Source organism: Variovorax sp. UC74_104 (assembly GCF_044055375.1).
Lineage (GTDB): Bacteria > Pseudomonadota > Gammaproteobacteria > Burkholderiales > Burkholderiaceae_C > Variovorax.
The window spans coordinates 1410855-1641540 of record NZ_CP171978.1; the positions used below are offsets into that span (position 1 = coordinate 1410855).

Below are 230686 nucleotides of genomic sequence, written 5' to 3' on the forward strand. Positions count from 1 at the left end.
GGGCTTGCGCCGGCTGCGAGAATCGGGGCCATGAGCACCCCGTTCCGCATCGCGCCCTCCATCCTGTCCGCCGACTTCGCGCACCTCGGCAAAGAACTGACCGACGTGATCGCCGCCGGCGCCGACTGGATCCATTTCGACGTGATGGACAACCACTACGTACCGAACCTGACCTTCGGCCCGATGATCTGCCAGGCGCTCAAGCCCTACGCCAAGACGGCGGACGGCACGCCGGTGCCGATCGACGTGCATCTCATGATCCAGCCGGTCGACGCACTGGCGGCCTCTTTCGCGCAAGCGGGCGCCGACTACATCAGCTTCCACCCCGACGCCTCGCCCCACACGCACCGCAGCATCCAGGCGATCAAGGCGGCCGGCTGCAAGGCCGGGCTGGTGTTCAACCCCGGGCTGGGCCTGGAGGCGCTGGACTGGGCCATCGACGACATCGATCTCATCCTGATCATGAGCGTCAACCCCGGTTTCGGCGGCCAGAGCTTCATCGACTCGGCCCTGCGCAAGATCGAGCAGGCGCGCAAGCGCATCGAGCAGAGCGGGCGCGACATCCGCCTGGAAGTGGACGGCGGCATCAAGGCCGACAACATCGCGCGCGTGGCCTCGGCCGGCGCCGACACCTTCGTGGCCGGCAGCGCGATCTTCAACGCCAAGGACTACGGCGCCGTCATCTCCGAGATGCGCAGGCAGCTCGCTGGCGTCGTCAGCGCCTGACCTTGTCGTTGTAGACGCGGTCCGTCACCGGGCCGCGGTCGGTGTCGACCAGCCCGCGCTCCACGTCGTCATGGGCCTTGCGGCCCACGTCGGGCGGACGGCCCTCCTGCGTTTGCTGGCTGTCGGACGACTGGTCGCGCTCGTGCGGCAGGCGCGGCGACGATTCCCCGCCTTGCTCCACCTTGGTGTTGCCACCGCCGTCATCCTTCTTCAGCGGATCGGCGGGCTGTGCCTTGACGGCCTTGCTCTTGCTGTTCATGCATGCACTCCTATGCATTCCTTTGACAGCGATCGAGCCTGCCCCGCCAGCGCCGCCGGCCCGGTAGGACAGGCGAGGCAGCCCCTGTAGGCGGCTCCTCGGCGCGGCTTCCCGGCCGCTGGTGCTATGAAACGAATAGCGCCTTTGCGTGCAGGGAAAGGGCTCCGCAATAATCCCCGGATGTCTTCCGATCCTTTCGCCGGCGCGGCCACCGACAGCCTGCGCATCCATTCGTTCGCCTCGCTCAACCCCGGTCCCCGCCTGCTCGTGATGGGCGGCGTGCATGGCGACGAGATCTCCGGCACCCTGGGCATCGAGCGCGTGCTGGGCGAGTTCGAGGCCGGCTCGCTGCGGCTGCTGCGCGGCGAGCTGACCATGGTGCCGGTGGCCAATCCGCTGGCGCGCAGGCGCCTGCAGCGCGAGGGCGAGCGCAACCTCAACCGCCTGTTCCGCCCGACCGAGTCCCCCGCCGACTACGAAGCCCGCGTGACCAACGTGCTGGCCCCGATCATCGAACGCCACGAGGTGCTCTTGGACCTGCACTCCTTCCAGAGCGAAGGCGAGGCCTTCGCGATGATCGGTCCGCGCGACAACACCGGCACGCTGGAGCCCTTCGCCCGCTCGTACGAGGAAGGCCAGCTCGCGCTGCACATCGGCACGCCCATCGTGGTGGAAGGCTGGCTCGACATCTACGCCGCCGGCATCGCGCAGCGCGCGGGGGGCGCGCCGGCCAGCGAGGCCGAGCTCGACTTCGGCCGGGGCACCAACGAATTCATCCGCAGCCGCGGCGGCTACGGCGTCACCCTCGAATGCGGCCAGCACCTCGACCCGCAGGCGCCCGAGGTGGCGTGGCGCGCCATCCGCCGCACGCTGGCGCTGCTGGGCATGGCCGAGCTGCCCGAGGGGCTCTCCGGCGGCCCCGCGCAGCCGCCCAAGCTGCTGCGCCTGGCCAGCGTGACCGACCGTCTGCACGAGGAAGACAGCTTCGTGCGCGACTGGGCCACCTTCGACGAAGTGCAGCGCGGCGAGCCCATCGGCATGCGCCACGACGGCACGCTGCTGAGCGCGCCCGACGACGGCTTCATCGTGTTCCCCAACGCGATGGCGCTGCCGGGCGCCGAGTGGTTCTACTTCGCGCGCCCGAGCGAGCGCCAGCTGGGGCCGGTGGCCGGCCCAACCGACGGCACCGGCGCGGCCTGACGGCGCCTGGGGCCGCGTTCCTACATCGCGCGGCGCGGCGCAGCGCAAATTCAAGGGTGAAGGAGTGTGCACATGCCCGTCACCAAGAAAGCACCCGCGCCGCGCGTCCTGTGGAAGGGCGCGATCAGCTTCGGCCTCGTCCACATCCCGGTGGCGCTCTACTCGGCCACCACCGACCACGGCATCGACTTCGACTGGCTCGACAAGCGGACCATGGACCCGGTCGGCTACAAGCGCATCAACAAGAAGACCGGCAAGGAGATCGCGCGCGAGCAGATCGTGAAGGGCGTCGAGTACGAGAGCGGCGAGTACGTCGTGCTCAGCGACAAGGAGATCGCCGCCGCCTACCCGAAGACCACCCAGACCATCGAGATCGAGAGCTTCGTGCCGGCCAACGGCATTCCCTTCGTGTACCTGGAGCGCCCCTATTACGTGGCGCCCATCAACCGCGGCGCCAAGGTGTATGCGCTGCTGCGCGAGACCCTGCAGCGCAGCGGGCGCGTGGGCGTGGCCCGCGTCGTGATCCAGACCAAGCAGCACCTGGCGGCGCTGGTGCCCGTGGGCCCCGGCCTCGTGCTGAACCTGCTGCGCTGGGGCGCCGATATCCGCCCCTGGACCGACCTGCCGCTGCCCTCCGAAGACGTGAAGAAGGCCGGCCTGCGCCCGCGCGAGCTCGAGATGGCGAAGGAACTGGTCGAGGACATGAGCGCCGACTGGGACCCCGACGAATTCCGCGACGAGTTCAAGGACGAGATCCTGCGCCTGGTCGACAGGAAGGTGAAGGCCGGCCAGACCGAGACCGTCACCCAGCCCGAACCCGAGGAGGGCGAACAGGCAACCGAAGGCCGCGGCGCCAAGGTCATCGACCTGACCGAACTGCTCAAGCGCAGCCTGCGCAAGGGCGGCGGCGGTGGCGGCAGGCCGAAGGACGAAGATACCGACGCCGACGAGGATGCCGAGGAAGAGCCTCAACCCAGGCGGCTCAGGCAACCCGCCGCGAAGAAGCGCAGTGCCGCCGCTAAGAAGAGTGCCGGCACCGCGGCCCGTCACCGCCGCGCCGCCTGATCCGCGCAGGACCGGACACCATGGCACGCACCGCATCGTCTTCATCCTCCGCAAAGGCGCTCGCGCGCTATCACGGCAAGCGCGACTTCTCCCGCACGCCGGAACCCAAGGCCGGCGGCCGGCCCGGCAAGGGCGCGCTGGGCTTCGTCATCCAGAAGCACCACGCGAGCCATCTGCACTACGACTTCAGGCTGGAGCTCGACGGCACGCTCAAGAGCTGGGCCGTGCCCAAGGGCCCCTGCCTCGACCCCGGCGTGAAGCGCATGGCGGTGCACGTCGAAGACCACCCCATCTCGTACGCCGATTTCGAGGGCACCATTCCGCCGAAGCAGTACGGCGCAGGCACCGTCATCGTCTGGGACCGCGGCGACTGGCTGCCCGAAGGCGATGCGCGCAAGGCGCTCGCGGCCGGCAAGCTCAAGTTCGAGCTGTGCGGCGAGAAGCTGCACGGGCACTGGACACTTGTGCGCATGCACGGCAAGGGCGACGAATCGCACGAGCCCTGGCTGCTCATCAAGGAGCGCGACGGCGAGGCCCGTGCGCTCGATGACTACGACGTGGTGGAAGAAGAACCCGCGAGCGTGATCACCGGCCTGGGCGTCGACGAGGTGGGACAGGCGCCGAGGAAGAAGGCGAAGGCGGCAAGCAGCACGCCGTCGAAGAAGGAGGCCCCTCGGAAGAAGAAGAGAAGAAAGCCGTGCTGCCCGCCGCCCTCGAACCCCAGCTCGCCACCCTCGCGTCGTCTCCACCCTCAGCGCCGGCCGACTGGCTCTACGAGCTCAAGTTCGACGGCTACCGCCTGCTGGCGCGCATCGACGAGAAGGGCAAGGTCCACTGCTTCACCCGCAACGGGCACGACTGGAGCGCGAAGCTGCCCGCGCTCGTCGAGGCTCTCTCCGGGCTGGGCATCCGCTCGGCCTGGCTCGACGGCGAGATCACGGTCGACGGCCCCAACGGCGCGCCCGACTTCCAGGCGCTGCAGAACGCCTTCGACCGCGGCGCCACCTCGTCCATCGTCTACTGGCTCTTCGACGCGCCCTTTCTCGACGGCGAGGACCTGCGCGACCTGCCCGTCGAGGAGCGCCGCGAGAGGCTCGCCGCGGTGCTGGCCGGCCGCCCGCCCTCGCCGCAGCTGCGCCTGAGCGAAGCCTTCGACGCCTCGCCGCGCGACCTGCTCGCGTCCTCCGCGCGCATCGGCTTCGAGGGCATCGTGGCCAAGCGCAAGGGCTCGCCCTACGTATCGCGCCGCTCGCCCGACTGGATCAAGCTCAAGAACCAGCAGCGCCAGGAGTTCGTGATCGGCGGCTACACCGCGCCCAAGGGCACGCGCGCCGGCTTCGGCGCCCTGCTGCTCGGGGTGTACGACGAAGACGGCGGGCGGCTGCGCTACTGCGGCAACGTGGGCACGGGCTTCGACGCGAGCCGCCTCGCCGACATCAAGGCCAAGCTCGACCGGCTGGCCACCGACGACTGTCCCTTCGAGCCCGTGCCGCGCGGCGTGAAGGCCCAGTGGGTCAAGCCCTCGCTGGTGGCCGAGGTTTCCTTCGGCGAATGGACGCGCGAGCATCGCGTGCGCCAGGCCGTCTTCCAGGGCCTGCGCAGCGACAAGCCGGCGCGCGAGATCCGGCGGGAGCAGCCGCAGCGCGTGCGCACGATCGAGGCGCAGGCGGCCAAGGTTCCCGTGAAGAGCGAAAGCGCCGGCAGCGGCACCCGCAACGCAGGAGGAAGAAGCAAGTCCATGGCACAGAAGATCACCCACGCCGACCGCGTGATCGACAAGCACAGCGGGCTTACCAAGGGCGAGCTCGCCGCCTACTACGACAGCGTGTCGAAGCTCATGCTGCCGCACCTGCGCGGCCGGCCGGTGTCGCTGGTGCGCGCGCCCGACGGCGTGGGCGGCGAGTTGTTCTTCCAGAAGCACCTGCAGGCGCGCGAGATTCCCGGCGTGAACCAGCTCGACCCCGCGCTCGACCCGGGCCACGAGCCGCTGCTGCAGATCGACAGGAAGGAAGGGCTGCTCGGCGCGGCGCAGATGAACGTGATCGAGCTGCACACCTGGAACGCCACCTCCAGCGACATCGGCAGGCCCGACCGCATGACCTTCGACCTCGACCCGGGCGAGGGCGTGCAATGGCCGCAGATCCAGGAGGCCGCGATGCTGGTGCGCACGCTGCTCGACGAGCTGGACCTGCCCGCCTTCCTGAAGACCAGCGGCGGCAAGGGGCTGCACGTGGTGGTGCCGGTGCGCCGGCAGTACGACTGGGACACCGTCAAGGGCTTCTCGCAGGCCGTGGTGGCGCACCTTGCGCAGACCATTCCGGCGCGCTTCGTCGCCAAGAGCGGGCCGCGCAACCGCGTGGGCAAGGTCTTCGTCGACTACCTGCGCAACGGCTTCGGCGCCACCACCGTGAGCGCATGGTCGGCGCGCTCGCGTCCGGGGCTGGGCGTGTCGGTACCGCTCGACTGGGACGAGCTGCCCTCGCTCGCCGGTCCGGCGCAATGGACCGTCGCCAACGTGGCGGAGCGCTTCGAGATCGGCAACAAGCCCTGGGCCGGCATGGAGCGCAGCCGCAGGAGCCTCAAGGCAGCGATGAAGCTGCTGGGCTACGAGCCGGGCTGAGGCTGCCGCTCGCTCTTCAGCCGGTCGCTCCTCAGCCGAGCGCCTCCTCCGTCGTCACCTCGAAGCGCTTCAGCGTGTTCGCCCCGAAAACCATGGTGATCGGCACGTCCGCCGCGTCGCGACCGCGCGCGATCACGATGCGGCCGATGCGCGGCGTGTTGTGCCGCGCGTCGAAGGTGTGCCAGCGCTCGCCCAGGTAGACCTCGAACCATGCGCTGAAGTCCATCGGATAGGGCGCTGGCGGCACGCCGATGTCGCCCAGGTAGCCCGTCACGTAGCGCGCCGGAACGTTCATGGCGCGGCACAGCGTGATCGCCAGGTGCGTGAAGTCGCGGCACACGCCGGTGCCTTCGCGAAACCCCTCGAGCGCGGTGCGCGTGGGCCGGGCGTTGCCGTAGTCGAAGCGAAGGTGCCGGTGCACGAAGTCGCAGATCGCCTGCACCCGCGGCCAGCCGGGCGCCGCGTGCGAGAAGCTGTCCCAGGCGAACTGCAGCAGCTCGCTGTCGACCTCGCAGTAGCGGCTGGGCAGCAGGAAGGGCAGCGTCTCCACCGGCAGGTCGGCGGTGGCGTGCTGGCGGGCGCCGTAGTCGACCGGGTCGGGCTGGCCGGTGTCGTACACCAGCGCCTGGTTGCGCAGGCGCACGCTCTCCACATCCGGCGGTATGCGCACGCGCGCGCAACGGTTGCCGAAGCTGTCGAGGTAGTGGTCGGTGTGCAGCGAGGGGCTGAGCACGAGGTTCTCGCCGCCTTGCAGGTCCCGGGCGCGCGAGGGGTGTACCTGCAGCATGTGGATCAGCGCCGTGGGTGCCGTCACCTGCAGTTCGATGTCGAAGCCGATTCTGATCAACATGGTCGCTCCATGCTATGCAGCCGCGCACGCGGCTTCCACGGGCCGCGCCCGCGAAGCGTCGTAGGCGGGCGCGATGCGGTGTCGGCGCGCGCCTACCGCGCCCACGCGTTTTCTCCCACAAAGGTGGAAGGGGCGCCACTACGGTGCGCGGGCGTTGCAAAACATAACCTTCGGATTCCTGCAAGTTCATCCGCCATCAGAGGGGCGCAATCCGGAGGGGAAATCATGGAGTTTTCAACACTTTTCGATTCGTTCACCACCACCTGGGGCGACGAGATCCTCATGTGGGGCGTGGCCGCCGTCGCCAGCTGCATCTGCCTCATTGCCGTGGTGAACGTGCTCGACATGTTCCTCGACAACGGCGAGGCAGGCTGACGAGGCCCCTTTTTCCTCTCACGAACCTTCACCAATGAAAGATCCTGGCAAGTCCACGATGTCACCTCAGAACAGGGCCGCCGCGGGCCGCCGCGCCGGCGCCGCGAAGGCCGGCGCCGGCGACGCCGCCAATCCCAAGCAGCAGCAACTGGAGGGTTTCACCGTCGAGCACCCGACGACCCTCACCACCAACCAGGGCCTGCAGCTCCCGGACAACCACAACTCGCTGAAGGCCGGCGCGCGCGGTCCTACGCTGCTCGAAGACTTCATCCTGCGCGAGAAGATCACGCACTTCGACCACGAGCGCATTCCGGAGCGCGCGGTGCATGCGCGCGGATCGGCGGCGCACGGCTACTTCCAGGTCTACAAGTCGATGTCGCAGTTCACCTGCGCCGACTTCCTGCAGGACCCGGAGGCCAAGACGCCTGTCTTCGTGCGCTTCTCCACCGTGGCCGGCTCGCGCGGCTCGGCCGACACGGTGCGCGACGTGCGCGGCTTCGCCGTCAAGTTCTACACCCGCGAGGGCAACTACGACCTCGTGGGCAACAACATCCCGGTGTTCTTCATCCAGGACGCGATCAAGTTCCCCGACCTGATCCACGCCGTCAAGCCCGAGCCGCACCACGAGATGCCGCAGGCCGCGAGCGCGCACGACACCTTCTGGGACTTCGTCTCGCTGATGCCCGAGAGCACGCACATGCTGATGTGGGCGATGAGCGACCGCGCCATCCCGCGCAGCCTGCGCATGATGGAAGGCTTCGGCGTGCACACCTTCCGCTTCATCAACAGCCGCGGCGAGAGCCACTTCGTGAAGTTCCACTGGAAGCCCAAGCTCGGCGTGCACGGCCTCGCCTGGGACGAGGCGCAGAAGATCGCCGGCAAGGACCCCGACTTCCACCGCCGCGACCTGTGGGAGGCCATCGAGAACGGCGACTTCCCGGAGTGGGAGCTCGGCGTGCAGCTGATACCGCAGGACAAGGAACACTCGCTGGGCTTCGACCTGCTCGACCCCACCAAGCTCATCCCCGAGGAGATGGTGCCGGTGCAGAAGATCGGCCGGCTGGTGCTCAACCGCAACCCCGACAACTTCTTCGCCGAGACCGAGCAGGTGGCCTTCCACCCCGGCCACCTCGTGCCCGGCATCGACTTCACGAACGACCCGCTGCTGCAGGGGCGCCTCTTCTCGTACACCGACACGCAGATCTCGCGCCTGGGCGGCGCCAACTTCCACGAACTGCCCATCAACAAGGCCGTGTGCCCCTTCCACAACTTCCAGCGCGACGGCATGCACCGCCAGACCATCGCGCGCGGCCAGGTGGCCTACGAGCCCAATACGCTGGGCAGCGGCACCGAGTTCCGCGTGGACGGCGGCAGCCACGGCTTCCAGTCGTTCCCCGAGGAGATCCATCCGCCCAAGGTGCGGCGGCGCAGCGCTTCGTTCGACGACCACTTCACGCAGGCGCGCCTGTTCTTCGAGAGCCAGAGCGCGGCAGAGAAGGAGCACATCGTCGCGGCCTTCCGCTTCGAGCTGTCGAAGCTGGAGGTGCCGGCCATCCGCCAGCGCATGGTCGACAACCTCGCGCACGTGGACGAGAAGCTCGCGCGCCGCGTGGCCGAGCCGCTGGGCATCGGCGAACCCGATGCCAAGGCGGCGGCCGGCCGCGCGGGCTTTCGCGACCACCGCATCGCGCTGCCCATCGAGGAGTCGCCCGCGCTGAGCATGGCCGACACCGGCGACGGCTCGGTGCGCACGCGCAAGGTCGCGATCATCGTGGCCGACGGCGTCGACTCCGCCTCGCTCAAGCCCATACGCGACGCGCTCGAGCAGGCCGGCGCGCGCTGCAAGGTGGTGGGCCCGCGCCTGGGCACCGTGGCGAGCGCATCCAGGCGCCAGATCGAGGTGGACGCCACCTTCGCCAACACGCCCTCGGTGATGTTCGACGCGGTGCTCGTGCCCGCCGGTGCCGAGGGCGCTGCGGCGCTCTCGGGCATGGGCGACGCGGTGCACTTCGTGCTGGAGGCCTACAAGCACTGCAAGGCGATCTGCACGGTGGGCGAGGGCGCGCGGCTGCTGTCCACGCTCGGCATCGACGAGCAGACCTCGCCCGAGGACGCACCCGCCGGCGTGGTGGTGGCCGCGACGCCGGTCACCAACCTGGGCGACAGCTCCAGCGCCACGGAGATCGCGCAGCGCTTTGCCGCGGCCATCGCGAAGCACCGGCACTGGGACCGCGCGAACATCGACGCCGTGCCGGCCTGAGCGGTCTTGTCGCCGCCGGCGGCTACGTGCTGCCGGCAGCCTGCCGCGGCGGCCACTCGATGCGTTCGGGAGGCGCGGCCGGCGGCCGGCTCGTCCACTCCTTCAGGCAGGCCTTCGAACAGCACGGCCACCAGCCGAGCGGTCCGCATTCCACGGCCTGGCCGCAACCCGCCACGCACAGGCTGGACCTGCGGTGGAGCCTCGACGCATCGCCCGGTGGGGCCGCGATTTCGACGCGCGGCTTCATGCGTATGCGTGGGCGCTGGCAGGCGCCCGACGACGATGATCTGACATGGAACTCCCTGGTTCGGCCCGCTGTTCAGGTGCGGGCTCTGAGGCGCGCATTATGTAAGCCGATGTGTCCGGCGCGGGGCGCCATCGCAAGATCTGCGGTATGCCGTGACCGAATGCGCAGGGCTCGTCCTTCGGCGGCATGCCGACTGATGGTTAGTTCTTTAGCCCTAGACCGTATTGCGAATAGGCGCGGCTGGGGGCCCCTCCTGGACTTTCCCCCCGAGGCCTGAACGGCGCGCACTCCCGCGACGTCGATGGTCCGCCGCGGCGGGCCCACAGGGCCAGACGCGGGGGTCCAATGGCGTGGTTTTCGAGATGGGGATGGGGGCGCCCTGCACGTCGTCGTGCTGGCATCGCAGGTGCGCTCGGTCTGGCCGGCATTCTTCTGGCGGGCTACTGCCTTCCGGCAGCGGCGCAGCAGGCGCCGAGCGCCGAAGCCGCCGCCAGCAAGGCCGAGCAGGCCCGCCTCGCGGACACCGACACGCTGCTGGCGCTGACCAGCGAAGGCGCGGTGCTCTACGGGCAGGACTCGGTCAAGCTCTCGGGCTATCAATACTGCAGCCAGGCCGTCGCGCTGGCCGAGGCGGGCGAGTTCCGCCAGAGCGTGCGCGCCGCGAGCAAGGCGCTGCACCTGGCCAACGCGACCAACGATCCGAACCTCATGGCCATGGCCAACCGCGACCTGGCCATCGTCTACAGCTACTCGGGCCAGCTCGAGAAGGCCGAGGAGTTCGCGCGCGAGGCGCTCAGGCACCAGGCGCGCGACCCCAAGCTGGTGGTCGGCCCGGTGCAGAAGGTGATCGGCGACGTGCGATCGCGACGCGGCGACTATTCCGGCGCGGTGCTCAGCTATGACGAGGCGCTGGCCAACAGCTCGCAGCGCTATGCGCCGCTGGTGCAGGCATCGCTGGTCAATGCGCTGATCGAATCGGGCGATCCGGCGCGGGCGCGCGAGGTGCTCGGCACCATGGCCCCGCCGAAGGACGCCCCGCTCACCGCGCAGCTCGACCGCACCCGCGCCCGGCTGCTGCTGGCCGAGAACAAACCCGCCGAGGCGCGCGATGCCTACCGCGCGCTCACCGCGCGGCAGGTGGGCGCCGACACCGAGTACTACCGCCTCTGGGCCTGGGACGGCGTGGCGAGAAGCGAACTCGCGCTGGGCCAGAAGCAGGCCGCCGCCGAGGCCGTGGGCCGCGCGCTGGGCGACGTCGACAAGGTGCGCGCGCGCTTTCGCAGCGAGGAATTCAAGATGGGCCTGTTCTCGGACCTGCAGACGGTGTTCGAGCGCGGCGTGTCCATCTACAGCGACGCGGGCGATGCGCGCCAGGCCTTCGAGGTGAGCGAGCACAGCCGCTCGCGCGCGCTGCTCGACGCGGTGCGCGGCCGCGCGAAGATCAACGAGCAGGCCGCCAACACAGTCGACCTCGCCACGCTGCAGCGCACGCTGGCGGCCGATGAGCGCGTGGTGCAGTTCCATTCGCTGCCCGACCGCCTCGTGGTGTGGGTGGTGGGGCCGGACAGCATCGTGGAGAAGACCGTGGCGGTGAAGCGCGACGAGCTCAACGAGCTGGTCGAGACCTTCCGCAATTCCATCGTGCGCGGCCGGCGCACCGCCATCACCAACGCCGACAAGCTGGGCGCCGCACTGCTCGGGCCACTGGGCCTTGCGCCGGGCCAGCGTCTGGTGGTGGTGCCGCACGGGCCGCTGCACTACCTGCCGTTCCAGGCGCTGCGGCTGGACGGCCGCTACATCATCGAGACGCATCCTGTGGCGGTGGCGCCTTCCATGAGCATCGCGGTGCAGCTCGCGCAGCGCACGCCGCGCGTGAACGCCTCGCTCACCGCCTTCGGCAATCCGCGCATCGAGGACAAGTACGACCTGCCCGGCGCCGAGACCGAGGTGAAGCAGCTCGCGCGGCTCTTCCCGCGCAACACGCTGTACATGGGCGCGGCCGCCACCAAGACGCAGTTCCGCGACGTGGCCGCGCGCTCGCCGCTGATGCACGTGGCGGCGCATGCCGAGGCCGATGCGGTCGATCCGCTCTATTCGCGCATCCTGCTGGCCAACGAGGGCGGCAAGCAGAACTTCCTGGAGGCGCACGAGATCCTCGGGCTGCCGATGGACGGCACCGCGCTGGTCACGCTCTCGGCCTGCGAATCGGGCCTGGGGCGCATCGCGCAGGGCGACGAGGTGCTGGGCTTCACGCGTTCCTTTCTTTCTGCCGGCAGCTCCAGCCTGATCGCGTCGCTGTGGCCGGTGTCGGACGACGCCACCGCGGTGCTCATGGGCACGCTCTACGGCGAGCTCTCGAAGGGCCGCGACATCCAGAAGGCCATGCAGGCCGGGCAGCTCGCGGTGCTGAAGGATCCCAAGATGTCCCATCCCTTCTTCTGGGCGCCGTTCAACCTGATCGGCAACTGGCGTCTGACGGTGGGCAACTGACATGAAAACCTGCCAACGCCCCATGTCGATCACGTCGATCACGCCGATCGCTTTTGCAGTCACGGCCCTGGTCGGTGCCACGCTGCTCGTTGCAGCCCAGCGCACGCACGCAGCCGAAGCGGACGGCAACACCACCGAACTGCTGCCGACCGCGGACCCTTGCGGCAGCTGCGACCGGCCGATCGCCCAGGCGCCCACAGGCGCCGTCGCTCCACAGAGCCTGCCCGCGCCGCCGCGCAACACGGGTGGCGCTGCCGGAGCGGCCTTCAAGCTCAACGACTTGCGCCTGAACGGTGTGAAGGCGCTGAGCAACGAGGAGCTGCAGGCCATCACCGGCCCCTACATCGGCCGCGACGTGACGCTCGCCGACCTGGAAGAGCTCGCCAAGGCCATCACCGCGCGCTACAAGGAGCGCGGGTACTTCCTCGCGCAGGCCGTGGTGCCGGTGCAGACGGTGCGCGACGGCATCGTCGAGATCAGCGTGATCGAGGGCCGCCTGGGCAAGGTCGACGTGACCGTGGCGCCCGATGCGCCCATCGCCGAGTCGCGCGTGCGCGGCTTCCTCGCGCCGCTGCAGCCGGGTGCCGCCGTGAGCGCGCCGGACTACGAGCGCGCGATGCTGCTGCTGTCCGACCAGCCGGGCGTCAAGGTGTCCTCGGGCCTGCAGGAGGGCACGCAGCCCGGTACCACCGACCTCGCGGTGGAAGTGACCGCCGCGCCGCGCTGGGCCTTCACCGCCGAGGGCGACAACCACGGCACCAGGGAATCGGGCCGCTACCGCGTAGGCGGCACCGCGCGCTGGCTCAGCCCCTTCGGCATCGGCGACAACCTCGACATGCGGGTGATGGTGTCCAACAGCAACGCGCTGCAGTTCGGCCGCATCGCCTACGAGGCGCCCATCGGCACCAGCGGGCTGCGCGCGGGCGTGGGCCTGTCGCGCGTGAGCTACGAGCTGGGCGGGCAGTTCGCCGACCTCGACGCGCGCGGGCGCGCCAACGTGCTCGACTTCTCGCTGAGCTACCCGGTGATCCGCCAGCGGCAGCAGAACCTCTTCCTGCGCCTGGGCGTGGACGTGAAGGACCTCACCGACGAACTGCGCGCGGCCGACTTCAATTCGAAGAAGCGCGTCAACGGCCTGAGCCTGGGCTGGACCTGGGAGCGCCGCGACGAGCTGCTCGGCGGCGGCTACTGGGCCAGTTCCGGCACGCTGTACCACGGCAACCTTTCCATCCGCGACCCGGAGAGCCGCGACTTCGACCGCGGCATCACCGGCCACCGCACCGAAGGCGGCTTCACCAAGCTGAGCTTCCAGCTCTCGCGCCTGCAGGCCATCGTGCCGCGCCATTCGCTGTACCTGTCGATCGGTGGCCAGTGGGCCAGCAAGAACCTCGACGCGTCCGAGAAGCTCGCGCTCGGCGGTGCGCGCGCGGTGCGTGCGTACCCCTCGGGCGAACTGCTGGTGGACCAGGGCGTGATCGGCACCGTCGAATGGCGCTGGTCGCTCAACGAGGAGCTCACGCCCTTCCTGTTCTACGACGCCGCGCACGGAAAGATCGTGCGCAACCCGACGCCCTACGACGGCGTCAACAGCCACAGCCTGCGCGGCTACGGCGTGGGCCTGAGCTGGTCGCGCCCGGGCAATTTCTCGATCAATGCGACGCTGGCCTGGCGCGCAGGCACGCCGCCGGCGCAGACCGATGGCGGCGGGCGCAACCCGCGCCTTTTCGTGCAGCTCATCAAGGCGTTCTGACCATGAAGCAACGCAACCGATTCACACAACGGCGGCTTCGGCTGCGTCCGCTCGCGCTGTCGCTGATCTGCGCAGGAGCAGCACCTGCCATGGCGCAGGTGCTGCCCACGGGCTTCACGTCCATCGCCGGCGGCGTCACGATGACGCAGAGCGGCAGCGTGATGAGCATCACACAGCCGTCGCTGCGCGGCATCGCCAGCTGGCAGACCTTCTCCATCGGCACGGGCGGCACGGTCAACATCGCGCAGCCGAGCACGCGCGCGGTGCTGCTCAACCGCGTGGTGGGCGACGGTGTGACCATCCAGGCATCGCGCATCGACGGCACGCTGAGGACATCGCTGATCGGCAACCCGAACCTGCCGGGCGGCAGTGTGTTCCTCATCAATCCGAGCGGCATCGTGTTCGGCAACGGCTCTTCGGTCAACGTGGGCGGGCTGGTGGCTTCCACGCTGGACATCGCCAACAGCAACTTCATGCCCGCGGGCTCGGAGAACAAGGCCTTCGACAAGAGCGAGCAGCTGGTCTTCGTGGGGCCGGCGAACAGCATGGCGCAGGTGCGGCTGGAGCAGGGCGCGTCGATCACGGCCTCGCCGGGCGGCACGGTGGCGCTGGTGGGCGGTTCGGTGCGCAACGACGGCGAGATCAACGTCGCGCGCGGATCGGTGGGCCTTGTGTCGGCCAGCAAGCTCACGATGAACCTGGACTTCGATGGCGACGGCCTCACCACATTCAAGGTGCCGCTGGACGGGCAGACCACCTTCAAGCTCGCCGACCTGCAGGCCACCGACAAGACCACGACCGCGCAGCTGATGAACACCGGCAGCGTCACGGCCGACGGCGGCCGCGTCGTGCTCATGGCCGCCGCGGCCGACGTGGACGCGCGCCAGCTGGTGGTGAGCCAGACCGGCGTGATCCGCGCACGTTCGCTGACCTCGCGCAACGGCGAGATCGTGCTCGACGGCGGCCAGTCGGCCGCGCGCTCCAACGAGATGCTGCTGGGCGGCACCATCGACGCGACCGGCTCCGAAGCCGGCGTGGCCGGCGGCTCGATCACCGCGAGCGCCGACTACGTGCGCCTGTCGGGGCTGACGGCGGACGCCAGCGGCAGCAACGGCGGCAGCATCCAGGTGACGGGCAACGCGGCAGTGAGCATGTCGCCCGACTCGGCGCTGCGAAGCAACGCCACCGGCGCGAACGGGCAGGGCGGCACGGTGGGTCTGAGCGCCGACTACACGCACGTCTCCGGCCAGATCCAGGCGCGCGGCGCGGGCAGCGGCGCGGGCGGCACCATCACCACCGCGGCCCGGCAGGTCGAGGTGACGGAGCTCGCGCAGATCGACGCGGCGGGCGGCGCGAACGGCGCCAACGGCGCCTGGGTGGTCGACTCGAAGGGCACGCTCAACGTGGACAACACGGTGCCTGTCTACGACCCGGACAACTACGGCCTGAACACGGCCGACACGCGCGTGAGCTCCACCGCCATCGGCAGCGCGCTGGGCCGCGCCACCGACGTGAAGCTGCGCACCGGATCCAACGACGGCGAGTCGAACGACGTGGTGTTCCAGGACAACGCGAGCATCGTCAAGACCGAGGGACGCGACGCGCGCCTCACGGTCGATTCGCTGCGCGACGTCCGCATGTCCAGCGGCTCGTCGATCCGCTCGGAAAGCGGCGCGCTGCACGTCGACTTCGACGCCAATGCGACCGGCGGCTCCGACGGCGGCGTGATCGAGCTCAACAACGCGAGCATCGCCACCAACGGCGGCAACATCCGCTTCTACGGCCAGGGCGATGCGGCCAACGGCTACGCGGTCGGCGGCATCGCGCCCACCGACGGCGGCCCGAATGTCGGGCGCGCGGGCGTCTCGCTGTTCGACAGCTCGCTGAACACTTGCGCGATGGCCTCCGGCAGCTGCGGCGGCAGCGGCTCCATCACGCTGCGCGGGCAGGGCACCAGCACCTCGGCCGGCGACCCGAGCTACTACGTGAGCTCCGATGGCGTGCAGGTCTCGGGCACCAACCTGACCACCGGTGGCGGCAACATCGCCATCACCGGCGTGGGCGGCATCGGCGCGGGTGGCGTGCTGCTCGACAACACCGAGGGCAACAGCACGGTGCTGCGCACCGGCACGGGCGACGTGAGCATCACCGGCAGCTCGCGCAGCTGGACCGCCACCGACCCCGCGGCGGTGTACGGCGGCACGGTGGACTTCGTCGACAGCTCCTTCCCCGACGTGACGACGAGCAACGTCGGCGGCATCTCGATGCGCGGCGTGACCATCGACTCCGGCGGGCGCGTGGCCATCGACGGCACCGGCGGCGACATGCAGGGCCTCACGGCGAACAGCGCCTTCCTTACCTCGGCATCGGCCGCCAACGGCGGCGCCGGCGTGGCCTACGCCGCCGGCAACGGCGTGACCATCTTCGGCGGCAGCATCACGGCCGGCAAGGGGCGCGACATATCGATCTCGGGCACGGCGGGCGGCAAGAGCTTCACTGTGGACGGCGGCGCCGCGACCATCGGCGACGACGCATCGGCGGTGGCACTCGCGATGGAGGCCGGCGGCACCGTGCGCGCCGAGGGCGGGCGCATCGCGATCGACGGGCGCGGCGGCGACGTGCGCGTGGGGCGCGTGAACGTGCGCGACGTGCCCTCGGGCACCGTCTTCCTGCCGGTGCTCGATGCGTCGAGCAGCACCGGCGCGGGCGGCACCGTCAGCCTCGCCGGGCGCAACGTGCTGGTGCTCGATTCGTTCGACGACGTGACCACCGTCGACGCGGGCGGCGCGGGCCAGTCCGGCACCATCGATGTGCGCGCCACCAACACCATCGCCATCAGCGACCAGGTCAGCCTGCGCGCCGACGCGAAATCGGCTTCCGGCAACGGCGGCACGATCAACGTGATCGCGGGCGACACGCTGCGTGGCTATGGCAGCCTGTCGGCGCGCGGCGGCGCGAGCGGAGGCAACGGCGGCAGCATCGAGACCTCGGCCGCGCATTTCGACCTGACCGGCCTGCGCGTGGACGCCGCGGCGCCCGTGGGCACTGCGGGAAAGTGGACCATCGACCCCTACAACGTCAACATCGCGCACGGCACCGCATCGGGCAGCCTCACGGGCAACCCCTTCGATCCGCTGGCGAACTCGACCATACAGGACGGCGACATCAATAACGCGCTGGACGGCGGCACCAGCGTGACGATCACGACGGGCACCGGCGGCCTCGCGACCGATGGCAACATCACCTTCGCCACCGATGCGGCCATCGTGCGCAGCAAGGGCTCGGCGCCGCTCACCTTCGAGCTCGACGCGGCGCACAACATCAGCGCCTTCAACAACAACTCCATCCAGTCCAACTCGGGCGCGCTCAACGTGGTGCTCAACGCAGGCGTGGGCGGGCAGAACGGAGCGATCTTCCTGAGCGGCGCGAAGATCGCCACCAACGGCGGCGACGTCACGATGACGGCCGACACCAGCCCTACAGGCAACCAGGCGATCGGCATCACCAACACATCGATCGATACGCGCACCACCGCGCTGGGCGACGCAGGCCCCGGCGGCGCGGTGCAGATCACGGGCAAGCGCGGCACGCCCACCTTCTCGGGCTTCACCGCCACCGTGCAGCTGAGCGGCGCGACCATCCAGAGCAGCAGCGGCGACGTGACGATCTCCGGCACGGCGCCCGGCGGCACCGGCGTGCGCATCGGCGCGGGCACCGGGCCGAGCCAGATCCTCACCACCAGCGGCGACATCTCCATCGTGGGTGTCGGCAGCGGCGTGACGGACCCGAGCACGGGCCCGCTCGCGGTGCAGGCGGTCGACCTGAGCAACGTCACGGTGCGCAGTGTCGACGGCAACATCGGCATACGCGGCCTCGTGACGCCGGGCGTGTCCAGCAGCAAGTCGGGCGGCGTGCTGATCGCCAACAACGCGCTGGTCACCACGCTGGGTGCGGGCGACATCGACGTGGCGGGCGAGTCGCAGGCCAACGGCACGGGCATCACGCTCGGCACCGGGGGCCGCATCGACGGCAACCGCAACGTCGTGCTGCGCGCAAGCAACGACGGCAGCACCGACGCAGTGGTGCTGACCGGCACCGTCCGCGCCGGCAGCGTGCTGAACCTGCGCCCCGGCGGCGTCGATGCCGCCGGCAACGCGGTCGACCGCACGGCCAGCACCATCACGCTCGGCGGCACCGCGGCCAACGGCTTCGCTGTGTCGGCCGACGAGTTCACGCGGCTGGACGCGCCCACCATCGTGGCCGGCAGCAACGCGCACGGCGGCAGCATCGCCGTGGTGGGCCCGCTCACCGTGCCCGGCGCGCTGACGCTGCAGAACACCGGCGGTGGCGGCGGCATCCAGCTCGGCGGCGCGCTCACGGCATCGACCGTGGGGCTGATCTCCGGCGGCAACATCACGCAGACGGCCGCCGCGCCGATCACCGCCGGCACCCTGCTGGCGCGCTCCACCGGCGGCAGCGTGCTGCTGGACCAGGCGGCGAACAACGTCAGCGCCGACACCCTGGGCGGCGGAGCGGCCGGCGCCTTCCGCTACGTGGACGTCGATACGGTCAAGCTCGGCTCGGTGAGCGTCACCGGCTACGACGCGGCGGGCAATGCGCCGCAGATCGTGTCGGCCAACTCGATGGCCGCCGACACCGTGTTCGTGCGCACCCTCAGCGGCGACCTGCTGCTGGGCACCAACGTGAGCAGCACCGGCGGCACCGACCTGGTGGCGGCCTCGCGCTTCCAGAACACCGGCGGCTACACCATTGCCGGCGCGCCGTGGCGCGTGTGGGCCGACACCTGGGTGGGCGAGACGCGCGGCGGGCTCGCGGGATCGGGGCTGTATCCCAACCTGTACCACTGCGCCTACTCGGGCCTGTGCGCTGTGAGCATTCCGGCGGGCGCCAACCATTTCATCTACGCGCAGCAGCCGGTGGCCACGGTGCTCATCGGCAATGCGAGCAGGCCCTTCGGCTACCCGAATCCGCTCTTCAGCTACCTCGTGACCGGGCTGATCCTGGGCGACACGGGCGCGGGCTTTGCGGGCTTCATGTTCTCGCCCGCGCTGCAGGCCAGCCCGCCCGGCGTGTACCCGATCAACGGCGCCTTCACCTCGGCGGAGGGCTACAGGGTCAACGTGGTGCCGGGCAACCTCTTCGTGGGTGGCGTGCCCGACCTGCCGCGCCCCGACGCGCTGCGCGACCTGCCCGCGACCTGGGTGTACGACCGCAACATCGGCCCGCCGCCGATCTGCTTCGCCACCGGCCCGCTCGAAGGCGACCGCGCGACGCAGGGCGGCGACGTGCTCGCGCGCGAATGGTCGCGCGTGCGCTCGCGGCCCAATCTGTCGAGCTGCGTCGACACCGAGAAGCGCAACGGCTGCGCGGATTTCTAGTCAGCGGCGGGGTTACACCAGACCTCGTGCGCGCCGGTTGGACATGACGACGTTGTCCTTCGCAATCACCTGGCCTTCGCGCATCGCCGAGATCCACGCCTGCGTCGTGGTCACTGCCGCGAAGTTGCTGTGGAACACCACGCTGAACACGCGGTGGATCTCCTCCGCCGTGACCTTGCCCGCCGCGTTCTCGTAGGGCAGCGCACCGCTGGCGTCCGAGAGGAACTCGACGGCCAGGCCGCGGTGCATGGCCTCGTACACGGTGGAGGCGTCGCAGTTCTGCGTCATGTAGCCGGCCACGCTCAGCGTGTCGATCTTGTTGCGCGCGATCCAGTCGGCGAAGTCGGTGCCGGTGAACACGCTCGGAAAGCTCTTGGTGACGAGGTGGTCGTGCGGCCGCTTCGCGATCTCGGGGTGCAGCTGGCCGTTGTGTGCATCGGCCTGGAACACGGGCGCGCCCTTGGGCGCATGGTGGCGCACCACGACCACGGGCGTGCCGGCGGCGTGGGCGGCGTCCATGGCCCTGGTCACGTTGGGCAGCGTCTGCAGGATGGGCGGGTACTCGATCGGCAGGCCGCCGCCTTCGAAGTATTCGTTCTGCACGTCGATCACGACGAGGGCGCGGCGCGGGGCGGTGGTTGCTGTGCTCATGAAAGGTTCCTCTTGTTCCGGTTTGTCCGGTGGTTCGGATGGCCTGATTCTTCGCTTCTGGCGGGTTTCGCGACAGTGGCCCGAAAGCCATTCATCGATAAGATCGGGCCATGCCGCAGCAAGCCGCCGAAACCGTCGCCGTCGTCGCCTTCGACGGCATCAGTCCCTTCCACCTGTCCGTCCCCTGCATGGTCTTCGGCGAAGACCGCACCGAGGCCGGCGAGCCGCGCTTCCGCGTGAAGGTGTGCGCCCCCGGGCCCGGCGAGCTGCGCACCAACGCCGGCTTCGCGCTCGTCGTCTCGCATGGGCTCGAAGCCATTCGCCGCGCGCAGATCGTGGTCGTGCCATCGTGGCGGGACGACTGCTCGGCGGCGCCGCCCGAGCTCATCCGCACGCTGCAGGCCGCGCACCGGCGCGGCGCCACCGTGGTGGGCCTCTGCCTCGGCGCCTTCGTGCTGGCCGAGGCCGGCCTGCTCGACGGCCGCCCGGCCACCACGCACTGGAAGCTGGCGCCGATGTTCGCCAGGCAGTATCCGAAGGTGAGGCTGCAGCCCGAGGTGCTGTACGTGGACGACGGCAGCGTGCTCACCTCGGCCGGCACGGCCGCGGGCATCGACTGCTGCCTGCACCTGCTGCGCGTGCGCCATGGCGCCGAGACGGCCAACCGCGCCGCGCGGCGCATGGTGGTGGCGCCGCACCGGCAGGGCGGGCAGGCGCAGTACATCGAACAGCCCGTGCCCGCCGCCGCCGAGCGCGACCGGCTCGCGCCGCTGCTCGAATGGCTGGGCCGGCACCTCGACCGGCAGCACGATCTCGACGACCTCGCGCGGCGCGCGCTCATGAGCCGGCGCAACTTCACGCGGCGCTTCCGCGAATCCACCGGCACCACCGTCGGCCAGTGGATGCAGAACCAGCGCCTCGCGCTCGCGCAGCGGCTGCTCGAAACCACCGACCATCCGGTGGAGCGCGTGGCCACCGGCGCCGGCTTCGGCTCGGCGGTGTCGCTGCGCAAGCATTTCGTCTCGGCCTTCAAGCTGTCGCCCACGGCCTACCGCCAGCAGTTCTCGCGGGCGTAGACGACGGAAAGTAGAAGAAAAAGAAAAGCGCTCCGCGGTCAGACCGTGACTTGTCGCCGCGTCGTGAGCAGCGCGCGCAGCTTGGCCGGCGCGACCGGCTTGGTCAGCAGCATCACGCCGCCGTGGCGCAGCCGCTGCAGCACCTCGGGCCCGGTGGCGCCCGACACCAGCACCGCCAGCGCCTCGGGCTGCAGCCGCTTGGCGGCGTCGATCACGTCCACCCCGTCGCCGTCGCCCGCGAGCTGCAGGTCGCACAGCACGGCGTCGTAGTGGATGTCGCCGGTGCCCAGCCGCGCGATGGCTTCGGCACCGGTGTCCACGCATTCGACTTGGCAGCCCCACTGCTCCAGCAGTGCGCGGCTGCCGTCGAGGATGGCGGGGTCGTCGTCCACCACCAGGCAGCGCAGTCCCGCCAGCGGCGCCGGGGCCAGCGGCGGCGGCTGGGGCGGCGCCACGTCGGACAGCCGCGCCGCGGGCAGCGTGAAGGCGAAGGTGCTGCCCGCCTGCAGCGCGGAACGCACGGTGATGCGCGTGCCCAGCAGCGCGGCGATGCGCGCGCAGATGGCCAGCCCCAGCCCGAAGCCGCGGCGCCGGTCGCGCTCGGTGTTCGCCACCTGGTAGAACTCCTCGAAGATGCGGCCCTGGTGGATGGGGGCGATGCCCACGCCGTTGTCGCGCACCTCGATGCGCACGCCGCTCGCGCTGCGCCGCGCCACCACCAGCACCGTGCCGCCCTCGGGCGCATGGCGCAGCGCGTTGGTGACGAGATTGCCGACGATGCGCCGCAGCATCGCCGCGTCGCTGCGCACGGCCAGCCCGCGGTCGCTCCAGCGCAGCCGCACGCGGGCCTCGACGGCGGCCGCGGCGTGCTGCGCGTCGAGCTGGTCGAACAGCTCCGCGAGCGGCACCTTGGCGATGGCGGGCGTCAGCACCTGCGCGTCGAGCCGCGAGATCTCGAGCAGGTCGTCGAGCAGCACGCCCATGAACTCGGTGCTTTCCTGCAGCCGCAGCACCGCCGGGCGCTGCGCGGGCGTGGCGCCGGGCAGCAGGCCGTCGATGAACAGGCCCATGGCGTGCAGCGGCTGGCGCAGGTCGTGGCTCGCGGCCGCGAGGAAGCGCGCACGTGAAAGAGCCGCCTGCTCCGCCTCGGCCATGCGCTGCAGCGCGACGGCAGTGGCTTCGCGCACGCGCTCCTCGCTGATCTGGCGGTTGCGCTGCAGCCGCTCGGCCAGCCGGTCGATGTCGTGCGCGAGCACGGCGAGTTCGTGCGTGCCGCGGGTGCCGCCTTCCACCACGTCGCAGCGCACCTCGAAATGCCCGGCCTCCAGCGCCGCGACCGTGCGCGAGACGCGCCGCAGCGGCCGCGCCACCGTGCGCGCCATGTGCCGCACCGAGGCCCATGCCGCCATCAGCGCGACCAGTGCGATGCCGATGCCCGCAATGAGCGAACGGCTGCGCTCGCGCGTGTAGGCGGTGGTGTCGCGGAAGGTCTGCACCAGGCCGATGGGCGTGTCGCCTGCCGCCGTGGAGCCCGCGGGCGCGAAGGCGCTGGCGCGCGAGGCCTCGCGCAGCGTGACCGGCGAGGTGAACATGCGCAGCTGCGCCAGCGACGCCGTCTTGGGCCCGGCCGTGACGTACACGCCCGCGCTGTTGCTGATCTCCACCCGCGTCACCTGGCCGCCGCGCAGCGCCGCGTTGGCCACGTTCTGCAGCGCCGGCACGTCGCCCGCGTAGAGGCTCAGGTCGGACATGGCTGCCACCTGCTTCGCCACCGCCTGGCCCTCGGCGTCGAAGGCGGCCTCCAGGGTCTGCAGCCGGTTGTGCGTGAACCAGCCGGTGAGCGCCAGCGCCACCGCCGCGCACGGCACCACGCCAAGGCGGAACAGGTCGCGCTGCAGGTTGCCGCGCAGCACGAGCGTGTGGGCCGGCGGAGGCGGTGGCGAAGGCGGCGGCGATGACGGCGACGATGACGGCGGCAAGGCGCCCGCGCCCTCCGCTGCCGTGGGCGCCGCTCGTTGTTCGTGGGGAGGTGCTGCGCTGCTCATCGCGGGGCCGCGAGCCGGTCGGTCAGTTCCCGTTCCTCCGGCAGGCGCAGGCCGAGTCCGCGTGCCACGGTGGCGTTGACGCGCACGGTGGCGGGCGTCGCGGCTTCCACCAGCGGTGCATTGCCGCCGTTGCCGGCGCTCGCGACCTTCTGGCCGAGCTGCCGGGCCTGCTGGGCCAGCTGCGATGGCGTGGAGACCGCCGCCGCCAGCCCGCCCGAGCGCACCAGCCCCTCGCTGGCGCCGAACACCGGCAGGCCGGCGGTCGCGGCGGCGCGCAGCACCGAGAGCGTGGCGGCCTGGTTGTCGCCGATCAGGTCGGGCAGCACCAGCAGCGCGTCGCTCTGCGGCACCACCAGGCGCAGCGCGGAGGCGATCGACCGGGCGTCGGGCGCGTACTCCACGCGCAGGTCCCAGGCCGGGTTCGCGCCCTGCGCGGCGCGCTGCAGCTCGCGCACCAGCGGTTCCGACTCGGGCGTGGCGACCACGCCCAGGCGGTGCTTCTGCGGCAGCACCGCGTTGACCAGCGCGAGCTGGTCGGTCATGGCCGGGTCGCGCAGCAGCACGCCCACGCGGCGGTCGGCGCGCCTGAGCGCCGGGCTGCTCGCCTTCAGGGTCTCGTACTCGAGGCGGCTGAGCATCGCGAGCACCAGCGGTTCCTGTCCCGGCCGCTCGACGGCGGCGCGCGCGGCGGCGGGGCCGACGGCCATGGTGAGCGGCGCGTCGGCGGAAGAAGATGGAGAAGAAGCCGCGCGCAGGCTGCGCGTGCGCACGCCGGCGTTCGCGGCGCGCTCCGCGTCCGTGGCCTGCTCCGCCGCCGGCTGCGGCTCGGTGCCACCGGGCCCGAGGCGCACCAGCTCGAACCTGCCGCCGGGTTCCTGGTCGGCGCGCAGCCGCTGCACGAACTCGGAGGAGGCCGCCATGTCGTCGCCCATCAGCACCGTGAGGCTGGCCGCCGCGAAAGCCGCGCCCGCGGCGCACGCAAGGCTTGCGGCCAGCAGGGTGCGGGCGGCGTGCCGCAGCCTTCGATGCAAGGGCGGTAGGACGGGATTCACGGCAACAAACATGGACTGCTTCCGCAGCGAGGAGCGATGACCCAATGTAAGGACGACCCCTGCTTCGCGCGATAAGGCGGAGGGCTTATGTCAGTGCCGGCAGTGGCCTGCCCGCGTGATGGATTCCACGGTGAAATGGCCGCTCGGCCTATCTCCGACGGAGTATTCGGCTCTCCCCCAGGCTTCGCGCACTTCGTGTCGCTACGCCAACCCCCTTCCGGGGGCAACACCTGCGGCCCGGCGAAGCCGGTTCCGCGGTGTTTCGCACAGGGAGAAACTCTTTAAGCGGCGGCCGCCTGCGCGGCCGCCGCGCGCTGCGCCTGTATTGCCTGGCGCAGCACGCGCGGCGACACCGGCTTGTAGAGCACCGTGATGCCGGCGCTCGCCACTTCGCGCAGACGGTCGGGCTTGGTCTCGCCGGTCACCAGCAGGCGGGCGGTGCCCGCGCCGATGCCGCGCGGATGGCGCTCCAGCGCGGCGATCACGTCCAGGCCGTTGTCGCCGCCCTGCAGCAGCAGGTCGCTGACGACCACGTCGGGCGGGCGCTCCCAGCCGTCGGCCAGGGCCAGCGCCTCGGCGCGGGTCTGCGCGGGCAGCACCTCGGCACCCCAGTTGGAGAGCACCACCGTCAGTCCCTCGAGGATGGTGCGCTCGTCGTCGATCACGAGGATGCGCACGTTCGCCAGGCCTTCCTCCTCGTCGATGGCCGCGATGGCCGCCGGCGCCGCGGGCGCGGGCAGCGCGGCCGGCGCCGAGCGCACCAGCACCCGCACGCAGGTGCCCTTGTTCAGCTTCGAGCTCAGTTCCACGCGCGTGTTGAGCAGCTCCGCGAGGCGCTGCACCGTGGCCAGGCCCAGCCCCATGCCGCGCGCGCCGCGCGATGCCTGCCGGCTGGCGGGCTCCACCTGGTAGAACTCCTCGAACACCCGCGCCTGGTGGTGCGCGGCGATGCCCACGCCGGTGTCGACCACGTCGATGCGCACGCCCCGGCCGCGCCGCCGCGCACCGATCAGCACGCCGCCCTCGATGGTGTGACGCAGCGAGTTCGACACCAGGTTGTTCAGGATGCGCGAGAGCATCACGTAGTCGCAGCGCACCCACACGTCGGTCTTGCGCACCACCAGCCGCAGGCCCTGCTGCTCGGCCACGGGGCGGAAGTTGCGGCTGATCTCCTCGAAGAGCCGGTCGAGCGGGAAGTCGATCCACTGCGGCTGCAGCACGCCTGCGTCCAGCTGCGACAGGTTCAGCAGTTCGGAGAAGAGGCGGTCCAGCGAATCGACGCACTCGCGGATGTGGCCGATGCGCTGCAGCTTCACCGGATCGCTCTCGCCGTTGGCCAGGCCGTCGGAGAACAGCGTGAGCGCGTGCAGCGGCTGGCGCAGGTCGTGGCTGGCGGCGGCCAGCAGGCGGGTCTTGGCCTGGCTGGCCACCTCCAGCTGCTGGTTCTTGCGCGCCAGCTCGGCGGTGGCCTCGTTGATGCGGCTCTGCAGCAGCCGGTGGCTCTCGGCAAGAGCGCGCGCGGCCTGGTTGAAACCCTGCTGCAGGTGGCGCACCTCGGCCGTGCCCTCGACGGACACGCTCGCGTCCTCGCCCGCGCCCAGGCGGTCGACCGCCTTGCCCAGCGCGCGGATCGGCTCGCTGATGCGGCGCGCCGCCCACCAGCCGGCCAGGCCCACGCCCGCCAGGCTGATCGCCAGCACCAGCCCCACGTTGAACCACACCGAGCGCCGCGCGTTCTGCACGGCGGCCAGGCTCATCTCGACCATCACCTTGCCGTTGTGCCGGCCGTCGTCGCCCACGACGGGCACCACCACCTGCAGGCCCTCGCCGCGGGCGCGGTCGAGGGTCTCGGAGTTGGCCACGATCTCGCCGTCCTCCGTCCAGATCTGCACCTGCTGCACGTTGGGCTGGTAGGTGCCCGACTGGGCGGTGCGCGCCAGGGCGCGGCGGTCCATGCGCGCCAGCGGCGCCTGCGCCACGGTGGCCACCTGCAGCGCCACCGTCTGCGCGTTGGCCCGCATCAGCTCGGTGAGGTTGCCCAGGTGCTGCCGCGTCAGCACGGCGATCGCCGCCAGCGTGGCCAGGGTCGCCGGCACCATCGCCAGCAGGATCAGCTGCTGGGCGAAGGTCAGGCGGGCCAGGCCGCGCAGGACACGGAAGTTCCAGTTCATGAGGGCATCGGACGCATGGGGGCCGAGCTTATGGGGGCCGTCCGGGGCGGGAAAGCTAGGTAAAACATCACAAAAAATGCTTGTAATTGATATTTAATGACGTCCGCGCTGCCATGTTAGACCCGCCGATGCGCGCCGGCCCTATGTCTTTCGCTCCAGAAATGCTGGCTTCCATGCGCCGATTCGCCGAGTTTCCAGCCGCGTTCCTCCGCGCGGCGACCCTGGCGTTGCTGGCCGGACTGCTGCCGCTCGCGGCACCGGCCCAGGTCAGCCCGCTGGACGGCCCGGTGCGCTTCGGCATCCTGCCGCTGGGCGGCGCCTTCGAGTCGCGCAGCGACTGGGACCCGCTGCTGGCCGAGCTCAGCCGCGCCATCGGCCGGCCGGTGAGCGTGCTTTCGGTCAACTCGTACGAGGCGCTGGAGCAGGCCATTCAGCGCGACGAGGTCGACATGGCCTTCCTGTCCGGAAAGATGGCGCTCGACGCCGTCACCCAGCGCCGCATGAAGGTGGTGGCGCAGGTGGTGCGGCACGACGGCCTGCCGGGCTACCGCGCGCTGCTGCTCGCGCGCAAGGCGCCGCCCTTCAATTCGCTGAAGAACCTGCTGGAGCAGCCCGATCGCTGGCGGCTGGCGCGCGGCGAGAAGCAGTCGGTGTCGGGTTTCATCGTGCCGCAGCTGCAGCTCTTCCTGCCGAACCACATCGCGATGGAGACGCGCTTTCGCAGCGAGTTCGTCGGCACCCACCAGGCCACCGCGCTGGCCGTGGCCAACAACGAGGCCGACGTGGCCACCAACAACACCGCCGACTTCGAGCGCTTCAAGACGCGCTTTCCGGCCGAGACCGAGCGGCTGCAGGTGCTGTGGGAGTCGGAGCTGATACCGCACGCGCAGATCGTGGTGCGGCGCGAATACCCGCCCGAGCTGCGCAAGCGCGTGCAGGCCTTCCTGGTCGGCTACGGTCGCGCCAAGGGGCCGCGCGGCGACGCCGAGCGCGTGGTGCTGAAGTCGCTGCACGACCTTGCCGGCTTCGTGGCCGCCGACAACAGCTCGCTGCAGCCGGCGGCCAGGCTGGCCTACCAGCTCGCGAAGCAGAACGCCATGACGGCGCAGTGGGTGAACGACGCCGCGCGCGAGGCCCGCCTGCAGCGCATCGAGAGCAACTACGAGGGACAGGTCGCCGTGCTGAAGGACGTGTCGCCGTGACGCTTGCCAGGCCGTTCGCCGCGCTGCTTGCTTCACTGCTTGCTTCGTTGCTCGTGCTGGCCGCCTTCGCCGCCGCGCCGGCCGTCGCGCAGGTGCAGCACGGCGCCGCCGCCCCCGCGGCCGAGAAGGCGGCGCCGCCCGCCGTGCGGATGATCCGCTTCGGCGTACTGCCGCTGGGTGGAACCGTCGAGTCGCGCGCGCTGTGGGCACCGCTCATGAACGACATGAGCCGCGCCCTCGGCATGCCGGTCAACATGTATTCGGTGCCGACCTACGAGGAACTCGACCGCGCCATCGGCCGCGACGAGATCGACATGGCCTTTCTCTCGGCCAAGATGGCGCTCGACGCCGTGATGCAGCGGCGCATGAAGGTGCTGGCGCAGATCGCGCGCCACCCCAGCGTGCCCGAGCACCGCGCCGTGCTGCTGGTGCGCAAGGCCGGGCCGCTCAACACGCTCGAGGGCCTGCTCGCACAGCCCGAGAAGTGGCGGCTCGCGCGCGGCGACAGCCGCTCCGTCACCGGCTTCATCGTGCCGCAGAGCCAGCTCTTCCTGCCGAACAACATCGAGATGGAGACGCGCTTCCGCAGCGAGATCGTGGGCACCCACCAGGCCACCGCGCTGGCCGTGGCCAACGGCGACGCCGACGTGGCCACCAACAACACCACCGACTTCGAGCGCTTCCGCCAGCAGTTCCCGGTGGAGGCCGAGCGGCTGCAGGTGGTGTGGGAATCGGAGCCGCCGCCCGGTGCGCCGATGGTGGTGCGGCGCGACTTCCCGCCCGAGTTCCAGGTGCGGCTGCAGAACTTCCTGACCGGCTACGGCAGGGCCAAGGGCGCGCGCGGCGACGCCGAGCGCGAAGTGCTCAAGAGCCTGCGCGCGGCCTACGGCTACGTTGCGGCCGACGACAGCGCGCTGCTGCCGCAGGCGCGGCTGGAGCACCAGCTCGGCAGGCAGCGCGCCATGGCTGCATCGTGGGTCAACGAGGCCGCGCGCGAGCAGCGCCTGCAGCGCATCGAGAAGGCCTACGCGGAGCAGGTCGAGATGCTGCGCTCCGCCGCCCGCTGAGCCGGCCGCGGCGCGCCTGCCGCGCTTCTTTCTACTCCCTTCGCCGTAGCTCCAGAGCCGCCGCCTAGGCCATTAGCTAGGCCTTAAGGCGGATTTGCCACCAGCCCCCCGAGCCGGAAACTTCGTGTTTCTTTCAGGCAACCCTTGCCGTTGACGGAGTGCGGATGAGTTGGCGAACAAAAGTGGTCTGGAGCGAGGGGATGCTGTTGCAGCCTCAGCACCTGCAGCAGAGCGAGCGTCATGCCGATCACGCGCGGCACGTGCTGCTGCGTTCGACCACGCCCTACGCATGGGGCTTCGCCGAACTGGAGATCGACCCCGCCGCGCTCACGCTGGGCAAGCTGGCGCTGGTGCGCGCGGTGGGCATCTTCGGCGACGGCACCGTCTTCGACATGCCGGCGGTCGACCCGCTGCCCGAGCCCATCGACATTCCCTCGACCATGCGCGACGAGGCCGTGGTGCTCGCGCTGCCGCTGCGCCGCGCCGGCGCGCGCGAGGCCGACGCTGAAGAATATGAAGAACTGGTGCGCCACCGCGTGCTCGAGTCGGAAGTGCCCGACTCCAACACCGCCGGCGAGCGCACCGCGATGCTGCAACTGGGCCAGCTGCACACGCGCCTGATGCGCGCGAGCGAGGCCACCGACGCCTGGACCACCATCGGCGTGGCCCGCGTGGTCGAGCGCCGCGTCGACAACCAGGTGCAGCTCGACCGCGCCATGCTGCCGCCGCTGCTCGACGTGGCCGGCCATGCCGTCATCCGCGCCTGGCTCGACGAGCTGCTGGGCCTGCTGCGCCAGCGCGGCGAGGCGCTGGCCGGCCGGCTCACGCAGGGCGGCACCGGCGGCGTGGCCGAGATCGCCGACTTCATGCTGCTGCAGGCCGTCAACCGCAACGAGGCCATCTTCGCGCACCTCGCGAAGAGCGCGATGCTGCACCCGCAGCATTTCTACGAGCATGCGCTGGGGCTGGCGGGCGACCTTGCGAGCTTTCGCGACTCGCGCCGCGTGTCGCGCTTCGGCCCCTACATCCACGACGACCTCGCGATGAGCTTCCGCCCGCTCATGGACGATCTGCGCCGCAGCCTGTCGATGGTGTTCGAGCAGTCGGCCATCCGCATCGAGCTGCACGACCGCAAGCACGGCGTGCGCGTGGCGGTGGTCACCGACGTGGAACTGCAGCGCAAGGCCACCTTCGTGCTCGCGGTGAGCGCCAGCATGTCCAGCGAGGCGCTGCGCGCGCGCTTTCCCACGCAGGTCAAGATCGGTCCGGTCGAGCGCATCCGCGACCTCGTCAACCTCGCGCTGCCGGGCGTCACGCTCACGCCGATGCCGGTGGCGCCGAGGCAGATTCCCTTCCACACGGGCGCCAACTATTTCGAGCTGGAAACGCGCAACAGCGACCTGTGGCGGCAGCTCGAGCAGTCGGGGGGTATCGCGATGCACATCGCGGGGGACTTCCCCGGCCTCGATCTCCAGTTCTGGGCGATACGAGCATGACCCCCAGTGGCACCGTCAGCGTGGAGCCATCATGAGCACACCTCCCGATCCCTTCGCCGCCTTCGAGTCGGAGCGCACGGTCATCAAGCCCAAGCCGCGCACGCCGGCCGGAACGCCGCCTGCGCCCGCGCCGGCGCCTTTCTTCGGGGGCGCCGATCCGACGCCGGCTGCCGACGTCGGCGAGCTGGGCCTGCTCAATCCGCTGGTGTCGGCCGCCGGCAAGCTGCTGGTGCTGATCGGCAAGCTGCGCAACCTCGCGCAGCCGCCCAACGTGCCGGCCCTGCGCGCATCGACCGCCGACGCGGTGAACCAGTTCGATGCCAGCGCGCGCCGCGCGGGCGTGGGCAACGAGTCGGTGCTCGCCGCGCGCTACGTGCTGTGCACCGCGCTCGACGAGGCCGTGGCCAACACGCCCTGGGGCGTGCAGGCCGGCTGGAACAAGCAGAGCCTGCTGGTGCAGTTCCACAACGAGACATGGGGCGGCGAGAAGGTGTTCCAGCTGCTGGCCAAGCTCGCGCAGGACGTGCCCACGCACCGCCAGCTGCTGGAACTGATCTACAGCGTGCTCGCGCTCGGTTTCGAGGGCCGCTACCGCGTGATCGACAACGGCCGAGCGCAGCTCGACTCGGTGCGCCAGCGCCTGGCCGACCTCATCGCCAAGGACCGTCCACCGGTGGAGGCCGAACTCTCGCCGCACTGGCGCGGGCAGGGCGCGGGCACGGTGCGGCTGCGCGAATCGCTGCCGCTGTGGGTGTTCGCGGCCGGCTTCGCGCTGCTGCTGGCGCTCGCATGGTTCGGGCTGCGGCTCACGCTCAACTACCGCTCCGACACCACGTACGCCGCGGTGTCCAGCCTGCGCGCGCCCAACATCCAGATCGCGCCGCCCGCGCTGCCGGCGAAGACGCCGCGCCTCGCGCGTTTCCTTGAGCCCGAGGTGAAGCAGGGCCTGGTGACGGTGACCGACGAGGCCGACCGCAGCGTGGTGCGCCTGCGCGGCGACTCCTTCTTCGGCTCCGGCAGCGCCGACCCGATGCCGCAGTCGCTGCCGGTGCTGCGCCGCATCGGCCAGGCGCTGGCCGAGGTGAAGGGCGAGGTGCTGATCACCGGCCACTCCGACAACCAGCCGATCCGCTCGCTGCGCTATCCGTCGAACTGGCACCTGTCGGCCGCGCGCGCCGATGCGGTGAAAGGCGCGCTTTCCACGCTGGTCGATCCGGCGCGCATGCGCTCCGACGGCAAGGCCGACGCCGAGCCGGTGGCGCCCAACGACTCACCGGCCAACCGCGCGCGCAACCGCCGCGTCGAGATCGTGCTGCTGACCGGGCCTGAGGGCGTCGTCGCCACCGCCCCCCGCAGCCGCTCCAGTTGCTGCTCCAGCCACGGGAGCGACGAAATGATCAAGAAAATCTTCGGCTTCCTGTTCAGCCCGCTGCTGCTCACGCTGCTGGCGCTCATCGTCGTCGCGCTGCTGATCTGGTGGATCGGCCCGCTGGTGAAGATCGGCTCGCTCGCGCCGCTGGAGAGCGAGACCACGCGCGCCATCGTCATCGGCGTCATCGTGCTCGTCGTGGTGCTGCGCGCGCTGTACCGCCGCTGGAAAGCACGCCGCGCGAGCCAGCACCTGACCGACGGCCTCATGAAGGCGCCCGCCGCCAAGGCCGATGCGCCCGTCAACGGCGAGCAGAAGATCCTCGACACGCGCTTCAGCGAAGCCGTCGCCACGCTCAAGCAGATGCGCATGCACGCCGCCGGCAGGAAGCCGGGCTGGCGCGACTGGCTTTCCATCTCCGGCGGCAGCTATCTCTACGACCTGCCGTGGTACGTGTTCATCGGCGCGCCGGGCGCGGGCAAGACCACCGCGCTGGTCAACTCGGGCCTGAGCTTTCCGCTGGCCGAGAAGTTCGGCCCCGGCGCGATCCGCGGCGTGGGCGGTACGCGCAACTGCGACTGGTGGTTCACCGACGAGGCCGTGCTCATCGACACCGCCGGGCGCTACACCACGCAGGACAGCCACCAGTCGGAAGACAAGAGCGCGTGGGAAGGCTTCCTGGGGCTGCTGAAGAAGGTGCGTCCGCGCCGGCCGCTGAACGGCGTGTTCCTCACCGTCAGCGTGGCCGACCTGCTGAGCCAGGGCCCCGAGGCGCGCACGCAGCTCGCGGCATCGATCCGCGCGCGCCTGCTGGAGCTCGACGGCAAGCTCACCACGCGGCTGCCGGTGTACGTGCTCGTCACCAAGAGCGACCTGCTCTACGGCTTCACCGACTACTTCGACGACCTGGGCAAGGAGCAGCGCGCGCAGGTCTTCGGCTTCACGCTGCCGGCCGACGAGAACCTGCAGGTCGAGGAGAAGGGCCTTTCCACCGCCTTCAACCGCGAGTTCGCGCTGTTGCACAACCGCGTGAACGACGGCCTCATCGCGCGCATGCAGCGCGAGACCGACGGCAACCGCCGCGCGGCCATCTTCGGCTTTCCCGCGCAGTTCGGCTCCATCGGGCCGCTGCTGTCGGACCTGCTGGAGCAGGTGTTCACCGGTTCGCGCTTCGCGCAGCCGCCGTGGGTGCGCGGCGTGTACTTCACCAGCGGCACGCAGGAAGGCAGCCCCATCGACCGCGTGATGGGCAGCCTCGCGCGCAGCTTCGGCATCGAGCGCGCGATGCTCGCGCCGCAGAAGTCCAGCGGGCGCAGCTACTTCCTCACTTCGCTGCTGCGCGAGGTGGTGTTTCCCGAGCAGCGCCTGGCCGGCGCCGACGTGAAGCTGGAGCGCCGCCGCCACACGCTGCGCGTGATCGGCGTGACGGCGATGACGCTCGTCACCGTCGGCCTGCTCGCGGCCTGGGGCTACAGCACGCTGCAGAACATGAACTATCTCAAGTCGGTCGAGGCCCGCGTGGAGCCCGCCCGGCAGAACCTCGCGGCGCTGCCCGCGCGCGTGCAGAACCTGGTGGAGGTCGCGCCCGTGCTGCAGAGCCTGCGCGACATCTGGAAGACGCCCGACAACCGCCAGGGCGACGAGCCGCTGTCGATGACGCTGGGCCTCTACCAGGGCGACAAGCTCGACGCGGCCGCCATGCTCACGCACCAGCGCGCCCTCAACGACGCCTTCCTGCCGCAGATCGCCAAGCGCATCGAGGACCAGCTGCGCACCGCGCAGAAGGACAACCTCGAGTTCACCTACGAGGCGCTCAAGAGCTACCTGATGCTCTACCAGCCCGAGCACTTCGACCCCGAGGCGCTGAAGGCCTGGATCACCCTCGACTGGTCGCGCAACCTCGACCGCGGCATTCCCGAAGACCAGCGCAAGCAGCTCGAGGACCAGCTCGACGTGCTCATCGCCCAGGGCCCGCCGCGCTCGCCGCTCAAGATGGACGAGAACCTGGTGCGCAGCGTGCGCGCCGTGCTCGCGAGCTATCCGCTGGAGCAGCGCGTGTTCAGCCGCCTGAAGCGCCAGCGCGCCAGCAAGGACATCCCGGCCTTCAGCGTGGCCACGGCCACCGGCCCCTCGGGCCCGCTGGTGTTCGAGCGCATCAGTGGCAAGCCGCTGTCCGATGGCGTGCCTGGCATGTTCACGTACGACGGCTATCACAAGCGCTTCCAGAACGAGGTGACCGTGCTCACCGGCCTGCTCGCGAACGAAGACCCGTGGGTGCTGGGCCAGGACCGCAACGCCGCCGACCGCCTGCGCGACGTGGCAGCGCTCGGCGCGCTGACCGACCGCGTGCGGCGCCTCTACCTGGAGGAATACGTCAAGCAGTGGGAGGCGCTGCTGGCCGACGTGCGCCTGATCCGCGTGAACGGCCTGGAGAAGAACATCGAGACCGCGCGCATTCTCTCGGGCGTCGATTCGCCGCTCGCCAACTTCCTGCGCGCCGTGGTCAAGCAGACCACGCTGATCCCCGCCGCCGACGCCAACAAGGACGTGGTCAGCAAGGCCACCGAGACCGTGCGCAACACCCGCAAGGGCCTGGAAGACCTGTTCGGCAGCGACCCTGGCCGCCAGGTGGCGCCCGGCAAGCGCATCGAGAGCATCGTGGACGACCGCTTCGAGGCGCTGCGCCGGCTCGTCACCGCGGGCGGCCCCAACCAGCCCGCGCCCATCGACGACGCGCTGAAGCTCTTCAACGAGGTGTACGTGTACCTCAACGCCGTCGACACGGCCGTGAAGGGCCGCACCTCGCCGCCGCCGGGCGACGTGGCCGGCAAGCTCAAGTCCGACGCCGGCCGCCTGCCGGAGCCGGTGCGCTCCATGGTCGAGAACCTGAGCCAGGCCGGCGCCGCGCAGGCCCAGGTGGCCGAGCGCGGCAACCTGAGCCAGGACCTGCGCCCCGTCACCGAGTTCTGCGCTCGCGCGATCGCCGGCCGCTACCCCTTCGTGCAGAGCAGCAAGCGCGACGTGCTGCCCGAGGACTTCGGCCAGATGTTCGGCCCCGGCGGCCTGATGGACGACTTCTTCCAGAAGCGCCTGGCCGCCATCGTCGATACCAGCACGCGGCCGTGGCGCTACAAGCCCGTGGCCGAACGCGGCGCCATCACCACGCAGGCGATCGCGCAGTTCGAGCGCGCCGCGCGCATCAAGGAAATCTTCTTCCGCGGCGGCGGACGGGGGCCCTCGATGCGCCTGGACTTCAAGCCGGTGGAGATGGATGCAGGCATCACCCAGTTCATCCTCGACGTCGACGGCCAGCTCGTGAAGTACGCGCACGGCCCCGTCGTGCCCATGGCCGTGCAGTGGCCGGGGCCGAAGGGCAGCAACCAGGTGCGCATCCAGGTCAGCCCGCCCTCGACCACCGGCAGCTCCGGCGCGGCGGTGGACGGCCCGTGGGCGCTGTTCCGCGCGCTCGACGACGGGCAGCTGGAGGCGGGCGACGCGCCCGAGAAGTTCTTCATCACCTTCCAGATCGGTGCGCGCAAGACGCGATTCGAGGTGACGACCAACAGCGTGCAGCATCCGATCCGCCTGCGCGAGCTGCGTGAGTTTTCATGTCCGGAGGGGCTGTGAGCGAAGCCGCTTCTTCACCTTCTTCTCTCTTTGCCTCGACTGCGTTGCCGGGCTGGTTCGGCAAGCTGCCCGGCATGGGCGACTTCGCGCATCGGCGGCTGCCGGAGGCGTTTCGCGCGGTTTGGGATCAGTGGCTGCAGCGGGGGATGTCGCGGCTGCGGGATCGGTCCGACTGGACCGAGCGGTATCTGGAGGCGCCTGTCTGGTGCTTTGCTCTGGGGAGGCAGGTGGCTGGGGAGCGGGCGTGGATCGGGGTGTTGATGCCTTCCGTGGATGGGGTGGGGCGGTACTTTCCGTTTGCCATTGCGGTGGAGCTGGATGCGGATTCGCCCGGGACCCTGCGGGGGGAGGCGCTGGCTGCTGCGCTGCGGTGGTGGGCTCTTGCGACGCATGCTGCGTTGGAAGGGCTTGATGGGGATCTGGATGCGCTGCGGTTTGATGCTGTGCTGCAGCGGCTGTTTGTTGAGGCGGCTTTGTCCTCCGAGGAACGGGAGAGCGTTGTCGAATCGCTGGATTTGCCCTTGGCGGGGGCGTCGCTTTGGTTGAGTGATCCCGCTGCCGAGCATGGGATTCGGATGCTCTGTACCGGGTTGCCTCGGGATGAACAGTTCGATGCTTTGTTTTTTGGATTTGCGGAGGAGGGGTGATGAAGGCCTCTCTTTGTTTTTCTTTCCCGAGGCCGGGTCTCGCCCCGGCAGGCGACCTACGTTTCTTTGCTTCGCCAAAGAAACGTAGGCAAAAGAAAGGCGACCCTACTGTCTGTGTCCCTCCGCTTCGCTACGGGCAACCTGCGGTGCTCGGCGCAGGAGGGGGTCCGCAGAACTCGCTTCGCTCAAACAGCTGCGGCCCTGATCCCTCCCGCGCCTGCGCTCCTCGGCACAGCCAGAAGGGAGTGGGACGCGCCATCGCTGCGCTCGGCTACCGAACAGCCCGCACGGGCCTTTGCTTCGCTCGGTGGGGGATGGTGGGGCGGAGCTGATATCGATGGGGCTAGCGGAGCCAACGGAACCGACGGGACTGGCAGGACCCGCCGCACTGGCGGCGCTGGCAGCACACGCAATCCCAACACCCTCGCCATCTCATTCCAAGCATTGCAGGCGCAAAGCGCCTGCAATGCCTTGGTGGCCGAGCGTAGCGATGGCCCGTGCGTCCCCAATCCCCTCTGGCTGCGCCGAGGAGCGGAGCGTTTCGCGGATCAGGGCCGCAGCTGTTTGAGCGAAGCGAGTTCTGCGGACCCCGCGAAACGCGAGCACCGCAGGTTGCCCCGTAGCGTAGCGAAGGGGTCGCAGACAGTGGGGTCGCCTTTCTTTTGCCTACGTTTCTTTGGCGAAGCAAAGAAAAGTAGGTCGGCCGCCGGGCCGAGACCCGGCCTCGGGCAGCAAACACTCAGCACTATCAAACAAGGAGCCAGTCAATGACCGACTCCAACGAAGACGACCGCACCCGCGTAGTCCCAGATCGACTCCGCCGTCGCAACCCACGACAACGGGCGACACCTCAGCCACAGTCATCACTGCAGGCACCCCCACGAGCATGCCCGGCTCGAACCCGGTAACAAGCCCAGCCACCGGCGCAACGGAGGCCGGCCTCCTACCCGTAGGCAGCCGCCTCGCAGAATTCGAAGTCACCCGAGTCATAGGCCAGGGCGGCTTCGGCGTCGTCTACGAGGCGTGGGACCACACGCTGGAGCGCGTGGTAGCGATCAAGGAATACCTCCCCACATCCCTATCGACAAGGCAGAACGACGGCACCGTAGTCCCGCTATCGGAAAGACACCGCGAAACCTTCGACCTCGGCATGCGCAGCTTCATCAACGAAGCCCGCCTGCTGGCCCAGTTCGACCACCCGTCGCTGCTGAAGGTCTACCGCTTCTGGCAGGAAAAAGGCACGACCTACATGGTCATGCCCTTCTACCGCGGCGAAACGCTGCGCGAGGCGTTGGTGTCGATTCCCGCGGGCGTCGATGAGGCCTGGCTGATCCGCATCATGGACGGCGTGACGCAGGCACTCGCGGTGATGCACAACGCCAACTGCTACCACCGCGACATCGCCCCCGACAACATCATCCTGCTCGAAGGCTCGGGCCGTCCGGTGGTGCTGGACTTCGGCGCGGCGCGGCGCGTGATCACCGACAAGACGCAGGCGATCACGGTGATCCTGAAGCCGGGCTACGCGCCGATCGAGCAGTACGCCGAGATGCCCGACATGTCGCAGGGCGCATGGACCGACGTCTACGCGCTTGCGGCGGTGATGCACGTGGCGGTGTGCGGCCGTGCGCCGCCGCCTTCGGTGGCGCGGCTGCTGTCAGACAGCTACGTACCGCTCGCGGGCAACGAGATCCTGCGCAAGCGCTACAGCCCGCGGCTGCTGGAGGCGATCGACGCGGGGCTGGGCGTGCGGCCCGAGCAGCGGCCGCAATCGATGGCGGCGCTTCGCGCGGCGCTCGACCTGGAAGTGGGACACAGCATCGCGCCGGTGCCGCGCACGCAGCCGCCTTCGTCCTCATCGGGCGGCCGGACGTCGATGGGCGCGAATGCCGATGCGGCGACGGTCATCGCGGGCAAGGCCAAAGCGCCGGCACCTGCGCCCGCGCCAAAAGAAAGCAAGGGCAGCGGCGGCAGCGGCAGCAAGACCGCCGTCGCCCTCGCATCGATCGCCGTGCTCGCTGCGGCGGCCGGTGGCGGCTGGTGGTGGTTCCAGGGGCGCGGCGGCTCGGACGACAAGCCGGTCGTCGCCAGCACGCCGGCACCGGCACCCGACACCAAGGTCGCGGAGGCGCCTCCGCCTCCGCCGCCCCCACCACCTCCGGCACCTCCTCCCGCGCCGCGCACGCCGGCCGAGTCGCTGCAGTCGCTCGCGACGGGCGCCACGCCCGGCTTCGACGTGACGGCCACGCCGAAGAAGGCGGAGGTCGCGATCGGCAAGGACCGGCTCGCCTTCGAGGTCCGCAGCAAGCGCGAGGGCTTCGTCTACGTGTTCCTGCTGTCGAGCGGCGGCGAGATGTTCCTGCTGTTCCCGAACCTGCTGGACAAGTACAACAAGATCACCGCGGGCGGCACGCTCTCTCTGCCGCGCGCCTCGTGGCCGATGGACGCGGGCGGGCCGGCCGGCACCGACCAGTTCGCGGTGCTGGTGAGCGAGCACGAGCGCGACTTCAGCGCCGCCGGCGTGCAGAACGACGGCGTGTTCCCCGTGTTCCCGCTGCCGGTGCTGGCCGCGCTGGAGGCCACGCGCGGCGCCGGCCCGTCGCCGCTGCTGGGCAAGCCGGTGTGCGCGCCCAACACCCCGTGCAACGACGTCTACGGCGTCGGCAATTTCAAAATCGTCGAGAAGTAATCGTCTGCAGAGCGTCGGCCTTCGGGCCGTGACTTTCGGACAAGGAGGCTTTCATGATGACCATTTCGCAACCGCAGCAGCAGCGTCGACAACAGCAACCCCGGGGGCGCACGCTGGCCTGCGCACTCCGCTGGAGCGTTGCCGCCGCCATCGCATCGCTGGCGGGCTGCGCGGCGCCCCCGCCGGCTGCCACCGACACCAGCGCGGCAAACACCGCTGCCACGGGCACCGACTCCGCCGCATCGCGCCCGCCCCCCGGGGCGAGCCTGGCCGGCCAGGCCCGCACCTTCTCGACGCAGCTCGCCACCTACACCTCGGTGAGCTTCGACGCGGTGCCGGGCTGGTCGCGCGACGACTTCTCCGAGAGCTGGCCGGCCTTCCTCGGCAGCTGCAAGGTGCTCAACGGTCGCGGCGCCGAATGGAAGTCGGTGTGCGACCGCGCGCTGAAGGTCGACAGCAAGAACAACAACGCGATCCGCGGGTTCTTCGAAAGCGAGTTCTCTGCCTACCAGATCCGCGACGACGACCGCCGCCCCGACGGCGTGGTCACCGGCTACTTCGAGCCCGAGATCGCGGGCGCGCGCCAGTACGGCGCCCCCTTCATCTATCCGGTGTACGGCCAGCCCGAGGACATGCTCTTCGCCGACGCGCGCAAGCTGCCGCCGGGCAACGGCACCGTGGCGGCCCGCGTCGAAGGCCGCAACGTGGTGGTGCAGACCGGCCTGAGCACGCGCGACATGGGCGCGCCCGGCCTCTATGCGCTGGACCTCTCGGCCATCTCGCGCGACACGCTCGACCGCAAGGTGCGCCTGCGCATCGAGGGCAAGCAGCTGCTGCCGTACTACACGCGCGAGGAGATCGAGACCAAGGGCGCGCCCAATGCCAAGGTGCTGGCCTTCGTGAGTAGCGCCACCGCGCTGTACGAGATGCAGATCCAGGGCTCGGGCCGCATCCGCATGGCCAACGGCGACATCGTGCGCGTGGCCTATGCGGAGCAGAACGGCCAGCCCTTCCGCCCGACGCTTGCGCAGGCCGCCAACGGCAAGCCGCGCAGCCCGGTGAAGGTGCGCGGCTCGTCCATCGAACTGCAGCTCGACGACGGCGACGACGACAGCGACATCGGCGCGGTGGCCGACGGCACGATCCGTACGCGCGGCTTCACGCTCGCGCGGCCGGTGGCCAGCGGGCCGGTGGTGGTGCCGGGGCGGCGTCCGGCGGCCGGCGCGGTGACGGGCTCGGGCATCAAGGACCCGAGCTACGTGTTCTTCAAGGAATCGCCTTCGCCCGTGGGCGGACCGGTGGGCGCCTTCGGCGTGCCGCTGTCGGCGGGGCGCTCCATTGCCGTCGATCCGCGCAGCACGCCGCTGGGATACCCGGTGTTCGTCTCCACGCGCACGCCCGGCAGCGGCGCGCCCATGCAGCGCCTGACCATCGCGCAGGACACCGGCGGCGCCATCCGCGGCGCGGTACGGGCCGACTACTTCTTCGGCAACGGCCAGCAGGCTGCCACCAACGCGCGCCGCATGAAGGAGCGCGGCCAGCTATGGATCTTGCTGCCGCGCGGCCTTGCCGTGGCGCAGGCGGCCGTGTCCTCGGCCATCCGCACGCGCGGCGGGCCGGTGGGCGCGAACCTGCCGCAGTGCCTGGTGCCTTCGGAGGGCACCTGCGTCGACGACTGAAGGATCGAGAGATGCGAGACCCCGGGCCCATGGCCATCCCGCCGGCCCGCGAAGCGAGGCCCGTTCGGGGAACACCGCGGAACCGGCTTTGCCGGGCCGCCGGTGTTGCCCCTGCAAGGGGGTGGGCGAAGCGACACGAAGTGCGCGCAGCCTGGGGGTGAGCCAATGATCGAGACGCTGTCGTCCGCGGAAAGCAGCGAGCTCGTCCGCCTGTGGCGACGGCGCCAGACGCTGTCCCCCGACGACATGGGCGCCATGTACCGCATCGTGGGCGATGCGCTGGTGGCCTGCAACCCGCCCGAGCTGCAGGTGCTGGGCGAGGGCCGGCAGGAGCTGGTGGCGCAGTTCATCTACGTGAAGGTGCTGCGGCTGGATGCCGACCCCGACGAGGCCGAGGAGCGCGCCGGCCACAGCGCGCCTTCCACCGCCTTCGCGCTGTGCGCCTACTTCCGCCGCTACCTCATCGACTGCACGCGCGCCAGTTCCTTCCGCCGCAAGCTCTCCATCGGCGACCAGATCACCGAGGCCCAGCTCGAAGACGAGATCGGCGCGGGCGAAGACCTCGAAGGCTGCCTCGCCGAACACGGCCTGAGCATGCAGGCGGTGCAGAAGGCCGCGCGCGAATTCATCGCCGGGCTGCCCGAGCCCGAGCGCCTGCTGCTGTGCGAGGGCTTCGGCAAGGAGGCCGAGGGCGGGCTCTCGGGCATCGCCTCGCGCCATGCCATTGCCTCCTACCACTACCGCGCGGGCCGGCTGGGCCTCGTGCACAAGCGCGAGGGGCTGACGGCGGACTACGCCAAGACCCGGCTCGGCGGCTGGCTGCAGCAGACGCTGGGCATCGCCATCGAGCCCGGCAACATGGCGGCGATCCTGCAGGTTTTCAAAATCCTCGGTGCTGAAGCGTCTTATGCCTGAAGACATAGCCATTCAGGAACAGACGCCATGACCCACGACCTCTGGCCCCCGCTCAGCGTGATACGCAGCACGCTGGAAACAGGCACGGCCGTGCCCGGCGGCGCACCCGGCACCGCCACCGTCGCGATGCCGGGCATATCCCCCGGAGCGCCGCCGGGGGCCGAACCTTCGCCGACGGCCGCGTCCGACCTGCTGCTGCCGCTCACCGAATTGGCCCGGCGCCGCGAGGCCGTGGCCCGGCGCGCCTTCCCGGCCCGCTGGGCGCCGGGCCGCCTCGTCAGCGTGCTGCACCAGGGGCGCATGCTCGGCGTGCTGCTCGACCGTCGCGTGCAGGGCGAACTCTGGCAGGGCTGGATGGCCGCGGGCGAGGCCGACTGGGCCGGCGCCTTCGACGTGCTGCTGGAGCCGGACGACGAGCCCTTCGAGCCTGCGTTCGGCGTGATCCAGGCCTGGAACGTGCTCACGCTCGAGCCCGGCCCGCAGCTTTGCGCGCGCGTGCTCGGCGAAGTCACGGCCACGCGGCTCGCGGCGGTCCGCGCGGTGCACGACGAATGGGCCGCGCACGCCGCTCCGGCCATCGCGCCCGAGCCGGGGCGCATCGCGCTGCGCAGCGTGGGCGGCGGCGTCTTCTCGGTGCTGTCGGGCACGCCGCTCGGGCCCGAAGACCCGCGCACCGAGTACCAGGACCTGTACCGCGACGTCGGCCTCGAGCTGGGCAAGGCGCTGTCGCGGCCGCAGGGCGAGGAGGCTTCGGCCTCTCCCGCTGCTCCGTCCGCCGCTTCGCCCGCGCGGCCGCAGCCCGGGCCCGAAGGCGGCTGGTGGGGCAGCATCCGCCGCTGGTTCGGGTCCGAAGGCTGGGTGCGCCCGGCCTTCGCCGTGCTTGCGCTGGTCGTGGTGGTCCAGAACATAGGGCTGCTCGGCGGACCCGGCGCGGGGCCGGAGGAAGACGAAGTGCGCTTCCGCGCAGTGCCCGCGGCACCCGCGCCGGCACGCGCGGACCTGATGGTGCGCTGGAAGGCCGGCGTGCGCATGGACGAGGCCGACAGGCTTCTGCAGTCGATCTCGGCCGACGTGGTGGGCGGGCCGGGCGGCGACGGCGCATGGCGCCTGCGCGTACCCGAGCCGGTCGATGCGCTGGCGGTGCTCGCTGCCTCGCCGCTGGTCGAGTCGGCCGGGCCGGCGCAACGCGCCGGGGAGCAGCGGCCATGAAACGCGCCGCGCACCAGTCTTCCTTCTCCCTTGTCCACTGGGGCAGGCCGGGAACGGGCGCGCATGGCACGTACATGAGGCGTCCTCGCCAGCCTCGTCCCATCCTTGTGCCGAGAAGAGAAGGAGCAAGGCAACTGCGCCTTCTGCAGGTGCTGCTCGTCCTGTGGCTGCTCGCCTGCTGCAGCCTCGCATTCGCCACCCAGCGCGCGCTGCTCGTCGGCGTTTCCGAGCTGGTCAACCAGCCGCAGGCGCTTTGGCTGCAGGCGCCGCGCAACGACGTGCTGCTGATGCGCGACGCATTGCAGAAGCAAGGCTTCGCGGCGACCGACATCGCCGTGCTGGCCGACGGCGTGAACGGCGCCGCGCTGCCCGAGGCGCAAGCGATCCACGACGCGCTGACGAAGCTGCTCGCGCAGTCGAAGAGCGGCGACTTCGTGCTGCTGTACTTCTCCGGCCACGGCACGCGGCTGCGCGACATCGTCAAGCGCTACCAGGAGCCCGACGGGCTCTCGGAGAACTTCCTCGCGCGCGACGTGCGCGGCACGCTCGGCAGCGACAACGCCCTGGCGGGCGACCTGCGCGACGTGGACTTCGATGCGTGGATCCAGTCCTTCCTCGCGAAGAACGTGTTCGTCGCCTCGGTGTTCGACACCTGCTCCGCCAACTCCATGACGCGCGGCACCGCCGATGCGCCGCCCACCGCCGAGGGTCCGCCCGACGACGAGGTGCGATGGCGCGGCCTGCGCGCGACGCAACTGGCGGCCGGTGCGCCGCCCGCGCGCGCGCTGGCGCCACCCGCGCCGGCCGAGGCCGTGCCGCGCGCCCGCTACGTGGCCTTCTTCGCGTCCGAGAGCCACCAGATCACGCCCGAGCTGCGCCTGCCGCGCAAGGCGCGCAACGCCAGGCCGCAGGGCCTGCTGACCTGGGCGATGGTCGAGGCCCTCTCGCGCAAGCCCGCCACCTGGCGGGAATTGTTCGACGGCGTGCTCGCGCTGTACCCGCCGGTCATCGACGAGCTCGCGCAGCGCTTCCCCACGCGCGAGCTCCCATCGCCGGTGGCCGAAGGCAACCTCGATGCGCCGCTGTTTGCCAACAGCGGCGCTCCCGCATCCACGCGCCCCGTGTGGCGCGCGCAGCGCAGCGGCGACAGCCTGGCCATCAAGGCGGGCCTGCTCGACGGCCTCGCGCAGCAGCAGGAGCTGCGCGTGCTCGCGACGCTCGACGACGGCACCGTGCGCGGCGCGTCCGCCACGGTGGCGCAGATCAAGCTCGGCGGCGCGTGGCTCGCCGTGCCCGCTGCGTTGAAGGACGTGCCGGGCAGCGCCTTCTGGAGCGTCACGCCGATGAGCGAGCCCGCCGCGACCGCCTTGCGCGTTCGCGTCGACAAGCCGCTGCCCGCCGGCCTCAGCCTCGACTACCCGGCCGCGATCCGCGTGGCCGAAGACGCCGCCACCGCCGACGTGCGCTGGACCGATCTCGGCCCATCGGGCCAGCGCCTCGAACTGCTGGCGCCGCTCTTCGGTACGAGCGTTTCCACCGTGGTGCTGCCCGACACCGCCGCGCTGCGCCGCCGGCTGCAGGCGCTGGCGCAGCTCAAGTGGCTCTCGCAGCTGCAGGGCTACGGCAAGGACGGCCAGCTCGACGGCTTCGACGTCGCGCTGGAGGTGTGGAGCGGCGACCGCTTGCTGCGCAGCGTGCCAGTTGCACAGGCGGCGAACGCATTGCCCGCCGCGCGCACCGGCGAGCGCCTGCGCCTGAACGTTCGCAACACCAGCGGCCGTTCGCTCGATCTGGTCATCGCGGGCATCGACGCGCGCGGCAACCTGCAGCCGGTGTACCCCGACGAGTCCGGCGAAACCAACCGCTTCAAGCGCGGCACGCCGGAGCAGCCTTCGGTGAAGCGCTTCGACTTGCCCTGGCTCGATGCGGCGGGCGACGCGCGACTGCTGGTCATGGCCGTGCCCGCCACGCCCTACAGCGCGCCGCGCATCTTCGGCGTGGGCTACGCGCAGGCCGATGTGTCGGAAGTGCGCGTGCGCGGCGGGCAGCCGCCGGCCGAGAGCGCCGAGCGCCAGGTGTTCGCGGCCCTGCTGCGCAGGAGCGGCGGGGCGGACGCGGGGGCCAGGCCATGACGGTTCCAGTTCTTCTTCTTTCCTGTTCTTGTTCCATCGATTTCCGGAGGTGATATGGCATTCCTAGACGACGGCTCCTGGAGCCCTGAAGACGCCCGCCAGTTCTACGAACTGATCGGCACCGGCTCGTCCGAGACCGACCTGGTCATGCTGATCGAGAACAAGGGCGCCCCGGTCGAAGGCGAGCTGGAGCGCAGCTTCGACGACGGCAAGGCGCGCCTGAACATCGGCGGCTACTACTGGTCGGTGCAGGTGCCCGAGTCTTCCAGCCAGAACCAGGTGGTGCCCAACAACCTGATCGTCGCGCGCCGCAGCGACGCGGCCACCGCCACCATCGCCAGCCTGCTGCGCGCGCAGGAGAAGGACCTGAAGATCATGATCAGCGCCTTCAAGTCCGGCGGCGACGAGCGCTCGCCCGATGCGCAGTCGACCTTCGAGATGTTGCTGGAGAACGCGCGCATCTGCCGGCTGGTGCTGAGCTCGGGCGGCCACTGGGGCGTGCCCTCGGAGCTGATCTCCATCAGCTACCGGACGGTGAAGGTGCGCTCGGCCCCGCAGAAGACCACCGGCCTGCGCGGCGCGGTGCGCGAATGCCAGTTCACGCGCGCATGAGCCGCGCACCGAGTCCAGCCACAAGGAGCCGCACACCATGACCACCGCCGCCGAATTCCTTAAGGCCGCCGACCCTGCAGCCGCCCTCAAGGCCTTGAGCGACGACGTGCGCGCCAAGCCTTCCGACAGCAAGCACCGCGTGTTCATGGCGCAGCTGCTGTGCGTGCTGGGGCAGTGGGAGCGCGCGCTCAACCAGCTCACCGTGGCGGCCGAGCTCGACGCGCTGGCCGTGCCCATGAAGCAGGTTTACGGCGAGGCCGTGCGCTGCGAGGGCCTGCGCGCCGAAGTGTTCGCCGGCACGCGCACGCCGATGATCTTCGGCCAGCCCGACGAGTGGCTGGCGCTGCTCATCGAGTCGCTGCTGCGCCAGGGCCGCGGTGAGAGCGAGCTGGCGGAAGACCTGCGCCAGCGCGCCTTCGACGGCGCGCCCGCCATCGGCGGCACCATCGACGGCAAGCCCTTCGAGTGGCTGTCCGATGCGGACATGCGCCTGGGCCCGGTGCTCGAGGCATTCGTCAATGGCAAGTACTACTGGATTCCGTACGCGCGCCTCGCGCACATCAAGATCGAGCCGCCCGAGGACCTGCGCGACTGCGTGTGGATGCCCGCGCACCTGCAGTTCGAGAACGGCGGCGAGACGCTCGCGCTCATTCCCACGCGCTACGAAGGCACCGAGAAGCAGGAAGACGGCGAGCTGCGCCTCGCGCGCAAGACCGAGTGGCGCGAGCTGCGCCCCGAGGTCTGGGCCGGCTGGGGCCAGCGCGTGCTCAGCAGCAGCGACGGCAACGAGTACGCGCTGATGGACGTGCGTGAGATCCTGTTCACGCCGGCGGAAGCGGAGGCAGAAGCGCCGGCCGAGGGTGCGGTCGATGGCTGAGCTCACGGCGCAGGAGCGGCTGCAGCCCTCGCTGCTCGACCGCCTCGTCGACAACGCGCCCGACGAGAAGCGCGAGGGCGACGACAAGCGCACGCTGACCAAGCAGGCGCTGCGCCAGGCCGTGCTGCGCGACCTGGGCTGGCTCTTCAACGCCACCGGCTACGGCCTCTCGATGGACGACAGGCAGTACCCCAACGCGGCGCGCTCGGTCATCAACTACGGATTGCCTATGCTGTCTGGCCAGTTCACCTCGTCGGTGCAGCGTGTCAGCATGGAACAGGCTTTGAAGAACGCAATCCTGCAGTTCGAGCCGCGCATCCTGTCCCGAACACTCGAAGTCGAACTCATCATGGAAGGCCCCGCACTGGACTCGCACAACAGCATCGGCCTGCAGATCCGCGGCATGCTGTGGGCGCAGCCCGTGCCGCTGGAGTTCCTCATGCGAAGCCGCGTAGATCTTGAAGAGGGCCGCATCGAGATAGTGGACATGGCGCAGAACCCAAGGTAAGTCCGACATGGACCCTCGGCTGCTGAGTCTGTACGAACAGGAACTGCGCTACTTCCGCGAAAGCTCTTCGGAGTTCGCGCGCGCATTTCCAAAGATTGCGCATCGGCTTGGCATCGAAGGCCAGGAGGTCGCCGACCCGTACGTGGAGCGGCTGATCGAGGCCACTGCATTCCTTTCTGCGCGCGTGGGCCTGAAGCTCGATGCCGAGTACCCACGCTTCACCGGCCATCTGCTGGACATCGTCTATCCGCACTTCCTCGCGCCGACGCCGGCGATGGTGGTGGTCTCTTTCGCGCCCGATCCCGACGACGCCAACCTCGCCACCGGCCCGAGCCTGCCGCGCGGTAGCGGCCTGCGCGCGCGGCAGGCGGTGGGGCAGAACACGCACTGCGAGTTCCGCACGGCGAGCGCGCTGCGCGTCTGGCCCATCGAGGTGCAGCGTGCGCAGTACTTCACCTACGCGCCCGACCTGCCGCTGAACACGCATCCGCAGTCGCGCGCCATCCGCGGCGGGCTGCGCATCACGCTGCGTGCCACGGCCGGGCTGGACTTCAGCCAGATCGCGCTCGACGACCTGGTGCTGCATTTCGGCGGCGCGGAAGACGTGGCCTGGCAGCTGCACGAATGCGCGCTGGGCCAGCCCATCGGCGTGCTCGTGCGGCCACTGGGGCCGGGCGGCGCGCTGCAGGGCACGCCGCGCAGCCTGCCGCCGAGCGCCATCGGCGCGGTCGGCTTCGAGGATGACGAGGCGCTGCTGCCCGTGACGGCCACCGGCTTCTCGGGTTTCCGGCTGTTGCAGGAGTACTTCGCGTTCCCGCAGCGCTTCCAGTTCGTGCGCATCGGCGGGCTCAAGGCGCTGCTGGCGGAGATGCCTGTTGCAGAAGTCGAGATCGTGCTGCTGTTCTCGCGCGGCGACGCAGCGCTCGAGAAGCTCGTGAGCGCGGACAACGTGCTGCTGCACTGCGTGCCCGCGGTGAACCTCTTCAGCAAGCGGCTCGACCGCGTGGCCATGACCGAGGGCGTGAGCCAGTTCCACCTCGTGCCGGACCGCACGCGCCCGCAGGACTTCGAGGTGCACACCGTCACCGAGGTCATCGGCCATGGCGCGCCCGGCAGCGATGCGGTCGCGGCCGAGCAGCCGTTCAGGCCCTTCTATTCGGCCTTTCACGGCAGCCGCCTGAGCCATCCGGCCTACTTCACGACCACGCGCGAGCCGCGCATGCTGTCGGTGCGCCAGCGCACCGAGGGCAACCGAAGCAGCCACATCGGCTCCGAGGTCTACATGCAGATCGTCGATCCGCAGCAGGCGCCTTACTCGGCCACCCTGCGGCAGCTGGCCGTGAGCGCGCTGTGCACCAACCGCGACCTGCCCCTGCTGATGCCGCTGGGCCGCGAGAACGACTTCGACTGCGTCGATTCCTTCCCCGTGCAGCGCGTGCGCATGGTGCGCGGGCCGTCGCGGCCGGTGTCGCCGGTGGTGAGCCAGGGGCTGGGCTGGCGCGTGGTCGATCACCTCGCGCTCAACTACCTCTCGCTGTCCGACAGCACGCCGGAGCAGGGCGCGGCCGCGCTGCGCGAGACGCTGATGCTCTATGCGGTGCATGCCGACGAGATGCGCCAGGGGCAGGTGCGCGGGCTGCTGTCGGTGAAATGCAAGCCGGTGGCGCGCCGCCTGCCGATGAAGGGGCCGATCGCCTTCGGCCGCGGGCTGGAGGTGACGCTCGAAGTCGACAAGGACGCCTTCCACGGCCACAGCAGTTTTCTCTTCGGTGCCGTGCTGGCACGCTTTCTTTCGCGCCACGTCGAGGTGAATCATTTCGTCGAGACCGTGCTGCGCATCGCGGGCAAGGGCGAGACCATGCGATGGAGGCCGCTGTGCGGGACGCGGCAGATCCTGTGACGAGCGCGGCCTCTGCACCCGAGACCGGCGGCACCGTGCAGGCGCGCGTCGATGCGGCACTGCGCGGCTGGTCGGACCAGCCCTGGGCCTTCGACTACTTCGCCGTGATGCGTCGGCTGGAGTCGGTCGCGAAGACCACGCCGCGCTGGGGCCGCGCGCTGCTGCCCGGCGCCGAGCCGGTGCGCGTGGGGCAGGAGCCGTCGCTCTCTTTCGCGCCCGCGAGCTTCAGCCGCTTCGAGCCCGCCACCGCGCATTCGCCGCCGCGCCTGCGCCAGCAGTTCTTCGGCTACATCGGCCCCAACGGGCCGCTGCCGGTGCACCTGAGCGACTTCATCCGCGAGCGCAGCCTGAACCATGGCGACCCGACGTGGCTGGCCTTTCTCGACAGCTTCTCGCACCGCTTCTCGCTGCACTTCTACCGCGCGTGGGCGCAGTCGCGTCCCGCCGTCGCGCTCGACCGGCCAGGCGAGGACCGCTTCCGCCTGCAGATCGGCGCGCTGGTGGGCATCGGCGCGCCGGGACGGGTGGGGCGCGACGAGATCCATGACGACGCGCGCCTGCACTTCTCGGGCTGGCTCGCGCGCCGCGTGCACAACGTGGAAAGCGTGGAGAGCGTGCTGTGCAGCTACTTCGGCGTGCCGGTGAAGCTGGAGCGCTGGGTCGGCCACTGGATGAGCCTGCCGGCCGGCGAGCTCACGCGGCTGGGGCAGGGCGAGAGTTCGCGTTCCATGGGCATGGGCGCCATGCTCGGCACCCGCGCCTGGGACCGCCAGCACCGCGTGCGCCTGCACCTGGGGCCGCTCACGCTGGAGCAGTACCGCATGTTCCTGCCCACCGGGAATGCCCGCCCCGTGCTGCAGCGCTGGATGCAGCAGCTGCTCGGCGACGAGCTCGAGTGGGATGCCGAGCTCGTGCTCGAGAAGGTGCAGGTGCCGCCCACGCGCCTGGGCGAGGCGAAGGGCAGCGCGCCGCGCCTCGGCTGGGTGTCGTGGCTCGGCGAGCGCCCGCGCTCGCGCGACGCCGCCGACGTGCGCATCGGCAACCAGTCTTTCAACAAGCCCATCTTCATTCGTTCAGAAGAGATACGGAGTCCCTCATGAGTGAAATCAGCCGCACCGCCCTTTTCGGCAAGCTCAACTCGCTGGCCTACAAGGCCATCGAAGGCGCCACCGTGTTCTGCAAGATGCGGGGCAATCCGTACGTGGAGCTGGAGCACTGGTTCGCGCAGCTGCTGCAGGCGCAGGACTCCGACCTGCACCGCGTGATCCAGCACTACGGGCTGGACGTGTCGGTCATCGCCAAGGACATGACGGCCGCGCTCGACCGCCTGCCGCGCGGTGCCACCGCCATCAGCGACTTCTCTCCGCACATCGAGAACGCCATCGAGCGCGCGTGGACCTACGCCACGCTTCAGTTCGGCGAGGCGCAGGTGCGCACCGGCTACCTGCTGGTGGGCATGCTGAAGACGCAGAGCCTGCGCAATCCGCTGTTCGGCCTGTCGAAGCAGTTCGAGAAGGTGAAGGTCGAAGACCTGGCCGACAACTTCGCCAAGATCTGCGACGCCTCGCCCGAGGCGCAGATGCGCGCGCAGGACGGCACCGGCATGGGCAGCGGCGCGCCCGGCGAAGACTCCGGCGCGATGGCGCCGGCCGCCATGGGCAAGGGCGATGCGCTGAAGAAGTTCGCGGTCGACCTCACCGAGAAGGCGAAGAAGGGCGAGATGGACCCGGTGACCGGCCGCGACGAGGAGATCCGCCAGATCGTCGACATCCTCATGCGCCGCCGCCAGAACAACCCGCTGCTGACCGGCGAGGCCGGCGTCGGCAAGACGGCCGTGGTCGAAGGCTTCGCGCAGCGCCTGGCGCGCGGCGACGTGCCGCCGCAGCTGAAGGACGTGAAGCTGCTCACGCTCGACATCGGCCTGCTGCAGGCCGGCGCGAGCATGAAGGGCGAGTTCGAGCAGCGCCTTCGCCAGGTGATCGACGAGGTGCAGAGCTCGCCCACGCCCATCATTCTTTTCATCGACGAGATCCACACGCTGGTGGGCGCAGGCGGTGCTGCCGGCACGGGCGATGCGGCCAACCTGCTCAAGCCGGCGCTCGCGCGCGGCAACCTGCGCACCATCGGCGCGACCACCTGGGCCGAGTACAAGAAGTACATCGAGAAAGACCCGGCGCTCACCCGCCGCTTCCAGGTGGTGCAAGTGCCCGAGCCCGACGAGACCAAGGCGATCCTGATGCTGCGCGGCGTGGCCAGCGTGCTCGAGAAGCACCACCGCGTGCAGCTGCTCGACGAGGCCATTGAGGCGGCCGTGAAGCTGAGCCATCGCTACATTCCCGCGCGCCAGCTGCCCGACAAGGCCGTGAGCCTGCTCGACACCGCCTGCGCGCGCGTGGCCGTGTCGCAGCACGCCACGCCGCCCGAGGTGGAAGACTGCATGCGCCGCATCGAAGGACTGACGGTGGAGCAGGAGATCATCGGCCGCGAAGAGGCCATCGGCATCGACGTCACCAAGCGCGCCGCGCAAGTCGCCGCGCTGCTGGCCGAGTCGAAGGTGCAGCTCGATGCGCTGAATGCGCGCTGGCAGGAAGAGAAGGGGCTGGTCGACCGGCTGCTGGAGCTGCGCAGCAAGCTGCGTGCGGGGAACAAGCCGGTGGATACGCCGGCTGCCGCTACGGCCACCGATGTGGCCGCGCCCGCATCCGCCGAGCTCGCACCCGATCGCGCCGCGCTGCTGGCCGAACTGCATGAGCTGCAGGCGAAGATCCATGCGGTGCAGGGCGAATCGCCGCTCATCCTGCCCTCGGTCGACGAGCAGGCCGTGGCCTCGGTGGTCGCCGACTGGACCGGCATTCCCGTCGGCCGAATGGTCAAGAACGAAGTGGAGGCGGTGCTCAAGCTCGCCGACACGCTCAACCAGCGCGTGATCGGACAGAAGCACGGGCTGGAGATGATCGCGCGGCGCATCCAGACATCGCGCGCGCGGCTGGACAACCCGCAGAAGCCCATCGGCGTGTTCATGCTCTGCGGCACCTCCGGCGTGGGCAAGACCGAGACCGCGCTCGCACTGGCCGAGGCGCTGTACGGCGGCGAGCAGAACATCATCACGATCAACATGAGCGAGTTCCAGGAGGCGCACACCGTCTCCACGCTCAAGGGCGCGCCCCCGGGCTACGTGGGCTACGGCGAGGGCGGCATCCTGACCGAGGCGGTGCGCCGCCGGCCCTACAGCGTGGTGCTGCTCGACGAAGTGGAGAAGGCCCACCCCGACGTGCACGAGATCTTCTTCCAGGTCTTCGACAAGGGCTGGATGGAAGACGGCGAGGGCCGGATGATCGACTTCAAGAACACCATCATCCTGCTGACCACCAACGCCGGCAGCGAGCTGGTCATGAGCATGTGCCGCGACCCCGAGCTGCTGCCCGACCCCAACGCGCTGGCCGATGCGCTGAAGGCGCCGTTGATGAAGGTGTTCCCGCCCGCGCTGCTGGGCCGCATCGTCACCATTCCCTACTACCCGCTGTCGCCCGAGATGATGAAGAAGATCGTGCGGCTGCAGCTGGGCCGCATCAAGAAGCGCGTGGAAACCAACCACGGCGTGCCCTTCGAGTACAGCGACGCGGTGGTCGACCAGGTGGTCGCGCGCTGCCAGGACCCGGAGTCGGGCGGGCGCGTGATCGACGCGATCCTCACCAACACCGTGCTGCCGACGATCTCGGTCGAGTACCTGCAGCGGCTGGCTTCGGGCGGCGAGATCCGGCGTGTTGCGCTGGACGTGAAGGACGCCGACTTCACCTACGCGTTCGACTGACAAGCCTCCACCCCCAGAGAAAAAGATGGCCGACAACGAGTTCCGCATCGAGAGCGATTCACCCGCCAAGGACGACCTGATGTTCTGGCGCATCGTGGGGCACGAGGCGCTGGCGCGTCCGTCGGCCTACGAGCTCACGGTGATCTCGAAGAACAAGGCCATCGACGCCAAGGACATCCTCGGGCATGCCTTCGACGTGGTGATCGAGTTCAAGGATGCCGACGGCGGCACGCACGAGCGGCACTGCCAGGGCCATGCGGTGCGCTTCGTGCGCGCCGGCCACATGGGGCGGCACCATGAATACCGCATCACGCTGCGCTCGTGGTTCTGGCTGCTCACCAAGCGCGCCAACTCGCGCATCCTGCAGGACAAGAAGGTGCTCGAGGTGCTCGACGCGGTGTTCGAGGACAGCCCCATCAAGCGCTTCAAGAAGACCAAGGCCGACAACGTCATCGGCACCCACAACCCGAGGCGCTACTGCGTGCAGCACCAGGAGAGCGACTACCGCTTCCTGTCGCGCCTGCTGGAGGACGAGGGCATCTACTACTGGTTCGACGCGCACGGCGCGCCCGGCACCATGCACCTTTCGGACGCCAGCGACCTGGCGCACGAGAAGCTGCCGGCGGTCGACACCCTGCGCCACATGGCCGTCAACGCCGCCGAGCCGCGCTTCAACGAGATCTCGCGCTGGGTCAGCGGGCGCCAGTTCGACACCGGCAAGCACGCATCGCGCGACAGCGACTTCAAGGCCATCAAGAAGAAGCTGGGCGCCGACATCGACGCATCGGACGACCACGAGCTGGCGAGCCTGGAACTGTTCGAGTTCCCGGGCGGCTACTTCAGCGGCGACGACGCCGAGACCCGCGCCAAGCTGCGCGGCGACGAACTCAACGCGCACCGCGACCGCCACTGGGCCGTGACGCCGTGGCCCGACGTGACGGCCGGCCGCGGCTTCAAGTACGAAGGCGACCCCGACGGCACGCGCAACGGCGACTACGTGATCGCGGCCTGCACCTTCGTCGCCAGCCATCGAGGCTACGAGGGCGTGAGTGCCAGCGCCCCGGCGCAGCCCGTGCACAAGGCGCTGGCCGAGGTGCTGCGCGACGACGCGGTGAACGCCGACACGCTGCCGGTGCTGGAGGAAATCATCGCCGCCACCCCCGCGCTGTCGGCCGCGCAGACCGGCAGCAGCATCTTCCTGCTCACCGTGATTCCCACCGAGCGCCTGTTCCGCACGCCGCGCCTCACGCCGCGCGTGACCATGCCGGGGCCGCAGACCGCCATCGTGGTCGGCCCCAAGGGCGACGAACTGCACGTGGACGACCACGGCCGTGTGAAGGTGCACTTCCACTGGGACCGCTACGACGAGAGCAACGAGAAGTCGACCTGCTGGATCCGCGTGTCGCAGCCCTGGGGCGGCAAGGGCTGGGGCGGCTACTTCATCCCGCGCATCGGCCAGGAGGTGATCGTCGACTTCCTCAACGGCGACCCCGACCGGCCGATCATCATGGGGCGCGTCTACAACGACGAGCAGCCCATTCCCTACAAGTCGCCCACCCAGAGCGGCTTCAAGACCCGCTCCACGCCCGGCGGAGGCTCCTCGAACTACAACGAGATCATGTTCGAGGACAAGAAGGGCGAGGAGAAGATCAACATCCACGCCGAGCTCGACATCAGCCGCAGCGTGGAGCGAGACGACTCCACCACCATCGACCGCGACCAGAGCGTCACCGTCAAGCGCGACCAGACCAACCACGTGGACCGCGACCGCAAGAGCACGGTGACGCGCAACGACACCAACATGGTGGTGGTCGACCAGAAGAACACGGTCAAGGGAAAGCAGAACAACCAGGTGGTGGGCGACCGCAGCACCTTCGTCGACAGCAACGACACGCTGACCGTCACCGGGACGCGCAAGACCGACGTGACCGGCGCGCGCACCGACACCTCGCGCGCGGGCGAGACCCGCAACGTGATCGGCAACCAGACCATCACCGTCAGCGGCAACCTGACCTACAAGGCCGCGAAGATGAGCTTCGAGGCCGGGCACATCGACTGGATGGTGACGGGCGCGAGCTCGAAGTACATCACGGTGCCCACCGGGCCGCTGCACCTGATGGCCAACAAGATCAAGCTGATGAGCAACACCGGCATCGAGATGATGGCGGTGGGCAGCATCGACGCGACCTCGGTCGGCTCCAACACGACCATCCTCGGGCCGAACACCAGCGGCTACATCGGCACCAACAGCGAAGCCAACCTGGGCATCGCGCGCTCGACCTTCATGGGCATGAGCATCGACAACGCGCTGGCCATCGCCATCTCCAACTTCGGCGGCGTGGCGATCGATACCGCGCTGGGCGTCAAGCTGTCGTCCGGCGTCGCGCCGGAGATCCAGGCGTTTCCGATCGACGTGGAGCAGGCCGCGCTGCATACCTTCACGCCGGGCGCGGGTGCCGGCGGCGCGGGTGGTGCCGCCATTGCCGGCGCGCTGGGAGCGGTCGCGGGCCTGGCCAGCGCGGACGCGGATATCGCCGCGACGCTGAAGCAGTACGCGGACGCCGCCAATGCGCTGGACAACGCCGCCAACGAAGCGGACGCCGCGCACCTGCCCGGCCTCGCAGGCCGGCTGCGTTCGCTCGGCGCGATCACGCGCAACCGTCGCGTGGAAGGCGTGATCGGCAGCATCCCGGTGCTCGGAACCGTTGCGATCGCTGGCGGTGAACTGATCGTCGGTGCCCTGGGCGCCGCCGGCGTCGGGACCGGCGGCGAACGGCTGGCTGCCGACGAGTCGGTCAACGCGGACGGCTCTGCCGCGCCGCCCCCGCCCCCGCCGGCTCCTCCCGCACCGCCGCCGGCACCCGGAGTGGGCGCGCCCGCGGACCCGACGCAGGAGTGGAGCCCGACGCCTCCAGCACCGCCACCACCACCACCGCCGCCACCGCCACCGCCGCCACCGCCGCCACCGCCGCCGCCACCGCCACCGCCACCGCCACCGCCGCCACCGCCGCCACCGCCGCCGCCACCGCCACCGCCACCGCCACCGCCACCGCCACCGCCACCGCCACCGCCACCGCCACCGCCACCGCCACCGCCACCGCCACCGCCACCGCCGCCGCCGCCGCCGCCGCCGCCGCCGTCATCCGACCCGCTGGACGGAGGTGTGCCACCGAACGACGACTGGGAATGAAGAGGGCTGCCGACAGACCATGCAAGTCCTCAAACCCCAGGCGCTCGGCTTGTCGACGCGCCCCATCGAGTACCGCAAGCGCTTCGGGCTCAGCATCAGCGCCTGCCTGCACCTGCCGTTCGCGCAGGGCGAGCGCGGAACACTGTGGGCGGAGCAGTCGATGTGGTCCTTCCTGGCGAAGGAGATGGCCCAGCCGATGATCGACGAGGGCGTGGCCAAGCTCACGCCGGAGTTCCTGGTGCACGGCAAGGCATTCCCGCCACCGGACCGGCCCGACGGCTGCGCCGTGAGAGCCCGCTTCGGCGCGCAGGAAAAGACGCTGCTGGTGCTGGGCGACCGCTACTGGGACGGATCGAAGCCGAGCAAGGCGCGGCCTTTCGCGCAGATGCCGCTGGACTGGTCGCGGGCCTACGGCGGGACGGACTTTCCCCTCAACACCGCCGGCCGCGGCAGGCAGAAGGCCGATGGCGTGGCCTGGCTGCCCAACATCGAACTGCCGCACGACCGCCTCCTGCGCCCCGACCAGGCCATCGCGCCCGCCGGCATGGGGGCGCTCGACGTGATGCATCCGCAGCGCGTGCAGTACCGCGGCACCTACGACGCCGACTACCTGAAGCTGCACGCGCCGGGCTTCGCGCCGGACACCGACTGGCGCTACTTCAACCTGGCGCCGCCGGACCAGTGGATGGGGGCGCCGCTCGTCGGCGACGAGCCGTTCTCGTTCGAGAACATGCATCCGGAAAAGCGCCTGATCGAAGGCCGCCTTCCGGGCATGCGGGCCCGCGTGTTCGTCGGCTACCGCATGGCGGCCGGAGAGCCCAAGGTGCGCGAGGTACCGCTGCGGCTGACGACGGTGTGGTTCTTCCCGCATGCCGAGCGCTGCATCGCGATTTTCCAGGGCCTGGCCGAGGTCGGCACCGACGACGGCTCCGACGTGGTCAGCCTCATGGGAGCCGTCGAACGCATCGGCCAGGTTCGCTCCGATGCGCACTACCTCGACGCTGCCGCGAAGCGTGCCGATCCGAAGATGGGGCCCATCTACGCCATCGTCGACAGCGACCTGCTTCCGGAAGGCGTGAACACCGTCGACCCCGACGTGGAAGCCGCCAAGGCACCCTTCGGCACGGAGGGCCTGCAGGGCGAAGCACAGCGCCGCCGCGCCGGGATGGATGTGGCCTTCGCCCGCGAGAAGGCCATTTCCATGGGCAAGGACCCGGACGCGCTGGGCATCCGCATGCCTGCGCGCGAGAAGGTTCCGGTCGGCGACGAACTGCCGCCCTACCTCGAGAAGAAGATGAAGGAGGCCGAGGCACAGCAGTGGGCGGCGCTCGAGGATGCGGTCACCGTCGTCGAGCGGGCACTGGCGATGTCGCAGGAGCAGAAGATCGACCTCGCCAGGCTGCGGCATCGTGGTCCGCCGAAGTACGACCCCGACAGGCACATGGCAGAGATGCGCGCACAGGCCGCCATGGGAACGAGGCCTGTCGATCTGGCGCCCATCTATCCGAAGCTGTGCCAGATCGAGGACGCGCATCGCGCGGGCTATCTCCAGTCCGCGCACATGCAGCCGCCGGCATTTCCGATGGCTGCGCAAGAGGCAGCGAAGCTGCGCGGCGAGATGGCGCGCGCCAGCGCTGCGGGCATCAAGTTCTTCGCGGGCATCGACCTCACCGGCGCCGATCTCTCGGGCCTCGACCTGCGGGACGTGAACTTCGAAGGCGCGTGGCTCGAGAGTGCGAACCTCGCCAATACCAATCTCTCCGGCGCCAACCTTGCGGGCGCGGTGCTGGCGCATGCGAATCTGGAGGGCGTGATCGCCATCGGAGCGAAGTTCGGCAAGGCCAATCTCGGCAAGGCGCGGCTCTCCCGCGGCGTCTTCGACGATGCCGACTTCAGCGCAGCGACGCTCATGTACTGCGCATTCGCCGGCACGCAGATGCGGCGCGCGACATTCGCCAAGGCGAACCTGCTGAACACCACGTGGGGCGATGCCGACTGGGCCGGAGCCGACCTGAGCGGCCAGGTCTTCCACAAGCTCGATCTCAAGGGCATGCGGTGGCCGGAAGCGAACCTGTCGGTCTGCAACTTCATCGAGTCCGACCTCTCGGGCGTCGACATGCACGGCGCGAAGATGGAGAACGCGACCTTCGTGACCAGCAAGCTCGACGGCGCGAAGATGATGGCGGCTCGCTGCGCCGGCACCGTGGCGGTCAAGGGAAGCAGTCTGGCCGGTGCGGACATGAGCCAGGCCGACCTGCGCCGTTTCAACTTCGGCGCTTGCGATGCGCGCGGCGCCAAGCTGATCCGCGCCGTGCTCGACGGCGCCAATCTCTGCGAGGCCCTCCTGGAGGGCGCCGACCTGCGGCTCGCCAGTGCGAAGGGCGCGCTGATGCGCAAGGCCGTCTGCACCAATGCGCTGTTGTCGGGCGTGAACTTCAGCGAGGCCATCTTCCAGTCGGCGGACCTGCGCGGAGCCGACCTGCGGCGCAGCAATCTCTTCGGCGCCGACCTCGGACGCGTGCGGCTCGACGGCTCCACGAGCTTCGACGGCGCACTGCTCAAGCGGGCGCGAACATGGCCACGGCTCACGCCGGAACAGCAGGCCGCAGCATGAGCCCGAACCTGCTGGCCATCGCAGTCAGCGTCGGCGAGGCGCTGGAAGGCCTCGACCTGCGCAAGGGCCGCTACGCCAGGCTCGCGCTCGGCGGCGGAATCTTCTCGCGGGTCAATTTCGCCGAAACGGATTTCCGCGGCGCCGACCTGCGAGAGACAGTGTTCGACGCATGCGACCTGCGCGGCGCCATCGCATCGGGCGCCAACCTGCGCAAGGCGGTCTTCAACCGCTGCAAGCTCGACCACGCGGACCTGCGCGAAGCCAACCTGCACGGCGCCGTTTTCACGGAGTGCGACCTGACGCACGCGCAGATGGCGCAGTCGGCGATGACCATGGCCACGCTGGCGCGCTGCCGGCTGGACCATGCCGTGCTGCGCGGCGTGCAACTCGATTCCGCCGTCATCAGCCAGTCGGTGCTGCTCGACGTCTGCGCCGACGACACCAGCTGGCAATACACCACCGTCAACGAATGCGATCTCTCGCACCTGACGTGGACCGGCGCGCGCATGCTGCGCAACGTGTTCTTCAAGACCTCGCTCAAGGGCATGTCGTTCGCGGGGCTGGAGCTCAATGGCTGCCAGTTCTCGTCCGCCGACCTGAGCGGGGCCGACTTCGGCGGCGTCACGCTGCAGCAGTGCAACTTCCAGGGCGCGACTCTCGATGGCGCGAAGTTCGCGAAGGCCGTGGCACCGTCGGCGATCTTCTGCGCCGCAACGGGCAAGGGCGTCGACTTCTCCGGTGCCCGCCTGCGGCAGGCTCTCTTCACCGGCGCTGTGCTGCCCAAGGCCAATTTCACAGGCTGCGACTTGTACCAGACCCATTTCGCGGGCGCGAAAGTGCAGGGCGCCGACTTCAGCGGCGCCGAGCTGACGTATGCCGACTTCAGGCACGCCGATCTCACCGCGGCCGACCTGCGCCGCGCCACCATGCTGCGCACCGTGCTGCATGCAGTCATCACCGAGAACGCGCAGATGAGCGACCGTGCCCGCGCGCTCGAGACCGACCCGGAGCTTGCCGAATCCGAGCGCTGGCAGCCGCTGGTCGCCTGACATGACGAATACGGAGAAAACAGCCACCATGAACAACGAAACGACAACGCTCACGAAAGCACGCACCGGCAAGAAGAGCCAGGCCGCGAAGGCCATTCCGGGCGAGTGGTGCGTGGGCATCCTTGGCATCGACGCGAAGGGCCGTCAGGTCGTTGCCAGCGGCGACCTGAAGCTTCGCGCACGCCGCGCCGCGAGCTGCCTGCTCGAGCCCGCGGCCGGCGACAGCGTGGCCTGCCTGCGCATCGCGCCCGACGAAGTCTGGGTCATGGCCGTGCTGCAGCGCGAGGAAGGCACGGCCAATGTCGTGAACTGCGAAGGCGGCGGCATGCGCATCGCCGCGGAGGGCGGGCGCATCGAGCTCGCTGCCGAGGAGCTCGACATCGCCACGCAGCGCACGCGCCTTGCCACCGACAGCGCCGACGTCGTCGGCCGCCAGCTCAGCGTGGTCGGCACCAGCCTCAAGCTCGTGGGCTCGGTGCTGTCGTCGGTGATGGACCGCGTGCAGCACTTCAGCAGGCACTACCTGCGCACCACCGACGGCATCGACCGCGTGTCGGCCACGCATGTGGAGTGCGAGGCGCAGCAGCTGATGCGTCTGGAGGGAGAGCACACCCTGGTCAACGGCCGCGAGCTGGTCAAGGCGCGCGGCGCGCAGATCCACTTCGGCTGAAGCCCGGCGGAGAAGAAGAGAAATGTTCGCCAACTGCCAGCTGATGGGCACGGACATGGGCTTTCCCGATGTCTGCATCACGCCCGCCGCGCCGTCGCCGATTCCGGTGCCGTACCCGAACATCGCCATGGGTCCGATGGCGATTCCGAACTGCCCGACGATCCTCATCATGGGCGGTCCGGCCCACAACCTCGGCACCACCATTCCGATGACCAACGGCGACAACTCCGGCGTGCTGCTGGGCGTGGCCTCGGGCACGGTGATGGGGCCGAGCCGCCATCTCACCGGCGCCTTCACGGTGCTGATGATGGGCATGCCCGCGTCGCGCCTGACCAGCGTGTCTCTGCAGAACAGCACCAACTGCCCCGGCGTGCGCACCGTGCCGAGCCAGCCGCTGGTGCTGCTGCTGGCGCCCTAGAGAAACCGAAGCAAAGAGGCTGCGCCGCCTTACAGGCGCATGGGGGAGAAAGCCAAAAATGGCAGACCAGGAGTTCCGCATCGAGAGCGACTCGCCCGTGAAGGACGAGCTCATGTTCTGGCGCATCGTGGGTCACGAGGCACTGGCACGCCCCTCGATCTACGAGCTCACGGTGCTGTCGGAGAACAAGGCCATCGACGCGAAGGACATTCTCGGGCGCGCCTTCGACATCGTCATCGGCTTCGAGGACGCCGACGGCGGCAGGCACGAGCGGCACTGCCAGGGCCACGCGGTGCGCTTCGTGCGCGCGGGCCATGCGGGGCGCTATTTCGAATACCGCTTCACCCTGCGCTCCTGGTTCTGGCTTCTCACCAAGCGCGGCAACTCGCGCATCCTGCAGGAGAAGCCCGTGCTCGACGTGCTCGACGCGGTGTTCGAGGACAGCCCGATCAAGCGCTTCAAGAAGACCCGGTCCGACAACGTCGTGGGCACTCACAAGCCGCGCCGGTACTGCGTGCAGCACCAGGAGAGCGACTACCAATTCCTATCGCGGCTGCTGGAAGACGAAGGTATCTATTACTGGTTCGATGCGCACGATGCGCCCGGCACCATGCACCTCTCGGATGCCAGCGACATGGCGCACGACAAGCTGCCCGCCGCGGACACCCTGCGCTACGTGTCGAGCGACGCCGCCGAGGCGCGCTTCAACGAGATATCGCGCTGGGTGAGCGAACGGCAGTTCGACACCGGCAAGTACGCCTCCGCCGACAGCGACTTCAAGGCCATCAAGAAAAAGCTCGAGGCGGCCGGAGGCACGCCCGACAAGCACGAGCTGGCCGAGTTCGAGGCCTTCGAGTTCGCGGGCGGCTACTTCAAGGGCGACGACGCCGACGACAAGGGCAAGCTGCGTGGCGAGGAGATCGGCGCGCGCCGCCAGCGGCACTGGGCCCTCACCCCCTGGCCCGACGTGGCCGCCGGCCGCAGCTTCAAGTTCGAGAACGACCCCGACGGCACGCGCGACAGCGACTACGTGATCGCCGCCTGCACCTTCTTCGCGACCCACCCGGGCTACGAGGGCGCCGACCTCGAGGCTTCGCCCATGCTGCCGACGCAGATGCTGCGCGAGGCTCTTGCCGACGACGCGGTGCTGGCCGACACGCTGCCGGCGTTCGAGGCGGCTGCCGCGCGCATGCCTTCGTTCGATGCGGGACGACCGGGCGCGAGCTCGTTCCTGCTGACGGTGTTCCCGGCCGACATGCCGTTCCGCCCGCCGCGGCTGACGCCGCGCGTGGTCATGCCGGGGCCGCAGTCGGCCATCGTCGTGGGGCCGTCGGGCGAGGAGATCCATGCGGACGACTTCGGCCGCGTGAAGGTGCACTTCCACTGGGACCGCTACGACAAGAGCAACGAGAAGTCGACCTGCTGGGTGCGCGTGTCGCAACCCTGGGCCGGCAAGGGCTGGGGCGGGTACTTCTGCCCGCGCATCGGCCAGGAGGTGATCGTCGACTTCCTCAACGGCGACCCCGACCGCCCGCTGATCGTGGGCCGCGTCTACAACGACGACCAGCCCATTCCCTTCGGCACCCACACGCAGAGCGGCTTCCGCACGCGTTCCACGCCCAAGGGCAGCGCGGCCAACTGCAACGAGTTCCGTTTCGAGGACAAGAAGGGCTCGGAGCAGGTGTACCTGCACGCGGAGAAGAACCAGGACATCGAGGTCGAGAACGACGAGACCCACTGGGTGGGCCACGACCGCACCAAGACCATCGACCACGACGAGACCACCCACGTGAAGCACGACCGCACCGAGACGGTCGACAACAACGAGACCATCACCGTGCACGGCCAGCGCACGGAAACGGTGGACAAGAACGAGACCATCACGATCCACCAGAACCGCACCGAAACGGTGGACCTGAACGAGACGATCTCCATCGGGCAGAACCGCACGATCACGGTGGGTGCGAGCGAGACGGCGACGGTGGCGCTGCAGCGTACGCACACGGTGGGCATCAACGAGACCATCACCGTCGGCGCGGCGCAGGAGATCACGGTGGGCGCGATGCAGGCGGTGACGGTGGGGGCGAGCCAGACGATCAGCGTGGGGGCGAACCAGTCGAGCAGCATCGGGGCCAACCGGTCGGTCGATGTGGGCGCGAACCTGTCGACGAACGTGGGGGCGGATGAATCGCGCAGCGTGAGTTCGGGCCGGACCACCAGCGTGGGCAAGGACGACTCGCTGTCCGTGACCAAGAACCTCGTCATCACGGCTGGCGACTCGGTCTCGATCACTACGGGCAGCGCCAGCATCACGATGAAGAAGGACGGAACCATCGTCATCAAGGGCAAGGACATCACGATCGACGCCTCGGGAAAGATCAATGCGAAGGCGAGCAGCGACATCGTGATGAAGGGTTCGAAGATCTTGCAGAACTGAAGGCACTCACGAAGGAGCTGGACATGAGCGGCAGGGACTTGATAGAGGCGAAGCTGGCGCAGGCGCTGGACGCGGGCGCATGGAACGGCATGGTGATCGGCGAACTGGTGGGCATCGCCGACGAAGGGCGCACGCCGCTCGTCATGTTCGAGGGACAGCCCGGCACGGCCGCGGTGCCCGCGCGCAGCGTCGTCGACCTGCACGGCGCGCATGTGGGCCGGGCGGTCAGCCTCATGTTCGAGCGTGCCGACCCGGCGCGGCCGCTCGTGGTTGGGGTGGTGCGCGGCGACGGCGCATGGCCCGCGGACGGCAAGCCGGCGCAGGTCGAGATCGACGCCGACGGCGAGCGCCTGCTCGTGAGCGCGCGCGAGCAGATGGTGCTGCGCTGCGGCAAGGCCAGCATCACGCTGACGCGCGCGGGCAAGGTGCTGATACAGGGCAGCTATGTGCTGAGCCGTTCCACCGGCACGAACCGCATCAAGGGCGGCGCCGTGCAGATCAATTGAGCGTGCGCGAATACCGGGAGCCGCCATGGAAGTCGTGAACGCCACCGGAATGACCCTCGGATACACCATGGGCATGGAGCCGTCGGGCCGCGAGTTGCTGGTCGTCGTGGTGAAGGGCACCTTCGCGATACCAGGCGACGGTGGCGTGGCGCCGCGCCATGCGGTGCAGCTGCCGCTCATCGCCGCCGACACCTTCACCAGCGATCCGGGCTATTCGGCGCCCGTGCAGGAGGTGGACTATGCGCCGCGCAAGCCGCGCTGCGACATCCTGCTCACTGGCACCGCCCATGCTCCGCATGGCGAACCGGCGCAGCGCGTGCCCGTGGGGGTGCGCGTGGGCGCGTGGAAGAAGATGTTCTCCGTGGTCGGCGCCCGGCACTGGAGCGCGGGGCTGTCGGGCGTGCGCGCCTCGCCGCCCGAAGCTTTCGTCACGCAGGCCATCAGCTACGACGTCGCCTTCGGCGGCGTCGACGAGCGCCATGAAGACCGCGCCCGCCACGGCGCCTACATGGCCAACCCGGTCGGTTGCGGCTGGCATTGCAACCTGCAGTCCGCACTGCTCGATGGCACACCGCTGCCGCGCACCGAAGCTTTCGACCGGCCCGTGGAGGCACCCGACGGCACCTATGCGCCGATGGCCTTCGGGCCCGTGGGCCGCGGCTGGTCACAGCGCCTGCCTCATGCCGGCACCTACGACCAGGACTGGATCGACAATACCTTCCCCTTCCTGCCGGCGGATTTCAACGATGCCTACTACCAGGCCGCGCCGCCCGACCAGCAGGTGGACTTCCTGCGCGGCGGCGAAGAGGTCGCGCTCGGAAACCTGTCGGCTGCGGGGCAGCTTCGCTTCTCGCTGCCCGTGCTCGACGTGCCCGTCACGTTCTTCCGCCGCAAGGGCGGCCACGAGACGGTGCAGGGCACGCTCGACACGCTGGCCATCGACACCGACCGCATGCTGCTCACCATGGCCTGGCGCGCCACGATGCCGTTGAGGAAGAGCATCTTCGAGGTGTCGAACGTGCTGGGTGGGCGCATGTCGGCAGGATGGTGGCGCGCTCGCGCGCTTGGCAAGCAGTGGCATCCCTCGCTGGGCGAGCTGGTGCGCAGCCGGCGCGGCGAGACGGAGCCGCAGCTGTGACGGCACCCACGATCATGGTGAGCCGCACCGGGCTCGTCACCGGGGTCGGGCTTGACGCAGCTTCCACTTGCGCCGCCATCCGGGGCGCCGTGGATAACTTCCAGCAGACCCGGTTCCGCGACCGCGACGGCGAGTGGCTCATGGGCTGCGAGGTGCCGTTCCCGCAGCCGTGGCGCGGAGAGAAGCGCCTGCTCAAGATGGCCGCGCGTGCGGTCGCCGAATGCCTGGCCGGATTCGACCGCGACAGTTGCGAAGCCACGCCGCTGCTGCTGTGCCTGGCGGAATCCGGCCGGCCCGGCCGGATCGTGGACGACGACGCGCGCTTCTTCGAGGCGCTCGAGGACGAACTCGGCATGCGCTTTCATCCCGATTCCGCCGTGATCGCGCGCGGGCGCGTTTCAGCGGGCGTCGCGCTCCTGCGGGCGCGCCAGTTGATCGGCGAAGGACGGGCGGCGCAGGTCGCGATTGCCGCGAGCGACAGCCTGCTCGATGGTGCCGCGCTGGCCGACTGCGAGCAGCGCGACCGCCTGCTGACGAGCGGCAACTCGGACGGTTTCATTCCGGGCGAGGGGGCCGCGGCGCTGCTGGTCGAGGGAATGGGCGTGCACACCGACGGCCAGCTCGTGTGCCGCGGGCTCGGTTTCGCGGTGGAGAAGGCGCACGTCGATTCAGAAGAGCCGTTGCGCGCCGACGGACTCACGGCTGCCATTCGCCAGTCGCTACAGGAAGCCGGCTGCGGCGAGGGCATCCTTCAGTTCAAGATCATCGACGCCTCGGGCGGACAGTACGCGTTCAAGGAGGCGAGCCTTGCCTTCGGGCGCATCGACCGCACCAAGCGCACCGAGTTCGACGTGTGGCATCCGGCGGACTGCATCGGCGAGGTGGGCGCGACCATCGGGCTGGTGATGATCGCCGTGCTCAAGGCGGCTTGCGAGAAGGCCTACGCCAAAGGCGAGCACGTGCTGCTGCACCTTGGCAACGAGGACGGGCGGCGCGCGTCCATGATCTTCTCCTGGCGCGACGCTCGAGGCTGACGCATGGCCAACCAGGTGTTCGCCAACGGCCGCGAGATCGCCTGCAAGGCGGGGGCGGGAAAGACCATCTGCGCCATGCCAGACGTGTGCATGACGCCGCCGGAGAATCCGGCCACGCCGCCTGGCGTGCCGGTTCCCTATCCGAACACCGGCCTGGCTTCCGACACCACGGAGGGCAGCCGGAGCGTGCAGATTTCCGGCCAGGAAATCATGCTGAAGAACAAGTCCTATTTCAAGACATCGTCGGGCGACGAGGCCGGCTGCGCGGCGAAGAAGGGCGTGGTGTCGAGCAAGAACAAGGGCAAGGTGTATTTCATCGACTGGTCGATGGATGTGAAGTTCGAGGGCGAGAACGCCGTGCGCCACCTCGACAAGACCACCAACAACCATGGCAGCCCGACGGCCAACGAAGCGGTGCCGTGGCCGTTCGTCGACTCGATGGCCGACGGCGACATCAAGAAGCTGTGCGACGGCGACAAGGCGCGCGAGGCGGCGGCCTGCCAGGAGTACAAGCCCGCCAAGCCCGACGGCAAGGACGTCTGCGCCGAGACCGGGTTGGGCGGCGACTTCGGCTCGATCAAAGGCGACCTGGGCGGCGCTGCGAAGAAGGCCAGCGAGAACCCGTGCGCCGCCGCGCGCCGCTGCCGGCTCGTCCCCTACAAGGCCTCGCCGCCCGTGGAGGACGGCATCGGCGGTTGCTGCAAGGCGCAGACGGGCGACCACATCGTGCCGAAGAGTTCGTTCTTCCAGGACCGCTACGGCGGCAAGCCCATGAAGGGCTGGGAAGCCTACGACATGAACAAGGCGCCCTGCATGTGCACCGAAGGCGGCAGCTGTTCGGGCACGCACGGCCTGCGCCACACACACCACAAGACCACGTCGCCCGTGGCCAACGGCGACCCGAATCCGTTCGACAAGGAGGTCACGCACTGCGCCAAGGGCGCCAAGGCCGTGGCCCCGCATTGCAGCCAGGAATGCCTGGAGGCCCAACTCAAGGAAGGCCACAAGGGGCTGGGCGACCCGTCCAAGCCGGTGAAGCATTCGTCCACCGGAAAGACCGACATCTCGCACTACGCGTCGCTGCAGTCGACGGTCAACGAAACGGCAAGCAAGCTGGGTGCGGCGCTGCCCTGAACACAAGGAGTTCCATATGCCGGCGAAGGTTTCCATTTCACGCGAGTTCGTCAGGGGCGCGGCCCGCATGGCGGACCTCGTGTACGTCATCAGCCAGATGAAAACGCTCATCGAGCAGGACATCGCGCACGTCAGCCTGGTCGGCCTCTACAAGGGCAGCTGGGGTGACGCCTTCAACACCACCTGGAACGCCACGGCCATCGCGGTGGCGAAATCGCCGGCGGAGAAGGTCGTGCTCGTCGGCGAGGACGGCGAGGTCAGCACCTACGTGGGCGGTCGGCGCGAAGACGAAACCATCGATCCGCGTCCCGTCATGGTCCGCCATGCGCGCGAGATCGGCGGCGAGGTCTTTGTCTGCGGCAGCAAGCGCCAGGTGTTCCGGCGTGTAGGCGAAGGACAGTGGATGGACATGAGCGCGCCGCGCGCCGGCCAGACCGAGGTGTTCGGCTTCGAGGCGATCGACGGCTACGGCTGGAGCGAGATCTATGCGGCCGGCTGGGCCGGCGAGATCTGGCGCTACGACGGCGCGGCGTGGACCCGGTGCGGCAGCCCTACCAACGTGATCCTCTCGGCCGTCTGCTGCGCGGGCGACGGCCTGGTGTATGTCGCGGGGCAGGGCGGCGTACTCGTCAAGGGACGCGGTGATGCGTGGGCGCCAGTGGCATGGGAAGACGAGGTCGATGCCGACCTGTGGGACCTGTGCTGGTTCCGCGACGAGCTCTACGTGGCCACCATGTCGGGGCTTTACACACTCGACGCCGATCGTCTGGTGCCGGTCGACTTCGGCGCGATGGGGCCTGTGAGTTGCTACAACCTCTCGGTGGCGCAGGGCGTGATGTGGTCGGTCGGCAAGGCCGACGTGGCGTCGTTCGACGGCACCACCTGGCGCAAGTACGACTGACGGGGCGGTTGCGTGAAAACGGCCGACGCTATTCCTCGCTACGCCGCCATGCCGGTCGGGCTGGTCGTGATGCGGCATGCCGAGGAGTCGGCGCTGCTGTGCAATCAGCGCTTCTTTCTGGCCGGCTCTGCGCATGCCCGGCTGCACCATCTGCGCCGTCTGGACGACCGGCTCGCGGCCCACCTTGACGGCCTGGCTGTCGCGGGCGAAGCAGGCAGCAGGGCCTGCGATGCGGCGCTGGGCAACGCCGGGCGCGGCGAGGTGTTCGCCGCCACGGTGCTGGCCATCGTCAATCACGACCTGCCCCGGCTCGACCGCCTGCTGGCACTGGCCGAGGCGCTGCCGGCGGTGCGTGAGGCCAGCGCGCTGGCCGTCGGCTGGGCGGCCGCCCATTCGTTGCGCGGGCTCGCGAAAGACCTGCTCGACTCGCCTCTGGCGTTCCGCCGCAGCACCGCCATCGCGGCCTGCGATTCCCACATGGTCGACCCCGGCCCGATGTTGGCTGAAGCCGTGGCGGACAGCGATGCGACGCTGCGCGCGCAGGCGCTGCGTGCCGCCGGTGAATGCGGCCGTATCGACCTCGTTGCCGCATGCCTGGCGGCAACCGCCGACAACGACCCCGCTTGCCGCTTCTGGGCCGCCCGTTCGGCCGTGCTGCTGGGCGAACGCCACCGGCCGGTGCGCGCGCTGCTCGACGCCGCGCTGGTGCAGGGTACGCCGCAGAGCCTGCAGGCGCTGTCGCTGCTGTTCAAGCTCGCGACGGCCGAGCAGGCCGCGCCGCTGCTGGCCGACATGCGCAGCAAGCCCGCGAGCCTGCGCGACGCGGTGCGCGGTGCGGGTGCCCTGGGCGACCCACGCATCGTGCCGTGGCTCCTCTCGTTGATGGACGATCCCGGCCTGGCACGGATCGCGGGCGAAGCCTTCAGCACCATCACGGGGCTGGACCTCGCCTGGCTCGACCTCGAATGCAGGCCGCCGCAGGACTTCGAGTCAGGTCCCGACGACGATCCCGCGCACGACGACGTCTCGATGGACGAGGACGATGGCCTGCCGTGGCCCGATCCTGCGAAGCTGGGCGATTGGTGGCGCGCGAACGCCGGGCGCTTCCAGCCCGGACAGCGCTACTTCATGGGGGCGCTGCCATCGTGGGCGCATTGCGCGGGTGTGCTGGGCAGCGGCTTCCAGCGGCAGCGTATCGCGGCGGCGGAGCACCTGTGCCTCTTGCGGCCCGGCAGCAAGCTCTTTCCTACGCAAGCGCCCGCGTGGCGGCAGTCGCGCTGGATAGCGCAGACGCAGGACAACTGACGCCGGGGCATTGCACGTGGGCGCGAAATTCATCCTCGCCGCGCTGGCCGTCGTGGCGTTCGCCGCGGCGCTCGTGCGCCCCGGCCCCGCCACCCGCACCTGGCTCCTCATCGCCGCCATCTTCACCGCCATCGCAGCCTGGCTGCAATGGCATACCTCTTAAGGCGAGATTGCCAACATGCCCCACGGAATGAATACTCCTTGCGAGTTTGTTCGGGCGCATTCAGGCACAGAGCCTTCGGGGGCCGATTCATGATCCATATCGCTGTCATCACCCGGCAAGGCGCTCCGGCGGGGCAGTCCATCGCCGCGGACTTCGGTCCCAATGGCGGGACCATCGGCCGCGCCGATACCAACACGCTGGTGCTCGACGATCCCGACCGCACGGTCTCGCGCGTGCATGCGCAGGTGCTGTGCCGCGACGGGCATTACTTCATCATCGACCGGGGCAGCAACCCGATGCAGTGCAACGGCGTGTCGCTGGGCTCGGGCAAGGAGGCCGCGCTGACCGATGGCGCGCGGCTGGTGGTGGGCAGCTTCGAGTTGACCGTGCGCGTGACGGCGGCCGCTGCCGCCGCCGTGCCCGCAGCGCCGATCATTCCCGCGACGGTATTGGGCGGCTCGCACGCCGCCGCCGCCACGCCGACGAGCGACGATCCCTTTGCCGACCTGCTCGCGGGCCTCGCGCCGCCGCCTGCGCCGGCTTCAGCGGCTTCACCGGCCGCGGCGCCCGCAGCGGCGCTGTCCGATTCGCTGCTGTTCCCCGACCCGATGGAAAGCGGCTCGCGCAACGTGCAGGCCGCGCAGGTCGATCCCTTCGCCAACCTGCTCGGACCCACGCCGTCGTCGGGGCCGGCGGCGGGCCTCGGCGCGCTCGACGACTTCTCCGATCTCGGCGCGCCGCCCGCGCACGGCAAGGCTGCGAACATCGACGAGCTGTTCGGCGGCATGGGCGGCGGTGGTGGTGGCGGCATCGGCGGCGATCCGCTCGCGCTGTCGCCGCTGGCCGATCCGCTGCTGCAGCCGAACACCGCGTCCAACGCCGATCCGCTGGCTGCCCTGCAGCAGGCGGCGCCTCCCACGCCCACGCCGCGCCCCGACCACCTGCCCATCGACCAGTTCGGCTTCACGCCGCCGAAGGCCGTCGAGCCGCCGAAGCCTCCGCCGGCGATGGCGCCTGTCCCCGTTCCTGCGCCTGCACCTGTCATGCCGCCCGCGCAGTTCGACGACATGACCGGCCAGCCGATCCGCATCAGCGGGCCCGAGGGCTCCGGCAAGCCGCTGGAGCCGTTGGAGCCGCTGCGGCCCCCGGCGCCGGCGATCGCTCCCGCGCCGGCTCCGCGCCCCGCCGCCCCGCCGTCCGAGCGCATGGCCAGCGACGACGAACTGCTCGCAGCCTTCCTGCGCGGCCTCGCGAGCACGCACCAGCCGCCCGAAATGCTCACGCCGGGCCTGATGGAGCGCATCGGCTCGATGCTGCGCAGCGCCACCGAGGGCACGCTGCAGCTGCTGCTCACGCGCCAGGAGTTCAAGCGCGAGGTGCGCGCCGAGGTCACGATGATCGCGGCGCAGGCCAACAACCCGCTGAAGTTCTCGCCCACGGTCGAGGTGGCGCTCGCGCACCTGCTGGGCCCTGGCGTGCGCGGCTTCATGCCGCCCGAGGCCGCGATGCGCGATGCCTTCAATGACCTGCGCGCACACCAGTTCGGCGTGATGGTGGGCATGCGCGCGGCACTGGCCCATGTCATCGCGCGCTTCGAGCCGGCGGAGCTGGAGAAGAAGATCAGCGCGAAGACGGCGCTCGACGCGCTCTTCAGCGCCAACCGCAAGGCCAAGCTGTGGGACCAGTTCGTGTCGCTGTACGGCGGCATCGCGAGCGAGGCGGAGGACGACTTCCACAGCCTCTTTGGCAAGGCCTTCCTCGAGGCCTACGAGGAGCAGATGGCGCGCCTGAAGTCCGATGCCTGACGAGAAGAAAAAGAAGAGCGACAGAGCCGGTCAGACAAACAGACAACACAACCCAGCACTCGCGAGGCACACCGCTTGGAAATCGAAATCGTCACGCTCTCCCGGCAGGGAGGCCGCAACTACAACGAGGACGTGCACGGCCACTGGCACGACGAGCGCTTCGTCGCCTGCCTCGTGGCCGACGGCGCGGGCGGCCATGGCGGCGGCGACGTGGCGGCGGCCACCGCGCGCGGCAGCATGCTCGCCGGTTTCGCGGCCGCGCCGGGGCTGGACGAGGCCACGCTGCGCGGCCTCGTGGAGCAGGCCAACCTCGACGTGGTGGCGCGCCAGGCCGAGGGCGGCAAGCTCGCGGGCATGCGCTCGACCATCGTGTTCGCGGCCATCGATCTCGAAAGCCAGGCGCTCGCCTGGGTGCACAGCGGCGACAGCCGCGCCTACCTGTTCCGCGGCGGCGCCATCGTGGCGCGCACCACCGACCACAGCCTCGTGCAGCAGATGGTGGCCGGCGGCATGCTGGACGAGGAGGGCGCGCGGCTGCATCCGCAGCGCAACATGCTGCTGTCGGCGCTGGGCTCGATCGAGGAGGCGCCCGACATCGCGGTGTCGCAGCGCATGCGCCTGCTGCCGGGCGACGTGCTTCTGCTGTGCAGCGACGGCGTGTGGGAGCCGCTGGGCGACGAGTGCCTGATCGACACGCTGCATGCCTCGCGCACGCCCAGCCAGTGGACCGAGCTGATCGACGCGCAGGTCAAGGCCAATGCCAAGCCGGGCCACGACAACTACACGGCGCTCACGCTGTGGGTGATCGAGGACGACGAAGACGACGTGACGAGGCTGATGCCCGACAACGTCGCGTCGACCGACTCCTGATTCCTTCCTCTGCGCACGGCAACGCGGGGCAAAAAGAAGGGACCCGGGGCCCCTTCTTTCCTTCCTTCGATTGCGGCAACCGCGCAGATCAGGCTCCGCCCGTGCTGGGCACGGTCTGGGGCGCGACGTAGGTGTATTTGTTCGCCGTCTTCTTCACCTTCTTCAGCGCGCTGCGCAGCTGCTGGGGCATGTCCTGGCGGTTGGGCAGGTTGGTGTAGTTGTCGATGCCCTGTTCCTTGCAGCAGTTGGCGCAGCCGTTGTTGAGCAGGTCGAGCGCGTAGCGCGTCTTGCTCAGCGTGCTGGACGCGCCGGGCTCGCGGAACGGATCGAAGATGCCGTCCGGCAGCACTTTCTGTCCGAGCGCGATCGCCTGCGTCTGGAAGTGCGTGATGTGCTTCTGCGTGACCGGCCCGTAGTAGCCGTCCACGACGATCGCCTCGGTCTGGCCCGGGGGCGGGTCCAGGTCGTGGTTGAAGCCGAGCAGCTCGTAGTAGAAGATCTTGAACAGCGCCTGTACCAGCATCACGTCTTCACGCGTGTTGGAACCGATCCGGCCTACCGACCAGTCGATGTTGTAGGCGGTGAGCAGAGCGCCGCTGGTGCCGATGAGTGGGGTGCTGAATGCCATTGCATTGCTCCGGTGAGGACGCGTGGAGACCGCACCGGGCACTGGCGCGCCCGATGCCGTGCCCGGCGAGTCCGTCGTCCGTCAGCGGGTCTCGGTGGTCGCGACGTTCCAGCCGAACTTGACTTCGCCGCCGGCCGCGCCCTTGTCGTCCTGGGCCTTGTAGGCGAACTCGATGTCCTTGAACGAGCACGACACCTGTTCCTGCACGTCGCCGCCCTGCGCGCCGCCGGGGCCGACCATGGAGATGAACACTTCCTTGAGCGTGACCTTCAGGTATTCCTGCTGGCCTTCGCCCGACTTGCGGCAGGTCAGGACCAAGTCCTTGAAGTGCTTGCCGCTCACGCAGTTCTTGGCCAGCACGGGGGAGGCCTTGTCGTAGGTGTGCGTGAAGTGGAACTCGCCGGGCGTGGCCTTGCCCTTGCCCGAGCCGCCGCCGGAGCCCGCGCCAGAGGAATTGCTCACGTTCCAGGTCCACGACGAGATCTCGATCTCGTCCTTGTGGTCCTTGTGGGAAGACTCGCCCTTGACGCCGTCGAGCTTGATGTGAAAGTCAGAAGACATGTTCCTACTCCTTGGAACCCGATTGCGTTCGGGCAGTTGCTGTTGATGATCGAGACGGATGCCTGGGCTGCCGCCGGCTTGCTGGCAAGGCCGGTATGTGGCAGCTGTTGATAGAACGAAACGGGAGCCGGAATTTCAAGAAAGTCCGGCCCGTTTTTTTCAGGTCTTCACGCGCCGCCCTTGGCCGAAGGCAGCTTCGACACCAGGCGCAGCGAGACCGTGAGGCCCTCGAGCTGGTAGTGCGGGCGCAGGAAGAACTTGGAGGTGTAGTAGCCCGGGTTGCCTTCCACTTCCTCCACGATCACCTCGGCGGCGGCCAGCGGCTTCTGGGCCTTGGTGATCTCCGAGGAGTTGGCGGGGTCGCCGTCCACGTAGTTCATGATCCACTTGTTGAGCCAGCGCTGCATGTCCTCGCGCTCCTTGAAGCTGCCGATCTTGTCGCGCACGATGCACTTCAAATAGTGCGCGAAGCGGTTGCAGGCGAAGAGGTAGGGCAGGCGCGCCGCCAGGTTGGCGTTGGCGGTGGCGTCGGGGTCGTCGTACTCGGCGGGCTTGTTCAGCGACTGGGCGCCGATGAAGGCCGCGAAGTCGGAGTTCTTGCGGTGGATCATCGACAGCAGACCGGCCTTGGAAAGCTCGGCCTCGCGGCGGTCGCTGATGGCGATCTCGGTGGGGCACTTCTGGTCCACGCCGCCGTCGTCGCTCGGGAAGGTGTGCAGCGGCAGGTTCTCCACCGCGCCGCCCGACTCGATGCCGCGGATGCGCGAACCCCCAGCCGTAGAGCTTGTACGAGCGGTTGATGTTGGTCGCCATCGCGTAGGCCGCATTGGCCCAGGCGTACTTGTTGTGGTCGGCGCCGGCGGTGTCTTCCTCGAAGTCGAACTCCTCCACCGGGTTGGTGTTGGCACCGTAGGGCGTGCGCGCCAGGAAGCGCGGCATGCACAGGCCGATGTACTTGGAGTCGTCCGACTCGCGCAGGCTGCGCCAGCCGGCGTACTCGGGGGTGGAGAAGATCTTGGTCAGGTCGCGCGGGTTGGCGAGCTCCTGCCACGACTCCATCTGCATCAGGTTGGGGCTGGCGCCGGTGATGAAGGGGGCATGCGCCGAGGCGGCGATCTTGGCCATCTCGCCGAGCAGCTCCACGTCGGGCGGGCTCTGGTCGAAGTGGTAGTCGCCCACCAGCGCGCCGAAGGGCTCGCCGCCGAACTGGCCGTATTCCTGCTCGTAGATCTTCTTGAACATCGGACTCTGGTCCCAGGCCGCGCCCTTGAACTTCTTGAGGTTCTTGGCCAGCTCCTGCTTGGAGATGTCCATCACCCGAATCTTGAGGTTCTCGTCGGTCTCGGTGTTGTTCACCATGTAGTGCAGGCCGCGCCACGCACTCTCGAGCTTCTGGTAGTCGGGGTGGTGGATGATCTTGTTGACCTGGTCGGTGAGCTTGGCGTCGATCGCGGCGATCATGGCCTGGATCGACTTGGTCACGTCCTTGCCGATGACGGTGCTGTTGGCCAGCGCCTGCTGCGCCAGCGTGAGCACCGCGGCTTCGACGGCGCTCTTGGCTTCGTCGCTGCGCGGCTTGAATTCCTTCTGCAGCAGCGACGAAAAGTCGCTGCCCGCATACGCGACATCTTTCAGCGCGCTCTGTTCGAGTGCTTCGGCCATGGTTGTTTACTCCTCGTGTGCTCTGCTCTGATGGGGGGCTCAGGCGGCGGGCGTGCTGCCGCCGTCCTCGGGTTTCTTGCTCGCGGCCAGGGTCTGCAGCAGGGCCGGGTCCTCGAGCACCTTGGCCAGCAGGTCTTCGGCGCCGCCCTTGCCGTCCATGTAGGTGACGAGGTTCGACAGCTGCGTGCGCGCCTCCAGCAGCTTGTTGAGCGCGCCGACCTTGCGCGCCACCGCGGCGGGCGAAAAGTCTTCCATGTTCTCGAAGGTGAGCTCCACCTTCAGGTCGCCTTCGCCGGTGAGCGAGTTCTCCACCGCGAAGGCCGCGCGCGGCTTCATGGCCTTCATGCGCGAGTCGAAGTTGTCGACGTCGATCTCCAGGAACTTGCGGTCGGCCACCGGCGCGAGCGGGTCGGCCGGCTTGCCGGAGAGGTCGGCCAGCACGCCCATGACGAAGGGCAGCTGCACCTTCTTCTCGGCCCCGTAGAGCTCCACGTCGTACTCGATCTGGACCCGGGGCGCCCGGTTGCGGGCGATGAATTTCTGACTGCTCTTGGCCATGGAGATGCTCCTTGCGGGTGTGAATGGGGGCGGATGAGACGGATGGAGGGGTGGTCGGGGCCTACTCGGAAGGACGGCGGCCCGTGACCGTTTCGATGGTGTCCATCGCGTTGGGCGCGAGGTTGGCCATGATCTCGAGGAAGCTCACGCCGATGAGCTTCTTGGCGCGCTCGATCAGCAGCGGTGCCGGGTTGCCGGGTTCGGCTTGCTCGAGATAGCGGATCACGCGGTCGAGCATCTGCACGGCGTCCTGGCGGCTCTGGATCTCGCCGCGCGCGGCGCCGGGGCGGGCCGCCGCAGTGCCGTTGGAAGGGGTGTCCGCTGCGCCGGAGCCTTCGTCCGCCGCCGCTTCGGCCGAAGCGCCGCTGACGGAGGCGCATGCCTTCTGCAGCACGCGCGCGATGGAGCGCAGCGGATCGAGGTCGAAGGCATCGGCGCGGCCGGTGCGATCGGCGATGAGCTTTCGCAACTCCTCCACCAGCGCGGGCACGCCCAGCGCGGCCTGGATCGCCTCGGGCCGCTCGGACTGGATGGTCTCCAGTCCGCCCTGCACCTGCGCCATCGAGTAGGTGGCTTCGCCGCCGACGGCCGTGAGCGTGTTGTGGGCAATGGCGATGTCGCGCACGCGGATCGGGCCCACGCCCCGCGCGATGCCGACCTGCGCCTCGTAGAGGTCGCGCAGGCCCATGGTCTCGTCGGTGAGCGGCGCGAGCGCGTTCAGCCGCATCGTCGGGTCGTTGTCGTCGTCGGCATCCAGCTTTGGATGTATGCCGTCCCAGAAGGTGTCGAGCAGGCCGTTGAGCAGCCGCAGCCCCGCGGCGAAGCCTTCCACCCCCTGCATGCGGGTGGATGCGCGCAGCAGCAGCACGGCGGCGCGCACGTCCTTGCTGCGGCGCAGGATGTTCTCGGCCTTCTCTCCCACTTCGCGCCACTCGGGCTCGACCGCGGGGATCACCGTGTCGCCGAACTGCTGCTCGGGCTTGCCCTGCGCATCCGCGACCAGCGCCATGAAGTCCGCGTCGTACTCGAGATCGTCGCCGCACGGCGACGCATCGCCGATAGGCGCGAGCAGTGTTGCAGCAATGTCGTTGTTCAGCATGTTGCCTGTTCGAGTTCGCTGGTGATAATCAAAGATGCGTCTTGACCGGTCAATGCAACGAAGGGAATAGCATGCGCACGCTGGGTACACACCATTCGTCCTATGAAGGCTTCCTTGGCGCGGCAACGCGGCGCCGCATCGCGATCCTTGGCCTTGCTGGAGCGGGTCTTCTGCTTGCGGGATGCGCGGCGAAGCCCGTGGTCACCACGGTGGCGGTCACGCTCACGGCGGGTGCCGACGCCAACCCCGATGCGCGCGGCCGCGCATCTCCGCTCACGGTGCGCGTGTATGCACTGAAGTCGCCCGGCCCGTTCGAAGGCGCCGACTTCTTCTCGCTCTTCGAGAAGGACCAGGCCACGCTCGGCGCCGAACTCGTGCAGCGCGAAGAAGTGCTGCTGCGGCCCGGCGAGACGAAGAAGCTCGACTTCAACCTGCCGCCCGACGCGAAGTCGATGGGCGTGATGGCCGCCTACCGCGACCTCGACCGCGCGCGCTGGCGCGAGGTGCGGCCCGTGGTCACCGGCAAGGCGCAGGCGCTGGACGTGACCTTCGGCGCGCGCGCGATGCGCGTCGACAGCAAGTAGCAGCCGCAGCAGCGATCACAGCCGAGCTCGCCTGGCGTTCGATCACGATGGCCGTCCCGGCCGCACCAGCGGCTGGTCGACGGGAAGGAAGCGCTCGAACAGGTCGTGCACGAAGGCGCCGCCGACGGCATCCGACGCGGCGGCCGTGAGATAGAAGCCGCGCCAGCGCGGCGCGCGCGAGTTCCTGCCGTGGTTCTCGAACAGCACCTGCGCGAACTCGCGCAGCCCGGGCCGCAGGGCCCGCACGGCCTCCACGAATTCATGGATCGCGAGCCGGCCGGTGCTGCCCGGCTGCTCGCGCAGCAGCGCCATGCGCAGCGCGTGCAGCTGCTGCGCGATCGGATCGAACACCGCGTCGAGCCGTTCGCCGGCCGGCGTCTCGATGAATGCCGAAGGATCGGTCAGCCGGTGCCCCAGCGCCTGCGCCAGCACTTCGGGCGGCAGTGCGCCGTGCAGGGTCTCGTAGCCCGCGAGCCGTTCGAGGCCGGTCACGACGAGGTAGGTGGGCATCTGCAGGCGCAGGGTGTCGCTGGCTTCGTCGAGCAGGCGGCGCGTCCGCTCGGCCTGGGACTTCAGCTTTGCCGTGCCCGCCTCCAGCAGGTCGGTGGCCGCCACGGCCACCACGAAGCCATTGAGCGGCAGCCGGTCGCGCCGCTCGGCGAGCGCGAGCAGCGACTGCAGCCACAGGCCGCGCGACCGTGGCGCACCGGTGGTGTCGCCGGCGGCGGTGGAATCGACCTCGACGGCCACCAGCCGCGGCGTCAGCCACCAGCGCCACCATTCGCCGTCGGAGGAAGACGGCGCGGAGGGCGCGTCCGCGCGTGCGCCGTGCGTCGTCGCGAACAGCCCCGGCAGGTTGGCCGCCGCATCGCCCAAGCACAGGAACCAGGGCACCGGCGACGCGGACTTCGCCCAGTGCGCGCGGCGCATGGACTGCTGCGCCTTTCCCATGCGTTCTCTCAGCGCGCCGACGGCCGGCTCGTCCGTGCCGGCCGCGGGCCAGCCGTGCGCCGCGATGCGCTTGTGCAGCCCGCGCCGGCGGGCGCCGCGTCCCGCGTCGCGCACCACCGCGTACAGCAGGCCGAAGCCCAGCAGGCACAGCGACAGCAGCAGCCAGAAGCGGTGGGGGGGCGACAGCAGCAGCGCGCTCATCGGGAGACGGTCTCCAGGAAGACGAAGTCGGCAATCAGCCGGTCGCTGTTCTTGCTGGCCGCGAGCGACTCGCGCAGCCGCAGCAGGTAGGTCGAGGCGAGCTCGAAGGGCGGCCGGTCGGATGTCTCCGTGAGCGGCGCGGGCGACGACAGCACCGTGACGAGCACGCTGCCGAAGGGCGGGCTCACCAGCCAGCTCGAGGGAATGTCGCGGCCTATCTCCAGCGTCTGGCCGGCGTGCAGCCGGGTGGGCTGCTGGCCTGCGTTGAGGTGCATCACCGAGCCGTCGACGGTGTAGTAGTCGACCCAGATGTAGCTGTCGTGCCGCGGCGCGACGACCTGCATGCGCACGTTGTCGCCCTCTCGCAGCTTGCCTTCGATGGCCGTGGGAGCGGTCACGTCCAGCCCGTAGGCCTTCTCGCCGTTGCGCACCTGGTAGGGCTTGAGGATGGCGAACACCTCGCAATGCGGCCACACGCGCAGCCCGATGTCGAAGCGCGGCGCCTTCACGCCGGGCAGCGCGCTCACTTCATGCTCCACGCGCGGCAGGTCGCCGGGCAGCGAGACGAAGCCGGTGACCCGCGTGTGGCCGTCGCGGTCCACGCTGGCCGTGAGGTCGGCGCAGGCGAAGGTCTGCAGGTGCTGATCGATGCGCTGGGCCAGGCCGGTGTCGGCCGCCGGCGGACCGCTCGACCAGAACCACAGCATGTACAGAAGGGGCAGGGCGAGCGCCAGCGCGGCGCCGCCGAGCAGCAGCGTGCGGTCGCGCCGGCGCGTGTCGTTGGGGCCGCGCGGATCGGCCACCTCGTAGGGCTGCGGCGTGATGCGGTCCTGCACGAGGCTGCCCGTCGAGAGCGGGCGCAGCAGGAGCTGGCGGCCGTGCAGGTCCTTCAGCTTGCCGAGCTCGCCCTGGTCGCCGTCCTCGAAGTAGTACTGGCCCTTGAAGCCCAGCGCCAGCGCGTGCCAGTACACCTCGCGCACCGCGTCGTCGCCGGCGCCCAGTGCCGACAGGTGGTGGAAGAACTCGCTGTGGGCGTTGTTCGAGTTGAAGAGCTGGACCTGCAGCGGGGCTGCCGCCCCCGCCCCCGTGCCCGCGGCCGTGGCGGCGTCGGGGTGGCGCGCGAGGACCTCGTCGATCCAGGCCACCATCGCGAAGGCCGCCGATTCGATCTGCGCCGCGGGCGTGCCCGAAGCCTCGGCGGCGGCGCGCGCCGCGTCGAGCTGCTGGCGGAACTGCTGCTGCGCCGCATCGAGCGACGGCAGCGGCGCGCCGGCCGCGACGGCGGCGTCCAGCGAGAGGCCGGACGAAATGAGGGTGGAGAAGCAGTCGAGGAGGCGGGCCATGGACGGGCCCGCTCAGTCGAGGGTTGCGAAGGATGCCTTGCACCGGCGTCTGCAGCGATGGCACATGCCCATGTCCCCGGTTCCTTCGAGTAGGCGCCCATTCTTTCAAAGTGCTTGCGGCGGGCGCCATACCGCTTGGGGTCTATGCCTTTGGGTGGGGCCGCCGGCCTTGCTGCGCGGGGCATTCGCCGGTATCTTCAGCGTCTGCCGTGCGTTGCACGCTGGGACACGGGGAAAAGACATCATGAAAATACTGATCGCCGACGACCACCGGCTCGTCATCGAGGCGGTCAAAGCCAAGTTGTCGGAGCTGGAGCCCGGCATCGAATTCGTCCTGGCGATGAGCGTCGACGAATTGCTTGCCGGCGCCACCGACGACCTCGACCTGGCCCTGATCGACCTCAACATGCCCGGCGCCGACGGCCAGGCCCACGTCGACGAGATCCGCAAGCGCCATCCGGCGGTGCCGGTGATCGTGCTGTCGGGCTACGAAGACCCGGCCATCATGCGCAGCGCGCTCGAGCGCGGCGTGCTCGGATTCATTCCCAAGGCTTATTCCCCCGACGTGATGCTCTCGGCCGTGCGCCTGGTGCTGGCCGGCGGCGTGTACGTGCCGCCGATGATGCTGACGGCGCTGCCGCCTGGCATGGTGGCGGGCATGGCACCGCAGGCAGGCGCCGAGGCGCTGGTGCGCGGCGGCGCTGCCGGCGGCGGCAATAGCGGCGGCACCCAGACGCTGGAACACCTGCGCAGCGTGCTCACCGAGCGGCAGGTCGAGGTGCTGCAGCTGCTGTCGCAGGGCAAGCCCAACAAGCTCATCGGCCGCAGCCTGGGCATCAGCGAAGGCACGGTGAAGATCGACCTGGCGGCGATCTTCCGCGCGCTCAACGTGCGCAACCGCACCGAGGCGGTGGTGGCGGCGCAGGCGCTGACGGAGGCGCAGCAGGCCTAGGCTGCGCGCAGTTCGGGAACGGCTTCGCTGCTCCCGTCGCGCAATCCTTCCTTTCTCCTTGCAATGGCCTGCGCCAGGAACTCGGCGTCGCGCGCCACGCCTGAGAAGCGCCCCGACCCCCAGGTGTGCAGCCAGGGCAGCCCGAGGAAGTAGAGCCCCGGCTCGTTCGTCACGCCGCGCAGGTGCACCGGCGCGCCGCGCCCGTTGAACACCGGTGCGTCGACCCAGGCGAAGTCCGGCGAGAAGCCGATGCACCACACCACGCTGGCGATGCCCGCGGCCGCGAGGTCGAGCCGCGTGCGCTCTTCGCGAGGCTCCCACACCGGCGTGTAGACCGAAGGAGGCGGTGCCGCGATGCCCTGCGCTGCGATGTGCCTGTCGATCGATGCATTGATGCGGTTGTAGGTGCCGTCGGCCTGGTCGAGGTTGTCGCGCAGGTTGGGCTGGAACTCGAAGCTGCCTTCGTCGAAGCCGCTGAGCAGGCCGTAGAGTTCCATGCCTTCGAGCGCGAAGCGCCGCAGGTCGATGTCGCGGCCGCCGTCGCGGCCCGTCACGTAGTGGTTGGTGTTGTCGCGCACGCCCTCGCGCAGCGGGTGCTCGGTGACGGGCATGTCGTAGTACTTCATGTCAGCGAGCCAGTCGACCACCTCGCGGCCGCGGTAGAAGCGCGCGCAGCGCGGCGCATTGCCGGTGGCCAGGTGGACCTTGCGGCCGGCCAGGTGCAGGTCTTCGGCGATCTGCGCGCCCGACTGGCCGCAGCCCACCACCAGCACGGCGCCCTCAGGCAGTTGCGCCGGATTGCGGTACTGGGCGGAGTGGAACTGCGCGACGCCCGCCGGCAGCTTCTCGGCAAGGCGCGGCACGATGGGGCGGTGGTAGCCGCCCGAGGCCACCACCACCTGGTCGGCGGTGTAGAGGCCGGCGTCGGTCTGCACGTCGAAGCGCTCGCGTTCGCCGTCGCGCGCCACGCGTTCCACGGTCACGCCTTCGATGGCCGGCGCCTTCACGTGCTCGACGAAGCCGGCGAGCCATTCGTTGATCTGGTCCTTGACCATGAAGCCGTGCGGATCGCTGCCGATGTAGCCCCAGCCCGGCAGCTGGCACTGCCAGTTGGGCGTGACGAGGCAGAACGAATCCCAGCGCTGCGTGCGCCAGGTGTGCACGAGGCTGCGCTTCTCGATCACGAGATGGTCGATGCCGCGCTGCTGCAGGCAATGGCTCAGCGACAGGCCGGCCTGGCCGCCGCCGACGATGACGACGCTGTAGTGGCTGCGTCCTCCGTAGGGGTGTGACATGAGGGTCTCTCTTTTCTCTCTCTCTGGATGTAGCGGTGTCGGTCAGTCGAAGGCGACGACGGTGACCTTCGCGTCGGGAATGGCGCCGAAGCGCGAGGCGATGCTTTCGATCTCGGCGAGCTGGTCCATCGCCTGCGAGCACGCGAAGCCGTACTTGGCGCGAACCCGCTCGGAGGCGATGCCCAGCGCCTCGCGCGTGCGCTGTAGGAAGTCGTCGAGCTCGTAGCGCTGGCCGGGCGAGAGGTGGTCTCGCACCACGCTCGAAGGCGAGTAGCAGCGGGTTTCGCTGGCGTCGGGCCAGCGCACGCGGAAGTGCGTCACAGGCATGTAGCGGGCTCCCGCAGGGCGACTGGCGGCTGGATGAACGCGTCGCTGCCGAAGTCCCACAGCAGGGCCTCATCGTCGCCCGCCCGCAGCTTTACCTGCCGCGTGGCATCGACCTGGCCGATCACGCCGCAGGCGATGTCGCGCGCCGCGAACCGGGCCAGCACCGGCGCTACCTGGGCCGGCGCTACGCTCAGCACGAAGCCGTAGCTCGGGAACGAGGACAGCCAGCGCAGCAGCGGCACGCCCTCGGGCCGGGGAATCGCGTCGAGGTCGATGCGGGCGCCGGTGCCCGAGCACTCGAGCAGCATCATGGCCGTGCCCACAGCGCCGGCCATGCTGATGTCCTTGGCGGCGCAGCACAGGCCGTCCTCCGCGATGGACGGCAGCAGCTCCAGGTCGGCCCGCAGCCGGGCGGCGGGCGCGTGGGTCGAGGCATTCCAGTACGGGAACGGCTCTTCGTAGGCGCCGCGCAGGTCGGCCGCCATCACGAGCAGGTCGCCCGGCTTCGCATCGAAGCTGGTCAGCAGCCGGCGCGCGTGGCCGAGGATGGCCACCGCCAGTTGCGGCCGTTCGCTGCGGTTGTTGCTGTGCCCGCCGACGATGGGCACGCCATAGCGCACGGCGGCCTCGGCCATGCCGCGCAGCACGTCGTCGGCCGGGTTCATGCCGTTGCTCCACAGCGCGTCGACCACCGCAGTGGGGCGGCCGCCCATCGCATAGATGTCGCTCACGTTGACCATCACGCCGCAGTAGCCCGCGAACCAGGGCATGCGCACGATGAAGTCTTCCACCAGCCCCTCGATGGCGAACAGCAGGTAGCCGCCGTGGCCGTCGGGAATGGCGGCGCAGTCGTCTCCCACGGGCACGGCCTGCGCGAGCGCGGCATGGCCGCCGGGCAGCGAGCGGCCCAGTACCGACACCACGTCGCCGATGTCGCGCTTGTGGGCGAAGCCGCGCGTGGCGCGCAGGGCTTCGGCAATATCGCCGGCGTTCGTCATGGCATCACCTTGGCGCGCGTGACGAAACCGCTCACCGGGTCGTGGCAGGGCGGATACCAGCCGAGATCGGCCTGCATGCGCGCGTGCGGACGGCCGTGCACTTCGGTCTCCTCGAGCATCTTCCAGCCGAGCTTCTCGAACAGCGGCACGTTCTGCCTCTGCACCTGCGCGAGAAAGAGCTTGCAGCCCAGCGCGTTGGCGCGCGACACGGCAAGCCGGATCAGCGTCGCGCCCAGGTGCCCCTGGCTGCGGAACGCGGGGTGCACGGCCAGCCGCGAGCCCCACCATTCGCCATCGGCCTGGCCGCGATGGATGCGCACCGTGCCCACCACCTGCTCGGGCATGCCGCCGTTGCACGACATGGCCACCAGCAGCCGCGCATGGTCGTCTATGGCATCACGGTCGTCGCGCGCGAAGATGCCCTGCTCGATGCAGAACACCGCGCGGCGCAGCGCCATCGCCTCGTCGCGCTCCCACTGCTGCGCGGCCTCGCGCACCAGGTATTCGACGGGCGCGTAGTGGTCGCCCATCCGTTCGCGCATCTCGCAGAGATCGTCGAGGCACAGCATGGTCAGCTCTCGCTTTCTTTTTCGTAGATGGAAAGCGACGAACACGCGCCGCACTTGCCGCAGCCGGCCTTGATGTCGGCCGAGCGCAGGCCGGCCGCCACCACGCGCTCGCCCAGCGGCGCGAGCAGCGACTTCATGAACTCGGGCGTGGGCGCGGGGTGGTCTTCCAGCGGCGTGCCGCTGATGGGCACGAAGGGGACGACGAAGGGGTACACGCCGCGTGCCAGCAGCTGGTCGCAGGTGTCGAGGATGGCTTCGCGCGTGTCGCCCAGCCCGGCCAGGATGTAGGTGCTGACCTGCCCACGCCCGAACACGCCCACCGCCGCCTCGAAGGCGCTCATATAGCGCGAGATGGGCACGCTCGCCTTGCCCGGCATGATGCGCTCGCGCACCTCGGGGGTGACCACCTCCAGGTGCATGCCCAGCGCGTCGATGCCCGCGGCCTTCATGCGGTGGAACCACTGGTCGTCGTCGGGCGGCTCGCACTGGCCCTGGATGGGGATGTCGACCGCGGCCTTGATCGCGAAGGCGCTCTCGCACAGCACGGCCGCGCCGCGGTCGGTGGCGTTGGGCGTGCCCGTGGTCATCACCATGTGCTTGACGCCGTCGAGCAGCACGGCGGCGCGCGCCACCTCGGCGAGCTGCTCGGGCGTCTTGCGCGCAACGGTGCGCCCGGCCGCGAGCGACTGGCCGATCGCGCAGAACTTGCAGCTCTTTTTGCGGCTCTCGTAGCGGATGCAGGTCTGCAGCACGGTGGTGGCAAGCACGTCGCTGCCGTGCAGCGTGGCGATGTGCGAATAGGGAACGCCGTCGAAGGTCTGCATCGCGTAGAAGCGCGGCTGCTTGGGAAAGCTGATGCTCGCGATGGGAATGCTGCCGCGCATCACGCGGCTCACGCCCGCGGCGTCGGGCGCCTCGGCGGTGAAGGGCGAGTGCCACGCGGTGGAGGTGTGGACCGGCACCATGATCGTGTGGCCGTCCACCGTCACGGCCTTGTGGTCCGAGGGGCCCGCGCCGCCGCGTCGGCTCGCGACGCCGGCCGAAGGGTCAACCAGCCGCAACCCGAAGGACTGGAGCTCGGTCATCAGCTGCCGGCTGTCTTGCTGTGTCGTCGTGGTCATGTTCTGGACTCCGTTGAACGTGGGGTTGCGTGCGATCCATCGGCACGGTGGTCTGCGCCGGCCGGTCGTTGATGGCGAGCGAGAGCAGCTCCGGCCGCGCGTAGTGGCCGACCGAATCCATCATTCGCTTGCGCTTGGCGATCAGCGCCATGTCGAGGTCCGCCACCACCATGCCTTCGCCCTCGGTGAGCGGCGGCGCGAGGTGCTTGCCCTCCGGCGAGACGATGGCCGTGTGGCAGCCGCCGCGCAGCGCCTTCTGCAGGTTGGCGTCGGGCGTGACCGAGCGGATCTGCTCGTCAGTGAGCCAGCCGGTGGCGTTGACCACGAAGCAGCCCGACTCCAGCGCGTGGTGGCGAATGGTCACTTCCATCTGCTCCGCGAAGATCGGGCCGACCAGCGAGCCGGGGAACTGCGCGCAGTGGATCTGCTCGTGCTGCGCCATCAGGCTGTAGCGCGCGAGCGGGTTGTAGTGTTCCCAGCAGGCCAGCGCGCCCACGCGGCCGACGGCGGTGTCGACAACCTTGAGACCGGCACCATCGCCCATGCCCCAGACCATGCGCTCGTGGTAGGTGGGCGTGATCTTGCGGCGCTTGAGCGCCAGCGTGCCGTCGGCGTCGAACACCAGCTGCGTGTTGTAGAGGCTGCCGTGGTCGCGCTCGTTCACGCCGAGCACCACCACCATGCTGCGCGCGCGCGCACGCTCGGCCACCGCCTGCGTGACGGGGCCGGGCACCACCACCGCGCGCTCGGCCAGCCGCAGGTGCGGCGCGCCCTGCTGCACCGGCGGCAGCACGAAGCTGAAGTAGGGGTAGTAGGGCACGAAGGTCTCGGGAAAGACCGCGATCTGCGCGCCCTTCGCCGCGGCCGCGTCGATGGCGCTGCACACGCGATCGAGCGTGCCGTCCGGCCGTTCGAAGTCGGGCGCGATCTGGATCGCCGCGGCCCGCACGATGCGAGAAGAAGAGGTCATGGTCATCCCCTGTCCACGACGGCAAGCGCAGCGAAGCCAATTCGGGGAACACCGCAGAACCGGCTTTGCCGGGCTGCAGGTGTTGCCCCCGGCGAGGGGGTTGGCGAAGCGACACGAAGTGCGCGAAGACTGGGGGTGGACATTTACAGCGTCCAGGTGTCGATGATGACGGCGCCGGCCTTCTTGTGCAGCAGCACGAGGTCGAGCACGTCGAGCGGGTTGATCGGCTTGATGCCCTCGATCAGCGCGCCTTCGCCATGGCCGTACAGCGCCTGCAGCGCGAAGCGGCATGCATAGACCTTGCCGCCCTCCTCGATGAACTTGGCGATCTGCTTGTTGAAGTTCTGGTGGCCCGGGAAGGCCTCGTCGCCCAGCGTCGGAAAGCCGCGCTGCACGCCCAGCGTCACGCCGGGGCCGTACAGCAGCACGGAGGTCTCGTAGCCCTTGCGCCGCAGACGCGTGGCCTGCAGCAGGTTCACGAAGCCGATGGAGCCTTCGAAGGCCACCGTGTGGAAGGTGACGAGCGCCTTCTCCCCGGGCTCGGCCTTGACGTCTTCGAACACCTTCTCTTCGTAGTCGACGAGGAACTCGCCTTTCTCGTTGCGGGGGCGGGTGACTTTGGGCATGGGGTACTCCGGTTGGGTGAAGGGGTACGCAGGTGTTGCGTGCTCCTTTCTTCGCAGGCGTTGTGCCAGCGGCCGGCCGGGCCCGTGCGATCAATGCGCGATCAACGCCAAGCGGCGCGGCGTGCGCGAGCGCAAAATTTTTTTCAGGGCCTGGAAAGGCGCCGAAGAAGCAGGGCCGGGCGGCCATTTCCGCACCGCGACGACGCACGCCCCATGCGATCAATGCACCCGATCAATGGGGTTGATCGCACCTGATCGAAGCATCCAGCCCCTCTGGCGCGGGCGCGGTTCCTGCATGTTGATCGGTGGCCAGATGCAATCAATGGATGCAATCAACTCAGCCGGACCACGCCCGATGCCCACCATCACCGCCCACTGGCGCAAGCAGCTGCGCAACACCGCCCGGCCGGCCTACCTGCTGCTGGCCGACCTGATCGCCGACGACATCAAGACGGGCCGCCTGGGCGTGCGAGACCGCCTGCCCACGCTGCGCGAGCTGGCGGCGGATCTCGAACTGAACTACACGACGGTGGCGCGCGGCTATGCCGAGGCGCGAAAGCGCGGGCTGATCGATTCGCGCGCCGGCACCGGCACCTTCATCCGCTCGGGCAGCCCTAGCCTGCGGCTGCGCGGCGGCAGCGGCGCCGAGATGACGATGAACATGCCGCCCGAGCCCGACGACGAGCACCTGATGGCACGCCTGCACGACAGCGCCAGCCGCGCCTTCGCGCAGGTCGATTTCCACGACCTGCTGCGCTACCAGGACTTCGGGGGCACCGCGCACGACCGCGCCGCCGCGATGCACTGGCTGCGGCCCTTCGTGCCCGACGCCAGCGTCGATCGCATCCTGGTGTGCCCCGGCATCCACGGCGTGCTGACCGCGCTGTTCTCGCAGCTCGCGCGGCCCGGCGAGCTGGTCTGCGTGGAGTCGCTCACCTACCCCGGCGTGAAGGCGATCGCGGCGCAGCTCGGCGTGCAGCTGCATGCGCTGCAGATGGACGACGACGGCCCCATCGCCGATGCCTTCGAGCACGCCTGCAAGACGCTCAAGCCCAAGGCGCTGTACTGCAACCCCACCTTGCTCAACCCGACGGCGGCCACGGTGTCGCGCGCGCGGCGCGAGGCGCTGGCCGACGTGGCGCTGCGCTACGCGGTGCCGATCATCGAGGACGACGCCTACGGCATGCTGCCGCGGCAGACGCCCGCTTCGCTGGCCACGCTGGCGCCGGGGCTCACCTACTACGTGAGCGGCTTCTCCAAGTGCTTCGGCGCGGGGCTGCGCAGCGCCTACGTGTGCTCGCCGACGGTGGTGCAGTCGCAGCGGCTGGCCGGCGCGATGCGCGCCACCACCGTGATGGCCTCCCCGATCACCAACGCGCTGACGACGCTGTGGGTGGAAGACGGCACCGCCGAGGAGATGCTGCAGGCGGTGCGCGCCGAGTCGATGGCGCGGCAGGCGCTGGCCGCGCGGCACCTGGCCGACAGCGGCCTGCAGGCGCATCCCGAAGGTTTCCATGCGTGGCTGCCGCTCACGCCCGGCTGGAGCCCGGTGGAATTCGCGTCGTACCTGCGCACGCAGAACGTGGGCGTGGTGGCGAGCGCCGCCTTCTCCACCGACGGCGATCCGCCCGACGCGGTGCGCATCTGCCTGGGCGGGCCGATGTCGCGCGAGCAGTGCGACCAGGCCCTGCGGCTGATCGCGGACACGCTGGCGCATCCGCTGCATCCGCACGCGACACTGCGATAGCGCCTGGCCGCTGCTACCAGCGGTAGGTGAACTTCGCCTGCACCGCGCGCCGCTGGCCGAAGTACTGGCCGTTGCCCGCGACGTAGCTCCGGTCGGTGAGGTTGGTGGCGTTCAGCGCGAAGGCGTAGGGGCCGCGTTCGTAGCGCAGCGCCGCGTCGAGCAGCGTGTAGGGCGGGTTGTAGCTGCTGTTGTCGATGCTGGCCGGCACCTTGCCGACATGGCGCACGCCGCCGCCGATGCTCCAGCCCTGCAGCGCGGGGCTGCCGAAACGGTAGTCGAGCCACAGCGCGGCGGTCTGGCGCGCGGTGTTGAGCGGCTGCCTGCCTATTTCGGCGGGGTTCAGGCTTTGCGTGACCTTGGCGTCGAGCAATGTGTAGCTGGCCACCAGCTTGAGCTGCGTCGTGAGCGCGGCGCGCGCCTCGAACTCGGGGCCTCGCGTGCGCACCTCGCCGATCTGCGAGACGGGGCCGATCACGTACGGGTCGAAGGTGGGGGAGTTGTTCTTGCGCAGGTCGAACACCGACACGGTGAACAGCGCGTCCACGCCGGGCGGGCGGTACTTCAGGCCCACCTCGACCTGCCGGCCGAGCTCGGGCCTCAGCGGACTTCCGTTCGCGAAGGCGCCTGGCAGCGGGGTGAACGAGGTCGAGTAGCTGAAGTAGGGCGCGAGCCCGCCCGGCGCGAGGTAGAGCAGTCCCGCGTTGTAGGTCGTCTTGGTGTTGGTGTCGATGCCCCTGGAGGCCGCCGACAGCGGGCTGAAGTTGTTGCGCGCGCGGTCCTGCCGCACCGTGAGCCCCAGCGACCAGGGGCCGCTGCGCATCTGGTCCTGCACGTAGAACCCGCGCTGCGTGACGGCGTTGTCGGACACGGCGCTGAACGCCGGCTCGGGCACCGCCGCGCCATAGACCGGCGCGAAGGCGTCGATGGATGGCGCCTGGCCGATCCCGCCGGTCAGCTTGCTGGATTGCCGCTGGTATTCCATCCCGATCAGCAGGGTGTGCGCGACCGGCCCGGTGCCGAAGCGGCCCTCGACCTGGGTGTCCAGCGTGGTGGTCCGGTTGCGTTCAATGGCCCGCATCGCCGTGCGATCGATCGTGCGCAGATCGCTCTGGAAGCCGGTGCCGTAGACCTGCCGGTAGTCGACGTCCAGCGACGCGCGGCGCGCGTTCTGCCGCAGGGTCCAGTGGTCGTCGAGCTTGTGTTCGAACAGGTAGGTGAGCGAGGAGGCGTTGCGGTTGTAGCGGTCGAAGCCCGGCTCCCCGATGAAGCGCTCGCGGGAAATGCTGCCCCAGGGGTTGGGCGTGATGAGCGCGCCCTCGGGCCAGATGCTCTTGGGCGTGGTGCGGTCGCGCGTGACCTCCGCCAGCAGCGTGATCCTGGTGCGCGCCGAAGGCGTCCACGTCAGCGAGGGTGCGATGAAGCTGCGGTCATCGCGCGAATGGTCGGTCTGGCCGTCGCTCTTGCGCACCACGCCGTTGAGCCGGAAGAGCAGAGTGCCGTCCGCGTTCATCGCGCCGCCGAGGTCGAAGCTGGCCTGGTGGCGGTTGCGGTTGCCCAGCGAGAGGCTCACCTCGCGCACCGCCTCCGCCGATGGGCGCTTGGACACCATGTTGATCGCACCGCCCGGCGCCGACGGGTCGTAGACCGCGCCGGGGCCCTTCAGCAGTTCCACGCGCTCCAGCGCCTGCGGCTCGGCCAGCCAGCGCGAGATGACGCTGCCGGCGGGGAGCTTGAAACCGTCGAGGTACTCGGCGGGTGCGAAGCCGCGCACCGTGAGCGAGGCAAAGCGCGTGTCGTAGCCGGCGACCTCGGTGAGCACGCCGGCCGAATAGCGCAGCGACTGCTCGACGGTGTGCACGGCCTGGTCGTCCATCTGCGCGCGCGTGACGACGGTGACGGCGCGCGGCGTCTCCAGCAGCGGTGTGTCGGTGCGCGTGGCGGTGGCGCTGCGCTGCGCGACGTAGCCGTCGACCTGGCCGTCGGCTCGCTCGCCCTGCGCGGTGACGGTCAGAGGGGGCAGGGAGGCTCCCGTGCCGGAAGCGGCGGCGCCTGCTGCTGCCGGCCGCACCGCATAGGCGCCGCTCACGCCGGGAATCGCCTCCAGCCGGTGCGGCGACAGCAACTCGGCCAGGCCTTCGGGCACGGTGCGGCTGCCCTTGAGCGCGGCGGCGCTCCTGTCGCGCACGAGTGCCGGGTCGAATGACAGCGTGATGCCGGCCTGCCGCGCGAAGGTGCTGAGCGCGTCCTCGAGCGGGCCGGCCGGAATGTCGAAGCCCGCGCGCGCCTTGCCCTCCGCCGGCTGCGCCTGCGCGCGCGCGGATACGACGGGCGCGACCCATCCCGCCGCGATGCCCAGCAGCAGCGCGGGAAGCAGGGTGGGCCTTGCCGGCCGGAGGCGCCAGAACCCGGGATGGCGGTCCGGAGGAAGTCTTCTCAACGTCGCGAAATGGTCAATGTGCCTCCAGTGCCTTGTTCGAGCCGCACGGGCAGCGTGCGCACCAGCGCTTCGAGCGCACGGCCGACCGGGTCGGGCCCGTTGAGCTGGAAAACGCCCGACACGCGCAGCGAGGCCGCGTTCGCGTCGCAGACCAGCGGCGTGCCGTGGTAGCGCGCCAGCTCGGCGACGAATGCATCCAGCCGCATCTGCCGGGCCACCAGCGCGCCGTCGGTCCAGGCATCGGGTTCGAAGCTGCGGTCCACGACGCGCTGGGGCGGCGTCGCGTCGCCGCGCACGATGTAGCCGTCGCCGGCCTGAGCGACCACCGGCTGCACGCTGTTATCTGTGGCGTGGATGGCGACCCGGCCCTCGGTCATCGAAAGCCGCGTCTGGCCGTCCTGCTCGCGCACGCCGAAGCGCGTGCCCAGTGCCTCGAAGCGCGCGTGCGGCGTCTCGACCCAGAAGGCGCGATGGCCGAAGAGAGCCTCGCCGTCGGCGCCGGTGCGCACGAAGAGCTCGCCACGGCGCAGCACGATGCGCCGGCTGCGCGGCGAGAAGACCACCTGCACTTCGGAGCCGGTGTTGAGGTTCAGCTCGGTGCCGTCGGACAGCGTCACGCGCTTTCGTTCGCCCACGGCGGTGGCGTAGTCGGTGCGCTGCTCCCAGGGCTGTTCGCGCCACACGAAGAGGCCGATCACGCCGCCGGTGGCGGCGAGACCCAGGACGCCGATCGCGCGGCGGCGGCCCTGCTGCGCCCGCATGCGGCCGGCGGCCTGCAGCGCGCCATGGGCCAGCGCGCCGCCCGCCGCGCCGAGGCGGTCGCCCGTGCCGCCGATGCGCGGCACCTGGCGGAAGGCGTCCTCCACGGACTGCACCTGCTGCCAGGCCTGTTCGTGCGACGGGTGCGCGGCGCGCCATGCGTCGCACTCGTCATGCGCCTTGCTGTCGGCGCCGCCGGAACCGAGCCGCACGGCCCAGGCGATGGCCTGGTCGAGCAGGTCGGAAGAAGGGGGGAATGCTGCCTTCATTCCGCGTGCCTCCCTGCGCGCCGTGCAGTCCACGACGCACGAAGCCGCCACGGCCAAGGCCGGGAACACCGCCGGAACCGGCTCTGCCGGGCCGCCGGTGTTGCCCCCGGCGAGGGGGGAGGAGAAGCGACACGAAGTGCGCGAAGCCTGGGGGAGGTTCATTTCAGGGCCAGGCAATGGCGAATAGCAGTCGCCATGTATTTCTCGACGGAGCTCAGGCTCACGTTCAGGCGCTGCGCGATCTCGGCATAGCCGAGGCCGTCGAGCCGCGAGAGCAGGAAGGCGCTGCGCGCCTTGGCGGGCAGGCCGTCGAGCATGGCGTCGATGCGCACCAGCGCCTCGACCAGCAGCATCTGCGTCTCGGGCGACGGCGCCTGCGGCTCGGGCAGGGCGGCGATGGCTTCGAGGCAGGCGCGCTCCAGCGTGCGGCGGCGCACGTGGTCGACCACCAGGCCGTGCGCGATGGTGGTGAGCCAGGCGCGCGGCTCCCGCACCTCGTCGACGTCGCGCTGGCGGCCCAGCACGCGCAGGAATGTGTCCTGGGCCAGGTCGGCGGCATCGCCCGCATGGCCCAGCTTGCGGCGCAGCCAGCCGAGCAGCCAGCCGTGGTGTTCGCCGTAGAGGGTTTCCACGCTTCGCGGGGGAGGACGGTCCGGCATGGAGGGCGGGGGGAAGTCGTTCGGGAACGCTGCGAGTGCGGCAGGCATGAATCTATCTCACTGCGTTGACATTTGTGGCCGAAGTTCTGCCGCGCCTGCAGCCCGCGGGGCCGCGATGGCCCCGGGTCTGCATGATGGGCGCGAGCGTGGACAGCGCCGCGGAGCCGGCACTGCCCGACTCGCAGCGGCTGAAGCCCACCGCGAGCGCAACGCCGGCGGCCGCGGCGCCGAGGCAGCATCCGTCGACCAGCCAGGCCCGCAGCGGGCCCGCTGCGCGATCGCCGGCGATTCGGGACCGGCCCGGCATGCCGATGTCGCGCGGCGCGGGCAGCTGGTGGGCGGCCATCAAAGCAGCCCCTTCGCAGCACGCGCGGTGCGCGTGCCGTCCAGCGGGAGCCTCAGCGTGAGGCAGCCGCCGCCCAGCGGCGAGGTCGCGGCGTAGATGCGCGCACCGTGGCGCGCCGCGATGGCCTGGCAGGCATGGACATGGGGCGCCACGGCGCGGCCGGTGCCTGTCTCGAAGGCCGGCGACAGGCGGGAGACGGTTTCGGAAGGCGCATCCGCCTCGCGCAGGCTGATCGCCGCCCGGTGCTCTTCGGCGCGCGCGCCGAGCGTCTTGCCCGTGAACCCGGCGGCGCCGAGCGCGAAGAGCGCGGCCACCACGAGGCCGAGGCTGCCGGTGCTCATCGGGCGGTCTCCCGGCAGCTCGAAAGCTGCAGCCGCGGGCGACGTGCGTGGAAGAAAAGGTTCTGAAGCATGGGAGGCGGTTCCTCTTCGGGTTTCAGGTGGATGCATTCCCTTGCCGAACGGAATGCCGGAACCCGCAATGGCAGGCCCGAAAAAAAAGCCGATGTCAGTACCTGCACTCGGGCGCAGCCCGGTCCAGCACGGACACGATGCGCCAGACCAATCGCTCGCTGTAGGCCGGCGCGGGGTGCAGCACGTCGGCCATTTCCGCGGGCTTGAAGGACACGGCGCCCCAGTCGGCGAACAGCGCGCCGGTCTCTGCGGCCACCCGGCGGGCGATGTCGTCGGCCGCGTCCCTGCCGGTGACGGTGATCGGCTGCCGGCTGAGTCCGGTGATGACCGGCGTGCGCCCCTGGGCCTGGACGTGCGCGACCATGCGCCGCAGCGCCGACTCGTAGGGCTGGCCGAACTGCCCGTCGTTGATGCCGTGCTGGAGCACCACGAAATGGGTGGTGAGCGGTGCCCCTGCGAACACGGGCGCGCGCTGGGCGGCTGTGGAGCCGGGCACGCTGTTGTCGATCACCGTGTAGGCGGGGCGCAGGCGCGTGAGCATCGCCGCGGGCGGCTCGTCGAAGCGCTGGTTGCTGGCGTAGCTGCCGTGGAGGATCGAGTCGCCCTCGAAGGTGACGGTGCAGTCGCGCGCGGTCGGGGGCGGGTCGTCGGGCGCCACCGGGTGGGCGGGGGCGCTGCTGCTCTTGCTGCTGCTACTGGCGGGGCCGATGCTGCCGCGGCTGTCTCCGCAGGCAGGAACCAGCGCGCCGATCGCGAGGATGGCGATCAGCGTGAGTGCGATGTCGGACAGCCGGACGCAGGCTGCGCGGTGGCGTGCGGGAAGGAAAACCAAGGCAATCTCCGGATGGCGCTTCTGGCAATTCAGAGGCTTTCATCCGGTTTGCCGAACGAGTTGCCGGAACCCGCAACGCGCGGAGAAAAAAGAAGGCCCGGCTTCAGTCCTTCGAAGCCGCGCAGGCCATCTGCAGCTGCTGGAGGTGCGAGCGGAAGGCGACCGCGTCGTGCCAGTCGTCCACCACGAAGCGGTGGTCGCGCGGGGCGGGCGCGCTGGCGTCCCGGGCCAGGCTGACCCGGTAGCGCTCGTCCACGGAGAAGGCGATGCGAAGCGTTTCCAGCCGCAGCGAGGCCGTCTGCTCGCGCTCGCCGCGCGCCGTGGTCGAGAGCCTCAGGACGCAGGGCGTCGCGAGCGCCAGCTTCGCGTCCACGCTGCGCGCCTCGTGCCGGAGCATGTCGTTGAGCGCGTGGACGTGCTCGGCGGCGCTCAGCGTGTGGGCGGCGGGCGCGTCCCTGGATGGATAGCCGTCGGTGCATGCGCTCGCCGCGAGGGCGAGCGCCGCAGGCGCGGCGACGGCAGCCCAGCGCTGCCGCCGTTCGGTCGCGGGCGACTTCACACGACCAGCGAAACGATGCCGGCCACGCCCGCGCATGCGGCCACGCCGGCGAGCAGGCCGGCATCGCGATTGTTCGAGACGACGCGTTCGCGCCATGCCAGGTACAGCAGAAGAAGACAGGTGCCGAAGGCGACCATGGTGAGTTCGGTCATTGGGAGAAAAGCGGTTTCGCGTTGGATTGGTTCGAAAGCCCGCGCCGGCCGGCAACGGCCGCGCAGGACGAATGCGACGCGCAGGCCGCTTGGCCCGCGCGTCGCGGTCTTCTGCATGTCGATGGAAAAGCTGGAGCCCGGGGCGGGCCCGCGCCTTCGCCGCCTAGACGGCGGTGCCCGCGCGTGGCGGCTTCAGCGGAACCCGCGGCACGCGGGATGCAGGCGCGTGCACGTATTGCGGCGGCGCGGCGCCGCGCCATGCGGCGTGATGCAGGGCTGCATTGCGCAGCCCGCAGATTTCGGAGAGATCGGGCGCCAGCTCGGTGGCGGGCGAGCGTTCTTCGAGCGTGGCCGGCGGATGCGCCGGTGCTTCGCAGTCGTGGCCCTGCGAATGAAGCCCGGCGGCCATCGGTGCCACTGCCGCCTCATGCGACTGGGCCAGCGCGGCAAAGCTCTGGCAGCCCAGCGCGAGCACGAGCAGCAGAGACAGGAGCCAGCGGGGCATCGTCGGCAAGGAGGTCGGCGAAGGAGAAAGAAGAAGAGAAAGCGGCGAAGAGTGCAGTTGCCGTCTTCAGCGCTTGGCGAAGACGCCGTTCCACGCGAACACCGAGTTGGGTGCGTTCACGCGCAGCGGCAGGGCCGCGGGGCTCGGCTGGGTTTCTTTTCTTCTCGGCGCGGGCTCGTGCTCGACGCGCACGCCCTTGGCCAGCTGGTCTTCGACCAGGCTCTGCAGCGTGACGGAGCCCAGGAATTCCATGACGTGGTGCTTGGCCGAGGCCCACAGCGCTTCCGTCGAATAGCAGCCCTTGCTGCCGGGCTCGTTCTTGCCAGGGGAGGTTTCGGTATCGGTCAGCGGCTGGCCGTCGACCGAGGCGAGGATGTCCGCCACCGTGATTTCTGAGGCCCTGCGCGTCAGCGTGTAGCCGCCGCCCGGTCCGCGTGTCGCCTTGATCAGGGCGTGCTGGCGCAGCTTGCTGAACAGCAGTTCGAGCGATGAGCGGGCAATGTGCTGGCGCTTGCTGATCGACGCCAGTGGCACGGGGCCGTCCTGCTCGCGCATCGCGACATCGATCATGGCCGTCAAGGCGAAGCCGCCCTTCGTCGTGAGACGCATGGAGTGTTCCTCGTTGTTGGGTTTTTGCAAACGATGGGGCATAGGTGTGCGAAAGGCCCCGAAAAGTTTCCGGGGCATGACGACGACGGGCTCTGAAACAGTTTGCAAAAGTGCCGGCGCTCGCGGGCGCTTGCCTGGCACCGGGGGCGGAAAGCGGTTTTCCGGCGCTCTGTAAAGTGTCGGGCGATTCTTCGCAATTTCGCCCAACTCCGCTTCCCGTTTGCCTTGAACTCCATTCCCCTCGACCGCACCCGCTTCGACGCCGCCATCGTCGACCTCGACGGCACCATGGTCGACACGCTCGGCGACTTCGCCGCCTCGCTCGACCGCATGCTCGACGATCTCTCGCTGCCGCACGTGGCGCCCGCCGCCATCGAGAAGATGGTGGGCAAGGGCTCCGAGCACCTGATCCATTCCGCGCTCGTGCATGTGATCGCGTCGCCCGATGCCGATGCGAAAGCGCGCGCGCTGTTCGGGCGTGCCTGGGAGCGCTACCAGCACCACTACCTCGCCATCAACGGACGCCACTCTGCGGTGTACCCGGGCGTGATCGACGGGTTGAAGGCCCTGCGTGCGCAGGGCCTGCGGCTGGCCTGCCTGACCAACAAGCCGACCTCGTTCGCCAAGCCGCTGCTGGTCGACAAGGGGCTCGACGGTTTCTTCGAGCTGGTGTTCGGCGGCGATGCCTTCGAGCGGAAGAAGCCGGATCCGTTGCCGCTGCTGAAGACCTGCGAGGCGATGGGTACGGCGCCCGCGCGCACGCTGATGATCGGCGACTCGAGCAACGACGCGCGCGCCGCCCGGGCGGCGGGGTGCCCCGTCGTGCTCGTGAGCTATGGCTACAACCACGGCGAGCCGGTACGTGGCGTGGATGCCGACGGTTTCGTCGACTCGCTGGCCGAGCTTGTGCCGGCCGCCGGGCGATAGCCGCTTCGGCTACTGCTTGCCGAGCAGCGCGTCCTTCAGCTTCCAGTCGGCCGGGTTGGGGCCGAGCCAGATGCGCAGCAGTGCGTTGAAGAAGGCCTGTTCCTTGATCGGATCGGGCTGAGGCACGCCGCGCACGGTGATCAGCGTGCCGGTGCCGGGCAGCCAGTCGATGGTGAAGGTGTCGCCGGCCTTCAACTGCTTCTGGTCGGCGAACATTTGGCCCATGCGCAGCAGGCCGGGGATGAGGTTGACCATCTCGGTCTTCGGCGAGTTGTCTTCCACGCCTTTGGTGAAGAGCTTGCCGAGTTCGTTCGCGTCGATGTCGCGCAGCATGGTGATGGCCACTCGCTTGGGGCCGGGCGCGGCCAGTGCCTCTTCGGGCGTCGACACCTTCTTGCCCACGTACAGGCCGGCGGTGTAGACCTTGAAGATGGCCTTGTAGCGGATGCCCGCGCCGTTGAGCACGAGGGGCGTGCCGCGCAGATCCATCTGGTCTTCGAGCTTGACGCCGCCCACGTCGACCTGCGCGGCCGAGGCGCCCAGGCTTGCGGCTGCGAGGCAGGCGGCCAGGGCGAGGCGAGAGAACATGGTCGTGAACGGAAGGGCGGTCAACGCTGTCTCCTTGGAATTTTGCGAACGGTCGTTCGAATGTATCTTTTTGTTCTACTCCTTCGGCTTCGGGGGAACCCTGAAAGCCACCGCCGAAGCGGCGAGTTGCGCCTGCGGGCGTTTTCGTGGGCTAAACTCCGCGACTCATATGTTCGTTCATCACATCATTCAAACAGGTGAAGGCAGCCGGGGAGCCTGGCCCTGGCGTCGCCATACTTCGCTGACTGTTTGATTGCGCGGCGCACGCCGTGCGCCCGCGGTTCCGGACCGGCACGCATGCCGACACCGGGCCACCCGTGAATGACCTTGCCGCCGGCCGAAGGAGCGCCGCAGGCAACTGGAGAACGAATCCGTGATCACCGAACTTGAATTCAAGAGCCTCAGCGCCCAGGGCTACAACCGCATTCCGCTGATGGCCGAGGCCTTCGCCGACCTCGAGACCCCCCTTCCCCTCTACCTCAAGCTGGCCCATTCGCAAGGCGGCGGCAAGCACAGCTTCCTGCTCGAATCGGTGGTGGGCGGCGAGCGCTTCGGGCGCTACAGCTTCATCGGGCTGCCGGCCCGCACGCTGCTGCGCGCCAGCGGCTTCGGCGCCGAAGCCCTCACCGAGGTGGTGACCGACGGGCAGGTGGTGGAGACCGTCAAGGGCAATCCGCTCGACTTCGTGGCCGAGTACCAGAAGCGCTTCAAGGTCGCGCTGCGCCCGGGCCTGCCGCGCTTCTGCGGCGGCCTTGCCGGCTACTTCGGCTACGACACCGTGCGCCACATCGAGCGCAAGCTCGAGAAGACCTGCCCGCCCGATACGCTGGGCTGCCCCGACATCCTGCTGCTGCAGTGCGAGGAACTGGCCGTCATCGACAACCTCTCGGGCAAGCTGTACCTCATCGTCTATGCCGATCCGAAGCAGCCCGAGGCCTATGCGACGGGCAAGCGCCGCCTGCGCGAACTGAAGGAGAAGCTCAAGTACTCGGTGAGCGCGCCTGTCGTGAAGCCCACGCAGCCGCATCCGCCCGAGCGCAGCTTCGCCAAGGCCGACTACCTCGCGGCCGTAGAGCGCGCCAAGGAAATGATCGCCGCCGGCGACTTCATGCAGGTGCAGGTGGGCCAGCGCATCAGCAAGCGCTACACCGAGTCGCCGCTGTCGCTGTACCGCGCGCTGCGTTCGCTGAACCCGTCGCCCTACATGTACTACTACAACCTCGGCGACTTCCACGTGGTGGGCGCGTCGCCCGAGATCCTGGTGCGCCAGGAGAACACGGGCGAAGGCGAGCAGAAGATCACCATCCGCCCGCTGGCCGGCACCCGCCCGCGCGGCGCGTCGCTGGAGCTCGACAAGGCGGCCGAGGTCGAGCTCATCAACGACCCGAAGGAGCGCGCAGAGCACGTGATGCTGATCGACCTCGCGCGCAACGACATCGGCCGCATCGCCAAGACCGGCACCGTGAAGGTGACCGAGGCCTTCGCGGTCGAGCGCTACAGCCACGTGATGCACATCGTGAGCAACGTCGAAGGCACGCTGAAGGACGGCATGACCGCCATCGACGTACTCAAGGCCACCTTCCCGGCCGGCACCCTGACCGGCGCGCCGAAGGTGCATGCGATGGAACTCATCGACGAGCTCGAGCCCACCAAGCGCGGCCTGTACGGCGGCGCCTGCGGCTACATCAGCTATGCGGGCGACATGGACGTGGCCATCGCGATCCGCACCGGCATCGTGAAGGACCAGATGCTGCACGTGCAGGCCGCGGCCGGCGTGGTGGCCGACTCGGTGCCCGAGTTGGAGTGGAAGGAGACCGAGGCCAAGGCGCGTGCGCTGCTGCGTGCCGCCGAACTGGTCGAGGAAGGCCTGGAATGAGCGCCGCACCCGATATTCAGAGCGACTTTTCGCACGAGATCATCGGCGCGGCCGTCGAGGTGCAGCGCGTGCTCGGCACGGGGCTCGACGAAGCGGCCTACGCCGCGGCGCTGGCCATCGAGCTCGCCGAGCGCGAGATCGGCTTCGCGCGCGACGTGGCACTGTCCGCCAGCTACAAGGGCCGTTCGCTCGGCGAGGTGTATCGCGCGGGGTTCGTGGTCGAGCAGTCGGTCATCGTCGAACTCAGGGCGGTCGACGTGCTGACCGACCTGCATCGCGCGCAGGTGCTGGCCGCGCTGCGTCTCTCGGGCCTCAAGCTGGGCCTTCTGATCAACTTCAACGTGTTCCCCGTCGTCAAGGGCGTGCACCGGATTGTGAGCAAGCCATGAAACTGCTGATGATCGACAACTACGACAGCTTCACCTACAACATCGTCCAGTACTTCGGCGAGCTGGGTGCGGACGTGCAGGTGCACCGCAACGACGAGATCACCGTGGCGCAGATCGGCGAGCTGATCGCCTCGGGCGTGACGCGGCTGGTAGTGTCGCCCGGGCCATGCTCGCCGGCGGAGGCGGGCGTGTCGGTGGCGGCCATCGAGGCATTCGCGGGCAAGCTGCCGATCCTGGGCGTGTGCCTGGGGCACCAGGCCATCGGCGCGGCCTTCGGCGGGAAGATCGTGCGGGCGCAGCAGCTCATGCACGGCAAGACCAGCGAGATCACGACCACGCAGGAAGGCGTGTTCGCGGGGCTGCCCAAGCGCTTCGTCGTCAACCGCTACCACTCGCTTTCCATCGAACGCGAGAGCTGCCCGAAGGCTTTGGCTGTCACCGCCTGGACCGACGACGGCGAGATCATGGGGGTGCGGCACACCGGATTCGCGCACGATGTGCGCATCGAGGGCGTGCAGTTCCATCCGGAATCGATCCTCACCGAGCACGGCCACGCCATGCTCAAGAACTTCCTGGACTAGCATTGACCAACCCCCCAGGCTTCGCGCACTTCGTGTCGCTACGCCAACCCCCTCGCCGGGGGCAATACCTGTGGCCCGGCAAAGCCGGTTCCACGGTATTCCTGAAAGGACCCAAGACATGGCCATCTCCAAGTCCGTTGTTGATCTGCGCAGCGACACCGTCACCCAACCCACGCCCGCGATGCGCGAGGCCATGATGGCCGCGCCCCTGGGCGACGACGTCTTCGCCACCGATCCCAGCGTGAACGCGCTGCAGGAGAAGATCGCGGGCATGCTGGGCTTCGAGGCGGCGCTGTTCGTGCCCACCGGCACGCAGAGCAACCTGTGCGCGATCCTGTCGCACTGCGGGCGCGGCGACGAGTACATCGTCGGCCAGCAGGCGCACTGCTACCGATGGGAAGGCGGCGGCGCGGCGGTGTTCGGCAGCGTGCAGCCGCAGCCGCTGGACCACGCAAGCGACGGCACGCTGCCGCTCGCGCAGATCGAGGCGGCCATCAAGCCCGACGACGCGCACTTCGCGCGCACGCGGCTGCTGGCGCTGGAGAACACGCTGGGCGGCAAGCTGCTGCCCTTCGAATACGTGCAGGCCGCGACCGATCTCGCCAAGAGCAAGGGGCTGCAGCGCCACCTCGACGGCGCGCGGCTCTTCAATGCCGCGACCGCGCAGGCTGCGCTGAACAGGCGCAGCGACATCCGCGCGGAAGCTCGCCGCATCGCGCAGTGCTTCGACAGCGTGTCGGTGTGCTTCAGCAAGGGGCTGGGCGCGCCCGTGGGCTCGGCGCTGGTCGGTTCGCGTGAGTTCATCGCCCGGGCGCACCGCATCCGCAAGATGGCGGGCGGCGGCATGCGGCAGGCCGGCCTGCTGGCTGCGGCGGCTTCGCATGCACTCGATCACCATGTCGACCGCCTCGCAGACGACCACGCGCTGGCGCAGCGCCTGGCGCAGGGGCTCGAAGGCATCGAGGGGCTGAAGGTGGAGGCGCCGCACACGAACATCGTGTTCGTCGACCTCACGGGCGCCGCGCAGGCGCGTTCCTCGGAGCTGCTGGCGAGCCTCAATGCGCAGGGCATCCTCGCGACAGGGCTCTACCGGCTTCGCTTCGTGACGCACCTCGATGTCGATGCCGCCGGCGTCGACCGGGCCGTCGCGGCGATCCGGACCTTCTTCAAGTCCTGAAAACCACGAGCGCGCGATGCCCGATCTTCCCCATCTGCTCGCATTCATCGCCGCCGGCTGGCTGCTGAATCTCACCCCGGGGCCCGACGTGCTCTACGTCGTGACGAACTCGCTGCGCTCGGGCGTGCGCGCCGGCATCGTGGCCGGGCTGGGCATCACGGCCGGTTGCTTCATCCACATCTTCGCTGCCGCAGTCGGCGTGGGCACCCTGATGGCGACCTCAGCCACGGCCTTCACGGTGCTCAAGTACATCGGCGCGGCCTACCTGCTGTACCTGGGCGTGCGCATGCTGGTGTCGAAGGCGGCGCCGCCTGCCGACCTGGGCGCAGCCGCCGCGGCGGCGGGTGGGGAGCGCAGCCTCAAGGCGATCTTCCTGGGCGGTTTCTGGACCAACGTGCTCAACCCGAAGGTCGCGCTGTTCTTCCTGGCCTTCGTGCCGCAGTTCATCGCGCCGGGCACCGACAACAAGGCGCTGGCTTTCGTGCTGCTGGGCGTGCTGTTCAACGTCAACGCCATTCCCGTCAACGTGGGGTGGGCCCTGGCGGCGGGCTGGATGGCGCGCCGCAGTGCAGTGCAGAAAGGCATGCACTGGCTCGATCGCGTTGCCGGCGTGCTGTTCATCGGCTTCGGCCTCAAGCTCGCGTTCACCGACGCGCCCGCCGCAGTCCGCGTCGGCCGCTGATTCATTCCGAGGAGACTTTCCATGATCACCCCCCAGGAAGCGCTGCAGCGCACCATCGAGCACCGCGAGGTCTTCCACGACGAGATGCTGCACATCGTGCGCCTCATCATGAGCGGCGAGTGCTCGCCGGTGATGATGGCCGCGCTGATCACCGGCCTGCGCGTGAAGAAGGAGACCATCGGCGAGATCACCGCCGCCGCGCAGGTGATGCGCGAGGTGTCGACCAAGGTGCCGGTGAAGGACACGACGAACCTCGTGGACATCGTGGGCACGGGCGGCGACGGCTCGCACACCTTCAACATCTCGACCTGCTCGATGTTCGTGGCCGCCGCGGCGGGCGCCAAGGTGAGCAAGCACGGCGGGCGCAGCGTGTCGAGCAAGTCGGGCAGCGCCGACGTGCTGGAGTCGCTGGGGGTGAACATCAACCTCAAGCCCGAGCAGATCGCGCGCTCCATCGAGGAATGCGGCATCGGTTTCATGTTCGCGCCGAACCATCATCCGGCGATGAAGAACGTGGCGCCGGTGCGCAAGGAGCTGGGCATCAAGACCATCTTCAACATCCTCGGGCCGCTGACCAATCCGGCCGGCGCGCCGAACATCCTGATGGGCGTGTTCCACCCCGACCTCGTGGGCATCCAGGTGCGCGCGCTGCAGCGCCTCGGCGCGGAACACGCGGTGGTGGTCTACGGGCGCGACGGCATGGACGAGATCTCGCTCGGCGCCGCCACCATGGTGGGCGAACTGAAGAACGGCGAGATCCGCGAATACGAGCTGCACCCCGAGGACTTCGGTTTCCAGATGTCGAGCAACCGCGCGCTGCGCGTGGAGACGCCCGAGCAGTCGAAGGCGATGCTGCTGGGTGTGCTCGACAATCAGGCAGGCCCCGCGCTCGACATCGTGCTGCTGAACGCCGGCGCCGCGCTCTATGCGGCGAACGTGGTCGATTCGGTGCAGGTGGGTGTGGAGCGCTCGCGCGCCGCCATCGCATCGGGCGCGGCGAAGGCCAAGCTGGCCGAACTGGTCAAGGCGTCCGCGACCGTCTGAGTTGCAAGAGAACAGGAACCCCAGAAGCCATGTCCGACATCCTCGACAAGATCATTGCCGTCAAGCGCCAGGAAGTGGCCGCGGCCCTGAAGCGCACGCCGCTCGAAGCCGTGCGCTTCGATGCCGAGAGCCGCGTGCTGACGCGCGACTTCGAAGGCGCGCTGCGCGCCAAGATCGCAGCCGGCCACGCCGCGGTGATCGCCGAAGTCAAGAAGGCCAGTCCGAGCAAGGGCGTGCTGCGCGAGGACTTCATTCCTGCCGACATCGCGCAGAGCTACGCCGAAGGCGACGGCGAGATCAGCGCGGCCTGCCTTTCCGTGCTGACCGACAGGCAGTTCTTCCAGGGCGGCGTGGACTATCTCAAGCAGGCCCGCGCCTCGTGCGAGTTGCCGGTGCTGCGCAAGGATTTCATCGTCGATGCGTACCAGGTGTACGAGTCGCGCGCGATGGGCGCCGACGCGATCCTGCTGATCGCTGCCTGCCTCGACGACGCGCAGATGAAGGACTACGAAGCCATCGCGCGCGGCCTGGGCATGGCGGTGCTGGTGGAAGTGCACGACGCGGTCGAACTCGATCGCGCGCTCAAGCTGAAGACGCCGCTGATCGGGGTCAACAACCGCAACCTGCGCAACTTCGAGGTGTCGATCCAGGCGACCATCGACCTGCTGCCGAGGCTGCCTGCCGATCGTCTGCCGGTGACGGAATCGGGCATCGGCACGCGGCAGGACGTGGCCACCTTGCGGGCGGCGGGCGTCAACGCCTTCCTGGTCGGCGAGGCCTTCATGCGCGCCAAGGAGCCCGGCGAGGCCCTCGCCGCATTGTTCAAATGAGCCGGCCCGATCAGCTGTCGAGCAGCGATCCCGTCGACTGGCCGGTAGCGCCTGGCTGGCAGCCGCTGGTCGATGAATTCTTCGGCAGCGCCGTGGGGCAGAAGCTGCAGGGGTTCCTGCGCGAGCGGCTCGATGCGGGCGCCGTGATCTTTCCGCCGCAGCCGCTGAGGGCGCTGGAGCTCACGCCGCCGGAAGACGTGCGCGTGGTAATCCTGGGGCAGGACCCGTACCACGGGCGCGGTCAGGCAGAAGGGCTCGCGTTCTCCGTGGCGCCGGGCGTGGCGCTGCCGCCGTCGCTGCGCAACATCTTCAAGGAGCTGCAGCGCGACCTGGGGACGGCGCCGCCGCCGTTTCCGAATCCGGGTGGCAGTCTGGTGAAGTGGGCGACCCACGGCGTTTTGCTACTCAACACCTGCCTGACGGTGGAGGAGGCGCAGCCAGCCAGCCATTCCGGGCGCGGTTGGGAGGTGCTGACCGATGCCGTCATCCGGCATGTTTCGAACGGTGCCAAACCTGTTGTTTTTATGCTGTGGGGCTCGCACGCTCAAAGTAAGCGTGCGTTGATCGACGTTAAGCGCCATAAGGTGCTGATGTCGAATCATCCGTCGCCTCTTTCGGCCCAGCGGCCGCCCGTGCCGTTCATCGGCTGCGGTCATTTCGGCGAAGCGCGTGCCTGGCGTGAGGCGCAGCGGTCGGAGGGGTGAAAACTTAGGCGATAATCGTGGGCTAACGCCTTCGAGCGGTTTTCCTGCATCTTCGTTGATGCATGGGTTTCCGGGTAGTCACAAAACCGTGCTATATTTCGAGGTTCGCCGGAGAGGTGGCCGAGTGGTTAATGGCAGCAGACTGTAAATCTGCCCTCTTACGAGTACGCTGGTTCGAATCCAGCCCTCTCCACCAGCGATGAATTTGGTTTCTAAGAGCGTTTGGATTTCGCGCTTTGGGTGCCTCGAGTGCTCCTGATGCGGGAGTAGTTCAATGGTAGAACCCCAGCCTTCCAAGCTGATGACGCGGGTTCGATTCCCGTCTCCCGCTCCAGAGACCCGGTTCGGCGCCGGAAGCGATTGGTTAGACAAAGCCCTTTTGGCTCAGTGGTAGAGCACTCCCTTGGTAAGGGAGAGGTCGCGGGTCCGATTCCCGCAAAGGGCACCAGTTTTTGGGGGTTGCAAAAGCTGCATTGCAACCCATCTGCATACGTTGGAAACGTTTTTTTCGGAGTCGAAAAATGGCAAAAGGTAAATTCACCCGCACCAAGCCGCACGTGAACGTGGGCACGATCGGTCACGTCGACCACGGCAAGACCACGCTGACGGCTGCGATCGCAACGGTGCTGTCGTCGAAGTTCGGCGGCGAAGCCAAGGCCTACGACCAGATCGACGCTGCGCCTGAAGAAAAGGCCCGCGGCATCACGATCAACACCGCGCACGTCGAGTACGAAACGGCCAACCGCCACTACGCACACGTCGACTGCCCCGGCCACGCCGACTACGTGAAGAACATGATCACCGGCGCTGCCCAGATGGACGGCGCGATCCTGGTGTGCTCGGCCGCCGACGGCCCGATGCCCCAGACCCGTGAACACATCCTGCTGGCTCGCCAGGTGGGCGTGGGCTACATCATCGTGTTCCTGAACAAGTGCGACATGGTCGACGACAAGGAACTGCTCGAGCTGGTCGAAATGGAAGTCCGCGAACTCCTCGACAAGTACGAATTCCCCGGCGACGACACCCCCATCATCCACGGCTCGGCCAAGCTGGCCCTGGAAGGCGACAAGGGTGAGCTCGGCGAAGGCTCGATCATGAAGCTGGCCGAAGCCCTGGACACGTACATCCCGACGCCCGAGCGCGCCGTGGACGGCACGTTCCTGATGCCCGTGGAAGACGTGTTCTCGATCTCGGGTCGCGGCACCGTGGTGACCGGCGCCGTCGAGCGCGGTGTGATCAAGGTCGGTGAAGAAATCGAAATCGTGGGCATCCGCCCGACGGTCAAGACCACCTGCACCGGCGTGGAAATGTTCCGCAAGCTGCTGGACCAGGGTCAAGCCGGCGACAACGTGGGCGTGCTGCTGCGCGGCACGAAGCGCGAAGAAGTCGAGCGCGGCCAGGTGCTGTGCAAGCCCGGCTCGATCAAGCCGCACACGCACTTCACCGCCGAGGTGTACGTTCTGTCGAAGGACGAAGGCGGCCGTCACACGCCGTTCTTCAACAACTACCGTCCGCAGTTCTACTTCCGCACGACGGACGTGACCGGCGCGATCGAGCTGCCCAAGGACAAGGAAATGGTCATGCCCGGCGACAACGTCAGCATCACCGTGAAGCTGATCGCTCCGATCGCCATGGAAGAAGGCCTGCGCTTCGCCATCCGCGAAGGCGGCCGTACCGTGGGTTCGGGCGTCGTGGCGAAGATCCTCGACCTGTAGGGCGAGCGCGAAGAGTACCGGAGGGGTATAGCTCAATTGGCAGAGCGTCGGTCTCCAAAACCGAAGGTTGTAGGTTCGATTCCTACTGCCCCTGCCACTTAGGTGGCACTCCGAAAAGCCCGTCGCGTCCCGACGGGCTTCGGCGTCTCAAGAGACGCATTGAATTGAAGGCCTTCGGGTCACAGGAAATCAGCCGAACATGGCCACTTCTCAAATCGAAACCGTGAGCACCGGCGCCGACAAGGCCAAACTGGCCGCGGCGGTGGTGTTGGCAGTGGGCGCCATCGTGGCGTTCTATCTGCTGGCGCGCCAGGGCTCGCTGGTGCAATGGGCTGCGCTGCTGGTCGGCTTGGCCGCGGCGGTGGCTGCCTTCGGCAGTTCGGAGAATGGCCGCCAGCTGTGGGCGTTCGGTCGCGATTCGTGGCGTGAAGTCAGGAAGGTCGTCTGGCCGACCCGCAAGGAAGCGATGCAGATGACGGCTTATGTGTTCGCCTTCGTGGCGATCATGTCCGTCTTCCTCTGGCTCACCGACAAGACGCTCGAATGGGTGTTTTTCGACCTCATTCTGGGCTGGAGAAAATAAATGAGCGCTGATCCAGTGAACGCAGTTGAAACCACGCCGGGCACGCCAGAGGAAGAAAACACTTCCGTGCTGGCTCCTGCCGCCAACCCCGATCTGCGTTGGTACGTGGTGCATGCCTATTCGGGCATGGAGAAGGCCGTCGAGCGCAACATCACCGAGCGCATCAATCGCGCCGGCATGCAGGACAAGTTCGGCCGGATCCTGGTTCCGACCGAAGAAGTGGTCGAGATCAAGAACGGTCAGAAGCGCACGACCGAGCGTCGTTTCTTCCCGGGCTACGTGCTGGTCGAAATGATCATGGACGACGAGAGCTGGCACCTGGTGAAGCACACCAACAAGGTGACGGGCTTCGTGGGCGGCGCCAAGAACCGTCCGGCCCCGATCTCGCAGAAAGAGGTCGAGGACATCGTCAGCCAGATGCAGCAGGGCACCGAGAAGCCGCGCCACAAGGTCGAATTCACCGTGGGTGAATTTGTGCGCGTCAAGGAAGGCCCGTTCACCGACTTCAACGGCACCGTCGAGGAAGTCAACTACGAGAAGAGCAAGGTCAGCGTGTCGGTCATGATCTTCGGCCGCGCGACGCCTGTGGAGCTCGAATTCAGCCAGGTCGAGAAGACCTGAGCCCCGGACCGCGAGGTCCGAGCCATTCCCGGCTGCGCGTTGTCCGACTCGGCGCGCGGCCTTGATCGAAGAGTCGTTTAACCCCGGGGAGCCTCGGCCGCAAGCCAAGGCGATATCACCCGCAAGGAGCAAAAAGCATGGCGAAGAAAATCGTCGGCTTCATCAAGCTGCAAGTGCCAGCTGGTAAGGCCAACCCGTCCCCGCCGATCGGTCCCGCACTCGGTCAGCGTGGTCTGAACATCATGGAATTCTGCAAGGCGTTCAACGCGCAGACGCAGAGCTACGAGCCGGGTCTGGCGCTGCCGGTGGTCATCACCGCGTTCGCCGACAAGAGCTTCACCTTCATCATCAAGTCGCCGCCGGCCGGCGTGCTGATCAAGAAGGCGATCAAGCTCGAAAAGGGTTCCGCACGTCCGCACACCGACAAGGTCGGCAAGATCACGCGCGCCCAGCTCGAAGAGATCGCAAAGACCAAGATGAAGGACCTGACCGCTGCCGACATGGACGCCGCGGTTCGCACCATTGCCGGTACGGCCCGCTCGATGGGCGTGAATGTGGAGGGCGTGTAAATGTCCAAGATCACCAAGAAGCAGAAGTCGCTCGAAGGCAAGGTCGACAGCACCAAGCTGTACCCGCTGGCTGACGCGATCAACATCGTCAAGGAAGCTGCAACCGCCAAGTTCGACGAATCGATCGACGTGGCCGTCCAGCTCGGCATCGACGCGAAGAAGTCGGACCAGGTCGTGCGTGGCGCCGTCGTGCTGCCCAACGGCACCGGCAAGACCAAGCGCGTGGCCGTGTTCGCCCAGGGCGCCAAGGCTGAGGAAGCCAAGGCCGCCGGCGCCGACATCGTCGGCATGGACGACCTGGCTGCCATGGTCAAGGCTGGCGACATGCCCTTCGACGTCGTGATCGCTGCCCCTGACGCCATGCGCGTCGTCGGTACGCTCGGTCAGATCCTCGGCCCGCGCGGCCTGATGCCCAACCCCAAGGTCGGCACCGTGACCCCGGACGTCGCCACGGCGGTGAAGAACGCCAAGGCTGGCCAGGTTCAGTTCCGCGTCGACAAGGCCGGCATCGTGCACGGCACGATCGGCCGTCGCTCGTTCGACAACGACAAGCTGCAGGGCAACCTCGCCGCGCTGATCGACGCTCTGGTCAAGGCCAAGCCGGCGACCAGCAAGGGCGTGTACCTGCGCAAGGTGGCTGTTTCGTCGACCATGGGTCTGGGTGTCCGCGTGGACACGCAAACCATCTCGGCGAGCTAAAGAGATTTGCTCCACCTCGCAAGGGTGGGGCGGATGTGGTGGGTCGCGGCGGCTTCGGTTGCCGCGGGCCATCCAAGACCGCTGGTGTGCAGGGTGCTGCACTTAAACGCCGGACCTCCCCGTCCGGTATCCAGCGCAGATGGCGATCCCGCTGCAAGGAATCGAGGAATTCGTTTTTTGTTCCTGACAGTTGGTCGCTGCATGAAGCGCGATCCCAGGCTCCGGCCGAAGATCGCATTAAAAGGAGTAGACCTTGAGTCTGAATCGCAGTGAGAAAGAAGCGGTCATCAGTGATGTGACCAGCCTCGCCGCAAAAGCTCAAACGCTCGTGATGGCGGAATACCGTGGCATCACGGTGGCCGATATGACCAAACTGCGCAACGAAGCGCGCAGCAAGGGTGTGACCCTGAGTGTTCTGAAGAACACCCTGGCACGCCGTGCTGTCGCCGGTAGCGCGTTCGAGGTCGTCGGCGACCAGATGACCGGTCCGCTGATCTACGGCTTCTCCGAAGACGCTGTGGCCGCCGCCAAGGTGGTGGCCGATTTCGCGAAGACCAACGACAAGCTGGTCATTCGCGGCGGCGCCTTCGGTGGCAAGGCCCTGGACGTCGACGGCGTGAAGCAACTGGCCAACATCCCTTCGAAGGAAGTGCTGCTGGCGCAACTGCTGGGCTTGATGCAATCCCCGATCTCTCGTACCGCCCGCGTGCTCGCGGCGCTGGCAGAGAAGCGTGGTGGTGGCGAAGCTGCACCCGCCGAGGCACCGGCAGAAGCACAGGCAGCTTGAGCTGCTTGCGTTTGAAACATTCAACCCAATTGTTAGGAAACAAAAATGGCATTCGATAAAGACGCATTTCTGACCGCGCTCGACAGCATGACGGTCCTGGAACTCAACGACCTGGTCAAGGCCATCGAAGAGAAGTTCGGCGTGAGCGCCGCTGCAATGGCCGCTCCGGCCGCTGGTGGTGGCGGTGCCGCTGCTGCCGCAGTCGAAGAGAAGACCGAATTCAACGTCGTGCTGGTCGATGCCGGCGCGAACAAGGTTTCGGCGATCAAGGCAGTGCGCGAAATCACCGGCCTGGGCCTCAAGGAAGCCAAGGACCTGGTGGAAGCCGCTCCCAAGGCTGTCAAGGAAGGCCTGTCGAAGGCTGACGCTGAAGCCGCCAAGAAGAAGCTGGAAGACGCCGGCGCCAAGGTGGAACTGAAGTAATTCAGACCCCCTGGAGGGCTGGAGGTGCCTGAAAAGGCCCTCCAGCCTTTGCCGCTTTCAGAGCGCACTCAAAAGCCCAGGCGAGCCGGGTTTTCGAGTGTCTTCTGACCCCGACTGCAGAAGACCCCTTGGTTCGGGCGATGTGCAACGCATCGCTGTCCGCCAACGGCTGGTAGTGGCCAGCCGCCAAGCAGTGGTGCCCCGGCACTGCTGACAAGTCGCTGAAGATCTCAAGCACCGGAGCTCTCATGGCCCAATCGTCCGCGTACAGTTACACCGAACGCAAGCGCATCCGAAAAAGTTTCGGCAATCGCGACAGCGTCGTCGAAATCCCCTACCTGCTGCAGATGCAGAAAGACGCGTACACCGCGTTCCTGCAAGCCGGCGTTCCCCCGAAACAACGTACCGTCGAAGGCCTGCAGGCTGCGTTCGACGCTGCCTTCCCGATCGTCTCGCACAACGGTTTCGTCGAGATGAAGTTCCTCGAGTACAACCTGGCGAAGCCGGCGTTCGACGTGCGCGAATGCCAGACCCGCGGCCTGACCTTCGCGTCGGCCGTGCGCGCCAAGGTGCAGCTCATCATTTACGACCGCGAGTCGTCGACCTCGCAGTCGAAGGTGGTCAAGGAAGTGAAGGAACAAGAGGTCTACATGGGCGAAGTGCCGCTCATGACGGACAAGGGTTCGTTCATCATCAACGGCACCGAACGCGTGATCGTGTCGCAGCTGCACCGCTCGCCGGGCGTGTTCTTCGAGCACGACAAGGGCAAGACGCACAGCTCGGGCAAGCTGCTGTTCTCCGCTCGCGTGATTCCCTACCGCGGCTCGTGGCTGGACTTCGAGTTCGACCCGAAGGACATGCTGTACTTCCGCGTGGACCGTCGCCGCAAGATGCCGGTCACGATCCTGCTGAAGGCCATCGGCCTGAACCCGGAATCGATCCTCGCGAACTTCTTCGTGAACGACAACTTCCGCCTGATGGACAGCGGCGCGCAGATGGAATTCGTTCCCGAGCGCCTGCGCGGCGAGGTCGCGCGCTTCGACATCACCGACAAGTCGGGCAAGGTCGTGGTCGCCAAGGACAAGCGCGTCACCGCGCGCCACACGCGTGAGCTCGAGCAGAGCGGCACCACGCACATCAGCGTGCCGGAAGACTTCCTGATCGGCCGCGTGATCGCCCGCAACATCGTCGACGCCGACTCCGGCGAGATCCTGGCCAAGGCCAACGACGAGCTGACCGAAGCGCTGCTGAAGAAGCTGCGCACGGCCGGCGTGCAGGACGTGCAGGTCATCTACACGAACGAACTCGACCAGGGCGCTTACATCTCGCAGACCCTGCGCATCGACGAAACGGTGGACGAATTCGCCGCCCGCGTGGCCATCTACCGCATGATGCGCCCCGGCGAGCCGCCGACGGAAGACGCCGTGCAGGCCCTGTTCCAGCGCCTGTTCTACAACCCGGACACGTACGACCTGTCGCGCGTCGGCCGCATGAAGTTCAACGCCAAGGTCGGCCGCGACGAATCGACCGGCCCGATGGTGCTGACCAACGAGGACATCCTGGCCGTGGTCAAGATCCTCGTGGACCTGCGCAACGGCAACGGCGAAGTCGACGACATCGACCACCTGGGCAACCGCCGCGTGCGTTGCGTCGGCGAACTGGCCGAGAACCAGTACCGCACCGGCCTGGCACGTATCGAGAAGGCGGTGAAGGAGCGTCTGGGCCAGGCGGAGCAAGAGCCGCTGATGCCGCACGACCTGATCAACAGCAAGCCGATCTCGGCCGCCCTGAAGGAATTCTTCGGCGCCTCGCAGCTGTCGCAGTTCATGGACCAGACGAACCCGCTGTCCGAAATCACCCACAAGCGCCGCGTGTCGGCCCTTGGCCCGGGCGGTCTGACGCGCGAACGTGCAGGCTTCGAAGTGCGCGACGTGCACGTGACCCACTACGGCCGCGTGTGCCCGATCGAAACGCCTGAAGGCCCGAACATCGGCCTGATCAACTCGCTGGCCCTGTACGCCCGCCTGAACGAATACGGCTTCATCGAGACGCCGTACCGTCGCGTGGTGGACAGCAAGGTCACCAACGAGATCGACTACCTGTCGGCCATCGAGGAAGGCAAGTACGTCATCGCCCAGGCCAATGCGGCCCTGGACAAGGACGGCGTGCTGACCGGCGACCTGGTCTCCGCGCGTGAAGCCGGCGAATCGATCCTGGTCGGTGCCGAGCGCATCCAGTACATGGACGTGTCGCCCGCGCAGATCGTGTCGGTGGCTGCATCGCTCGTGCCGTTCCTGGAGCACGACGACGCGAACCGCGCGCTGATGGGCGCCAACATGCAGCGCCAGGCCGTGCCGGTGCTGCGTCCCGAGAAGCCGATGGTCGGTACCGGTATCGAGCGCGTCTCCGCGGTCGACTCGGGCACCGTGGTCACGGCCACCCGCGGCGGTATCGTCGACTACGTCGATGCGACCCGTGTCGTGGTGCGCGTGAACGACGCCGAAGCGGCTGCCGGTGAAGTCGGTGTGGACATCTACAACCTGATCAAGTATCAGCGTTCGAACCAGAACACCAACATCCACCAGCGCCCCATCGTCAAGCGCGGCGACAAGATCGCCAAGGGCGACGTGGTGGCCGACGGCGCATCGACCGACCTCGGCGAACTGGCCCTCGGTCAGAACATGCTGATCGCGTTCATGCCCTGGAACGGCTACAACTTCGAAGACTCGATCCTGATCTCGGAACGCGTCGTCGCCGAAGACCGCTACACCTCGATCCACATCGAGGAACTGGTGGTGATGGCGCGCGACACGAAGCTGGGCGCCGAAGAAATCACGCGCGACATCCCGAACCTGGCCGAGCAGCAGCTCAACCGCCTCGACGAGTCCGGCATCATCTATGTCGGCGCCGAAGTGCAGCCGGGCGACACGCTGGTGGGCAAGGTTACGCCGAAGGGCGAGACCACGCTGACGCCTGAAGAGAAGCTGCTTCGCGCCATCTTCGGCGAGAAGGCTTCCGACGTGAAGGACACCTCGCTGCGCGTGGACCAGGGCTCGCAAGGCACCGTGATCGACGTGCAGGTGTTCACCCGCGAAGGCATCCAGCGCGACAAGCGCGCCCAGCAGATCATCGACGACGAGCTCAAGCGCTTCCGCCTCGACCTGAACGACCAGCTTCGCATCGTCGAAGCCGACGCGTTCGACCGTATCGAGAAGCTGCTGACCGGCAAGGTCGCCAACGGCGGTCCGAACAAGCTGGCCAAGGGCACCAAGCTCGACAAGGCCTACCTGTCGTCGGTCGAGAAGTTCCACTGGTTCGACATCCGCCCGGCGGAAGACGAAGTGGCGACGCAGCTCGAGTCGATCAAGAACTCGCTGGAGCAGACGCGCCACAGCTTCGACCTCGCATTCGAAGAAAAGCGCAAGAAGCTCACGCAGGGCGACGAGCTGCCCGCAGGCGTGCTGAAGATGGTCAAGGTCTACCTGGCCGTCAAGCGCCGCCTGCAGCCCGGCGACAAGATGGCCGGCCGCCACGGTAACAAGGGTGTGGTGTCGAAGATCGTTCCGGTCGAGGACATGCCCCACATGGCCGACGGCACGCCGTGCGACATCTGCCTGAACCCGCTGGGCGTGCCCTCGCGGATGAACGTGGGCCAGGTTCTCGAAGTGCACCTGGGCTGGGCCGGCAAGGGCGTGGGCCAGCGCATCGGCGACCTGCTGCAGCAGGAGGCCAAGGTGGCCGAGCTGCGCAAGTTCATGGAGCAGCTGTACAACGGCTCGGGCCGCAAGGAAGACATCGCCTCGCTGAGCGACACCGAGCTGCTCGAGATGGCAGGCAACCTGCAGAACGGCGCGACCTTCGCGACGCCGGTGTTCGACGGTGCCTCGGAAGAGGAAATCCGCGGCATGCTGAAGCTGGCCTATCCGGACGACATCGCCAAGGCCAAGGGCCTGACCGAGAGCCGCACGCAGGCCTACCTGTTCGACGGCCGTACCGGCGACCAGTTCGAGCGTCCCGTCACCGTCGGCTACATGCACTTCCTGAAGCTGCATCACCTGGTGGACGACAAGATGCACGCCCGCTCGACCGGCCCGTACTCGCTGGTCACGCAGCAGCCCCTGGGCGGCAAGGCGCAGTTCGGCGGCCAGCGTTTCGGGGAAATGGAAGTGTGGGCGCTCGAAGCCTACGGCGCTTCCTACGTCCTGCAGGAAATGCTGACCGTGAAGTCCGACGACGTGCAAGGCCGTACCAAGGTGTACGAGAGCATCGTCAAGGGCGAGCACTCGATCGAAGCCGGCATGCCGGAATCGTTCAACGTGCTGGTCAAGGAAATCCGTTCGCTGGGTCTCGACATCGAGCTCGAGCGTTCCTAATTTGAAAAGGGAAAGAGTCTTATGAAATCGCTACTCGACCTGTTCAAGCAATTCACGCCCGATGAGCATTTCGATGCCATCAAGATCGGCATGGCTTCGCCCGAGAAGATCCGTTCGTGGTCCTTCGGCGAGGTGAAGAAGCCCGAGACGATCAACTACCGCACGTTCAAGCCCGAGCGCGACGGCCTCTTCTGCGCGAAGATCTTCGGCCCCATCAAGGACTACGAGTGCCTGTGCGGCAAGTACAAGCGCCTGAAGCACCGCGGCGTGATCTGCGAGAAGTGCGGCGTCGAAGTCACGCAGACCAAGGTTCGCCGCGAGCGCATGGGTCACATCGACCTGGCCGCGCCCTGCGCGCACATCTGGTTCCTGAAGTCGCTGCCGTCGCGCCTGGGCCTCGTGCTCGACATGACGCTGCGTGACATCGAGCGCGTGCTGTACTTCGAAGCCTACGTGATCACCGACCCCGGCATGACCCCGCTGAAGAAGTTCGGCATCATGTCCGAGGACGACTACGACGCGAAGCGCAAGGAATACGGTGACGAGTTCGTCGCCAAGATGGGCGCCGAAGGCATCAAGGACCTGCTGGAAGGCATCGAGCTCGACAGCGAGATCGAACGCCTGCGCGGCGACCTGACCGGCTCCGAAGTCAAGGTCAAGAAGAACTCCAAGCGCCTGAAGGTGCTGGAAGCCTTCCGCAAGTCGGGCATCAAGCCCGAGTGGATGGTGCTCGACGTGCTGCCCGTGCTGCCGCCGGACCTGCGTCCGCTGGTGCCGCTGGACGGCGGCCGCTTCGCGACCTCCGACCTGAACGACCTGTACCGCCGCGTCATCAACCGCAACTCGCGCCTGCGCCGCCTGCTGGAGCTGAAGGCTCCGGAAATCATCGCGCGCAACGAGAAGCGGATGCTGCAGGAAGCTGTCGACTCGCTGCTGGACAACGGCCGCCGCGGCAAGGCCATGACGGGCGCCAACAAGCGCGCGCTGAAGTCGCTGGCCGACATGATCAAGGGCAAGAGCGGCCGCTTCCGCCAGAACCTGCTGGGCAAGCGCGTCGACTACTCGGGCCGTTCGGTCATCGTGGTGGGCCCGACGCTCAAGCTGCACCAGTGCGGCCTGCCGAAGCTGATGGCACTCGAGCTGTTCAAGCCCTTCATCTTCTCGCGCCTCGAAGCCATGGGCATCGCGACCACGATCAAGGCTGCCAAGAAGGAAGTCGAATCGGGCACGCCGGTGGTCTGGGACATCCTGGAAGAGGTCATCAAGGAGCACCCGGTCATGCTGAACCGCGCTCCTACGCTGCACCGTCTGGGCATCCAGGCCTTCGAGCCGATCCTGATCGAAGGCAAGGCGATCCAGCTGCACCCGCTGGTTTGCGCGGCTTTCAACGCCGACTTCGACGGCGACCAGATGGCCGTTCACGTGCCGCTGTCGGTGGAAGCGCAGATGGAAGCCCGCACGCTGATGCTGGCCTCCAACAACGTGCTGTTCCCGGCTTCGGGCGAACCGTCGATCGTTCCTTCGCAGGACGTGGTGCTGGGTCTGTACTACACGACCCGCGACCGCATCAACGGCAAGGGCGAGGGCCTGATCTTCTCCGACATCGGTGAAGTGCAGCGCGCGCTCGACGCCAACGAAGTCGAGCTCACTGCCAAGGTGGCAGTGCGCATCACGGAGTACACCAAGAACAAGGAAACCGGCGAATTCACGCCGTCGACCTCGCTCGTGGACACCACCGTGGGCCGCGCGCTGCTGTCCGAGATCCTGCCGAAGGGCCTGCCGTTCTCGAACATCAACAAGGCGCTGAAGAAGAAGGAAATCTCCAAGCTCATCAACGTCTCGTTCCGCAAGTGCGGCCTGAAGGAGACCGTGGTCTTCGCCGACAAGCTGCTGCAGAACGGCTTCCGCCTCGCGACCAAGGCCGGTATCTCGATCGCCATCGACGACATGCTGGTGCCCGCTGAAAAGCACGGCATCATCGAGCGCTCCGCCAAGGAAGTGAAGGAGATCGAGCAGCAGTACGTCTCGGGTCTCGTGACCTCCGGCGAGCGCTACAACAAGGTGGTGGACATCTGGGGCAAGGCCGGCGACGAAGTGTCGAAGGTCATGATGGCCAAGCTGTCGAAGCAGAAGGTCATCGACCGCAACGGCAAGGAAGTCGAGCAGGAGTCCTTCAACTCGATCTACATGATGGCCGACTCCGGCGCCCGCGGTTCCGCGGCCCAGATCCGCCAGGTGGCCGGCATGCGCGGCCTGATGGCCAAGCCTGACGGCTCGATCATCGAGACGCCCATTACCGCGAACTTCCGCGAAGGCCTGAACGTGCTGGAGTACTTCATCTCCACCCACGGTGCCCGTAAGGGTCTGGCCGACACGGCGCTGAAGACGGCTAACTCGGGCTACCTGACCCGTCGTCTGGTCGACGTGACGCAAGACCTGGTCGTGACCGAGCAGGACTGCGGCACGCACGGCGGCTACCTGATGCGCGCCATCGTCGAAGGCGGTGAAGTGATCGAATCGCTGCGCGACCGTATCCTCGGCCGCACCGCAGCCGACGACGTGCTGCACCCGGAAAACCGCTCGGTGCTGCTGAAGGCCGGCGAGATGTTCGACGAGGACACCATCGAGGCTCTCGAGGCGCAAGGCGTCGACGAGGTCAAGGTGCGTACCGCGCTGACCTGCGAAACCCGCTTCGGCATCTGCGCGACCTGCTACGGTCGCGACCTGGGCCGCGGCGGCCTGATCAACATCGGCGAAGCCGTCGGTGTGATCGCGGCGCAGTCCATCGGCGAACCCGGCACGCAGCTGACGATGCGTACCTTCCACATCGGTGGTGCCGCTTCGCGCGCTGCCATCGCATCGAGCGTTGAAGCCAAGTCGAACGGCTCGATCGGCTTCAACGCCACGATGCGCTACGTGACCAACAGCAAGGGCGAGTTGGTCGTGATTTCGCGTTCGGGCGAAATCGTCATCCACGACGAGCACGGCCGCGAGCGCGAGCGCCACAAGGTGCCGTACGGCGCGACCCTGACGGTCAAGGCCGACCAGCAGATCAAGGCTGGCCACGTTCTGGCCAACTGGGACCCGCTGACCCGACCGATCATCACGGAATTCGCCGGCAAGACGCAGTTCGAGAACGTCGAGGAAGGCCTCACGGTCGCCAAGCAGGTGGACGAAGTGACCGGTCTGTCGACCCTGGTCGTGATCGACCCGAAGCGCCGCGGCGCTGCCAAGGTCGTTCGCCCGCAGGTGAAGCTCATCGACGCCTCCGGCGCCGAAGTGAAGATCCCGGGCACCGACCACTCGGTGACGATCGGCTTCCCGATCGGCGCGCTGGTGCAGGTGCGTGACGGCCAGGACGTGGGCCCCGGCGAAGTGCTGGCGCGCATTCCGGTCGAAGGCCAGAAGACCCGCGACATCACCGGCGGTCTGCCGCGCGTTGCCGAGCTGTTCGAAGCCCGTTCGCCGAAGGACAAGGGCATGCTGGCCGAAATGACCGGTACCGTGTCGTTCGGCAAGGAAACGAAGGGCAAGATCCGCCTGCAGATCACCGATCCGGAAGGCACGGTCTGGGAAGACCTCGTGCCGAAGGAAAAGAACATCCTGGTGCACGAAGGCCAGGTGGTGAACAAGGGCGAATCCGTGGTCGACGGCCCGGCGGACCCGCAGGACATCCTGCGGCTGCTGGGTTCGGAAGAACTGGCGCGCTACATCGTGGACGAAGTGCAGGACGTGTACCGCCTGCAGGGCGTGAAGATCAACGACAAGCACATCGAGGTGATCGTTCGCCAGATGCTGCGCCGCGTCGTGGTCGACAACGCCGGCGACACGAGCTACATCTCCGGCGAACAGGTCGAACGCAGCGAAATGCTCAACACCAACGACGCCCTGCGCGCCGAAGGCAAGATCCCCGCGACGTTCACCAACCTGCTGCTGGGTATCACGAAGGCATCGCTGTCGACGGACTCGTTCATCTCGGCCGCTTCGTTCCAGGAAACGACGCGCGTGCTGACCGAAGCCGCGATCATGGGCAAGCGCGACGAACTGCGCGGCCTGAAGGAAAACGTCATCGTCGGCCGCCTGATTCCCGCGGGCACCGGCATGGCGTACCACCAGGCACGCAAGGTCAAGGACGCCATGGACGAGGCCGAGCGCCGCGCCATCGCCGAATCGGAAGCTGCCGAGCTGGCAGGTTCCGGCGAAGCCGAGGCGACTGCCAGCACGACGGAAGCCAGCGAAGGCGCTGCGACCGAATAACTGGTTAGCATCACCGGCCATGACCGGTACATCACGCCCCCCAACCGCCCCCGGTTGGGGGGCGTTTTTCTTTGTGTTCCCATGAGGTGTAGTCGTCGATGAGTCTGTTGCCCGAATCGATGGCCGGCTGGATCGTGATCGCGATCCTGCTGTTCTGGTTTGTCGGTGCCTACAACCGGCTGGTGCGCCTGCGCGCGGCCGTGCTGCAGGCTTACGGCCAGCTCGATGCGGCGCTGGGCAAACAGCTGGATTTCGTGCAGGCCAGCATCGCGGCGGGGCCGCAGCCCGAGGCCGCGCCCACGGGCGAGCTGCTGTCCTCGGTCGCGCCGCTGCAGGCGGCAACCGCGCAGCTCGCCACCCTGCTGGGAGCGACCCGGCTGCGTCCGCTCGACGTCGGCGGCATGGCCGCGCTGGCCACCGCGCTGCAGGTCTGGATCGGCGCCTGGCAGCGCCAGCACCCCGACCAGGTGACGGTGTTCGATGCCGACGGCACGCTGTCGCGGCCCGTGCCGCTGCAGCCCGGCACCACGACAGCCGCGTTTCCTGCTACCGGCGCCCCCGAGCCGATCGGCTGGCCCGAGCCCTCCGCCGCGGCGGAGATCGCGCGCAGCCAGTTCAACCAGGCGGTGGCGCAGTACAACGCCGCGATCGCGCAGTTTCCGGCGGTGCTGGTGGCATGGGCCGTGCGTCTGCGTCCGGCCGCGCCACTGCTCTGAAGAGAGCCTGCGGCGCGCTTCGACCTGCGTTTCTCTCCGTTTCTTCTTCTTTCCATGCGTGAAGTCCGGCTTTTGGCCGGCCCGTTACCATCGCCCCCAACTTGTCAGAACTACCTTCCGATCCTTCCCGCAGCGGCCACGGCAACGCGCCGCCGCTGCAACAACCTCCGCTCTGGCGCCAACTGCAGTTGACTGCGGCGGCGCTGGCGTCGATCCGGGCCGGCACCTCGGGTTCGGCGGCCTTCGAAGCCGTCGAACCCGCGCTGCGGCCCGGTGTGCAGGCGCTCGGCTTCCAGGTGCTGCGCTGGCTCGGCCGCGCCGAAGCCCTGCGCCGGCACCTGGCCAAGCGCACGCCGCCGCCCCTGCCCGATGCACTGCTGTGCACCGCGCTGGCGCTTGCCTGGGACGCCACGCACGCACCCTACGAGCCTTTCACGCTGGTCGACCAGGCCGTCGAGGCCGCCAAGCGCAACCCGGCCACGCGGGCCCAGGCCAGCTTCATCAACGCCTGCCTGCGGCGCTTCCTGCGGGAGCGCGACGAGCTCGTGGCCGCCACCGACACCGAACCCGTCGCGCAATGGAACCATCCGCGCTGGTGGATCGAGCGCCTGAAGCGCGACCATCCGCGCGAGTGGCAGCGCGTGCTGGCCGCCGACAACGCGCAGGCGCCAATGACGCTGCGGGTCAATGCGCTGAAGACGACGGCCGCCTCCTATCTCGCCGAGCTGGAGGCCGTCGGCCTTGGCGCCACGCGCGTGGGGCCCAGCGGCCTGCAGCTCGCGCGTGCCCGCCCCGTGCAGCAGCTGCCCGGGTTTGCCGATGGCGCCTGTTCGGTGCAGGACGCCGCCGCGCAGATGGCCGCGCCGCTGCTGCTCGAAGGCCTGCTGCCAACGGCGAAGTCCGGCGAGACGGCCACGCCGCTACGCGTGCTCGACGCCTGCGCCGCCCCCGGCGGCAAGACCGCCCACCTGCTCGAAATGGCGGGCCCCGGCGCCATCGACGTCACCGCGCTGGAAGTCGATGCCGCGCGCAGCCGCCGCATCGACGAAACCCTGGCCCGCCTCGGGCTCCAGGCCAAGGTGCTCGTCGCCGATGCGGCCCAGCCGGCCCGGTGGTGGGACGGCACGCCCTTCGACGCCATCCTGCTCGATGCGCCGTGCACCGCCTCGGGCATCGTGCGGCGCCATCCCGACGTGCGCTGGCTGCGCCGCGAAAGCGACACCGCCCAGCTCGCCGCCCAGCAGGCCGCGCTCCTGGCGGCCCTGTGGCCGCTCGTGGGGCCCGGCGGGCGGCTTCTCTACTGCACTTGCTCCGTGTTCCGCGAAGAGGGTTCGCAACAAATTGATGCGTTTCTTGTACACAACACCAACGCACGATTGCTGCCGTCGCCGGGCCATTTGCTGCCCCAAAGCGGATCGAATGCCCGCGGCGTCCCGGACAATGCCTCTGGTGACCACGACGGCTTCTTCTACGCCCTGCTTGAAAAGCGTCCGCGTTGAGCGACGGCGCGGGCTGATCCTGTCGCTGCCCGTCCTGCTCTGGATCTGGGCGATGTGGATGGCCTTCCTGCCGGCTCCGGCGGCTGCGCAGGGGCGCAACGGGGCGTCGATCACGCAGATGCGCCTGGAGCAGTCCGACGACGGCATCTACTTCAGCGCCGCGGTGCAGTTCGAGCTGCCTTCGCTGGTCGAGGAGGTGCTCGACAAGGGCATCGCCATCTATTTCGTGGCCGAGGCCGAGCTCTTCCAGGAGCGCTGGTACTGGACCGACCGCAAGGTCGCGCAGGTCACGCGCCACATGCGGCTGGCCTACCAGCCACTCACGCGGCGCTGGCGGCTCAACGTATCGGCGGCGCCGATGACCGGTGCGGCCGGCCTGGGCATCTCGCTGAACCAGAACTTCGACACCCTCGGCGACGCGCTCGACGCCATCAAGCGCGTCGGCCGCCTGCACATGGGCGACGTGGCCGAGATCGGCGACGACCCGCAGCACCAGGTCACCTTCCGGTTCAGGCTCGACACCTCGCAGCTGCCGCGCCCCTTCCAGATCGGCGTGGTCGGCCAGGCCGACTGGAACATCGCCGTCGAGCGCACCGCGCGGCTCACGGTGGAGAAGCAGAAGTGAGCACTGCGGCGCGCAGCGGCACGCCGGCCTCGCAGGCCGCGAGCCGCGCGCGGGCCCGGCGCTGGGCCATCGGCGTCGGCGCCGCGCTGGTCACGGCCATCGGCCTGGTGCTGATGTTCCTGCTGGCGCAGGCCACCAACAACCGCGCGCTGTACGAGCGCTACTACGTACGCCTGTTCGGCATCAACGTCGTGGTGGCGGTGCTGCTGGTGCTGGTGATCGGCTGGGTGGCCTTCCGCCTGCTGCGGCGACTGCGGCAGGGCAAGTTCGGCAGCCGGCTGCTCATCAAGCTCGCGGCGATCTTCGCGCTGGTGGGGGTGGTGCCGGGGGCGCTGGTCTACGTGGTGTCGTACCAGTTCGTCGCGCGCTCCATCGAGAGCTGGTTCGACGTCAAGGTGGAAGGCGCGCTCGACGCCGGCCTGAACCTCGGGCGCGCCACGCTCGATTCGCTGTCCGACGACCTCGCCGTGAAGACGCGCAGCGCCAGCGCGCAGCTGGCGCAGGTGCCCGACGCCAGCGCGGGCCTGGCGCTCGAGCGCATCCGCGACCAGCTCGAAGCCAGCGACGTCATTCTCTGGACCGGCAGCGGACAGCTGGTGGCCAGCGCCGGAACCTCGCGCTTCCAGCTCAACCCCGAGCGCCCGACGTCGCAGCAGTTCCGCCAGGTGCGACCCGAGCGCGCCGTCGCGCACGTCGAGGGGCTGGACGAAACCACCGCGGCGGGCGCCACGCCGCCGGCCGCCAGCGTGCGCGCGCTCGCCATGGTGCAAAGGCCGGGCTTCGACTTCGATACCGCGCCGCGCTATCTGCAGGTCACGCGGCCACTGCCGCCCGCGGTGGTCGCCAACGCGCTGGCGGTGCAGGAGGCCAACCGCGAATACCAGGAGCGCGCGATCGCGCGCGAGGGGCTGCGCCGCATGTACATCGGCACGCTCACGCTGAGCCTGTTCCTCGCCGTGTTCGGCGCGGTGCTGCTGGCGGTGCTCTTCGGCAACCAGCTCGCGCGGCCGCTGCTCGTACTGGCCGACGGCGTGCGGCAGGTGGCGGCCGGCGACCTGCGGCCCACCGCCGTGCTGCAGGGCAAGGACGAACTTGGCGGCCTTACGCGCTCCTTCGCCGTCATGACACAACAGCTGGCCGATGCGCGCGGCGCGGTCGAGAAGACCATGGGCCAGCTCGACGCGGCGCGCGCCAACCTGCAGACCATCCTCGACAACCTGACCTCGGGCGTGATCGTGCTCGATGCCAAGGGCACGGTGCTGTCCACCAATCCGGGCGCGACCCGCGTGCTGCGCGCGCCGCTCGCGGCCTACGAGGGCCGGCCACTCATCGAGGTGCCCGGGCTGGCCGAGTTCGGTGCCAAGGTGCAGCAGCAGTTCGAGGACTTCCTCGTCGAGCGCATGCAGCACGGCCTCGACCACTGGCAGCACGCCTTCGAGCTGCATGCCTCCGGCGCCGACCTGCCGCAGCAGGACGGCGCCATCAACATCGTCGCGCGCGGCGCCGAGCTGCCAGGTGCCGCCCGGCTGCTGGTGTTCGACGACATCTCCGAGATCGTCTCGGCCCAGCGCGCGCAGGCCTGGGGCGAGGTGGCGCGACGGCTCGCGCACGAGATCAAGAACCCGCTCACGCCGATCCAGCTTTCGGCCGAGCGGCTCGAAGATGAAGCTCTCCGGCAAGGTGCAGCCGCCGGAGCAGGCCGTGCTGGTGAAGTCGGTGAAGACCATCGTCGACCAGGTCGATGCGATGAAGCGGCTGGTGAACGAATTCCGCGACTACGCGCGCCTGCCCGCGGCCGACCTGAAGCCGGTGGACCTGAACGCCCTGCTGACCGACGTGCTCCAGCTCTACAGCGCGGAGAACCTGCCGATCACGCTGCGCTCCGAACTCGATGAGCGCTGCCCGCCCGTCCGGGGCGACGCGCAGCAGATCCGGCAGGTCATACACAACCTGTTGCAAAACGCGCAGGACGCGGCAGAGGCCGCCGCCAGCGGCACGGGCAAGGTCGGGGAGGTCATCATCCGCACGCGGCTCGGCGACTCCGGCCAGCGCGTGCGCCTGACCGTGCAGGACAGCGGACCGGGCTTCGCCGAGAACATCCTCAAGCGCGCATTCGAGCCCTACGTCACCACGAAAACAAAAGGTACCGGTTTGGGCCTGGCGGTCGTCAAGAAGATCGCCGACGAGCACGGCGCGCGCATAGAGCTTTCCAACCGCGTCGTCGATGGGGCTGTAGCGGGGGCACAAGTCTCGCTATCATTCGCGCTGGCAGGCGAGCCGCAGGCAGCGGTCGCTCACACCGAAGATTCGTCGAAGTCTTCCGCCGCCTGAGTCGCACGAACGAACGAATGTCCGTCGCACAGGCGATGGATCGGCCAGCGACTCGACAAACATTGCAGACACCAGCGCACACAACAAGCATCACTCATGGCAAACATTCTCGTGGTCGATGACGAGCTGGGCATCCGGGACCTGCTCTTCGAAATTCTCAATGACGAAGGCCACAACGTGGAGCTCGCGGAAAACGCCGCCGAAGCTCGCGCTGCACGCCAGCGCGCACGGCCCGATCTCGTGCTGCTCGACATCTGGATGCCCGACACCGACGGCGTCACGCTTCTCAAGGAATGGTCCACCTCGGGCCTCCTGAGCATGCCCGTCATCATGATGAGCGGCCACGCCACCATCGACACCGCGGTCGACGCCACGCGCATCGGCGCGTTCGCCTTCCTCGAAAAGCCCATCACCATGCAGAAGCTGCTCAAGGCGGTGGAGCAGGGCCTGGCCCGCGAGAGCGCGCGCCGTGCCGCAGCGGGCGTGGTGCCCACGCCGGTCACCGGCAGCCAGTCGGCCGCCATCACGACCACGGGCGACAGCCTGCTGATGGCGTCGCTGGCCTCCGTGCCCGTGGCCGATGCCGGCCCGCAGTCGACCCAGAGCTTCGACCTCGACCGCCCGCTGCGCGACGCGCGCGACGGTTTCGAGAAGGCGTACTTCGAGTTCCACCTCGCGATGGAGAACGGCTCGATGACCCGCGTCGCCGAGAAAACCGGCCTCGAGCGCACCCATCTCTACAGAAAACTCAAACAACTTGGCGTCGATCTTTCAAGAGGGCGCAGAAGCGCTGTATAATTTGAGGCTGCACACAGCAACGGCCCGGTAGCTCAGTTGGTAGAGCAGCGGATTGAAAATCCGCGTGTCGGTGGTTCGATTCCGCCCCAGGCCACCATTTTTCTTTCTCGGTAGAACCCAAGACAGCTTAAAAGTCCTTGTATATCAAGGACTTAGCCTGAAAAGGCGGCTCAGGCGGCATCACCAGATCTCACATAGTCCCGTTCTTGCGTGTACCCCACGGTGTACCCCAGACTGCTTTTCAACCGCAGTTGATTTTGGGTACACCATGGGGCAACTCAACGAACTTCAGATCAGGGCGGCAGCGCCGCGTGACAGGGAATATTTGCTGGCGGACGGCGAGGGCCTTTACCTTCGCGTGCGACCGACCGGCAAAGTGTGGGTCTATCGTTACAAACGGCACGGCAAAGAAGCCAAGCTCAGTATCGGTCACTACCCGGCGGTGACACTCGCGACGGCGCGCCGGAAAGCGCGCCTCGAAGCCGAGAAGCGCGCCGATGGTGTCGATCCCCGGGAGGCCCGGCGCGTAGAGGTCGAGCGTGCTCGTGTCGCACGCCTCAATACCTTCGAACTGACCGCCCGGGCTTGGCATGTGCAGGCGTGGAAGGACCGCGAATGGTCGGCCGGCTATGCCGGAAAAGTTATGCGCCACCTAGAACTGCACGTTTTTCCCTGGATCGGTGCGCTCGCCATCGAGGCCATCTTGCCGACCGAGGTGGTCCGATGTCTGCACCGCATCAAGGAGCGCGGCAATCTGGAGACGGCGCAGCGAGTGCGCGAAGCGGTGCAGCATGTGTTCCAGTACGCTGTCGACGTGGGCGCGCTAGATCCGGCTCGGAACTTCGTGAACGGTCGCACGGGCGGCCTGCCGCCACCTCGCACTCGACACTATGCGGCCATCACGGATCCGCAGAAGCTCGGCCAGTTGCTTCGTGACATGCGTGCGTACAACGGCAATGTCATCACGCGTGCGGCCTTGCAGCTATCGCCCTTGTTGTTCCAGCGGCCTGGTCAGCTGCGCCTCGCGCATTGGGAAGATGTAGATCTCAATCAGGCGCTGTGGCGTTGCCCACCCGAGAAGATGAAGTTGAGGGAGTGGAAGAAGCGAGACGTACGCACGCCGGCACACCTCGTGCCGCTGCCGACACAGGCGGTCGACATTCTGCGCGATATCCATCCGCTGACCGGTCCTAGCGGGCCGATCTTCCGCAGCATGTCGAAGCGTTCCGAGAAGACGCGGTACATGAGCGACAACACCATCAACAGTGCGCTGCGTACGTTGGGCTATGACACGAAAGAGCAGATCACGGGCCACGGGTTTCGCGCCACGGCCCGGACGCTGATCCGCGAACTGTTGGGGTGGGATCGTGAGGTAATCGAGCGGCATTTGGCGCACGGCTCCGATGAGGAGTTGGGAAGCGCCTATGACCGCGCCACTTTTCTGAATCAACGGCGCCAAATGATTCAATTGTGGGCGGATCTGCTTGATGATCTGGCTGCGGACACGGGGTTGGCGGTGCCTGTTTGCACGGAGTTTGCGACGGTAAGGACGAGCGAGATGGGCGTGGAGGAGGCTGGCTCTTTCCACCGCACTGCTCAGCTCGAGGTTTGATTCGAAAGCGATGCTGACGCAGCGGGCGGCTACACCTCCTGCCTCCCACCTCCTGCCTTCTACTTGAACTCGTCCACCGTCAGGCCCAGCTTGCGCACCTTGTCGTGCAGCGTCTGGCGCGCGATGCCGAGCGCGGCGGCGGTGGCCGGCTGGTCGCCGCGCTGGCGCCGCAGTTCCTCGACGATCACCGCGCGTTCGAACGACTCCACCTGCTGCGGCAGCCCGCGCGGCAACGCGGGCACGCCCTGCGCGCCACCACCGGCGCCGCCGTGCGTCTGCGTGAGGCGCTCGCCCAGCAGGCCCAGCACGAAACGGTCGGCCACGTTGCGCAGTTCGCGCACGTTGCCGGGCCACGCGTAGGCCATCAGGTCGGCCAGCTGCGCGTTGCTCAAGAGCGGCGCGGGGCGGTCGTAGCGGGTCGCGGCCTGCAGCGTGAAGTGCTCGAAGAGCAGCGGGATGTCCTCGCGGCGCTCGCGCAGGGGCGGCAGCTCGATGAAGGCCACGCCCAGGCGGTAGTACAGGTCGGCCCTGAACTTCTGCTGGTCGCTCATGGCCTTGAGGTCGTCCTTGCTCGCGGCCACCACGCGGCAGTCGAAGGGAATGGTCTTGTTGGAGCCGATGCGCTCGATGCTTCTTTCCTGCAGCGCGCGCAGCAGCTTGATCTGCACCGCCATCGGCATGCTCTCGATCTCGTCGAGGAACAGCGTGCCGCCGCTGGCGTACTCGAACTTGCCCACGCGCATGCGGCTCGCGCCGGTGAAGGCGCCGGCCTCGTGGCCGAAGAGCTCGCTCTCGGCCAGCGACTCGGGCAGGCCGCCGCAGTTGAGCGGCACGAAATGCTGGCGCCGGCGCGCGCTGTGGTCGTGCAGGCAGCGCGCGACCAGTTCCTTGCCGGTGCCGGTCTCGCCGTACACCAGCACGTCGGCGGAGGTCTCGGCCAGCGTCTTCACGGTCTGGCGCACCTGCTGCATCTGCGCCGATCGGCCGATCAGCACCGACTGGATGCCCTGCCAATTCTCCAGCGCGTCGCGCAGCGCGCGCACCTGCAGGCTGAGCTGCCGCCGCTCGATGGCGTGGCGCACGATGGCCACCAGCCGCTCGGAGCTGAAGGGCTTCTCGATGAAGTCGTAGGCGCCCTCGCGCATGGCCTGCACCGCCATCGCGATGTGGCCGTGGCCGGTGACCAGGATCACCGGCAGCTCGGAGTCGACATTGCGCAGCTCGGGCAGCCACTCGGTGCCGCTCAGGCCCGGCAGGCGCACGTCGCTGATGACGACGGCGGGCACGCCGAACGTGATGTGCTGGCGCGCGCGCTCGGCGCTGGGAAAGGACTCGACTTCGAAACCGGCCAGGGTCAGCACCTGGGTGGTGCTGACGCGGACGTCTTCGTCGTCCTCGATCAGCATCACCCGGATGGCAGGGGCTTCGCTCACTTGGGGATCACTCCTGTTGTGCAATGGAAAGGGCGTCGGAAACCGGCGGCTGGCTGCTGCTGTCGTGCATCACGGCGATGGCCGCCGGCAGGTCGATGACGAAGCAGGCCCCGCCGCCGTCCAGGTTGGCCGCGCGCAGCGTGCCGTCCATGGACCGCACCAATTGTGCCGAGATCACGAGACCCAGTCCCAGGCCCGAGCCCGCCGCCTTGCCGGTGACGAAGGGTTCGAACAGGCGCTGCAGGATGTCGGGGCGGATGCCCGGGCCGGTGTCGGTCACCGACAGCACCACGCGCCCCTCCTTCGGCCGCCCCTGAAGGCGCAGCGTGCGCACCGGCGCGTCCTGCATGGCGTCGATGGCGTTGCGCATCAGGTTGGCGAGCACGCTGCCGAGCGCGGCTTCTTCCGCCATCACGCTCAGCGTGGCGGGCTGCACGTCGACCTCGATGGCCACGCGCTGCTTGCGCGAAGCCTCGGCCACGATCACCTGCGCGTCGGCGATCGCGTGCGACAGCAGCACGGGCGCCAGCGGCAGCTCGCTCTTGTAGGCGAAGGTGCGCAGCTGCGAGGTCAGGCGCGCGAGCCGGTCGACCATGCCGCGGATGCGCTCGAGGTTGCCGCGCACGTCGTCGAGCCGGTTCTTGTCGAGCAGGATGGCCGCGCTTTCCGAGAGCGTGCGCATGGCCGTGAGCGGCTGGTTGAGCTCGTGCACGACGCCGGCCGACATCTGCCCCAGCGCGGCCATCTTGCCGGCATGGACCAGCTCGCCCTGCGCCGCGCGCAGCTGCGCGGTGCGCGCGGCCACGGTCGATTCGAGCGTGTCGTGCGCCGCCTGCAGCGCGGCCTGGTTGGCCAGCTTCTGGCGCACCGCGCGGCGGCGCTGCCACAGCGCCACGGCCACCAGCAGCAGCACCGTCATCGCGAGGCCGGCGGTGATGGCCGCGTTGCGCGCCGCCAGGCGCAGCGGCGCGAGGTTGTCCAGCACCACCAGCTGCCACGGCGCGCCGCGCAGGGTGCGGGCGGAGGCGAGCTGGTCGACGCCGTCGAGCGAGATCACCTGCACGTCGCGGTCGAGCGCCTCCTTCTGGGTCCATTGCAGCGGCTGCAGCGCCGCCTCGCCGTAGGGACGCGAGCGCAGCACCTCGGCGCGCTGCAGGGCGTCGAGCGGCAGCAGCGGCCGGAACTTGATGTCCTCGCGCGTGGAAAGAATGACCACCCCGCGCTGGTCGATCAGCGCCACGTCGCCCGGCAGCTTGCGCCAGGTGCGCTCGGCTTCTTCGAGGTTGATCTTCACGGCCACCACGCCGCGCGAGGCCTGTCCGCGCCGCAGCGCATAGGAAAGGTAGTAGCCCGGCTTCTTGCTGGTGATGCCCACGCCGTAGAAGCGGCCCCTGCCCTGCCCCAGCGCATCGATCACATAGGGCCGGAACGACAGGTCCTGGCCCACGGTGGTGCCGGGCTTGTCCCAGTCGGACGCGGCCAGCGAGGTGCCGGAGGCGTCGAGCACGTAGAGCATCTCCGCGCCCGCCGCGGCATTGACGCCGTCGAGGTAGCGGTTGACCGAATCGCGCAGCCGCGTGTCCGCGGGCGTACCGAGCAGCGCCGGCACCAGGGGCGTCATCTCCAGCAGCGCGGGCAGGTAGTCGAAGCGGGCCAGGTCGGCGTCCAGGCCGGTGGCGAGCATGTCGAGCCGGTGGTCGGCCGCTTCGCGCAGCCGGGCCAGGCCGGTCTGCATGGCGACCTGGTAGCCTGCGAAGGCGGCCACGGCCACCAGGGCCAGTGCGCCGCCCCAGCGGGGCAGGCCGCGCCACCCTCTTGTCGCCTGGTCGGAATGTGGTTCTAGACGCCGGGCCGGCTCCCTTGGATTCATGGGCCCGTTATTGCACAAGGCCGGGCCGCCCGCATTAGTGGCAGCCCGATGGCCCCTGGGCGGAGCCGGAGGGAGCGGAAAAAAGATCAGGAAGCCTGGCGCGCGCCGCTGGCAGGCATGTGCGCCTCGGTGGCGTCGAGCACGCGCTCGGGCTCGTCGGCCTCGGCCGTGCTTTCCTGGTTCAGGTGCTGATTCATGCGCACGGTGTCGAGGTCGCCGGTCCACTTGGCGACCACCAGCGTGGCAACGCCGTTGCCGATCAGGTTGGTGAGCGCGCGAGCTTCCGACATGAAGCGGTCGATGCCCAGGATCAGCGCCAGCCCCGCCACCGGCACATGCCCCACGGCCGACAGCGTCGCCGCCAGCACGATGAAGCCGCTGCCCGTGACGCCCGCCGCGCCCTTGGAGGTGAGCAGCAGCACCGCCAGCAGCGTGAGCTGCTGCGTGAGCGTCATGTCGGTGTTGGTGGCCTGCGCGATGAACACAGCCGCCATCGTCAGGTAGATGGAGGTGCCGTCGAGGTTGAACGAGTAGCCGGTGGGAATCACGAGGCCGACCACCGACTTCTTCGCGCCCAGGTTCTCCATCTTGGCCATCATGCGCGGCAGCACCGACTCGCTGGACGAGGTGCCCAGCACGATCAGCAGCTCTTCCTTGATGTACTTGATGAACTTCCAGATGCTGAACCCATGGAACTTCGCAATGAGCCCCAGCACCACGAAGATGAACAGCAGGCAGGTGGCGTAGAAGGTGGCCATCAGCTGGCCCAGCTGCAGCAGCGAGCTCACGCCGTACTTGCCGATGGTGAAGGCCATTGCGCCGAAGGCGCCGATGGGCGCGACCTTCATGATGTAGCCGACGATCACGAAGAGCACGTGCGAGCCCTTCTCGATCACGTCGAACACCAGCGTGCCGCGACCGCCGAAGCGGTGCAGCGCGAAGCCGAACATCACGGCGATCAGCAGCACCTGCAAAATTTCGCCCTTGGCGAAGGCGTCGACCACCGTGCTCGGAATGATATTGAGCAGGAAGTCGGTGGTGCTCTGCATCTTGCCCGGGCCGGTGTAGGCCGCGATGCTCTTGGTGTCGAGCTGGGTCACGTCGATGTTCATGCCCGCGCCGGGCTTGAGCACGTTCACGAGCACGAGGCCGACGATCAGCGCGATGCTGCTGACGATCTCGAAGTACAGCAGCGCCATGCCGCCGGTCTTGCCGACCTTCTTCATGTCCTCCATGCCGGCGATGCCGACCACCACCGTGCAGAAGATGATCGGCGCGATGATCATCTTGATCAGCTTGATGAAGCCGTCGCCCAGCGGCTTCATGGAAGCGCCGGTGTCGGGATAGAAATGGCCCAGGAGCACCCCGAGCACGATGGCTGTGATGACCTGGAAGTACAGGGATTTGTAGAAGGGCTTGGGGGCGGTCTGGTGTTCCATGGGGGTGCTCATTGGTTTGTCTCCAGGTTCGTGACCGGGCCCCGCATCGGGGGCGCACGGCCGGCCGGTGGTTCAGCAATCGACATGCCACGGCCGGCAAGGGCCGGCGGGCGCCCTAAGTCCTTGATTTCACGGGGCTTTTCCCTGCGGGGTGCAAGGCGCTCCGCCGACGATCCGGATGCCGCCGACCGGCCCCGTCCGAGCTTCCGGATCGTCGGCACCGGGTAAACCCTAGGCGCCCGGCGGTGTCAGACTCGGCGCATGAACGACAACGCCCGGCCGGAGGCGGCCACGGAAGGCGCTTCGAAGCGCATCGCCCTCACCGTGGCCGCCGCCTTCTTCATGGAGACGCTGGACGCCACCGTCATCGTCACGGCGCTGCCGGCCATCGGCGCCGGCTTCGGCATCGGGGCGCTCGATGCGAGCCTGGGCGTCACGGTCTACCTGATCGCGATGGCGGCGCTGGTGCCTGCGGCGGGCTGGTGCGCGGGGCGCTTCGGCGCGCGGCGGGTGTTCGCGCTGGCGGTCGGCACCTTCACCCTCGCCTCGCTGGCCTGCGGGCTCGCGCCGAGTTTCGAGTTCTTCGTTGCGGCGCGCGTGCTGCAGGGCGCGGCCGCCGCCTTCATGTCGCCGGTGGGCCGGCTGGTGGTGCTGCGCGAAACGCCGAAGCACCGGCTGATCGAGGCCATCGGCACCATCACCTGGCCGGGTCTCATCGCGCCGGTGATCGGGCCGCCGCTGGGCGGGCTGATCGCCACGCATGCCTCGTGGCGCTGGATCTTTTTGCTGAACGTGCCGCTGGGCCTGGTGGGCCTGTGGCTGGTGATGCGGCTCTTTCCGCGCCGGGCCGACGCCGCGCCGGTGCGCTTCGACGCGACCGGCTTCGTGCTCACCGCCATCGCGCTGGCCGCGCTGGTCGAAGGCCTCACGCGGCTGGGCGGGCCGCAGCCGGGCTCGGCCGTCACGCTCGGCCTGTTGGCCGCCGGCGTGGTGACAGCGCTCGCCGCCGTACAGCACGCGCGGCGCGTGGCGGCGCCACTGCTCGACCTGCGCGCGCTCGCGGTGCCGACCTATGCGCTGGCCACGGCGACCGCCGGCTTCGTCTCGCGCGTCGCCATCAACGCCTCGCCCTTCCTGCTGCCGCTGATGTTCCAGATCGGCTTCGGCATGAGCGCCTTCCATGCGGGCTCGATGCTGCTGGTGTACATGGCCGGCAACCTCGTCATGAAGAGCGCCACCACGGCGGTGCTGCGGCGCTTCGGCTTTCGCCGCGTGCTGACGGTGAACGGCGCGATCTGCGCCGCCACGCTCTTCGGCTGCGGGCTGCTGTCGCCCGGCGACCCGCTGCCGTTGATGTGCGTGCTGCTGTTCGTGGCGGGCATGGCGCGCTCGATGAACTTCACCGCCATCAACACGCTCGCCTTCGCCGACGTGCCCGACGAAACCCGCGCCGGCGCCAGCACGCTCGGCACGATGCTGCAGCAGGTGTCGCTCGCGCTCGGCGTGGCGCTGGGCGCGATGGTGCTCGGCGCGTCGCAGGCATTGCGCGGCGCGCCGGCCGTGGAGCTCGCCGACTTCCGTCATGCCTGGTACGTGGTCGGACTGCTGATGGCCATTGCGACGCTGATGACGCTGCGGCTCGACCGCCATGCGGGCGTGGCGGTATCGCGGAGGTCGTGAGAACATCTTCCGCTGCTTTTCCTTGACGGAGATTCGCTTCATGCCACTTCACATCGGCATCGTCGGCTGCTCGGCCGAAGGCGCTGCGCTCTGCTATCGCACGCTGTGCGTCGAAGGCGCCAGCCACATGGGCCACGCGCATGCGCACCCCGAGGTCTCGATGCACACGCATTCGCTCGCCGCGTACGTGGACTGCCTCGATCGCGGCGACATCGACGGCGTCGGGCAGCTGATGCTGTCGTCGGCACGCAAGCTCGCCGCGGCCGGCGCAGACTTGCTGATCTGCCCCGACAACACCATCCACCAGGCGATGCACATCGTGCTGCCGCAATCGCCGCTGCCGTGGCTGCACATCGCCGAAGTGGCCGCGGCCGAGGCGGTGTCGCGCGGCTTCCGCAGCGTGGGCGTGCTGGGCACTCACTGGCTGGTGAACAGCGAGGTCTACCCGCGGGCTCTGTCGGCCGCCGGCCTGGAAGCCGTGCGCCCCGAGGCCGGGGAGCGCGCCACGATGGGCCGCATCATCATGGACGAGCTGGTGCGCGGCGTGATCAGGCCAGAGTCGACAGCGGTGCTGCAACGCATGATCGACGGCCTGAAGTCGCGCGGCTGCGATGCCGTGGTGCTGGGCTGCACCGAGCTGCCGCTGGTGCTGAACGACGGCAACTCGGCGCTCCCCACGCTCGACTCCACGCGCCTGCTGGCCCGCGCGGCGCTGCGGCGCGCTACGGCGGCCGGCTGAGCTTTCGATCAAACTGGAAACAAGGAGACATCGATGCCCGACATCGCCACGATGCAGAAACTGCTGGACACGATCTTCCCCGGCCTCATGGGCGTGCGGCTCACCGAGCTCGCGCCCGAGCGCGTGGTCGCGCAGATGGAGGTGCGGCCCGACCTGTGCACCGCCGGCGGCATCCTCCACGGCGGCGCCTACATGGCATTCGCGGACACGCTGGGCGCTGTCGGCACCATCGTCAACCTGCCCGAGGGCAAGCGCACGACGACGACCGACTCGAGCACCAAGTTCATCGCGGGCGCGCGCGTCGGCACCACGGTCACCGGCACCAGCGTGGCGCTGCATCGGGGGCGCACGACGCAGGTGTGGCAGACCTCGGTGACCAATGCCGACGGCAAGCTGTGCGCGGTGGTCACGCAGACGCAGCTGGTGCTCGACTGAGGAGCCTGGTCGCACCGCCGGCGCGCGTCGGCATGCGCTTACGGCCGCTTCGCACAGCGTCCTATCGACGCACCCGCCATGGTTCCTAGCCTGGGATTCAGGCGCCGGACATCCTCATCCCTGTGTGCAACCAACGCCGGTGCCCCCAAGGAGATGACCATGAACAAGCTCATATGGTCCTGCGCCGTCGCGTCCTGCCTCGGCGTGCTTTCGGCCCACGCCCAGATGAACACGCCGCCGGCGGCAACCGTCGACCCCGCCGTTGCCGAACTGAAGGCGGGCCGCGACAAGATCGCGGCCGACTACAAGGCCGACCGCGCCGCATGCGACGCCTTGAAGGACAACGCCAAGGACGTCTGCGTCGAGGAAGCCAAGGGCAAGGAAAAGATCGCCAAGGCCCAGCTCGACCAGAAGCTGATGCCCAGCGACAGCAACGCCCGCAAGGTGGCCGAAGCCAAGGTGGAAGCGGCCTACAGCATCGCCAAGGAAAAGTGCGACGACCAGAAGGGCGACGCCAAGTCCGCCTGCGTGAAGCAGGCCAAGGCGGACGAGGAGAAGGGCAAGGCCGAAGTCAAGGCGATGAAGAAGTAGCGGCGAAAAAGCAGGCCCGCCCTACGCCCTGCGCAGCTACGCAGCGCCCCACCCGCCGCCGATCGCCTTGTACAGGTTGACCATGTTCACGGCAGCCTTGAGCTGCAGCTCGATCAGCTGCTGCTGCTCGGCATAGAGTTCGCGCTGCGCGTCCTGGCTGGAGAAGTAGTCTTCCAGGCCGCTGCGAAAGCGCGTGCGCGAAATGCCGGCCACCTTCTCCAGCGCCTGCACGCGCGCCTGCTGCGCCTCGAGCTGCGGCGCCAGATGGTCGTCGGCGATCAGCGCGTTGGCGGTTTCGCGAAAAGCCACCTGCGCCGCGGATTCGTAGGAAGCCATTGCCGCGGCCAGCCGCTCTTCGCTGGCCGTGACGTTGGCGGACCTGCGGCCCCAGTCGAACAGCGGCAGCGACACGCCCAGCACGCCGGCCCAGCTGGCGTTGCCGCCGCTGAGCAGCGTCGACAGTTCCCTGCTCACGCCGCCGGTGAGCGCGGTCAGCGAGATGGTCGGCAGCATGGCCGCCTTGGCCGCGCCCACACCCGAGTTGGCGGCCTCGACGCGCGCGTAGGCCGCCAGCAGGTCGGGCCGGCGCTGCAGCAGGCTCGACGGCATGCCCGGCGCGACCTGCGCGGTGGAGCGCTGCGGCCAGGGCCGAGCGGCGCCCGTGTCCGGCGGCACGGCTTCGCCCACCAGCACGTTCAGCCCCTGCAGATCCTGCGCGACGCGCATGCGGTATTCCTCCTGTCGCACGCGGGCGTTCTGCAGCAGCGACTGCGCGCGGTACACGTCCAGCTGCGCCGCGCCGCCGACCGCCTTGGCGCGGCCGATCATGTCGGCATTGGCGGTCAGCCCGGCCGCGTTGGAATCGGCCAGGCTCAGCAATGCGCGGTCGGCGCGCAGCGTGAGATAGGCATTCGACACCTCGCCCACCAGGTTCATGCGCGCTGCCGCGTAGTCGCGGTCGCCGGCCTCGGCCAGCGAGCCGCCCTGCTGCGCGCTGCTCTGCTGGCGGCCGAAGAAATCGAGCTCGTACGACGTCACGCCGGCCTGGATGTCGAAGCTGTTGGAAACGCTGCCGTCCGAGGGCAGGTTGCCGACCGGGCTCAGCGAGCCCTGCGGCGTGGTCTGCGCGCGCTGGGCATGGGCCGAGAGCCCCAGCGGCGGGAACAGCGATGCACGCCCCGCGGCATACACGGCCCGCGCCTCGCGCGCCTTCGCCGCGTAGACGCGCAGGTCGCGGTTGCGCGACAGCGCGGTGGCGATCAGGCCGCGCAGTTCGTCGTCCTGCACGAAGCCGCGCCAGTCCACCGGCTCCGCGGATGGCCGCGCCGCGCCGGCCGGCCATTGCGAGGGCACGGACAGGTCGGGCTGCTTCATCGGCGGCGTGAGATTGCAGCCGCTCACCACCAGCAGCACGCACACCGCCAGCACCAGCAATATCAGGCGCAGGCTCAGGCGCACGAAGCCGGCGCCGGGCGAGCGGAAGCCCGCGCTCGCGAACAGGGCCGAAGCGGCCCGCCAGGGCCGCACCTGCACGGCGACATGACTCGGCACCACGTTGAACACATGCCTCACCAGGTGCTCGCGCTGCGCCTCGGTGCCGGCGAACCGCAGGTCGGCACCGGCCGAACTGCGGCCCGCGAGAAGAGCCGGGAGCCAGCCCACCGGGTCGACGTACACCTCCAGCGGCTGGCCGACGCGCAGGCGCTTGAACAGGGAGCCGCCTTCGAGCAGCGCACCGTCGGCCGCGATGTTGACGAAGCGCGATTCGCCCTCTCCCGCGGCGGTGCGCACCCGTGCACGGGCGCGCCACGGGAAGCGCTCTTCCTGCTGCGGTCTGGGCAGGTCGACGCAGGCCATGAGCGCTCCGAGGCACAGCACCAGCGCGATGCCGGTCCACACGAGGTTGAGTTCGTCGCCGGGCGTCAGCGCCGCCCCTTCCAGCGCCGCCGAGGCGGCGCCGCCCTGCAGCGCCACGAACAGGCCGCCGAAGACGGCGACCAGCTTCCAGTGCACGACGGTCCTGGAGCGGTCGAGCCCCTTCGCCGTCACCTTGAACGGGTGGCCGAAGGGCCGCAGCATCGCGTTGAGCAGCGTGCCGGTGACGGCCATCGCGGCCACCAGCTGGCTCACCTCGCTGAACACGGGCAGGCAGCGGCGCTGGCTGATCCAGTAGCTGTAGGCCCAGAACATCATGAGCGGCGGCAGGCCGTAGGCGGCAAAGGCCTGCGGCGTCGCATGGAAGGCCGAGACGCCGGCATACCAGTACAGCACCGGCGCCAGCATGATCAGCGCCATGAAGGGCTTGCCCAGCCAGTGCAGCAGCCCGTGCACGAAGTGCAGCCGCGCCGAAAGGCTGTAGCCCGCGCCGCGCAGCGGGCCGTCGGGCAGCAGCGCGAGCTGCACCGTGCCCAGGCACCAGCGGCTGCGCTGGTTGATGTAGTCGATGATGCTCTCGGCCGACAGCCCGTTCGACAGCCGCTCGCCCAGCCAGCGCGTGACGTGGCCGCGCCGCAGCAGCAGATAGGTGGTGTGGATGTCCTCGCACACGCTGCCCACCGGGAAGCCGCCCGCCGCGGTGATCAGGTCGCGCCGCACGATGAACGAGGTGCCCACGCAGAAGGCCGAATCGGCCGCGTCCTTCGCCGGCTGCAGCACGTCGAAGAACACGCGCTGCTCGTCGACCCAGCTGTCGGTTGCGCGCAGGTTGTGCTGGATGGGGTCGGCGTTGTAATAGAACTGCGGCGTCTGCACCAGCCCGACGCGGCGGTCCTCGAACAGCCCGAGCATGCGGTAGACGATCTCGCGCTGCGGCGCGAAGTCCGCGTCGAGCACCAGGATGAAGGGCGCGTTGGTCGCGTCCGCGGACAGGCGCAGCCCGTTGTTGAGGTTGCCGGCCTTGGCGTGGCTGTTGTCGGGCCGCCGCGCGTAGTGCACGCCCCTGCGTTCGCAGTAGTCGCGCAGCCAGTCGCGCCGGGTGTCGTCGAGCACCCAGACATTCAGCCGCGGATAGTCGATGGCCTGGGCGGCGATGATGGTCTTCTCCAGCACCGCCAGCTCTTCGTTGTACGTGCAGATGAACACGTCCACCGCCGGCACCTGCCCGCCGCGGGCGCGCAGCGCGGCCTCTCCGCGGTCGGCCTGCCCGCGGTTGTCGCGGCGCCTCACCAGCATCTGGATGGACATCAGCGTGTAGACGATGGCCGCCAGCTCGAAGCACAGGAACACCCAGGCGAACAGCGTTCCGAAGCCGAGGTCCGATGGCGGCATGGTGGCGACCACGCGCCAGACCGCGTAGCGAAGCAGGAGCAGCGCGGTCAGCGCGCCGAACAGCATGCGATGCGAGATGCGATCGACGCTGGCCCGGCTCATCAGGAGCAGCGCGATTGCCCCGATCAGGGCGTTGAGCTGGAATTCCGGTGTGGCGATCAGGCTGGACATGATGGAGTGGCTTCCGATGCGGCAGTCTTGCCGGTGAAGGGGTTGAAACCGGTGGCGGCCAGGGCGACCCAGGCCGTGGCGCCGAGGTGCGGCCAGTGGTAGTAATAGAAGTCGGCGCCCGCCGAGTCGGGGCCGATGGCCAGTCCGGTGGAAATGCGGGAGGCCGGCGTCGCGTAGTACAGGCCGTTGCCGGCTCGCTGCGATGCGAGCAATTGCCACAGGGCCTCGGGCGCGGAGCCTTTGCGCGCCACCAGCGTGGCGGCGGCCTGCGCACTGCCTTCGGTCCAGATGCCGTCGGGGTTGCGCGAGAAGCCGTAGCCGGCTTCGAAGCGATGGTGCTTCTCCACCCAGTCGAGCCCCTTGCTCCAGGCGCACGAGCCCTCGGGCGCGGCCAGCAGCGGCCAGAGTTGCGCATCCAGGCCGGAGCCTTCGGTGGAGAGGGTCGCGCCGTCCTCCTTGGTGCCGATGTGGAAGCGCTGCTCCTGGGGGCTCCACATGCGGCCCACGAAATCGAGCGCGGTGCGCGCCTGCCGATGCTCCGGCGCGTCGCGCTGGCCGCTGGCGCGCGCCGCCCATGCGGCGGCCATGGCGATGTCGATGTTGTGCTCGGTGGATTTCCAGGTCTGGGCGCGCTGCGCGTTGTCCCAGCCGTAGCGCCCGCCGTTGTAGCCGTCCTGCCCGTTCCTGGCGCGCGTGTTCTGCTCGGTCCAGGCCAGCAGCTTGCGCGCGGTCTCCAGATAGGCCGGGGCCGAACCCGATGAGGGCTCGGCCTGGAACAGGTTCAGCATGAGCAGCGCCGCCCAGGCCACGTTGCCGGTGGCGGTGCTGACCTGGTAGGCGTCGGCGATCCACTGCTTGCGCTGCGCGTCCCAGCGGCCGGGCAGCGCGGGCTTTTCTTCGGTCACCGGTCCGGCGCGGTAGGCGTTGCGCACGCGCCCGTCGGAAAAGCTCTGGTCGTGCGCAACCGCGCGCACCACCGCATCGCCGATGTGCCTTGCGGCGGAGCGGTCGCCGCAGGCCAGCAGCGCGATGCCGGCCAATGCGTTGTCGTAGGTGAAGGCGGCACCCGCGAGCGCGGGCTCGAACGGCGGCTCGCCGCGCGCGCCCTCGGCCGGCCTGTAGCTCGCGAGGAACAGCGGGCCGGAAGCGGCGCCCGCCTGGTCGTGCGCGACCGCGCGGCGCAACCCTTCGCAGCTTTCGCGCGCGAGCGCCTGCTGCGTGGCGCCCGCCTGGGGCGCCGCAGCCGCGGCCGCGGCACAGGCCAGCACCGCCGAGGCGGCGCACCACACCCGCACACGGGAAAAAGAGGAGATCGACATGGCGTTCTCTCTGGAGGATGTGGAGCCTGGAGGCGCGCGAAGAGCCCGCGCTCAGGTCCTGAGGCTGGCCGAGACCACCTTGCCCGGCACGCAGATGCTCTGCTGGCGGGCCGCGGACTGCTGCGACTCGCCGTCCTCGATGCGCGCCACGGCGTAGATGGAGCCCTGCTCGGCATAGGGGAAGGGCACGCTGTACGTGCTCTGCAGCGCGTCGGAGGCCACGGGCAGCAGCTGTTCGACGCGCGCGGGCATCGCGGCCGTGTTCTCGCCGATCTTCACGTCGAGCACCGAGCCGATGCTCAGGCGCTTGGCCAGCCGCGCGGGAAACACCGCGACCACGCCGAGCCGGCTGCAATCGGTGACACGCACCAGCGAAGCGCCCGCGGTGACATACGCGCCCTCGGGCATCAGCACCGTGTGCACCAGCCCCGGCTGCGTTGCCGTGACCTGGTAGGCGGCGAGCTTCTCGACGCGGTGGCGCTCGTCTTCCTCGAGCTGCGAGATCTGCTTGAGCTGCTGCACGATGGCCGTGCCGTCCTGCCGGGCCCGGTCGATGCTGTTGCGAAGCGCTTCGCGCCGGCTCGTGAGCGTCTGGAACAGGTTGCTGCCGCCGGTGCCCACGAAGGCGCCCTGCCCCGCGCTCGCCACGGTTTGCGCCTGTCCGGCGAAGGCCTGCTCGGCCACCGCCGCGTTGGCGCGAGCGGTGCTCAGCTGGGCCTCGGCAGCGTTCATCACCTGCTCACTGATCGCGCCTTCCTTCAGCAGCGCCTCGCTGGTGCGAACCTTGTTCTCCTGCTCGGCCACCACGCTGTGCGCAACGTCGCGCTGGCGCTGGGCGATTTCCCACGAGTCCCAGGTCTGCGCCAGCGAGGCTTGCCGATGCACCTGCGCCTGCTGGCCCACGGCCCTCATCTCCTGGCTGTCGGCCTTGAACTGGTTGCCCAGCTGCGACAGCTGGCTCTGCAACGCCAGGCGCTGCGTCGTCAGCGTGGTGAGAATCTCCTGGCTCACCGTCGGATTGCGCACCGTCGCCACCAGCGAGCCCGGCACCACCGCGTCGCGCGAGTGCACCGCCATCTGCGTGACCACGCCGCTGATCGGCGAGGTGACGAGCCCCACCGGCGCCTGCAGCACCGCCCGCGTCGCCTGGGCCGACAGCAGCGGCGCGACCAGGGTCGAAATCATGAGCCACAGCACGAACGCCAGCAGCGCATAGCCCGCCAGCTTCGGAACGAAGGCGCCCCGCTGCCGGCTGCGTCGGCCGCCCAGGGCCCGGACGCGGCGAGCCGCATCGGACGAAGATGAAATCGGTCTGGACACTCGCATAGCCACCACCCCTTGAAAACGTCGATGGCACGCCGATGCGACGCGCCGCCTGGTGTTGAAAGAAAGAGACCCGATCCCAGTCCTCCACCGGTCCACGGATTGCAGCGCGCTCTGTTTTTCATGCTGCGATGCAATAAAGGTACGCCCGAAGCTGAGTCCTTTCTGCTTCGGTGAGCAACAAGATGTGCAAACTTCACATCTAATTCGGGAGCGCGAAGCAGGGTGAAGTCCTACATCGGCTCCGAGGCGCGAGGGATTGACAGCGCGCAAGCGCGCAGGCATGCCGAGGCATCGCGTGGCCCCCGGTTGTCAGGGAATCAGCGGGCCCGGTCTTTCTGGAGTGCGATGGATGTCGTTCTTCGGCGCGCGACGCCGACGACCGCGCGAGGGGCTTCGCGGTCAACACGCGGTAACGATATAGCCGCGAACGGTCACGACGACCGTGGAAATTCAGCAGCAGTCAGTCGCCGATCGACGCGGTGCCGCGCGCATCGGAGAGCGATCGGGAGTCATGAAAGGAAGGATGCGCCGCCGTATGCGTATCGGCGGGCTGCTTCGCCGGGCGAGCAGCGTGCCCGGGAAGAAATTGCGCTGTCGCTGTATTGCGCAGGGATCATCGGCACGGTCCGGCAACGCCTTGGCGCAGTCGCGCCGATCGACGTTGCCCCCTGCCCGGGTCGCTCAGTCGCGACCTTCGTAGTAGCGGCGGTACTGCTCGCGCTCCCATTGATGGCGGCGCCATTCGCGGCGCTCCGCACGGCGTTCTTCCCAGCGCTGGGCACGGCGTTCCTCCCAGCTCGGTTCGTAGTAGACGGGTGCCGGCGTCGAATAGACCGGGGCAGGCTGATAGTAGGTCGGAGCCGGCCGCGAATAAACGGGAGCCGGTTCGTAGTAGACCGGCGCAGGCTCGCTCACGACCACGCCCGGCACGTTGACGCCGATGGACCAGCTTGTTCCGGCATTGGCGGATGCGGCGGCGAACAAGGCACCGGCGGCAACGAGACCCGCGGCAGCCAGCTTGAACATGGATCGGGAAAAAGTCATTTCTTTCACTCCTGAGGACGAAAAAAGCCTCTGATGCATCACCAACGCCCGGGCTCATGGCACGGCGCACATCGCTACGGTGAAGAACGTTCCCAAATGTCACGCGTGGTGTCACGCGTGGCGGCGAGGGGCCGATGTCTATACTTGCGCCCGTCGCGCCGCGAGACGGCGTGATCGGGTTTAGCAGCTCGAAGAAGCTCTTGGAAGCAAGCTTCTGGAGATCGTTCATGGCTTAAATCCGTTCGCGCGCCCTCGCGCCCTCTTCAACACGACCCTGAATCACTCGCACTGCAAGCAGGCGATGACATCGCGAGCATTCGCGAAGTGCACTGCGCGTACGCGTGCCTAGAGAAGCTCATCGTCGCCCGGCATGTGAGCGACTGCGAAGAGGTCTATCCGACACGCTCTGAACTCGGCGCGCTGGTCCGGCTTGTCAACGAGGAACTGTATCGGCGTATCGAGGCAGCGGAAGGCACCATCGGCTCGCTGCGCGAGAGTTGCGCGGCCTGAGGGCCGCTGGACCGTGCAAGCAAGCCGGCAGGGCCCATAACTGAAAAACTGAAAAGCCCCTGATTCATTCAAGAATCAGGGGCTTGGAAGTGGTGGCTGGGGCGGAATCGAATAATTCTGCGCAACCCTCGCCAGCACTTGCTTTCGCTCACTGCTCCTGTTCTCTGGGCACACCTTCGGGTACACCAGACCATTTAAGGTCGTGCGGTGCGAAAGTTCAAATGGTGCATTCCGTCCGACCTAAGTCAGATTATCGCGCAACGGAGCAGCGAGAAGCGTGCCTCAATCCCACTATTCGATAGCCGGTCGCTGTCCATGGATTTGCGGGCTGTCATGGGGGGTGACAGACCTACGGCTACGCTGAAAGAAGTCTGCCGCGAGACCGGCGGATGCGTTCATGGAGGCATGAAGCAACAGACTCTTGCCATGGCGTCAAAGGCTTCGAGCAGTTGCGCCGCCCGCCCAGGGGCTACATGTTCCAAGACGGTGACAAGATCGTGCCGTGGCCTGGAGCCGTATTGCCCCACCGCAGAAGGTGCCCGCCCCACCAGCGAGGCTTCAGCGGATGCTTCGCATGCTGTTCGCGCAGCACAGATTCAACTTGGCCGACGAGGCGTGCGAGGAAGCGCTGTACGACAGCGCCAGTCTGCGCAGCTTCATGGGGATCGACCTGGATCGCGAGTGGAGGCCCGATGCCACGCTGTTGTTGAAGTGCCGTCGCCTGCTGTAGACGAACGATCTGAGGCAAGCGCTGTTCGCCAAGGTCGCGAAATGCTGCCGGGCCATGGAATGAAGGTGGGGGCGGGCACGATCGTGGGCGCCACGACCATTAGCGTGCCCAGTTCGACGAAGAACAAAGACAAGAAGCGCGACCCGGAAACGTACCGGACGGCCAAGGACAAGAAGAACTGGTTCTTCGAAATGAAACTGCACCTTGGCGTGGACGGACACACGGGGCTGGCGCACAGTCCGATGGTCACGTCTGCGAACGTGCATGATAAATACCCCCGCCCGAACGGCTGCACGCGGACAAGCTGAACGTGTACGGAGACTGTGCCCATGCAGGGCAGCAGGAAGTGATCGCCGAGGAGGCGCCTGCGGCGAAGGACTGCACGAACCAGTGTGTGCGTAAAACGGTTGAGGGCCGAAGAGCTGCATCGGCGTCGCAACCGGGAGAAGTCGAAGGTGCGTGCACGCGTGAGCACATGTTTGCCATCGTCTAGCGGCTGTGCGTCTTCAGTAAGGTGCGTTACCGTGGGCTGCACAAGAACGCTACGCGTTTACGGCGCTCTCTCTGGTCACAACATGACCCGGGGGGCTGCTGCTAGCGAAGATGCACCCGTACAGGGCAAAAGGGGCCACAGGCCCGTCGAATCAAAAGGAAAACCGATGAAATCCGCTCGCCGCAGATCTCGCTTTGCGAAACACGAGCGTCCAAAATCGACGGAATGAGCGTAGCCCTAGGCTCCAGCCTTGACCAGGACCGCGATCGCGGCTTCCGGATGTTGTTTGCAAGCGCGACACCAGTCCAAATAAAACAGCACGTCCATATACCGTTCGCCTCGCTCGACTTTGGATACATGGGACTGGTCCACTTTGAGCCGTACTCCCAGTTCTGCTTGCGTCAAACCGGCAGCGCGCCGGAGGTAACGCAGGTGCTTTCTTAGCACTTCGTATCGGCGATGATGAATGGACGGAGGCACCACTTGATGCTCAGAGACAGACTAAAAAAGGCCATTTCGACCTTTTCTGGGGTATCATGGACGTCGGGGAAAAATGCCGCTTTGGCCTTTCTCACGACTCTTTTGCTATGAGATCCAAATGACGCGTCGACAGGCCGCTTCGCCTCTGCCAACGGCATACCGCCTACGGTTGCCGTTCTCAGTGACGCGCGCACGACCTCGGCAGTCTGAGCCTGTGGTGCGGAGCTTGTCCGCCGCCCGGATCGGCGCGCAGGTGCGAGCGCTGCGCGTTGCAGCGGGGCGGTCTGCGGGCCAACTGGCGCTGGCGTCCGAGATCTCGGCGTCGATGCTTTCGCGCATCGAGCGAGGTCTGGTGTCGCCCTCAGTCGAGACGCTGGAGCGGCTCGCGCAGGGGTTGCACGTGCCGGTCTCGCGCTTCTTCTGCGATCAGGCGCGGCGCACGGACTTCTGCCACGTGCGGGCAGGGCAGGGGCTTGTAGTCGACCGCATTGGGGCCGTGGCGGGCTATCACTACGAGCTGCTGGGCCACCTATTGTCGGGCAACTTGTTTGTCGAACCCTACCTGGTAACGCTGCTGCCGGGCGCCGATCCCTATATGACTTTCCAGCACCCGGGTCTGAAGTTCCTGTACTTCCTGTCCGGCGAGGTCAGCTACCGCTATGGCAGCAAGATGGTTGAGGTGAGAGCGGGAGACTCACTGCTGTTTGAGGCGAGTGCGCTGCACGGCATTGAGACCATCCACTCGGGACCGGTCTCCTACCTCTCGGTAGTTTTTACACTGCGCGACTAGGTTACTCGCGGCGAACTGTCAGGCTTGCTGAGTGAGGTCGATGCCGGCCCGACTCATCGCTTTGGCATTCGCTCATACCAATTTCTTTTGTTTCTCCCGGGTTCGGCGTTCGGCATGCCGAATGTCGAGGGAGCTCCGGCCGGCTATCAAGTGCGGAGCCCTTCTTGTTCGATGAAAGGGCGAGACATCTATCAGACAGTCGTGCAGGGCACTCTGCGTGAGCAGGATGGATGATGTATGCCGGCAGCTTAAACGAGATGGTGGCAAGAAGCGGGGAGTTTTGAGGGCAGAGTCCTTGTGCGGCTGTGAGGGCAGGATAGACTGCCGTCAGACATTGTTAACAGCGATGGCGTCGCGATGACCAAGACCTCTCGATCGAGCGTGATTGGGACCCGGGTGTCGGCCGAAACCCGGACCCGGTTTGCTGCGCTCGCGGCACGTCATCAACTCACCGAGGCCGGCCTGCTCGCCAAGCTCGTCGACGAAGTTCTGCGCACCAATGCGCCCTCGACCACGGTGTCGTCCTCCACGCATGCCCCGCGCGCTTCGGACACCGGCCGTCTTTCCGAAGATCGCATCACCATGCGGCTTCGCGCGGGGGATCGTGCCCTGATTGCTGAACGGGCCGGGTTGCGGGGCATGAAGCCGGGCAGCTACCTGGCCATGCTGATCCACAACCATGTGCATGGACCCGTGGTGCTTCCGCCGAACCAACTCACCCAGATCAAGGCGACCTGCGCACAACTGGCCGCGCTCGGACGACAGTTCCGGATGTTCGGTTTGCCGAACACCTTCACACAGCCGCAGGCCTGCGAGATCATCGATGCACTTGCGCTTGCCCGAAGGGAGATCGAGCAGGTGCGCCAGGCGACGGCCGCCATCGTGCAGCGCAATCTGATCAGCTGGGAGACCCACGGCCACGAGGTGGACCATGCCTGAGCAGACTTTGCGGCTCGCACGCGGCGGTCGCCGATCCGCCGATGGCGCACGCGACATGGCGCTGGACATCGTGAGCTATGGCCGGCGCGGACCCGGTGGCACCCTGCGCTTCGGGGCCGGCGAGATCGCGCAGATCCAGCGCACGGTGGGACGCACGCCCGAGGTGCTGGTGAAGGTATCCGGCGGCGGGCGCGACGCCGGTGGCGTCGAGGCGCACCTGCGCTACATCAGCCGGCACGGCAAGCTCCCCCTCGAGACCGATGAGGGACCTGCCGTGCAGGGCCGCGGGGCGCCCAGGGAGATCGTCACCGACTGGCAACTGGACCTGTGCAGCAGTCAGTACAGGCCCAAGCCGGCTCCAGGCCAGAAGGACAGCCGCGTGAAGCTCGCCCACAACATCGTGCTGTCGATGCCGCCGGGTACGCCGCCGGACAAGGTGCGCGCAGCGGCACGCGTGTTTGCGCGGGAGAACTTCGCGTTGCAGTACCGCTACGCCATGGTGCTGCACACCGACCAGCCGCATCCGCATGTGCATCTCGTGGTCAAGTGCGAGCACGAGTTTGAGCCTGGCAAGCGTCTGTACATCCGCAAGGAGACGTTGCGCCGATGGCGCGAACAGTTCGCCGCGCTGATGCGAGAGCAGGGCGTAGCGGCCAACGCGACGCCACGGCAGGTGCGCGGCCAGACCCGCAAGCCGCTGAAAGACGCCATCCATCACCGGCTGCGTGCGCTTCGGGCGTTCGGACGGCTGGCACCAGATGAGCGGGCAGGTCGGCGGCCGCCGAAGACTTCGAGTTTCATGCGAGCCAAGCTTGGGGCCGTGCTGCAGGCCCTACAGGCAAGGCGAGACACCCTGGATGCCGGCGGAGATGAGATGCAGCGCACCCGGCAGGAGGTGGTGGCGGACTGGCAATCGACCGCCGATACGCTGAGAAGGCAGGGGCAGGCCGAATTGGCCGAACGCGTGGAGCGCTTCGTTGGGCGCATGCCTGCCGTGCAGACCGACGAGCAGCGCATGGCGGAGCGCTGGAAGGATGCGGAGAGAAATCGAGCGCAGGAGCGTACTGATGCCAAGTCGCCTGGAGCACCGGCTCGGTAAGCCAGGAACTTATGCAGCGGCCGACGAAGCTTGACGTCGGGAAATGGTTCCGCGCGTTGGCGAGTGCCACCGATTTCGCTGAGGGCGCCCTTGGCGGCTGGCGTGTGGGTCACGCCGCCCGCGACAGCAAGCGCCGCTTCATTTGCTCGAATTGCTTCTCGCAGGCCGCAATGACGAAACGTGATGCCCGCGCGCCATGTCGCCCGAAGCTGTACGACTGCTCATGTTTCGACCATCGATGCCTGTCTGACTTCGCCACATGACGGGCCGACGGTGCCGCGTCTGCTGGGCACAGGCCAAGTCGGCGATGCCAATCGGTGAGCCCGGCTGCAATCTGACTGCTTGCACGTGACGCGGCGTTTGCAGCTTCTCGGTTGCAACCTCATCCCGTCATTGTCTGGCGATCCCGAGCGAAGCACGAACCCCATCCTGCGTGCTGAACAGGAAGACGCGGCGATGGCGGCGGCCTTGCCGTGTGAGCGGGAATTCCCATCGGCCATCTATGCGCCATATGCCACGCATCGAGGGTGGATTGGATGGACTTTTGAGCACCGTCGCACTCTCATGTGGTTGGCGTTCTAGATAGTCGCTGGGCAAAAGCGGTTCCTGTTCCAGGCGCGGTCCGCGTCTGTTTCCGGTGGGGGTCACGCAGCGCACTTATGAGTGCGAGCGGAGGCGCAATAACGCGAGTCTCGCACTCGGCTGCAGCCCTGGTGCGAAGTCGTCGTCTGAGAGTGTGGGCAGTGATGCCGAAAGGTAGGGGTTGTCTACTGTGAAAGTTGTTAGTTGTCGGAAGTCGTGAGTCGTCGCATGCTCAACGTCCATCCACGCTGGAGACGAGTCTAAGGAGGCGCTCGATACGGTCGCAATGCTGATCAAGTCTGGATGGTTTGCTGCTGGTTTCGGTGCCGGTGCTGCCGCTGTCCGGATTCTTCAAGTCAGAGATTCGCCGTCGGTACTCAGGTCGCTGCTCGAAGGCTCAAACCAGTTTCAAGGAGATGTCATGCATTTTGGACCCCATTCCAGTCACCGCCGTGTTGACCTTTCGAGCGTGGAAGGGCCCGAGTTCTTTCGCATGCACGATGTGATACGCATCACCGCACTGAGCCGCGCGACCCTATATCGCAGGATTGCTGAGGGCAAGTTTCCAGCTCCTATGCACTTGGGTGGACGCGCCTGCGGTTGGCCACGTGCCGCGCTGCAGCGCTGGGTAGATGATCCGGAGGGATACTCGGATGCCCACGGGCTGGGCGACCTCGATACTGGAGCCTGACACGCGCCTGCAGTCCGACGACTTCTACCCGGAAGTTAAAAATCCAGTTGCTATGAACCCTGAAGATTGATAGCTGCCAGCGACATGCCCGGCAATGGACGACCGCTGTGATCGAGAGCGGACTGTAGATCATCGCTGGATCGCCGTTGCTAGCCCTAAAACGTGGCCCAGCTTGCGCTGTCAAGGTGGAGCTCTTCCTAAGGGGCAACCGTGGGGAAGCTGTCTGGTCCACCGCTTCTTGAATTTTTCGCCATAGGCGCTCGATGAGCCGAGCGACAGTCAGGGTTCGTGGGGCCGTACTGCCTATTCTTACTGTGTCAAAAAAGTAGCTTTGCGCCTGCCTTTGAGCAGCAGGGGACTGCTCGAGACGAGCGAGCAGCCGGTATCTCAGTCGGGGCTGAGTGTCGTGATCGACATCGCCACGTGGCGATGTGCGCGCAGGACTGCCGCGGGGGATGTAATCCAGGCACTTGGCATTCGATGAAGTTTTTTTGCCGACAGACTTGTCGACCACCAAGAGTTCAGCCATCAAGAACCCATAGGCCGCGATGCTCGAGGCGACATGGCGGTGGTATCCCCGCCAACCTGCCCTCGTGGTGGCCGAGACCCAGCCTGCTCATGAACCACGAGTGGTGTGACCTGCCGGGCAGCGAGCCCTTTTCGCCCCACGTGCCGATGACGGTGGACGCGCGCTATGCCCACGTGGGCGCCAACATCGGCGTGCCTTCGATGCACGTCGCGAACGAGGCGCCCGACGGCACGCAGGTGCGCTGGACCCTGCACGACCCCCAGGATCAGACCGTCTGTAGCTACGATGCGGTCGTGCGCGGCAACGGCTACGAGGCCAGTATTCCGGCGCCTTATGCGGCGGAGATGTCGGCCTGACGCCGGAAGGACGTCCCGCTCTTAGGCACGTACGGCGGCACGGGCCCCGCTCAGAACGGCTCGACGGGCAGCGCGCGCTTGTGCGCGCTCTTGCGGTGCGTGGAAAGAATGATCCGCCGCGCCTCGGCCGACACCGGCTTGCCTTCGAGGAAGTCGTCGATCTGCTCGTAGGTGACGCCGAAGGCGTCTTCGTCGGGCTTGCCGGGCACCAGCGATTCGAGGTCGGCGGTGGGCACCTTGTGGACCAGCGCGTCGGGCGCGCCCAGCAGCTGCGCCACCGCGCGCACGCGGCGCTTGTTGAGGCCGGTGAGCGGCGTGATGTCAGCCGCGCCATCGCCGAACTTGGTGAAGAAGCCCATCAGTGCCTCGGCCGCATGGTCGGTGCCGATGACGATGCCGTCGTGCGCGCCGGCCACCGCGAACTGCGCGATCATGCGCTGGCGCGCCTTGATGTTGCCCAGCACGAAGTCTTCATGCGCCGCATCGCGGAACTTCAGGTCGCCGGCCTTCAGCGCCGCGAGCATGGCGTCCGCGGCGGGTCGGATATCGACCGTGATGGTGCGGTCGGGCTTCATCACCGCGAGCGAGGCCTGCGCCTCGGCCTCGTCCTTCTGCACGCCGTAGGGCAGGCGCATCGCGATGAAGCTCGCGTCGTAGCCGGTGGCGCGCAGCTTCTCGACCGCGCGCTGCGCGAGGCAGCCGGCGGTCAGCGAATCGACGCCGCCGCTGATGCCCAGCACCAGCGTCTTCAGGCCGGTCCGCTTCAGGTAGTCCGCGAGAAAGTCGACGCGCCGCTCCAGCTCGCGGGCGGCATCGAAGACGGGCGCGACATGCAGCGCCGCGATGATCTCGCGCTGCGTGTCGTCGACGGGAGAGAGGTCGTGATTCATACGGCGATTTTTCCTTGAGTTCTTCCGGTGGAACACCGCGGGAACCGGCGCTGCCGGGCCGCAGGTGTTGCCCCGGTAGGGGGAAGGCGTGCGCGACACGAAGTGCGCGCAGCCTGGGGGTGAGCCTAGAAATCCACCAGGCTCAGGCCGATGCTCAGCACGGTGCGCTTGCGGTTGTAGTCCACCAGCGTGTCGCCGTAACCCGAGAACAGCTGCGTGTGGAAGCGCAGGTTGCTCTTGGTCGGGTCGCCGATGGCCTTGAGCCACTCGAGGCGGATCGAGCCGCGGCCGCTGTCGCGCAGGTTGTTGCGCACGGTCACGGCGAGCTGGTTGTCGCGGTTGAGGTTCCAGCGGCCGGTGAGCTCGGCGCGGCCGATGTAGTCGGCGATGTCGGGGTTGTCGTCCTTCGCGGCGCTTTCGGAGATGCGCTTCCAGATGCGGCCGGTGATGGTGAAGCGGTCGTCGAGTTCGGCGCCGCCCATCAGGTACACGCGGTTCCAGCTGCGTGACAGCGGCAGGCTTTGGCCGTTCGACTGGTGCACGATGCCCACGCCCGCATAGCGCCAGCGCCAGCCGCCCGGCAGCTTGAAGTCGGCCGGGTAGACGTACATCAGCTCGGGTTCGTGGTCGGTGGTGCGGAAGGGGCGCGAGATGGAGCCGTTGAACAGCTGCCAGGTCGACTGCTGACTGTAGGCGAACCACAGCGAGTCTTTCTTGACCGGATCGTTCTGCGTGAGCATGCCCTGCGCGAGCTTGGTGCGCACCGACAGGCCGATGCGCATCTCGTTGGCCTGGTAGGCCACCGGGTCGGCAGTGTGGTCGGCCGAGGGCGAGGTGGGCGTCTCCGGCTTCTTGGTGGCGGCCGAGACCGACACGTTGAGCGGGCGGTAGCCGCGGAAACCGAAGGTGCCGCAGTCGGTGGCGTTCTCCAGTTCCCAGAAGCGCGAGAGCGCGGAGTACTGGCGGTCGCGGCAGCCCTCGGTGGTGGCCACCGAGACCACGCGCGTGGCGGGCACCGTGCCGTCCACCGGCGGCTGCGTGCTCGCAAGCACCGACGGCGCGGCGGGCACGGCCGCCGCGGGCAGCGTCTGCTGCTGCGCCCAGCGGTCGAAGCAGGCCAGGCGTGCTTCGTTGTTGGCGCCGAGCGCGGTGCACTGCTGCCAGGTGAGCTGGGAGTCGGCCAGCGGGCTCGGGGGCTTGTCCACGGCCTGCGCGTGGGCCATGCCCGCCGCACCGCCGAGGCATGCGGCCACGGCCGCGAGCGTGTTGAACCTGAAGCGAGATCGCGGCGAGATGGTGATCGTCTTCGTCATTGCTTCCTTCCTTCCTGTGACGCCGGCGGCGCCGTCTTGCTGAGCACGAACGGGTGCGTGCTCTCGTCGGCGGCATTGCGCCAGGTGCCTCTGAATTCGCGCCCGCACGAGCCGGCCTGCAGCTTGCCCGACCACACGCCGCTGATGGCGCGGCCGTCCTGCGACTCGTCGATGGAGAGCGCGCCTTCGTCGTCCACGTCGCCCGCGAGCTGCGCGACCGTGGCCTTCGCGGAATTGGTGCCGTTGCGCGCGATGGTGCCGCGCACGCCGTCGTAGTCGGGGTGCTTGCCGAGCTGCACGACAGCCACGGCGGGCAGGTTGTCGAAGCGCGCCTCCCAGTTGCCGTAGAGCGATTCCAGCGGCAGGTCGCGCGCGTCGGCGGGGCAGTCGGCGCTGCCGCCGTGCATCGAGGCGCAGCCCGAGAGAAGTGCAAGGGCGCCGGCGAGCAGTGCAGCGGTCGCGGTGGTCTTCTTCATCATCGTCTTCGTCGTCATCTTCACGGTGCCGCGGCCGCGGCGGCGGCCTTCGCGGCGCTGTCCTGCGCCTTGCGGGCGAACTCGGCGCGCAGCGCCTTGAGCTTCTCGCGCGGGTCTTCCCTGGTGGTGGCCTTGTCCAGGCCCATCTCCGCGATGAAGCGGCTGGGCACGCAGGGCACCATCTCGCGGCCCTGCTTGCGCTTCTTGGTCCAGCTCACGGCCAGGCTGCGCTGCGCGCGGGTGATGCCCACGTACATCAGGCGGCGCTCTTCCTGCAGGCGCTGCAGGGTGTCTTCGCTGACCTGCTGCTGGCGGCCGTTGTCGTCGTCGAGCTTGAAGGGCAGCAGACCCTCGCTCACGCCGATGAGCATGACGTGCGGCCACTCGAGGCCCTTGGAGGCGTGCAGCGTCGAGAGCGTGACCACGTCCTGGTCCTGCTCGCGTTCGCTGATGGTGGACAGCAGCGAGATCGTCTGCGCCACCTCGAGCAGGCTCTTGCGCTCGCTCTCGATGCCGCCGCCGTCGGCGCCCGAGGTGTCGTCGAGCGTGCCGCCGGCGCGCTGCGACATCCAGTCGACGAACTCCAGCACGTTGGTCCAGCGCGAGGCCGCGGCGGCCTCGCTGTCCTCGCCGTCGTACAGGTGCTTCTCGTAGTCGATCTCCTTGAGCCAGTCGAGCATGAAGGTGCGCGAGTCTTCAGCGCCCATGGTGCGGCGCGCGCGGTATTCGAGGTCGTTGATGTAGCGGCCGAACTCGTGGATGCCTTCCAGCGTGCGCTTGGGCATCACGCTGGGCAGCGAGGGACTGAAGAGCGCCTCGAACAGGCTCAGCTTGTACTGGCTCGCGAAGCTGCCCAGGCTCGCGAGCGTGGTGTGGCCGATGCCGCGCTTGGGCGTGGTGATGGCGCGCAGGAACGCAGGGTCGTCGTCGTTGTTGACCCACAGGCGGAACCAGCCGCACAGGTCCTTGATCTCGGCGCGGTCGAAGAAGCTCTGGCCGCCCGACACCTTGTACGGGATCTGCGCCTTGCGCAGCGCCTGCTCGAACACCCGCGCCTGGTGGTTGGCGCGGTAGAGGATGGCGAAGTCGCGGTACTCCTTGTACTGCTTGCCCTGCGTGATGGCCTCGCCCGCACGGATGCTGATGATGCGCGCCACCGCGCGCTCGGCCTCGTGCACCTCGCTGTCGGCATCGACGATGCGCACCGGCTCGCCCTCGCCGAGTTCTGAGAAGAGCGTCTTCGGAAAGAGCTTGGGGTTGGGGCCGATCACGTTGTTGGCCGCGCGCAGGATGGCGCTGGTGGAGCGGTAGTTCTGCTCCAGCTTGATGACCTTGAGCGTGGGGTAGTCGACCGGCAGCTTGCGCAGGTTGTCCAGCGTGGCGCCGCGCCAGCCGTAGATGGACTGGTCGTCGTCGCCCACGGCGGTGAAGCGGCCGCGCTCGCCGGCCAGGGCCTTGAGCACGTCGTACTGCGTGGCGTTGGTGTCCTGGTATTCGTCCACCAGGATGTGGCCCATCATCGCCTGCCACTTGGCGCGCACTTCCGGGAATTCGTAGAGCAGCTTCAGCGGCATGCCGATGAGGTCGTCGAAGTCCACGCTCTGGTAGGCCAGCAGCCGCTCTTCGTAGCGGGCCATGATCTTCGCGGTGATGCGCTCGTTGTCGTCGGCCGCCTGGGCCTCGGCCTGCGCGGCGTTCAGGCCCATGTTCTTCCACTTGCTGATGGTCCACTGCCAGATGCGGGCGGTGGCTGCGTCGGTGGTGCCGCCGGCGTCCTTCAGGATCTTGGTCACGTCGTCGGCGTCGAGGATGCTGAATGCCTTCTTCAGGCCGAGCACCGCGCCGTCCTCGCGCATCATGCGCACGCCCAGCGCGTGGAAGGTGCACACCACCACCTTGCGCGCGTCCTTGCCGATGAGGTCTTTCGCGCGCTCGCGCATCTCGGCGGCGGCCTTGTTGGTGAAGGTGATGGCCGCGATGCGCTGCGGCTCGATGCCCGACTGGATCAGCCGGCCGATCTTGTGGGTGATCACGCGCGTCTTGCCCGAGCCCGCGCCGGCGAGCACCAGGCAGGGACCGCTCATGTAGTTGACCGCTTCGAGCTGGGCGGGATTGAGACCGTGGGACATGGGAGAAAAAGAGAACCGAAGGAACCGGAAGAGCCAAAAACGCCGCGGGCGCGGCAGGCGCAAAAGCGGGCAATGATACGGGGCCGGCCTTCCCGGGGTTGTAGGCCGCCGACGCCGATCCGGCCCACCGGCAGTAGGCAACGACAATGGAGCGGTGCTGCCTGTATTCCTTGTTACTTTCCCTTTCTTCGCGCTGATCGCGGCCGGCTACGGCGCGGCCCGGGCCCGCATCCTGCCGCTGGACGCCATTCCCGGCCTCAATACCTTCGTCCTGTACTTTGCGCTGCCGTGCATGCTGCTGCGCTTCGGCGCGGGCACGCCCATCGGGCAGCTGCTGGACGGCAGCGTCGCACTGGTTTGGGGCATTTGCGCGCTGGCGGTGGTGGCGGGCGTGGTGGCGTTCACGCGCAACGCGCGCATCGGCTGGAACGACGCGGCCTTCGGCGCGCTGGTGGCGGCGTTTCCGAACACCGGCTTCATGGGCGTGCCGCTGCTGGTGGCCATTCTTGGCGCGCAGGCGGCGGGGCCGATCATCATCACGATCGCGTTCGACCTCGTCGTCACTTCCTCGCTGTGCATCGCGCTGTCGCGGCTCGACGGGGCCGGCGGCGCGGGGCGGCACGGCGCCATGCTGGCGGCGCGCAAGGCGCTGCGCGGCATCGTGGTCAATCCGATGCCGTGGTCGATCCTGCTGGGCGTGCTGCTGTCGGCGGCGCGCTGGGCGCTGCCGGGGCCCGTCGAGCGCACAGTGGCCATGCTGGCCGACGCCGCCTCGCCGGTGGCGCTCTTCACCATCGGCGCGGTGCTGGCCCGCTCGGCGCTGCTGGCGCGCGAGCACGACGCGAGCGCGGCGGTGGCCGAGGCCATGGGCGCCACCGGGCACATGCCGGCGGCCAAGGCGCCGTGGAGCGACGTGCTGCCGGTGGTGGCGGTGAAGCTGCTCGCGCACCCGCTGCTGGTGTGGGGCCTGGGGCTCGGCGCCATCGCGCTGGGGCTGCCGCTGTCGCATGCGGCGCTGGTGACGATCGTGCTGGTCGCGGCCCTGCCGAGCGCGAGCAACGTGTCGATGCTGGCCGAGCGCTTCGGCGCGGACAACGGCCGCATCGCCCGCATCATCCTGTGGACGACGGTGATCGCCTTCCTGAGCTTTCCGCTCGCGGTGAGCGCGCTGAGGAACTAGGGGGTCAGCACCCCGAGCTTGTACGGGTCGGCATCGGCGAGGCGCTCGCACTTCGAGAAGTCGCGGCCCTGCGTGCCGTCGCAGTAGTAGGTGTTGTAGACGCGGCCGAAGAGCGTGGGGCTCGCGGTGAAGAGCACGCCGTGGTCGGGCTGCCAGTTGTCGCGGGAGCTGTCCTTGGCGGGCGGAGCGCTGGCTTCCACCGGCTTGGCCGAGGTGGGCGTGAACTCGGCCAGCGTCTTGTGGGCGTCGTCGCCGCGCCAGCGCACCGCCAGCTCGGCGGCCGAGGGGCGCTGCGCCACCGGCAGCAGGATGCCGTTGACCTGCAGGCCATAGCCGAAGCGATGGGTCTTGCCGGCCAGGAAGGCGTAGGCACAGGCCGCCATGCACTGGCCTCGCACCTCGGTCTGCACGCCGCTCGCGCGGATGGCGTCGGCGAAGGCGCCGGCCGCTTCGGCGGTGCCGCCGAACGAGTCCTCGAAGACCACGGTGTGGATCGTTCCGCTGCCGAGCTGCTCGGTGAACTCCTTGACCATGGTCCCGTCGAGCATGCCCGAGACCACGAGACGGCCGCCCTGCACCTCCAGCTCCGCGGCGGTCGAGGCCGACGGCATGGCGAAGGAAAGGGCGACCAGGCACGATGCCAGCGAGAGGGACCAACCAGAGCGAGACGGCGGTTTCACGGCGACCTACCTTTGCAAGCGGTGAGCGAGGCAGTTTGGAGCGCGCGATCCGCGGCGGGTTCGCGTCTTTACAGCTTGAGCAGCGCCGGGGTGCGCCGTCAACTCTTTTTTCACAAATTTGCGGTAGTCCGGGGCATGTCGTAAGACATAGCTATCCGCTACTACTTCAGATGAATGCTTGGGTTTGCAGATGCGCTGCTACAGTGCTTCCAAGTCAAAGATGTGAATGGGGCGCGCAATGGCAATTCTGGTTCGCATCCTTCTGTGGCTGGCCTGGCTCTCCGCCGTCGGCTGGTTCTGGCATGCCGGCAGGTTCGGCACCGCCACGGCGATCGCGCTCGCTGCGCTGAGCCTCGTGGTGTTCGCATGGCCCGTGAGCGTCGCGCGGCGCCGGCACAACGAACTTCGCTACGTCGACATGGGCAAGGAGCCCACCGGCTACCACTGAAACCGCGGTCTCTGGCCCGCGGGCGGCCTCGGCCTCAGATGCTGTGCGGGTCGACGTCGACCAGCCAGCGGATCACGCCCTTGCCCTCCGGTGCGCGCCGCAGTTCGTGCAGCAGCGGCTGCCATGCCGCAAGCAGCTTCTGCAGCGCGGCGCGCGAGGGGCTCTCGATCAGCATCTGCGCGCGCTCCACGTTCGCCACGCGCTGGATCGCCAGCGGCACCGCCGGATAGCGCGTGACGATGTCGGCGCCCGGCAGCGACTCCGCCTGGTCGGCCGCCGTGTTCAAAAAACCCTGGGCCACCGACTGCTCGCGCGCGTCGGCCCTCAGCAGCGCCTGGAACGCGAAGGGCGGCATGGCTGCGGCGCGGCGCTCGTCGAGCTGCTGCTGCGCGAAGGCGACGTAGTCGTGCTTGCGCAGCGCCATGAAGAGCGGGTGCTGCGCATGGTGCGTCTGCACCCACATCTCGGCCTTCGCACCCTGCGCCGCGAGGTAGGCAGCGTCGCGGCCCGCGCGGCCGGCCGACTGCATCAGCAGGCTGAAGAGCCGCTCCGGCGCGCGGAAGTCGCTGGAGAACAGCGCGCCGTCGGGGTTCACCGCCGCCACCAGCGTGATGCGGCGGAAGTCGTGGCCCTTGGCGATCATCTGCGTGCCCACCAGCACGTCGACCTCGCCCGCGTGCACGGCGGCGAGCTGCGACTCGAGTGCGCCCTGCTTCTTGGTGCTGTCGGCGTCGATGCGCGCGATGCGGATTGCGCCGCCATCGGGCCGCTTCACCGACGAGAACAGCTCCGCCAGGTGCTCCTCGAGCCGCTCGGTGCCGCGGCCGACCGGCGCGATGTCGGGATTGCCGCAGGCCGGGCAGGCACGCGGCACGCGCTCGGTGAAGCCGCAGTGGTGGCAGCGCAGCGTGCGGTCGATCTTGTGGAACACGCGATACGCGCTGCAGTGCGGGCATTCGCTCTTCCAGCCGCAGTCGCCGCAGGCCAGCACCGGCGCATAGCCGCGCCGGTTCAGGAAGATCATGCTCTGCTCGCCGCGCGCGATGCGCTGGCCGATGGCGTCGAGCAGCGCGCCCGAGATCACCGTCTTCGGCGGCTGCAGGTTCATGTCGACCAGCCGCACGGCCGGCAGCTCTCCCGCCCCGATGCGCGAGGGCATGGCCAGCCGCACGTAGCGCCCGCCCGGGTCTTCGCCTTCGGCCGGGCGGCTCTGGTGCCAGCTCTCGAGCGATGGCGTGGCCGAGCCCAGGATCACCTTGGCCTTCTCGCGCTGGCCGCGCCACACGGCGAGGTCGCGCGCCGAGTAGCGCGCGCCTTCCTGCTGCTTGTAGCTGGGGTCGTGCTCCTCGTCGACCACGATGAGCCTGAGCGCCGGGATCGACGCGAACACCGCCATGCGCGTGCCCAGCACGATGCGCGCCGCACCGCTGTGCGCCGCCAGCCAGCTCGCCAGGCGCTGCGGGTTGGTCATGCCGCTGTGCAGCGAGACCACCGCCTCGTCGCCGAAGCGCGCCTTAAAGCGGGCTTCGAGCTGCGGGGTGAGGTTGATCTCGGGCACCATCACCAGCGCCTGCGCTTCGGGCTCGCGTGCGAGCAGGTCGGCCACGCAGCGCAGGTAGACCTCGGTCTTGCCGCTGCCGGTGCTGCCGGCGAGCAGGAAGGTGCCTGTTGCTTCCTCGATGCGCGCCAGCACGGCGGCCTGCTCCGCGCTCAGCGCCACCGGGTTCGACGACTCGGGCGTCTGCGCCACCGGCCCCGCCGCGCTCTTGCGCTTGAGCCGGCGCGCGAGCTGCGCGGTCGACAGGTCGCGTAGCTGCGGCGGCAGCGCGGCCAGCGCGATCTCGCCGATCGAGCGCTGGTAGTAGCGCGCGGCAAAGGCCACGAGGTCGCGCCAGCCCTCGCCCAGCGGCGCGAGCGCATCGAGCGCCGCGCCCACGGGCTTGAGGGCCATGTCCGGCTCGGCGCCTTCCAGCGAGACCGGCTCGTTCCAGACCACGCCCAGCACCTCGCGCTTGCCCAGCGGCACCCGCACCAGCGTGCCGGGCGGCAGGGGCTCGGCGCCGGCGTAGCTCAGCAGGTCGCCGAGCGCGGCGTGCGCGGGCGTCTGCACGGCGATGTCGAGCCGCCAAGGCAGTGCCGCGGGGGCGCCGTCCGTCGGATCGGAGGCCTCGTCGAGGGGGAGGCGGGCGGAGGAGATGGCGGGTCCTTCTTGGAGCGATTTGTTAATGAGACTTGGAGCAAGAGCGCTTAAGTCGTTGATTTTTCAGCGCTTTGGAGGCCATCCAGAGTTCCTGTGGATAACTTTGTTGACAAGCATGCTGGACTCGCTGCCAAGCCTTGAAAATCAAGGCTCTGGCTGGATTGCCCGGAAAAAAAGCAAAGTTCAAATCCTATATAAATCAACAACTTAGCGTTGCTATCTCTTTGGGAGCAAAGAAAGCGGCTCCCTTCGGAATCTTGCGCAGTGCAGCACGCGTTTTGTGCATAAGTGGGAACCATATGCCGTTTTTGCGCTTGACAAACGGCGGCGTACCAACTCCCGGGGGCGCACCGCGGCCGCGCGAACCGGTTCTTGCTGATAACAGGTGTATCAGCCGCGCATCGCGCGCGACCTGGCGTGCACCGCCGCCACCAGCGCCGCCACGTGCTCCGGCGGCGTGAACTGGCTGATGCCGTGGCCCAGGTTGAAGATGTGCGTCGGGCCCGAGGTGGCGCGGTCGGTGTGGGGCTTGCCGAAGGCGTCGAGCACCTTCGCCACCTCGGCCTCGATCCGCTCGGGCGGCGCGAACAGCACGTTGGGGTCGATGTTGCCCTGCAGCGCCTTGGCCTTGCCGTCCGTGCCTTCGGCAATCTGGCGGCGCGCGGCGGCGAGGTTCACGGTCCAGTCCACGCCCAGCACCTGGCAGTCGAGTTCGCGCATGGCGTCCAGCCACAGGCCGCCGCCCTTGGTGAACACGATGCGCGGCACCGGCTGGCCGTCGGCGCCGTTGCGCTTCAGGCCCGCCAGCACGCGGGCGGTGTAGGCGAGGCTGAATTCCTGGAACGCGCCGTCGGCCAGCACGCCGCCCCAGCTGTCGAAAATCATCACGGCCTGCGCGCCGGCGTCGATCTGCGCGTTGAGATACGCGGCCACTGAATCGGCGTTCACGGCCAGCACGCGGTGCATCAGGTCGGGGCGGCCGTAGAGCATGCTCTTCACCAGGCGGTAGTCGCTGGAGCCCGCGCCTTCCACCATGTAGCAGGCCAGCGTCCACGGGCTGCCCGAGAAGCCGATCAGCGGCACGCGGCCGTTCAGCGCCTTGCGGATCGAGGCCACGGCGTCGAACACGTAGCGCAGCTTTTCCATGTCGGGCACTTCGAGCGCGGCCACCGCCGCCTCGTCGCGCAGCGGGCGCGCGAAGCGCGGCCCTTCGCCGGCCTCGAAGGACAGGCCCAGGCCCATGGCGTCGGGCACCGTCAGGATGTCGGAGAAAAGGATGGCCGCGTCCAGCGGATAGCGCTCCAGCGGCTGCAGCGTGACCTCGGTGGCGTAGCCGGTGTTGGTGGCCAGCCCCATGAAGCTGCCCGCCTTCGCGCGGGTGGCCACGTATTCCGGCAGGTAGCGGCCGGCCTGGCGCATCAGCCAGACGGGCGTGTGGTCGGTGGCCTGGCGCCAGCAGGCCCGCAGGAAAGTGTCGTTTTGCAATGGGGCGAAAGGCATTTCCCGATTGTCGCAGGGGTGTGTCCCGGCCCCCTCAGGCAACTGGCTTGCCGCCGAACGCGTCCGCCACGAGGCCGATGAGCCACTGCAGGGCCGGGTCGGCATCTTGCACGGCCGTCCACAGCAGCGACACCTCGTAGGCCGGCGTCTCGAAGGGCAAGGGGCTCACCGCCAGCCCGAGCGCGTCGCGCCAGGTGGCGGCGGCGAAGGTGGGCACCGTGGTGATCGCGGGCATCTGCCGCACGATGAAGGGGCTGGTCGCGAAGTTGCGGCTGGAGAAGACGACCTGGCGCGTGTGCCCCTTCTCGCGCAGCAGTTCGTCGACGAGCCCGCTGAGGTCGGCGCTGAACGAGGTCAGCAGGTGCGGGTGGCGCAGGTACTCGGCGAGCGTGATCTTCCCGCCGCGCAGCTTCACCAGCGCCGGGTTGTAGACGCAGACGAAGTTCCAGCCGAACAGCGCCCGCTGCCGGTGCCACGAGGCGCGGTCGATGAAGACGCCTGCCGCCAGCTCGATCTCGGCCGCGTCGAGCATGGCGGGCGCGTTCGTGCGGTCGGCCTCGCGCGCGATCAGCCGCACGCCGGGCGCCTCTTCGGAAAGCCGCTGCATCAGCCGCGGCATCAGCGCCACTTCGAGCGCATCGCTCAGGCCGATGCGGAACACGCGCTCGGCCTTCGCCGGGTCGAACGCCGGCCGCGCATGCAGCGCCTGCTGCAGCGACAGCAGCAGCGGCTCGATGACACGCGCGAGCTCCAGTGCGCGCGGCGTCGGCGTCATGCCGCGAGAGGTGCGCACGAACAGCTCGTCGCCCAGCGCGGCGCGCAGGCGCTTGAGCGCGCCGCTCAATGCAGGCTGGCCGATGAACAGGCGCTGCGCCGCGCGCGTGACGCTGCGTTCGTGCAGCAGCGCGTGGAACACCAGCAGCAGGTTCAGGTCGAGCCGCCTGAAATCACTTTCGTTGATGTATTCCATGGTTTCAAACGATTTGAATGATAGTGCCGCGCTCCCTAACCTGAGGTCTCTTCCAGCATTCAAAGGAATCGGCATGACCCAGAAGGAACAACAGCAACAGACGGTGGTGGTGGTCGGCGGCTCGTCGGGCGTGGGGCTCGAGACCGTGCGGCGCATGGCGGCGACCGGCGCACGCGTGATCGCCACGGGGCGCGACAACGGCAAGCTGCAGGAGGCGATTGGTGGTCTGGGCGCGAACGTGAGCGGCGCGGCCTTCGACGCCTGCGACCGCGGCGCGCTCGATGCCTTCTTCGACAGCACAGGGCCCGTCGACCACCTGGTGCTGACGCTCAGCGGCGGCGAGGGCGCGGGCGAGTTCGCGCAGCTCGACCTGCAGTCGCTGCGCCGCGGCTTCGAGGCCAAGTTCTGGCCGCAGCTCGAAGCCGCGCAGTCCGGCGCGCGTGTGCTGCGCAAGGGCGGCAGCCTGACCTTCGTGACGGCGATTTCCGCGCGCAACTCGCTGCCCGGCACCGCGGGGCTGGCGGCGATCAACGGCGCGATCGAGGCGATGGTGGGCAGCCTGGCGCGCGAGCTGAAGCCGAGCCGCGTGAACGCGGTGTCGCCCGGCTTGGTCGACACGCCCTGGTGGAACCGCGTGCCCGCCGCGATGAAGGACGACCTGTTCCGCCAGCAGGTCGAGACGCTGCCCGTCGGCCGCGTGGGCCGGCCGCAGGACGTGGCGCATGCGATCCAGTTCCTGATCGAGAACGGCTACACCACGGGCACCGTCATCGAGTGCGACGGAGGGCTGCGGCTGGTGTGAGTCGAAGCGCCGGCAGCACCCGAAAGTTCCTAGGGCCGGGGCATGCATGGGGCGGGCATCGAAAAGTTTTGTTGAAAAAACGGGGGCGGATACAGAGCGATACGCAGGACCGGGTGAACGGCGGTTCGAGGGGCGAAAGTCGGATCCATCGACCTTCCACCACAACCTCCAGCCATCCAGGAAAGCCCCATGACATCGTCGCTCCAACTGCCCCGCAGATCCTTCCTCGCCGCCGCGGCCCTCGGCGCCGCAGCCGCCCAGCTCGCGGCGCTCACGCCGGCTTTCGCCCAGGCCGCCGGGGCGCCGCGGCGCCTTCGAGCCGCTCAAGCGCATCGATGCCGGCACGCTCAGCATCGGCTACTACGAAGCGGGCCCGGCCGACGGCGCGCCGGTGATCCTGCTGCACGGCTGGCCCTACGACATCCACATGTTCGTCGACGTGGCGCCCGCGCTCGCGGCGGCCGGCTTTCGCGTCATCGTGCCGTACCTGCGCGGCTACGGCACCACGCGCTTCCTGTCGGCGGACACGCCGCGCAACGGGCAGCAGTCGGTGGTTGCCGTGGACATCATCGCGCTGATGGATGCGCTCAAGATCCAGGTCGCCACCGTCGCCGGCTGCGACTGGGGCGCGCGCACCGCCTGCATCATGGCCGCGCTGTGGCCGCAGCGCGTGAAGGCGCTGGTGTCGGTGAGCGGCTACCTCATCGGCAGCCAGGAGGCTGGCAAGGTGCCGCTGCCGCCGCAGGCCGAGCTGCAGTGGTGGTACCAGTACTACTTCGCGACCGAGCGCGGCCGTGCAGGCTACGAGAAGAACCGCCACGACTTCGCCAGGCTGATCTGGCAGACCGCGTCGCCCAAGTGGAACTTCGACGCCGCCACCTTCGATCGCAGCGCCGTGGCGCTCGACAACCCCGACCACGTGGCCATCACGGTCCACAACTACCGCTGGCGCCTCGGCCTGGTCGAGGGCGAGGCGAAGTACCAGGCGCTGGAGGACCGGCTCGCCAAGGCACCCGTGATCGGCGTGCCCACCATCACGCTCGAAGGCGATGCCAACGGCGCGCCGCACCCGGAACCCAGCGCCTACGCGAAGAAGTTCTCGGGACGCTACGAGCACCGGCTGGTCAGCGGCGGCATCGGCCACAACCTGCCGCAGGAGGCGCCCGAAGCCTTCGCGAAGGCGGTGATCGACGCCGCGCGCGGCTGACCCCAGGGCCAGGCACCGCAGGAACGACAACCATGTGGAACATCCACCAGGCCTACATCGATGGTGCCTTCGTGCCCGTGCAGGGCAGCGAGCGGCTGGAGATCGTCAGCCCGGCCACCGGGCAGGCGATCGGCACCGTGACGCTGGCGAACCGCGACGACGCGAAGCGCGCGATCGAAGCCGCGGCCCGGGCGCAGCCGGCAATGGCCGGCAGCAGCAAGGCGCAGCGCATAGCCATGCTCAGGTGCCTCGAAGTCGCCGTGCTGGCGCGCACCGAGCAGATCTGCGAAGCCACCATCGAGGAGTACGGCGGCCCGCTGGCGCGCTCGCGCTGGGTCAGCAACTACGCCTCGCAATGCTTCGCCGACACGGCGCGGATGCTGGAAGGCTACGAGTTCGAGCGCCGCATGGGTGACGCGGTCGTGCGCATGGAGCCGGTCGGCGTGGCCGGGCTCATCGCGCCATGGAACAGCACCGCAGGGAGCATCTGCAGCAAGCTGGCATCGGCCGTCGCCGCGGGCTGCGCATCGGTGATCAAGCCCAGCGAGTTCAGCCCGCTGCAGGCGCGGGTCGTGACCGAGGCGCTGCACGAAGCCGGGCTGCCCGCGGGCGCGGTCAATGTGCTGCTGGGGCGCGGCGGCGACGTGGGCGACGAGATCGCCACCCATCCGGCGATCGCCAAGATCTCGTTCACCGGCTCGACGGCCACCGGCAAGCTCATTGCGCGCGCGGGCCTGGACACTCTCAAGCGCGTGAGCCTTGCGCTCTCGGGCAAGTCGGCCACCGTGGTGCTGGACGATGCCGACCTGCCGGCGGTGCTGCCCATGGCGCTGGGCGCGGCCTTCATGAACAACGGCCAGGCCTGCGTGGCGGGCACGCGCCTGCTGATTCCAAATGCGCAGATGGCGCAGACCGTCGAGCTTCTGCGCGCGGCGGCTGCGGCCATGCGCGTGGGCGACCCGCGCGACCCCGCCACCGCGGTCGGGCCGCTGGCGAGCAAGGCGCAGTTCGAACGCGTGCAGCGCTACATCCGCCGCGGGCTCGAGCAGGGCGCGACGCTCGTGGCCGGCGGCGAAGGCCGGCCGGATGGCTTCGACAAGGGCTGGTTCGTGCGCCCCACCGTGTTCGCGGGCGTGCGCAACGACATGGACATCGCGCGCGAGGAGATCTTCGGGCCGGTGCTCTCGGTGATCGGCTACGACGGCGAGGACGAAGCGGTTGAGATCGCGAACGACTCGCCCTACGGCCTGCAGGCCTACGTCTTCTCGTCGCAGCCGCAGCGCGCGCTGCGCGTGGCCTCGCGGCTGCGCGCCGGCACGGTGCTGGTCAACCGTGTCACGCCCGAACTCAGCGCGCCTTTCGGCGGCGTGAAGCAGTCGGGCATCGGCAGGGAGTTCGGGCTCTTCGGCATGGAGGCCTTCCTGGAGCCGAAGACGGTGGCTGTCGCACGGTCGGGCTGAAGTCGGGCTGAAGCCGAGCGGGGGCGGCAAGGAGGGGGTGGGGCAGGCGCTATCCTGCCTCATGCTTTCTACAGAATCCGCTTCCGCCGCCTTGGACGCCGGCAGGAGGCAATCGAGGGCCTGGACGTGGCTCTTCTCCGTCCTGATCTTGCTGTGCATCGCGCTGGGCTCATGCCCGGCGTTCGCGCAGACGAAGACGACCCTGGTGCCCGTGCCGCCGATGAAGACGCGCGTGGTCGACCTCACGAACACGCTGGACGCGAGCGAGACCGCTGCGCTGCGCCAGGAGATATCGGAGCTCGAGAGCAGCACGCAGGCGCAGCTCGCCGTGCTGATCGTGCCGACGACCGGCCGGGAGACGATCGAACAATTCGCCACGCGCGTGTTCGCGAACTGGAAGCTGGGCCGCAAGGACGAGGACGACGGCGTGCTGGTGCTCGTCGCGCTGAAGGACCGCAGGATGCGCATCGAGGTCGGCAAGGGCCTCGAGGGCTCGATCACCGACATCCAGGCGGCCGCGATCATCGACCGGGAGATGGCGCCGCGCTTTCGCAACGGCGACTACGCGGGCGGCGTGCAGGCCGCGGTGCGGGCGCTGTCGCAGCTGGTCGGGGCACCGGCGACATTGCCGGACACGCTCGCGTCGGACACAGCGTCCGCGCCGATGCCGGTGGATGAAGAGGCCGTGCGCGAGCCGACGTCATCCGGCGGAGGCCTCACGCCGGAGGGGAAGGCCTTCCTGGGCGTCATGCTGTGGAGCATCGGCGTGGGCGCATGGCATGGGCTGGGCGCGGGGCCGCTCGTCGCCACGCGTCGCCGCGCCTCGCGGCCCGCTTCGCGCGGCAAGCGCTCGGGCAAGCGCGGGCGCCGCCTCCAGCGGCCCGAGCCCTGGGCCGAGGCGCTGCAGGAGATCGAACCCGAAGCGCCCCGCAAGCCGCGCGACTGGCGGCTCGTGCTCGGCCTTGTCGGCGCGGGTCCGCTGGGCGGGGCGGCCATGCTGCTGAATCCCTTCATGGCGTGGGTCCTCGCCATTCCCGCGCTCTTCCTCTATGGCCTCGGCTACCTGTGCGGGCGCGTGAAGGAAGTGGCTTACGTGCTCGGCGGCATCGCCGCGGTGATCGCCGCGCTGGTCTGCATCGCCTTCATCGTCGGCGCCGATGCGTTCTGGCCGGGCTTTCTGTGGGCGCTGGCCATCGGCGGCGTAGGCCTGCCGGTCACGGTCATCGTCTTCGGCATCCGCAACACATGGCGGGACGGCAGCGTGCTCGGGTTCGCGGTCCGCTGGATCGTCGTGCTGGGCGTGGTCGTCGCGGCGGTGGTGATCAGCGAGCCCGGACCGTTCTTCGACGAGACGTGGATCCCGGTTGCCGTTGCGAGCGTTCTCGCGCTGCTGTTCATGTTCGTCTTCCCGACCTTCAGCTCGGGTTCGGGGGGACGGCGACAGCTCGGACAGCGGCTGGAGCAGCGGCTCGTCGAGCAGTTCTTCGAGCAGCAGTAGCAGTTCGTCGGACAGCTCCTCGTCCGGCGGTGGCGGCTCCAGCAGCGGAGGCGGGGCCTCCGGCAGCTGGTAGCCCCCGGTCAGACCACCGGCACGCGCCGCGCGTCGGCCGGGTTCACGTTGCGCCGGTACAGCACCAGCGTCGCGATCAGCCCGCAGATGGCGGCGGCCGTCATCCACAGGCCCGGCGCGCCCTTGTCGCCGGTCATCTCGATCAGCCCGGTGGCGATGGCCGGCGTGAAGCCGCCGAAGAGCGCGGTGGCCAGGCTGTAGGCCAGCGAGAAGCCGGCGGTGCGCACGCTCACGGGCATCACCTCGGTGAGCGCGACCACCATCGCGCCGTTGTAGCTGGCGTACAGGAACGACAGCCACAGCTCGACCGCGAGCATGCGCGCGAAGCTGGGCTCGCCGACCAGCCACTTGAGCGCCGGGTAGGCCGTGAGGATGGTCAGCACCGTGAACACGACCAGCAGCGGCTTGCGGCCCACGCGGTCGGACAGCGCGCCCATGATCGGCAGCCAGATGAAGTTGGAGATGGCCACGCACAGCGTGACGATCAGCGCGTCGGTGGTGCTCAGGTGCAGCACGGCCTTGCCGAAGGTGGGCGTGTAGACGGTGATCAGGTAGAACGACACGGTGGTCATCGACACCAGCATCATCCCGGCGATGACCAGGCCCCAGTTGGCGACCATCGAGCGGAAGATCTCGCGCGCGTCGGGACGGTGCTTGCGCGCCATGAACTCCTCGGTCTCCTGCAGCGAGCGGCGGATGATGAAGAGCACCGGCACGATCAGGCAGCCCACGAAGAAGGGAATGCGCCAGTAGAAGTCGCCGATCTCCTGCGGCGTGAAGGTCACGTTGAGCCAGTAGCCGATGGCCGCGGCCACGACGATGGCCACCTGCTGGCTGGCCGACTGCCAGCTCACGTAGAAGCCCTTGCGGCCCGGCGTCGCCATCTCCGACAGGTACACCGACACGCCGCCGAGCTCCACGCCGGCCGAGAAGCCCTGCAGCAGCCGCCCGATCAGCACCAGCACCGGAGCCGCGATGCCGATGGTCGCGTAGGCCGGCACGCAGGCGATCAAGAGCGTGCCCAGCGCCATCAGCGCGAGCGTGACGATCAGGCCCTGGCGGCGGCCGACGCGGTCGACGTACGCGCCCAGGAAGATCGCGCCCAGCGGCCGCATCAGGAAGCCGGCGCCGAAGGTCATGAAAGTCAGCATCAGCGAGGCGTACTCGTTGCCCGACGGGAAGAAGGCCTTCGAGATCTGCGTGGCGTAGAAGCCGAACAGGAAGAAGTCGAACATCTCCATGAAGTTGCCGCCGGTCACGCGCAGGACGGTGGCGAACTTGGAGGAGGAAGCGGTGGAGGCGTGGGCAGCGGTGCCCGTTTGCGCGGCGCTGGGCGCAGGATTCATCTTGTTGTCCCCTTGGGCAGTACTGGCGATGTGCTCGCCCAAGGGTAGTACCGGCTCCCCGACCGCAACCTGACTGCGGCGGTCAGGTAGCTGTCACTCGCCGCCGCAGTCGGCGGGCGGGCAGGCGCTCAGGCCTTGTACTTGATCGAGCAGCCGTAGGGCCGCGTCGCTGCCGCCGAGATCGGCTTGCCGCCGAAGGCTTCGCCCAATGCCTGGTTCACGTAGTTGGTCGCGGTCTTGATGTCGTCCACCCGCGCCGAGGCGATGCTGTCGATGCCGCCCGCGTACACCAGCGTGCCCTTGGGGTCGATGATGAAGATGTGCGGCGTGGTGCGCGCGCCGTAGACCTGGCCGATGACGCCGTCCTCGTCCATCAGCACGGCGGTGGGCGCGGCCTTCTGCGACTTCATCCAGGCGTCGAGCGCCTCGGGCTTGAGGTAGTCGGTGGCGGCGCGCTCGGTGGAATTGATGGCCAGCCACACCACGCCCTTGTCGGTGGCGGCCTTCTGCGTGGCGGGCATGTTGCCGCTGCCGTAGTGCTTGCGCACGAAGGGGCAGCCGGGGTTGGTCCATTCGAGCACCACGAACTTGCCCGCGAAATCGGACAGCTTGTGCTTGGCGCCGGTGGTGTCCACCGCGACGAAATCGGGCGCCTGCTGGCCCACGGTGGGCGCCGCGGCGGCGTTGTTTCCCATCAGGAAGGTGGCGCCGAGCGCCACGGCCGCGGCGACGACGGCACGGCGGGAGGCCCGGCTCAGGGCGGCGCGGGCGTTGCGCGCGGCACGGAAGGAACGCGAGTCGACGGTTGGCGAGAGAGACATGGCCAGCTTGAACTCCAAAACAAAATTCCAAACAACAACTGCAGCTTAGAACGGTTTCTTCAAGTGCATGTGACAACCCATGTCACGCCGGTGGTCAAAGCGCGGCGTCAAAGGGCGGCGATCGCGGCGCGGACTTCGTCCTTGCCCAGTATCTCCGTCAGCACGACCGGCGGCTTGCCCGGCGCCTGCAGCACGTACACCGGCACGCCGCTGCGGCCCAGCGCGGTGAGCGCGGCGGTGATGGCGGGGTCGCGGCGGGTCCAGTCGGCGCGCAGCATGGCGACCTTCTTGGCGTCGAAGTCGGCCAGCACCTGATCGTCGGACAGGGTGCTCTTCTTGTTGTACTGGCAGGTCACGCACCAGGCGGCGGTGAAGTCGATGAACACCGGCCGGCCTGCGTCGGACAACTGCGCCACGCGCTCGGCGGACCACGGCTGCCAGCGCTGGCCCGTCCCGTCCTTCGTGCCGGCCGATGCCAGCTTCGCCGGCTCCACCACCTGCAGCACGTTGCGGCCGATGGCGGCGGTGAGCACGGCGGTGAAGGCGATCAGCACGCCTGCGATCACGACCCGGGCGCGCCCGCGCAGCGTGAGCGCCCAGACGATGGCGGCCAGGCACACCAGCAGCGCCAGCAGCGTGCCGGCGCCGTCGATGCCGCTTTGCTGGCCCAGCACCCACACCAGCCACGCCACGGTGGCGAACATCGGGAAGGCCAGCAGGCGGCGCAGCGTGCCCATCCACGGCCCCGGCTTGGGCAGCAGGTAGGCCACCGCGGGCACGAAGCCGGCCAACAGGTACGGCAGCGCCAGCCCGAAGCCCAGCGCCGCGAACAGCAGCAGTGCCTGGGCCGCAGGCAGGCCGATGGCGAAGCCCAGCGAGGCGCCCATGAACGGCGCGGAGCACGGCGATGCGATGACCACCGCGAGCACGCCCGAGAGGAAGTCGTTGGCCAGCGGGTGCTTGGCCTGCGCGCTGCACAGCGAAGAAGGCGCGGCGCGGCCGAACTCGAACACGCCCGCGAGATTGAGCCCGATCAGCGTGAACAGCGCCGCCAGCGCAGCCACCACGCCCGGCGACTGCAGCTGGAAGCCCCAGCCCAAGCCGGCGCCCGCCGCGCGCAGCGCCAGCATGCCGCCGCCCAGCGCGAGGAAGGACAGCATCACGCCGCCCGTGTAGGCCAGCCCCGCCTTGCGGTGGGCGCTGGCGTTGCCCGCCTGCCGCGCGAAGCCCAGCACCTTGATCGCGAGGATCGGGAACACGCAGGGCATCAGGTTCAGCAGCAGGCCGCCGAGCAGGGCGCCCAGCAGCGCGGCCAGGAAGGTGGTGGAAGACGGGGCGGGCAGCTCGGCGGCCTTTGCCGCACCGGCATTCGCGGCATTGGCCGCGAGCGCCGCCTGCAGCGCCGGTGGCACCTCGGCAGCGCGGGGCGCGGCAGCCGTGGGCCAGGCGCCCGAGACCGGCGCCTCGGCGCGCCATGCCACCGGCTGGCCGGCCTGCCGGTCGGCCTCGGGCAGCGTCACCACCACCGGCATGACGGTGGGGCTGGCGCTGCGCTGGTCGGCCAGCGGCATCGTGGCGGTCCAGGTGTCGCCTTGCCAGGATTGGGTCCAGTCCTTGCCGGAGACGGCCGCGGTGCGGATCACCTCGGGTGTCTCGGGGAAGAACTCCAGCGTCTTGCCCTGCACGGCGGCGGGCAGGCCCTCGAGCTTCACCTTCAGGCTGTGGCCGTCGATCTCGACGGCCCCCGGTTTGGCCAGCGGCTGCGGGCGGGCGGCGAGGGCGGTATCGAACTCGGCCTTGTGCAGCGCGGTCGAGCCCTGCAGCGGCAGGGCCAGCGTGAAGGTGCCTTCCTCGGGAATGCATTCCTTGCGGCAGACCAGCCAGGAAGCCTTGAGCTGGATGTCCATCGCCGGCGTGCCGCCCAGCGCCACCGGCGGCTTGTAGAGCGTGGACACCTCCAGCGGCACCGGCAGCAGCACCGTGTTCTCGTAGCCGTAGTTGGCGAGGCTGCCGACCGGGATCTTCTTCGGCGCCGGCCATGCGATCTCGCCGGTCGAGACGCCCGCCGGCAGCGTCCACGTCATCTCGGTGGGCAGGCCGGAATCGCCGGCGTTCTTCCAGTAGGTGTGCCACTCGGGCTGGTGCGCGATCTGCAGGCCGACCCACACTGGGGCGCCGGGCGTCACGCCGTCCGGGGCGTGGGCGATGAGTTCGGCGCGCACATGGGGGGTAGTGACCACGGCGCCCGGCTTGGACGCCAGCTCGGATGTCGATTGCGCCATAGCCGGCATGCTGGCTGCGGCCGTTGCTATCAGAAGCGTAGCGAATTGGATGCGCGGGAAGATCATGCCGTCAGTCGGAGCAATCGGTGGGGGCGAAGTTCCGGGGCTTCGCTCAGGCCGCCGTGGCGGCTTGCGGGCCCCAGCCCAGCACCACGCGGCGGCTGCTGGCGCTCTTCTTCTCTATCTTGGTGACCACCACCGCCCCGATCTCGGCGGTGTTTGCAACATGCGTGCCGCCGCAGGGCTGGAAGTCGATCGCTGCCTGGCCTTCGCCCGCCCCGCCGATGCGGATGGTGCGCACCGTGCCCGTGCCGCGCGGCGGCTGCACGCTCATGCTCTTGACCAGCGCCGGGTTGGCGTCGAGCTCCTCGTCGGTGATGGCGCCCACCGTCAGCGGGTGGGCCGCCTCGACCAGCCGGGCCAGGCCGGCCGTCAGCGAATCCTTGTCGAGCGGGTCGGTCATGTGGAAGTCGAGCCGCGCGTACTCGGGGGTGATGGAGCAGCCGTTCACCGGGACCGGCACAAGGTGGCAAAGCAGGTGGGTGGCGGTGTGGAAGCGCATCAGCCGGTGGCGGCGCTCCCAGTCGATGCGGGCGGTGACAGCGCCGCCGGGCTCCAGCGCGGCCAGCAGTTCGTCCTGCCCGGGGGCCGGCACGTGGATGAATTCGTCGGTCGGCTGGCCCTCGGCGTCCTTGGCCTTGCGGGTGTCGGCGATGACGATCTCGCGCCCGCCGGCCAGGGCCAGCACGCCGCTGTCTCCGGCCTGCCCGCCGCCCAGCGGATAGAACACCGTGCGGTCCAGCACGATGCCGGCGTCGTCGATTCGCACGATGCGGGCGTCGCAGCTGCGCAGGTAGGCGTCGGCGCGGAACAGGTCGTCGGTCATCCGGCGATGGTAGCGGCGATGCGCGAATGAGGTGCGCCCACGCCAGAAAGCGCCCACGGCCGACACTCCCGGGCCCGCCCGCCTTGGGATGATGCGCCGCATGCGGCACGCCGCCGCGCGAAGGATCACGCATGAATCGACCGCAGCAAGCACCCACCCGCCTCGCGTCTTCATGGCCGCGCACCGCCGCCGCGGCCCTGGCCGCCGTGCTGCTCGCCGGCGGCTGCGGCGAGGCCGCCAAGCTCGCCCCAGAACTCACCACCGGCCCCCGCCCCCAGCTCGCCGAGCCCAACAAGACGCTGATCCCCACCGTCAACGTCGCCCCCGCCGTCGGCTGGACCGACACCGCCGCGCCCGTTCCGGCCGAGGGCCTGAAGGTGACGGCGCTGGCGCGCGGCCTCGACCACCCGCGCTGGGTCTACACGCTGCCCAACGGCGACATCCTCGTGGCCGAGAGCAACAAGCCGCCCAAGCCCGCCGACAGCAACGACGGCGGCAGCGGCCCCATCGCCAAGATCCGCAACTGGGTCATGGGCAAGGTCATGGGCCGCGCCGGCGCGGGCGTGCCCAGCGCCAACCGCATCACCCTGCTGCGCGACGCCGACGGCGACGGCCTGGCCGAGGTCAGGCAGGTGTTCATGAGCAACCTGCGCTCGCCCTACGGCATGGTGCTGGTCGGCAACGAGCTCTTCATCGCCAACGCCGACGCGCTGGTGAAGGTGCCCTACACCGAGGGTCAGACCTCCATCGCCGCCAGCCCCACGCTGGTGACGCAGCTGCCCGCGGGCATCAACCACCACTGGACCAAGAACGTCATCGCCAATGCCGACGGCAGCAAGCTCTACGTGACGGTCGGCTCCAACAGCAACATCGGCGAGAACGGCCTGCCGGCCGAGGCGGGCCGCGCCGCCATCTGGGAGGTCGACACCAGGAGCGGCGAGAAGCGCCTGTTCGCCAGCGGCCTGCGCAACCCCAACGGCATGGGCTGGGAGCCCGACACCCAGGTGCTGTGGACCGTGGTGAACGAGCGCGACGAGATCGGCAGCGACCTCGTGCCCGACTACCTCACCTCGGTGAAGGACGGCGCCTTCTACGGCTGGCCCTGGAGCTACTACGGCGGCGTGGTCGATGCGCGCGTGCAGCCGCAGAACCCGGAGATGGTCGCCAAGGCCATCGCGCCCGACTACGCGCTGGGCTCGCACGTCGCGCCGCTCGGCCTGGCCTTCTCGCGCCCCGGCGGCATGCCCGATCAGTTCGCCAGCGGCGTCTTCATCGGCGAGCACGGCTCGTGGAACCGCAAGCCCAAGTCGGGCTACAAGGTGGTGTTCGTGCCCTTCATCGGCGGCAAGCCCAGCGGGCCGCCCGTCGACGTGCTGACGGGTTTCCTCAGCGCCGACGAGAAGGCCCACGGGCGCCCGGTGGGCGTGGCGCTCGACAAGGGCGGCGCGCTGATCGTGGCGGACGACGTCGGCAACGCGGTGTGGCGGGTGTCGAAGGCGAAGTAGCCTTCTTCCTTTGCTTCCTCGGTCAGCGCTGCGGCCGGGCGATGCGGTAGAGCCGGTGCCGCCGCAGCGCGTGTCCCTCGGGCACCAGCGGGTGGTCGAAGGCGCCATCCACGTCCTCCTTCATGCCGATGCGCTGCATCACCGCGGCGGAGCGGGTGTTGTCCCATGCGGTGAAGGCGACGATCTCGTCCAGCCCCAGCCGCTCGAAGCCAACCCGCAGCGCGGCGCGCGCCGCCTCGCTCGCATAGCCCTGGCCCCACCACCTGCGCGCGAAGCGCCAGCCGATCTCCACGCAGGGCGAGAAGGGCAGCTCGGCGATCGGCGAGTTGAGCCCGGTGAAGCCCATGAACTCGCCCGTGTCCTTGTGCTCCACCGCCCAGAAGCCCCAGCCGTTCTCGGCGATGCGCGAGCGCGTGCGCGAGACCGCCGCGTCGCTGTCGGCGCGCGTGGGCAGCGGCAGCAAAAACTCCATCACCTGCGGATCGCGGGCCAGCTCGAAGAAGGGCGCCAGATCGCTCTCGCGCCATTGGCGCATCAGCAGGCGTTCGGTTTCGACTTCGATGACGGCAGGGTGGTCGGCGGCGTGGGCGGTCATGCGGCCGATTCTGCCGGCTCCTCAGAACCCGGCCAGCACCACCTTGCCCTGTGCCTTGCCGCTCTCGATGAGCGCATGGGCGCGGCGCAGGTTGGCGGCGTTGATGGTGCCGAAGCTCGCGTTGGCCGTGGTGCGGATGCGGCCCGCGTCCACCAGCGCGGCCACCTCGGCCAGCAGCGCGCCCTGCTCGGCGATGTCGGGCGTCTCGAAGCGCGAGCGCGCGAACATCATTTCCCAGTGCAGCGAGATGCACTTGGTCTTCAGCGGCATCGCGTCGAGCACCTTCATGTCGTCGATCACCGCGAGCTGGCCCTGGGGCTTGAGGCTTTCGATGATCTGCGCGTAGTGCTGGTCGGTCTGCGTGAGGCTGGCGACCATGTCGACCTCGCCGATGCCCGCGGCCTTCAGCTCGGCAGCCAGCGGCTTGGAGTGGTCGATGACCGCGTGCGCGCCCAGCTCCAGGCACCAGGCGCGCGTCTCGGCGCGCGAGGCGGTGGCGATCACGCGCAGCTTCGTCAGCTGCCGCGCGAGCTGGATGAGGATGGAGCCCACGCCGCCCGCGCCGCCCGTGACCAGCAGCGTCTGGCCTTCGCCGCCGCCCCTGGGCACGCGCAGGCGGTCGAACAGCAGCTCGTACGCGGTGATGGTGGTCAGCGGCAGCGCTGCGGCCTGCGAATCGTCGAGGCTCCTGGGCGCGAGTGCGGCGATGCGCTCGTCCACCGCGTGCAGCTCGGCGTTGGTGCCGGGGCGGATGATCGAGCCCGAGTAGTACACGCGGTCGCCGATCTTGAAGTTCTTCACCCCGGCGCCGACGGCCTCGACCGTGCCCACGGCATCCCAGCCCAGCACCTTGGCCTGGCCTGCTTCAGGCGCGGCGTTCTTGCGGACCTTCGTGTCCACGGGATTGACCGACACCGCCTTCACGCGCACCAGCAGGTCGCGCGCGCCGGGCACGGGGGCGGGAAGCTCGATGTCCTGCAGCGACTCGGGGTTGTCGATGGGAAGGGGCTGGTAGTAGCCGATGGCTTTCATGGGAGGACCTTTCAGTGACGATGACTGAACTGTAGGATCGCAAGGCTGGTTTGATAAGTAGGCCGAAATCAGCAACAGTTTCAAATGAAGATTGAAAATATCTCCGACCTGCAGGTGCTGGTGCACACGGCGCGCGCCGGCACGCTCACGGCTGCGGCGCATGCGCTGGGCATCACGCCGGCGGCCGCGAGCGCCACGCTCAAGCGGCTGGAGGCGCAGCTCGGGGCGCGGCTGTTCGAGCGGTCGACGCGGGCGATGCGGCTCACGCCGCAGGGGCAGACGCTGCTCGACTACGCGGTGCGGGCTTTCGAGCTGCTGGACGAGGGGGAGTCGCTGGTTACGGCCGATCGCGGGGAGCTGGTCGGCACCCTGCGCGTGGCGTCGCCCTCCGACCTGACGCGCAGCACGTTGCTGCCGTGGTTCGACGAGTTCCTTGCTTTGCACCCTGGGGTGCAGCTGTCGCTGTCGGTGGGGGACCGGCCGCTGGACGTGATGCGCGACGAGGTCGACGTGGCGCTGCGGTACGGCGCGCTGGCGGACTCGCGTCTTGTGGCGCGGCCGTTCGCGCTCACCAATCCGCTGCTCACTGCTTCACCCGACTACCTGCGGCGGCATCCGGCGCCTTGGGTGCCGCAGGACCTGGTGCATCACAACTGCCTGATCTTCAATCGGTCGGGGCGGCGGCATCGGGTGTGGAGGTTTGCGCAGAACGGGCAGTGGACGGAGGTGCGGGTGAATGGGAATCGCAGCGTGGACGATGCTTCCCTTGCCCGGGAGTGGACTGTGGCGGGGTATGGGATTTCTCTGAAGTCTGCGCTGGATGTGCGCAATGACATTCGGGAAGGGCGGCTCGTGCGGTTACTCGGTGATTGGGAGACTGAGCCTTATCCGTTGCATGCCTTGCTGCCTAGTGGGAGGTTTGTGCCGGCTCGGGTTCGGGCTTTTGTCGAATTTCTTGCTGTGAAGTTCGACGCTTTGTTGGCTTTGTCTTGAGGTTGTTTTCCGGGGCCGGGTCTCGCCCCGGCGGGCGACCTACTTTTCTTTGCTTCGCCAAAGAAACGTAGGCAAAAGAAAGGCGACCCCACTGTCTGCGTCCCTCCGCTTCGCTGCGGGCAACCTGCGGTGCTCGCGTTTCGCGGGGTCTCGCAGAACTCGCTTCGCTCAAACAGCTGCGAGCCCTGATCCGCGAAACGCTGCGCTCCTCGGCGCAGCCAGAGGGGAGGGGGAACGCTCGGGCCTTTGCTGCGCTTGGCCTGGCTCCCTCTCCCGCTTGCGGGAGAGGGTTGGGGTGAGGGCTGCGGCGTTCGATGCCGCCGGCTCTCTTGTTCCCTCAGATCATCGGCGTGACCGCACCATCCATCGCCACGATCGCTCCAGTCACATAGCTCGCCTTCGGCGACGCCAGGAACAGCACGGTGTTCGCCACTTCCTCCGGCGTCGCGATGCGGCCCAGCGGCAGTCTGGCCTTGGCGCGCTCCAGTGCTTCGTCGGTGCCGATGCCCTGCAGCTTCGCGTCGGCCTTCATGCCTTCCTGCAGGCGCTCGGTGAGGGTGAGGCCGGGGTTCACGGCGTTCACGCGCACGCCCTTGGCGGCGTAGGCGGCGGCCATGCCGGCGCTGACGAGCATGAGGGCGGCGTTGGCTGCGCCGCCGGCCATGTGCACGGGGCTGGCGACTTTGCCGCCCTGGCCGATGACGTTGACGATGGCACCGCGGCCGCGCTGGCCCATGCGCTTGACGACCGGGTCGATCATATGGATGTAGGTGAAGTACTTGGCGTCCATGGCGTCGTGCCACGACGCGGCGGTGAGGTCGTCGGGCGGGGTGCGGCGGGCGGCGCCGGCGGAGTTGACGAGGACGTCGACGGGGCCGAAGGCCTTTTCGGCGGCGTCGAGGGCGGCGACGGCGCTGGCGGGGTCCTTGAGGTCGGCGGCGTGGATGGAGACGCGGCCTTCGGCCTGCGGGAAGGATTCGAGCAGGGTCCTGCGGCCCTGCTCCAGGTTGGCGAGGTCGCGCGAGACGAGGCTCACGCGCGCGCCTTCGCGCAGGAAGCCGAGGGCGCAGGCGAGGCCGATGCCCTTGCTGCCGCCGGTGACGAGTACGTGCTGGTCCTGGAGCTGGAGGTCCATGAATCGGGTCCTTGGTGGGAGGTTGCTGGATGGGTGCGGCGATTCAATCACCACCGCGAAACCCCTGCACGCGCCCGGACGGATGGGCCGCGGGCCCTCAGCGCTTCTTCGTGGTCTCGGGCTCGAGGGCGGCCGGCGTGGTGTCGATGGCGTCGCGCAGGTGGCCGTTGTTGTCGTGGTGCACCAGCAGCTGGCGCGTGCGCTGCCAGGTCGACAGGCGCGCGGGCGGCACCTCGATGTAGGTGGCCAGCGCGGACAGCGACGACTTCTCCTTCTCGGGCGGCGCCTCGCGGCGGTGCTGGCGGCGGCGCCAGGGCGCTATGACCAGCATCGACAGCAGGATCGCGCAGATCACCAGGCCGTAGAGGCTCAGCAGGTGCAGCACCTCGGGCTGCGAGCGCGCGCCCAGCACGTAGGGCCACGCGTACCAGACCGCCCAGAACCAGATCGCGATGGTGACGGCGGGGCGCAGCAGGCGCAGCCACAGGTACATGGCCAGCGCGCGCTGCGGCGAGCGGCCGCTGCCGAAGGCGCGCAGCGGAATGCGCGCGGCGTCGATGATCGGCTCGTCCACCGGCGGCTGCCCCCAGGAGCGGCGGCGGCGCGGCGGCTCGGCGTCGTCGTGCGCGTCGGGCAGATAGCTGGAGGGGAAGACGGATTCATGGGACATCGGAGACTCCTCGGTCGGGGCTGGTCCACACCGCGCGTTTGCCCCGGCGGCGTATCAGGGCTTTGGGAACGGCGATGACGGTGGTGGCCATCGTGATGGTCCAGAAGGCGATCGGATACCAGATCGTCCCGCCGAAGTAGCGCATCAGGTCGCGGTCGTAGCGGCGGTCGATCCACAGGCTCAGCAGCATCTGCAGGATGCAGGTCATCGCCAGCAGCGTGCCCTGCCAGTGCGGCAGCAGCGCCGAGTGCCAGGACGAGTCGTGCGGCAGGAAGGGCCGCACCAGGCTCACGACGAGCACCAGCGCCATCGCGTAGGCCCAGAAGACGCTCGTCATGTACTCGAAATACACGGGCCACATGCGCCAGTGACGCGGCCGCAGGATGTGCGAGGTGCAGCGCAGCATGGTCTGGATGCCGCCGACGGCCCAGCGCAGGCGCTGCTTCCAGAGACCGCGCAAGGTCTCGGGCATCAATATCCAGCACAGCGCGCGCGGCTCGAAGCGCAGCTGCCAGCCGGCGATCTGCAGCTTCCAGCTCATGTCGATGTCCTCGGTGAGCACGTCGGGGCTCCAGAAGCCCACGTCGATCACCGCGCGGCGCCGGAACATGGCGATCACGCCCGACACGGTGAAGAGCGTGCCCGCCAGCTGCTGCGAGCGCTTGATGAGGCCGATGATCGAGGAGAACTCGCCCACCTGCATGCGCCCCAGCAGCGTGGTGCGCGTGCGGATGCGCGGGTTGCCTGTGACCGCGCCGATGCGCTCCGAAGCCAGCATCGGCAGCAGCATCCATGCGATGGCGTCCTCGTCGATCAGCGCGTCGCCGTCGATGCCCAGGATGTACTCGCCGCGCGCGAGCTGGCAGGCGGTGTTCAGGCCCACGGCCTTGCCCTGGTTGCTCGCGTTGTGGATCACGCGCAGGCGGCCGTACTCCTGCGTCATCTGGTCGAGCAGTTCGCCGGTGCCGTCGGTGCTGCCGTCGTTCACCGCGATGACCTCGCAGTAGGGATAGCGCGTGCGCATCAGCTGCTCGATCACCTCGCGCAGGTGCGGCGCCTCGTTGAAGCAGGGCACCACCACCGTGACCAGCGGGCGCGACGGCAGCAGGTCGAGCGGATTGACGTCCACGTCGCGCTTGCGCTCGAACACCATCGCATGCGAGAGGCCGCCCGCCATCCACACGTAGGCCATGAAGAACGGGTAGTAGAAGACGAAGCCGAACAGCAGCGAGGGCAGCGTCTGCGCCAGGAACTGGGTGGTCGTGCTCATTGCGGACGTTCCTTCGGCGCGGTTTGCGCAGGCACTTGCGCGGCCGCTGCCGGGCCCAGGGCGCGCGGCAGCAGCGTGCGCACCGAGATCGCGCGGCGCACGGTGTCCAGCCCCGGCTGGTCGTTCAGGAAGTCGTCGGGGTAGTAGCCCAGGTGGCGCACGCCGGCGCGCTGCAGCAGCGTCCACTGGCGCGCGAGTTCGGCATCGGGCACGGGCTTGCCGGTGCGCCAGTCGCGCGCCTGCAGTTCGAACACCGTGCCGTCGAGGCCGCGCGGCGTGTCGGCGGCGTGCCTGGCCAGTCGCGCGAGCCAGCCGTCGGCGTCGGCTTCGCGCTCCATGCGCGGCATGGCCATCAGCGCGACGTAGTCGTAGGCGGCGAGCGAGGCCTCGTAGTTCTGCGCGAACCACTGCTCGGCCTGGGGCTCGAGCACCGGCCGGGCGTAGAGGTTGCGCGCGGTCTCCAGCATGGGCCGCCAGGCGCCGGTGCGCGCGGCGAGCTCCCGGGTGAACTCGATCAGGTAGCGCGTCTTGGCCGTGGTCCAGCGCGCCGCCAGCTCGGGGTTCGCGCGGATCGCGGCGACGTCGGCCGGTAGGCCCCATTTCGCATACGTGGCCAGCGCGCCGGGGCTCGCGTCCTCGTCGTCGGAAAGCATCGCGTCGTCGTGGAACAGCAGGCCCTCGAAGAAGGCGTGGCGGCCCAGGTCCTCGTAGATGTCGCCGACCAGCGCTCGCACCGCGGGGTCGAAGGGCGTGAGGCGGTGATAGCGGTCGGCGTGCGTCGCGCCGTCCTGTGCCTTCACGGTGTGCGTGGCGAGCGGGTTCGATGCCGGCAGCCTGAAAGCCGTCACCGGCATCCAGGCGTAGACCTTCACGCCGGCGCGGCTGCGCAGCTGCCAGGCCGCGCGGCCGAACAGGTCGGCGCGCATCGGCAGGTGGCGGTTGGGGAAGTACAGCGCATCGGCCACGCCGTCGCCGTCGGGGTCGGCATAGGCCTGCAGGAACACCGCGCGCGGGCGCACGGCGGCCACGCGGTCGATCAGCTTCGAGAGGTTGCGCTCCTGCTGGGCCGGGTCGGGGTCGTACACGTAGTCGAGGTCCACGTGCATCACGCGGTTGACCGGCCGCTCCTCGCCGCCCACGGGGCTGCGCAGCATCCGGTCGAACGAGGGCGCCTCGTTGTCGTAGGCCGCCAGCGCGCGTCGGATGCGCGAGAGCGGCACGGCGGCCGAGTTGGGGCCGTCGTCCAGCGTGAAGGTGATCGGCATGCCGGCGCGCCTCGACGCCTCGAGCGCGGCGGTGTTGTAGGCGCCGTAGGGCCACACCATCGAGCGCACCTTCGCGCCGGTGCGCTGCTCGATGAGCTCGCGGCTGCGGCGCAGGTCGTCCTCGATGCGCCGCACGTAGGCCTCGTCGTCCTCGTAGCGGCCGGTCTGCGGGTCGTAGCGGTGCGTGGCCGCGGCCGGCAGCATGTTGCCCTGCGGGTTGGCGACGGTGCCGGTGTGCATCGCGTCGCTGTGGCTCGCGAACTCGACGAGGCCCGATCGCGCCATCTCGGCGGCTTCGCTCCACAGCAGGAAGTTCTCGCGCGGCGCGGGCTTGTCGCCCCAGTGCACCTGACGGCCTTCGGGCACTTCGAGCCAGCTGGTCACCAGCGCCATCAGCGCCGGGTAGTTGTAGCGCCTGAGCAGCGGAAACACCTTGGTGTAGGCGCTGCGGTAGCCGTCGTCGAAGGTCAGCAGCACGGGCTTGGGCGGCAGCGGCTTGCCGCCCGAGCGCGCATCGACGATCTGCTGCAGGCTCACCGGGTGATAGTCGTTGTACTGCAGCCAGGCGAGCACGCCGGCGAAGGTGTGTTCGTCCATGGCGGTCTCGTCGGGCGAGGCCTCGAAGCTCTCGCGCACCTTGGCGCGGATGTCGTGAAAGGAGATCACGCGAAAGCTCACGCCGTCGTCGGGGTCGGCGGGCGGCAGCGGCTGCGCGAGCACCGGCAGCGAGAGGGTCAGCAGCATCAGCCACGGGAGCGCCGCGCGCAGCAAGGCGAGGGGGGTGTTCTTCTTCGTCGTTCGCATCACTGCAGGGGTGTGGAGAGGTTCAGGAAGACGCCGCGCTGTCGTTCGTGCACGCCGTCGTAGGGATGGCCGGAGACGAATGCGCCGTAGCGCAGCGTGAGCCGCGGCCCGAAGTTCCAGCGGTGCTCGTAGCGCAGGCTCCACATCGGTCCGCTGCCGAAGCCGGCCTGCCGGTAGCTGCCGCCGGCGAGCTCAAGGGCTTGGAAGAACTGCCGGTCGTCGCGCTTCCAGTTGAGCCACTGCGCGCGCACGCCGAGCTGCACGCTGGAGTCGCTCGACGGGTTGAAGTAGGGCGCATCTACCGCGCGGCCGCGGCTCGCGCCGGCGCCGAGGCGGGTCTCGAGCTGGAAGGCCGGCGTGCTGATCCAGCGCTCGCGCCAGCTGGCGTCGAGGCCGTCGCGCCGGTTGCCGTCGCTGAAATCGAGCTGCTGCCACTTCAGCTCGAAGAGGCGCGACTCGTCGACCACGTAGCCCACGCTCGCGCCGAGCTCGTGCGCGCCGATGCCGGCCACGCGCGCCTTCCAGGGCAGTTCCCGGCTGTCGCCGTCGTAGGTGACCGACAGCCGCCACGCGTCGCCCGCGCGGTAGTCGAGCCGGCCGGCCACGCTGTTGCGGTAGGGCCCGCTGTTCGCGTGCTGAACGATGCCCTCGGCCAGCCAGCGCCCCTGCTGCCAACTCAAGCCGAGGCCGCCGCGCGCCCAGTTCGCGTTGCCGAGGTCGGTGCTGCCGCGTCCCAGCGTCTGCTCGTAGAACACGCGCCAGCGGTCGTCGACGAGGCCGGAGCTGAGCCGGCTGTCGATGCGCCATTCGCGGTTGGCGATGGCCGCGCCGCCCGCGGACGCCTCGGCATCCACGTCGAGCCTCGGGCCGACGAGGGCACGCCGCTTGCGCTCGATCTCGCGCACCTGCACCGACTCGGGCAGGTCGGCCGCGAGCGATTCGGCGCGCCGGCGGGCCTCGGCGAACTCGTCCGCGTCGAGCAGTGCCTCGACGTGGCCGATGCGCGCGCCGGTGTCGTAGGGCGAATCGGCCGCCAGCGCCTCGTAGCGCGCCACCGCCGCCTCGGGATGCTCGCGCAGCCGCTCGGTGAGGGCCGCGCCGTGCGCGTAGCCGGCGTTCATCGGCGCCTCCCGCGTCAGCGCCGAGAAGCTGCGCTGCGCGAGTGCCGGTCGGTCGGAATAGAGCTGGACCAGGCCGCGCAGGCCGCTGACCTCGGAGTAGTCGCCGTTCGGCCGTCCGGCCTCGGGCGCGAGGCGCAGCTGTGCGGGCGTGGCGGCCTCCAGCCGGGCCAGCAATGCCTCGGCGTCGGCGAAGCGGCCCACGTCCAGGTAGGCGTAGACCAGCCCGTAGTGAACCTCGTCGGGCACCGGCAGCTCGGCGCCCGCCTTGGCCATGGCGGCCTCGTAGAGCGGGACGGCGTCGATGGAGCGACGCTCCTGCGCGAACGCGCGGGCCGCTGCCTGCAGGCCGTAGGAGGGGATATCCGCGCCCGCTGCGTGCAGGGCCTCGTAGAGCGCGATGGCATCGGCCGGCCGGCCGCGCTCGACCAGCGCCAGCAGGCGGTCGGACTGCAGCCGCACCCGCACCGTGCGCCATGCATCGGCGTCGCCGGGCTCGGCCTTCGGGGCTGCCGCGTCGACCCGGGCCAGCGCGGCCTGCTGGTCGGCCAGCACCCGGTCGAGCGCGGTCACCCGCTCCGCGCCCAGGCGCTGGTCGCGCGCGCGGATCGCCCAGCGCAGCCGCTGCGCGAGCGCTTCCTGCTGCAGGGTGGAAAGCGCCAGCGGCGAGAAGCTGCCCGGCGTGGCCCGCTCGGCCGCCTCCGCGTTCTCGAAGGCGCTGGATGCGGCGCCGCTGGCCGCGAGCAGGAAGTCGGCCTCGCGCCGGAGGTCGAGGCGCCCGGGCTGCAGCGCGCCGGCCTCGGTGTAGGCGCCGAGCGCCCGCAGCAGGTCGTTGTCGGCGCGCGCGATGGCGCCGAGCAGTTCCAGCAACGCGACGCGGTCGTCGACATGCGTGGGTGCGGGCTGCGACAGCGCGCGGTACAGCGCCTTTGCGCCGGCGATGTCGCCGCTTTCGATGCGCCACCAGGCTTCGTGGATGCGTGGCTCCCGCGCGTCGGGCTGCCGGGCGCGCCACACGCCGAAGACCTCGCCCTGCAGGCCGGAGTCGTGGACTCGCCGTGCCGCCAGCGCGAGCGGGGCCAGAGCGTGGTCGGCCAGCTTCGACGGCGTGGCCTGGCGGCCCAGTGCAACCGCTTCGGCGTAGCGGCCATCGGCCGAGGCGATTGCGACCGCATCGGAGGCCACGCGGCGGCGCGCATCGTCGCCGAGCGGCAGTGCGAGCCATGCCTGCAGCTGGCCCAGCGCCTCGGCCGCGCCGATGCGGCCTTCGCGGCGCGCGACGATCAGCGCGTCGTGCCGGCTCGCGTCATAGGACGATGCCGTGCCCTGCCCGACTTGCGCAGCCGGGGCGGTCGGCGCCGGCTGCGAAAGCGCCGCCGGCGCACCGAAGGCCAGCGTGCATGCCAGCGGCAAAGGCAGTGGCAGAAGGGGAATTCTTTGCGCGTTCCGCGCTATCAGGCGAAGAGGCAACGGCCAGGCGAGCGCAGGTTTGCGCGCAGCCATGACCGTGCCTCCAGTTTTTTTCTTCTGGATGAACACCGTGCTCCCTTGGAAATCCGAAAAACGGTCCCGGGCGACCCATGACGCCGCCGCAAGAACCGGGGGTGCCGCGTGACAGGACGGCGACCTCGGAACTCAAACTCTCAAGACTTGAATCACTTTAGACATCATTGTTAACAAGGGCAAACAAAAGACTGAGGATTCGGTTGTATGTGTGAACAGATTCGCGTTTTGGACGCCTGCGCTGATCGCTTTTGTCGGACAGACGCCCACGGACCCCGCGTCCGCTCGACCCGGCCCCGGCCTAAGATCGCGTGATGAACGCTCCCCAGGCCCCATCGCCTTCGTCTTCTCCCTCGCCCTCGCCCTCGCCCTCGTTGCTGCCCCGCTTCTGGTCGCAGCTCACCACGCGCGACTTCGCGTCGCTCGACGCGGCGGCCACCGTCGCGGTGCTGCCGCTGGGCGCGACCGAGCAGCACGGCCCGCACCTGCCGCTGGGCGTCGATACGGTGCTGGCCGACGGGATCGTCACCGCCTCGCTGCCGCTGCTGCCGGCGTCGCTGCCGGTGCTCTTCCTGCCGACCCAGCAGATCGGCCTGAGCCCCGAGCACGCGCGCTTCGCGGGCACGCTCACGCTGTCGGCCGAGACGCTGATCCGCATGTGGAAGGAAATCGGCGCGGGCGTGGCGCGCGCGGGCGTGAAGAAGCTGGTGCTCTTCAATGCACACGGCGGCCACGTGGGCGCGATGGACATCGTGGCGCGCGAGCTGCGCGCCGAGCACGGGCTCATCGTCTACAGCGTGAGCTGGTTCAACCTGCCGCTGGGCGACGCGGGCGCGCAGTTCAGCGCGCATGAGCACCGCTTCGGCGTGCACGCTGGCGAGATCGAGACGTCGATGATGCTGGCGCTGGCGCCGCAGCTGGTGCGCATGGGCGAGGCGCGCGATTTCGACTCCACCTCGCGCCAGCGTGCGGCCGACTACGCGATCCTGGGCAACGGCAAGAGCGCCAAGCTCGGCTGGGCCATCGAGGACTACAACCCCCACGGCGCCGCGGGCAACGCGGCCGCAGCCACGGCGGCGCATGGGCAGGCGGTGATCGATGCCGCGGCGCGGCAGCTCGCGCTGCTGCTGGAAGAGGTGTCGCGGCTGCCGCTGGACACGGCCAACACCGGGCCTCTTCCCTGATTGACGATCAGGCGGCCAGCACCCCGGCGAACATGTCGGAGTCGACATTGCCGCCGCTCACGCACACGCCCACCGTCCTGCCGCGCCAGCGCTCCTGCTGCTGAAGCGCGGCGGCCAGCGCGGCTGCGCCGGCGCCCTCGGCAACGTTGTGCGTGTCGCTGAAGAGGATGCGCATGGACTGCGCGACCTCGTCGTCGGTGACCGTGACCACGTCGTCGGCCTCGCGCAATATCACCTCCACCGACTCGGGCACCGGCACCCGGCAGGCCATGCCGTCGGCCAGCCGCGTGGTGACGGGCGACTCGACCGGCTTGCCCGCGCGGAAGGAATCGCGATAGGCGGTGGCGTGCGCCGACACCACGCCGATGAGCTTCGTCGACACGCCGCAGTACGCGCGCGCCGCTGCCGCCGCGGCAAAGCCCGAGCCCAGGCCGATGGGCACGAACAGCACGTCGGGCGGCGCGGCCGAGAGCGCCTCGAAGAATTCGACATACGCCGTCGAGACGCCGCGCACCAGCTCGCGGTGGAACGAGGGCACGCGGTGCAGGCCGTCGCGCTCGGCCAATGCGGCCGCGTGCTCGGAGGCCGCCTGGAAGTCGCCGCCGTGCTCGATCAGCGTGACGCCCAGCGCGCGCATCGCGGCGTTCTTCTCGGTCGAGTTGCCGTGCGGCACCACGATGGTCGCGCCCAGCCCGTGGCGCCGCGCCGCGAAGCCGACCGACTGGCCGTGGTTGCCGCGCGTGGCGCTGATGGCGTGGCGCACCGCCGGCTGCTCGCGCGCCAGCGTCTCGAAGTAGGTCAGGCCGCCGCGGATCTTGAAGGCGCCGGCCGGCGTGTGGTTCTCGTGCTTGGCCCACACGGTGGCGCCCAGGCGCTGCGACAGGAGCGGCCAGGCGTACTGCGGCGTGGGCGGCATGGCCGCGTGCACGGTGCGCCGGGCGGCTTCGATTTCTTCGCGGGTGAATCTCATCGGATCTCCAGGCTCTTTCCCTGCTTCTTATTTGCGTTCGGTCAGCGCCACCCGAACGGCCAGCGCGGCGAGCACGCTGCCCATCACGTAGCGCTGCGCGCGCAGCCAGCCGGCGCTTTGCGACAGCACGGCCGTGATGCCGGCGGCGCCGACGATCATCACCGTGTTGACCAGCGCGCTGGCCGTCATCTGCGCGATGCCCAGCTGCATGCTCTGCAGCAGCACCGAGCCGCGCTCGGGGTGGATGAACTGCGGAAAGAACGAGAGATAGAACATCGCCACCTTCGGGTTCAGCAGGTTCGTGAGAAAGCCCATGCGGAACAGCTTGCCCGGCGGATCGGCCGGCAGCGCGCGGGCCTCGAAGGGCGCGCTGCCGCCAGGCTTCACCGCCTGCCACGCGAGCCACAACAGGTAGGCCGCGCCCGCGATGCGGATGGCGTCGAACGCGAGCGGCACCGCCAGCAGCAACGCGGTGAGCCCGAGCGCCGCCGCGAACAGGTGCACCAGGAAGGCCAGCAGCACGCCGCCCAGCGAGATGAGACCCGCGCGCCGGCCCTGCACCAGCGTGCGCGAGACGCAATAGATCATGTTCGGCCCCGGCGTGAGCGCCAGCAGCAGCGAGGCGAACGCGAAGAGGGCGATCTCGGCGAAGCTCAGCATGTCAGAGTCCTTGTGATTCGAGGGTGACGCTGCCGCGCGGCGTGTCGAGCACGGCAACCAGGTTGGGCGGCCCCGCCTCGATCTCCAGGCCCGTCATGCCGATGGCCGACAGCGCTGCCGACAGCGCCGGCGCGCGCGGATGAACGGCGCGCAGCGAGCGCAGCATGAGGCCCGACGCGGGCATGGAATCGGTGGGATGCACCGCGCCCCACTGGATCAGCGTGGGCAGCGTGCCGTAGAAGAGCCGCTGGCCGTCGTCGCGCACGGTGATCTGCCATTCGAGCCGGCCGGCCGGCGTGTCGCGCGAGGCGTCGAGCAGCCGGCCGCGGTCGATGTGCGAATGCTCCTCGCGAGCGAGCGCGCGGATCGCCGCCTGTGCGTCGGGCACGCGGGCGACGAAATGGATCAGCCTCGGGCCGTGCCTTGCGAGGTCGGCCTGCAGCACCGCGTCGTCCAGGTCGAACCAGCGTCGAGTCTTGGGGCGCGAGGGCTCCTTGCCCGGCTCGATCGCGATGATCTCCGCGTAGGCGGCGGGAAAGGCATCGCCCGAGATGTTCAGCAGGCGGTTGTGCGTGCCCATCAGCGGATGCGAGCCGCCCGGCGCCGGGGTGACGCCGAGCGTCTTCTCGCACCAGGACACGCCCTGCGCGAGCGAGGCGGCGGCAATCACGAGATGGTCGAGCTGCGCGTGCATGGTGCGATGCCTTCCTCCAGGGGGTCAGAGCGTGACGCTTCCGTCCACGCAGGTCACGGCGTCGCCGCCGACCCAGATCTTTCCTTCAGCGTCGCGCTCGATGTAGACGCGGCCCGCGCGGCCCAGGCACTGGCCCTGCGCCGCGAGGTAGCGCTCGGGCATGTGGCCGTCGGCGATCAGCCATTCTGCGAGGCTTGCGTTGAGGCTGCCGGTGACCGGGTCTTCCTGCACGCCGATGGGCTCGGCGAAGGCGCGCACTTCCAGGTCGATGCGGGTGCCGTCCTCGTTCGGCACTGCGGGCCGGTTGCCGAAGGCGCGGGCCTCGCGGTTCGAGCGGCCGATGAGCAGCGAGGTGTCGTGTGCCGCGGGCACGCCCGCGACGCCGGCCTTCACGCCCAGCTCCTTCAGCGCGCGGTGGTCGGGCTGCAGCGCCAGCACCGCGTCGGCGTCGTTCACGAGCAGGCCGAACCAGACGGGGCCGTTGTCGAGCACCTGCGCCGCAATCACCTGCTGCGCCTTCAGGCCCAGCGCGCCCGCCACCTTGGCCAGCAGCGCCGGGCTGGGCGCGCTGCGCTTGAGCGGCGGCGCGGCGAAGGCCAGGCGGCTGCCGTCGCGGCGCAGCGGCACCAGGCCCGCGCCGCACTGCTGCACCACCATGCCCGCCGCCTTGGGCTTGCCGCCGGCCTCCAGCCATGCGTGGCAGCTGCCGATGGTCGGGTGCCCCGCGAAGGGCAGCTCGCCGCCGGGCGTGAAGATGCGCACGCGGTAGTCGGCGGCCGGGTCGGTGGGCGGCAGCAGGAAGGTCGTTTCCGACAGGTTGGTCCACTGCGCGAAGCGCTGCATCGCGGCGTCGTCGAGGTCCTGGCCGTCGATCACCACCGCGAGCGGGTTGCCGTAGTAGGCGGTGGCGGTGAAGACGTCGACTTGCTTGAAGGGGCGGGATTTCATCGGGTTCATTCGAGGGATAAGTCGAGCACGCCGCGCGTGCCCGGGCGGGAGAGCAATTCCGAGTACCAGCGCTCCACGTTCGGCCAGCTCGGCCGGCGGTATTCGGCGCCGGGCAGGCCGAACCAGCGGTGCGCTTCGCAGCCGATGGGGATGTCGGCCATGGTGAAGCGCTCGCCGGCCATGTAGGGCTGGCGCGCGAGGTGCGCGTCGAGCATTGCAAACAGCGCTTCGCTGTCGCGCACCGATGCCTCGATGAGCGCGGGCTGGCGCTCCGAGGGCGGCGTGCGCACCCACTGGACGAAGGCGTCGCGGCTCGCGCGGTTGAGCGTGGTCTGCTGCCAGTCCATCCAGCGCTCGGCGTCGAAGCGCGCGGGCAGCTCCGCCGGGTACAGGTTGCCGTGCGAATGCTTCGCGCAGAGGTAGCGCACGATCACGTTCGACTCCCACAGCGTCACGCGCTCGGCGCCCTCGCCGTCGTCGATGGTGGGCACCATCGCGTTCGGATTGAGCGCGAGGTATTCGGGCGTCTGCACCACGCCGAACTTGCCGCCGGCCTCGGTGCGCTGGAAGTCGAGCCCGAGCTCCTGCGCGCACCACACCACCTTGCGGACGTTGATCGAGCTGATGCGGCCCCAGATGTTGAGCATGTCTTTTTCTTTCTTTCTTCCGTTGTCGGTTCTTTGCCGACCCTGCCTGCCTGCTTGCTTCAGCGCGGCGAGGGACGGTCGAGGAACAGCAGCCCGCACGGCCAGCCCCAGCATCACGGCCGCGAGCAGGCCGCTCTGGAAGCGCGCCGCGCCGGGGCGTTTGTGCAGCCAGCGTCCGATCTGGCCGCTGCAAGCGCCCAGCAGCGTGTTGAAAGCCAGCGCCGCCATCGACAGCACCACGCCGAGCTGCATCAGCTGCAGCGGCACGCTGCCCGCGCGCCGGGTCGACGAACTGCGGCAGGAACACCATGAAGAACAGCAGCGCCTTCGGATTGACGAGGTTGTTCAGCAGCGCCATGCGCACGATGCGGCCGAAGCCGGCGGGCTGCGCCTGAGCGCCCGTGCGAAGGCCGCCGCCGCCTCGCAGCGCCTGCACCGCGAGCCACACCAGGTACAGCGCGCCCGCGTAGCGCAGCACGTCGAACGATGGCGGCCACGCTGCCACCAGCGCGGTGACGCCGGTGGCGGCGAACAGCGTATGCACGAGGTCGGCCGCCGAGATGCCGATGGCCGCCGCGAACCCGCCGCGCGGACCATGGGCCACGCCGTGCGAGAGCACGAAAGCCATGTTCGGGCCCGGCGACAGGAACAGCGCCAGGACCGCGAGCAGGAAGAGCGAGAGCGTCGCGAGGCCGATCACGGGTGGCTCCTGATGTGTGGTTTCAAGCCTGCGCCACGGCCGGCGTCTTGTCGCCGAGCAGCACCAGCTCTTCGCGCAGGGTCTGCGCCAGCGCGGCGATGGCGGTGTCGATCTCTTCCACGCTGGCAGTCACGAACGACAGGCGCAGCGTGCGCGGATCGCCTTCGCCGGCGTAGAAGGGCGCGCCGGGCACGAAGGCCACGTTGCGCTCCACCGCCTTGGGCAGCAGCTTCACGGTGTCCACGCCTTCGGGCAGGCGCGCCCACAGGAACATGCCGCCCTTGGGCGCGTTGAACTTCACGTCCAGGCCCGCCATCTCGCGCTTGAGCGCGGCCATCATCGCGTCGCGCTGACGCTTGTAGAGGGCGCGGATGGTGGGCACATGGCGGTCCAGGAACCCGTCCTTCATCACCGCCGAGACCATGCGCTGCGTGAAGATCGGCGTGTGCAGGTCGACGGCCTGCTTGGCCTGCAGCAGCTTCGGGTAGATGGACTTGGGCGCCACCAGGAAGCCCAGTCGCAGGCCGGGGGCCAGCACCTTCGAGAACGAGCCGAGGTAGATCACGCCCTCGGGGTTGCGCGCGGCCAGCGGCAGCGGCGGGGCTTCGTCGAACCAGAGTTCGCCGTAAGGGTTGTCTTCCACGATGGGCAGGCCGGCGGCGGCAGCGGCGGCCGAGACGGCGGCGCGGCGCTCTTCCGTCATGGTGCGGCCGGTGGGATTCTGGAAGTTGGGCAGCAGGTAGATGAAGCGCGCGTCCTTCGCCTTGGCCACGAGGTCGTCGACGAGCACGCCCTCGTCGTCGCTGGCCACCCCCACCGGGTGCGGTTCCATCGGGCCGAAGGCCTGCAGTGCGCCGAGGTAGGTGGGCGTCTCCACCAGCACCTTGCTGCCCGGATCGATCAGCACCTTGGCCACCAGGTCGAGGCCTTGCTGCGAGCCGGTGGTGATGAGCACCTGCGAAGCGTCGACGTCCCACGGCAGCATGTCGGCGACCGCCTGGCGCAGCGGCGCGTAGCCTTCGCTGGCCGCGTACTGCAGCGCGGCCTGGCCGTCGTTGTGCAGCACTTCGGCGCAGGCGTCGGCGAAAGCCTGGATCGGGAAGGTCTTGGGCGAGGGAAGGCCGCCGGCGAGGCTGATGATGCCGGGGCGCTCGGTGACCTTGAGGATTTCACGCAGCACCGAGGGATTCATCTTGGCGGCGCGGGCGGCGAGTTTCCAGTTCATGGCTTTCTTCTTTCAGGCGTGAGGTGAGGTTCGGATGAATGAGGGTACAGGCGGAGGCGGGATTCAGTCCGCCGCGATGTCGCCACGGTATGCGACATGGATTTTGTTGCCGTCGGGGTCGCGCAGGTAGGCGCCGTAATAGCCATGGCCGTAGCGTGGGCGTGGGCCGGGCGGGCCGTCGTCGCGGCCGCCATGGCGCAGGGCCGCCTCGTGGGCGGCGTTCACGGCGTCGGCCGTGGCCGCGCGGAACGCGACCATGCTGCCGTTGCCGACGCTGGCGGGTTCGCCATCCAGCGGGATGTACGCGTAGAAGCGCGGCAGCGCCTGCCCCGGCACGATCCAGCAGGCCGCCGCGGGGCCGCCGTCGGGCGTGACCGGGCGGCGCTCGAGCCCGAGCGGGGCGAGCAGCGCGTCGTAGAAGGCGGCGGCGCGCGGCAGGTCGGAGCAGCCGACGGTGACGTGGCTGAACATCAGCGGCTCCTTCCCGTACGGACTGCGCCGGCGGGCAGCGGCGCTGTGGCCGAAGCGGCCGAAGCGGCCGGCGGCTGCGACAGGCGCTTGCCGATGACCACCGTGGCCACCACGGCGACAGCGAAGGCCAGCGTGACCACGTCCAGCGGCTCGCCCAGGATCGGGATCGAGGCCAGGATCGACAGGAAGGGCTGCAGCAGCTGCGTCTGGCTCACGCGCAGCGCGCCGCCCAGGGCCAGGCCGCGGTACCAGGCGAAGAAGCCGATCCACATCGAGAACATGCCGACGTAGACGAAGCCCAGCCAGGATGCGGTGGCGATCGGCTGCGTGGGCCACAGCGCGAGCGTGGCCGGCAGCGTGACGGGCAGCGCCATCACGCACACCCAGCAGATCACGCGCTCGGCGCCCAGCGAAGGCGTGACCTGCGCGCCGTAGATGTAGCCCAGGGAGGCGGCGATGACCGCGCCCACCAGCAGCAGGTCGGCCCACTCGAAGCCGAAGCCGTGTCCGCCCTGGCTCGCGCGCAGCACCGAGAACACCACCACCAGCAGGCTACCCGCGACGGCGCAGAGCCAGAAGCCCAGCCGCGCGCGCTGGTGCAGCACCCAGGCTGCGACGGCGGCCGTGACCAGCGGCAGCAGGGCGGTCACCACCGCCGCATGGCTGGCCGTGACCACGCGCAGCGCGTAGGCCAGCAGCAGCGGGAACCCGATGGCGTTGCCCAGCACCGCTATTCCCAGCGGCTTCCACTGATGTGGAGCCGGGCGCGGCGAGCGCGTGACCAGCAGGAAGACGGCCGACAGCACGCCCGCCAGCGCGGCCCGCCCGAGGGTGACGAACCACGGCGACAGCTGCGGCGCATCCTGCGAGCCGGTGGCCAGGCGCGTCATCGGCAGCGTGATGGCGAACATCGCCACACCCACCACGCCCAGCCACATGCCGAGAGTTTCGTCCTTGATGTTCTTCATGTCGGCGACCTCCCGGAGAAAGGTGCCGCTGAAACCGGGCGGTGCGCCGTCGGGGAATACCGCGGAACCGGCTCGGCCGGGCCGCTGGTATTGCCCCCTGCAAGGGGGTTGGCGAAGCGACACGAAGTGCGCGAAGCCTGGGGGTGAGCCGATCTCATACGCCCGCCATCCACCAGGCGGTGAGCACGAGCACGAGCCCCATTGCGCGGTTGAACCACAGCAGCCGCGAGCCCTTGGCCAGCCAGTCGCGCAGCATGGCGCCGACCAGCGCATAGGCGAAGTTGCTGACGAAGGCATAGGCCAGCATCACCGGCGCCACGATCGCGAAGCGGTGCAGCGCATCGGGCTGCCCGGCGATCCAGCCGGCCACCAGCGTGAGCGCCAGCAGCCAGGCCTTGATGTTCACGAACTGCAGCATCACGCCCTGGCCAAAGCCCACCGACAGGCTCTTGCCGTCGGCCCTGCCGAGCGTGGCGCTCCCGCTGAGCTTGTACGCGAGCCACAGCAAATAGCCGATGCCCAGCGCCTTGATGGCCAGCCGCAGCGAAGGCACCGCCACCACCAGCGCGCCGATGCCCGCGGCGCACAGCGCCAGCAGCAGCGTCCAGCCCACCGGCACCGCGACCACGAAGCGCATGGCGCGCGGCAGGCCGCCGTTGGCCGCCAAGGCGGTGGAAAGCGTGGTGTTGGGGCCGGGCGAGAAGCTCATCGCCGTGGCCAGCACCAGCAGCGCGGTGAATTCTTGCCAGTTCATGACACACACTCTAAACTTGAGACCATTACAGTTCCAGTACAGATGATCGAACAATCACCCAATCTGTATTGGTCACCCCTTCGACACAGAAGCCAGGGAAACCGGCACAGCCCGGACGACGCATGCTCACACGCACCTCCACACAGTCGCTGACGGGGCAGCTCGCCGACCGCCTGGCCGAGCGCATCCGCACCCGGCTGCTGCCGCCCGGCGCGCGCCTGCCCTCGGTGCGCGAATGCGCGCGGCAGCAGGGCGTGAGCCCGTACACCGTGGTCGCGGCCTATGACCAGCTGCTGGCGCAGGGGCTGGTCGAGGCCCGGCGGCAGCGCGGCTTCTACGTTCGCGACTCCGCCCCGGCGCAGGACGCCCGCTCGGCCAACGGCGCCGACTCCAACGGCGTGATGGGCGTGCCCGCCGCGATCGCGGTGCAGATGATGGCCTCGCGCGTGCCGGCCGACGCCAGCTCGCTGATCCGCAGCATGTTCCATCGCCCGAGCGACAAGCCGCAGCCGGGCATGGGCGTGTTCCCGCCCGACTGGATGGCCTCGACCTTCATGCCGACGGCCGTGCGGCGCATGACCAATACAGCCGCGCTGCAGGAGCTCTCTCTGCAGTACGGCGAGCCTGCCGGCGACATGAGCCTGCGGCGCAGCCTCTCGCAGAAGCTGGTGGGCATCAACGTGCCGGCCTCGCCCGACCAGATCGTGACCACCGTCGGCGCCACGCATGCGCTGGACATCGTGAGCCGCACGCTGCTGCGCGCGGGCGATCCGGTGATGGTCGAGGAGCCGGGCTGGGCGCTGGAGTTCGCGCGGCTGGAGGCGCTGGGCATGCGCATCCTGCCGGTGCCGCGCCGCGCCGACGGGCCCGACCTGGAAGTGATGGCGCAATATTGCAAGCTGCACAGCCCCAAGCTCTTCGTCAGCGTGAGCGTGCTGCACAACCCCACCGGCTACAGCCTCACGCCGGGCAGCGCGCACCGCGTGCTCAAGCTGGCCAACGAATACGACTTCCACATCGTCGAGGACGACACCTACAGCCACCTCGCGCCCGAGCACGCCACGCGGCTGAGCGCGCTCGACGGGCTGCAGCGCACCATCTACGTCAGCGGCTTCGCGAAGATCCTGGCGCCCAACTGGCGCATCGGCTTCCTGGCCGCGCCGCCCGACCTGAAGGAGCGGCTGCTCGAGACCAAGCTGCTGGCCACGCTGACCTCGCCCACGCTGTTCGAGCGGGCCTTGTCGTGGTGCATCGACCAGGGGCAGCTGCGCCGGCACTCCGAGCGCGTGCGCATCCGGCTCGACGGGGCGCGGGGGCGGGCGGTGAAGCTGGCCATGGCGCACGGCTGCACCTTCGCCTCGGAGCCGGCGGGACTCTTCGGCTGGGTCGATACCGGCGTGGACACCGACGCGCTCACGCAGCGCATGCTCGACCAGGGCTACCTGCTGGCGCCCGGGTCGCTTTTTCATGCCCGCCGGCCGCCGAGCACCATGATGCGGATCAACTTCGCGACCTCGCAGGACGCGGCTTTCTGGAAGGTGTTCAGCAAGGTGCGAAGCGAAGTCTGACGGACCCGAAAGGGCGCGAAAAGCCCGGAGGCTTGGAGTAAGCTGGCAGCACAAGAAAACCCATACCCAGCACCCAGGAGACCTCCCGCATGAGCACCGCCAGCAAGCCCTTCGACTTCAGCCAGTTCGTTCCCGGATTCGACTTCCTGAAGAACCTCGCCGGCGGCGCGGCGTCGGGGAGCGGTTCGATCCCGGGCATCGCGAGCTGGGTGGCGCCCACGCTGAGCGTGGAGGAGGTCGACAAGCGCATCCAGGAACTCAAGACCGTCCAGTACTGGCTCGAGCAGAACGGACATGCGCTCAAGGCCACCATCCAGGCGCTGGAGGTGCAGAAGATGACGCTGTCGACGCTGCGCGGCATGAACGTGCGCATGGAAGACATCGCCAGTGCATTCACCAGGCAGGCGGCCGCGATGGCCCCCGCGCCGGCACCTGCGGCGGCGGCAGCCCCGGAGCCCGAGCTCGAGGAGATCGAGGAAGAGGACGAGGCCCCTGAAGAAGAAGCACCGGCTCCCAGCAGGCCGCGCCGCAAGCCGGCCGCGGCCAAGGCTAAAGCCGGGTCGACCGATGGCGCGGGCGTGGTCGATCCGATGCAGTGGTGGGGTTCGCTCACCGAACAGTTCCAGCAGATCGCCAGCACGGCGCTGCAGGACGCGGCCCAGCTGAAGGTGCCGGCCATGGCCCAGCCGCTGGCCGACGCGGTCGGCTCGGTCATCGGCAGCAAGCCGGCGGCGGCCCGCAAGCCCGCCCCTGCCGCGAAGAAGGCTGCGGCACCGGCCGCGAAGAAGAAGGCGTCGACCGCCGCGCGCAAGCGAACCTCCGCGCGACGCTGACGTCATACACACATCCATTTCCTGAAGAACGGGTTGGCACGCATCATGAAGTTGTTTCCCTCCGGCCATGCCACCCATCCGCAATGGCGAATGGCGGCGGGCCTCGTGCTCGCCCAGCTGCGGGCGCAGATGGCGCTGCCCGACTACGCCTCCGCGCCCACGCTGGGGCTGCTCTACATCACCGACCACTACGCGAACGACGCGCAGGACATCCTCGACCACCTGAGCGCCGAACTGCCCGAGGTGACCGACTGGTCGGGCACCGTCGGCATCGGCGTGTCGGCCAACAACGCCGAGTATTTCGACGAACCCGGCATGACCCTGATGCTCTGCGCGCTGCCGAGCGACCAATACCGTGTGTTTTCCGGCGTCGCGCCGCTGGGCAATTCGGAGATGAGCGGCTTCGAGGCGCATACGGCGCTGGTGCACGCCGACCCCGCCACGCCCGACCTGGCCGAGCTGATCGGCGAGATGGCGGGGCGCACCGACACGGGCTACCTGTTCGGCGGGCTCTCGTCGGGACGCGGCGGCGCGCTGCAGTTCGCCGTCGGTGGGAACGGCAACATCCGCGGGCACGGCGCGGCGGGCGGCGTGTTCTCGGGCGGGCTTTCGGGCGTGGTCTTCGGCGAGGGCGTGCGGCTGGTGTCGCGCGTCACCCAGGGCTGCCAGCCGCTTCGCTCGGGCGCGGTGCGCGAACGCGAGATCACCGAGGCCGACGGCAACCTGCTGCTCAAGCTCGACGGCGAACCCGCCCTCGACGTACTGCTGGCCGACCTGCAGGTGTCGCTCGAACGCCCGCAGGAGGCCATCGACGCGGTGCGCAACACCCTCGTCGGCCTGGCCGATGCCGGCAGCGACGGCATCCGCCGCACCGGCGACCTGGGCGCCGACGTGCTCGTGCGCCACATCATCGGGCTCGACCCCACGCGGCGCGGCATCGCCATCGCCGACACCGCGGAAGCCGGCATGCGCCTGACCTTCTGCCGCCGCAACGCCCAGGCCGCGCGCGCCGACCTGATGCGCATCTGCGCGGAAATCCGCGAAGAACTCGAACCCGAGGAGCAGACGCTGGCCACAGCCCGTGCCGTGGCGGCAGGCGAGGCCGAAGCCGCGCCGCATCCGGCGCGACGCATCGCGGGGGCCGTGTACGTGAGCTGCTCCGGCCGCGGCGGCCCGCACTTCGGCGCGCCGGGCGCGGAGCTGCAGATCGTGCGCCACGCGCTGGGCGACGTGCCGCTGGTAGGTTTCTTCGCCGCGGGCGAGATCGCGCGGCACCATCTGTATGGGTATACCGGGGTGTTGACGGTTTTCAGGGCGCCCGATTGACTCGGGGCTGACGTAAAAAAGCGACGGGCGGGTTTCCGGTGAAAGCATGCGTCACTAGAATCCGCCCGCTTTCTTGAATCTCTGCTGCTGCAAGAAAGAGCCAACCGCGCATCGTCAGCGAGCGCGGGCGATCTCTTTCGCCTCTCCACGCAAAGTGCGACGAGGCAGGAAGCCGACACGGTTTCCCCAATGGAACAGCAGCCATGAGCGACCTTCGTTTCTCGAGACTCCAGCGTGCCTTTTCGCGCGCCGGCATCGCCGTCGACTACCGCGACGGCATCTACCACCTGCACCACGAGGCCTCGCAGGCCACGGTGCTCCTGCCGCCCAGCCTTCCTCTGGAAGAGAAGGCGGTGAACCAATTGCTGGCATTCGCCAGCGTGCGCTCGCCCGACGGCGAGAAGGGCGTGTGCAAGGCCTGCGCGACGCCCGACTTCCACCCGGGCTCCGTCGCGCCCGTCGGCAGCGTCGTCGCGACCGATCCCGATTTCGTCATTCCCGCGGCGGTGGGCACCGACATCAACTGCGGCATGCGGCTGCTGACCACCGGGCTCACGCTCGACCAGGTGGCTCCGCACAAGACGAGGCTGGTCGACCGGCTCACGCGCAGCCTGCTCGACAACGGCCGCGACGTGCCGGTGCACACGACGGCGTTCAGGGCGCTGTTCGACGTAGGCCCGTCGGCCTTCCTGGAGGTGGTGCGCAACGGCGGGCTGTGGTCTTCCTGCGACCGCGACCGGTTGCAGGCCGAGCTCGACGCCTGCATCGGCCTGGCGACATTCGGCGGCAGCGCGCGGCATGCTCCAGAGGCCTACACCGGCGTCCGCCACGAGGTGTTCCGCGACCCCTGCCTGGGCACGCCGGGAAGCGGCAACCATTTCGTGGAGCTGCAGGTGGTGGACCATGTGATGGACCGCCATGAAGCCTATCGCGCCGGCCTGAAAGCAGGGGACGTGGTCGTGATGATCCACAGCGGCTCGCGCGACATCGGGTTCCATGTGGGCGGCCGCTGGATGGACCGCGCCCGCGACGAATGGCCCAAGGGGCTGCGTCATCCGAAAAGCGGCCTCTATGGCCTGGCGGGCCCTCTGGCCGACGAATACCTGGAGGCCATGGGAGTTGCGGCGCGCTATGCATGGGCAAACCGGGTTGTCCTGGCCGAACTGGTGCGGAAGGATTTCGCCGAACTGCTCGGCGCTACGTCGTCGAAGCTGGTGGTGGACGTGCCGCACAACGTCGTGCTGCGGGAACACGGTATGAACATCCACCGCAAGGGAGCGACGCCGGCGAATGCGGGCGACCTGGCGCTGATCCCCGGCTCGATGGGCGACTACTCGTATCTGGCCTCCGGACTCGGACATGAAGACTGGCTCTGGTCATGCAGCCATGGCGCCGGCCGGCGGATGCGTCGGCAGCAGGTGCGCGCGATGCGGCCCGCGCCCGCCGACCACCAGGCCAGCTGGCAATGCGTGACCTTGCGCGAGGAGCGCCGGATCGAGGAGGCGCCGCAGGCCTACAAGCCCATCGGCGAGGTGATCGACGCGCAGGAGCGCGCCGGGCTGATCCATTGCGCGGTGCGGCTCCGGCCCTGGATCACGTTCAAGGCGTGATCCAGGAATTGCCGGCTCGTCAGCCCAGCGCGGGCTGCGGAACGCGCGGCTTGGGCGCCGGCATCCCCGTGAACGCGAAATCGACCTCCGGCTCCAGCCCGCTCACGATCCGCGCGATCGACTTGCCCGAGCCGCAGGCGTGCGTCCAGCCCAGGGTGCCGTGGCCCGAGTTGAGGAACAGGTTCGGCAGCTTGGTCTTGCCGATCAGCGGGACGTTGCTCGGCGTGGCCGGGCGCAAGCCGGTCCAGAACTGGGCCTGGGTGGTGTCGCCGGCGCCAGGGAAGAGCTCCTCGACGCGGCGCACGATGGCTTCGCAGCGCACGCGGTTCAGGTCGCGGTCGTAGCCGTTGAGCTCGGCCGTGCCGGCGATGCGCAGGCGGTCGCCCGAGGCCGAGGTGTAGCGCGAGAAGACGAGCTTGAATTCATCGTCGGTCAGCGAGACTTGGTGCGCCTTCGAGGCGTCCTTGACAGGCAGCGTCACCGAATAGCCCTTCGCAGGGTAGATCGGCAGCCGGATGCCCAGCGGCGCTGCGTACAGCGGGCTCAGCGAGCCCATCGCCAGCACGAAGGCGTCGCCGCGGATGCGCTGGAAGCGGCCTTCGCTGTCGGTGGCCTCGACGTGGTCGATGCTGCCGCCGGCTTCGCGCAGCGCGGTGACGGTGTGGCTCATCAGGAACTTGACGCCTGCGGCGGCGGCCAGCCCGACGAGTTCGCGGGCGAAGCGGTTGGCGTCGCCGGACTCGTCCTCGGCCGTGTAGGTGGCGCCGGCCAGCTTCGGGCGGATATGGGCGAGCGCGGGCTCGATCTTCACGGCCTCGTCGGCCGAGATGACCTGGCGCTCGCAGCCCAGGGCGCGCATCTGCTCGGCGGGCTCGAGGGCGCCGTCGAACTCCTTCTGCGTCGTGTAGAAGTGGAGGATGCCCTGGGTGCGCTGGTCGTAGCTGAGACCGGTGTCGCGGCGCAACTGTTGCAACATCGAGCGGCTGTATGTGCCCAGACGAACGATCTGCTCGATGTTGTGGCGGGTGCGCGCCGGCGTGCATTCGCGCAGGAACTGCAGGCCCCAGAGCCACTGGCGCATGTCGGCGCGCATGCGGAAGAGCAGCGGGGGCGTCTTCCTTGCCCAGCCATTGCAGCACCTTCAGCGGCGCGCTGGGGTTGGCCCAGGGTTCTGCATGGCTGACGGAGATCTGCCCGCCGTTGGCGAAGCTGGTTTCGGCGGCCGGGGTGGCCTGCCGGTCGATCACGGTCACTTCGTGGCCGAGTTGCTGGAGGTAGTAAGCCGAGGTCACGCCGAGCAGGCCGGCGCCGAGAACGATCACGCGCATTTCAAGTACCTTTGAGGTGCTGCGCTTGAACGGCGGGTGGGTGTGAACTATTTGATTAATAGTAAGCAACCGGACAACCGCTGTCCAAGTTGCCGCTCCCCCTGTCCTCGGTACCTGAGAGATTCATCCGTTGCGCCCTTGCAACGAATTTGCTCCTTCGGTGCGCCACGCATGGTGGCGACTCTCCAGACGGCGTTCTGATTTGATGCAGTACTGACCCCTTGCCGAAGTACCAAGACTTCGGTGGCCTACCTGAGCGTTTATGGGAGTTTGCGCCTTCGGTAGGGCCACCTAGGGTGGCCCACTCTCCTGCAGTATCGAGAATCATTGTAAACGCACCGACAGGCTGGCGGTAACGTCTTGTGTTTTTGCTCTTCGGCCCAATGGGATAATCGCGGGTTAAGGTTCATGGCCACAAGGCGATGACTTCCAACACTCAGGGGACCCCATGATCTTGGTTACCGGCGGCGCTGGCTTCATTGGCGCCAATTTCGTACTCGACTGGATCGCGAACAGCGACGAGCCCGTCGTGAACCTCGACAAGCTGACCTACGCCGGCAACCTCGAGACCCTCGCGTCGCTCAAGGGCAACCCGAAGCACATCTTCGTGCAGGGCGACATCGGCGACAGCGCCCTGATCGACCGCCTGCTCGCCGAGCACAGGCCCCGTGCCGTGGTGAACTTCGCCGCCGAGTCGCATGTGGACCGCTCGATCCACGGCCCCGAAGACTTCGTGCAGACCAACGTGCTCGGCACCTTCCGGCTGCTCGAATCGGTGCGCGGCTTCTGGAGCGTGCTGCCGGCCGACCAGAAGTCGGCCTTCCGCTTCCTGCACGTGTCGACCGACGAGGTCTACGGCTCGCTCTCCAAGACCGACCCGGCCTTCACCGAGGAGAACAAGTACGAGCCCAACAGCCCGTATTCGGCCAGCAAGGCCGCCAGCGACCACCTCGTGCGCGCCTGGCACCACACCTACGGCCTGCCGGTGCTGACCACCAACTGCTCCAACAACTACGGCCCGTTCCACTTCCCCGAGAAGCTGATCCCCCTGATGATCGTCAACGCGCTGGCCGGCAAGAACCTGCCCGTGTACGGCGACGGCATGCAGGTGCGCGACTGGCTCTACGTGAAGGACCACTGCAGCGCCATCCGCCGTGTGCTCGAAGCCGGCAAGCTCGGCGAGACCTACAACGTGGGCGGCTGGAACGAGAAGCCCAACATCGAGATCGTCAACACCGTGTGCGCCCTGCTCGACGAACTGCGCCCCCGCGCCGACGGCAAGCCGTACAAGGAACAGATCACCTACGTCACCGACCGTCCCGGCCACGACCGCCGCTACGCCATCGACGCGCGCAAGCTCGAGCGCGAACTCGGCTGGAAGCCCGCCGAAACCTTCGACACCGGCATCCGCAAGACGGTCGAGTGGTACCTCGCGAACAGCGAATGGGTACGCAACGTGCAAAGCGGCGCGTACCGCGAGTGGGTCGAGAAGCAGTACGACGCGAAGGCCGCGGCATGAAGCTGCTGCTGCTGGGCAAGGGCGGACAGGTCGGCTGGGAACTGCAGCGCAGCCTGGCGCCGCTCGGTGAACTGGTCGCGCTCGACTTCGACAGCACCGATTTCCACGCCGACTTCAGCCGGCCCGAAGAGCTCGCCGACACGGTGCTCAAGGTGCGTCCCGACGTGATCGTCAATGCCGCGGCGCATACCGCCGTCGACAAGGCCGAGAGCGAACCCGAGTTCGCGCGCAAGCTCAACGCCACCTCGCCCGGCGTCGTGGCCGAAGCGGCCCAGAAGATCGGCGCGCTGATGGTGCATTACTCGACCGACTACGTCTTCGACGGCAGCGGCACCACGCCGTGGAAGGAAGACGACGCGACCGGCCCGCTCAGCGTCTACGGCAGCACCAAGCTCGAAGGCGAGCAACTGGTGGCCCGGCACTGCGCCAGGCACCTGATCTTTCGCACCAGTTGGGTGTATGCCGCGCGCGGCGGCAACTTCGCCAAGACCATGCTGCGGCTGGCCAAGGAGCGCGACAAGCTGACCGTCATCGACGACCAGTTCGGTGCACCCACCGGCGCGGAACTGCTGGCCGACGTGACGGCGCACGCCATCCGCGCGACGCTGCAGGATCCATCCAAGGTCGGCCTCTATCACGCGATCGCCGGCGGCGAGACGACGTGGTACGGCTACGCGCGCTTCGTGCTCGAAATGGCGCAGCAGGCAGGCGTCGAACTCAAGGCCGGCCCCGATGCCGTCGAGGCCGTGCCGACCAGCGCATTCCCGACGCCGGCGAAGCGGCCGCACAACTCGCGCCTCGACACCAGCAAGCTTCAGACCACGTTTGGACTGCGCCTGCCGCCTTGGCAGGAAGGCGTCGCGCGCATGCTGCGCGAAATCCTTTGAAGAATCCCACGAGAAGAGAAAGCATGACCAAGACGACGCAACGCAAGGGCATCATCCTGGCCGGCGGTTCGGGCACGCGCCTGCATCCCGCGACCCTGGCGATCAGCAAACAGCTGCTGCCGGTGTACGACAAGCCGATGATCTACTACCCGCTCAGCACGCTCATGCTGGGTGGCATGCGCGACATCCTGATCATCAGTACCCCGCAGGACACGCCGCGCTTCCAGCAGCTGCTGGGGGACGGCAGCCAGTGGGGCATCAACCTGCAGTACGAGGTACAGGCCAGTCCGGACGGGCTCGCGCAGGCGTTCATCATCGGGGACAAATTCGTAGGAAATTCGGAGAGCGCGCTGGTGCTGGGGGACAACATTTTCTATGGCCACGACTTCGTGCACCTGCTGGCCGATGCCGATGCGAAGGCTTCCGGTGCCACAGTGTTCGCCTATCACGTGCAGGACCCAGAGCGCTACGGCGTCGTGGCGTTCGATGACAAGGGTAAGGCGAGCAGCATCGAAGAAAAGCCGCTGAAGCCCAAGAGCAGCTATGCGGTCACCGGTCTCTACTTCTATGACAACCAGGTAGTGGATATCGCCAAATCTGTGAAGCCGAGCGCGCGAGGCGAACTGGAGATCACTGCCGTGAATCAAGCGTATCTGGATCGCGATCAACTGAACGTGCAGATCATGCAGCGGGGCTATGCGTGGCTGGACACGGGCACGCACGAGAGCTTGCTAGAGGCAGGGCAGTTCATTGCCACGCTAGAGCATCGTCAGGGGCTGAAGATAGCTTGCCCCGAAGAGATTGCGTGGCGTCACGGCTTCATTGATAAGGAGCAGCTTGCGCGCTTGGCCGCGCCCCTGCAAAAGAATGCCTACGGCAAATATCTCAACCGGTTGCTCGTCGAAGACCGTTCATTCTGAACCCGATTTCTAAGTATCTTTTAAAAAAACACGACTCATGCACTCATCCACTCAAGACCTCACGGGGCAAAAGTACCTTGTAACCGGCGCTGGCGGATTCATCGGGAGCCACCTCGTGGAGGCGCTGGTCCGAGCGGGAGCCGAAGTGACTGCGATGGTTCGCTATGGATCTGCCTCAAGTTGGGGCAATCTTGAATTTGTTTCGGACGACGTGAAAGGTGAGTTTCGCGTTGTAGCGGGCAATATCGACGATGGTGATTTCGTCATGCATGCAATGCAGGGCATCGATGTCGTCTGCCATCTGGCGGCCCTTATCGCGATTCCGTACTCCTATGTTGCGCCGCGCAGCTACGTGCGCACCAACGTCGAAGGTACGCTGAACGTCGTGGAGGCTGCGCGCCGGCTCTCGGTGCGCCGCGTGGTCCATACGAGCACCTCCGAGGTGTACGGCACTGCGATCCGCGTGCCGATCGACGAAGAACATCCACTGCAGGGCCAGTCGCCCTACTCGGCCTCCAAGATCGGCGCAGACAAGATTGCCGAGAGCTACTACCGCTCGTTCGATACCGGCGTAGTGACATTGCGTCCGTTTAACACGTTCGGTCCGCGGCAGTCTGCACGAGCGTTCATTCCGACCATCATTTCTCAGGCATTGACGCAGGATGTGATCAAGCTTGGCTCGCTGACACCCGAACGCGACATGACTTTCGTGACGGACACTGTCGCCGGTTTCGTCGCTGCCTCGGTGACACCTGGAGTCGAAGGGCGCACGATCAACCTCGGTACGGGCTCGACCTTCACCATCGGGCATTTTGCTGAGCGCATCCTGAAGCTGATGGGCGTGGAGAAAGAGATCGTTACCGACTCTGCTCGCATGCGTCCTGACAAGAGCGAGGTTCTCAAGCTCGTGTCCGATAACTCGCTGGCCGCCAAATTGATGGGATGGTCGCCGCAGGTTGATCTGGACGAAGGATTGCGCCAGAGCATCGAATTCATCCGTCGCAATATTCACCTCTACCGTCCCACGGTCTACACCGTCTAAGGGAGCACACATCATGAAAGCAGTCGTCATGGCCGGCGGCAAGGGCACGCGCCTTCAGCCGTTCACCGCCTCGTTTCCTAAGCCTCTCATGCCGCTGGGAGATATGCCGGTATTGGAGCTTTTACTAAGACAGCTTCGCGGCGCAGGTGTCGATGAGGTCATTCTCGCCGTCAACCACTTGCATCACTTAATCCGGGCATTTTGTGGCGACGGTTCTCGGTTCGGGCTGAAGATTGACTACAGCTTGGAAGATAGCCCGCTAGGCACGGCTGGCCCGCTCGGAGCGCTGATTGACAAGGTCGGCGAAAACTTCATAGTCACTAATGGTGATCTGCTGACGACGTTCGATATTAAGCAATTGATCCGCACCCACGCTGATCGTCGATCGGACGCGACCATCTGCGTTTACGAGCGGGAAGTCAAAATCGATTTCGGGCTTATCCAGGTTGACGGCGAGATGAATCTCCAGGGCTACCTTGAAAAACCGATGAGCAAGCATCTGGTGAGCATGGGCCTGTACATGCTAAATCGTGACGCCGTGAAACCATACGTGAGCGAAGGAGTGCATCTCGACATGCCGGATCTGCTGCTCAAGTTGAATGCTGCCGGCAAGAAGGTGCGATGTCATTTGCAGCCCGAAAGTTTCTGGCTCGATATTGGTCGTCCTGACGATTATTCGACGGCGCAGAAGCTTTTTGAAGAGCGTCGCGCGCTTTTCCTTCCAGACTGAGCAATGCGTGTTCTTGTTACCGGAGCCAGTGGGTTTGTTGGACGGGCAGTAACAAGCGTCCTGAACTCTCGCGGATTTGATGCGATAGGAGTTAGCAGAATCGCGAGATCGAGTCTCGTAGGGGAGTCGATGCGCGTGCTGTCCGATCCGAGCGATGTGATCGAGGTTCGTGACCTGCTGTTGTCTGTTAATCCGCAGATCGTCATGCATTTAGCTGGCGTTTCCACAGCGTCGTCGAATCGGGCGCTTTACGACGCCAACGTTGTTTTTGCCGCAAATCTGATGGATGTGGCGTTGACCATGGCTAATCAGCCGCGCGTACTTCTTGCAGGCAGTGCTGCTGAGTATGGCCCTGTTCCTACCGAGCTGCTCCCTGTTCGCGAAGACTTCGCCTGCCGCCCCAAATACGCCATACGGCGTGAGCAAATTAGCGCAGACGAACCATGCTTTCATCGCCGCTGAGCGTGGGCTGTCGCTAGTTGTTGCGCGGCTTTTCAATCCAATCGGGCCTGGTATGCCCAAGTCGCTGGCACTTGGGAACTTTGCACATCAGATCGCACAAATGGATGTTCGCGGTGACGTACTCACCACCGGAGATCTTGACGTGGTGCGGGACTTTATGGACGTGCGCATTGCAGCTGAATTGCTCGTTGAATTGGCGCTTAAAGGCACATCACACCTAGAGGTGGTGAATGTATGCACTGGCAGCGGCCGACGCTTGCTCGACTTGACGGGCAGGTTGATTGAGATCTCAGGCGTGCCTGTCAGATTGCAGAGGGACGATGCTCGGCGCGGCAACAGCAATGTGCGTGCTTTTGTGGGCGACCCTTCTAAGTTGAAATCGATGGGCCTAGATCCGGATGGTTCTGATATGGATGCCGTTCTAACAGCGATCCTGCAGGACGCGCGCGATGAAATTCGCGCGATTTGAAATACTATTTTTGGCACTCGACCTTAGCTGCGGTGGGGCAGCTTCCTTACGTTGTCCTATGGACAAACATAAACATGATCTGCAACGCCTGTTCCGGTAAAGAGTTCAAACATTTCGCCATTCGAGGCGATGGCATGGAGATTCAGCAATGCGCCTTCTGCGGGCTGGGAGTCGTTGCACAACTGCCCGAGAGCACAGAAGAGTATTACGACGACAACTACTACGTTGACGGTGGAAACAGCGGGTACGAGGACTACAGCTTCATGGCCGAGCATGGGTTGGGCTGGGCTGCTGCACTGGTGAAACTGTTGTGCTCGAGGGGCAAGATTCTGGACATCGGTTGCGCAGATGGCTACTTGCTCAACAAGTTCAATACCGAATTTGAGAAGTTTGGCATCGAAGTCAATGCTAAAGCTGCCCGGCAGGCGCAGGAGAAAGGTATCCAGCTTCTGGGCAACGATTTGCTCGAGCCGCAACTAGTTCAAAAGCACCGGTCTGAGTTTGATGCAATCACGTCCATCGCGGTGTTTGAGCACCTGCTTGATTTTCGGGGCGGGGTCCAAGCTTCAGTCGAGATGCTGAAAGACGATGGATTCTTGCTCTTCGAAGTTCCTGTGATGTCGCCTGGAGGTAACAACGTTGCATGGATGCAGAGTTCGTTTGAGCACATCTACTACCCGACCGAGGGATCGATTCGCTATATCGTTGAGGCTCAACTCGGCTGCCACTTGGCTGGAGCGGAGGTTCCAATCAAAGACTACGCCTCGACTTACGTTGGCATTGTCACCAAGACTAAGCAGCAGGCAGCAAGGGTCAGCGAAATCTTTGGTCGGGTTATGTCGGCTGACTTCACAACCGCGGAGTTGGATCAACTAAGGGCCTCGACTCATCTTCACGTATTGCACGCAGGGCAGGCGACGGAAGAATCCGTGCGTGCACTCGCGCGTCTCGACGCCAAAGACCTATCTGTACCGCTGTTCGCGCGCGTCGCTCAGCTCTGGTCGTTCGACCTTAGAAGAATCCAGGCAGGTCATTGGCAGCCTGTAAGTTTTGGGGCGGCAACTCGTGAGGCTCTGCGGCTGAAAGCCGAGATGGAGATCATTCTTTCGGATGCACGCCTCAATGCTGCTCAGGCTACTGAGGCTGTGAATTTCGAAATTCGGCGAAATGCAACTCTCGTGAGTGAAGTGGGAGCGCTGCGCAGAAAGTTGTCGACGGAGGAAGCCAAGACCGCAGCGATGGAAACCCGCGCGTTGGCGATTGCGCAACAGCTCGAAGCCATTCAGCGTTCAACCGCGTGGCGCGTGACGGGGCCGCTGCGCCGTTGGGCTGGCCGGAATCCAAAGGCAGCGAGACGTGTCAAGCAACTAGCAAAGCTGGTGTGGTGGACCTTGCGAGGCACTATCCTTAGCCATGTACGGGAGTTCAGGCGTCGCCGCACCTTGTCAAATGGGGCAGTTGAGCTTGTCAAGAATCTCGACATCTCCAAGCACGCCGCATCAGCGGTTCGTCTGCATCCGGTGGCGGGCGTAGTCGCCGGCGCAGTGGCGCCGCCCAGTGGCTTGGCTTGGCCTGAGGATCGACCTCTTGTAACGATCGTGATCCCTTGCTTCAACTATGGTCATCTTGCCGGTGATGCCATACGGTCCGTCGAGGCACAGACTTTTACGTCCATCGAAATCATCGTCGTTGAAGGGGGCTCAAGTTCTGCCGAGTCCCGGCAACAGTTAGTGGAAGCGGTCAAGAAAGCTTCCTCAAAGGTGCGACTACTGTTCCAGGATCAGCCATACAGGGCGGGAGCTAATCGAAATTTTGGGATCAGCCACGCAAGGGGGAGGTACATCTGCTGTCTAGATGCAGACGACCGCATCGCTCCAACGTACATCGAGAAAGCCGTCTTTATGCTCGAGCACTCGGGCTACGACGTAGTCTCGCCAGGGCTTCAATTTTTTGGTAACAAATCAGAGGTTTGGACGCCTCACGAACGCCCAACCTTGGACATGCTGCTCGACGGCAACAACGCACTCACCTGCGCCGTCTATAGCAGGGAATATTGGCAACGAGCTGGGGGATACCGTGATTCTGACCCGACAACCGGCCACGTTCACGAAGACTGGCTGTTTTGGGTGCGACTCGCGGCACTCGGCGCGCGTTTCATTTGTATTAAAGAGCCGCTTTTCTATTACAGAAGTCACGGTGGCACCTTAAGTAATAGTCGAGCCGTTCTGGAAAATGATGTCCAAAAGATTTTGGTACGCCGGTTTAATGAGGACGTCCTTACCGAGCAAGCGCTCTTAGCTGCGAGAATTAAAAACTCTTCACCGCCCATACGATCGCCGCAGTCTTTCGCATCTCAGCAGAGCTATCGCACCCAGTCGTCGGGCGGTCCTACATTGCTGCTTGCAGTCCCGTTCTTGGTTTTGGGCGGCGCCGAGCGGCTTTTGAGTTCCATCGTGGCCCAACTTGTGAAAAATGGCTGGAATGTTTCGATTGTGACGACAGTACCTGTTGGACAGACTCATGGCGACACTACTTCATGGTTTGAATCCTCAACGTCCGACATCTTTCATTTACCCAGGTTTCTTGAAGGCGAGTATTGGCGCGACTTTCTTGACTATCTTCTAGCGTCACGACGCGTTGATCTTTTGTGGGTGGTCGGCAGTTCTTTTGTTTATGACTGTTTGCCGGCTCTAAAGCGTAGGCACCCGCATCTCGCTGTAGCGGATTTGCTATTTAACGCAGTTGGCCATACGGTCAATAATCGAAGATATGCTGACTGCATTGACCTCACTTTTATCGAAAATACAGAGGTTCAGAGATGGCTCCTCGCCGCCGGAGAGTTGCCCGAGCGCATTTTGTTGGTGGAAAGCGGCGTTGATCTTGAGCAAAACATTCCGGCGCCCCGAGATCAATATGCGCTGGGTTTCGATGGAATCCCCGCAGGCTCAGTCGTAGTTGGATTTTTCGGCCGCTGGTCAGAAGAGAAAGATCCTCTGGGCTTTGTGGAAATTGCGAAACGCGTTTCTAGAGAGTTTGACGTAGTTTTTGTAATGACAGGCGCAGGCCATCTCGAGCCTGAACTCAAGCAGGCTATTGCAGCGGCTGATTTTCCTGCTGGGCGTTTTCTCTTGAAAGGCACCGTGCCTGAGGTGAAGCCGTACCTGCAGGCGTGCGATATTCTGTGTCTCCCATCTAGGTTGGACGGCCGGCCAAATATCATTATGGAGGCCCTGGCCAGTGGGGCTGCCGTGATTGCATCTAAAGTCGGAGCATTGCCGGAAATGCTAGAGGAGGGGAGGCAAGGCTATCTGTGCACGCCAGGTATGTATAGCGAATTTGCTCAAAGAATCGAAGAGCTTGCTGCAGACAGAGACAAGCTGAGTCAATTCCGAATTGCGGCTCGCACTCTCGCGGAGCATAGATTTGATATCAAAGATATGCTGCAGAAATATGAGGCTCGCCTTCGTAGTCTTGTCAGATTGTCCTAAGTGACAGCGCACTCGCCTGGGAGTTACTGGTCAGCGCCAATCCCAGACGATACCCTTAATCATCTTTATCCCCAACTTTAAGGCGACTAAGTTATCGATGTTGCCGCCTTTGCTCACGCCAATTCTCTTGTGAAAGGATATCGGAGCCTCAAGTATTCTGAATCCTGAATTTAAAGCCAAATCGAGAAAATAGGGGTTGAATTCCAGATTGATTGTTGGATCGAGTTTGGGTAGTAGTTCGCGTAATTTAGCAGAGCGGCACGCCTTGTATGTTGTGCCTACATCGCTGAAAGTAGCATTTCCTAAATGTTTAATTTCAAGCAATTTGCCGACAAAGATGTTGCCGTAAAACATGAATGTGCTTAGTTGCGTGTCCTTTGCTCTCAGTTGCTCGACGGTTCTAGTACCCGTCACGATATCGGCATGAGGTATGTAAGCTAGCAATTTGTCAATATCGTAAGCCCGAAACGTCATGTCTCCTTCGCAGAGTATTACTATCTCCGATTCCTCAAATTTCACACCTTCCGACAGCGCTCGATAGACACAGGATCCGTATCCTTGCCTCGACTCGTTGAAGACGATTGCGCCCGCGTCTTTTGCAAATGCCAACGTATTGTCTTTACTGTTATTGCTAATTACTACGACTTGGCTAACGGAAGGGTGGGAAAGAAAATCCTTCACTGCGGGCCCGATGCTTTCTTCGTCGTTGTAGGCGGTAAGTACAACAGTTAGGTTATTGACGCTAATATCGTCATGCTTTATAAAATCGTTCTTGCGCTTTGCGGGATAAAAGACAAATAAGTCCAAAAGTATGAAGGCCCAGCCGAGCAGGAAGGGAATTCCTGAATACCAAACTAGGCACTCATTGATTAGCAGTGCTGTTTGTGTGTCGAAAAAAAGCCGCCTCGGAAGAGCCATAAGCACGCCTATGGAATACAGGAAGATTCCCAATAGCACGAGCATGATCCCATAGAGGGCAAGGCGCTCTCTTCTCATGAGGCGTCTTTCGAAATAAGGGGGGATATTGCTTTTTTCTGGAATACGCCTAGCATTTGTTTTGCAAATGGGCGGTAGAAGGAGCTAAGGTAAATTCGCGTCAAAAAGTACGTTTTAGGCAGACGGGATTTGAGTGAAAAAGGTAGAAATTTCTTCTCCATTGCGACGAGTTCGAAGCCATTGGATCGAAAGAAGTCAACAAGTGATTCGTGGCTAAATATTTTTTTGTGCGTGAAATCATCGAAATATTCGCGATACGCATAGTAGAAATTTGGCTGCATCGTAATGAATAGACCATTTGGGCGCAAAATCCGCTGAAACTCAGACGCTGCAAGGGTAAGCTCATCGTCGGAAAGATGTTCTAGCAGATTGCTACTGAACGCGATGTCGACGCTCGCATCGGCAATGCATGAAAGATCGGTTACTTTTGTTGACTTAAATTCGACCGAGTCGATGAGATATCCGGCCGCATCGGGATTGAGGTCGATGGCGTACCGCTTTTGAGCGTTAACATTGTTGATAAAGTCGCCGTATCCGCAACCGATGTCTACTACCACATCGCATGAGTTCCCTATATATTTCTCGAGATAGTTGATGATCGCTCGCCACACCTTCGTGCGGCCAGGATCTGGTGTATACCTGGTTGAATAGTAACTGGCCATTTTTTATCTTGGGACGTAGATGTAGAAATTTCCGAAATTCTTGTCGAGGCGGCAGCAACTTTCTAATGCCGCCCGAACCTCCGGATAGGCGTCAATCCGATCTTCTCCAATTCCTTGCGTCGCCACAAAGAAGCGAACACCTGACCTAACCATGTGTTCAATTCTCTCTTCGGGTTCGGGGTTGAAGAATGTGTCGTAATTTTCGATATAGCGATTGCCGCTGTAAAAACCAACGTCCTTCATGCTCCAAATCACCTCGCCTTCTTTTAAGTTGGCTTTCAGATAAGCAACTGTTTCATCCATTCCCATCTGCCCGTAACTATATTTGGTTGGAAAGGGTGCTTGGGCTTGATGTCTGGCGATAGCTGCGCCTGATCCGATCGTTGCGGAAAAAATAAACAGCATCATTGCTGCAGCTGATTTGCCTGAGACGCTGTTACGTGGGGCGAGAGTAAAAACAATTGCAATAATTGCGCCAATTATTATCAAGACAGCCTTGCTGGCATGAATGTTTATGGCGGAGTCAGAATTGAACCTTCCATAGTGCATCTGGAGGAGCGAGAAAAATAGAATAATTATGAAAATTAAAATGGGGGCGACCTGCTGAATGCGACTTCCCCTGAATCGCTTAATACTTTCTAAAAAAACTAACGCAGCACCCATGCAAAAGAATTGAAACACCGCGAAGGGGTACTTGAAAAATCCCCCAAAGGGTGCGATGAGGCTGCAATAGAATATTGTGACTGCAGCCGAAAAGAAAAGAAGAAGGGTTATGTTTCTTCGCCCGTCGAGGGCTGACGCTCGGCTGCTAAAGAAGAAAAGGGATGCTGCAAATAGAAAAGTCAGCCCTGAAGTTATGGCCAGAATTAAATTTTTTGCGTAGCCTAAATTTTCCCATACCCTTGTCATGAGCGCAAAAAAACCTGTTGAAGCGCTGCCCTTTACGAAAGAGTGAAGCAAGAATCCAAAGGTGTAGGCGAAGGGTAGGTTGAGGCTCTTGCAATAAATAAAATAAGTCAAAAGAAATATTGCGGCCCCGCCTCCAAAGACGCGAACCGTGAGCCATAGAGCTCGGCCGAACGGCTCCCTGAGTGCTAGCCAATACAAAAAGGCGAACGGAATCAGGGCTAGAGGGGTTGTCAGTTTTGTCCAAAGCAGAACTGCAAACACCAATGCAAGTGTTGCTGCATTTTTACCGTTAAAAAGAAGAAGAATGAAGAACGTGATTAAGGGGGGGAGAATTGTGGAATCAATATCCGGCAGAGTCGCATTGGCAACTGTGTAGGGGTTCAGCAGGAAGAGGCCGAGAAATGCCGCTCCGTATGTCTTAAAGTCCTCTGGTGGGATAAATTTCCTGCACAATGTTAGGACTAAATAGGCGGTCAGCAGGACGCAGGCAAAGCCGAATGCGCGAACTGTATTTTCGGAGAAGCCAAAAATCTTAATATCTGCTGCTAACGCATAGATATAAAGAGGCGGATGATACAGGCCGAGGTGTTCGGGTCTGTATTCGCCACGGTAGTAGATTGGAGTTCCAGTTTCGCTCGTCGCCTTCGCGACAATCGGGAAATCGAGTTCATCTAGGGTGAATTTTTTTGCTGCTTGAGCAAAAACAAGAAATGTAAAAATTGCTAAAATCAGTGTGACAAGCAGTTTGTGGGTGTCTTTTGACGGGGTACTTGTCATGCTAATTTTTGGATGATACGAAGATGCCGAGTAGAATGATGCTAATGCCAATCCAGCGATGAAGCGGAATGTTTTCCCCTAAGTACGCGATCGCGAGCAATGGGGTCACCACATACACCAAAGAAAAAAGAGGCTGGAGAAAAGTGATGTCCAGCTTTTTTAGTAAATAGATCCAGATGGCGACCGGTATGATATACATCAAAACTCCGAGAAACAGCCGCCACTCCGTCGCGACTTGAAGTGCAGCGCTCAAAATTCCTTGGTCGTGCGAGATGCGTGAGGCACCTGCTTTTAAAAAGATACTCCCTAATGAGCTTAGTGCCACTCCTAGGATTACTAGGACCCAATAACTTATTGACAAGGTGTGCCCTTCATCGAGCTAATAATTTAATTTTCTCCAGACGGGTCGGACTGCTGATCCGCAAAGTTGGAGGTGGCTACCAATTATTGCGCAACACACGAGTGTGTTGGCCGCGCCACATGCGGGATCATGTTCTGGTTGACACGGGGCGTTGTGCCATCCATGCCGAGAGTTGCAGTCCCAGAAATGCGTAAGTTCGTTTTTGCGTAACAATGACCTGCAGTTCCTTGGACCTCTGCGGCCTACCTCTCCCAATCGATATAGCATGAAGATCACTCACACTAATATTCCAGATGTCCTCGTGTTGGAGCCCCAAGTCTTTGGTGACGCACGGGGCTTCTTCCTAGAGAGCTACAACGATGAAGTGTTTCGTCGCTCTACGGGAACTAACGTGGTGTTTAAGCAAGATAATCACTCGCGCTCGTCCAAGGGCGTCCTGAGGGGGTTGCACTATCAGGTACAGCAGCCACAGGGCAAACTCGTTCGAGTAGTTCGTGGGGCTGTGTTTGACGTTGCCGTGGACATTCGCCCTGAGTCTGCCACCTTCGGTTGTTGGGTGGGGGTGGAGTTGAGCGAGGAAAATCATAAGCAGCTATGGGTCCCTCCGGGCTTGGCTCATGGCTTTCTGGTGTTGAGCAGCACAGCCGATTTCCTCTATAAGACCACCGACTACTACGCGCCAGCGCACGAGCGCAGCGTTGCATGGAACGACCCCGCCATAGGAATCGAGTGGCCGCTTTTCGGGGCTTCCCCGATCCTGTCAGCGAAGGATGCGGCTGCACTGTCTCTCGCTGACAGTCTTGCAGGAGTGGACAGTTGATACTTGTCACCGGCGGGACTGGATATATTGGGTCTCACACTTGCATCGAACTTGCGCGTGCGGGGCATGAATTTGTAGTGTTAGACAATTTCTCCAACAGCACCCCAGTCGTTCTGGAGCGCATGGCTCAGATCATTGGGAGGCCCATACGCTGGTATGAAGGAGACATTCGCGATCCGGTCGCTTTGGAGCGAATATTTGCTGAACACCGAGTTTCTGCGGTTCTTCATTTTGCCGGACTGAAAGCTGTGACTGAATCGATCAGTCGCCCGATCGGGTATTTTGACAACAACGTACATGGATCGATCGCGCTTGTGAAGGCCATGGCGCGCGCGAGTTGTAAGACGCTGGTTTTCTCTTCATCCGCAACGGTCTACGGGCCCGACCAACCTATGCCGGTCGGTGAAGGCGCGCCGTGCTCGGTGAGTAATCCTTATGGACGTACCAAACTGGTCGTGGAGGATCTGCTATACGAGCTTGGCCGCGCAGACCCCGAGTGGCGAATTGCGACGTTGAGATACTTCAACCCGACGGGGGCGCATCCCAGTGGGCTGATCGGCGAAAGCCCCATCGGCACCCCAAGCAATCTGATGCCGCTAGTGTGTCAAGTCGCCGCGGGTTTGCGGCCATGTGTTCAGATCTTTGGTAACGACTATCCCAGCCCCGACGGCACGGGTGTGCGCGATTTCGTTCATGTGATGGACCTAGCCGAGGGGCACGTTGCTGCACTCGACTACCTCACAAGGAATCAGGCCAACATTCTTGTGAATCTCGGCACAGGTCAAGGGACGTCGGTGCTGGAGGTCATTCGCACATTCGAGCGCGTCAACGGTCAACGGGTTCCGTTTGAAGTCGTAGCACGCCGAGCAGCTGACATCGGCATCAGTTACGCCGACGCCAGCCTTGCGCGGGAGCTGTTGGGGTGGGTGGCTAAGCGTGGTATAGATGACATGTGCCGCGACGCATGGCGATGGCAGTCTGCAAATCGGGCATGAACCGGGCGTTTCTTGTCCGTACAAACGTCGCGTCCGCGTAGTTCGATCAATAGCAATCTCTGGATGGATGGGTGGGAGAGTAGGTGGCTAATTCAAAACTCCAAATAGCCAAATCCGCTGCGGAACGCGGCGTGATTTCAATCGCGGTGCTTAGGGGCTAGGGGTGAGTCGACTCGTTTTCGTCTCAAAAGAACTGTCTCCGTTTACATCGGGCACGGCCGGCTTGACACTAAGCCTTCTGCTTCGAACGCTGAATCAAGCTGACAGCATGCGGGCAACGGTCATGATGGTCGATACGACTATTGATGCGAGTTTGTTCAAGAAAGAGTTTCCGGATATTGAACTGGTTGAAGTCGACACCCGACTTGATCAGAACCGTTTCGTCGACGCTCGCCAGCATCCCCCTGCCTCGGCTTACTCGAACACGGCCGCGCACTGGCGCTCAGCCTGTGTCTTCAGAGCGCTTGCCGAGCTCAGCAAGACTGAGCCTATCGCCTATGTTGAGTTCCCCGATGCGGAAGGCCTCGCTTTTTGCACGCTGCAGGAATGCAGACTTCAGGGCTTTCTGGCCGGCGCTACGGTGGCGGTGCGGCTTCATGGAACACATACGGCGCTCTTGCATGCAGAACCTCGACCGATTTCCATTTCGGATCTGCACCTGAGCGACCTCGAGCGCAAGTGCCTGCGAGATTGTGATTGCATCATTGCTTCGTCGACGGCGCTGAGTGAGGCTGCCCGTGCGTCATTCGATTTTCCGGAGCACGAATGGAGCCCGCGCGTTGTTTGTCATCAGCCGTTGGCGGCGCTCCTTCGTGGCTCGTCAATATGCACAACAAGCGCGTACTCCGAGCAACGCTTGGTTTTCGGCTCCGAGTTCCAGCGATGCGGGCGTCCCGACCTTTTTGTGCGCGGTGCTATTGGCTTTTTGCAAAAAAGCCCGACTCACCTTGGCCCCTTGACGCTTGATGTTCGTGGCGTTGACATCGCGTATCGCGAGCAGATCGAACGTCTAATCCCACGACGTTTCGTGGAGCGCTGTGAGTTTATCTATGATGCGGAATGGCCTGAGCGCGATGCCCATGTAGACGACGCCACGGTCGTATTCGCGGGGGGCGTTCGAGTCTGCGGAAGGGCGCGCAGTGGTTGCGTCTTCGCGAGGAGCGCGGGTCATTTTGAATCGGGCGAACCCCGCGTTCGGCGAAGGCACATGTTGGGTCGACGGTATCAATTGCCTGAAGTTCGACGGGACTGCTGGTGGTTTGGTCGAGGCGCTGGAGCGCAACTTCGATCTCGACCAAACTTTACGGCCTGTGGTGCTGTCGGAGGGCGCCTTGCCTTGGCTCTCGGCACCAAGGCACCGCGCACCATGGCTCCCCCTCGAGGAAGCGCCTATGGTGTCGGTGGTGGTACCTCACTACAACCTCGGCGGCCACCTGCCGGCGACACTCGAGAACTTGACGAAGCAAAACTATCGCAACATCGAAATCGTCGTGGTGGACGATGCCTCGACAGATGCGCAGAGCGAACTCGTCATTGAAGAACTGGCGAGCAATCCTGATCCTCGTATAAAGGTGGTTCGGTTGGCGGCCAATGTAGGGTTGGCTGCTGCACGTAATGTAGGCGTGCGTCATTCAAGTGGCCGGTATGTGCTGACGCTGGATGCCGACGATCTCATCCATCCGCGCTTTCTCGAAGTTGGAGTGGCAGCGCTTGAGAACAGCTCGGAGTTCGATATCGTCGTCACACCAGCAGGGTACTTTTTGGACGATGAAGGTCCCCCTTCCCCTGGTGCGTGCGCAAACTTCTGCGACTACGCTATGTTCTCCGGCGAAGCAGTCATTGCCGGCTTGTTGGAAAACCGGTTCTCTACTGCGACGGCTCTTTTCAGAAGGTCGACGATGGTTCGCTTCCCGTACATAGAAAGCTTGAACTGCTATGAAGACTGGTCGGTCTTCATGAGGATGTGCGATGCCGGCTGTCGATTCATCGTCACTACAGATGTTTTCTTTTTTTACAGACGACGCCCGAACTCGATGGTTCACGCTCCACGTGATCTCACTCGCCAGCGCATCGAATACAGTGATCTGTTGCGAACAAGTAGCTCACGCGAGCTAAGGCAGAAGTCGCGATATCTCATGGTGGGTCTTGGTGCTGCTGTCGCCGGCAATCGGGCGGAAGTCGCACCGGCAGTTGTGGAGGAGATGCCAAAGCCTGTGCCTACGGCTAGGGATGTCATTGGTGGACTTTTCGGGCCCGGAGGGTCATATGACGAAGAGGTGGTCTTTGCGAGCCTCAAGGCGTCTCGATGGCTTGAGCGAAGAACTCCTTGGGTGATTCAGGGGGCAATGGCTGGTGCAAGATGGACTTGGCGCGTCTATCGAGCGGTGCGCAGTCTCGGTAAGTGACAGTTGCAAGCGCCCAACGCCTCGGCGGGATAATGAACGATGGCGCTGCGAGTCCAACGGACGCTGCTATTGAAAACTACCCTACGAGATTGATGAAAAATGAGTGAGCGTGCACGCCGATTCTTTGCATTCTGGCGGGCGAACGGGACAGCTGCGATAGTTCGCCTGGTTCGCACTAAGCTGGCTGCAATGGTCGCAGGGGAGCCGGTCCTCAATGAGATCCGCCCACAGTCCAAGCTGTCGGCAGACGTAACGGAACTTGTGCTGCGCAAGTTCCCCGACATTCAGCCACTACCAACTTACTTGACACCTCGCCCGAAGCTCGGCCGAGTAAGCTTGATCACCGATAGCATTGGCAAGGGCAGTCTCTTCGGAGGCGTAGGGACGGCCTTGATTTTTGCCGCTCAAGTAGCGAATCGAACAAGTTCGACGTTGCGAATTGTCGTCCGCACAGAAGCGCCCGTGCCGAAAAACGTCGCACAGGTACTCGATGCTTATGGGATCAAGCTCAATCACGAAATCCAATTTTCTTTTGTCCCAGTTGGAAAATCCGAGGGGTTCAGCGCCTCGGGGGCGACTGAAAAGAACTTCGATATTTTCTCTGGCGAACTGTTCATCACCACTTCGTGGTGGACTACTGCAGCGGCATTGCCAAGTGTTCCACGCGCCTCTATCTTTTACCTCCTCCAAGAGGACGAGCGCATGTTTTATCCCTTTGGGGAAGAGCGAGCGCAATGCGAGCGTGTGTTGCGTACGCAAGACATACGATTCATTGTTAATACGCGCCTGCTATACGAGCATCTGATTAACTCGGGTCTGGAGCATCTGCACCAAAATGGGCGATGGTTCGAACCGGCATTTCCGAGGTCGTTGTTTCACGAGCGAACACGTGAGCCGGCAGGGAAGAGACGGTTTTTCTTCTATGCCCGGCCGAATAATCCGCGCAACCTTTTTCTGCTTGGGCTCGCCGTCATCGACCGTGCCGTCAACGAGGGGGTTCTTGATCTCGATCAATGGGAAGTGTTGCTTGTTGGCAAAGACATTCCCGGCGTAACTTTGGGCAACGGCAATAACCCGCAACGCTGCGAAGAGTTGGAATGGCAGGCCTATGCGGACCTCGTTGGCACTATCGATCTTGGACTCTCCTTGATGTACACACCGCACCCAAGCTATCCCCCTTTGGACTTGGCTGCAAGTGGAGCGGTAGTCGTGACTAACAAGTTTGGCAACAAGCAAGATTTATTCGACTACTCGCGAAACATCATCTGCGCGGATCTGAATGTTGAATCGCTCGTCCAAGCTCTGCGGGAGGGTGTCGCCCTAGCAAATGACATGGAAACGCGTAGACGAAACTACTCGGCCAATACGTTGGGCACTGATTGGTCCCGCGCGTTCAATGAGACGTTCGATCTGTTCACCTCCGGCGTCTAATGTTTGCGCTTCAAGATATTCCTTCCTCCCCTTACGCGGATCCATGGCTCCAGCCTGTCTCCACGCGGCTGTCGATGCTGTATCGGCGTGAGTTGCGTATCGCATATTTTTACGAGGAACCGAACAACAGCAGCTTTCGCTATCGCGCTTACAACATGGCGCAAGTGTTGAATGAATCTACTGCGAGCAACGTATCGGCCAGCTACTTCTTTCTGTCTGACTTTGCTCGCTTTGACGAAATAGCTGATGCGGCCGATATTCTTGTCATATGCCGCTCCCGCTATTGCCATCAGGTTAATGGCCTTATTACAAAGTTTCGCGCAAGGCGAAAGAGGGTGATGTTTGACATCGATGATTTGGTCTTCGATACAGATTACGCACATATGGTCGTGGCAACCTTGGGTCTCGATGTCACGCAAAGTGGGTTGTGGGACGACTGGTTCGCAATGATCTCCCGCATGGGCCAGACACTGAGGCTCTGTGACGGCGCGATTACGACCAACGAATTTCTTGCTAAGAGATTGGCAGACTATTCAGGGCTCCCAGTGGCGGTCGTGCCAAACTTTATGAACAAAGAACAGCTCGACATGGCAGCGAAAGTCTTCGCTGCTAAGGAGCGCGCGTGTTTCTCAGGGAACGGGCAGATCACGCTTGGGTATTTCAGCGGCTCCCCTTCCCACCGTCTTGACTACGCCATCGTGGAGTCGGCCTTGGCCGATGTCCTCGCCGAGAGGTCAAACGTCGAAGTGATGGTTGTCGGGTACATCGATCACGGACCCGCGATGCGCAAGTTCGGCCACCGCGTCACTCGCCAGCCATTCCATGACTACGTGAATTTGCAGCGTCTGCTGGGCACGGTGGAGTTCAACCTGATGCCGCTGCAATCGAACGCGTTCACGGACTGCAAGTCGGAGTTGAAATACTTCGAAGCAGCAAGCGTTGGAACCTTGAGCATCGCGTCACCCAGCTTCACCTACAGCCGCGCCATCAGCGATGGAGAAACAGGCTACCTGTCGAAGGCCCACGAATGGACCGAATCGATTCTTCGAGCGATAGACCGGAGCACCGAGGTCTATGCATCGATGGCCACGCGGGCGCGTGAGGATGCGCTGCGAAAATTCGGCTGGCAGCACCAGCGCGAAACCATCCTCAACGCGTTGCAGCTGGCCTGAGCCTGTTCCGTCAGCGCTCGACGATCCGTCCGTGCTCAAGGTGGATCACCCGGTTGCATTCCTTGGCGATCAGTTCGGGCGAATGAGACGCCAGCACCAGAATGCCGGACTTCGACACCACGTCCCTCATGCGTTGCTCGGCTTTTTCGGTGAAGGCCGCGTCGCCCACCGAGAGCCACTCGTCCATCAGCAGGATGTCGGCTTCGACGCTGGTCGAGATCGAGAATGCCAAGCGCATCATCATGCCGGTCGAGTAGGTGCGAACGGGCATGTTGACGTACTCGCCCAGGCCGCTGAACTCGCAGATCTCCGGTGTGAGCCGGTCGACTTCTTTCTTGCTCATGCCCATCACGAGGCCGCGAAGCATGATGTTCTCGACGCCGGTGGCGTCCATTTCGATGCCTAGTGCAGGGTCGATCAGGCTGGCCACCGTGCCTTGGCGCGTAAGTTCGCCCGACGACGGCTCATAGACCCCCGCCAGCGTGCGCAGCAGCGTGGATTTGCCCGCGCCGTTGTGGCCGATCAGGCCCAGCCTGTCGCCGCTTTTGAGTTCGATGTTGAGGCCACTGAGCGCCTGCACGACCGTGACGCCGGTCTCTTTGCCAAAGCGCCCCCCGGTGACGGACGCCGCTAGCGTCTTCTTGAGCGACGCCGAGCCTGCGCCATAGATCGGGAAGCTGACCGAAACGTTCTTGAGTGAAATGAATGCCATAGATCAGAGCCAGTAGACGACGCGGCGGCGGTATTTGACGAACAGCACGCTCGCGACGGAGAGGCACAGCACGGTCCAGAAGCCGATGCCGATCCAGCTGTGGAGATGGGCTTCGCCACCCATGAGTGGGGTGCGCAGAAGGTCGAGCATCTGCGCGAAAGGATTCCACAGCACGTATTTGGCGCGTCCAGGAAGGTTCTCGGGCAGCCAGAACACGGGGGTCAGGAACATCAGCATCTGCATGACGCTGGTGACGATCTGGGTCACGTCGCGATAGCGGGTGCAGATGAGCCCGAGCAGCAGGCCGAGCGCGTGAGCGTTGACGACGAGTATCAGGAAAGCAGGAATGACCAGAAGAACCGACCACGACAGCGATATGCCGGCCCAGAGCGCCACGGGGATGTAAAGCACGATCTGGTGGGCAAACTGGATCAGGTTGCGCGCCAGAGCCCGCCACACGAACAGGCTGATCGGGAAGTAGCCTTGTTTCAGGTAGTTGGACGACCCCACGAATGCATTGCAGGCATCGGTGACTATGGTGGAGAACAGGCTCCAGAAGATCACGCCGAGCGCCAGATGGGGGAAGAACCTGTCGAGATGCGTGCCGAAGAGCGATGCATACAGCGGCCCCATGCCGCCGATCATGACGCCCATGCTCAGCGTAAGCCAGATCGGGCCGAGCATGGAGCGCCTATAGCGCAAAACGATGTCGAACCAGGCGAGGGTCCACCAGATGTCCGTGCGGCGTGTGCCTTCCCACCAGTCGGCCCACGCGCTGCGGTGAAGGTTGGAGTGAACTTGGCTCATGTGAATCGATGCGAGACGGCGGCGGAAGCGCGCTCAGTGGCGTCTTCGTCCGAACGACTCCGGGCTGCCACCGGCCAAGCACGAGTGTCTTGCGGGGGCGCCCGGGGCGGCCTCATTTCTTGTCCTTTGTGTGATCCGTGAGATTTTACCGGGCGAGGTGAAAGGGCCATGTCTCTGACGACGCGAGGCGGCGCCCAGGGAGGCAAAGGGGTTGCGAAGATAATCGCCCGCTGGCGGACTCCGGGCCTCGCTCCTCCTTTAGGCCGGCTGTACGGCTCCAATCCCGCAAAAAGGTTCCCTCCTTGCCGCCTTGCCGGCAAGTCGTCTATGAAATCTGTATCTCGGCTCTTCGACTTCTTCCTCACCGTGCTCTGGAGAACCCCTGGTGTCGGCGGGCGGCTCCAGCGCGCTTGGCGGATGTTCCGAAAGGCGGGCTGGCGCGGCATCAAGTGGGAGCTCGGGCGGCGCGTCACGGGTTTCAACGACTATCCGCGCTGGGTCCGGGAGCATGACACGCTGACACCGGCGGAGATTGCCCGGCTGGCCCAGCGTGTGGCCTCCATGGTCGACAAGCCGTTGATTTCCGTGCTCATGCCTTCGTACAACCCCAACCCGGCGTGGCTGCGGGAGGCGATCGAGTCGGTGCGGGCGCAGATCTATCCGCACTGGGAGCTGTGTATCGCAGACGATGCATCGCCCTCGCAGGAGGTGCGGGCGATCCTGAAGTCCTATGCGGAGAGCGACCCGCGCATCAAGGTCGTGTTCCGGCCCAAGAACGGGCACATCTCCGCTTCTTCGAACAGCGCGCTCGAACTGGTCTCGGGCACGTGGATCGCCCTGATGGACCATGACGACCTGTTGCCGGCGGATGCCCTGTTCTGGGTGGCCGACTGCATCGCCAACCACCCCGATGTGCAGTTGATCTACTCCGACGAGGACAAGATCGACGAGTCCCTGACCCGCTCGGGCCCTTATTTCAAGTGCGACTGGAACGCCGATCTTTTCCGCTCGCAGAACATGTTCAGCCACCTGGGCGTGCTTTCGACGGATCTCGTTCGCGCCGTGGGCGGGTTCCGGCTGGGGCTGGAAGGCTCGCAGGACTGGGACTTGGTCATCCGCTGTATGGAGCGCATCGAGCCCCGGCAGGTGCGCCACATCCCGAGGGTGCTCTACCACTGGCGCGTGCATGCTGAGAGCACCGCGAAGTCGATGGATGCCAAGCCCTATGCCGTGGTTGCTGGTGAGCGCGCGCTCAACGAGCACTTCGAGCGCACGCAGACGCGCGCGCGGGCCGAGCACATCGGCTTTGGCTACCGGGTGCACTACGCGCTGCCCGATGCTCCGCCGCTGGTGTCGTTGGTCATTCCCACGCGAAATGCAGCAGCGTCCTTGCGCAGATGCGTGGATTCGATCATCGCGAAGACCTCCTATCCGCACTACGAGATCGTCGTGGCCGACGACGCCTCGGACGACACTGCAACCCTGGCTTGCCTCGATGCGCTGGCCAAGAAGAAGAACGTGCGCGTGCTCAGGCATGCCCAGAGGCAAGGCGCGGCCGCGTTGTGCAATGCGGCGGTCGAAGGCGCAGCGGGAGAGGTCGTCGCGCTGATCGATGACCGCCTCGAAGTCCTGTCGCCCGAGTGGCTCGCCGAAATGGTCAGCCTGGCGCTGCAGGCCGGCATCGGTGCGGTGGGTGCGCGTCTGATGGACCGCCGCCGGATCCTGACTCACGCCGGCATCATCCTGGGCCTGGGGGTCGATGGCGTGGCCGGGTGCTCGCATCGCGGAATGCCCGCGGGGCGTGAAGGCTATGGGGGGCGCGCCGCGCTGATCCAGTCGCTGTCGGCTGTCAGCTCGGCCTGCCTGGTGATCCGCAAGGATCGCTACCTTGCCGTTGGTGGCCTCGATGGAAACCATCTGAAAGAGGCGTTTGCCGATGTTGATTTCTGCCTGCGCCTGGGAGAGGCCGGCCTGCGCACCCTTTGGACGCCTTATGCCGAGTTGCTCGACCACAGGAGCGCAGCCGCGCGTGCAAGGAAGGCCGGCGAGCCAGCCAGTGCTCCCTATCTGGAGGACGTGGCCTACATGAAGCGCCGATGGGGCCCTGTTCTGGAGAATGACCCGGCGTACAGCCCCAATCTCATGCTCGAGCGCGAAGACTTCAGCTACGCCTGGCCTCCCCGTCTGGCGCCGGTCTGATGGCCTTGGACGTCTCCGTCGCCCTCTGCACCCGCAACGGCGCGCGCTATCTCCCCGAGCAACTGCGCAGCATCTGCGCGCAGGAGCCGTTGCCGAAAGAGATCGTCGTGTCCGACGACGGCTCGACCGACGACACTCTCGCCGTCGTGCGCGACACCCTCGCCCAGTGCGGCGTGGCCGACCGCATCGCGCTGCGCGTGTTCAGCAACTCGCCGCCGCTGGGCGTCACCCGCAATTTCGAGCAGGCGGTGCGGGCCTGCAGCCATGCCCTTATCGCGCTGTGCGACCAGGACGACGTCTGGCATGCCGGGCGGCTGGCGCGCATGGTGGCGCAGTTCGAGGCGCGGTCCGACCTGCTGCTGCTGCATACCGACGCCCGCTTGGTCGACGGCGACCTGAAGCCGCTGGGCTCCACGCTCTTCCATGCGCTCGAGGTGCAGCCGGCCGAGCTGAAGGCCATCGCGAGCGGCGAGGCCTTCGGTGTGCTGCAGCGGCGCAATCTGGTGACCGGCGCGACGACGATGTTCCGAAAAACCTTGCTCGAGTCCGCGTTGCCGTTCGCGCCCGAATGGGTGCACGACGAATGGCTGGCTGCTGTGGCCGCGGCCACCGGCCGCATGGACGTGCTGCCCGAGCCGACCATCGACTACCGCCAGCACGGCAACAACCAGATCGGCGCGCGTCGGCTGACGCTGTCCGAGAAGGTGGCGAAGGCTTTCGTGGAGCGGGGCGACAAGCATGTGGCGCGGCTGCGGCGGGCCGAGGCGCTGCTGCAGCGGCTGCAGCAGCTCGGCGACCGTGTGCGGCCGGGCTGCTTGGATGCGCAGCGCGCCAAGGTCGCGCACCAGCGGTTCAGGGCCGGATTGCCGGCGGCGCGTCCGCTGCGCCTGCTGCCCATCCTTATCGAGGCCGCGCGCGGCCGCTATGAACGGTTCGGCCGGGGCAAGCAGGCCATCGTGCAGGACGTTTTCGAGCGCGGCTGACCGCTCCGGCTGGATGGCGGGTTAGCGGCCCTGCAGCCGCAGATATCGCCAGAACGAGGCCGACAGCCACACCTTCAGCAGGCTGGTCACGTGCCAGTACAGGTATTTCTTGCTGCGATGGCTCTCGCGCTGCGCGTCGTGCCGGGCGAGCAGGGTCTCGCCCACCTGCAGCTTCCAGCCTGCCAGCCGGGTGCGGGCGCAGATGTCGAAGTCTTCGCCGTACATGAAGAACTTCTCGTCGAAGCCGCCGACCTGCCGGTAGGCCTTGCTGCGAAAAAGCATGAACAGGCCCGGAATCCACGCCGGCACCGTCGGACGCACGTAGCCGGGCTTTTTTCTTCCGACGATCTCGAGCGGCGTGAGCAGTGCCCGGTGCGGTTCGGGCTCGGTCTTGCCGGGCTCCAGGATGCGCGGCGTCAGCAGGCCGGCGTCCGCCGCAGCCTGCGCGAGCAGCGGCGACAGCACGTCGTCGTCGAAGCGAATGTCGGGGTTCAGCACCAGGAACCACTCGGTGCCGCAGCGCTCGAAGGCCTGGTTGTGATTGGCGCCGAAGCCCTTGGGGCTCGCGTTCTCGATCCGCTCCACGTCGAAACCCCAGCTGCGGCCGGCAAGCAGGTCGGCCTCGGGGATGTTCAATGTCAGCAGAACCTTGTCGATGACTGCGCGGCTGTACCTGTCCAGCTGCTCGAGCAGCGGCAGCACCAGCGCGAGTTGGCCGTGGCTGACGATCGAAACGGTGATCGGGGGGCGGGAGGAGGGGGGCGTGGGCATGGTCTAATTTCGCCCGGGAATTCTAGGGTTCCCCAAACCCCACACATGATTGCTCTGATCGTCATCAGTTTCTTCGTCGCCGCCTTCTCGGTCCAGGTGTTCATGCGACGTGCGCGGCGGCATGCCCGCCTCTACGGCGCCGACATGCCCCAGCGCTTCCACAAGGGCCACGTGCCGCGCCTGGGCGGTGCGGGCATCCTGCTGGGCATGGGGGCGGCCTGGCTGGCCGCCGGCATCACCGGCACCGACCCGTTCAACGTCTCCTGGCCGGTCACGACCTCGATGCTCACGCTGGTGTGCATCCTGCCGGCGGTGCTGGGCGGCATCATTGAAGACGTCACCCAGCGCGTGAAGGTGCGCTACCGGCTGGGGCTGACCATCGGCTCGGCGCTGCTGGTGTGCTGGCTGCTGGGGCTGGGCGTGGCGCGCACCGGCTTCGAGACGGTCGACGGCTGGCTGGCGATGATTCCCTTTGCCACGGTGATCTTCGCGGCACTGGCCATCGGCGGCCTGCCGCACGCCTTCAACATCATCGACGGCTACAACGGGCTCGCGGGCACGGTCGCGGTGCTGGTCTGTCTGGCGATATCGCACGTGGCGCTGCAGGTCGGCGACCGGCAGCTGGCCGCGATGGTGATCTGCCTGGTCGGCGCCACCTTCGGCTTCCTGGTGTGGAACTACCCGCGCGGCAAGATCTTCGCCGGCGACGGCGGCGCCTACGTCTGGGGCATGGTGATCGCCGTGGCCTGTGTGACGCTGGTGCAGCGCCACCGCGTGGTGTCGCCCTGGTTCCCGATGCTGCTGCTGATCTACCCGGTGTGGGAAACGCTGTTCTCCATCTACCGCAAGCTGGCGCGCGGGCAGTCGCCCGGCACGGCCGACGCGCTGCACTTCCACCAGCTGATCTTCCGCCGCATCGTGCGCGTGGCCTTTGCGGACGACGAGGCCCGCCAGCTGCTGGCGCGCAACAACCGCACCTCGCCCTACCTGTGGATGTTCGCGGCCCTGTCGGTGGTGCCGGCGGTGCTGTTCTGGAACAACACCATCGTGCTGATGTTCTTCTGCCTGCTGTTCGTCACGACCTACGTGGGCGCCTATCTGATGATCGTGCGCTTCAAGGTCCCGCGCTGGCTGCGGCCATGAACAGGCACACCCCAAGGCTTCGCGCACTTCGTGTCGCTGCGCCAACCCCCTTGCAGGGGGCAGCACCGGTGGCCCGGCAAAGCCGGTTCCACGGTGTTTCCCGCGAAGTCAGTCAGTCGGCTGTCACCGGGATTGCGCGAGAATTTGAGCCTCACCTGATCGTCCACCGCTTCGGAGCCTGACCGCCCATGACCGACCCCGTCCTCAACATCCCCCCGCGCGACAAGGCCGAGATCCTGGCCCAGGCGCTGCCGTACATCCGCAAGTTCCACGGCAAGACCATCGTCATCAAGTACGGCGGCAACGCCATGACCGACCCGGCGCTGCAGGCCGACTTCGCCGAAGACGTGGTGCTGCTCAAGCTGGTGGGCATGAACCCGGTGGTGGTGCACGGCGGCGGCCCGCAGATCGAGGCGGCGCTCAACCGCCTGGGCAAGAAGGGCAGCTTCATCCAGGGCATGCGCGTGACCGACGCCGAGACCATGGAAGTCGTCGAATGGGTGCTGGCCGGCGAGGTGCAGCAGGACATCGTGGGCCTGATCAACCAGGCCGGCGGCAAGGCCGTGGGCCTGACCGGTCGCGACGGTGGCCTGATCCGCGCGCAGAAGCTCAAGATGGCCGACCGCAACGATCCCAACCTGCACCATGACGTGGGCCAGGTCGGCGACATCGTCTCCATCGACCCCAGCGTGGTCAAGGCGCTGCAGGACGACGCCTTCATCCCGGTGGTCAGCCCCATCGGCTTCGGCGAGGAGAACGAGAGCTACAACATCAACGCCGACGTCGTCGCAGGCAAGCTCGCCACCGTGCTCAAGGCCGAGAAGCTGATGCTGCTGACCAACACGCCCGGCGTGCTCGACAAGGACGGCAAGCTGCTCACCAACCTGAGCGCGCGCGAGATCGACGACCTGTTCGCCGACGGCACCATCTCCGGCGGCATGCTCCCCAAGATCGAAGGCGCGCTCGACGCAGCCAAGAGCGGCGTGAACGCGGTGCACATCATCGACGGCCGCGTGCCGCACGCGATGCTGCTGGAGATCCTGACCGACCAGGCCTACGGGACGATGATCCGCGCCCGTTGAGCCCGGCGTGGGCGCGTGCTCACTGCGCTGTGCGAGAATCAATTGATTACATCTTTGCACGCGCTCCCATGCAGAACGAAGAGACGACCAGTGCTTCCGGCGTAGAGACTCCTGCGGAAACGACCACTCCCCCGGCGCGCAAGCGGCCGAAGCCGGGCGAGCGGCGCGTGCAGATCCTGCAGGCGCTCGCCTCCATGCTGGAGCAGCCGGGTGCCGAGCGGGTCACCACGGCCGCGCTGGCTGCACGGCTCGAAGTGAGCGAAGCCGCGCTCTACCGCCATTTCGCGAGCAAGGCCCAGATGTTCGAGGGTCTGATCGACTTCATCGAGCAGAGCGTCTTCACGCTGGTCAACCAGATCCTGGAGCGCGAGGGCGCCACCGGCGCCCAGCAGGCCGCCCGCATCCTCACGCTGCTCGTGCAGTTCGCCGAGCGCAACCCCGGCATGACCCGCGTCATGGTGGGCGACGCGCTGGTCTACGAGAACGAGCGCCTGCAGCAGCGCATGAACCAGTTCTTCGACAAGATCGAATCCACGCTGCGCCAGGTGCTGCGCGGCGCGGCTGCGGCCGACGGCTCGGCCACGCCCAGTGTCGATGCCCAGGTGCGCGCCGCGGCGCTCACGGCCTTCGTGGTGGGGCAGCTGCAGCGCTTCGCGCGCTCGGGCTTCCGCCGCGCGCCTTCGGAGCACCTTGAGGCGACGATCGCGCTGATCGTCTGAGGGTACCCCGCGCAGGGTACTGACCGGCTCGCCTCGCGCCTTCCGGCGGCGTAGCATCGTCCACAGGCCCTTGCCGCCGGACCCGGCGGCAAGCCGGTGTTTGCGCGGTTTCCTTCGCGGAGGGCGGACGCATGAGCCATGGCACGGTCGGTCCGGTGGAGCCCCGCCTGTCGCGGGTGTCCGCGCATGCCTGATGCGGCGCGCGGCCATGGCTGGCGGACCGTCGTGCTCACCACGGCCGCCATGCTCGCGTTCGCCGCCAATTCCCTGCTGTGCCGGCTCGCGCTTCAGCGCAGGGGCATCGATCCAGCGAGCTTCGGCAGTGTCAGGCTCGTGGCCGGGGCGCTTGTGCTGGGGCTCATCGTGCGGTTCAGGGCGCAGCCTCCGGCTTCTCCTGCCCGCGTCGATTGGCTGGCGGCCGTCATGCTGTTCGGCTACGTCGCCTTCTTCTCCTTCGCCTATCTCAGCCTGCCGGCGGGCACCGGCGCGCTGATCCTGTTCGGCGCGGTGCAGCTGACGATGTTCGGCGTGGGCCTGCGCTCCGGCGGCGAGCGCTTCGGGGCGCTTGCCTGGTTCGGCTTCGTGTTGGCGGCGGGCGGGCTGGTCTATCTCGTTTCCCCGGGCGTCGCCGCGCCGCCGCTTCTGGGCGCGGTGCTGATGGCCGTCGCGGGCGTTGCCTGGGGCGTGTATTCCCTGCGCGGCCGAGGCGTGGCCGATCCGCTGGCCGCCACGGCGCGCAACTTCACGCGAGCCGTGCCGTTCGCCCTGGCGCTCAGTGCGGTGTTCGCGGCCAGCGCTCGCGCGGATACGGTCGGCATCGCGCTCGCCGTGATTTCCGGTGCGCTGACTTCGGGCCTCGGCTATGCCGTCTGGTACGCCGCGCTGGGCCGCCTGACCGCAATGCGTGCGGCCACCGTGCAGCTGTCGGTGCCGTTGTTGGCGGCGTTCGGCGGCGTGCTGTTCCTGTCGGAGGCGATCACGCCACGGCTGGCCGTGGCCTCCGTTGCGATCCTGGGCGGCATCGCGCTCGTGCTCGGCCAGAAGGCGCGAAGCGCCCGTCCGTAGGCTGGATGGCTGGCTGGGAGGCTACGAGACCTGCACGCCCACCTTCGCCCCGGCCGCGACGATCTCGCTCCACGTCGCATCGTCCACCCAGATCCCGTCCTTGCGCCGCGCCGCGCGCGCCTTGCGCTCCGGCTCGCCCGCGATCTGCACTTCTTCGAAGCCCTGCCCGGGCGGGCTCTGCCGCAGCCAGCCGACGAACTCGCGAGCCTCCTCGTCGAAGGACTTCTGCGTGCCCAGCTTCGCCGGATCGATCAGCACCGTGAGCATGCCGTTGAGCACCGTGCGTGCCGTGTCCGCCTGCCGATGCCACGTGCCGCCGCCGGTGAGCGCGCCGCCCAGCAGCTCGCAGGCCACCGCCATGCCGTAGCCCTTGTGCTCGCCGAAGGTCATGAGCGCGCCGAAGAGGCCGTTGCCCTGCGGTACCACGACCACGCCCGGGTCGTTGGTGGGCGCGCCGTTCTCGTCGATGAGGTAGCCGTCGGGCACGCGCTCGCCCTTGTTGTGGGCCACGCGCATCTTTCCCTGCGCCACGCGGCTGGTCGCGTAGTCGAGCACGAAGGGCTCCGCGCCCGAAAGCGGAATGCCGATGCAGCACGGATTGGTGCCGAAGCGCCCGTCGCCGCCGCCCCAGGGCGCGACCACCGGCCGCGAAAGCACGTTGACGAAGTGCATCGACACCAGCCCCTGCGCCGTCGCCATCTCCGCGAAGTGCCCGATGCGGCCCAGGTGGTGCGCATGCGCCAGCGTGAAGATGCAGCTGCCGTGCTGCTTCGCGCGCGCGATGCCCAGTTCCATCGCCTGCACGCCGACGATCTGGCCGTAGCCGTGCTGGCCGTCCAGGCCCATCAGCGTGCCGATGTCGAGGTTCACGCGCACCGCGGCGTTGGGCTTCAGGCCGCCCTCGGCCACTGCGTCGACGTACCGCGGCAGCATGCCCACGCCGTGCGAGTCGTGCCCGCTCAGGTTGGCCAGCACCAGGTTGGCCGCCACCTGCTGGGCCTCGGCGGGCGAGCTGCCCGCGGCTTCGAGGATGCGGGCGACCGTGGCCTGCAGGTGGTCGGCCTTGAGCGTATGGGACATGGATCAGGCTCCTTTCGCGTTCAGCGTGATGGCGTAGAGCGACGTGGTCGCGCAGATGAAAAGGCGGTTGCGCTTGGGGCCGCCGAAGCAGACGTTGGCGACGCGCTCGGGCAGCAGGATCTTGCCCAGCAGCGTGCCGTCGGGGTGATAGGCGTGCACGCCGTCGAGCGCGCTGGTCCAGATGCGGCCTTCGGTGTCGAGGCGGAAGCCGTCGAACAGGCCGCTGGTGCATTCGGCGAAGACCTCGCCGCCGCTCAAGCTGCGTCCGTCGGCACCCACCTCGAACCTGCGGATGTGCCGCGGACCATCCGCCGCATGGCTCGCGCCCGTGTCTGCTATGTACAGAAGCGACTCGTCGGGCGAGAAGGCCAGTCCGTTGGGCTTCACGAAATCGTCGGCCATCAGCTCGACCTCGCCGCTTTGCGGGTCGATGCGGTAGACATGGCACGCGCCGATCTCGCTCTCGGCCTTCAGGCCCTCGTAGTCGGAAAGGATGCCGTAGCTCGGGTCTGTGAACCACACGGCGCCGTCCGAGTGCACCACCACGTCGTTGGGCGAGTTGAGCCGCTTGCCCTTCCAGTGCGAGGCCAGCACGGTGATCGTGCCGTCGTGCTCGGTGCGCGTCACGCGTCGCGTGAGGTGCTCGCAGCTCACCAGCCGGCCTTCGCGGTCGACCGTGTTGCCGTTGGTGTTGTTCGATGGCTCGCGGAAAGTTCCCACCGAGCCGTTGACCTCGTCGAAGCGCAGCATGCGGTTGTTCGGAATGTCCGACCACACCAGCGTGCGGTGCGCCGCGAACCACGCGGGGCCCTCGCACCAGCGCGCGCCGGTCCACAGGCGCTGCACGCGCTCGGGGCCGGGGATGCAGCCCTTGAAGCGCGGGTCCAGTTGCTCGAAGCCGGTGCCTTCCAGGAAGCCGTAGGGGAGAGTCGCCATGCCGTTCCTCGTCGAGGGTTCAGTTCACATCACCGCGCCGACCTGCCACGGCACAAACTCGTTCTGGCCGTAGCCGTGCTGCTCGCTCTTCGACTGCGCGCCGGATGCGGTCGCGAGCACCAGCTCGAAGATGCGCTGGCCCATCTCCTGGATCGTCGCCGTGCCGTCCACGATCTCGCCGCAGTTGATGTCCATGTCCTCCTCCTGCCGCTGCCACAGCGCCGAGTTGGTCGCGAGCTTGAGCGAAGGCGAGGGCGCGCAGCCGTAGGCCGAGCCGCGTCCGGTGGTGAAGCAGATCAGGTTGGCGCCGCCGGCCACCTGGCCGGTGGCGCTCACCGGGTCGTAGCCGGGCGTATCCATGTAGACGAAGCCGTGCGCGGTGACGGGCTCTGCATATTCGTACACCGCCTCGAGGTTGCTGGTGCCGCCCTTGGCGACCGCGCCCAGCGATTTCTCGAGGATGGTGGTGAGCCCGCCCGCCTTGTTGCCCGGCGAGGGGTTGTTGTTCATTTCGCCTTCGTTGATGGCGGTGTAGTGCTCCCACCACTTGATGCGGTCCACCAGCTTCTGGCCGACCTCGCGCTTCACCGCGCGGCGCGTGAGCAGGTGCTCGGCGCCGTACACCTCGGGCGTCTCGCTGAGGATGGCCGTGCCGCCATGCGCCACCAGCAGGTCGACCGCTGCGCCCAGCGCCGGGTTGGCGCTGATGCCCGAATAGCCGTCCGAGCCGCCGCATTGCAGCCCGATCGTGATGTGCGCCGCGCTGCAGGGCTCGCGCTTCACCGCGTTGGCGCGCGGCAGCATCTCGTTGATGAGCGCCACGCCCTTCTCGACCGTCTTGCGCGTGCCGCCTGTGTCCTGGATGTTGAAGGTGCGGAAGTTCTCGCCCTCGGCCAGGTGGCCGGTCGCGAGCCAGGCGTTGATCTGGTTGGCCTCGCAGCCCAGGCCCACCACCAGCACGCCCGCGAAGTTCGGGTGCGTGGCATAGCCCGTGAGCGTGCGCTCGAGGATCTGCATGCCCATGCCCTGAGTGTCCATGCCGCAGCCGGTGCCATGCGTGAGCGCGATGACGCCGTCCACGTTGGGAAAGGCCGCCAGCGCCTGCGGATTGGTCTTGCGCGAGAAGTGGTCGGCGATGGCGCGCGCGGCCGTGGCCGAGCAGTTCACGCTGGTCAGCACGCCGATGTAGTTGCGCGTGGCCACGCGGCCGTCGGCGCGCTTGATGCCCATGAAGGTGGCTTCGCGCTTGGCGGGCGCCGGCTTCACGTCGGCGCCGAAGGCGTAGTCGCGTTCGAAGTCTCCCTTGTCGGGGCCCATGTCGAGGTTCTGCGTGTGCACGTGCTCGCC

At 67.6% G+C, this 230686-nt stretch carries 183 protein-coding genes, 5 tRNA genes, 8 pseudogenes and 2 riboswitches (1 of these 198 running past the window's edge); of the genes and pseudogenes, 116 read left to right on the forward strand and 80 right to left on the reverse strand.

What is annotated here, in order from left to right; translation table 11 throughout:
* Window positions 1-30 precede the first annotated feature (30 nt).
* Window positions 31-726 (forward strand): ribulose-phosphate 3-epimerase, encoded by a 696-nt coding sequence (gene rpe, locus ACHMXA_RS06695; protein WP_395319513.1) that lies wholly within the window; start codon window positions 31-33, stop codon window positions 724-726.
* On the opposite strand, the gene ACHMXA_RS06700 is transcribed toward rpe, so the two are convergent.
* Window positions 716-985 (reverse strand): hypothetical protein, encoded by a 270-nt coding sequence (locus ACHMXA_RS06700; RefSeq protein WP_395319515.1) that lies wholly within the window; start codon window positions 983-985, stop codon window positions 716-718. The two genes, rpe and ACHMXA_RS06700, sit on opposite strands and share 11 nt — an antisense overlap.
* Window positions 986-1165: 180 nt before the next feature.
* Here ACHMXA_RS06700 and ACHMXA_RS06705 point away from each other — a divergent pair, with 180 nt between their 5' ends.
* From ACHMXA_RS06705 to ligD, 3 genes and pseudogenes are all read left to right on the forward strand, one after another.
* On the forward strand, window positions 1166-2185 hold the full coding sequence (locus ACHMXA_RS06705) for a succinylglutamate desuccinylase/aspartoacylase family protein (RefSeq protein ID WP_395319517.1): 1020 nt from the start codon (window positions 1166-1168) through the stop codon (window positions 2183-2185).
* A 72-nt stretch (window positions 2186-2257) separates the two neighbouring features.
* Window positions 2258-3250, forward strand: coding sequence for a Ku protein (locus ACHMXA_RS06710; protein WP_395319519.1), 993 nt, complete (start codon window positions 2258-2260; stop codon window positions 3248-3250).
* Window positions 3251-3270: 20 nt separating this feature from the next.
* Window positions 3271-5870, forward strand: a pseudogene (gene ligD, locus ACHMXA_RS06715) (DNA ligase D).
* 31 nt (window positions 5871-5901) lie between these two features.
* Here ligD and ACHMXA_RS06720 read toward each other — a convergent pair.
* Window positions 5902-6720 carry a transglutaminase family protein gene (locus tag ACHMXA_RS06720; protein ID WP_395319521.1) on the reverse strand — a complete coding sequence of 273 codons (819 nt, stop codon included), beginning with the start codon at window positions 6718-6720 and terminating at the stop codon, window positions 5902-5904.
* A 225-nt stretch (window positions 6721-6945) separates the two neighbouring features.
* Between ACHMXA_RS06720 and ACHMXA_RS06725 the strand changes: the two genes are divergently transcribed.
* From ACHMXA_RS06725 to ACHMXA_RS06745, 5 genes are all read left to right on the forward strand, one after another.
* Window positions 6946-7095: a hypothetical protein gene (locus ACHMXA_RS06725; RefSeq protein ID WP_395319523.1), complete on the forward strand. Its 150-nt coding sequence runs from the start codon at window positions 6946-6948 to the stop codon at window positions 7093-7095.
* Between the two features lie 58 nt (window positions 7096-7153).
* Window positions 7154-9355, forward strand: coding sequence for a catalase HPII (katE, locus tag ACHMXA_RS06730; RefSeq protein ID WP_176666026.1), 2202 nt, complete (start codon window positions 7154-7156; stop codon window positions 9353-9355).
* A gap of 592 nt (window positions 9356-9947) precedes the next feature.
* Window positions 9948-12092, forward strand: a complete 2145-nt coding sequence (locus ACHMXA_RS06735) for a CHAT domain-containing protein (RefSeq protein WP_395319525.1) — start codon at window positions 9948-9950, stop codon at window positions 12090-12092.
* Between the two features lie 22 nt (window positions 12093-12114).
* Entirely contained in the window at window positions 12115-13842 is a 1728-nt protein-coding gene (locus ACHMXA_RS06740) for a ShlB/FhaC/HecB family hemolysin secretion/activation protein (protein ID WP_395319527.1), read from the forward strand.
* Between the two features lie 2 nt (window positions 13843-13844).
* The gene (locus ACHMXA_RS06745) at window positions 13845-19241 is read left to right on the forward strand and encodes a filamentous hemagglutinin N-terminal domain-containing protein (RefSeq protein WP_395319528.1); all 5397 of its coding nucleotides are present in this window, start codon (window positions 13845-13847) and stop codon (window positions 19239-19241) included.
* 12 nt (window positions 19242-19253) lie between these two features.
* Here ACHMXA_RS06745 and ACHMXA_RS06750 read toward each other — a convergent pair whose 3' ends face one another.
* The gene (locus ACHMXA_RS06750) at window positions 19254-19892 is read right to left on the reverse strand and encodes a cysteine hydrolase family protein (protein ID WP_395319529.1); all 639 of its coding nucleotides are present in this window, start codon (window positions 19890-19892) and stop codon (window positions 19254-19256) included.
* A 110-nt stretch (window positions 19893-20002) separates the two neighbouring features.
* On the opposite strand from ACHMXA_RS06750, the gene ACHMXA_RS06755 reads away from it, so the two are divergent.
* Window positions 20003-20968: a GlxA family transcriptional regulator gene (locus ACHMXA_RS06755; protein ID WP_395319531.1), complete on the forward strand. Its 966-nt coding sequence runs from the start codon at window positions 20003-20005 to the stop codon at window positions 20966-20968.
* Window positions 20969-21006: 38 nt separating this feature from the next.
* Here the strand turns inward: ACHMXA_RS06755 and ACHMXA_RS06760 are convergent, their stop codons facing one another.
* The 3 genes from ACHMXA_RS06760 to ACHMXA_RS06770 form a co-directional block, all read right to left on the reverse strand.
* Window positions 21007-23013 carry an ATP-binding protein gene (locus ACHMXA_RS06760; RefSeq protein ID WP_395319533.1) on the reverse strand — a complete coding sequence of 669 codons (2007 nt, stop codon included), beginning with the start codon at window positions 23011-23013 and terminating at the stop codon, window positions 21007-21009.
* Window positions 23010-24065 carry an ABC transporter substrate binding protein gene (locus ACHMXA_RS06765; protein WP_395319535.1) on the reverse strand — a complete coding sequence of 352 codons (1056 nt, stop codon included), beginning with the start codon at window positions 24063-24065 and terminating at the stop codon, window positions 23010-23012. Before ACHMXA_RS06765 ends, ACHMXA_RS06760 begins: the two co-directional genes overlap by 4 nt.
* 281 nt (window positions 24066-24346) lie before the next feature.
* Window positions 24347-26236, reverse strand: a complete 1890-nt coding sequence (locus tag ACHMXA_RS06770; RefSeq protein WP_176666037.1) for a hybrid sensor histidine kinase/response regulator — start codon at window positions 26234-26236, stop codon at window positions 24347-24349.
* A gap of 161 nt (window positions 26237-26397) precedes the next feature.
* On the opposite strand from ACHMXA_RS06770, the gene phnD reads away from it, so the two are divergent.
* From phnD to ACHMXA_RS06925, 31 genes are all read left to right on the forward strand, one after another.
* Window positions 26398-27438, forward strand: coding sequence for a phosphate/phosphite/phosphonate ABC transporter substrate-binding protein (gene phnD / locus ACHMXA_RS06775; protein ID WP_176666038.1), 1041 nt, complete (start codon window positions 26398-26400; stop codon window positions 27436-27438).
* Window positions 27435-28505, forward strand: coding sequence for a phosphate/phosphite/phosphonate ABC transporter substrate-binding protein (locus ACHMXA_RS06780; protein ID WP_395319537.1), 1071 nt, complete (start codon window positions 27435-27437; stop codon window positions 28503-28505). Before phnD ends, ACHMXA_RS06780 begins: the two co-directional genes overlap by 4 nt.
* Before the next feature lie 164 nt (window positions 28506-28669).
* The gene (gene tssK / locus ACHMXA_RS06785; RefSeq protein ID WP_395319539.1) at window positions 28670-30001 is read left to right on the forward strand and encodes a type VI secretion system baseplate subunit TssK; all 1332 of its coding nucleotides are present in this window, start codon (window positions 28670-28672) and stop codon (window positions 29999-30001) included.
* Between the two features lie 31 nt (window positions 30002-30032).
* On the forward strand, window positions 30033-34997 hold the full coding sequence (gene tssM, locus ACHMXA_RS06790) for a type VI secretion system membrane subunit TssM (protein WP_395319541.1): 4965 nt from the start codon (window positions 30033-30035) through the stop codon (window positions 34995-34997).
* Entirely contained in the window at window positions 34994-35644 is a 651-nt protein-coding gene (tagF, locus tag ACHMXA_RS06795) for a type VI secretion system-associated protein TagF (RefSeq protein WP_395319543.1), read from the forward strand. Before tssM ends, tagF begins: the two co-directional genes overlap by 4 nt.
* A gap of 886 nt (window positions 35645-36530) precedes the next feature.
* Window positions 36531-38333: a protein kinase gene (locus ACHMXA_RS06800; RefSeq protein WP_395319545.1), complete on the forward strand. Its 1803-nt coding sequence runs from the start codon at window positions 36531-36533 to the stop codon at window positions 38331-38333.
* Window positions 38334-38386: 53 nt separating this feature from the next.
* Entirely contained in the window at window positions 38387-40012 is a 1626-nt protein-coding gene (locus ACHMXA_RS06805; protein ID WP_395319547.1) for a murein transglycosylase A, read from the forward strand.
* Between the two features lie 165 nt (window positions 40013-40177).
* Window positions 40178-40927 (forward strand): hypothetical protein, encoded by a 750-nt coding sequence (locus tag ACHMXA_RS06810; RefSeq protein ID WP_395319549.1) that lies wholly within the window; start codon window positions 40178-40180, stop codon window positions 40925-40927.
* A 27-nt stretch (window positions 40928-40954) separates the two neighbouring features.
* Window positions 40955-42136, forward strand: a complete 1182-nt coding sequence (locus ACHMXA_RS06815) for a hypothetical protein (protein WP_395319551.1) — start codon at window positions 40955-40957, stop codon at window positions 42134-42136.
* Window positions 42137-42285: 149 nt separating this feature from the next.
* Entirely contained in the window at window positions 42286-44268 is a 1983-nt protein-coding gene (locus tag ACHMXA_RS06820; RefSeq protein WP_395319553.1) for a caspase family protein, read from the forward strand.
* A 54-nt stretch (window positions 44269-44322) separates the two neighbouring features.
* Window positions 44323-44880: a hypothetical protein gene (locus tag ACHMXA_RS06825; protein ID WP_395319555.1), complete on the forward strand. Its 558-nt coding sequence runs from the start codon at window positions 44323-44325 to the stop codon at window positions 44878-44880.
* Between the two features lie 37 nt (window positions 44881-44917).
* The gene (locus ACHMXA_RS06830; protein ID WP_395319557.1) at window positions 44918-45757 is read left to right on the forward strand and encodes a type VI secretion system accessory protein TagJ; all 840 of its coding nucleotides are present in this window, start codon (window positions 44918-44920) and stop codon (window positions 45755-45757) included.
* The gene (gene tssE, locus ACHMXA_RS06835) at window positions 45750-46265 is read left to right on the forward strand and encodes a type VI secretion system baseplate subunit TssE (RefSeq protein ID WP_093204116.1); all 516 of its coding nucleotides are present in this window, start codon (window positions 45750-45752) and stop codon (window positions 46263-46265) included. Before ACHMXA_RS06830 ends, tssE begins: the two co-directional genes overlap by 8 nt.
* A gap of 7 nt (window positions 46266-46272) precedes the next feature.
* Complete coding sequence (tssF, locus tag ACHMXA_RS06840; RefSeq protein ID WP_395319560.1) at window positions 46273-48165, forward strand: type VI secretion system baseplate subunit TssF; 1893 nt, start codon at window positions 46273-46275, stop codon at window positions 48163-48165.
* Window positions 48162-49265 (forward strand): type VI secretion system baseplate subunit TssG, encoded by a 1104-nt coding sequence (gene tssG / locus ACHMXA_RS06845; protein ID WP_395319562.1) that lies wholly within the window; start codon window positions 48162-48164, stop codon window positions 49263-49265. Before tssF ends, tssG begins: the two co-directional genes overlap by 4 nt.
* Window positions 49262-51976, forward strand: a complete 2715-nt coding sequence (gene tssH / locus ACHMXA_RS06850; protein WP_395319564.1) for a type VI secretion system ATPase TssH — start codon at window positions 49262-49264, stop codon at window positions 51974-51976. The genes tssG and tssH overlap by 4 nt, the downstream gene beginning before the upstream one ends.
* A gap of 25 nt (window positions 51977-52001) precedes the next feature.
* The gene (locus tag ACHMXA_RS06855) at window positions 52002-55166 is read left to right on the forward strand and encodes a type VI secretion system Vgr family protein (protein WP_395319566.1); all 3165 of its coding nucleotides are present in this window, start codon (window positions 52002-52004) and stop codon (window positions 55164-55166) included.
* A 19-nt stretch (window positions 55167-55185) separates the two neighbouring features.
* Window positions 55186-57780, forward strand: coding sequence for a DUF2169 domain-containing protein (locus ACHMXA_RS06860; protein WP_395319568.1), 2595 nt, complete (start codon window positions 55186-55188; stop codon window positions 57778-57780).
* Window positions 57777-58829, forward strand: coding sequence for a pentapeptide repeat-containing protein (locus ACHMXA_RS06865; protein ID WP_395319570.1), 1053 nt, complete (start codon window positions 57777-57779; stop codon window positions 58827-58829). Before ACHMXA_RS06860 ends, ACHMXA_RS06865 begins: the two co-directional genes overlap by 4 nt.
* A gap of 28 nt (window positions 58830-58857) precedes the next feature.
* Window positions 58858-59499: a DUF3540 domain-containing protein gene (locus ACHMXA_RS06870; protein ID WP_395319572.1), complete on the forward strand. Its 642-nt coding sequence runs from the start codon at window positions 58858-58860 to the stop codon at window positions 59497-59499.
* A gap of 22 nt (window positions 59500-59521) precedes the next feature.
* Complete coding sequence (locus ACHMXA_RS06875; RefSeq protein WP_126025731.1) at window positions 59522-59917, forward strand: DUF4150 domain-containing protein; 396 nt, start codon at window positions 59522-59524, stop codon at window positions 59915-59917.
* Window positions 59918-59975: 58 nt separating this feature from the next.
* Complete coding sequence (locus tag ACHMXA_RS06880; protein WP_395319575.1) at window positions 59976-62354, forward strand: type VI secretion system Vgr family protein; 2379 nt, start codon at window positions 59976-59978, stop codon at window positions 62352-62354.
* A 23-nt stretch (window positions 62355-62377) separates the two neighbouring features.
* On the forward strand, window positions 62378-62860 hold the full coding sequence (locus tag ACHMXA_RS06885) for a DUF6484 domain-containing protein (protein WP_395319577.1): 483 nt from the start codon (window positions 62378-62380) through the stop codon (window positions 62858-62860).
* A 25-nt stretch (window positions 62861-62885) separates the two neighbouring features.
* The gene (locus tag ACHMXA_RS06890) at window positions 62886-63998 is read left to right on the forward strand and encodes a DUF2169 domain-containing protein (RefSeq protein ID WP_395319579.1); all 1113 of its coding nucleotides are present in this window, start codon (window positions 62886-62888) and stop codon (window positions 63996-63998) included.
* Between the two features lie 14 nt (window positions 63999-64012).
* The gene (locus ACHMXA_RS06895) at window positions 64013-65032 is read left to right on the forward strand and encodes a hypothetical protein (protein ID WP_395319581.1); all 1020 of its coding nucleotides are present in this window, start codon (window positions 64013-64015) and stop codon (window positions 65030-65032) included.
* A 3-nt stretch (window positions 65033-65035) separates the two neighbouring features.
* Window positions 65036-66166 carry a PAAR-like domain-containing protein gene (locus ACHMXA_RS06900; RefSeq protein WP_395319583.1) on the forward strand — a complete coding sequence of 377 codons (1131 nt, stop codon included), beginning with the start codon at window positions 65036-65038 and terminating at the stop codon, window positions 66164-66166.
* Window positions 66167-66182: 16 nt separating this feature from the next.
* Entirely contained in the window at window positions 66183-67067 is an 885-nt protein-coding gene (locus tag ACHMXA_RS06905; protein WP_395319585.1) for a hypothetical protein, read from the forward strand.
* Window positions 67068-67079: 12 nt separating this feature from the next.
* On the forward strand, window positions 67080-68372 hold the full coding sequence (locus ACHMXA_RS06910; protein WP_395319587.1) for a TIGR02270 family protein: 1293 nt from the start codon (window positions 67080-67082) through the stop codon (window positions 68370-68372).
* A 16-nt stretch (window positions 68373-68388) separates the two neighbouring features.
* Window positions 68389-68535, forward strand: a complete 147-nt coding sequence (locus ACHMXA_RS06915) for a hypothetical protein (protein ID WP_395319589.1) — start codon at window positions 68389-68391, stop codon at window positions 68533-68535.
* 89 nt (window positions 68536-68624) lie between these two features.
* Window positions 68625-70340 (forward strand): type VI secretion system-associated FHA domain protein TagH, encoded by a 1716-nt coding sequence (gene tagH / locus ACHMXA_RS06920; protein ID WP_395319591.1) that lies wholly within the window; start codon window positions 68625-68627, stop codon window positions 70338-70340.
* Between the two features lie 75 nt (window positions 70341-70415).
* Complete coding sequence (locus ACHMXA_RS06925) at window positions 70416-71210, forward strand: PP2C family protein-serine/threonine phosphatase (RefSeq protein ID WP_395319593.1); 795 nt, start codon at window positions 70416-70418, stop codon at window positions 71208-71210.
* 88 nt (window positions 71211-71298) lie between these two features.
* Here ACHMXA_RS06925 and ACHMXA_RS06930 read toward each other — a convergent pair whose 3' ends face one another.
* From ACHMXA_RS06930 to tssA, 5 genes and pseudogenes are all read right to left on the reverse strand, one after another.
* The gene (locus tag ACHMXA_RS06930; protein ID WP_395319595.1) at window positions 71299-71838 is read right to left on the reverse strand and encodes a peptidoglycan-binding protein; all 540 of its coding nucleotides are present in this window, start codon (window positions 71836-71838) and stop codon (window positions 71299-71301) included.
* 81 nt (window positions 71839-71919) lie between these two features.
* Window positions 71920-72399, reverse strand: a complete 480-nt coding sequence (locus ACHMXA_RS06935) for a type VI secretion system tube protein Hcp (protein ID WP_176666064.1) — start codon at window positions 72397-72399, stop codon at window positions 71920-71922.
* Between the two features lie 167 nt (window positions 72400-72566).
* Window positions 72567-74061: pseudogene (tssC, locus tag ACHMXA_RS06940) on the reverse strand (type VI secretion system contractile sheath large subunit).
* 39 nt (window positions 74062-74100) lie between these two features.
* Window positions 74101-74619 carry a type VI secretion system contractile sheath small subunit gene (gene tssB, locus ACHMXA_RS06945; RefSeq protein WP_176666066.1) on the reverse strand — a complete coding sequence of 173 codons (519 nt, stop codon included), beginning with the start codon at window positions 74617-74619 and terminating at the stop codon, window positions 74101-74103.
* 61 nt (window positions 74620-74680) lie between these two features.
* On the reverse strand, window positions 74681-75718 hold the full coding sequence (tssA, locus tag ACHMXA_RS06950; protein WP_395319598.1) for a type VI secretion system protein TssA: 1038 nt from the start codon (window positions 75716-75718) through the stop codon (window positions 74681-74683).
* Window positions 75719-75789: 71 nt separating this feature from the next.
* Here tssA and tssJ point away from each other — a divergent pair, with 71 nt between their 5' ends.
* Window positions 75790-76302 (forward strand): type VI secretion system lipoprotein TssJ, encoded by a 513-nt coding sequence (tssJ, locus tag ACHMXA_RS06955; protein ID WP_176666068.1) that lies wholly within the window; start codon window positions 75790-75792, stop codon window positions 76300-76302.
* A 42-nt stretch (window positions 76303-76344) separates the two neighbouring features.
* On the opposite strand, the gene ACHMXA_RS06960 is transcribed toward tssJ, so the two are convergent.
* Window positions 76345-77454, reverse strand: coding sequence for a type VI secretion system protein (locus ACHMXA_RS06960; RefSeq protein ID WP_395319600.1), 1110 nt, complete (start codon window positions 77452-77454; stop codon window positions 76345-76347).
* Window positions 77451-78797 (reverse strand): DotU family type IV/VI secretion system protein, encoded by a 1347-nt coding sequence (locus ACHMXA_RS06965; RefSeq protein WP_395319602.1) that lies wholly within the window; start codon window positions 78795-78797, stop codon window positions 77451-77453. Before ACHMXA_RS06965 ends, ACHMXA_RS06960 begins: the two co-directional genes overlap by 4 nt.
* A 244-nt stretch (window positions 78798-79041) precedes the next feature.
* On the opposite strand from ACHMXA_RS06965, the gene ACHMXA_RS06970 reads away from it, so the two are divergent.
* The gene (locus ACHMXA_RS06970) at window positions 79042-79749 is read left to right on the forward strand and encodes a response regulator (RefSeq protein WP_395319604.1); all 708 of its coding nucleotides are present in this window, start codon (window positions 79042-79044) and stop codon (window positions 79747-79749) included.
* Here ACHMXA_RS06970 and ACHMXA_RS06975 read toward each other — a convergent pair.
* From ACHMXA_RS06975 to ACHMXA_RS07005, 7 genes are all read right to left on the reverse strand, one after another.
* Window positions 79746-81044, reverse strand: a complete 1299-nt coding sequence (locus ACHMXA_RS06975) for an MSMEG_0569 family flavin-dependent oxidoreductase (protein WP_395319606.1) — start codon at window positions 81042-81044, stop codon at window positions 79746-79748. The genes ACHMXA_RS06970 and ACHMXA_RS06975 overlap by 4 nt on opposite strands.
* A gap of 42 nt (window positions 81045-81086) precedes the next feature.
* A complete protein-coding gene (locus tag ACHMXA_RS06980; protein ID WP_395319608.1) occupies window positions 81087-81371 on the reverse strand; it encodes an MSMEG_0570 family nitrogen starvation response protein in 285 nt (94 codons plus the stop codon).
* A complete protein-coding gene (locus ACHMXA_RS06985) occupies window positions 81362-82369 on the reverse strand; it encodes a sll0787 family AIR synthase-like protein (RefSeq protein WP_395319610.1) in 1008 nt (335 codons plus the stop codon). The genes ACHMXA_RS06980 and ACHMXA_RS06985 overlap by 10 nt, the downstream gene beginning before the upstream one ends.
* Entirely contained in the window at window positions 82366-82938 is a 573-nt protein-coding gene (locus ACHMXA_RS06990) for an MSMEG_0567/Sll0786 family nitrogen starvation N-acetyltransferase (protein ID WP_395319612.1), read from the reverse strand. The genes ACHMXA_RS06985 and ACHMXA_RS06990 overlap by 4 nt, the downstream gene beginning before the upstream one ends.
* 2 nt (window positions 82939-82940) lie before the next feature.
* A complete protein-coding gene (locus tag ACHMXA_RS06995) occupies window positions 82941-84023 on the reverse strand; it encodes an MSMEG_0568 family radical SAM protein (RefSeq protein WP_395321244.1) in 1083 nt (360 codons plus the stop codon).
* On the reverse strand, window positions 83986-85029 hold the full coding sequence (locus ACHMXA_RS07000) for a Nit6803 family nitrilase (protein ID WP_395319614.1): 1044 nt from the start codon (window positions 85027-85029) through the stop codon (window positions 83986-83988). The genes ACHMXA_RS06995 and ACHMXA_RS07000 overlap by 38 nt, the downstream gene beginning before the upstream one ends.
* A gap of 143 nt (window positions 85030-85172) precedes the next feature.
* Window positions 85173-85655 carry an MSMEG_0572/Sll0783 family nitrogen starvation response protein gene (locus tag ACHMXA_RS07005; protein ID WP_176669022.1) on the reverse strand — a complete coding sequence of 161 codons (483 nt, stop codon included), beginning with the start codon at window positions 85653-85655 and terminating at the stop codon, window positions 85173-85175.
* 355 nt (window positions 85656-86010) lie between these two features.
* On the opposite strand from ACHMXA_RS07005, the gene ACHMXA_RS07010 reads away from it, so the two are divergent.
* Window positions 86011-87402 (forward strand): PLP-dependent aminotransferase family protein, encoded by a 1392-nt coding sequence (locus tag ACHMXA_RS07010; RefSeq protein WP_395319617.1) that lies wholly within the window; start codon window positions 86011-86013, stop codon window positions 87400-87402.
* Window positions 87403-87415: 13 nt separating this feature from the next.
* On the opposite strand, the gene ACHMXA_RS07015 is transcribed toward ACHMXA_RS07010, so the two are convergent.
* The 10 genes from ACHMXA_RS07015 to ACHMXA_RS07060 all read right to left on the reverse strand — a co-directional run bounded on the left by ACHMXA_RS07015 (window position 87416) and on the right by ACHMXA_RS07060 (window position 94942).
* Entirely contained in the window at window positions 87416-89839 is a 2424-nt protein-coding gene (locus tag ACHMXA_RS07015) for a TonB-dependent siderophore receptor (RefSeq protein ID WP_395319619.1), read from the reverse strand.
* On the reverse strand, window positions 89836-90867 hold the full coding sequence (locus ACHMXA_RS07020) for a FecR family protein (RefSeq protein ID WP_395319621.1): 1032 nt from the start codon (window positions 90865-90867) through the stop codon (window positions 89836-89838). The genes ACHMXA_RS07015 and ACHMXA_RS07020 overlap by 4 nt, the downstream gene beginning before the upstream one ends.
* A 158-nt stretch (window positions 90868-91025) precedes the next feature.
* The gene (locus ACHMXA_RS07025; protein WP_218088548.1) at window positions 91026-91526 is read right to left on the reverse strand and encodes a sigma-70 family RNA polymerase sigma factor; all 501 of its coding nucleotides are present in this window, start codon (window positions 91524-91526) and stop codon (window positions 91026-91028) included.
* Between the two features lie 52 nt (window positions 91527-91578).
* Window positions 91579-91872 (reverse strand): hypothetical protein, encoded by a 294-nt coding sequence (locus ACHMXA_RS07030; protein WP_395319623.1) that lies wholly within the window; start codon window positions 91870-91872, stop codon window positions 91579-91581.
* Window positions 91872-92213 carry a hypothetical protein gene (locus ACHMXA_RS07035; RefSeq protein ID WP_395319625.1) on the reverse strand — a complete coding sequence of 114 codons (342 nt, stop codon included), beginning with the start codon at window positions 92211-92213 and terminating at the stop codon, window positions 91872-91874. Before ACHMXA_RS07035 ends, ACHMXA_RS07030 begins: the two co-directional genes overlap by 1 nt.
* 166 nt (window positions 92214-92379) lie before the next feature.
* Entirely contained in the window at window positions 92380-93117 is a 738-nt protein-coding gene (locus ACHMXA_RS07040) for an SGNH/GDSL hydrolase family protein (protein WP_176669015.1), read from the reverse strand.
* Between the two features lie 103 nt (window positions 93118-93220).
* The gene (locus ACHMXA_RS07045; RefSeq protein ID WP_395319628.1) at window positions 93221-93676 is read right to left on the reverse strand and encodes a hypothetical protein; all 456 of its coding nucleotides are present in this window, start codon (window positions 93674-93676) and stop codon (window positions 93221-93223) included.
* A complete protein-coding gene (locus ACHMXA_RS07050) occupies window positions 93673-93945 on the reverse strand; it encodes a hypothetical protein (RefSeq protein WP_395319630.1) in 273 nt (90 codons plus the stop codon). The genes ACHMXA_RS07045 and ACHMXA_RS07050 overlap by 4 nt, the downstream gene beginning before the upstream one ends.
* A gap of 46 nt (window positions 93946-93991) precedes the next feature.
* Window positions 93992-94333 (reverse strand): hypothetical protein, encoded by a 342-nt coding sequence (locus tag ACHMXA_RS07055; protein ID WP_176669012.1) that lies wholly within the window; start codon window positions 94331-94333, stop codon window positions 93992-93994.
* A gap of 66 nt (window positions 94334-94399) precedes the next feature.
* Complete coding sequence (locus ACHMXA_RS07060) at window positions 94400-94942, reverse strand: Rrf2 family transcriptional regulator (protein ID WP_395319632.1); 543 nt, start codon at window positions 94940-94942, stop codon at window positions 94400-94402.
* A 225-nt stretch (window positions 94943-95167) separates the two neighbouring features.
* Between ACHMXA_RS07060 and ACHMXA_RS07065 the strand changes: the two genes are divergently transcribed.
* A complete protein-coding gene (locus ACHMXA_RS07065) occupies window positions 95168-95869 on the forward strand; it encodes a phosphoglycolate phosphatase (protein ID WP_395319634.1) in 702 nt (233 codons plus the stop codon).
* Between the two features lie 9 nt (window positions 95870-95878).
* Here the strand turns inward: ACHMXA_RS07065 and ACHMXA_RS07070 are convergent, their stop codons facing one another.
* A complete protein-coding gene (locus tag ACHMXA_RS07070) occupies window positions 95879-96457 on the reverse strand; it encodes a chalcone isomerase family protein (protein ID WP_395321246.1) in 579 nt (192 codons plus the stop codon).
* 373 nt (window positions 96458-96830) lie between these two features.
* Here ACHMXA_RS07070 and trpE point away from each other — a divergent pair, with 373 nt between their 5' ends.
* The 28 genes and pseudogenes from trpE (at window position 96831) to ACHMXA_RS07210 (ending at window position 125348) form a co-directional block, all read left to right on the forward strand.
* Entirely contained in the window at window positions 96831-98333 is a 1503-nt protein-coding gene (trpE, locus tag ACHMXA_RS07075; RefSeq protein ID WP_395319636.1) for an anthranilate synthase component I, read from the forward strand.
* Window positions 98330-98722, forward strand: coding sequence for a GxxExxY protein (locus tag ACHMXA_RS07080; RefSeq protein ID WP_395319638.1), 393 nt, complete (start codon window positions 98330-98332; stop codon window positions 98720-98722). Before trpE ends, ACHMXA_RS07080 begins: the two co-directional genes overlap by 4 nt.
* On the forward strand, window positions 98719-99303 hold the full coding sequence (locus ACHMXA_RS07085; RefSeq protein WP_395319640.1) for an aminodeoxychorismate/anthranilate synthase component II: 585 nt from the start codon (window positions 98719-98721) through the stop codon (window positions 99301-99303). The genes ACHMXA_RS07080 and ACHMXA_RS07085 overlap by 4 nt, the downstream gene beginning before the upstream one ends.
* A 118-nt stretch (window positions 99304-99421) precedes the next feature.
* Window positions 99422-100480: a low-specificity L-threonine aldolase gene (gene ltaE, locus ACHMXA_RS07090; RefSeq protein ID WP_395319642.1), complete on the forward strand. Its 1059-nt coding sequence runs from the start codon at window positions 99422-99424 to the stop codon at window positions 100478-100480.
* Window positions 100481-100496: 16 nt separating this feature from the next.
* The gene (locus ACHMXA_RS07095) at window positions 100497-101162 is read left to right on the forward strand and encodes a LysE family translocator (RefSeq protein ID WP_395319644.1); all 666 of its coding nucleotides are present in this window, start codon (window positions 100497-100499) and stop codon (window positions 101160-101162) included.
* A 21-nt stretch (window positions 101163-101183) separates the two neighbouring features.
* On the forward strand, window positions 101184-102206 hold the full coding sequence (gene trpD / locus ACHMXA_RS07100; protein ID WP_176669004.1) for an anthranilate phosphoribosyltransferase: 1023 nt from the start codon (window positions 101184-101186) through the stop codon (window positions 102204-102206).
* 29 nt (window positions 102207-102235) lie between these two features.
* Window positions 102236-103036 carry an indole-3-glycerol phosphate synthase TrpC gene (gene trpC, locus ACHMXA_RS07105; RefSeq protein WP_395319648.1) on the forward strand — a complete coding sequence of 267 codons (801 nt, stop codon included), beginning with the start codon at window positions 102236-102238 and terminating at the stop codon, window positions 103034-103036.
* Window positions 103033-103740, forward strand: a complete 708-nt coding sequence (locus tag ACHMXA_RS07110) for a uracil-DNA glycosylase (protein ID WP_395319650.1) — start codon at window positions 103033-103035, stop codon at window positions 103738-103740. Before trpC ends, ACHMXA_RS07110 begins: the two co-directional genes overlap by 4 nt.
* Window positions 103741-103850: 110 nt before the next feature.
* Window positions 103851-103936: transfer RNA gene (locus ACHMXA_RS07115), tRNA-Tyr, on the forward strand.
* A gap of 64 nt (window positions 103937-104000) precedes the next feature.
* Window positions 104001-104074 (forward strand) — tRNA-Gly (locus tag ACHMXA_RS07120).
* Window positions 104075-104113: 39 nt separating this feature from the next.
* Window positions 104114-104188, forward strand: a tRNA-Thr gene (locus ACHMXA_RS07125).
* 73 nt (window positions 104189-104261) lie between these two features.
* A complete protein-coding gene (tuf, locus tag ACHMXA_RS07130) occupies window positions 104262-105455 on the forward strand; it encodes an elongation factor Tu (protein WP_093210122.1) in 1194 nt (397 codons plus the stop codon).
* A 21-nt stretch (window positions 105456-105476) separates the two neighbouring features.
* Window positions 105477-105552: transfer RNA gene (locus ACHMXA_RS07135), tRNA-Trp, on the forward strand.
* 102 nt (window positions 105553-105654) lie between these two features.
* Complete coding sequence (secE, locus tag ACHMXA_RS07140; RefSeq protein WP_019658339.1) at window positions 105655-106038, forward strand: preprotein translocase subunit SecE; 384 nt, start codon at window positions 105655-105657, stop codon at window positions 106036-106038.
* Window positions 106039-106659 carry a transcription termination/antitermination protein NusG gene (nusG, locus tag ACHMXA_RS07145; protein ID WP_395319653.1) on the forward strand — a complete coding sequence of 207 codons (621 nt, stop codon included), beginning with the start codon at window positions 106039-106041 and terminating at the stop codon, window positions 106657-106659.
* 137 nt (window positions 106660-106796) lie between these two features.
* A complete protein-coding gene (gene rplK / locus ACHMXA_RS07150; protein WP_093206996.1) occupies window positions 106797-107228 on the forward strand; it encodes a 50S ribosomal protein L11 in 432 nt (143 codons plus the stop codon).
* Window positions 107229-107927 (forward strand): 50S ribosomal protein L1, encoded by a 699-nt coding sequence (gene rplA, locus ACHMXA_RS07155; RefSeq protein WP_093206999.1) that lies wholly within the window; start codon window positions 107229-107231, stop codon window positions 107925-107927.
* Window positions 107928-108180: 253 nt separating this feature from the next.
* Window positions 108181-108714 (forward strand): 50S ribosomal protein L10, encoded by a 534-nt coding sequence (gene rplJ / locus ACHMXA_RS07160; RefSeq protein ID WP_176667622.1) that lies wholly within the window; start codon window positions 108181-108183, stop codon window positions 108712-108714.
* Between the two features lie 45 nt (window positions 108715-108759).
* Window positions 108760-109137, forward strand: coding sequence for a 50S ribosomal protein L7/L12 (gene rplL / locus ACHMXA_RS07165; protein ID WP_093207002.1), 378 nt, complete (start codon window positions 108760-108762; stop codon window positions 109135-109137).
* Window positions 109138-109385: 248 nt separating this feature from the next.
* Window positions 109386-113510, forward strand: coding sequence for a DNA-directed RNA polymerase subunit beta (gene rpoB / locus ACHMXA_RS07170; protein WP_176667623.1), 4125 nt, complete (start codon window positions 109386-109388; stop codon window positions 113508-113510).
* Window positions 113511-113531: 21 nt separating this feature from the next.
* Window positions 113532-117767, forward strand: coding sequence for a DNA-directed RNA polymerase subunit beta' (rpoC, locus tag ACHMXA_RS07175; RefSeq protein WP_395319657.1), 4236 nt, complete (start codon window positions 113532-113534; stop codon window positions 117765-117767).
* Window positions 117768-117865: 98 nt separating this feature from the next.
* The gene (locus ACHMXA_RS07180; RefSeq protein ID WP_395319659.1) at window positions 117866-118483 is read left to right on the forward strand and encodes a lema family protein; all 618 of its coding nucleotides are present in this window, start codon (window positions 117866-117868) and stop codon (window positions 118481-118483) included.
* Between the two features lie 101 nt (window positions 118484-118584).
* Complete coding sequence (gene rsmB, locus ACHMXA_RS07185; protein WP_395319661.1) at window positions 118585-119982, forward strand: 16S rRNA (cytosine(967)-C(5))-methyltransferase RsmB; 1398 nt, start codon at window positions 118585-118587, stop codon at window positions 119980-119982.
* Window positions 119963-120607 carry a DUF4390 domain-containing protein gene (locus ACHMXA_RS07190; RefSeq protein WP_395319663.1) on the forward strand — a complete coding sequence of 215 codons (645 nt, stop codon included), beginning with the start codon at window positions 119963-119965 and terminating at the stop codon, window positions 120605-120607. The genes rsmB and ACHMXA_RS07190 overlap by 20 nt, the downstream gene beginning before the upstream one ends.
* Window positions 120604-122938 (forward strand): annotated as a pseudogene (locus ACHMXA_RS07195) (ATP-binding protein). The gene ACHMXA_RS07190 and the pseudogene ACHMXA_RS07195 overlap by 4 nt, the downstream one beginning before the upstream one ends.
* A 96-nt stretch (window positions 122939-123034) precedes the next feature.
* Complete coding sequence (locus ACHMXA_RS07200; protein WP_395319665.1) at window positions 123035-123736, forward strand: response regulator; 702 nt, start codon at window positions 123035-123037, stop codon at window positions 123734-123736.
* A 21-nt stretch (window positions 123737-123757) separates the two neighbouring features.
* Window positions 123758-123833, forward strand: a tRNA-Phe gene (locus ACHMXA_RS07205).
* Between the two features lie 171 nt (window positions 123834-124004).
* The gene (locus ACHMXA_RS07210) at window positions 124005-125348 is read left to right on the forward strand and encodes an integrase arm-type DNA-binding domain-containing protein (RefSeq protein WP_176667629.1); all 1344 of its coding nucleotides are present in this window, start codon (window positions 124005-124007) and stop codon (window positions 125346-125348) included.
* Between the two features lie 59 nt (window positions 125349-125407).
* Here ACHMXA_RS07210 and ACHMXA_RS07215 read toward each other — a convergent pair whose 3' ends face one another.
* From ACHMXA_RS07215 to ACHMXA_RS07225, 3 genes are all read right to left on the reverse strand, one after another.
* Window positions 125408-126781, reverse strand: coding sequence for a sigma-54-dependent transcriptional regulator (locus ACHMXA_RS07215; protein ID WP_395319667.1), 1374 nt, complete (start codon window positions 126779-126781; stop codon window positions 125408-125410).
* A gap of 7 nt (window positions 126782-126788) precedes the next feature.
* The gene (locus ACHMXA_RS07220; RefSeq protein ID WP_395319669.1) at window positions 126789-128651 is read right to left on the reverse strand and encodes an ATP-binding protein; all 1863 of its coding nucleotides are present in this window, start codon (window positions 128649-128651) and stop codon (window positions 126789-126791) included.
* Between the two features lie 86 nt (window positions 128652-128737).
* Entirely contained in the window at window positions 128738-130090 is a 1353-nt protein-coding gene (locus ACHMXA_RS07225) for a dicarboxylate/amino acid:cation symporter (RefSeq protein ID WP_176667886.1), read from the reverse strand.
* A 261-nt stretch (window positions 130091-130351) separates the two neighbouring features.
* On the opposite strand from ACHMXA_RS07225, the gene ACHMXA_RS07230 reads away from it, so the two are divergent.
* The 4 genes from ACHMXA_RS07230 to ACHMXA_RS07245 all read left to right on the forward strand — a co-directional run bounded on the left by ACHMXA_RS07230 (window position 130352) and on the right by ACHMXA_RS07245 (window position 133535).
* Window positions 130352-131770 (forward strand): MFS transporter, encoded by a 1419-nt coding sequence (locus ACHMXA_RS07230; RefSeq protein ID WP_395319671.1) that lies wholly within the window; start codon window positions 130352-130354, stop codon window positions 131768-131770.
* Between the two features lie 40 nt (window positions 131771-131810).
* A complete protein-coding gene (locus ACHMXA_RS07235; RefSeq protein ID WP_395319673.1) occupies window positions 131811-132509 on the forward strand; it encodes an aspartate/glutamate racemase family protein in 699 nt (232 codons plus the stop codon).
* 33 nt (window positions 132510-132542) lie between these two features.
* On the forward strand, window positions 132543-132944 hold the full coding sequence (locus ACHMXA_RS07240) for a PaaI family thioesterase (protein WP_301511583.1): 402 nt from the start codon (window positions 132543-132545) through the stop codon (window positions 132942-132944).
* A 159-nt stretch (window positions 132945-133103) separates the two neighbouring features.
* On the forward strand, window positions 133104-133535 hold the full coding sequence (locus tag ACHMXA_RS07245) for a hypothetical protein (RefSeq protein ID WP_176667635.1): 432 nt from the start codon (window positions 133104-133106) through the stop codon (window positions 133533-133535).
* A 36-nt stretch (window positions 133536-133571) separates the two neighbouring features.
* On the opposite strand, the gene ACHMXA_RS07250 is transcribed toward ACHMXA_RS07245, so the two are convergent.
* The 4 genes from ACHMXA_RS07250 to ACHMXA_RS07265 form a co-directional block, all read right to left on the reverse strand.
* A complete protein-coding gene (locus ACHMXA_RS07250) occupies window positions 133572-136973 on the reverse strand; it encodes an efflux transporter outer membrane subunit (RefSeq protein ID WP_395319676.1) in 3402 nt (1133 codons plus the stop codon).
* Window positions 136961-138292, reverse strand: a complete 1332-nt coding sequence (locus ACHMXA_RS07255) for a hypothetical protein (RefSeq protein ID WP_395319678.1) — start codon at window positions 138290-138292, stop codon at window positions 136961-136963. Before ACHMXA_RS07255 ends, ACHMXA_RS07250 begins: the two co-directional genes overlap by 13 nt.
* A 51-nt stretch (window positions 138293-138343) precedes the next feature.
* Window positions 138344-139618 (reverse strand): HlyD family efflux transporter periplasmic adaptor subunit, encoded by a 1275-nt coding sequence (locus tag ACHMXA_RS07260; RefSeq protein ID WP_395319680.1) that lies wholly within the window; start codon window positions 139616-139618, stop codon window positions 138344-138346.
* Window positions 139619-140299: 681 nt separating this feature from the next.
* The gene (locus ACHMXA_RS07265; RefSeq protein WP_395319682.1) at window positions 140300-140662 is read right to left on the reverse strand and encodes a hypothetical protein; all 363 of its coding nucleotides are present in this window, start codon (window positions 140660-140662) and stop codon (window positions 140300-140302) included.
* Window positions 140663-140986: 324 nt separating this feature from the next.
* Here ACHMXA_RS07265 and ACHMXA_RS07270 point away from each other — a divergent pair, with 324 nt between their 5' ends.
* From ACHMXA_RS07270 to ACHMXA_RS07280, 3 genes are all read left to right on the forward strand, one after another.
* A complete protein-coding gene (locus ACHMXA_RS07270) occupies window positions 140987-141172 on the forward strand; it encodes a hypothetical protein (RefSeq protein WP_395319684.1) in 186 nt (61 codons plus the stop codon).
* A gap of 574 nt (window positions 141173-141746) precedes the next feature.
* Window positions 141747-141902 (forward strand): transposase, encoded by a 156-nt coding sequence (locus tag ACHMXA_RS07275; protein ID WP_395319686.1) that lies wholly within the window; start codon window positions 141747-141749, stop codon window positions 141900-141902.
* Window positions 141903-141943: 41 nt separating this feature from the next.
* On the forward strand, window positions 141944-142210 hold the full coding sequence (locus ACHMXA_RS07280; RefSeq protein WP_256099174.1) for a transposase: 267 nt from the start codon (window positions 141944-141946) through the stop codon (window positions 142208-142210).
* A gap of 422 nt (window positions 142211-142632) precedes the next feature.
* Here the strand turns inward: ACHMXA_RS07280 and ACHMXA_RS07285 are convergent, their stop codons facing one another.
* On the reverse strand, window positions 142633-142875 hold the full coding sequence (locus ACHMXA_RS07285) for a helix-turn-helix transcriptional regulator (protein ID WP_176667641.1): 243 nt from the start codon (window positions 142873-142875) through the stop codon (window positions 142633-142635).
* A 217-nt stretch (window positions 142876-143092) separates the two neighbouring features.
* On the opposite strand from ACHMXA_RS07285, the gene ACHMXA_RS07290 reads away from it, so the two are divergent.
* The 4 genes from ACHMXA_RS07290 (at window position 143093) to ACHMXA_RS07305 (ending at window position 146976) form a co-directional block, all read left to right on the forward strand.
* Window positions 143093-143665 carry a helix-turn-helix domain-containing protein gene (locus ACHMXA_RS07290; protein ID WP_395319689.1) on the forward strand — a complete coding sequence of 191 codons (573 nt, stop codon included), beginning with the start codon at window positions 143093-143095 and terminating at the stop codon, window positions 143663-143665.
* A 357-nt stretch (window positions 143666-144022) separates the two neighbouring features.
* Entirely contained in the window at window positions 144023-144604 is a 582-nt protein-coding gene (locus ACHMXA_RS07295; RefSeq protein ID WP_395319691.1) for a hypothetical protein, read from the forward strand.
* Window positions 144597-145703, forward strand: coding sequence for a relaxase/mobilization nuclease domain-containing protein (locus ACHMXA_RS07300; protein WP_395319693.1), 1107 nt, complete (start codon window positions 144597-144599; stop codon window positions 145701-145703). Before ACHMXA_RS07295 ends, ACHMXA_RS07300 begins: the two co-directional genes overlap by 8 nt.
* A gap of 868 nt (window positions 145704-146571) precedes the next feature.
* Window positions 146572-146976: a helix-turn-helix transcriptional regulator gene (locus ACHMXA_RS07305; RefSeq protein WP_371132258.1), complete on the forward strand. Its 405-nt coding sequence runs from the start codon at window positions 146572-146574 to the stop codon at window positions 146974-146976.
* 385 nt (window positions 146977-147361) lie between these two features.
* Here ACHMXA_RS07305 and ACHMXA_RS07310 read toward each other — a convergent pair.
* A pseudogene (locus ACHMXA_RS07310) lies at window positions 147362-147626 on the reverse strand (IS701 family transposase); the annotation flags it as partial.
* Between ACHMXA_RS07310 and ACHMXA_RS07315 the strand changes: the two are divergent.
* Window positions 147595-147861 carry a hypothetical protein gene (locus ACHMXA_RS07315; RefSeq protein WP_176667644.1) on the forward strand — a complete coding sequence of 89 codons (267 nt, stop codon included), beginning with the start codon at window positions 147595-147597 and terminating at the stop codon, window positions 147859-147861. The pseudogene ACHMXA_RS07310 and the gene ACHMXA_RS07315 overlap by 32 nt on opposite strands.
* A 50-nt stretch (window positions 147862-147911) precedes the next feature.
* Here the strand turns inward: ACHMXA_RS07315 and nadE are convergent, their stop codons facing one another.
* The 4 genes from nadE to ACHMXA_RS07335 form a co-directional block, all read right to left on the reverse strand.
* Window positions 147912-148751 carry an ammonia-dependent NAD(+) synthetase gene (gene nadE, locus ACHMXA_RS07320; protein ID WP_395319696.1) on the reverse strand — a complete coding sequence of 280 codons (840 nt, stop codon included), beginning with the start codon at window positions 148749-148751 and terminating at the stop codon, window positions 147912-147914.
* 125 nt (window positions 148752-148876) lie between these two features.
* Window positions 148877-150064, reverse strand: a complete 1188-nt coding sequence (locus ACHMXA_RS07325) for a phospholipase A (RefSeq protein ID WP_395319698.1) — start codon at window positions 150062-150064, stop codon at window positions 148877-148879.
* Window positions 150061-150558, reverse strand: a complete 498-nt coding sequence (locus tag ACHMXA_RS07330; RefSeq protein WP_395319700.1) for a hypothetical protein — start codon at window positions 150556-150558, stop codon at window positions 150061-150063. The genes ACHMXA_RS07325 and ACHMXA_RS07330 overlap by 4 nt, the downstream gene beginning before the upstream one ends.
* A gap of 2 nt (window positions 150559-150560) precedes the next feature.
* Window positions 150561-152669 (reverse strand): ATP-dependent helicase, encoded by a 2109-nt coding sequence (locus tag ACHMXA_RS07335; protein ID WP_395319702.1) that lies wholly within the window; start codon window positions 152667-152669, stop codon window positions 150561-150563.
* Between the two features lie 154 nt (window positions 152670-152823).
* Between ACHMXA_RS07335 and ACHMXA_RS07340 the strand changes: the two genes are divergently transcribed.
* Complete coding sequence (locus ACHMXA_RS07340; RefSeq protein WP_395319704.1) at window positions 152824-153849, forward strand: AEC family transporter; 1026 nt, start codon at window positions 152824-152826, stop codon at window positions 153847-153849.
* Here the strand turns inward: ACHMXA_RS07340 and ACHMXA_RS07345 are convergent.
* The gene (locus tag ACHMXA_RS07345) at window positions 153846-154460 is read right to left on the reverse strand and encodes a hypothetical protein (RefSeq protein ID WP_395319706.1); all 615 of its coding nucleotides are present in this window, start codon (window positions 154458-154460) and stop codon (window positions 153846-153848) included. The two genes, ACHMXA_RS07340 and ACHMXA_RS07345, sit on opposite strands and share 4 nt — an antisense overlap.
* Window positions 154461-154767: 307 nt before the next feature.
* Between ACHMXA_RS07345 and ACHMXA_RS07350 the strand changes: the two genes are divergently transcribed.
* A complete protein-coding gene (locus ACHMXA_RS07350) occupies window positions 154768-154977 on the forward strand; it encodes a hypothetical protein (RefSeq protein ID WP_176667650.1) in 210 nt (69 codons plus the stop codon).
* Between the two features lie 34 nt (window positions 154978-155011).
* On the opposite strand, the gene ACHMXA_RS07355 is transcribed toward ACHMXA_RS07350, so the two are convergent.
* The 3 genes from ACHMXA_RS07355 to ACHMXA_RS07365 all read right to left on the reverse strand — a co-directional run bounded on the left by ACHMXA_RS07355 (window position 155012) and on the right by ACHMXA_RS07365 (window position 159647).
* A complete protein-coding gene (locus tag ACHMXA_RS07355) occupies window positions 155012-157087 on the reverse strand; it encodes a primosomal protein N' (protein WP_395319708.1) in 2076 nt (691 codons plus the stop codon).
* A 480-nt stretch (window positions 157088-157567) separates the two neighbouring features.
* Window positions 157568-158677, reverse strand: a complete 1110-nt coding sequence (gene hemE, locus ACHMXA_RS07360) for a uroporphyrinogen decarboxylase (protein WP_395319710.1) — start codon at window positions 158675-158677, stop codon at window positions 157568-157570.
* Between the two features lie 34 nt (window positions 158678-158711).
* The gene (locus ACHMXA_RS07365) at window positions 158712-159647 is read right to left on the reverse strand and encodes a LysR family transcriptional regulator (protein WP_395319712.1); all 936 of its coding nucleotides are present in this window, start codon (window positions 159645-159647) and stop codon (window positions 158712-158714) included.
* Between the two features lie 73 nt (window positions 159648-159720).
* Between ACHMXA_RS07365 and ACHMXA_RS07370 the strand changes: the two genes are divergently transcribed.
* The 4 genes and pseudogenes from ACHMXA_RS07370 (at window position 159721) to ACHMXA_RS07385 (ending at window position 164614) form a co-directional block, all read left to right on the forward strand.
* Entirely contained in the window at window positions 159721-160449 is a 729-nt protein-coding gene (locus ACHMXA_RS07370; RefSeq protein WP_395319714.1) for an SDR family oxidoreductase, read from the forward strand.
* Between the two features lie 189 nt (window positions 160450-160638).
* Window positions 160639-161656, forward strand: a pseudogene (locus tag ACHMXA_RS07375) (alpha/beta fold hydrolase).
* A gap of 32 nt (window positions 161657-161688) precedes the next feature.
* Window positions 161689-163116, forward strand: coding sequence for an aldehyde dehydrogenase family protein (locus ACHMXA_RS07380; RefSeq protein WP_395319716.1), 1428 nt, complete (start codon window positions 161689-161691; stop codon window positions 163114-163116).
* A 148-nt stretch (window positions 163117-163264) separates the two neighbouring features.
* Window positions 163265-164614 (forward strand): TPM domain-containing protein, encoded by a 1350-nt coding sequence (locus ACHMXA_RS07385; RefSeq protein WP_395319718.1) that lies wholly within the window; start codon window positions 163265-163267, stop codon window positions 164612-164614.
* Between the two features lie 80 nt (window positions 164615-164694).
* Here ACHMXA_RS07385 and ACHMXA_RS07390 read toward each other — a convergent pair whose 3' ends face one another.
* From ACHMXA_RS07390 to ACHMXA_RS07405, 4 genes are all read right to left on the reverse strand, one after another.
* Window positions 164695-166032: an MFS transporter gene (locus tag ACHMXA_RS07390; protein WP_395319720.1), complete on the reverse strand. Its 1338-nt coding sequence runs from the start codon at window positions 166030-166032 to the stop codon at window positions 164695-164697.
* Window positions 166033-166160: 128 nt separating this feature from the next.
* Window positions 166161-166853, reverse strand: coding sequence for a thioredoxin family protein (locus ACHMXA_RS07395; RefSeq protein ID WP_395319722.1), 693 nt, complete (start codon window positions 166851-166853; stop codon window positions 166161-166163).
* 107 nt (window positions 166854-166960) lie between these two features.
* Window positions 166961-169144, reverse strand: a complete 2184-nt coding sequence (locus ACHMXA_RS07400) for a protein-disulfide reductase DsbD family protein (RefSeq protein WP_395319724.1) — start codon at window positions 169142-169144, stop codon at window positions 166961-166963.
* 103 nt (window positions 169145-169247) lie between these two features.
* Window positions 169248-170021: an alanyl-tRNA editing protein gene (locus ACHMXA_RS07405; protein ID WP_395319726.1), complete on the reverse strand. Its 774-nt coding sequence runs from the start codon at window positions 170019-170021 to the stop codon at window positions 169248-169250.
* 131 nt (window positions 170022-170152) lie between these two features.
* Between ACHMXA_RS07405 and ACHMXA_RS07410 the strand changes: the two genes are divergently transcribed.
* On the forward strand, window positions 170153-171526 hold the full coding sequence (locus ACHMXA_RS07410; protein WP_395319728.1) for a PQQ-dependent sugar dehydrogenase: 1374 nt from the start codon (window positions 170153-170155) through the stop codon (window positions 171524-171526).
* A gap of 22 nt (window positions 171527-171548) precedes the next feature.
* On the opposite strand, the gene ACHMXA_RS07415 is transcribed toward ACHMXA_RS07410, so the two are convergent.
* Together ACHMXA_RS07415 and ACHMXA_RS07420 are read right to left on the reverse strand one after the other, a co-directional pair.
* Window positions 171549-172121: a GNAT family N-acetyltransferase gene (locus ACHMXA_RS07415; RefSeq protein WP_395319730.1), complete on the reverse strand. Its 573-nt coding sequence runs from the start codon at window positions 172119-172121 to the stop codon at window positions 171549-171551.
* Window positions 172122-172142: 21 nt separating this feature from the next.
* Window positions 172143-173153, reverse strand: coding sequence for a zinc-binding alcohol dehydrogenase family protein (locus ACHMXA_RS07420; protein ID WP_395319732.1), 1011 nt, complete (start codon window positions 173151-173153; stop codon window positions 172143-172145).
* Window positions 173154-173237: 84 nt separating this feature from the next.
* Here ACHMXA_RS07420 and ACHMXA_RS07425 point away from each other — a divergent pair, with 84 nt between their 5' ends.
* Window positions 173238-174146: a LysR family transcriptional regulator gene (locus ACHMXA_RS07425; protein WP_395319734.1), complete on the forward strand. Its 909-nt coding sequence runs from the start codon at window positions 173238-173240 to the stop codon at window positions 174144-174146.
* A 337-nt stretch (window positions 174147-174483) separates the two neighbouring features.
* On the opposite strand, the gene ACHMXA_RS07430 is transcribed toward ACHMXA_RS07425, so the two are convergent.
* The 5 genes from ACHMXA_RS07430 to pgaA all read right to left on the reverse strand — a co-directional run bounded on the left by ACHMXA_RS07430 (window position 174484) and on the right by pgaA (window position 181821).
* Window positions 174484-175281 (reverse strand): SDR family oxidoreductase, encoded by a 798-nt coding sequence (locus ACHMXA_RS07430; RefSeq protein WP_176667664.1) that lies wholly within the window; start codon window positions 175279-175281, stop codon window positions 174484-174486.
* A gap of 97 nt (window positions 175282-175378) precedes the next feature.
* On the reverse strand, window positions 175379-175951 hold the full coding sequence (pgaD, locus tag ACHMXA_RS07435; protein WP_395319736.1) for a poly-beta-1,6-N-acetyl-D-glucosamine biosynthesis protein PgaD: 573 nt from the start codon (window positions 175949-175951) through the stop codon (window positions 175379-175381).
* Window positions 175941-177221, reverse strand: coding sequence for a poly-beta-1,6-N-acetyl-D-glucosamine synthase (gene pgaC, locus ACHMXA_RS07440; RefSeq protein WP_395319738.1), 1281 nt, complete (start codon window positions 177219-177221; stop codon window positions 175941-175943). Before pgaC ends, pgaD begins: the two co-directional genes overlap by 11 nt.
* Window positions 177218-179290: a poly-beta-1,6-N-acetyl-D-glucosamine N-deacetylase PgaB gene (gene pgaB, locus ACHMXA_RS07445; RefSeq protein WP_395319740.1), complete on the reverse strand. Its 2073-nt coding sequence runs from the start codon at window positions 179288-179290 to the stop codon at window positions 177218-177220. Before pgaB ends, pgaC begins: the two co-directional genes overlap by 4 nt.
* Window positions 179290-181821 (reverse strand): poly-beta-1,6 N-acetyl-D-glucosamine export porin PgaA, encoded by a 2532-nt coding sequence (pgaA, locus tag ACHMXA_RS07450; RefSeq protein WP_395319742.1) that lies wholly within the window; start codon window positions 181819-181821, stop codon window positions 179290-179292. The genes pgaB and pgaA overlap by 1 nt, the downstream gene beginning before the upstream one ends.
* A 404-nt stretch (window positions 181822-182225) precedes the next feature.
* On the opposite strand from pgaA, the gene ACHMXA_RS07455 reads away from it, so the two are divergent.
* A complete protein-coding gene (locus ACHMXA_RS07455; RefSeq protein WP_395319744.1) occupies window positions 182226-183095 on the forward strand; it encodes a creatininase family protein in 870 nt (289 codons plus the stop codon).
* Window positions 183096-183102: 7 nt separating this feature from the next.
* Here the strand turns inward: ACHMXA_RS07455 and ACHMXA_RS07460 are convergent, their stop codons facing one another.
* From ACHMXA_RS07460 to ACHMXA_RS07505, 10 genes and pseudogenes are all read right to left on the reverse strand, one after another.
* The gene (locus tag ACHMXA_RS07460) at window positions 183103-184065 is read right to left on the reverse strand and encodes a threonine dehydratase (protein ID WP_395319746.1); all 963 of its coding nucleotides are present in this window, start codon (window positions 184063-184065) and stop codon (window positions 183103-183105) included.
* A gap of 27 nt (window positions 184066-184092) precedes the next feature.
* Window positions 184093-184725 (reverse strand): LysE family translocator, encoded by a 633-nt coding sequence (locus tag ACHMXA_RS07465; protein ID WP_176667671.1) that lies wholly within the window; start codon window positions 184723-184725, stop codon window positions 184093-184095.
* A gap of 1 nt (window position 184726) precedes the next feature.
* On the reverse strand, window positions 184727-185419 hold the full coding sequence (locus ACHMXA_RS07470; protein ID WP_395319748.1) for a VOC family protein: 693 nt from the start codon (window positions 185417-185419) through the stop codon (window positions 184727-184729).
* 24 nt (window positions 185420-185443) lie between these two features.
* A complete protein-coding gene (locus ACHMXA_RS07475; protein WP_176667673.1) occupies window positions 185444-186367 on the reverse strand; it encodes a PhzF family phenazine biosynthesis protein in 924 nt (307 codons plus the stop codon).
* Between the two features lie 5 nt (window positions 186368-186372).
* Window positions 186373-187014 carry a glutathione S-transferase family protein gene (locus tag ACHMXA_RS07480; protein WP_176667674.1) on the reverse strand — a complete coding sequence of 214 codons (642 nt, stop codon included), beginning with the start codon at window positions 187012-187014 and terminating at the stop codon, window positions 186373-186375.
* Between the two features lie 328 nt (window positions 187015-187342).
* Window positions 187343-187642, reverse strand: a pseudogene (locus ACHMXA_RS07485) (LysE family translocator); the annotation flags it as partial.
* Between the two features lie 94 nt (window positions 187643-187736).
* Window positions 187737-188939: a PLP-dependent aminotransferase family protein gene (locus ACHMXA_RS07490; protein WP_395319750.1), complete on the reverse strand. Its 1203-nt coding sequence runs from the start codon at window positions 188937-188939 to the stop codon at window positions 187737-187739.
* A gap of 63 nt (window positions 188940-189002) precedes the next feature.
* On the reverse strand, window positions 189003-189410 hold the full coding sequence (locus tag ACHMXA_RS07495) for a VOC family protein (protein WP_395319752.1): 408 nt from the start codon (window positions 189408-189410) through the stop codon (window positions 189003-189005).
* Window positions 189410-190378 (reverse strand): DMT family transporter, encoded by a 969-nt coding sequence (locus ACHMXA_RS07500; protein ID WP_395319754.1) that lies wholly within the window; start codon window positions 190376-190378, stop codon window positions 189410-189412. Before ACHMXA_RS07500 ends, ACHMXA_RS07495 begins: the two co-directional genes overlap by 1 nt.
* Window positions 190379-190532: 154 nt before the next feature.
* Window positions 190533-191132 (reverse strand): LysE family translocator, encoded by a 600-nt coding sequence (locus tag ACHMXA_RS07505; RefSeq protein WP_176667679.1) that lies wholly within the window; start codon window positions 191130-191132, stop codon window positions 190533-190535.
* 122 nt (window positions 191133-191254) lie between these two features.
* On the opposite strand from ACHMXA_RS07505, the gene ACHMXA_RS07510 reads away from it, so the two are divergent.
* The 4 genes from ACHMXA_RS07510 (at window position 191255) to ACHMXA_RS07525 (ending at window position 196469) form a co-directional block, all read left to right on the forward strand.
* Entirely contained in the window at window positions 191255-192700 is a 1446-nt protein-coding gene (locus tag ACHMXA_RS07510; RefSeq protein ID WP_395319757.1) for a PLP-dependent aminotransferase family protein, read from the forward strand.
* A gap of 89 nt (window positions 192701-192789) precedes the next feature.
* Complete coding sequence (locus ACHMXA_RS07515) at window positions 192790-193533, forward strand: PhaM family polyhydroxyalkanoate granule multifunctional regulatory protein (protein WP_395319759.1); 744 nt, start codon at window positions 192790-192792, stop codon at window positions 193531-193533.
* Between the two features lie 45 nt (window positions 193534-193578).
* The gene (locus ACHMXA_RS07520) at window positions 193579-194859 is read left to right on the forward strand and encodes an FIST C-terminal domain-containing protein (RefSeq protein WP_395319761.1); all 1281 of its coding nucleotides are present in this window, start codon (window positions 193579-193581) and stop codon (window positions 194857-194859) included.
* Window positions 194860-195062: 203 nt separating this feature from the next.
* Window positions 195063-196469, forward strand: coding sequence for an RtcB family protein (locus ACHMXA_RS07525; protein ID WP_395319763.1), 1407 nt, complete (start codon window positions 195063-195065; stop codon window positions 196467-196469).
* Between the two features lie 19 nt (window positions 196470-196488).
* Here ACHMXA_RS07525 and ACHMXA_RS07530 read toward each other — a convergent pair.
* Window positions 196489-197797, reverse strand: a pseudogene (locus tag ACHMXA_RS07530) (D-amino acid dehydrogenase).
* 91 nt (window positions 197798-197888) lie between these two features.
* Window positions 197889-197996: riboswitch (glycine riboswitch) on the reverse strand.
* A 32-nt stretch (window positions 197997-198028) separates the two neighbouring features.
* Window positions 198029-198119, reverse strand: a riboswitch (glycine riboswitch).
* Window positions 198120-198245: 126 nt separating this feature from the next.
* Here ACHMXA_RS07530 and rfbB point away from each other — a divergent pair.
* The 7 genes and pseudogenes from rfbB (at window position 198246) to ACHMXA_RS07565 (ending at window position 207314) form a co-directional block, all read left to right on the forward strand.
* A complete protein-coding gene (rfbB, locus tag ACHMXA_RS07535) occupies window positions 198246-199316 on the forward strand; it encodes a dTDP-glucose 4,6-dehydratase (RefSeq protein ID WP_395319765.1) in 1071 nt (356 codons plus the stop codon).
* Entirely contained in the window at window positions 199313-200203 is an 891-nt protein-coding gene (gene rfbD, locus ACHMXA_RS07540; protein ID WP_395319766.1) for a dTDP-4-dehydrorhamnose reductase, read from the forward strand. The genes rfbB and rfbD overlap by 4 nt, the downstream gene beginning before the upstream one ends.
* Before the next feature lie 23 nt (window positions 200204-200226).
* Window positions 200227-201123, forward strand: a complete 897-nt coding sequence (gene rfbA, locus ACHMXA_RS07545; protein WP_395319768.1) for a glucose-1-phosphate thymidylyltransferase RfbA — start codon at window positions 200227-200229, stop codon at window positions 201121-201123.
* A 37-nt stretch (window positions 201124-201160) separates the two neighbouring features.
* Window positions 201161-202165, forward strand: a complete 1005-nt coding sequence (locus ACHMXA_RS07550; RefSeq protein WP_395319770.1) for a GDP-mannose 4,6-dehydratase — start codon at window positions 201161-201163, stop codon at window positions 202163-202165.
* A gap of 13 nt (window positions 202166-202178) precedes the next feature.
* The gene (locus ACHMXA_RS07555) at window positions 202179-202895 is read left to right on the forward strand and encodes an NDP-sugar synthase (protein ID WP_395319772.1); all 717 of its coding nucleotides are present in this window, start codon (window positions 202179-202181) and stop codon (window positions 202893-202895) included.
* 3 nt (window positions 202896-202898) lie between these two features.
* Window positions 202899-203826: pseudogene (locus tag ACHMXA_RS07560) on the forward strand (NAD-dependent epimerase/dehydratase family protein).
* Between the two features lie 74 nt (window positions 203827-203900).
* Window positions 203901-207314, forward strand: coding sequence for a glycosyltransferase (locus tag ACHMXA_RS07565; RefSeq protein ID WP_395319774.1), 3414 nt, complete (start codon window positions 203901-203903; stop codon window positions 207312-207314).
* A gap of 30 nt (window positions 207315-207344) precedes the next feature.
* Here the strand turns inward: ACHMXA_RS07565 and ACHMXA_RS07570 are convergent, their stop codons facing one another.
* The 4 genes from ACHMXA_RS07570 to ACHMXA_RS07585 are packed head-to-tail and all read right to left on the reverse strand — an operon-like array spanning window position 207345 to window position 210983.
* Window positions 207345-208310 carry a glycosyltransferase family 2 protein gene (locus tag ACHMXA_RS07570; protein ID WP_395319776.1) on the reverse strand — a complete coding sequence of 322 codons (966 nt, stop codon included), beginning with the start codon at window positions 208308-208310 and terminating at the stop codon, window positions 207345-207347.
* On the reverse strand, window positions 208307-208972 hold the full coding sequence (locus ACHMXA_RS07575; protein WP_395319778.1) for a methyltransferase domain-containing protein: 666 nt from the start codon (window positions 208970-208972) through the stop codon (window positions 208307-208309). Before ACHMXA_RS07575 ends, ACHMXA_RS07570 begins: the two co-directional genes overlap by 4 nt.
* A 3-nt stretch (window positions 208973-208975) precedes the next feature.
* Window positions 208976-210658, reverse strand: a complete 1683-nt coding sequence (locus tag ACHMXA_RS07580) for an ArnT family glycosyltransferase (RefSeq protein ID WP_395319780.1) — start codon at window positions 210656-210658, stop codon at window positions 208976-208978.
* 1 nt (window position 210659) lies between these two features.
* A complete protein-coding gene (locus ACHMXA_RS07585) occupies window positions 210660-210983 on the reverse strand; it encodes an EamA family transporter (protein WP_395319782.1) in 324 nt (107 codons plus the stop codon).
* Between the two features lie 301 nt (window positions 210984-211284).
* On the opposite strand from ACHMXA_RS07585, the gene rfbC reads away from it, so the two are divergent.
* The 5 genes from rfbC (at window position 211285) to ACHMXA_RS07610 (ending at window position 217842) form a co-directional block, all read left to right on the forward strand.
* Window positions 211285-211839, forward strand: coding sequence for a dTDP-4-dehydrorhamnose 3,5-epimerase (rfbC, locus tag ACHMXA_RS07590; RefSeq protein ID WP_395319784.1), 555 nt, complete (start codon window positions 211285-211287; stop codon window positions 211837-211839).
* On the forward strand, window positions 211836-212834 hold the full coding sequence (galE, locus tag ACHMXA_RS07595; protein WP_395319786.1) for a UDP-glucose 4-epimerase GalE: 999 nt from the start codon (window positions 211836-211838) through the stop codon (window positions 212832-212834). Before rfbC ends, galE begins: the two co-directional genes overlap by 4 nt.
* 1139 nt (window positions 212835-213973) lie before the next feature.
* Window positions 213974-215239, forward strand: a complete 1266-nt coding sequence (locus ACHMXA_RS07600) for a glycosyltransferase family 2 protein (protein ID WP_395319788.1) — start codon at window positions 213974-213976, stop codon at window positions 215237-215239.
* A gap of 99 nt (window positions 215240-215338) precedes the next feature.
* Window positions 215339-216670, forward strand: a complete 1332-nt coding sequence (locus tag ACHMXA_RS07605) for a hypothetical protein (RefSeq protein ID WP_395319790.1) — start codon at window positions 215339-215341, stop codon at window positions 216668-216670.
* The gene (locus ACHMXA_RS07610) at window positions 216670-217842 is read left to right on the forward strand and encodes a glycosyltransferase (RefSeq protein WP_395319792.1); all 1173 of its coding nucleotides are present in this window, start codon (window positions 216670-216672) and stop codon (window positions 217840-217842) included. The genes ACHMXA_RS07605 and ACHMXA_RS07610 overlap by 1 nt, the downstream gene beginning before the upstream one ends.
* A 10-nt stretch (window positions 217843-217852) precedes the next feature.
* Here the strand turns inward: ACHMXA_RS07610 and ACHMXA_RS07615 are convergent, their stop codons facing one another.
* Together ACHMXA_RS07615 and ACHMXA_RS07620 are read right to left on the reverse strand one after the other, a co-directional pair.
* Entirely contained in the window at window positions 217853-218554 is a 702-nt protein-coding gene (locus tag ACHMXA_RS07615; protein ID WP_395319794.1) for an ABC transporter ATP-binding protein, read from the reverse strand.
* Window positions 218555-218557: 3 nt separating this feature from the next.
* Window positions 218558-219361: an ABC transporter permease gene (locus tag ACHMXA_RS07620; RefSeq protein WP_395319796.1), complete on the reverse strand. Its 804-nt coding sequence runs from the start codon at window positions 219359-219361 to the stop codon at window positions 218558-218560.
* A 327-nt stretch (window positions 219362-219688) separates the two neighbouring features.
* On the opposite strand from ACHMXA_RS07620, the gene ACHMXA_RS07625 reads away from it, so the two are divergent.
* Window positions 219689-221560, forward strand: a complete 1872-nt coding sequence (locus ACHMXA_RS07625) for a glycosyltransferase (RefSeq protein WP_395319798.1) — start codon at window positions 219689-219691, stop codon at window positions 221558-221560.
* Entirely contained in the window at window positions 221560-222543 is a 984-nt protein-coding gene (locus ACHMXA_RS07630; RefSeq protein ID WP_395319800.1) for a glycosyltransferase family 2 protein, read from the forward strand. The genes ACHMXA_RS07625 and ACHMXA_RS07630 overlap by 1 nt, the downstream gene beginning before the upstream one ends.
* Before the next feature lie 21 nt (window positions 222544-222564).
* On the opposite strand, the gene ACHMXA_RS07635 is transcribed toward ACHMXA_RS07630, so the two are convergent.
* The gene (locus ACHMXA_RS07635) at window positions 222565-223314 is read right to left on the reverse strand and encodes a glycosyltransferase (RefSeq protein WP_395319802.1); all 750 of its coding nucleotides are present in this window, start codon (window positions 223312-223314) and stop codon (window positions 222565-222567) included.
* Window positions 223315-223359: 45 nt separating this feature from the next.
* On the opposite strand from ACHMXA_RS07635, the gene ACHMXA_RS07640 reads away from it, so the two are divergent.
* From ACHMXA_RS07640 to ACHMXA_RS07655, 4 genes are all read left to right on the forward strand, one after another.
* Window positions 223360-224457: a glycosyltransferase gene (locus ACHMXA_RS07640; protein WP_395319804.1), complete on the forward strand. Its 1098-nt coding sequence runs from the start codon at window positions 223360-223362 to the stop codon at window positions 224455-224457.
* A gap of 188 nt (window positions 224458-224645) precedes the next feature.
* On the forward strand, window positions 224646-225539 hold the full coding sequence (gene argB / locus ACHMXA_RS07645; RefSeq protein ID WP_093207312.1) for an acetylglutamate kinase: 894 nt from the start codon (window positions 224646-224648) through the stop codon (window positions 225537-225539).
* A 68-nt stretch (window positions 225540-225607) separates the two neighbouring features.
* A complete protein-coding gene (gene slmA, locus ACHMXA_RS07650; protein WP_126021561.1) occupies window positions 225608-226258 on the forward strand; it encodes a nucleoid occlusion factor SlmA in 651 nt (216 codons plus the stop codon).
* Window positions 226259-226444: 186 nt separating this feature from the next.
* A complete protein-coding gene (locus tag ACHMXA_RS07655; protein ID WP_395319807.1) occupies window positions 226445-227323 on the forward strand; it encodes a DMT family transporter in 879 nt (292 codons plus the stop codon).
* A gap of 21 nt (window positions 227324-227344) precedes the next feature.
* On the opposite strand, the gene ACHMXA_RS07660 is transcribed toward ACHMXA_RS07655, so the two are convergent.
* The 3 genes in view from ACHMXA_RS07660 to ACHMXA_RS07670 are tightly spaced (at most 24 nt apart) and all read right to left on the reverse strand, a layout consistent with a single transcriptional unit that may run on beyond the window.
* Complete coding sequence (locus ACHMXA_RS07660) at window positions 227345-228403, reverse strand: malate/lactate/ureidoglycolate dehydrogenase (protein WP_395319809.1); 1059 nt, start codon at window positions 228401-228403, stop codon at window positions 227345-227347.
* 3 nt (window positions 228404-228406) lie between these two features.
* On the reverse strand, window positions 228407-229339 hold the full coding sequence (locus ACHMXA_RS07665; protein ID WP_395319811.1) for an SMP-30/gluconolactonase/LRE family protein: 933 nt from the start codon (window positions 229337-229339) through the stop codon (window positions 228407-228409).
* A gap of 24 nt (window positions 229340-229363) precedes the next feature.
* Window positions 229364-230686, reverse strand: the 3' portion of a protein-coding gene (locus ACHMXA_RS07670) for a UxaA family hydrolase (RefSeq protein WP_395319813.1). The gene runs 204 nt beyond the window's last position; only the last 1323 of its 1527 coding nucleotides appear in the window; its start codon lies beyond the right edge, outside the window — the gene reads right to left on this strand; its stop codon occupies window positions 229364-229366.

Bases quoted from the DNA above. Each gene is read 5' to 3' on its own strand.
- rplA (WP_093206999.1), top strand. From the start codon at position 107,229: ATGTCCAAGATCACCAAGAAGCAGAAGTCGCTCGAAGGCAAGGTCGAC.
- rpe (WP_395319513.1), top strand. From the start codon at position 31: ATGAGCACCCCGTTCCGCATCGCGCCCTCCATCCTGTCCGCCGACTTC.
- ACHMXA_RS06815 (WP_395319551.1), top strand. From the start codon at position 40,955: ATGACCCACGACCTCTGGCCCCCGCTCAGCGTGATACGCAGCACGCTG.
- ACHMXA_RS07330 (WP_395319700.1), bottom strand. From the start codon at position 150,558: ATGACGACGAAGACGATGATGAAGAAGACCACCGCGACCGCTGCACTG.
- ACHMXA_RS07640 (WP_395319804.1), top strand. From the start codon at position 223,360: ATGATTGCTCTGATCGTCATCAGTTTCTTCGTCGCCGCCTTCTCGGTC.
- rfbB (WP_395319765.1), top strand. From the start codon at position 198,246: ATGATCTTGGTTACCGGCGGCGCTGGCTTCATTGGCGCCAATTTCGTA.
- tssB (WP_176666066.1), bottom strand. From the start codon at position 74,619: ATGGCCAAGAGCAGTCAGAAATTCATCGCCCGCAACCGGGCGCCCCGG.
- ACHMXA_RS07245 (WP_176667635.1), top strand. From the start codon at position 133,104: ATGAACAAGCTCATATGGTCCTGCGCCGTCGCGTCCTGCCTCGGCGTG.
- slmA (WP_126021561.1), top strand. From the start codon at position 225,608: ATGCAGAACGAAGAGACGACCAGTGCTTCCGGCGTAGAGACTCCTGCG.
- ACHMXA_RS07260 (WP_395319680.1), bottom strand. From the start codon at position 139,618: ATGCGAGTGTCCAGACCGATTTCATCTTCGTCCGATGCGGCTCGCCGC.
- ACHMXA_RS07180 (WP_395319659.1), top strand. From the start codon at position 117,866: ATGAGTCTGTTGCCCGAATCGATGGCCGGCTGGATCGTGATCGCGATC.
- ACHMXA_RS06935 (WP_176666064.1), bottom strand. From the start codon at position 72,399: ATGTCTTCTGACTTTCACATCAAGCTCGACGGCGTCAAGGGCGAGTCT.
- ACHMXA_RS06930 (WP_395319595.1), bottom strand. From the start codon at position 71,838: ATGGCATTCAGCACCCCACTCATCGGCACCAGCGGCGCTCTGCTCACC.
- ACHMXA_RS07415 (WP_395319730.1), bottom strand. From the start codon at position 172,121: ATGACCGCCCACGCCGCCGACCACCCTGCCGTCATCGAAGTCGAAACC.
- ACHMXA_RS07505 (WP_176667679.1), bottom strand. From the start codon at position 191,132: ATGAACTGGCAAGAATTCACCGCGCTGCTGGTGCTGGCCACGGCGATG.
- ACHMXA_RS06710 (WP_395319519.1), top strand. From the start codon at position 2,258: ATGCCCGTCACCAAGAAAGCACCCGCGCCGCGCGTCCTGTGGAAGGGC.
- ACHMXA_RS07335 (WP_395319702.1), bottom strand. From the start codon at position 152,669: ATGTCCCACGGTCTCAATCCCGCCCAGCTCGAAGCGGTCAACTACATG.
- ACHMXA_RS06990 (WP_395319612.1), bottom strand. From the start codon at position 82,938: ATGCTGTGCCTCGACGATCTCTGCGAGATGCGCGAACGGATGGGCGAC.
- ACHMXA_RS07210 (WP_176667629.1), top strand. From the start codon at position 124,005: ATGGGGCAACTCAACGAACTTCAGATCAGGGCGGCAGCGCCGCGTGAC.
- ACHMXA_RS07095 (WP_395319644.1), top strand. From the start codon at position 100,497: ATGCCCGATCTTCCCCATCTGCTCGCATTCATCGCCGCCGGCTGGCTG.
- ACHMXA_RS07660 (WP_395319809.1), bottom strand. From the start codon at position 228,403: ATGTCCCATACGCTCAAGGCCGACCACCTGCAGGCCACGGTCGCCCGC.
- ACHMXA_RS07235 (WP_395319673.1), top strand. From the start codon at position 131,811: ATGCCACTTCACATCGGCATCGTCGGCTGCTCGGCCGAAGGCGCTGCG.
- ACHMXA_RS07080 (WP_395319638.1), top strand. From the start codon at position 98,330: ATGAGCGCCGCACCCGATATTCAGAGCGACTTTTCGCACGAGATCATC.
- ACHMXA_RS06980 (WP_395319608.1), bottom strand. From the start codon at position 81,371: ATGCCTGTGACGCACTTCCGCGTGCGCTGGCCCGACGCCAGCGAAACC.
- ACHMXA_RS06750 (WP_395319529.1), bottom strand. From the start codon at position 19,892: ATGAGCACAGCAACCACCGCCCCGCGCCGCGCCCTCGTCGTGATCGAC.
- ACHMXA_RS07220 (WP_395319669.1), bottom strand. From the start codon at position 128,651: ATGAATCCAAGGGAGCCGGCCCGGCGTCTAGAACCACATTCCGACCAG.
- ACHMXA_RS07425 (WP_395319734.1), top strand. From the start codon at position 173,238: ATGAAGATTGAAAATATCTCCGACCTGCAGGTGCTGGTGCACACGGCG.
- ACHMXA_RS06960 (WP_395319600.1), bottom strand. From the start codon at position 77,454: ATGAGCGCGCTGCTGCTGTCGCCCCCCCACCGCTTCTGGCTGCTGCTG.
- tuf (WP_093210122.1), top strand. From the start codon at position 104,262: ATGGCAAAAGGTAAATTCACCCGCACCAAGCCGCACGTGAACGTGGGC.
- ltaE (WP_395319642.1), top strand. From the start codon at position 99,422: ATGGCCATCTCCAAGTCCGTTGTTGATCTGCGCAGCGACACCGTCACC.
- secE (WP_019658339.1), top strand. From the start codon at position 105,655: ATGGCCACTTCTCAAATCGAAACCGTGAGCACCGGCGCCGACAAGGCC.
- ACHMXA_RS06720 (WP_395319521.1), bottom strand. From the start codon at position 6,720: ATGTTGATCAGAATCGGCTTCGACATCGAACTGCAGGTGACGGCACCC.
- ACHMXA_RS07200 (WP_395319665.1), top strand. From the start codon at position 123,035: ATGGCAAACATTCTCGTGGTCGATGACGAGCTGGGCATCCGGGACCTG.
- ACHMXA_RS07035 (WP_395319625.1), bottom strand. From the start codon at position 92,213: ATGAGCACCGGCAGCCTCGGCCTCGTGGTGGCCGCGCTCTTCGCGCTC.
- ACHMXA_RS07475 (WP_176667673.1), bottom strand. From the start codon at position 186,367: ATGAAATCCCGCCCCTTCAAGCAAGTCGACGTCTTCACCGCCACCGCC.
- ACHMXA_RS07635 (WP_395319802.1), bottom strand. From the start codon at position 223,314: ATGCCCACGCCCCCCTCCTCCCGCCCCCCGATCACCGTTTCGATCGTC.
- ACHMXA_RS07365 (WP_395319712.1), bottom strand. From the start codon at position 159,647: ATGGAATACATCAACGAAAGTGATTTCAGGCGGCTCGACCTGAACCTG.
- rfbC (WP_395319784.1), top strand. From the start codon at position 211,285: ATGAAGATCACTCACACTAATATTCCAGATGTCCTCGTGTTGGAGCCC.
- ACHMXA_RS07000 (WP_395319614.1), bottom strand. From the start codon at position 85,029: ATGACCTCTTCTTCTCGCATCGTGCGGGCCGCGGCGATCCAGATCGCG.
- ACHMXA_RS07430 (WP_176667664.1), bottom strand. From the start codon at position 175,281: ATGGACCTCCAGCTCCAGGACCAGCACGTACTCGTCACCGGCGGCAGC.
- ACHMXA_RS07345 (WP_395319706.1), bottom strand. From the start codon at position 154,460: ATGCCGTCGGCCTCGACCGCCGCGGAGCTGGAGGTGCAGGGCGGCCGT.
- ACHMXA_RS07470 (WP_395319748.1), bottom strand. From the start codon at position 185,419: ATGCACGCGCAGCTCGACCATCTCGTGATTGCCGCCGCCTCGCTCGCG.
- rplK (WP_093206996.1), top strand. From the start codon at position 106,797: ATGGCGAAGAAAATCGTCGGCTTCATCAAGCTGCAAGTGCCAGCTGGT.
- rpoB (WP_176667623.1), top strand. From the start codon at position 109,386: ATGGCCCAATCGTCCGCGTACAGTTACACCGAACGCAAGCGCATCCGA.
- ACHMXA_RS06825 (WP_395319555.1), top strand. From the start codon at position 44,323: ATGGCATTCCTAGACGACGGCTCCTGGAGCCCTGAAGACGCCCGCCAG.
- ACHMXA_RS07380 (WP_395319716.1), top strand. From the start codon at position 161,689: ATGTGGAACATCCACCAGGCCTACATCGATGGTGCCTTCGTGCCCGTG.
- ACHMXA_RS06760 (WP_395319533.1), bottom strand. From the start codon at position 23,013: ATGAGCAGCGCAGCACCTCCCCACGAACAACGAGCGGCGCCCACGGCA.
- ACHMXA_RS06740 (WP_395319527.1), top strand. From the start codon at position 12,115: ATGTCGATCACGTCGATCACGCCGATCGCTTTTGCAGTCACGGCCCTG.
- ACHMXA_RS06985 (WP_395319610.1), bottom strand. From the start codon at position 82,369: ATGACGAACGCCGGCGATATTGCCGAAGCCCTGCGCGCCACGCGCGGC.
- katE (WP_176666026.1), top strand. From the start codon at position 7,154: ATGTCACCTCAGAACAGGGCCGCCGCGGGCCGCCGCGCCGGCGCCGCG.
- ACHMXA_RS07250 (WP_395319676.1), bottom strand. From the start codon at position 136,973: ATGTCCAGCCTGATCGCCACACCGGAATTCCAGCTCAACGCCCTGATC.
- ACHMXA_RS07300 (WP_395319693.1), top strand. From the start codon at position 144,597: ATGCCTGAGCAGACTTTGCGGCTCGCACGCGGCGGTCGCCGATCCGCC.
- ACHMXA_RS07455 (WP_395319744.1), top strand. From the start codon at position 182,226: ATGAACGCTCCCCAGGCCCCATCGCCTTCGTCTTCTCCCTCGCCCTCG.
- ACHMXA_RS07020 (WP_395319621.1), bottom strand. From the start codon at position 90,867: ATGAAGGCAGCATTCCCCCCTTCTTCCGACCTGCTCGACCAGGCCATC.
- ACHMXA_RS07030 (WP_395319623.1), bottom strand. From the start codon at position 91,872: ATGGCCGCCCACCAGCTGCCCGCGCCGCGCGACATCGGCATGCCGGGC.
- ACHMXA_RS07050 (WP_395319630.1), bottom strand. From the start codon at position 93,945: ATGCAGAAGACCGCGACGCGCGGGCCAAGCGGCCTGCGCGTCGCATTC.
- rfbD (WP_395319766.1), top strand. From the start codon at position 199,313: ATGAAGCTGCTGCTGCTGGGCAAGGGCGGACAGGTCGGCTGGGAACTG.
- pgaB (WP_395319740.1), bottom strand. From the start codon at position 179,290: ATGCGAACGACGAAGAAGAACACCCCCCTCGCCTTGCTGCGCGCGGCG.
- ACHMXA_RS07405 (WP_395319726.1), bottom strand. From the start codon at position 170,021: ATGACCGACGACCTGTTCCGCGCCGACGCCTACCTGCGCAGCTGCGAC.
- ACHMXA_RS06745 (WP_395319528.1), top strand. From the start codon at position 13,845: ATGAAGCAACGCAACCGATTCACACAACGGCGGCTTCGGCTGCGTCCG.
- ACHMXA_RS07555 (WP_395319772.1), top strand. From the start codon at position 202,179: ATGAAAGCAGTCGTCATGGCCGGCGGCAAGGGCACGCGCCTTCAGCCG.
- ACHMXA_RS07370 (WP_395319714.1), top strand. From the start codon at position 159,721: ATGACCCAGAAGGAACAACAGCAACAGACGGTGGTGGTGGTCGGCGGC.
- ACHMXA_RS06885 (WP_395319577.1), top strand. From the start codon at position 62,378: ATGAGCGGCAGGGACTTGATAGAGGCGAAGCTGGCGCAGGCGCTGGAC.
- ACHMXA_RS06860 (WP_395319568.1), top strand. From the start codon at position 55,186: ATGCAAGTCCTCAAACCCCAGGCGCTCGGCTTGTCGACGCGCCCCATC.
- ACHMXA_RS07580 (WP_395319780.1), bottom strand. From the start codon at position 210,658: ATGACAAGTACCCCGTCAAAAGACACCCACAAACTGCTTGTCACACTG.
- ACHMXA_RS07525 (WP_395319763.1), top strand. From the start codon at position 195,063: ATGAGCGACCTTCGTTTCTCGAGACTCCAGCGTGCCTTTTCGCGCGCC.
- ACHMXA_RS07005 (WP_176669022.1), bottom strand. From the start codon at position 85,655: ATGCCCAAAGTCACCCGCCCCCGCAACGAGAAAGGCGAGTTCCTCGTC.
- ACHMXA_RS07085 (WP_395319640.1), top strand. From the start codon at position 98,719: ATGAAACTGCTGATGATCGACAACTACGACAGCTTCACCTACAACATC.
- ACHMXA_RS07070 (WP_395321246.1), bottom strand. From the start codon at position 96,457: ATGTTCTCTCGCCTCGCCCTGGCCGCCTGCCTCGCAGCCGCAAGCCTG.
- ACHMXA_RS07275 (WP_395319686.1), top strand. From the start codon at position 141,747: ATGCTGTTCGCGCAGCACAGATTCAACTTGGCCGACGAGGCGTGCGAG.
- tssA (WP_395319598.1), bottom strand. From the start codon at position 75,718: ATGCTGAACAACGACATTGCTGCAACACTGCTCGCGCCTATCGGCGAT.
- ACHMXA_RS07550 (WP_395319770.1), top strand. From the start codon at position 201,161: ATGCACTCATCCACTCAAGACCTCACGGGGCAAAAGTACCTTGTAACC.
- ACHMXA_RS07295 (WP_395319691.1), top strand. From the start codon at position 144,023: ATGACCAAGACCTCTCGATCGAGCGTGATTGGGACCCGGGTGTCGGCC.
- ACHMXA_RS07305 (WP_371132258.1), top strand. From the start codon at position 146,572: ATGCTGATCAAGTCTGGATGGTTTGCTGCTGGTTTCGGTGCCGGTGCT.
- ACHMXA_RS07495 (WP_395319752.1), bottom strand. From the start codon at position 189,410: ATGTTCAGCCACGTCACCGTCGGCTGCTCCGACCTGCCGCGCGCCGCC.
- rfbA (WP_395319768.1), top strand. From the start codon at position 200,227: ATGACCAAGACGACGCAACGCAAGGGCATCATCCTGGCCGGCGGTTCG.
- ACHMXA_RS07665 (WP_395319811.1), bottom strand. From the start codon at position 229,339: ATGGCGACTCTCCCCTACGGCTTCCTGGAAGGCACCGGCTTCGAGCAA.
- ACHMXA_RS07055 (WP_176669012.1), bottom strand. From the start codon at position 94,333: ATGCCCCGCTGGCTCCTGTCTCTGCTGCTCGTGCTCGCGCTGGGCTGC.
- ACHMXA_RS07265 (WP_395319682.1), bottom strand. From the start codon at position 140,662: ATGACTTTTTCCCGATCCATGTTCAAGCTGGCTGCCGCGGGTCTCGTT.
- ACHMXA_RS06800 (WP_395319545.1), top strand. From the start codon at position 36,531: ATGCCCGGCTCGAACCCGGTAACAAGCCCAGCCACCGGCGCAACGGAG.
- ACHMXA_RS07110 (WP_395319650.1), top strand. From the start codon at position 103,033: ATGAGCCGGCCCGATCAGCTGTCGAGCAGCGATCCCGTCGACTGGCCG.
- tagH (WP_395319591.1), top strand. From the start codon at position 68,625: ATGATCCATATCGCTGTCATCACCCGGCAAGGCGCTCCGGCGGGGCAG.
- ACHMXA_RS07575 (WP_395319778.1), bottom strand. From the start codon at position 208,972: ATGGCCAGTTACTATTCAACCAGGTATACACCAGATCCTGGCCGCACG.
- ACHMXA_RS07350 (WP_176667650.1), top strand. From the start codon at position 154,768: ATGGCAATTCTGGTTCGCATCCTTCTGTGGCTGGCCTGGCTCTCCGCC.
- ACHMXA_RS06865 (WP_395319570.1), top strand. From the start codon at position 57,777: ATGAGCCCGAACCTGCTGGCCATCGCAGTCAGCGTCGGCGAGGCGCTG.
- ACHMXA_RS06895 (WP_395319581.1), top strand. From the start codon at position 64,013: ATGGTGAGCCGCACCGGGCTCGTCACCGGGGTCGGGCTTGACGCAGCT.
- ACHMXA_RS07625 (WP_395319798.1), top strand. From the start codon at position 219,689: ATGAAATCTGTATCTCGGCTCTTCGACTTCTTCCTCACCGTGCTCTGG.
- trpC (WP_395319648.1), top strand. From the start codon at position 102,236: ATGTCCGACATCCTCGACAAGATCATTGCCGTCAAGCGCCAGGAAGTG.
- tssE (WP_093204116.1), top strand. From the start codon at position 45,750: ATGGCTGAGCTCACGGCGCAGGAGCGGCTGCAGCCCTCGCTGCTCGAC.
- ACHMXA_RS06975 (WP_395319606.1), bottom strand. From the start codon at position 81,044: ATGTCACACCCCTACGGAGGACGCAGCCACTACAGCGTCGTCATCGTC.
- ACHMXA_RS06830 (WP_395319557.1), top strand. From the start codon at position 44,918: ATGACCACCGCCGCCGAATTCCTTAAGGCCGCCGACCCTGCAGCCGCC.
- ACHMXA_RS07410 (WP_395319728.1), top strand. From the start codon at position 170,153: ATGAATCGACCGCAGCAAGCACCCACCCGCCTCGCGTCTTCATGGCCG.
- ACHMXA_RS06700 (WP_395319515.1), bottom strand. From the start codon at position 985: ATGAACAGCAAGAGCAAGGCCGTCAAGGCACAGCCCGCCGATCCGCTG.
- ACHMXA_RS06890 (WP_395319579.1), top strand. From the start codon at position 62,886: ATGGAAGTCGTGAACGCCACCGGAATGACCCTCGGATACACCATGGGC.
- ACHMXA_RS07605 (WP_395319790.1), top strand. From the start codon at position 215,339: ATGAGTGAGCGTGCACGCCGATTCTTTGCATTCTGGCGGGCGAACGGG.
- ACHMXA_RS07230 (WP_395319671.1), top strand. From the start codon at position 130,352: ATGAACGACAACGCCCGGCCGGAGGCGGCCACGGAAGGCGCTTCGAAG.
- nusG (WP_395319653.1), top strand. From the start codon at position 106,039: ATGAGCGCTGATCCAGTGAACGCAGTTGAAACCACGCCGGGCACGCCA.
- ACHMXA_RS07315 (WP_176667644.1), top strand. From the start codon at position 147,595: ATGAACCACGAGTGGTGTGACCTGCCGGGCAGCGAGCCCTTTTCGCCC.
- argB (WP_093207312.1), top strand. From the start codon at position 224,646: ATGACCGACCCCGTCCTCAACATCCCCCCGCGCGACAAGGCCGAGATC.
- ACHMXA_RS07240 (WP_301511583.1), top strand. From the start codon at position 132,543: ATGCCCGACATCGCCACGATGCAGAAACTGCTGGACACGATCTTCCCC.
- ACHMXA_RS07395 (WP_395319722.1), bottom strand. From the start codon at position 166,853: ATGTCTCTCTCGCCAACCGTCGACTCGCGTTCCTTCCGTGCCGCGCGC.
- ACHMXA_RS06705 (WP_395319517.1), top strand. From the start codon at position 1,166: ATGTCTTCCGATCCTTTCGCCGGCGCGGCCACCGACAGCCTGCGCATC.
- ACHMXA_RS07460 (WP_395319746.1), bottom strand. From the start codon at position 184,065: ATGAGATTCACCCGCGAAGAAATCGAAGCCGCCCGGCGCACCGTGCAC.
- ACHMXA_RS06755 (WP_395319531.1), top strand. From the start codon at position 20,003: ATGCCGCAGCAAGCCGCCGAAACCGTCGCCGTCGTCGCCTTCGACGGC.
- ACHMXA_RS07225 (WP_176667886.1), bottom strand. From the start codon at position 130,090: ATGGAACACCAGACCGCCCCCAAGCCCTTCTACAAATCCCTGTACTTC.
- rpoC (WP_395319657.1), top strand. From the start codon at position 113,532: ATGAAATCGCTACTCGACCTGTTCAAGCAATTCACGCCCGATGAGCAT.
- tssJ (WP_176666068.1), top strand. From the start codon at position 75,790: ATGCGCACGCTGGGTACACACCATTCGTCCTATGAAGGCTTCCTTGGC.
- tssF (WP_395319560.1), top strand. From the start codon at position 46,273: ATGGACCCTCGGCTGCTGAGTCTGTACGAACAGGAACTGCGCTACTTC.
- ACHMXA_RS06880 (WP_395319575.1), top strand. From the start codon at position 59,976: ATGGCAGACCAGGAGTTCCGCATCGAGAGCGACTCGCCCGTGAAGGAC.
- ACHMXA_RS06770 (WP_176666037.1), bottom strand. From the start codon at position 26,236: ATGAACTGGAACTTCCGTGTCCTGCGCGGCCTGGCCCGCCTGACCTTC.
- tssH (WP_395319564.1), top strand. From the start codon at position 49,262: ATGAGTGAAATCAGCCGCACCGCCCTTTTCGGCAAGCTCAACTCGCTG.
- ACHMXA_RS07420 (WP_395319732.1), bottom strand. From the start codon at position 173,153: ATGAAAGCCATCGGCTACTACCAGCCCCTTCCCATCGACAACCCCGAG.
- rplL (WP_093207002.1), top strand. From the start codon at position 108,760: ATGGCATTCGATAAAGACGCATTTCTGACCGCGCTCGACAGCATGACG.
- ACHMXA_RS07500 (WP_395319754.1), bottom strand. From the start codon at position 190,378: ATGAAGAACATCAAGGACGAAACTCTCGGCATGTGGCTGGGCGTGGTG.
- nadE (WP_395319696.1), bottom strand. From the start codon at position 148,751: ATGAATCACGACCTCTCTCCCGTCGACGACACGCAGCGCGAGATCATC.
- ACHMXA_RS06725 (WP_395319523.1), top strand. From the start codon at position 6,946: ATGGAGTTTTCAACACTTTTCGATTCGTTCACCACCACCTGGGGCGAC.
- ACHMXA_RS07490 (WP_395319750.1), bottom strand. From the start codon at position 188,939: ATGAACTGGAAACTCGCCGCCCGCGCCGCCAAGATGAATCCCTCGGTG.
- ACHMXA_RS07325 (WP_395319698.1), bottom strand. From the start codon at position 150,064: ATGACGAAGACGATCACCATCTCGCCGCGATCTCGCTTCAGGTTCAAC.
- ACHMXA_RS07025 (WP_218088548.1), bottom strand. From the start codon at position 91,526: ATGCCGGACCGTCCTCCCCCGCGAAGCGTGGAAACCCTCTACGGCGAA.
- ACHMXA_RS06905 (WP_395319585.1), top strand. From the start codon at position 66,183: ATGCCGGCGAAGGTTTCCATTTCACGCGAGTTCGTCAGGGGCGCGGCC.
- ACHMXA_RS07060 (WP_395319632.1), bottom strand. From the start codon at position 94,942: ATGCGTCTCACGACGAAGGGCGGCTTCGCCTTGACGGCCATGATCGAT.
- ACHMXA_RS06735 (WP_395319525.1), top strand. From the start codon at position 9,948: ATGGCGTGGTTTTCGAGATGGGGATGGGGGCGCCCTGCACGTCGTCGT.
- ACHMXA_RS06805 (WP_395319547.1), top strand. From the start codon at position 38,387: ATGATGACCATTTCGCAACCGCAGCAGCAGCGTCGACAACAGCAACCC.
- tssM (WP_395319541.1), top strand. From the start codon at position 30,033: ATGAGCACACCTCCCGATCCCTTCGCCGCCTTCGAGTCGGAGCGCACG.
- ACHMXA_RS06875 (WP_126025731.1), top strand. From the start codon at position 59,522: ATGTTCGCCAACTGCCAGCTGATGGGCACGGACATGGGCTTTCCCGAT.
- ACHMXA_RS06995 (WP_395321244.1), bottom strand. From the start codon at position 84,023: ATGACCGAGCTCCAGTCCTTCGGGTTGCGGCTGGTTGACCCTTCGGCC.
- ACHMXA_RS06900 (WP_395319583.1), top strand. From the start codon at position 65,036: ATGGCCAACCAGGTGTTCGCCAACGGCCGCGAGATCGCCTGCAAGGCG.
- ACHMXA_RS07620 (WP_395319796.1), bottom strand. From the start codon at position 219,361: ATGAGCCAAGTTCACTCCAACCTTCACCGCAGCGCGTGGGCCGACTGG.
- hemE (WP_395319710.1), bottom strand. From the start codon at position 158,677: ATGCCTTTCGCCCCATTGCAAAACGACACTTTCCTGCGGGCCTGCTGG.
- ACHMXA_RS06810 (WP_395319549.1), top strand. From the start codon at position 40,178: ATGATCGAGACGCTGTCGTCCGCGGAAAGCAGCGAGCTCGTCCGCCTG.
- ACHMXA_RS07565 (WP_395319774.1), top strand. From the start codon at position 203,901: ATGATCTGCAACGCCTGTTCCGGTAAAGAGTTCAAACATTTCGCCATT.
- ACHMXA_RS06855 (WP_395319566.1), top strand. From the start codon at position 52,002: ATGGCCGACAACGAGTTCCGCATCGAGAGCGATTCACCCGCCAAGGAC.
- ACHMXA_RS07610 (WP_395319792.1), top strand. From the start codon at position 216,670: ATGTTTGCGCTTCAAGATATTCCTTCCTCCCCTTACGCGGATCCATGG.
- ACHMXA_RS07400 (WP_395319724.1), bottom strand. From the start codon at position 169,144: ATGCCGGCTATGGCGCAATCGACATCCGAGCTGGCGTCCAAGCCGGGC.
- ACHMXA_RS06870 (WP_395319572.1), top strand. From the start codon at position 58,858: ATGAACAACGAAACGACAACGCTCACGAAAGCACGCACCGGCAAGAAG.
- ACHMXA_RS07465 (WP_176667671.1), bottom strand. From the start codon at position 184,725: ATGCTGAGCTTCGCCGAGATCGCCCTCTTCGCGTTCGCCTCGCTGCTG.
- ACHMXA_RS07655 (WP_395319807.1), top strand. From the start codon at position 226,445: ATGCCTGATGCGGCGCGCGGCCATGGCTGGCGGACCGTCGTGCTCACC.
- ACHMXA_RS07510 (WP_395319757.1), top strand. From the start codon at position 191,255: ATGCTCACACGCACCTCCACACAGTCGCTGACGGGGCAGCTCGCCGAC.
- ACHMXA_RS07630 (WP_395319800.1), top strand. From the start codon at position 221,560: ATGGCCTTGGACGTCTCCGTCGCCCTCTGCACCCGCAACGGCGCGCGC.
- phnD (WP_176666038.1), top strand. From the start codon at position 26,398: ATGCTGGCTTCCATGCGCCGATTCGCCGAGTTTCCAGCCGCGTTCCTC.
- ACHMXA_RS07515 (WP_395319759.1), top strand. From the start codon at position 192,790: ATGAGCACCGCCAGCAAGCCCTTCGACTTCAGCCAGTTCGTTCCCGGA.
- ACHMXA_RS07280 (WP_256099174.1), top strand. From the start codon at position 141,944: ATGCTGCCGGGCCATGGAATGAAGGTGGGGGCGGGCACGATCGTGGGC.
- ACHMXA_RS06970 (WP_395319604.1), top strand. From the start codon at position 79,042: ATGAAAATACTGATCGCCGACGACCACCGGCTCGTCATCGAGGCGGTC.
- trpD (WP_176669004.1), top strand. From the start codon at position 101,184: ATGATCACCCCCCAGGAAGCGCTGCAGCGCACCATCGAGCACCGCGAG.
- ACHMXA_RS07615 (WP_395319794.1), bottom strand. From the start codon at position 218,554: ATGGCATTCATTTCACTCAAGAACGTTTCGGTCAGCTTCCCGATCTAT.
- ACHMXA_RS06965 (WP_395319602.1), bottom strand. From the start codon at position 78,797: ATGGCCCGCCTCCTCGACTGCTTCTCCACCCTCATTTCGTCCGGCCTC.
- ACHMXA_RS07520 (WP_395319761.1), top strand. From the start codon at position 193,579: ATGAAGTTGTTTCCCTCCGGCCATGCCACCCATCCGCAATGGCGAATG.
- pgaC (WP_395319738.1), bottom strand. From the start codon at position 177,221: ATGAGCACGACCACCCAGTTCCTGGCGCAGACGCTGCCCTCGCTGCTG.
- ACHMXA_RS07390 (WP_395319720.1), bottom strand. From the start codon at position 166,032: ATGAATCCTGCGCCCAGCGCCGCGCAAACGGGCACCGCTGCCCACGCC.
- pgaD (WP_395319736.1), bottom strand. From the start codon at position 175,951: ATGTCCCATGAATCCGTCTTCCCCTCCAGCTATCTGCCCGACGCGCAC.
- ACHMXA_RS07010 (WP_395319617.1), top strand. From the start codon at position 86,011: ATGCCCACCATCACCGCCCACTGGCGCAAGCAGCTGCGCAACACCGCC.
- ACHMXA_RS07570 (WP_395319776.1), bottom strand. From the start codon at position 208,310: ATGAGAAGAGAGCGCCTTGCCCTCTATGGGATCATGCTCGTGCTATTG.
- ACHMXA_RS07255 (WP_395319678.1), bottom strand. From the start codon at position 138,292: ATGTCGATCTCCTCTTTTTCCCGTGTGCGGGTGTGGTGCGCCGCCTCG.
- tssK (WP_395319539.1), top strand. From the start codon at position 28,670: ATGAGTTGGCGAACAAAAGTGGTCTGGAGCGAGGGGATGCTGTTGCAG.
- ACHMXA_RS07480 (WP_176667674.1), bottom strand. From the start codon at position 187,014: ATGCTCAACATCTGGGGCCGCATCAGCTCGATCAACGTCCGCAAGGTG.